We start from the raw sequence: 230,686 nt of genomic DNA, 5'->3' as shown, positions 1-230,686 counted from the left end.
AATTTTCTACTACATGTGTCATACCAGCTACTGGAACGACAATTACATTTCCTTCAATCGGAATAATCCGTTCACAAGTTTTTAAACTTAGTTGGTCTCCTACTGCATCATAATGCTTCTTAATTCGGTGGAACAAGAAGATAATAGCAGGTAAGAAAATAAGGATTGACCAAACTTGTGCAAATTTAGTTAAAAAGAACATACTCATTACGATAAAACTAATGACTGCACCAATTAAATTGACCGTTAATCGTAAAGCCCATCCTTCCGGTTTTTCACGAAGCCATTTTAATACCATACCACTTTGAGAAAGGGTAAATGGAATAAATACACCTACTGCATATAACGGAATTAAATGCTCTGTTTGCCCTTGGAAAGCTACAATTAAAATAATCGATGCGATTCCAAGTATAATAATTCCATTTGAGTAACCTAGGCGGTCTCCTCTAATCGTAAACATTCTTGGTATAAACTTATCTTTTGCAAGGTTAACTGCTAATAGCGGAAATGCAGAATAGCCTGTATTAGCAGCAAGAATTAATATTAAAGCTGTTGTACCTTGTATGAAATAGTACATGAAATTACGTCCAAATGTTTGTTCAGCAATTTGAGAAACAACTGTTACTTCTTTACTCGGAGTCACTCCGTAATAATAAGCTAAAAATACAATTCCTGAAAATAACACAGCAAGTAATGCACCCATTGCAAGCAATGTTTTTGCAGCATTGTTTGGCGCAGGATCTTTAAAGTTCGGAATTGCATTTGAAATTGCTTCAACACCTGTTAAAGCAGAACTACCTGATGCAAATGCTCGTAACAGTAAAAACAAACTAATTCCTGCAACTGGTGTTCCAATCGGCGTGTGTAAAGTTGGTGACACGTGCCCCGTTAAAATATTGTATATCCCTACACCAATTAATATAAATAGTGCCAAAACGAATAAATAAACAGGATATGCTAAAACGGAAGCTGATTCCGTTACACCTCTTAAATTTAAGATGGTAATAAATATAACAAATATAATCGCAATGATTACATTATGTGCATGTAAACTAGGAAAAGCAGATGTGAGCGCATCTGTACCTGCAGACACACTTACCGCAACAGTTAAAATATAGTCAACTAATAAAGATCCTCCAGCAATTAAGCCTGGATTCATCCCTAAATTTTCTTTTGATACAACATACGCGCCCCCGCCATGCGGATAAGCAAAAATAATTTGACGATAAGATAAAATAAGGGCTGTCAATAATACTAATACCCCAACAGCGATCGGAATGGAATACCAATAAGCGATCGCTCCAACACCTGCTAAAGCAATTAAAATTTGCTCTGGACCGTAAGCAACTGATGACAATGCGTCAGAAGATAGAATGGCTAGCGCCTTCGTTTTATTAAGCTTTTGCTCTCCTAACTCAGTTGATTTTAACGGCCTTCCAATTAAAAATCTTTTAATAGATGAAACCACAGCTGTCCACTCTCCAATAATTTTGTACGAACGATTCTGCTTGTTACAGCCAGCAAACTATTTCTTCAGAAAACAAAAAATGTCTACAAGCCATAACGAAATAGACTTGTAGACATTATATTTTTTGTCGCACAAGCTCCACCTTCCTTCTCAATATAACGCTTACGAGGTTAGCTGTCGGATTCGGGCCTATGAGTAGCCCTACCTTTTTCAAGGATTCACCCCATTGGATTCAGAACGAATCCATAAGAACGGGTCCCCCGCACCATGCGGTTTCAGCGATTTAGAAAATTGAAACTGTGGATTATAATACTCCTTTATTTTCAAAATGTAAACAAAAATTTTTAAAAAGAAAAAATTAAAATGATTGCGCATAATCCGCTGGTAAATATACATAATGAATACTAAAAAATCGATAAAGGAGACCCATATGTCTAAAGAAAAGAAGCCTATTTTTTCCGATTCCTATTTAGATGCATTAGCAAATGAAATTAATCAATTATACGGTAAACGTGAAGAGGAAATAAATTTGACAGATAGAACGAAAAGAAATAAATAATTTGTCATAAAAAAAGAAAGCAATACATTTATATATTGCTTTCTTTTTTATTTTTTCATACATCCAATTGTATCGTTGATCTGTTAAAGGTCATTTCTTCATACACTTTCAAATTTTGATATACTGCTCCTAATAATGGTGCTTCTGTAGAAAATTGTTCTGCTACATTTAGTAAGTATCCTTGTAAGTGCTTCCCTTCAATAGGCGAACCTTTTTCCATATCACGCTGCATCGATGACTTCATATCATATGAAATTTTATCAATTGTTTTCATATGTTCCTTTATAATATCATCCTTAACTGGTGCCCCAATATATCTCATAATTTGAACACATTCTTCAAATAAGTTTCGGATAAAATCGTGTCCACCTTCACTTTCACGGATTGGTCCAATTGGTGCACGCATTAATGTTGTCACACCTGACATTACAGTAATAAATAAATATTTATGCCACATATCTTGCATAATATTTTCACTTAAAACAAAACTAGATTTCGTACCTGCAAATGCTTTAGAAATATGCTTTACTCTCTCTGCATGTTGAGACTTAATTTCTCCAAACACAAGTCTGTTGGCAGCGCTAGTTTGTACAATTTCTCCTTGATCGTTTAACGTCGTCTCGATAAAGCATAAACCGCCAATTACTTTATCCTCACCGAGTTCCTTTTGTAATAGTGATAAATGAGCGATACCATTTAATAATGGAATGATTACAGTATTTTCACCTACAAACGGTTTCAAATCTTGAATTGCCTCGTTTAAGTGATACGCTTTTGTTGAAAATAAAATGACATCAAATGGAACAGTTCGATTTTCTTTCGTTATTAATTTCGGTTGGAAGGAAAAATCCCCGTTAACACTACGAATTACAAGCCCTCTTTCCTCCAATTGTTTTTTCCTTTTACTACGAACAAGAAACGTAACATCTTCTCCCTTTTCAACTAATCGGCCACCAAAAAAACCTCCGACTCCACCAGCTCCTAATACTAAAATCCGCATACTACATCCCCCTTTTCAAAATAAAAATTTATAACTTTTAGTATACATAACATTATACATGTCCCCTGCTAAATAAGCTGAATTTTCATTCTTACTCAAGTATAAAACAGTGGTTATTTTCAAATAAATTTGGGCATGTTGTTTTTATAGCATATACGGAAAGGAAACAATGTAAATGGAGGCAATACAAACAATCGAAGAAAAAGATGTAACAACAGCTATATTTCAATTTATATTCCCGTTTTCTTTTAAAACTGGATACGAACAAAATATGTTCCCTTTCTTACAAAAAAATGATTTTCGCCCTTTTCGACTCGACCATCTTGAAAATGAAAATACATACTACGGAAAGTTTCAAGTTTCACATCAAAATATGGAAGCATACTATCTTTCATTTACAAATAAAATTCTATTTCCTCATTCAGAGCATCAAAAAGGATTGCAGCGCTATTCTAAAGACCTTAATTTAACTGGACATTTAACAACAAATCTTATTTCTGTTCCATTCAAGATTCATTCTATTGACGTAACACTTTGTCCTTATGAGCTTGGTTTCTTAACAATTCGGACAGAAGTAGAAACAGCTCCAAACATGGCATTATCAGAAGCTATTGAATTTGCCGCCCGCTTCCGTGTACTTGAAACTAAAAATGATACAAACGAAACAATTTGTATTGAGTGTAATGGAAAAAAGTATTCACAAGTGGAAAGATTCATTTTTGGTTATTTATTTCATGGCGTAACAGATTTCTTTGAGAAGAAGAGATTAAGAAGTTCTTACTTTCAAACCTTTCCTTTCTTTGAAGACCAAAGAATGTACGTTCAAACTTTATTATCTATAAAATCAGATATGGAGCTTACTGAAGTGGATGTATATCGTACTTCCAGTCTTTCCGGACTAACAAGTGACGGTAAGGCTTATGTAAGTGCAAATAATCTTCCTTATATTCATGATTATTTAAAACAACACGCTTACCAGAGGTGGGCTCCAAATCGCTATTTTATAATGGAAGAACATATATTCACCTGTGTAACAAATGAGGGGGAACACGAATTTACTAAGCTTACGAGTCAAATGTATGGGGAGTTTTATTACGCTTTATTATTAAACCTATTTCATAAAATTGTTTTGTTAAAAATGGCAAACGCTTATGCTGAGCTAAACATTGAACAAGATACTAATGAAATAGAGAAATTAATTTATTCGATCAATTCGTTCACTGCTAATTATTTTTCTTTAGAATTAGTATCCCAATCACAAAGTGAAGATATTTTCTTTCGTTTAAGAAAACTTTTTAATATTGAGGTTTTATACTCGAACGCGAAACAAAATCTTGATAGTTTGTTTAAATATCAAGAAAATGTTGCCTCTAAAAAAGATAGCCTCTTATTATTAATTTTAACGCTCTACTCTGTAGTGGGCCAAATGTTAGGATTTACTATGATTGACCTTTTGAGAAACACCGATTCACACAAAATATCGTCACCTCTTGAATTTTTCGCTCTATTAATCGCGATTAGCGGCATTGTTATTTCACTTATTTTAGGAGCTCAAAGTTTATACCAATGGGGTCTACAGCATAAACGAAGAAAAGCTTGGGTAAAACAAACTGTACTTTCTGCCGTTAAAGAGAAAGAAAATAAAAATTAAAGAAGGTTATTTTCAAATTCTTAGCGCGCTGCAGTAAGTGAAATTTTTATCAGCGATTTTCCGATTATATCGGCGCAACTCGAAATATATCAGAGATTTTTAAGATATATCAGCGCAACTCAAAATATATCAGCGATTTTTTTAATATATCGACTTACCGACAAAAACCGACAACTAACAGGACCGGATAATAAAAAAGGGTGCTCCAAAATAAAACTTGGAGTACCCCTTTTATTATACGAATTCAGTTTACTTCCCTGCTTCGATTTGCTCTAATACAGCAGCTACTTGCTCTTCCGTTAATTCATGTTGTATTACGTAGCGGTTACGTGGACTTACACGACATTCATGAGAACATGCACGTAAATATTTCGCTTCGTTTTCTTCAGAACATAAAATTTTCTTATTACATTCTGGATTTGAACAGTTTACATAGCGCTCACAAGGTTCACCTGTAAAGTGGTCTTTACCAACGATAACATGTTCTTTTTGGTTTACTGGTACAGCAATACGCTCATCGAACACGTAACATTGTCCATCCCAAAGCTCACCTTGTACTTCTGGGTCTTTTCCGTACGTTACAATTCCGCCGTGAAGCTGACTTACATCTTCATAGCCTTCACGAACTAACCAACCAGAAAACTTCTCACAACGAATTCCGCCTGTACAATAAGTTAAAATCTTTTTACCTTCAAGTACTTCTTTATTTTCACGAATCCAATCTGGTAATTCACGGAATGATTCGATATCAGGTTTAATCGCACCTTTGAAGTGACCTAAATCAAATTCATAATCATTTCGTGCATCAATGATAACTGTATCTTCTTGTTTCATTGCTTCATAAAAATCTTTTGGCTCTAAATACTTCCCAGTTATTTCGTGTGGGTTAATGTCATCTTCTAGACGAAGTGTAACTAACTCTGGACGAGGACGTACGTGCATTTTCTTGAATGCATGACCATCAGCTTCATCTATTTTAAATACGATACCGTCAAAACGTGGATCATTATTCATTGCTTCCATGTATTTCTCTGTTTGTTCTACAGTTCCAGAACAAGTTCCGTTAATACCTTCTTTTGCTACAAGAATTCTTCCTTTTAATTCAAGTGAATTACAAAATGCTAAATGCTCTGCCGCGAATTCTTCTGGGTTTTCAATTGTTGTGTACATGTAATATAGTAATACTCTGTATGGTTTTGTAGTTGCCAATGTATTTCTACCACCTATCTAATTTTTTAAATCATGTATAAGTTAACGTTCATATCAAAACATATATAATAAGAAAATGAATCCCATTTTCTTTTCTTTATACTATTTTCTATCAGTTAACAAAAATAAAAAACAAGATTACACATCAAAACACTATGGTTATGTTGTAATCCCAATATATTATATATCATACAAATGCAATTCCATCAATTAATATGCTGGATTATCGGCTTTATGTTCACATAAATTTCAAAATTGACCCTTTAATTTATTATGTTTCCCCACGTCATCACACCATAAACTTCCAATTTATTTTACGTTATCACACCATCCATTGCATAAAGGCATATAATTTGCATTAAGGAAACTTTCGTGTTCAAATGAAATTATCATATAACATATTTAAATGTATTGAAATAATGAGTAAGAATAAATACAATAATTTCATCAAGTTAACATTTTAAAGGGGAAAACTACTATGAATAAAGATATAACAAAAGATGAACATCTCCCTTCTGAAAGTACAACCGTACAATCAGCTCACTTAGCTTTAAGTGGAGAAACAAAAGGCTGGAAAAGACTGTTACCATTTTTAGGGCCCGCTTTTATCGCGTCCGTTGCTTATATTGATCCTGGCAACTTTGCTACAAATATCGCAGCTGGTTCACAATATGGATATTTACTATTATGGGTTATACTCGCTTCTAACTTAATGGCTGTATTAATCCAAACTTTATCAGCTAAATTAGGAATTGCTACAGGAAACAATTTACCCGAAATAGCTCGTGAAAACTTTCCAAAGCCTGTGTCTATCGGTTTATGGATACAAGGTGAACTAGTTATTATGGCTACAGATTTAGCGGAATTTATTGGAGCTGCATTAGGACTTTACTTACTATTTGGAATCCCGATGCTACCTGCCGCTTTAATTACAGCAGCCGGATCATTTATTATTCTTGAGTTTCAACGTAGAGGATTTCGTCCACTAGAAGCTATTATTACAGGAATGATTTTCATTGTAGTAATTGCTTTTGGGATTCAAGTTTTTTATGCAAAACCAGAATTAAGTCCCCTTCTTTCAGGACTATTTATTCCAAAATTCCAAGGTGTAGACAGTATATTACTTGCAGCAGGGATTTTAGGTGCGACAGTTATGCCGCATGCAATCTATTTGCATTCCGCCTTAACGCAGCGCCGCGTAGTCGGAACAAATGATGAACAAAAGAAAAAGATTTTCCGCTTCGAGTTTATTGATATTATTATTGCAATGGTTATTGCTGGAGCAATTAATGCAAGTATGTTAATTGTTGCTGCTGCACTATTCTTTAAAAACGGCTTGCACGTTGAAGATTTAGATGTTGCTTACACTCAATTTACCAATTTAGTAGGTCCTGTATCGGCTGCATTATTTGGGATTGGACTTTTATCAGCAGGACTATCTAGCTCTTCTGTCGGTACAATGTCGGGTGATATTATTATGCAAGGTTTCATTCGCATGCATATTCCGTTATACTTACGCCGATTTATTACAATGATTCCACCATTAGTTATTATCGCTTTAGGTGTAAATCCAACTTACGCTCTAGTCATGAGCCAAGTCGTCTTATCATTCGGTATTGCATTTGCACTAGTGCCACTTATTATGTTTACAAGTAATAAAAAGATTATGGGTGCACTCGTTAACCACCGTATAACAACATTTATCGCTTGGATAATTGCAGCACTCGTTATCGTTTTAAATATCTTCTTACTGTATCAAACATTTGTAGGGTAATGAAAAAAGGTATTCCAATTTTAATTTGGAGTACCCTTTTTTCATTATTTGTATAAATCCTATAAAGTCTTTTTTAAAATAAATTATATACTCTATTTCCAGCCAATAACTCCCTTACGCCTTGAATAATCTTTATTTTCAGATTAAATTATATAATAACAAATACATTCTATTTTCATGTGAAAAGGAGCGAAAATATGTTTCCTTTATTAAAAACCGACCGACTCATTTTAAGAGAACTTACCGAAAAAGATGCACCAAGTATACTACAATGCTTCTCTAATACTGACGTACTGCGCTATTATGGCCAAAAACCATTACAGGATGTTGATCAAGTGAAACAAATCATTCATAATTTTAAACTGAGTTACAATGTAAGAAGCGGTATAAAGTGGGGAATTGAATTAAAAAACAAGAAAGAACTCATTGGTACCATCGGTTTTCACGATTGGTCTTCTGAGCATAAACGAGCCAATATAAGTTATGCCTTTTTGCCTGAACACTGGGGAAAAGGATATGCGACTGAAGCTGTTTCTGAAGTTATATCATACGGTTTCCATACCATTCATTTAAAGCGGATCGGGGCAATTGTATTTCTTGAAAATGAAGCTTCCAATAAAGTACTATTAAAATTAGGCTTTAAAAAAGAAGGCGTTCTAAAAAATTATATGTATCAAGATGATATCCCATATGATACAAATTTTTATTCTTTATTAAAATAAGTTGAATAGAATTCATGTGTAAAAAAACCTTACTTCAAAAAAGTAAGGTTTTTTGTATTTATTCATTTGCAATATAAGCATTCTTATAAGTATAAATACCACCAAATTGATGCTTTTCAATTCCTTTTACATAATCCTTTTGTACGTAAGCTGAGCCAATTTGGTAAAGCGGTGCGACCGCTGTATCTTCTAATAATACCTGCTCAGCTTCTAGCAATGCTCCCCATCGTTTCTCTGGTTCTAGTACAAAATCAGTTTTCGCTTTCTTTATTAACTCATCATAGTGAAAGTTAGAATAATTCATTTTGTTATTCAGATTACCCGTCGTAAATAGTTCTAAATAACTAATTGGATCTTTATAGTCAGGTCCCCAATTTGCCATAGATATATCGTAATCTCCTGTTTGTTCTAACTGTAATTTTTGCTTAAATGGCTGTTGTTTAATTTGTATCGTTAATCCTTGTAAATTCTTTTCTAAATCACCTTTTATATATTCCGCCATACGTTTTGCATTATCTTGTTCAAACGTTAAAAACTCGAGCTTTACTTGCTCTACTCCAAGCTCTTTTTTCGCTTCATCCCAAATCTTTTTCGCATTTTGCAAATCATATGAAGAAAGATTTCCGCTTTCTTTTCTAAAATCTTTACCAGTCTCTTCATTTATATGACCAGCTGGTACCAATCCACTGGCAGGTTTTGCCCCGTTATTAATAAAGTGAGCAACGAATTCCTCTCTATTTAACGCTAATGAAATAGATTGACGTACCTTTTTATTTACTAACGCATTATTTTGTTCGTTAAAACGTAGCATAGCAATTCCAGGTTCGCTCGACATATGTAATTCCTTACTTCCTTTATACTTGTCTACAAATTGAGAATTAATAGGCACCCGGTCTAAATCACCAGCTTCGTACAAATTAACAACCGTCATTGTATCCTTTACAATTTGAAAGTTTATTTCGTCTAATTTCACTTTCTTTTGATCCCAATAAGTAGCATTCTTCTTTAATTGAAACTCTTGTTCATGCTTCCATTTCTCTAATACAAATGGACCGTTATATAGGAGATTACTAGGTTCCAATGCATAATTCTTCCCTTGTTCTTTCAAAAATGATTCATGCTGTGGTAAATATATAGGTAATGCTAACAACTGTAAAAAATAAGGAATTGGCTGTTCTAGTTCCACCTCTAACTTATAATCATTTATAACTGTAACCCCAAGTTCATCAAGAGGCATCGTCCCCTTATTAATCTCTTTCGCATTTTTCACATAAAAGAGCATGGACGCATATTGAGACGCTGTTTCAGGGGTAATTGCACGTTTCCACGCAAACATAAAATCATGAGCTGTCACATTGTCCCCATTTGACCATTTTGCATCTTTACGCAAATCAAATGTATATTTTTTACCATCTTCACTTCTTTTAAACGATTTTGCTACTGCTGGAATCGGCTGATCTTGATCATCTAATACATACAACCCTTCAAATATGTTTTGCATAACGTGCGCTGACGTACCATCCATCGTTTTCGCTGTATCAAGAGAAGGAATTTCTTCTGATACTGTTACATTTAATACTTGTTTTTTTGCCTTTGTATCACTTTTATTTTCCTTATTATTACAAGCTGTTAATAATAAAGATGTAACAAGTGCCATTACCATTAAACGGCTCTTCTTTCGCTTCATGAGTTGTTCTCCTTAAATATAAAATATTATAAAGCGTAATATATTATAGCAGAAATATCACAAGAAAGATGCGACATTCTTTTGAATATTTATTCGTTCCCAAAAAGCTACCCTTTTAAAAAGGATAGCTAAAAATTGAATGTATAATCTGCGCTGTTCGCTCAAGTGTTTAAAAAAAACCTCTTATTACATACCTCCCTTTTTTTAAACTTTCCTTCTATTTCATGTGAATTTCCCCATAACTAACTTAATAGACGTATAGGGTACAGTTTGGTTGGGATATCTTCGTATCTCCATTCACCAATGCCGCTTTATTTTTTGGAATCCAGGTCAAGTAGAAAGTTGTATTTTACAAATCTTATACACTTAAGAATTTTGTAAGGATCAAGTAAGAAAAACGAGAACTTTGTTTCATATAGTCAAAATATAAAGTGAAGGAACAAAGAGAGGTTAAGAGTTGCCAGAGCGATTACGACAAAACTAGAACTGTTGGTTTTAGATGAACATATCAATGATTTAGACGTTGTTACAACCGAACCTTAATTTATCATACCTGTTTTTTATCATCACATTTTGGAGGTTAAAATATGAATAAAAAAAAAATACAAAAATCAGTACTTTCCTTTACCCTGCTCTTTTCTTTAGGCATTTCATCTTTTCCACTTACAACAGCTATTCACGCAGATACACGTGTGGAACCATCTATAGAAAAAAAACGAGTCTCTTTAACGGAGCGTACATCATTATTTTTTGAATATCTCCAGCAAGATAAGTATGCAGAGGCACTTCAGTTGACGTCTGCTGCTTTTCAGTCCGAATTTACAGCAAACACATTACAAAACTGGTGGACACAGAGTGGCTGGAGCGCGATAAAAAGCATGGGAATTCCCGTGATAAAAGAACGAAACTTAGTCCATCAGACGGTGGAAGTTTCAGGAACTACCATATCGTTACTCCTTAAATTCACACCTGGCGGGAAAGTAGATGAAATTGGGGTAAGGACGCCTCCGGAATCTTATATTATCCCGCATCCTAGATATGATAAACCTACTTCCTATCAAGAACGTGAAATCGTCATCGGAAATTCTACCTATCCGTTACCAGCCACATTAACAGTTCCGAAACATAAGCCTGGTGAAAAGGTACCCGTAGTTGTTCTTGTTCATGGTGCTGGCATCCATGATCGCGACAGTACATATATGGGAACAAAAATCTTACGAGACCTTGCGGTGGGCCTTTCGTCCAACGGAATTGCAGTGTTGCGCTATGAAAAACGCACATTAGAACACGCATTAAAGATGAGTGCAGAACCTGTTACGTTAGACCGTGATACTACAGATGATGCCATATATGCAGCAAAATCAGCAGCACAGCAGGAAGGCATTGATCCAAATAATATTTTCATTCTTGGACATAGTCTAGGAGCTGGCGCAATGCCGCGTATACTAAGCAAATCACCTTCCTCACTTGTTAGAGGAAGTATCTTACTCGCACCACCTGCACGCCCATTGACTGACATTGCTATTGATCAGAATCAATACCTAGGAGCACCAAAGGAAGTAATTGATGAACTAAAAAGACAAGTCGCTTTTATCCAGGATCCTACTTTCAATCCTGACCACCCTCCAGCTGGCTATAATTTTGGATCACCTCATTTTATGTATGATGTTTCTAGGTGGCGTCCAGTTGAAGAGGCAAGATTACGAAAGGAACCTTTACTGATTCTACAAGGAGCACGCGATTATCAAGTAACAGTAAAAAATGAATATACAAAATGGCAGGAAGGGCTCTCAAACCGTAGGAATGTTCAGTTCAATAAATACCCAAAATTGAATCATTTCTTCACGGAGGGTGATGGGGAATTAAGTCTTCCTAGTGAATATGAAATCCCTGCTAATGTTCCTGAGTACGTCATCCAGGACATTATTAAATGGGTCAACGAGACAAAAAAATAAGAAACATCAAAATCCTTTAAATAATCATTATTACGTGAAGGATTTTTGAAACCAGTGATTTTATCTAAATTATTCTCTTCTTTTTATTAATAAAAAGGTTCAGACACAAAAACAGGATGTGGAGAAGACTTTCTCCACATCCTGAAAATACCTATCTTTGTAAACCTCGTTTATAACGACTTGCTTCAAATATAATACGCTCTTCATCTAACGTTTTACATTCACCATTCCAAACGACATGTTTTCCGCTAATAATTACATCGCTTATATCTTTTCCACTAGCAGCATATACAAGGTGTGATAACACTTCATCTGCTGGTTGTAAATGCGGCTTATTAGACGGGTCAATTGTAATAAAATCAGCACACTTTCCAATCTCAAGTGAGCCTGTTTGTTTCATCCCAATTACTTCAGCAGCTCCCTTAGTTGCAAGTGTAAGAGCTGTTTCAACCGGTAACGCTGTTGCGTCTTGGTGAATACCTTTTTGTAATAAAGTTGCAATGCGCATTTCCTCAAACATATCTAAATTGTTGTTAGATGCAACACTATCTGTTGCAATTCCTACTTTCATTCCCGCTTCTAGCATCGCTTTTACATTCGCTATACCAGAACCTAGTTTTAAATTACTATTCGGATTATGAGCTACTCGAACGTCATGTTCTGCTAAAAATGCGCGCTCATTGTCATTTAATACTACACCGTGTGCAATAACTGTCGGTCGTTTAAACAATCCGCAACTTGCTACATATTCTACTGGACGTTTTCCGTACTGTGCTTCAATATCACGTACTTCACGCTCTGTTTCCGAAAGGTGAATATGAACCATCGTTTGATTTTCTACTGCAATACGTGCACACTCTTCTAACAGTTCTGTACTGCATGTATATGGACTATGCGGTGCAACCATCGTAGTTAACATACCACTTTCGTTATAGTAACGCTTCACATATTTCTCAGCTTCTTCAATTGCTTTCTTTTCATCCTCTTTCGTTCCAAAGCTAAATAAAGTTCTTGAAACAGCAGCTCGCATCCCGCTCCTTGATACCGTTTCCATAATTGCATCTTGATCTACTCCAATTGGATTAAACATATCAGAGAATGATGTTGTACCACTTTTCACCATTTCAAGTAATCCTAGTTCCGTACTAGCAACCGCAAGTTCTGGAGTAAATTGACTTTCAAGTGGCCAAATCCTTGTCTCAAGCCATGGTTGTAATAACATATCATCTCCAATACCTCTTAAGAGACTCATTACAACGTGTGTATGTGTATTAACAAGCCCTGGTAAAATCCACTTTCCTTTCATGTCAATTACTTCATCTACTTCAAAATCATTAGCGAATTCTCCGCTCTTTACATCTATAATTTGATCATTTTCTACAATGATATATCCATTTTCTATCACTTCATTTTGTTCATTCATCGTTACGATTGTAGCGTTTACATAAGTTGTTTTCAAAAGTATTTCCCCTTTCAACTCTATGAAGTTCCCTTTAATAAGTTACCACCATTATAGTAACTTATTAAACATTAAGAGTCAAAAGATAATTTCAATTCTTTCGTTATCTTTTTCTTCAACATGCTATATTGTTTTTCATTTGTATCTGCAAATGCTTCTTCTCGATTTGATTCTATATCCATATAATTCAGTTTTCCATTAAATTGAGCCTCTGTCCATCTATAAAGTTATAAAAGTGCCACGCCTCTCTTACTTTTGTCTTTTTAATCTCTCCTCCGTATATGTCTTGAACGACTAGAGCTGTAACACCACATTGTCCCTTTGCTGGATTTTCAATTGTCCACTTTGAGCTTGTTTCAATCGACCACGATCTTATTAGTGCTTCATATATTTGCTTTCTCTTTACATGATCCATTCTCAGCTTCTCCTACTATTAATTGTTTTACACATCATATTTCAAAAGAGGCAGTAAACGACCCTTAAAAACAGTAGATGGTGTCTCTCCGATTAACTTTGCTCCCATTTTCAAGTAATACCCTTTTGCATTCGGATCACTATCAATCGTAAAACTTTTTAATCCTAGTTCATTTGCTTTTTCTATTACATAGTCCCACAATATTTTCCCGTAGCCTTTCCCTTTATAACGAGGATGAATATATAGGAAATCGAGAGCTTTCTCATTACGTAAAAATGAGAAAAAACCAATCTTCGTATTATCGTTTTCTAAAACATATACAAAATTATTTTTTATGTACTCTTCAGTAATTGTTAAATCTTCCTTACAAGCAAGTATGAATTCTTCACTATAATCCCACGTTGCTTTTGATTGTAGTGCAAGTTCACTTAATTCATTTGCTTCACTTAATAACGCTTCTCTTATCTTCATCCTTCTTTCTCCTCACTTTCTATATGTAAACTATTAAAATCATTCGAAAAGTAATTTAAAAAACCTCTTATTTTCATAAATTAGAGATTACTTTTATGAATCTTTATTATAATCAGTACGGCTTGTAACAATTTATTTAAAGAAAAAACGCCATCTTTGAAAGTTGGCGTTTTCTTCTTCTAAAATTTTTTTCAAAATTAATCTTTCGTTTTACTATTTCTAACGATACACACCTATACAGTTTCTACTACTGCTTCAAGCATAGTTCCCTTTTTAGCATAACTCGTATGCCAAGAAAAAGCTTTCTCTAAAATATGAGGAGTTTGTCCACCTCTTGTTTTTGCTTCCTCGTAATAAGCTCGTAACTGGTCACGATACATTGGATGTGCACAATTCTCAATAATAAGTTCCACTCTTTCTCTTGGCGCTAGTCCTCTTAGGTCCGCATAGCCTTGTTCAGTGACGATAACATCTACATCGTGTTCCGTATGGTCTACATGAGAAACGAAAGGAACGATACTTGAAATGTCGCCACCTTTCGCAATCGATTTCGTAACAAAGATAGCTAGGCGGGCATTTCTTGCAAAATCACCAGACCCACCAATACCATTCATCATTTTTGTACCCAAAACATGAGTAGAGTTTACATTTCCGTATATATCTAATTCTAAAGCAGTATTAATCGAAATTAACCCAAGGCGACGAATGATTTCAGGATGATTAGAGATTTCTTGCGGGCGCATCATTAATTTGTCACGATATTGTTCAAAGTTAGAAAATACTTTTTGCATTTTCTCTTCTGAGAGCGTGATCGAGCAGCAGGATGCAAAATTGACTTTTCCAGCATCCATAAGATCAAAGACCGCATCCTGTAAAACTTCAGAATACACTTCTAAATCTTCAAACTCGGAATCTAGCATTCCATGAAGAACTGCATTGGCCACTGAGCCAATTCCCGATTGTAACGGTGCTAAACGATTTGTTAATCGGCCTACTTCAACTTCTTTTCGAAGGAACTCTATTAAATGCTGTGCCATAATAACAGTTTCCTCATCTGGAGGAACAATTGTTGATGGCGAATCCAGTTGATTCGTAAATACAATCCCCTTCACTTTATCAGCATCAATCGGGATACCAATCGTTCCAATTCGATCATTTGTTTTTACGAGCGGAATTGGAAGTCTTTCCCCTTGTTTACCTGGTTCATATAAATCATGCAGCCCTTCTAGCTGCTCGGATTGGGCCATATTTATTTCAATTATGATAGACTTAGCATTTAAAGAAAACGCTAAAGAATTCCCTATTGAAGTCGTCGGAATAATCATGCCATCCTCAGTAATCGCAACCGCTTCCAAAATAGCAAAATCTACATCCATAACGTCAGCGCGGAGTAACTCTGCTGTATGAGATAAGTGCTGGTCCACAAATAAAAAATCTCCGTTATTAATTCCTTTGCGCATAGTCGCATCAGCTTGGAAAGGCAATCTTTTCCCTAAAATTCCTGCTTCCGCAAATAATTTATCTACATCAGAACCTAAAGAAGCACCAGTAAATACATTTACTTTAAAAGATGTATCATTCTTAACTCGGTTTACAAGCGCAAATGGGACTGCTTTTACATCACCTGCACGTGTAAACCCACTTAAGCCTAAAGTCATTCCACTTTCAATCCATGAAGCTGCTTCTTCAGGTGTAACTACGCGATCTTTCAGACGTTGATCCCTAATTCTATCCAAATTATTCTCCATATGTAATCCCTCTCCCTGTGAATATTCATAATTATTTTACACTTTAACAGTATCCAAATAGGGATTTCAGTATACAATGCCGAAAATTCAGATAAAACAGCAAATCTAGGTTCTAAAGCAGAATAATTTAGAATCCTAGAAGCTTACGAAAATAACTAGCATATGATTGACTAACCGGTACCCTCTCTCCGTTATCCATTGAAAGTACAAAAGTAGAATGCGTATCAGGATAGATCGCTTTAATATGATTAACATTTACAATAAATGAACGGTGGCATCTAATAAATGAATCTTTCGGAAGCAAGTATTCGAATTCTTGTAGCGAGTATTTATGTGTTCCTGTTAACTCTTCTGCATTTACATACGTCTTTTTATCTTTCGCCTCTAAATACATGACCTTTGAAAAAGGAACTGGTATCCAGCCGTCCGTTGTTTTTAAAGTAACGACTGATTTTCCATCCGTTAAAGCTGGATAAATAGCTGTCACGCAACCTTCAAGCTTTCCATTGTTTGAAAATGGTACGGCCATACCATGATAAGGAATACCAAAAACATCCCGATTCATAAACTCAGAGGTTTTTTGATTCGTCACCATTGCTTTATGAGCAATCGTTCCTTCCTTTATAGGATCCCCGGCGCTAATCTTTAAATCAATTCGTTTACTTGGCCGATAGTATATATATTCTTTCGTATTCGATACAGCAATTGAAATTTCATCTGAAAATAATTCCCCAACAACATCTAATAGTAAACCTAATGTTTTATCTTCCATTCTATTAACACCTCATTCACTATTATACTACTATTATGAACAAGCATTTGTTGCTTTATAAAAAGTTTGATTAGAAATTGTTCTTAAAGTTCTGAAGCAGCCCCTGCACTATGCCAAGCTTCATTTCTTCAAATCAACACTTTTAAACTATAGCCACGTTACCTTAAAAAACCTCACTTTAGAAAAAGTGAGGTTTTTCTCATACAATATTTCTTTACTTTTTCACTGATTCTAATAACTTCTTAACAAAATGAATGGAATTATGCGAAGCAGAAACACAATTGTCTTCAAATACTTCTATGCCAGACGCTTCTTCTGTATCTGTTATTGATCTCACTGCTAAAAATGGAATCGTATTTGCATAACAGACGTGAGCTATACTTGCAGTTTCCATATCTACACAAAACGGATTGTATTTAGAGATTATTTCTGTACGGCCACTTTCGCTTATAAATGCCTCTCCAGTAACTATTTTTCCAAAATAAATATTTTGGAAAAATTGATTATTCTCGACCACTTCACGGCTTAATTCAAGAAGTGTACTATCTGTATTAAAATACACACTTTCCATCCATGGATGATATTCAGTTAAGATCCCTTCATCAACATCATGATATGCTATTTCTGTTGAAATTACTGTATCTCCAATTTTCAATACTTTATCAATTGCTCCTGCAACACCCGTTACAATAATATGAGTTACATCAAACTTATCGATTAATATTTGAGTTGCAATAGCTGCATTAACTTTACATACTCCACAATACAATGCAACAACTTCCACATTTTCATATTTTCCACTATGAAACGTTAACATCGCAAGGTTCGTCATTTCCTTATTCGTCATCTCTTCAATAAATGGCAGAATTTCATCTTCCGATGGGCCAATAATTCCAAATTTCATATATTCATCTCCTTGCAACTGTTTCTATATTTTTTTAAGCAAAATTCTTTGCCCTCATCTCTAACAAATATATAAATACAAGCCCGAACTACAAACGGTTTGGGCTTAATTGTCTCATCTATTATGCGCATCTAACCACGAAATCAAATCTTTAAATACTTCTTCTCTATTTACTTCATGGAACATTTCATGTCTTCCATTTTCATATAGACGCAGCGTTACATCTTTCACACCACATTTTTTATAGTTTTCATATACTTCTTTTACGCCTTTCCCCATATCTCCAACAGGATCACGGTCTCCAGAAAATATATGTATCGGAAGATTGCTTGGCGTCTTCTTGTATTCTTCTAATTTATTCACTTCTAATACACCAGAAAATAATTCTCGATAAAAACTCGTCGTACAAATGAATCCACATAACGGATCGGCAATATATTTATCAACTTGATCATTATCTGAAGATAACCAATCAAAATTTGTACGATTTGGCTTAAAGTTCGAATTAAAGTTTCCGAAAGATAAAAAGTTTAACATCGGACTTTTCGTTTTTGCCCCGCGCAATTTCATCTCAATTGTCGCTACTTTATGACCAATAATTCCTAAAAACCCTGGATTCCCACCAGTTCCTGAAATAAGAAATCCATCATATAATTCGCCTCTAAGTTGCACAGCTCGTCTTGATAGGAAAGATCCCATACTATGACCAAGTAAAAATAATGGACATGACTGCTCTTCTTTTATCATTTCTGAAACAAAGATTACATCAGACACAGCCTGATTCCACCCTATATCCGGTTCAAAATGACCATAGTCTTCTTCTCTTTTTACTGTTTTCCCATGACCTTTATGATCATGCGCATACACACCATACTCTGCTTCTAATAACGCATCAATAAAGTCTGTATAAACACCTGCATGTTCTGTCATACCATGTGCAATTTGAATAATCCCTTTCGGTTCACATTCTGGTAACCACTTGCGTAAGTAAATTTCTGATTCATCCAATGCCGTAACGAAACTTTCCTGTACGTTCATTTCGTCAGCCCCCAACTCTATTATGTATCTCAAAAATGAATATCCATTCATTATTCTTATTATGTATTATATGCAATTGCCGTCATTATGACAAACGTCTTCCTTTTCCGATTAGCTGTCAAACTATTTATGTTGACGAAAAATCCATAAAATTATATAGTTACTTACATAAAGTAATTATTATATTTTTAGGAGGTTTCTATTATGATGCCATCACTATTTTTAGCACATGGTTCACCAATGCTCGCTATTCAAGATACAGATTATACAAGTTTTTTAAAAACACTTGGAGAAACGTATAAACCAAAAGCAATTGTTATTTTCACTGCTCACTGGGAAAGTGAAGTATTAACGATTTCCTCATCAGATAACGAATATGAAACAATTTATGATTTTGGAGGTTTTCCTCCAGAGTTATACGAAATTAAATATCGTGCAAAAGGTTCTTCTAGCATTGCATCTATGTTAGAAACAAAATTTAAAAACAAAGGCATTCCAGTTCATCATAATATGACGAGAGGTTTAGATCATGGCTCATGGACACTATTGCACCGTATGTATCCAGAAGCAAATATTCCTGTCATACAAATATCAGTAAATCCATTCCTTTGTGCAAAAGAACAATTTAAGATTGGAGAAGCATTAAAAGGACTTGGACAAGAAGATATTTTAGTAATCGGGAGCGGTGTTACCGTTCATAACTTACGAGCACTGAAATGGAATCAAACTACACCTGAACAATGGGCAATTGAATTTGATGATTGGATTATAAAACATATGCAGAATAACGATAAAGATGCATTGTTTAATTGGGAGAAAAATGCGCCTCATGCACAATTAGCAGTACCAAGAGCAGAGCATTTTGTTCCTTTATTTATTGCAATGGGAAGTGGCGAGAATAGCGGTGAAGTCATTCACCGTAGTTATGAGCTTGGTACATTGAGTTATCTATGTCTTACATTTTAAAGAAAAGGATGAAGCAATCTTTGCTTCATCCTTTTTTCATTCACTTAGTTAACTAACTTCCAAATGTCGTTTCTCTGATACCTCTTCGTTCTTATTATGAAAATAAACCCAAATGCACGCAATAAACAATAGTGATGACGTAGAGAAGAACACATATTGGAATCCTGCATGCGCTGCTATTTGTCCACCAAGTATTGGTCCAATCATATTTCCTAAAAACTGAAACGATTGATTATATCCAAATATTCGTCCCGTTACATGGGTTGGTGTATGTTGTTTTAGTAGAGTTTGTACGGAAGGTAATAATCCTGCTTGTGCGATTCCTAATAAAAATCGAAGAATTAATAGTTGCCAAGCTGAGGTCACAAATGCTTGCGGGATAAAGATAATTCCTGCAGCAAACAACGCTACAACTAAAGTTTTTTGAGGACCAATATGATCTGATAATCGTCCTAGTCTTGGTGCTGCTAAAATAACTGCTAATCCTGTCGCTGACATAACGGCACCTGCAATTGTTTCAATATGCACAGTTTGAGGACCAACTAAGTTTTTCACGTACAATGTAACAATTGGCTGAACAGACATATTAGCAAGTTGAATAATAAATGTTGTTACAAACAAACTAATAATTAAATGCTTTGCTGGGACCATCGTCCATACTTTTTTCGGTTGTGCTTTTTTTGCTTGAGCAGAGTGATTTTCTTCATGTAGGAAGAAAAAAACGATGAGAAAGGAAAGGAATAAAAAAGCTCCTGTAACAAGAAAAACATGACGCATTCCAATTAACTCAGACAAATAACCACCAAGTAATGGGCCAAGTAATGAGCCGCTCACGCCACCAGTTGAAATTGTAGAAATTGCCCAACCTGAATGTTCTTTCGGAGTTTCTGCTGCAATAAATGTCATTGCTGTTGAAAGGAAACCAGATACTGCTCCCATTAAAAATCTTAGTGCGACTAATTGATATACATCCGTTACAAACCCCATAAGCGTCATAATAATCGCCATACCTAGGCTCGCACGAATTAGCATCAATTTCCGTCCATGTATATCACCAAGCTTTCCCCATATCGGTGATACGATCGCACCCATTAAAAATGTTATGCCAAATGCAAGTCCCGACCACTGTGCAATACTAGAAGTGCCAGTTACCCCTAATTCCTCAATATAAAAAGATAAAAAAGGAATTACTAAACTCATACCGGCTGCAGTGGTAAAACAACCTAGCCAACAAATCATTAAATTTCGTTTCCAGCTGGCCATTTTCACACCTTCTTTCTTTAGATACCCATTCTACACCCTTTCTTGTAAAAAGTTTAGTAATTTGCTTTATTTGTAAGATTTACTACAAAACCCGCTATTTTCTAATAAGAATCACTACATTTCTACATTATTTTCATAATAAAACCAACTCCCATATATGAAGTTGGTTACTTATTATCTATTGGTATTAAACGAGCATTACAATTTCTCTCATAAAACTCAACTGGCCCCGCTTGTCCAATAATTGCATATTCATATCCCTCTTGCTTCATACTATGTAGACTACAATGTAACAATTGCTTCCCTACACCTTTCACACGATTTTGTTTCGCTGTCCCCATCGGACCAAACAATCCTTTCTTTCCTCTCACTACATCATAACAAGCGAAACCTACTATCACTTCTTCTTGCTCTGCTATATAAATAGGTAAGTTTTCTTTATATGTACGAAACCCATATTCTATCGAATGTAACCACCGTTCACCAAATTCTGCTTCAACAAAGCTTGCTAATTGTTCAAAATCAGATGCATTAGCCTTTCTAACAGTACAAGTTAAATCATTATAAATAGGAACAAAACCTTTTAAATCGACTGCTAAATCTCTTGGCTCAGCTATAATACGCAATATATTTCTTTGCATCTGTGCATTTTCAACAACTGGATTTACACGAAATAATGCATATATAACATGTCCTTCATTCATTATTGCTTGTTGAAAACGTTCCATACGTTTCTTCGCTATTTGTAAAATTTCTAGCGTCTTATGGGATAATTTATATTGTCCTATTTTTTTATAATCTTGATCCGTTAAATCATATTGTTTTCGTAATGAAAGTTTTTCTAAAAGATCCGTACCCATATTACGGAACAAATACATATACAATTCACCACAAACGCCAGTACCTTCTTTACACATGCCGATAAACAAATGAACAGGGTGAATGATATTACATTCACCCTCTTCTGCTGCAATCTCCAATATGTTATGCACACGTTTTGTAAATTGAAATTCCTCCATATGTGTTTCCATCCTCTACTAATTTACTAACAAACCGTAACCATAAATAATTGAAACAATTACACCCACTACCAATATACCTGGAAGTAAATTTGCCACCTTGATTTTAATAATACTAAGCAAGTTCAATCCAATAGCAGATATCATAATGCCGCCCGTAGCCGTCATCTCCACTATAAATTGGTTCATTAATTCTTTCGGGACAAAACTATTAATTTGTGTTGCAAAAACTGCAATACCACCTTCATATAAAACAACTGGAATCGCCGAAAATACTACGCCAATTCCTAGAGTTGTCGTTAATATAATAGAAATAAATCCATCGATAATTGCCTTTGTAAATAAAATATTATGATTTCCGCGAATCCCACTGTCAAGTGCACCAAGTATCCCCATCGCACCAATTGCAAAAATTAAAGTAGCTGTTACAAAACCTTCTGATATGCTTCCTTTCCCCTTCGATCCAACTTTATTTTCTAGCCAATCCCCTAACAGTTTTAACTTTTCCTCTAGTTGTAGCCATTCCCCAATGACGGTACCAATCACTAAGCTTAAAATGACAACTAGAAAATTTTCACTTTTTAATGCCATTTGAAGCCCAAGCACAGTAACCGCTAAACCGATTGCGTGCATGATCGTCCCTTTCATACTTTCTGGAATCCTACTAAATAATTTACCAAGTAAGGTACCAAATATAATACAAATTCCATTTACAACTGCCCCTAATATAACCATTTCTCATTCTTCACCCTTCAAATTCTTTATTTCTATATTTTGGTTTATTCATTGATTTACAGGTTATCTATATGTTAACTTAATATTGAGAATATTAACAAATGTTTTTTACAACATAAACCGCAACTTTTTGTAGTTATACATAATGTAACTCTTTAATTAACGTAAGTTTTATTGCCTACAAATTGCGGTATAAATTCAAAAGGGACGGTATTTATGAAAACTTTACTAAAACGATTTCTGTTAATAGCCTTTTGCATTACACCAATTGTTTTATTCATTAACTACTCTTTTACTTCAAAAGCGAAAGACAAACCCGACTTGCAAAACAAATCTAGTAAAACCGCTTCAAATAGTGAAAAGAAAATAGAAAACCCGGAAATTACACTCACCTTCTCTGGTGATACAATGTTCGATTGGCAATTACGTCCTGCAATTGAAAAAAACGGGGCGGATTCCCCATTCCAACATGTAAAAAAAGAAATAACAAAAGCTGATATTTCTTTCGTTAATTTAGAATCAGCATTTACAATGAGAGAAAAAAAAGCACCTGGACAACTATTTTGGATTAAAAGTGATCCATCCACACTTCAAGCTATAAAAAACACTGGATATGACATCGTAAATATCGGAAATAACCATACACTTGATTATGGTCAAGAGGGATTACTAGATACAATCTCTCATGTAGAAAAATTAAAGTTCCCTTACATCGGAGCCGGAAAAAATGCAAAAGATGCATATACTGCACGAGAAATGACTGTAAAAGGGAAAAAGTTCAAATTTCTTTCCTTCGTCCGATTTATGCCTGATACGAATTGGGTAGCTGGTGACAATAAACCTGGTGTTGCGAACGGATATGATTTAAATCTTGTAACAAAAACAATTAAAGAGCAAAAGAAAGATGCAGACTATTTAATCGTCTATATGCATTGGGGCGTTGAAAAATCAAATCGTCCGGTAGAATACCAAAAACAATATGTACCTAAAATGGTTGAAGCAGGAGCTGACGCGATTGTTGGGAGTCACCCGCATTGGTTACAAGGATTTGAGTATTATAATAACGTTCCTGTCGCTTACTCATTAGGAAACTTTTTATTCCCAAGTTATGTGAGCGGGAAAAGCGCCGAAACTGGCGTATTAACTTTAACTTTTAAAGGAAAGGATGTCCAAATGTCATTCAATCCTTACATCATTCGCAACAACCAAGTTTCCCCTGTAAATGAGGAAGAAAAGAAAAAAGCTCTACAATATTTACAATCAATTTCAACTGACGTAGAAATTGATGATATAGGGAACATAAAAAACAAACGAAACTAGACAACGCAAGATCTGTTTCTCTGTAATATACTTTACAGAATAGGTGATGAAAATGCTGAAGGACTTATTAGAAAATGTAAGTTTGTTAGAGAACATATATAAAATGTCTATAGCGGTTCTACTTTTATGTTCTGTTTTCTCTGTTAAACTTCTCAGAAAAATAAAGCGCGAAAGAAATCTTACTCCCTTTGAATTTACAATGTATGTAATTATTCGCATTGCGATACTCTTTTGGTTAGCTAGCTTTATTCTTCTTGAATTTAATGAGTATCTAGTTTAACTTTAAAAAAGATAGAACAAGCATTATATTTCCCCGCTTGTATCTATCTTTTTTATTTGGGTGCTAACTCTTTCCTTCTATCAAATAAGTAAATCAAACAAAACAGGATTTTTATTAAGCTCCATAAATTGAATATTATTTTCTTTAAAACGAGTAAGTAATTGCTCATAATCTTCTTTATGTTTTAACTCTACTCCGACTAATGCTGGACCATTTTCTTTATTATGTTTCTTAATATACTCAAAGCGCGTAATATCATCTTCTGGTCCTAATCCTTTATCAAGAAATTCTCTAAGCGCACCTGAACGCTGCGGGAATTCAATGATGAAGTAATGTTTTAATCCTTCATAAATGAGCGAACGTTCTTTCATTTCTTGCATTCTATCAATATCATTATTTCCACCACTTAGCGTACATACAACTGTTTTACCTTTTATTTCATCTTTGTATAAATCAAGCGCTGCAATAGATAGTGCACCAGCAGGCTCAGCTACAATTGCATTTTTCTTATACAGTTCTAAAATCGTCGTACAAACCTTTCCCTCCGGTACTAAAACAATGTCATCAATTACATCTTTACAAGTTTCAAATGTTAACTTTCCTACCTTTTTAACAGCCGCCCCATCAACAAAACTATCTATTTTCTCCAATGCGACATTATCATTTTGAAGAAAAGCCTCTTTCATAGATGCAGCTCCCATCGGCTCTACACCAATGACTTTTGTAGCAGGACTAACACCTTTCACATATGTTCCAACACCTGATGCTAATCCACCACCGCCGATTGCTGTAAAAATATAATCAACCGTTTTCTCCATATCATGCATAATTTCAACTGCGACTGTCCCTTGACCAGCAATAACATATGGATCATCAAATGGGTGAACAAACGTCATCCTATTTTCTTCACAATAGCGCTGTGCTTCTTGAAATGAGCTATCGAATGTATCACCAACTAATACAATCTCTGCGAAATCCCCACCAAAAAATTGAACTTGTGATACTTTTTGCTTAGGTGTTGTTGTTGGCATGAAAATTTTTGACGGAATCTTCAATAAATTACACGTATAAGCTACTCCTTGTGCGTGATTACCAGCGCTTGCGCAAACAACACCGTTTTGTAATTGTTCTTTCGGTAAGCTTTGAATTAAATTGTACGCACCACGAATTTTGAAAGAGCGAATCAATTGTAAATCTTCTCGTTTTACATAAACGGCACAATCATATTTCTCAGATAAAACTGTATCCCGTTGTAACGGTGTTTTAATAACGATATCTTTCATGCAATTATGGGCCATTAAGATATCTTCAATTTTCACTCTCTCCTTTACCTTTTGCACCATTTCATATCATCCTTATCTCTTTTAAATTGGCTCAATCAAAATTCGGGACTTTTAGGACTGCACCTGTATTCGCCGATGTTACCATTTGTGCATAACGTCCAAGCCAGCCCGTTTTCACTTTCGGTTCTGGTTGTTTCCATTCTTTTTTACGTTTATCTAATTCTTCATCACTAACTCTTACTTCTAACACTCTTTCCTCAACATCGATACAAACGATATCCCCTTGTTCAAGAAGTGCAATCGTTCCGCCCGCAGCTGCTTCTGGTGAAATATGCCCTACTGAAATACCACGTGAAGCACCAGAGAAACGACCATCCGTTAATAGCGCAACGTCTGCACCTAATCCCATACCAGCAATCGCTGACGTTGGTGCTAACATTTCCGGCATACCAGGACCGCCTCTTGGTCCTTCATAACGAATAACAACTACATCCCCTTTCTTAACCTTCCCAAGCATAATGCCTGCAAGCGCCTCATCTTGCGAATTAAAAATAACGCAAGGTCCTTCAAATCGTTTTACTTCAGTTGCCCCGCTTTTAATAACTGCCCCATCCTTCGCAAGGTTTCCTTTTAATATACGTAATCCCCCTTCTTCACTATGAGGGTTTTCAAGAGAATGAATAACTTCCTTATCTTTAATCTCTGCATGAGCAATGTTCTCTCTTAACGTCTGCCCCGTAGCAGTAATACGATCTAAATGAAGTACCCCTTCTTTTCGGCTCATTTCTTTCAAAATTGCACTAATCCCACCCGCGCGATCAATATCCTCCATATGCCAATTGGAAGCAGGGCTTACTTTACATAAATGTGGTACACGCCTTGAAACGGCATCAATACGGCTCATATCGTAATCTAGTCCTGCCTCATGTGCGAGTGCTAGTGTATGTAACACTGTATTTGTTGAACCGCCCATCGCCATATCAAGCGCAAACGCATCATCAATTGCTTCTTCCGTTACAATGTCTCTTGGTTTAATATCTCTTTCAATTAAAATCTTTAATTTTTCTGCTGCTTCTTTAATTAACTCCTCACGTCTTGGATCAATGGCTAAAATACTCCCGTTACCAGGAAGTGCTAAGCCTAATACTTCACATAAACAGTTCATAGAGTTCGCTGTAAACATACCGGAACAAGAACCACAAGATGGACAGCCATGATCTTCAATATCTTTTAATTCTTCTTCTGAAATTTTCCCAGATTGATAAGCTCCTACTCCTTCAAAAACGGAACTCAGATCAACAACTTCTCCTTTAGATGTTTTTCCTGCTGCCATCGGGCCGCCCGAAACAAACACAGTCGGAATATTAATACGTAGTGCAGCCATCATCATACCTGGTGTAATTTTGTCACAGTTTGGGATACAAATCATACCGTCAAACCAGTGTGCATTTACAACCGTTTCTACTGAATCTGCAATAATTTCACGACTCGGAAGCGAATAACGCATACCGATATGCCCCATCGCAATACCGTCATCTACTCCAATTGTATTAAATTCAAATGGAACCATACCTGCTGCACGCACTGCTTCTTTAACAAGTTTCCCAAACTCATTTAAGTGCTTATGACCTGGAATAATTTCAATAAAAGAATTACAGATAGCTATAAACGGTTTATCAAAATCTTCATCTTTCAAACCAGTTGCTTTTAATAAACTACGATGCGGCGCTTTATCAAATCCTTTTTTAATCATGTCACTTCTCATCTTGTCAAATCCCCTCTTACGTATTTTTCACTTACAATCTATTACTCTATTTCTTTACTAATTCTTTCGGTGCATGAATCCAGCTCATCATTTCACGAAGATCTTCTCCTACTTTTTCCAACTGATGATTTTGCTCTGCCTTTTTCATCGCATTATACGTTGGACGTCCCGCTTGATTTTCTAAAATCCATTTCTTAGCAAATTCTCCTTGCTGGATTTCTGTCAAAACACGCTTCATCTCCTTCTTCGTTTCATCTGTAACAATCCTCGATCCTGTTACATAATCCCCGAACTCTGCCGTATCTGAAATAGAATGGCGCATGTTCGTTAAACCACCTTCGTACATTAAATCCACGATTAACTTTAATTCATGCAAACATTCAAAGTATGCAATTTCAGGTCGATATCCGCCTTCCGTTAATGTTTCAAAACCAGCTTTCACAAGTGCAGTTACCCCGCCGCAAAGCACTGCTTGCTCTCCGAATAAATCTGTCTCCGTTTCTTCTTGGAATGTCGTTTCAATTACACCTGCACGTGTACAACCTACACCTTTTGCATACGCAAGCGCTACACTTAATGCCGTGCCCGTAGCATCTTGATGTACTGCCACTAATGCCGGAACACCATTTCCTTCTTGGAATACACGGCGAACGAGATGACCTGGACTTTTTGGTGCGACCATCGCTACATCTACGTAACTTGGCGGATTAATTTGTCCGAAGTGAATATTAAATCCATGTGAGAAAAGTAACATTTGTCCTTCACGGAGATTCTCTTCTACTTCTGCTTTATACACATGTGCTTGCTGTTCATCTGGCAATAACATTTGTACAACTTGCGCGGTTCGAACCGCTTCTGAAACAGACATTACTTCAAATCCATCTGCTTTTGCTACTTCAAAAGACTTACCATGGCGAACACCAACTACAACTTCCACACCAGAATCACGTAAATTTTGTGCCTGCGCATGACCTTGAGATCCATAACCAATTACCGCAACTGTTTTCCCTTGTAATAACTCTACATTTGCATCTTTCTCATAATACGTTTTCATATTCCATACACCCCTTATAATTTATTTACTTGCAGTACATCAATTAACTTTTTCAACTGACCAACAAGTAATGCCGCTTCATTTTCAGTACAAACTGCTGTGAGTTTCATTTCAGAAACACCACTAGTATCTCTTTCGTTTAAATGTAAAGAAGAAATATAATAACCACGCCGAGCAAAAATTCCACTTATACGTAATAAGACGCTTGGCTCGTTATGAATAACGAGTGAAAAAGTATGACTCATTCTTCCCACCTCTTCATAATCATTTCGTTATTCCCTTTGTTTGGCGGAACCATCGGAAATACGTTTTCACCTTCTTCTACACAAAAATCAACTACGACAGGACCTTCATGAGCAATTGCTTCTAACATCACTTGTTTCGCCTCGGTTGAATTCGTCGCTCTTAATCCCTTCACTCCATAAGCTTCTACCACTTTCACAAAATCTGGCGATCCGATTTTTGATTCTGATAAACGATTTTCATAAAACATTTCTTGCCATTGCCTTACCATCCCTAAAAATTTGTTATTTATAATAAATACTTTTACAGGAATATTATTTTCAGCAATTGTTTGTAGTTCTTGAATGTTCATTTGAAAAGAAGCATCGCCTGCAATACAAATGACGAGTTCTTCTTCTTTTGCAAGCTGAGCACCAATTGCAGCCGGGAAACCAAACCCCATCGTTCCTAGTCCGCCAGATGTTAGAAAAGTCCGTGGATTTTTCGCTTTATAAAAATGCGCAGCCCACATTTGATGCTGCCCTACTTCTGTCGTAACAATCGCTTCACCATTCGTTAATTCACTTACTAAGTTGATTACATGCTGTGGTTTTAACTCTGATTCTTTTTGCTTATAAGAAAGTGGATACTCTTCTTTCCATGTATTCACTTTCTGAAGCCATTCATCTGTTTGTGTATAAATCGGAATATGTAACAGCTTGTGTAACGCTTTTTTCACATCACCGACAACCGGATATTCCACAGTTACATTTTTATGAAACTCTGAAGAATCTATATCAATATGTACCTTTTTCGAATGCGGAGAAAAGAGTTCTAATTTTCCTGTTACACGATCATCGAAGCGAACACCTAAAGCAACCAGTAAATCACATTCTGTTACTGCCATGTTTGCAGCATACGTTCCATGCATGCCGAGCATCCCTAAAAACAACGAATCTCCCGGCGGATATGCACCAAGTCCCATTAAAGTGGAAACGACAGGAATACGATGCTCCCTCGCAAATTTGATGAGTTCATCAGATCCACCCGAATGAATGACACCTCCTCCAATATAAAGAAGTGGACGTTTCGCTTTTGAAATTTCTTTAGCTACCTCTTTAAGCTTCATACTGTCTGGCATAGCCTCTAGTTTGTACCCTGGAATCTCAATTACTTCATTGTAAAAACTTGTTACCTTTTCATTTTGAACATCTTTTGGGATATCAATTAATACTGGTCCCGGCCGCCCGCTTTCGGCGATGTAAAAAGCTTCTTGTACAATACGTGATAAATGATTCACATCACGAACTTGGTAATTATGCTTCGTAACAGGTACTGTAATTCCAACAACATCCGCTTCTTGAAATCCATCTTTACCAATTAAGGGCCTTGCAACTTGCCCTGTAATGACAACTAAAGGAATCGAATCCATATAAGCATCCGCTAAGCCCGTAACTAAATTCGTCGCCCCTGGGCCAGAGGTAGCAAAGACTACCCCCACCTTTCCAGAAGCTCTCGCATATCCTTCTGCCGCATGAATAGCAGCTTGTTCATGACGAGTTAAAATGTGCTTTAAACCACTTTCGTATAACCCGTCGTATACTGGTAAAATCGCTCCGCCCGGATAGCCGAAAACGGTTGTTACGCCTAAATTCTTCAAGCATTGAATAACGTGTCCGGCACCTGTCACTTCTTCACACTGCAATTTCTCATAGGTTGTATACTGCTGCTCCATTTCAATTAACTCCTCTCCCTTTCTATGCTAAGCTCTCTGCAAGTCCTGGAACACGTACTCCTCTTTCTCTCGTTAACTTTTTAAATTCCTCTGTCAATTGTTTCGTTACACTTCCTGGTTTCCCATCTCCAATTTCTCTTGAATCAACTTTTACAACTGGAATTAATTCTGCTGCCGTTCCTGTTAAAAATACTTCATCTGCTACATATACGTCATGGCGAGTGAATGGTCTTTCCTCACATGGGATACTCAATCGCTCACATAACTCGATAACACTATTTCTCGTAATACCTTCTAACGCCCCTAAATACGAAGGCGGTGTTAACACTTTTCCATCTTTCACAACGAAAACATTATCTCCAGATCCTTCACAAACATATCCTTGCTGATTTAACATAAGGGCCTCTAGCACTCCTGCTTGTGCCGCTTCAATTTTTACAAGTACGTTATTTAAGTAGTTCATTGACTTAATGCGTGGGTCTAATGCATCTGGCGTGTTACGTCTTGATGCAACAGATACAACACTTAGTCCGTTATCATAAAATTCCTGAGGGAATAACTTTAATTGTTCTGCAATGATAATAACGCTCGGTTTCACACAACTTCTCGGATCGAGCCCTAAGTCACCTTTTCCTCTTGACACAATTAACCGAATGTAGGCATCCGCATACTCATTTTTTTGCAACGTTTGTAAAACTGCTTCTTCCATTTCTTCAACCGTCAATGGGATGGTAAGTAAAATAGATTTTGCCGATTCATATAATCGTTTTACATGCTCTTTTAAACAAAATACATTTCCAGCGTAACTACGAATCCCTTCAAATACACCGTCTCCGTATAAAAAACCGTGATCATATACTGAAACAACTGCCTTTTCTTTTTCTACAAATTCCCCATTCATATAAATGTACTGGTTTCCCATCTCACATCGCTCCTCTTTTTTTCTCTCTATTTTTGCAATCCATTTCTATATCGATTGCTGAGATGAGTAATTTTAACAGAATATTCAGTATATAAATCTTAAAAATATACTCGTCTCAACAATCGATTACATACATACTTGTAGCAATCCATTGCTGAGACGAGGGAATCGTGGTACCACTCAGCTTCCTTACACTTCTCACGAAATATAAGCTCTGCAAGTCCAATTAGACTTTTGTTTTTCTATCGGAAACAACTCCGCTACTTTTTACTAGTTTTCAAAAGTAGTACTCCGTGGTGATCTTCAATGATGAAATTGTTACTACCCTCACAGCTTCTAGGCAGCTCTCTGAAACAATTTTTATCATTTACTCTCCGCTTCTACGCATTCTCTTATTCTATTTTTAAAATAAAAACTCTCGCCTCAGCAATCAACTACTACAATTTAGTAGCTTTGATTGCTGAGGCGAGAGTTTCGCGTTACCACTCAGCTTCCTTATACTTCTCACGAAATATAAGCTCTGTAGGTCCAATTAGACCCCCGTCCTTTTACCGGAGACGATGCCGTCGCCCTCTACTCAGTTTCCCTTTCGCAAGCGATGCTCCGAGGTGATCTTCAATGATTCGATTGTTACTACTCTCACAGCCTTGGAGTAGCTCTCTGAAACGATCATAATCATCTACTTTCCTCTTCTTTGCATATACAATATATAAAGTTAGAAAATTCTTAATTGACTTTTATTTGTTACACGTATTATAGGATGCGATTCTTTTCATTGTCAACATGTTTTTCAAAAATATTTTTAATAATACATATATTTTTGAATCTTTTTTATTGCTCAATAAAACTTTTTGTATAATACTATATAAAACACATATATTTAGGAGGATTACAGCAATGTCCAAAAAAACATACGAACTCGCAACCTTCGCAGGCGGTTGCTTTTGGTGCATGGTAAAGCCATTTGATGAACTTCCTGGTATTCATAAAGTACTTTCCGGCTATGCAGGTGGTCATGTAGAAAACCCAACATATGAACAAGTTAAAGCTGGTACATCTGGTCATTTAGAAGTCGTACAAATTACATTCGACCCTTCTATTTTTCCATATAAAAAATTACTAGATTTATACTGGCCACAAATCGATCCAACTGATGATGGCGGACAATTTTTTGACCGTGGTCCATCTTATCGCACTGCTATTTTTTATCATAATGAAACACAAAAAGAGCTTGCTGAAAAATCAAAACAAGCTCTTGCAGAAAGCGGTATGTTTAAAGAGCCAATCGTAACTGAAATTCGCCCGGCTGCACCTTTTTATGAAGCCGAGGAATACCACCAACATTTCTATAAAAAGAACCCAAAGAAATATGCTACTGAGCAAAAAGAATCTGGCCGTGAAGACTTTATAAAAGAAAATTGGCAAAAAAAATAATAAAAACGCATCGTGCTTTTTAGTACGATACGTTTTTATTTTTGATAAAAGTACCATACAATGATAAAAACAACAGCTGTTAATGCCCAAAGTACTATCTCGTTTTTCACCCTACTCTTTTTCTGATTCATTCCATCCCCTCCTAGTAACAATTAAGCATAGTCAAGACTTCTTTTGTTCAATTGTCCACTGGATAAAAGTAAATAAATCCTTACATATTCTTATAATAAAACCACCAATAATTCCAATTGCAATTGAAATTAATAACATCTGTCCAAAACTAAAAGAATTTGTGTACGTTATGTAGAGAACGATACATATAAGTAAAACATACGGTAAAGAAAGTAAAAACCTTTTTAACATTCCTTTATCTCCCCTATACTTTATTTATATCTTCTACTGTAGCTTTGAAATAAAGTTTGTTCAAAAATTCCATTTAGACAATCATTTTACGAAAAAAGAATACGAACCTCTATTAAAAGGAATTCTTATCTACATATCCTATTCCATAATTACTCCTAAAATAGAATAATATTACTAGTGATTTATTGTAAATTAACTATTTAACAGGCAATCGAATGTTGCGCCAGCTACCTACATCGCATTGTCCATATGTATTATCGCCTACCGCTACCACCGTGCCATCTAATTTCAATCCGACCGTATGCACACAACCAGCCGCTATTGCTACAATATCTCGCCAATCACTTATATTACATTGACCATACTCATTCCACCCCACCGCCACAACGGTACCGTCTGATTTAAGTCCGATTGTATGATTCGTACCAGCTGCTATCGCTACAATACCTCGCCAGCCACTTACGTCGCATTGGTTATGTTTATCATTCCCCACTGCAATCACTGTGCCGTCCGATTTCAAACCAACAGTATGAAGATAACCAGCTGCCAACGCCACCATACCACTCCATTCGCTTACATTGCATTGGCCATATCGATTATTCCCTACTGCCGTCACCGTTCCATCCAATGTAAGTCCAACTGTATGCCAGTCCCCCAGCGCAGCCGCCACAATATCACGCCAGCTACTTACATTACATTCTCCTTCTTTATTTCGGCCCACTGCTACTACCGTGCCATCCGATTTAAGACCAATGGTACGACGCCACCCTGCCGCTACCGCTACAATATTATGCCAGTCGTTCACATCGCATTGACCATGCTTATTCCATCCCACCGCTTCCACAATATTATTACTTTTAAGAGCGATTGTATGAGCATTACCTGTGTTCGTCGCCATATGAACATTGCCCGCTGCGACGGCTTCAATATCACACCAACTGCTTACATTACATTCTCCTTCTTTATTTCGCCCCACTGCCACAACTGTGCCATCCGATTTAAGAGCAACGGTATGACCACGACCTGCTGCTATTGTATCTTTAGGCCAACGTTTCACTTTTAACGCCTCTTCTTTCGATGAAATGCAATTCATGTTTACCTCCTTCAAAATAAGCAACTATATTCAAACATATCTGTTTATCAAACTTTATTTTTAATCTACATCTTCAAAAAATAAATACCTCCAGTTTATAAACTAGAGGTATTCTCTTCATTTCTTTAATCGCTCAATAAAATCATGTAATTTATCAAGAGATTTCATATTATGATTACAAGCCACGGCATCTTTGCAAATATAGTTTCCCTTTTTCACGAAAGTTCCCGGTACATCACCTTTAATTTCAACTAAAAACATCCCAACTTCTTCATGTCCATGACATAATGAACAAATACTCTTTTTATTTAAACTTTGGAACGTTCCTTGCAGACCAACAAACTTATTTTTATCATTTTTTGCTATAATAAATTTCCTACTTGATCCTTTATCAATCCAGCTTAAATAAGATAATTCTTTCATATCTATTTCTTCCATATCAGGCAGTTTTAACTTTTTCGCTTTAGGAAATAGTTTTTTTAATGTTTGCGCTGTAACTTCCTGAAACGGAATGACATACGGATTTATTTTCATTAAAAACGCTTCTGCATCTTCTCTATTTTGAACTGTTAATACCGTATCAATTAGCTCTTTCTGTTCATCCGTTAAATTCTCAAATACATGTATTATCTTTTCAATCGCAAGTGATTTTAACGCTTGAATTACTCCTCTATCATTTGCAGTTGCATGCCCATTTGCTAAAATATAAGCTTGTGATTTTATAAAATTGTATTGATCACTTCTAATAAAAGCTTCCATCTTTATCACTCCATACAAATTGTTGATCTAGTTTTATTGTATACAAAGATTCAGCTTTTTGATATGTAAAAGATAACTTAGAAACGAATATTACATACTCCGATTATGTTCTACCGCTTCATTTCCTGACAAAAGAAGCCATCATCTGTTTTCCATTCCGCATATAACACGTCTTCAAATTTAGTAATCCCTTTTTGCTTTATTTGTTTATAAAGCCACCCTTCATCAAAGCCCGCTTCCCTCAAATTATCTTTCACTACTTTCCCATCACTAATTAATGAAATTGGTAAGTATACAGGCTTATGTTTTAAACTTAAATCATTTATAGTGGGTGATTCGTATTTACTTTTCTTTAGAACGCTTATGTTCCCATTAGGTTCCAAAATCATATATTCAACTTCTCTGATTGAAAATATGTCTTTTTGTTGCCTAAGCATTTGTTGTAGTTGATTAATATCCAAATGATTTGAACTTAATTGTTCCCGATCAATCTTTCCATTACGGATAATGATAGAAGGGGAGCCTTCAAAAAAACTTCTCGTCCCTCTAAATTTTTGTGTTATCACTTCTATTGAATAGATTAACACTACCCATACAAGTACTGCATATAAAATAGACCATACTTTTATTTCCGGATCATATATAGTATTTCCGACTAATTCTCCGAGAACAATGGCAGAAATAAAATCAAATGGCGTTAACTGAGATATTTGTGTCTTCCCTAATATTTTAGTAGCAATCAATAGCACAAAAAAACCAAAAAATAGTTCTATCGTTATTTGTCCTAAATGATTCATATATGCTCACCTTTCTGCTTTTCACTCAAATGCTCTATATTCTAGTAAAAAAACGGTACATTTTTTCTATTATCTTGTCCATTTATACACAATATATCCGGTACATACAAAGCAAAAAGAGTCTCGTTCAAAATAATATTTGAACGAGACTCTTTTATCTTCATTTAGAATACACTATCTTTTTAATCGTTTCTCCGGAAAGAAAATACTCCTCTGCAAGTTGATGAACGGAAATCCCACTTTTAAACGCTTCTTTAATCGCTTTATTTCTTTCATCTAACTGTTTTCTTCCTCCAGATCGTGTACCCCATTTATAACGTTTTGTTTCTTGTTTTGGAATGTAAATTGTTTCACCTTGTATATACTTTTGAATTTCAACAATTAAACTTTCTGGTAAAACCGTCGCTGCTTTAACGTATTTCATTTCTGCTCGCCCCTTATTTTTTATGGTTCATTTCAATAAGGTGCAAAGCCAAATATAAAAAATGATACGAGCTCATTTAGGCGATTGTATATTACTTGTCTACCTCACGCAAAGTATCGCCATTTCCATACTTGGCTTTGCATGAGACGTTGCAGTGTCCGGCAATTGAATTATAATCGCCATTTAAACACCTCCTAATATACCTTTTGCATTTTATTATATGATAAATTCCTTTCCCTTGCATCCACATCCTTTTTAAAGCATGCAATTACTTAGTTTGATATAATACTTTTTAGTCCAATCCAAAAATATAGTGAGGTTACTTTATGAAAAAGAAAATAATCATTACAATCGTTACATTATTCATTATTACTGTAGCATTACTTGGAACATACAAATTGATGAATGCAAGAAGCTTTCAATTGTTTGGAGATTTAACAAATCGAGTAAAAACAAATGAAAAAGTGATTGCTTTAACTTTTGATGATGGCCCTACTAACAATGTAAAACAAATATTACCGTTACTAGATACATACAATGCAAAAGCTACTTTCTTTTTAATCGGAAATGAATTAGAGAAAAACCTATCGTTAGGAGAATCTATCGTACAATCTGGACACCAAATTGGAAACCATACATATTCTCATAACAGAATGGTTTTTAAAACTCCTTCTTTTATTAAAGAAGAAATAGAAAAAACGAATTCATTAATCCACCAAACAGGATTTACAGGCGCAATTGATTTTAGACCACCTAACGGAAAAAAGCTAATTGGTCTGCCCTATTATTTAAATAAAAACAATATCAAAACAATCACATGGGACCTTGAACCTGATACCTTTTATAAGTCTGCTGCTGATAAAATTGAATATGTTAATAAAAATGTAAAACCAGGTTCTATCATTTTACTGCACTCTATGTATGATGAGTCTAATGAAAATTTACAGACCATTGAAGGTATTTTAGACTCTTTATCTAAGAAAGGCTATCAGTTCGTAACAGTAAATGAATTGCAAAAAAGAGCAAAATAAAAAGGTAGCGTATCCAGAGCGATACGCTACCTTTTTTAAATAATGCCAAGTACATTTAAGAATACGATAATAATCGCAATTGGTGCGATAAAGCGCAGTAAGAATAACCATAATACGAACAGTTTATAGCCTTTATTTTTACTTACACCAAGCTCTTTCATTAATACATCTTTCTTCATCTTCAAAGGAACAAAGATGGAAACTAATAAAACACCAAGTGGCATGAGTACGTTACTAACCGCATAATCCGCTAAATCAAAGACTGTCTTTCCGAAAATCTTCAGATCGCTTAATATACCAAATGACAATGCTGACGGTACTCCAACAACGAAGATTAATAAACCTACGATTAAGGCCATTTTTTCACGTTTCCCTTTACCTTTTGCAGTTAAAGATGCCACGCTAATTTCTAACATCGAAATTGCTGATGTAATAGTAGCAAAGAAGAATAGTAGTAAGAAAACGATGAAGAATAATTTTCCGAATGCCATTTTACTAAAAATAGCTGGCAGTACGATAAATAATAGCCCCGGTCCTTGAGATGGTTCCATTCCAAATGCGAACACTACTGGGAAAATTGCAAGTCCTGCAAGTAATGTAATCACAAGCGTTAAAGCTACGATAGAAAATGCTGAACGCGGTAAACTTTCCTCTTTCGGTAAGTATGAGCTATACGTTACCATAACGGCTACCCCTACAGATAACGAGAAGAACGATTGTCCCATTGCGTATAAAATGATTTCTGATGTTACATGTGAGAAATCAGGTTGTAAGAAGAAACGAACTCCTTCTCCAGCACCATCTAACGTAAGTGCACGAACGATTAATACAAAGAATAAAACGAATAGTGCTGGCATGAAATATTTATTTACTTTTTCAACACCATTTTGTACACCTTTACTTACGATAAAAATAGTAATAAGAATGAATAATAACTGTGATCCAACTGCTAAATATGGATTGGAAATGATTTCACCAAACGTAGCTTCGTATGCGCCATTTCCTTCCCATAGTCTACCTGTAATTGCATTCCATAAATATAATAAAATCCATCCTCCTACAACACTGTAGAAAGAAAGTAATATGAAACAAGTTACAATCCCTAATTTTCCTAACCATGGCCATAATGTTTTTGGTGCAATTTCTCTATACGCATCAACAGCCTCTTTTTGTGTGCTTCTTCCGATAACGAATTCAGCTAATAATAGTGGTAAACCAATTAATAATGTGAAACCGATGAAAATAAGGAAGAACGCGCCGCCTCCTCCAATTCCGGCCATATACGGGAACTTCCAAATCGCTCCTAGACCAATTGCTGAACCTGCTGCAGCTAATACGAAACCTAATTTCGATGTCCATTGCTGTGAATTCATCTGTTAATCTCCTCTCTTTATCTTTTTCTGTTTTACAATTCGGTATTTATATTGTTCTATCCATGCTCTTTTCTAATACACTCACGTCCTCCCTAGTAATAAAAAAACGCCCCTACGTAAATACGTAGGGACGACAAAAATATCGCGGTACCACCCTAGTTATGAAGATACACCAAAGTTAGGACCTAAATAAAAAACGTCCCTACGCAAATACGTAGGGACGATAAAATATCGCGGTACCACCCTAGTTATGAAGCCACAACAAAGTAAGACCTAAATAAAAAACGTCCCTACGTAAATACGTAGGGACGATAAATATCGCGGTACCACCCTAGTTGTGAAACAGTCTTCACCACTTTATTTGATAACGGTATAAGCTACCGTCTTTCATTTCCTCATAATGTGAGATTTATGAAAGATGCTCCAGGACGAACTTCATGAATAATCTATATACTGATTCACACCAACCATCAGCTCTCTGAAATAGGGAGATATTCACTACTATACCCTTTCATTGCCCAAATATTATTTTCCGAATTGATTACTATCATTTTTATCACACATTAAAAATAGTGTCAACTTATATTTTGAATTTTTATGTATTACATTCTTTTTTAAAATTCGAAATGTGACTTTTAAATGAATAATATTAGAACATTTATGTTCCATACTATATTAACTTCTCTAACAGGTTTATAGTAGTATACGATGAATGCAAGACAGCACGAGTAGGAGGAAAGAATTTTGTCTACTTCAAAAGTTTTAAAAGGAACTGCTTTATTAAGCGGCGCGACAATGATTTCACGTATATTAGGTTTTATATACTTCTTCCCTTTTCAACTATTAGTCGGAACACAAGGGGTCGCTTTATATGGATATGCATACTCTTGGTACGGTATTTTATTAAGCTTTTCAACTGCCGGTATCCCTATTGCCGTTTCCAAATTCGTTGCAAAGCATAATGCGCTTGGTGATTATAGTACAAGCAAAAAATTATACAACTCTAGCGTAAAATTAATGTTGTTTATGGGCTTTTTAGGATTTTTAATTTTATTTATTGGAGCACCATATATATCCCAATTTATTATTCGCTCGAAAACGCCAGATCCACAATTTATCGCCGACGTAACCCTTACGATGCGAGCATTAAGTTTTGCACTTATTATCGTACCAGCTATGAGTGTTACACGTGGTTATTTCCAAGGTTTTCAACATATGAAACCAAGTGCTGTTTCTCAAGTCGTGGAACAAATTGCACGTGTTGTTTTCATTTTAGTTGGTAGCTTCATCGTCTCAAAATTATTAGGGGGTTCAGTAGCTTCTTCGGTTGCAGTTGCTACGTTTGGCGCTGTTATTGGAGCACTTGCAAGTGTCTCTATTTTAATGATGTACTGGAAAAAATATAATGGGTTAAAACCTCCCGAAGGTGAATTAAAATCAAGAGCATCCAATATCCCATTAAAAAATATTTATATGGAATTACTTCGATATGCAATCCCAATTGTATTTGTCGGCATCGCAATTCCGCTCTATACGTTAGTGGATCAATATACTGTAGCTGATGTCCTTAGAGCGATGGGAGAGCCGTTAGAAACAGCAAATGCAGTTTTCGCTTATATAACGAACTATGCCCAAAAGTTAATTATGATTCCGGCTTCACTTGCCACTGGATTCTCCTTAACAATCATTCCAGCTATAACGAAATCTTATACAAGCGGAAAACTAGAAGAATTACAAGAACAAATTGCAAAGATATTTCAAGTCTTGTTATTCTTCACGATCCCGGCTGCATTTGGTCTTGCTAGTATCGCTTACGATGCATTCCGTATGGTTTATGTAAATCCCGAAATTGCACTTGGTGGATCACAATATTTAATTTCATTTGCACCTTCTGCTATATTAAGTGCGATTTTCACAGTTTCAGCAGCTATATTACAAGGAATCGATTATCAAAGAAAAACAATGATTGCATTCTCAGCCGGAATCCTCGTTAAAGTTGTAGTAAATACACCGCTCTTACATTTATTCGGCGGACACGGTGCTGTACTTGGAACCATTCTTGGATACCTCGTGTCCAATGTTATCATGTTGTACTGCATTGTTAAGTTTGCGAAATTTAAAATTGGTGAAACAGCAAAAACAGTATTTCTTATTACAATTTACTCAGCAGCAATGTCTGCTGTTGTGATGGCATTAAAAGCAATTTTAACATGGTTAATTCCTGGACAATCATATATCGAATCACTTCTCATTGTCGTTATATGTGGTGTTGCAGGAGGGATCGTTTACCTTTTATTCGTTCTAACGAGCGGACTTGCTTCACATATTCTCGGTGATAAGATTCAACGATTACCCATACTAGGTAAATTGATTAAATAAAGTGAAACTTTAATCAGTGGGAGTTTTCTTCATCCCCCACTGATTATTAGTTGAACCAATCGGACTTTTATGGTCAGTTAATCCACCACCTAACTTCTTTGCTCTCGCTGAATTTTGAGGTGGGGGTCTTACTGCCCATTAAAGCGGGATAAAAAGAAAGAAGGGGTGTAACTCATTGTTACACCCCTTCTTTTTTACTTCGCATATTGAATACGTTTTTGCTGTTCTGCAATATTTAATTCTGGAGCATGGTGTTCTACTAACTGTAATAGCTCCTCGATTAACACTTCTAACTCCTGTACACTATACTCTGGTTTTCCTATTAACGCATTCGCCATACGCTCATATAAGTTTTCAGGCTTAATACTCATTCGGTCCACGTTATTCGGCATCCATTTAAAGGCAGGATGATGCACATACATTTGGTTTAAACCAAATAAGACCCCAAATATATTTCTTTGTGCTTCACAAATAACATCATATAGCATAAGCCAATCTTTTCGTTTTAAAAGAGCCTCTCGATTATGCCAGCGATTGCTTAACCAAAGATTCTCTGAAATCATCCGTTTCGCTAGATTTTCTGGATATGCTACCACTCTATCTTTTAATTCATTCACTTTCTCTTCCCCATACAAACTAACACCGTCATGCACGGATGATACGATACATTGTTTTTCATAACTTATATCATATTGATCCACCACATCCGAAATAACTTTCTCTACTGTTTCTGTTAAAAAGTTACTAATCTCTAATTTAATTCCTTCTTTCGTCAAATACGTTTCCGACCATTCTTCTTCCTCGTAAGGATGATATGACAAAATTGTTCCACCAATATAGTTAATAGGCCCTTTACGATCCTCATTCTCTGGTGGCATTGACCATAAAATATGTAGTTCTATATCTGAATGTTCATCTTCTAACTTTCTAGCTACTGAGCCTGCTAAAATAATAGCCTCTACTTTTGGATTTCTCCTATAAATCTCCGACATTTCTATTGCTTTCTCTTTTAACCCCACTTCATTTCCCCCTATAATTGCATTACAGCCTTACTTCATTTATTTATTTCGATATTACACATTGTATTCCCTTTTCAAAGTTCCACTACATCATATTTCTACCCAATAACGTTGTACAATTTCCCCAGTATGAGAAGAAACTACTTCATTTTCTAACACACCGCCAACCTTTTGAATCGTTTTAGCCGAAGCGATATTAGCTTTATCACAAGTTATTAACACTTTCTGCAATCCTAATTTTTGTGCTTCACCCAATGCAAGTTTCAATTGTTTTGTCGCGTAACCTCGGCGACGTTTATCCGGATGTACACTATATCCAATATGACCACTTTCCCGCAATAATTCTTCGTTTAATCGATGTCTAATATTTACAAAACCTATAAGTTCCCCTTTTTCAAAACTTAAAAATTGGCTAGACGGTACTCGATTACCTTGTAAGTTTTCTCCCGATTCTTGTATACTCACTTTTTCAAACCATTCATCGAGAGAATCAAAATTTTGTAAAGAACTACTTCCGTGTGGTTGTTCTCCTGATTGTAAAAACGCATGTTTATATTCCAAAATTTCTTCACTATATTCATGTATTGGTTTTAATAGTTTCATTGTTATTCTCCCCCCTCTTTACAACCTAAAACAAACCCCTTACTCGTAACAATTTCACGAGTAAGGGGTTTGTATCATCTTCATTCAAATAATCCCATACTCAAATAACGTTCCCCTGTATCAGGTGCAATACATAAAACTTTTTTACCAGCACCTAATCGTTTCGCAATCATAATCGCTGCGTAAACAGAAGCACCAGAAGACGGCCCAACTAATAATCCCTCTTGTCTAGCTAAGTTTCTCATTGTCGTTAAAGCCTCTTCGTCTGCAATTTGAATAATTTCGTTATACACCTCTGTATTTAAGTTTTTTGGGATAAACCCTGGACTTGTTCCTACTAATTTATGAGGACCTGGAACACCGCCTGATAGTACTGGAGATCCTTTCGGTTCTACTACTGCAATATATAAGTTTGGTAGTTTCTCTTTTAACGTTTCCCCAGTCCCTGTAATCGTTCCGCCTGTTCCTGCCGTTGCTACAAAGGCATCAAGTTCTCCATCCATTTGTTCATAAATTTCAAGTGCAGTTGTATAACGATGAATATTTGGATTTGCTGGATTTTCAAATTGTTGCGGAATAAAACTATTTGGAATTTGCTTTTGCAATTCTAACGCCTTCGCAATTGCTCCTGGCATTCTTTGTTCTGCCGGTGTTAAAACTACTTCTGCACCGTATGCTTTTAATAAATTTATACGCTCTTTTGACATATTATCTGGCATAATTAAAATCGCTTTATATCCTTTTGCGGCTGCATTCATTGCTAAGCCTATTCCTGTATTTCCACTTGTCGGCTCAATAATTGTATCTCCTGGTTTGATGAGACCATTTTCTTCTGCAACGTGCAGTAAATTATAGGCAGCACGGTCTTTCACACTGCGCGATGGATTAAACATTTCTAGTTTTACATACACATCTGCTGCGTCTTCTGGAATAAATTTAGATAATCGGACGACAGGTGTATCTCCTATTAATTCTGTTACGTTTTCACATAATTTCATGGCGCATCCCCTATTCTATCGTTTTCTTATCACTTGGTAATAACCAAGAAGTAAGTCCAATTAATGGTAGACAACTACATAGTAACATAATGAATTGTAGACTATATATGTCCGCCAATTTCCCAAGGACTACAGATCCTAAAGCGCCGAGTCCAAACGCAAGCCCTACAATTAATCCAGATACCATTCCTACTTTTCCAGGAACAAGCTCTTGCGCATACACAACAATTACACTAAAACTACTTGAACTAATAAAACCGATACATAAAAATAGCGGTACAACCCACACGAGCGAAACGTGAGGTAATAAAAGTGCAAGTGGTGCTGAACCTAGCATTGAAAATACAATAATTGTTTTCTTTCCAAATCGATCTGCTAACGGTCCACCGAAGAAAGTTCCTAATACACCAGCAATCATAAATGCGAAGACGAAATACTGAGCATTTTTTATAGATAAGTCGTAATGCTCAATTAAGTAAAATTGATAAAAATTCCCGATACCAGCACCGTACCAAGAGCGTACAAAAGTAAGAAAAACAAGAAGTAAAATAACAAATTTAATATGTGTACTTACAATCGCATGTTCTGCCTCAAGCGCAGCCCTCTTTTTTCTTCTCACAGCGCCAGTTGCTAATTCATTCCTATACCAATTTGATACGAAAATTAATAATACAATTCCTACCGCTGCAAAGGCTGTAAAACCTAAAGAACCAATTTGACCGAGCGGAACGAAAATTAACGCTGTAAAAATAGGAGCTAAGGAGTTCCCTGTATTTCCTCCTACTTGATAAATCGCTTGCGCTAAGCCCCGTTTTGCACCGGACGCCATATAAGCAACTCGGGCACCTTCTGGATGAAAGACTGCGGAACCTAATCCGATAAATAAAACAGAAATAATAACAATAATAAAATTCGGTGCAAATGCAAGTCCAATCATCCCAAGCATACTCGAAAACATTCCGAGCGGTAATAAAAATGGTGACGGTTTCTTATCCGAATACATACCAAAAACCGGTTGCATAATCGATGACGTCATATTTAATGCAAACGCAATCCACCCTACTTGCATATAGGATAAATTCATCGTTTTTTCCAAAATAGGAAACAACGCGGGCACAACTGCTTGCATCGAATCATTTAAAAAATGACCGAAGCTAATCGCAAATAATATTCGATATATTGTCGGTGTTTCTACTTTGTTTTTTTTCGAAACTGCCTGCATATGTGTATTTCTCCTTCCTGTACAAAATATATATTTATTACAGTAGGTGTAATAAATTCTGACTTTTGAAACATTTCTATTCTATACTGGTTTCATTTCTTTTTCCAGAAATATCACTTCTTACATAATATATTTTTTCTATACGTTTTATCGGATTTATTTATAGAAATTTTCTATATTTTCTTTTATACTAAGGCAGAGGTGAAGGGAAGGATGACAACTATGAAGAAAAAAACTAAAGGAATCGTTGCACTCTCAATCACATTATCTATGTTTTTAACAGCATGTGGTCAAAAACAAGAGGCAACAACTACTGGAGAAAAGAAACAAGAATCTTCAAAACAAGTATTAAACATTGTAGAAGCTGGGGAAATTTCTACACTTGATTCATCTATCGCAACCGATGGATTTTCTTACGCTGCTTTAAACAACGTAATGGAAGGATTATATATGCCTGGGCCTGACAATAAACCTGTTCCTGCAGCCGCTGAATCATACAAACTGAGCGAAGACGGAAAAACATATACATTTACACTACACGATTCAAAATGGTCAAATGGCGATCCAGTAACTGCTCATGATTTTGAATATGCATGGAAACGTGCCGTAAATCCAGAAACTGCTTCTGAATACGCACACATTATGTTCGATATTAAAAACGCTGAAAAAATAAATAAAAAAGAATTACCAATTGACTCATTTGGTGTAAAAGCAATTGACGATAAAACATTAGAAGTACAGTTAGAACACCCTGTTCCATACTTTTTAGGGTTAATGGGATTTGCAACATTTTATCCTCAAAACCAAAAAGTTGTAGAAGCGCAAGGGAAAAATTACGGACTTGAAGCTGCAAATGTAGTTTATAACGGACCGTTCCAATTAAGTGAATGGAAACATGATACAAGTTATAAAATGACGAAAAACCCGAACTACTGGGATAATAAAAATGTGAAATTAAATGAAATCAATGTAAATATTGTAAAAGATACTTCAACAGCTGTTAATTTATTTGAAAGCAAACAAGTAGACCGAATTACAATTAATTCAGAGTTTGTTGATAAATATCAAAAAGATCCAAGCTTAAAGAAAATGGAACGTCCTTCCGTAACATTTTTCCGATTCAGCCAAAAGAATCCTTTATTAGCAAACAAAAATGCTCGTAAAGCAATTTCGCTTGCTTTTGATAAACAAGGAATCGCAACAACGATTTTAAACAATGGTTCTATACCTGCGAATGCATTCGTTCCAAAAGGATTCGTAAAAGGACCTGACAATAAAGATTTTCGCAGTACAAGTCATGTAAAAGTAGAAACAAATGTGAAAGAAGCTAAAACACTATGGGAAACTGCGAAAAAAGAAACAAACTTACAAAACGCTTCTCTTTCAATCATAACAACAGATGAGTCTAACGATAAAAAAATTAGTGAGTTTTTAAAAGGTGAACTGGAAAAAAACTTACCTAGATTAAAAATCACATTACAACCACTTCCAGTAAAAGCATTTTTAGATCGTGAAGGAAATGGAGATTTTGAAATTTCACTTTCTACTTGGGGACCAGATTATCCTGATCCTACAACATTTTTAAATATGTTCGTCACAGACGGACCGTTTAATAAGATGAGTTACTCAAACAAACAATACGACGAATTAATTGAGAAAACGAGCTCTACTTTAGTAACTGACTTACCAGCACGTTGGAAAGCGTTCCAAGATGCCGAGAAAATCTTACTTGAAGATGATGCAGCTATCGCTCCAATCTTCCAATCAGGACTTGTATATTTAGAACGTCCAACAGTAAAAGGTGTTGTTGTTCGTCCATTTGCAGGAATTTATTCTTATAAATGGGCCTCTATTACAGAATAAGAAAAAGGCGATCCTAAAACATTTTAGGATCGCCTTCTTTATTAAATTGCAAAACGCTTATATTTTTCGTAATCGCTCGTCTTACATTCCACTTCTAGTTTCGTACCTTCGTTTTCATAACTCGTAGATAGAACGTGCGCATGAGTATTGAAATAAGAAACTACCTGTCCTTGATCATACGGAATTAACATTTCACACTTCGTATACTCTTTATAAATGTGTGAGCGAATCATTTCGACAAGCTCTTTTATTCCAACATGTTTCTTCGCCGATAAATAAACACGGTCTTCTTGTACTTTCGGAATTTCAACATCTACCATATCTGATTTGTTATAAGCATAGATTGTTGGAATATTTTCTACTCCAATTTTCTTTAACGTTTCATTTGTAATATCAATTAACTGTTCATAATTTGGATTTGCATAATCTACAACATGAATAAGTAAGTCTGCTTCCGCTACTTCTTCTAACGTTGAACGGAATGCTTTCACAAGATGATGCGGTAATTTACTTACAAATCCAACTGTATCTGTTAATAAGAATGATTTATTATCTGGTAAATCAATATTTCGCACTGATGTTTCTAACGTTGCGAATAACATATCTTTTTCAAATACTTGTTTTTCTTCTGTCCCATTATAAATTTCAAGCATCGCATTCATCGTCGTTGATTTTCCTGCGTTCGTATAACCGACTAATGCTACAACAGGTACTTCATTTTTCTTACGTTGTTTTCGCTGCGTTTGACGCTGCGCAACAAGTGCTTCTAAATCTTTATTTAAAACTGAAATTTGTTCTTCAATTTTACGACGATCCAACTCTAATTTCTTCTCACCGACACCTTTATTTTTCGTACCAACACCGCCGCTCTGTCTTCCTAACGACTCACGAAGACCAATTAAACGAGGCATCATATACTGAAGGTGGGCCACCTCTACTTGCAGCTGCGCTTCTTTCGTTTTTGCACGTTGCGCAAAAATATCTAAAATTAATATGGTACGGTCAATTACTTTACAATCTAAATCCGTTTCTAAATTTCGAATTTGTGAAGGAGATAATTCGTCATTAAAGATTACCATATTCGCATCTACTTCATTTACATAGGCTGCTACTTCTTCAATCTTTCCTTTTCCAATATAATGGGATGGATTCACACGTTGTAAATTTTGCGTCACTTGTCCAATTACCTCTACATCACAAGCTTCTGCAAGATTCGTTAGCTCTTCCATCGAATATGCAAAATCATCTTCATTACCTAAATTTACTCCAACTAAAACTGCTCTCTGTAATAATTCTTCCATATATTTATTCCTCCATTTCGATTACGTAAAATAAAAAACACAGGTCACTGCCTGTGTTTTCGTAAACGGATAAGGGTTCACCAAAGAAATAGAAGAAAGTTGTGCTTTCATCCTATCTCATAGTCATTAAGTCCCAAGATCATACACGTATCCACAATAAGTGTTCACCTATACAATCCCATTCTATTTATAAAGGCAAAACAAAAAGAGGGCGTATTCGTCCCTCCCTCTTTTTCACATATAAGCTTAATAAAGGGTTCCTTTAAAATAGGCAGACCAATCCCGTTCACTCTGTACACAGACAGAGCCTTTGAGCGCTATTCAATTATTGGCACAAAGTATTGAGACGTAATCTGATTAAGATCAAAGGAAGCCCCTCCGTTCATTTTAAGTTACATAAAGTGTAGCATAAGTAATTCGCTTTCACAAGGTTTAACAACCTATATCACACGAAAGAAAATCTTTATATTTTTACTTTAATCGTCATTTTTTGCGAGTTCTTCTTACACTAAAAATCACAAGAACTACTATCAGTAACAGACCTACAGAAAGAGTAACAACTTGCCACCAGCTTAAACCGTTCAACATGCCACCTTTTAAATCGACTTTATTCGTCGGAACAGATTCTTTTGCAATTTGACTTAAAGCAACTTTGTCCGCTCCTGCCTCATCTAACCTCTTCGTTCCACTACACATAGATGTCTCTAAGTTTTCCTCTCCTCTATAAGAAGAAAAGACTATGTACTCTCCCCCCTCTGAAAAAGGAAATGTACAACTACTAAAACTTGTATATACAATCACTTGCGAAGAGCTTGTCCCTTTCCAAATTCTCTTCACTTCAAATAATGTTTTCATTTTTCCGTCCTTCTCTTGAACCTCTAATACCTTACCTTCAAACACTACATCATTGTTTTGTAACTTCTCTTCTGATGATGCTTTCACACACTCACAAGCGTAAGACTTCTCTGGTAAAATAAAATAAGTAAGGCTGCAAATTAAAACTAGAGACAATACATATACGATTCTTTTCAAGAATCTCAAACCCCTTCATGATCAATTTTAGAAGCTTTCCGTATATTATTTGGACATCACTCCTCAAATCCCTTTTCGTTTTATTAAAATATAATGATTTCCACAAACAAAAAATCTTTATTGACATTTTTATAACCTGATATTAGTATCAGGTTATAAAAACGAAGTTAGGAGCTGTTCCTATGAATTCTAAATCCCGTATTACTGCAATTGGCACTCATGTTCCAAATCAAATATTATCTAATAATGATTTAGAAAAAATGATCGATACGAATGATGAATGGATTGTACAAAGAACAGGAATGAAGGAAAGAAGAATCGCTAGCGAAGATGAATACTCCTCAAACTTAGCCATTAAAGCAGTTGAAAATTTATGTACAACATATAAGAAAAACTTAGAAGATGTCGACTGTATCATTGTCGCTACTACTACTGCTGATTACGTTTTCCCTAGTGTTGCTTGCCAAATACAACAATACTTCAACATACCTCATACAATGGCATTTGATTTAAATGCCACTTGCGCTGGTTTCACATATGGCTTGCACGTCGGTAATAGCTTGATCACTTCTGGATCACATAAAAAAGTACTTGTCGTAGCGACAGAGACATTATCTAAAGTTACTGATTACACCGATAGAACGACATGTATTTTATTCGGCGATGGTGCTGGAGCTATTTTATTAGAAAGAGATGAAAACAAACCAAGCTTTATCGCGTATCATATGGGCACAAATGGGCACGGCGGTATTCATCTATACAGAACAAATTTATCTACTACTATGAATGACACACCGCTGCAAACAAATGAAAAAATCGTTCAAAATGGGAGAGAAGTATATAAATGGGCAACACGCACAGTACCAGCAGGTATAAAAGAACTATTACATACCGCAAATATGAAAATGGATGATATAGACTGGTTCATTCCTCATAGCGCTAACTTACGCATGATTGAATCTATTTGTGCAAAATCTCAAATTCCAATACAAAAAACATTAACGAGCGTGGAATATATGGGGAATACATCTTCTGTCTCTATTCCACTCGCTCTAGATTTAGCTAGAAAAGAAGGGAAATTAAATAACGGAGACACACTTTTACTGTACGGATTTGGTGGTGGTCTTACACATTTAGGTATTATTGTGGAGTGGGATTTAAGTTAAATGTATGAAAAAGAGGTTCTAGTCAATAACTAGAACCTCTTCTTTAATTTCTTTCTCCTTTTTGAGACCATATCACAACAGGAATCAGCATGAAAGCTAATACTCCTCCAGCTAATGACAATGCCGCATAACTCGAATTCGCTACTACCATTCCTGACATCGCTCCACCAGAAGCTCCAGCTAACGCAATAAACACATCTATCTTCCCTTGTGTTTTTGCACGTGTAGAAGGTATAGTTGCATCAACAATTTGAGCAGTACCACTGATTAAACCAAGGTTCCATCCTAATCCAAGTAAAGACAATGCAACGATTAATAGTATTAAAGAATCACTCGGCGCTATCGCAGCTATGACACCTGCTGCTAATAAGATTACTCCACCAGCTATACTCATCGTAGTTCTGCCAATTTTATCAATTAACATTCCCGTAACGAGAGATGGAAGATACATTGCACCTACATGAAAACCAATTACAAGACCTACTGCACTTAATCCATGACCATGGTGTCCCATATGAACTGGCGTCATTGTCATAATCGCAACCATCACGATTTGTGTAAGTATCATTACGATAGCTCCAACCGTAATGCCTCTTTTATTTTCTTTCGCTTCTTCTGTTACTGCTTGCCCTTTATATGTATGCTCTTGTTTATATGTTTCTATCATATTAGCAACAAGTAACGGATCTGGACGTAGCATAACAAAAAGGACAAAACCCGCCAGTATAAACGCCGCCGCTGATAATATGAATGGGCCAGCAAGTTCAGGAATTCCAATTGAATGAGCAAACCTTCCCATTACACCTACTAAATTTGGACCTGCGACTGCACCAAAAGTCGTCATTACCATCGTAATACTAATGGCAGTTGCTCTTTGCTTCTTATTCGCTAAATCCGTTCCAGCATAACGCGCTTGTAAATTCGTAGCCGTACCTGCACCATATATGAGTAAAGAAACTAGTAAAAGAATAATACTATTTGTTAAAGCTGCCAATACAACTCCAATAGCCCCTAGTCCCCCTACTATAAAACCCGCTGCAAGTCCTATGCGGCGACCATGTTTTTGCGATAACTTCCCGACAAAGAAAGCCGCTATCGCAGATCCCATCGTAAACATAGCAGCCGGTAAACCTGCAAATGCATCTGTCCCAAGCATTTGCTGTGCAAGAAGTGCACCTACTGTAATGCCAGCAGCTAAACCTGCTCCGCCAAACATTTGTGAAAAGCTTACGATTATTAATGTTCTTTTGTATAATTTTTGTTGTTCTTCTTCTGTATACATTCGATTATTTTTTAAAGCTCCCGCCCTATCTAGCAATTCCTCACCTACTTTATATAATAAATTCCACTTGTTAATGTACTATAATTGTTGTGTCATATTCAATAATAATGGTAGTTGTTACTTTATCCTTGATTCATCTCATTTAAATACAGACATGCCTTTATTTCTCTTTTTAGAAACGAAAGCATAACTATAATGAATATATTCAAAAAAGCTCTAGAATTTTAAATTTATATTCAGAAGGTAGTTTATCTTGCTTTCGCGAGATTTCTGCTCTGAAACTTTCTCTTCCTTTAATAACAATTTCATCTTTTTTTAATAATATTTTACCAAAGCTATACGGAGCCCAATATGTATTAATACAATCAATATGAACAATTCCTATATTTCCTGTTTTTAAATCTATTACTCTAAGTCTATACTCAGCTTTATCTCTATACTCTTTAGGAACTTTATAAATAACTTCAGCCCTATAGTTTTTATTCTCCTTTGCTGTATAAACTAAATCAAAATCTTCTCCATTATTTTTAATATAATTAATCACTTTTTCTATTTTCTCTTTTTCTAAATGATCAAACTCCGCAATTAATCTCAATCCATCACATACGCTTTCAAAAAGCATTTGAGATTTTTCATATTTGTTGCTACATAAGTACTTAGATAAATTCAATGCAGCATATGTGTATTTATGCCATGTTTCTAATGATATTTCTTGTTTTGCATCTTCTATTGTTTCACCAATATTAACGTATATTTCACTGTAATTTGGAAGTTTCACCTCGGCACGCCTCAACAAATTACTAAATAACTCCGAATAAATATAATCAAAAGGTGCTAACATTCCATTTTCAAGTTGGTCATATATACGAATACCAACTATATTTCTGTTCAATTCCGTTGGATTAGTTTTATACTTATACATTAAACAATCGCTTCGTTTTGCATTATTATAAAATTTCTTTTTTTCTTCTACTCGAGCATAATTCTTCAGCTCTTCTATATTTTTCGGTGCTTTTTCAATTGCTTTATAATAATCGTTTAAAAGCTCATCCTCTTTATAATCTAAAGGTTCTTTCAACTTAATGTGCCGAACTTTTTTTATTGCTTCTTCTATTTTTAATAACGCCATTTGAAATTCCTCAAAATTTAATTTATTACTATTTTTAAAATCCCCTATTAATTCAATCTCAGCTATTATTTTATAAAGAGACTTATTTTTAAATTTTCTTGTTGCAGGTGAATTGTTAATAAATCTTACCAAAATTGTATCAAAGGTTTGTCCATGATATTTACCAATTAAGTGCTCATTTAAAAATGTATCTAGTACAGTTAAGGTTTTATTGTTTCCCTCTTTATTTTTAAAATCTTTATATTCAATTAAAAATCTCATATTAACTCCTCTACACATTCTCTTTTTAACAATCTTAATATCAAATCATACTATTTTTCAATTGTCATCTTCCAGTTATTTAAGAAAGTTAGAACATAGTGATGGAATTGAAACAATGCTTCTAAACAAAAAAACATCCTATAATTTAGTTTCCTAAAATTACAAGATGCTCTTTCTTTATATTTCATATACAATATGTTAACTATTTTACAGCTCCATCTTGCATCGTTTCCAAATCCTCTATCTTACCTTCTTTCATTTCATAATAATAAGAAGGTAATTCTATACCATGCTCTACAAAATAATCCTCAATTAACGAAATAATCACTTTCAACGTTTTCAAACGAGCGTATAATTTATCGTTACTCGCGATAATTTGCCATTTCGCATTTGGCTTATTTGTTTTTTCAAACATTTCTTCCATTGCTTCAACATACTCGTCCCATTTTTCGCGGTTTCGCCAATCTTCGTCTGTAATTTTCCATCTTTTCAAAGGATTGTTCTCTCTATCTTTAAACCTCTTTAATTGTTCATCTTTACTAATATGATAGAAGAACTTCCCGATTATATAATGATCATCTGTTAATAGTTTTTCAAAATCATTGATCTCATCGTACGCTCTCATCCATTCTTCCTGTGTAGCAAAACCTTCCACACGCTCAACTAACACACGGCCGTACCATGAGCGATCGAAAATGGTGATTTGTCCGTATTGAGGAAGTTTCCGCCAGAAACGTTGCAAATAATGGTACCGTTTTTCATGAGGTGCAGGTGCTCCAATTGGAGTTACTTGAAAACCTCGTGGATCAAGATGCTCAGTCACTCGTTTAATCGCTCCACCTTTTCCAGCTGCATCCCAACCTTCCATAACAAGTATAACTGCGATTTTTTCTTCTTTTACTATTTGCTGCAACGCCAATAAGCGCCTTTGATATTTTTCAAGTTTCTTATTGTACTTAGATTTTGATTCAATTCTTTTCGTTACATCTACTTTAGCAAGAACTCCATTTTCCATAAAACAAATCCCCCTTGTTGTATGACAATGTTATTTTAACATATTCATTGGGATTTTTTTCAAATCAAAATTTTTTTCGAAAAACACTCTCTACTCTTCTTGATATCGATAAATTAATATCACCACTATACTTCCAAGCATCCTTAAACACACCTATTATTAATTACAAAAACAAAAAAGGAGACTATGCACAAAAAAACTCTACACAGTTTCCTTTTTTAAGATGTATGTCGCTTACTTAGAAAGACTAACAATAAAAAATAGGAACTCCATCGATTCACTCATACTACAAATGAATGACAGGCGGAATACCTCCTTCTGGTAAAAAATAAGCAAATACTGTAAATCCAATAATTAACATTGAAAATAATGTTATTATAATTCCACCTGGTAGTGTTAGAAAAAGAGTATTCGGCCTTCTCTTCATAGAGAAAATCATCGAGTATATCCCCAGAAGAAGACTTATTATAGCAATAGTCACATAAATAACTACTGCATACCATGAATTGAGTTCTAATAAAACACCAGAAATAAATATATACAAAAATAATAGTTGTAGAAAAATACTGCTTCCCATACTTACAAGTTCTTTCAATATATCCTCCCCCTAAAATCGTACGGTATATTATCTCAAAAAAAGAAGAAAAATAACAATTAAATCCATTAAAGAATGGGAGCTCTCAAAAAATGAAACGAAAAATATTAACTTTCTTTACACTTATATGCTTAGCACTACCAATACAAGCTAGTGCATACACATTTCAATCACTACCAATTGCATCAAAGTCTAAACAGTGGTATGTCAAAATTGATAAATCTCATAGCGCAAACAAGCAAGCAATCCAACCAAAACAAGGTGTATTTGATACGTATAGTTTACTCGTAAAAAACATCGGTAATGATGTATCAAACGTAGCTGTGGAAATACTTGATAACACTCCTACCTCTAAAGCTACTTTTAATTCTACCGCTTTAAATAACAACGTTTCAAAAAATGATACAAGCTTTGATTACATCGTATTCCCATTAGACTTTAACAGCCATAATTTCAAAGTCGTCATCACTTGGGAAGAAAAGAACTTCTCTTACAACGGCCATCCAGTAAATGAAGGTAAACAAATGAAAGAAACATTTATATTTAATGAAGAGTAAGCTCTAATTTGATTAGGGCTTACTCTTTTTTTACAAAACCAGATTGAATTGCTTCTGTCACTTCTTTTGTAATTTCCATTTCTGCTGCTTCCATACTAATTTTCTTATGCCAAATATGTACGGAGGGCTTTTCATTATAAAGATGCTTTATTAATACGAGTAAGTTATAAGCCAGCCTATTTTCTCTATGGGTAGCGAGATAGACTGTGAAACTTTTTGCTTCAAATACCTTTTCTCCAAAAATGTATTTACATCCCAATTCATGTACTAGTAAATCATGTAGGTTTTCTATATTCATATACCATCCCCCCTTTTAACCTACATATTTAATCAAACCGCCTAATACTTGGTACAGTAAACGCTATTCCAATTGTTACAAGTACTAAAATAGCTAGTGTTATAATCGTTATCTCACCACCTATGACAGTAGCTAACCATCCTATAACCACATAACCTAGTGGCAATAAAGCAAATGAACCTAACATATCAAGGCTTGCCACTCTTCCAAATGCTTCTTCTGGCACAAGCTCTTGTAAACTTGTTTCCCAAATGAGTCCAAATATCATCATACCGAAACCTTCAATTGCCATTAATGCAATCAAAGCAGGTGCCCAAGCAATAAACGGCATTATTAAAAGCGCACAACCACTTATTAAAACACCACCATAGGCAAGTAATCCTCGCTTATGCCACCGTTCTCTCCCGCCAAATATTAGCGCGGCAATTACAGCTCCAACACCAGAGGATGCCATTCCTAATCCATACACATATGCTTCAAAATGATGATGAACATTAAATAACCATGGAATTAATACGACGATAATTCCTGCATAACAAATATTGATGAAAGAAAATACTAAAATTGTAATCCATAGCCACGGATGACTTTTTAAAACGAAAACACCTTCCATAAACTCGTGTTTGTAATCGATCTTTCTTCTTTCAATATGGTTTACTTTTTTAAACTTTATTTCTCTTAAAAATAATAAACAGAAAAATGATAGCAAATAAGTTACTGCATCTAGCCCAAACCCTATTCCGGCAGAGGCAACTGAAACGATCAAGCCTCCAAGAGCCGGTCCAATTAGTCTTATACCTTGATTACTCATTTGAGTTAATGCATTGGCTGCATTTCGAATTTCCGGTACAAATACTTTTGCTCTTACAGCCGCATACGCTGGCTGAAATATCCCTTCCATAAGTCCATATAATGCTACGAGTACATATAGAAGTGGAATTGTTAAAACATCCATAAATATAAGTGTTGCAAGTAATAGCATTAATATGCAGCGAATGATATCTGTAAATAACATTACTTTCACCCGATCCATTCGATCTACGACTAATCCAGCAAACGGTAACGCAAGAGTATTAGGAAGCATGTACATCGCCATAGTCATTCCCATTACAACTGTTGAACCAGTTAATGAATACACAACGACTGGCAAAATAACCATCGTTATCGAACTACCTAAAGTCGAAAGCAATTGCCCAATCCATAAAAATTTAAAATGCGGTGACGCTTTAACTGGCAATAGCAATTTACCGATATAACTTAAATTTTTCTCTGTTGGTATTTCTCCTTGCATACCTCTCTCCTCTTTTCGAAGGATTAAATCATCCTAATAAAATGTTTTATTTTTAATAATATTCAATCTAATTATATATGAATTCATCAAATTTATGGTAATATTATCAAAAACACAAAGGGGACATTATATGAAAACAATTGAGACAGAAAGACTCATATTACGCTCATTACAGTTAGATGACGCTCTAGTAATCGAAAAATTAGCTAGCGATTATGATGTTGCTAAAACAACCCTATCTATTCCACACCCATACCCAAAAGGCTCTGCAAAAGATTTTATTACATATATGCTACAAGCAGAAACCGATAAAAAGGTTGTGATTTTCTCTATAATAGATAAGAATAATAACGAATTATTAGGTGTAATGAATTTAAATTTAGATCATATCCATAAACGTGGAGAATTGGCCTATTGGATTGGAAGACCTTATTGGGGGAATGGATTTGGTACCGAAGCAGCGAAAGCACTACTACACTATGGATTCAATGAGCTACATTTAAATAAAATATTCGCAGCAGCTTTTACAAATAATCCTGGTTCCTGGCGAATTATGGAGAAAATCGGAATGAAACATGAGGGGACGTTTAAACAACATGTTGTAAAATCCGGTGAACCTATGGATCTTACATACTACGGAATATTACTTGATGAATATAAATAAAAAGGTGTTTTCATAAATGAAAACACCCTTTTATTTATATTTTTAAGTTTTTCTTCAATGTCCAATACTTTTCTTGAGTATTTTCAAATGAGAATTCTACAAAGCCGTTTGGATCTTCACGATATACATTTACCTTCTTACCATTTTCTAATTTTCCAACTTCATTTTGCGTAATATTTGGTACACTCTTAATTGTATAGCCAAATGGATATGGCACTTGGTAGTAAGAACCTACTAATTGAATAGTAGCTGTTGCACCTTTTGCATAATCTTTATATGGAATTTCTTTTCCTAATGTCTCTACATTTAATGTATTAGGATTTTTTGGTAATCGTTTTACATTTTCATAATCTTTTTTGTTAAACGGTTTAATACGCTCCATAATATTAGCAATTTTACCAGCCCATTCTTTATCCGTTGCATACTTTTCATTCATAGCAGGCAATGTGTAACCATTAAAATGATCAGCACCTTTTTCTAAGTAATTCTTTCTTACATAATCAGCATTGTAAGAAATACTGTCCTTGTATGATGGTAAATATTTTGCGTATGCAAATGGATCGCGATCATATGCTCTTAAACCAAATAAATTATGTTTACGATATGCAATTTCTGATTTACCGTAACCAGATTCTAAGATTGCATGTGCTACTAAATATAGTGCACTCACACCATACTCATTTTGTGCTTGAATAAAATCTTTACCAGTTCCAATAAGTGGACTATCCGAATGAGATTTTTCAATAAAATTATCAATCTCTTGCGCAGTTACGTTAGATGGTAATGTCACATCTAGATTAATATATGATGGTTGTTCCTCAGGAACATCTTTTTTTAGTTGCATTGCTCTATATAATAGTTGTGCATAGCTTTCACGTGTTAATACACCTGATGGATCAAATCCTCCAAGCCCATTCCCTACTGATACACCATTAGATTGTAATGCACTAATTGCTTCTTTTGCCCACCAGTGTGTTGCATCTATATCATTAAATGTATGTGGTGCTTTTACTTCTAATTGAAATGCTCTTTGCAAAATAACAGACATTTCAGCACGAGTTAACGATTCTTTCGGTCTAAATGTCCCTTTATCATCACCTACGAAAATCCCCATATCTGTTAATGCCAAAATTTCTTTTGGGAACATCGTCGTTCCTGCACTAATATCAGAGTATGGATTTTTATAAGCTTTTTTAGTTTCTGGTTTTAATGCACGATACATTAATGCTGCTACTTGCTCACGAGTTACAACATCTCCAAAACCAAATTTACCATTATCGTACCCTGCAATAACCCCTTTTGACGTTAAATCAGTAATCGCTTCAAATGACCAATGATTTTTCGGAACGTCTGGAAATTCCTTTGTAGATGCAAACGAAGTTGCTGGAGCCATCACTACTTGAAGCGCGACTGTCACTGCTAACACATTAGAAATAACTTTTTTCATAAATTTTTTAACACGTTATGTATATGCTTGTCCCGTGTTAACTTGCCTCCCTTTATCGTATAATTTTCCCTATTAAACTAACAAACTCTTAAATAGTCAACAGTAAAAGTATACGTGATACAAATAAACTAATCTACCATTATTTTATTTATAATCAGCATAATACGATATATCTTTTTATTCCAATACAAAATTACACAAACTTACATAAAAAGCCCATCTTTATATAGACGATGGGCTTAGCAATCAACATTATTATTTCGTTAAACGAGATTTAGAAACATCGAAGCCTTTCCACTCATAATAATCTAAAATCCCAGCATAAATTGCCTCAGCAGCTATTTGTCTTCCAGATTCTGAAGCTAACTTCTCATAATCCGTGCTATTATCTAAAAATGCTAGCTCCGTTAGTACTGCTGGCATCTCATTTTCTCTTAGTACATAAAAGTCTTCTGGTTTCACACCACGATCTCTTGTATCTAGCGCTTTAACTAATCTCTTTTGTATTTTATTAGCTAACATATAACTATCTTTTTCACGCTCAGTTAATTCTTTCTTTTCAGATCCTTTATAATAAAAAGTTTCTGTTCCATATCCATCATGGTTTTGAGAAGCATTTGCATGTATACTTACAAAAATATCTCCATTATGTTCTTTCGCGAAATCCACACGATTTTTAAGGTCTTCTCCTTGTTTTTCGCCAAGACGAATATCTGTTTCACGCGTTAACATCGCATGAAATGGAGTATTCTTCTCTAGTAAACTTTGTAATCTTTTAGAAGTATCTAATACAATATCACTTTCATGTAATCCCTGCGTTGCCTTCCCAGGGTCTGTTCCTCCATGGCCAGGATCAATAATAATCACCTGTTCTACTAAAGGATTACCTATTTTAAGCGAGTCTGACTTTGCAATAAACTTCGCTGCTTCTGCTTTCGTTACAGTTTTATTAGGTAACCACTCTGTTTTATTTACACCTTGTGAAATATCTAATTCTACTAAAATGTTGGCCTTATCTTTCCCCCAACTATCATTTAAATCTGCAAATTTTGTTTGTACTGGTTGTTTTACTTTTGCCTCTAATTTATATGCTTCAACAAGCATCGCTGCCATTGAAACTCGGTCAATTTTCCCAGTTGGATCAAATACACCCGCTCCTTTCCCTTTAACAACGCCAGCTTTTTCTACGGCTGCGATGAATGGAGTATACCACTCGTTTTGAGAATCACCGAAAGATGGTTTAGCATTTGTATCGATTCGTAAGTTTAAGATTTTAGCCATCATTGTAGCTGCTTCTGCACGAGTGATTTCTTTTCCTGGCTCAAACATTCCTTTATCGTTACCTGTAACTGCACCTTTCTCTACTAAATAGTAAATAGAGTCTTCTGCCCAATGTTTAGCTGGGACATCTGGAAATTTTTTCGTTTGCGCGAAACTACTAGATGAATAAGATAATATACTAGCTGCAATTACTCCTGCTGCGATTATTCTATTTCTCATAGAATATATTCCCCTCTCAAGTACAATATTTTTATGTAACAGACTAATTATAGTTATGAAAATTAATAATAGTCAATTTATTTTTGTATAATTTTGTCTTATTATTGTATTTTTTGACATAAATAACTATAGTTAAAAACGATAAGATTCTTATTTTTTAAGAGGAGAGATTCGTATGAGCAAAAACTGGAAAGATATAGAACACCGTATGTATACAATGTGTATGATTCAGCGGAATAACGAAGTATTGCTAATACAACGTCCCGATCATCTAGGCTTTCCTGGTTACATCGCTCCTGGCGGTAAAGTAGATTTTCCAGAAAGTATCGTTCAAGCTGCTAAACGAGAAGTAAAAGAAGAAACTGGATTACTTGTTTCAAATTTAACTTTTAAAGGATTAGATGAATACGTAAATCTGAAAGAAAATGTTCGATATATGGTATTTAACTATTGGACAGATTCATTTGAAGGTGAGCTTCTTATGAATCCTCCTGAAGGTGAATTATTATGGGTACCAATCGATACAGCACTAAATCTCCCTATGCAAGATTGGTTTAAAGAAAGATTCCCATTATTTTTTGAAAAAGGTACGTTTGAAATTCAACGTGTTTGGGACCGCGACTTAGATAAACAAGTTGCTATGACCATTACCCATACGTAAAAAGGCTTGGAATCTCTCCAAGCTTTTCTTACTTCTCCTCTATTTTCTTAATCTCATAATCAATTTCTAAAAACTTAACTCCGAATATCCACATTTTATGGTTAGCTTCTAACATTTGATTTGCACCCTCCTTAATAATAAACGTCTCAGCTAACGGTAAACGGATTGTAAAGAAACGAGTATGTAAATAGATCCCCTCATCTCCCTTACCATTTCTTCTCAGCTTACTAGTAATAATTAAATCATTATTATCATTGCGTAATTTTAAAATCCCCGTCATATTCGAATATGGTAGAGGCAATGCAATATTCATATATGTCTCATTCTTATACGTATGTTTTGAGTAAAGAGCTACAAAAATAGATTCTCCTGCTTCATTTTTTCTTAACCAAGCTCTTACATTCTCCCTTCCATCCTTCTCATCCATTACCCCTATGATAGAGCCGTGCATTGTTTCCCACTTGCCGCCCATTCCTAAATGTATTTGTCCTACACGCTTACTCATTTTTTCATAACAAAATGCGAACGGGCGGAACCAACGAGTCCATTTAATATGCGATTGTAACTTATACGCTGTTGTATTTTCATAAAAACGAATAATGCTTACAGGAATCTTCGCCGTATCAAATGCCTCACTATGAAAATCATTCATTTTATCAACTAAACCCTTGTACTCCTTGCTATCTATTACATTTCTGTTATGTAAAAATGCTTCACCAACTGTCGCCTTTCCTCTTAATCTACTCATTGGTTTGCCGTAATATTTATAGTTCGGAACACTCTTTTCAATCATCCAGCCGACAAATGCCGGTAGCGCTACTCCAATCCCATTAACAACACCGTGAATCCAAACCATTTGGGCAATTGTAATCGTCATTACATATTTCAAATTCCCATACGAATATATAAGTGAAAACATAATTGTTACCATGAGTGTACTAGACGATATGATCAGGAGAATCTTTGCGCTGATAGCATTAAATTTCGTGCACCAAACATAAATCCCATAACCATAAATCGCACATAAATATAGGAACACTGCAAAAAATTCAAATACCCTTGAGTACGTAATTCCAATCGCAACTGTCATTGGTGAAATGACTATAATAAACATAATTGCATCATATACTTTACTGCTCTTTTCTCTCTTCCGCCCTATTAAACCAGCTGATAATGGCAATAGAAACGCCGAATAATGAAAGTGTGCAGCTGTGAGTAAAACAATGTCAGAAGTAAACTGCATAATCGAAATCTTTGCTACAGAAGCAAAAAACCAGAAACCACCTAAAAACAAATACATAAACGCACTATCGATAGCTGTCTCTTCTAACGGTTTCCATCCTCTTTCTAGTAATCTATTTATACCAAATAACGCAACGATCCCCGTATATACAAACCAAATTATCGCAAATAAATATTGATTTGTTACAAATGATAACATTGCACAAATTGCCGCTATCGGATATAAAAACGATACGGATTTATAAAATAATACATATGATCCATTTCTTGCTCTTTTATCAATCATACAAAAAGACATCGGTATACATAACAAAATAGATAATAATATAATTGCTTCAACAGGATTTACATCGGGCCACTCACATATTAGAAAAACAATATAACAAGCAAGACCAAATATTATATTTCTCATATCGTTTATTTCCTTTCCACAAACGTTCCCTTATATGAAAATAATGAACCAATTAATGGATTGCGTACTTGTACATGAATTCGAAAGCATTGTAGTGTTTCATCATAACTTTCTACAATGTTAGCCTCTCCGTATAAGAATCTAGGTAACGGGACTTTCCTTCCAAACATGTAAAACCATTGTTTCTTTGAAGAAATATGCATTGCCCCCAACTCATCAATATGAAAATTCAATGTAGAAACAAGTATGTGCGGTTCACCAAAATAATCTACAATTTCATTATTCTCTTTATCCCACTGCATAACAGCGTTAAAATGTCTTTTCTTATTTTGAAAATAAAAAGTACGATTCCATCGCACAAATTCATGTCCGTTTCCATCTCGCTCAGCGGTATTATGTATTGTAAATGGCACTTCCTTCCCCCGCTCAGAGAAAAACATACGGAACTTCGATGCAATTTTTAATATGAATTTTACGAAAAAAGAACCTCCATAAATCTCATCCATCTTTCCTTCTCCAGTAAAGCTATTTTCTTCTGTAATTTCATAGCGTTTCTGTAATTTTGGATGAAGTTTTTTATAAGAACCCCCTAATAGCCTTTCATACATATTAGTCATACATTATCCCTTTCTCTTCCTCTTACAATTTTTTGCACTTGGTAAATCAAAACTATTTATATAACCGATAATCGATAACCCCATTAGTAGAACGTTTAATGTAATTGGATTAAACGGCTCTGTAAAGCTTACGATATTCGTAAACCCTGCTGCTATCGTTAAGGCTATTAACACGAAAATATGTATTATAAATACATTTCGTTTTGGAAATGGAAGTAACCATATGACTCCAAAAATCACTTCTAACAGCCCAATTATTTTAAGAATAAAAATACTATTTTCAGTTGAACCAATTATGACCGAAAGCATTTTCACTTCTTCTGGATGGGTAAAGATTATTTTCGGTACAATCCCTTGATATAGCCATACAAAAGCGAATAAAAAACAAACGAGCCAATATGTCATTGTTCTTCTAATTAGCAACCTAGGATGAAGCCCCTTTTCTAACCATAATTTTAAAGCATCAAAACTCCAAGCAGTCGCCCAGCCTAATAAAGGCCGAAACATATAGAAATCTATTACATTCCCTATACGACCAAACCTCGTATCATAATCATATTGCGTCTCAAAATGAATGTGTTCTTTACGGGGTGTATACTTCCAATAACCACGCCCTATTTGAATAAGAGATAATGTATTATCCGTCCAAAATTTCAAAGAAGAAATCCGTTCTCCTGTTTCTTTTCTTATCTCACCTATCGATTCACCTTCTCCAGCTATTTCAAGTCCAAATCCGATTTTTGTTTTATATAAAAACTTCTGTGGTTCTCCTTCTTTTTTTTCTAAATACGAAATTTCAGTAAAGCGAGCATCCCATTCTGTATGTATGTGGGGTTCTTGCGTGTATTCCCATAATTTCTCCATTGTTGTGTTCATTTCTGTCGAAACATAAATAGGCTTTTTCCCCTTCATTCTTCCACCTCCAATGCACTATAAGTTTAATGTACATGCATTGAATTTATTTTGCTACATTTTTCACAAACTTCCTAAGAAAAAGAAAGAATTTTAAAAATATATATAAAACACTTGATTCCCCGAAAAATTTAAATTATTATAAAACAAATGTTACCAATAACTTCATAAATCAAACACTCTCGCCTAAAACGTGAGATAGAGGTTGCGATACTTATGATTATTCTAATGGAGACACAGAGATGTCTATGAAATTAGATGAAAGGAAGTATTGCCGAAATCGATATATTTCTCTGTATGTATCGATTGGGGCTGTTTTCGAATAGAAACAGAACTGTCATATGTACAGACGTGTATGTATGAAGAGCTATCTACAAAAAAGAGATATCATTTTTATGGTATTCCTTTTTTGGCGGTTTTTTTATTAGCTCCGTTTTCTGTTTCCCTTTTCCTGTAACAGCACCATCCTCACTTATTTGAGATGGTGTTTTTTGTTTTTCTCTGGTAGCTACAGGAATATTGGGATTTATATATGTCCTAATCTATTCTTAAAAATGGATGAAAGAGGGAATTCGTAATGGAAACGATTGTACAAAAATTTGGTGGCACTTCTGTCGGAAGTGTTGAGCGTATTCAACATGTAGCAAATTTAATTATTGAAGAATATGAACGAGGACATAGTATCGTCACAGTCGTTTCGGCAATGGGAAAAAGTACAGATGAACTTGTAGCACTTGCTAACGCTATTACAGAAAATCCGAGTAAACGTGAAATGGATATGCTTCTATCAACAGGAGAGCAAGTGACTATTTCATTATTGACGATGGCATTACAAGCAAAAGGTTATAACGCGATTTCATTAACAGGATGGCAAGCCGGTATTACGACAGAATCTGTACATAATAGTGCACGGATTACTGACATTCATACGGATCGAATTCAGTCCTATCTTACTAAAGGTACCATTGTTATTGTAGCTGGTTTCCAAGGAGTCAGTGAAGATCTTGAAATTACAACGCTTGGACGAGGCGGTTCTGATACAACTGCGGTCGCATTAGCTGCTGCACTGAAAGCTAAAAAATGTGATATTTACACAGATGTGACAGGCGTATATACGACGGATCCACGAGTTGTAAAAGATGCTTATAAATTAGATGAAATTTCTTATGACGAAATGTTAGAACTTGCAAACCTCGGTGCTGGTGTATTACACCCGCGTGCTGTTGAGTTTGCTAAAAATCATAATGTCATTTTAGAAGTTCGCTCAAGTATGGAACAAGAAAATGGAACAATTGTAAAAGGAGAATGTAACATGGAACAACAATCAATCGTTAAAGGTATTGCATTTGAAGATAATATTACACGCATCACAGTGAAAGGATTGGAACAAGGCTCACTTTCAACTGTTTTCTCTACATTAGCAGCGGCACATATTAATGTAGATATTATCATTCAAAGTATTACAAATGAAGGAACTGTTCATCTCTCCTTCTCCATCCATTCTAATGATTTAAGAGAAACATTAGAAGTATTGGAACAATATCAAGAGGCACTTCACTATGAATCAGTAGAATATGAAAATCATTTAGCAAAAGTATCAATTGTAGGATCTGGTATGGTCTCTAATCCAGGTGTTGCTGCGAATATGTTCACTACTTTAAAAGAAGAAAATATTCATATTAAAATGGTAAGTACATCCGAAATTAAAGTGTCTGTCGTTATTGACCGCCTTCATTTAGTAACAGGTGTTGAAGCACTTCACCAATCATTTATGGCGAAAATTCAGCCTTTAGTGCAGATGAGCTAATTTGATATGCTCAGTAACACTTATAAAAAAATCATATTAATCTACTTCCTTCCTAATTAAATAAAAGCTGTTCGTTAACAAGATGCTATATGACATATAAAAAAACACCTTGTCACATTTTCCTATACTGTGACAAGGTGTTTTTGACTGAAAGGAATTTGTAACTACTTAGTAGTATAATTATGAAGACGATTAAATAATAAACTTTTATACATAAGGAGATAAGACTATGGCAAAAAACAAATTACTACGAATGGACAATGTCAGCATCGTTGTAGAATCTCTTGATAACGCAATCTCTTTCTTCGAGGAGATTGGCTTGAACCTCGAAGAAAGAGCCACTGTCGAAGGTAAATGGGCTGGTCGCGTAACTGGACTCGGCTCTCAGTGCGTAGAGATTGCTATGATGGTCACTCCAGATGGCCACAGTCGAATTGAACTTTCGCGATTTCTCAACCCTCCTACTATAGCAGATCACCGAAATGCTCCTGTAAACGCCCTCGGTTATCTACGCGTCATGTTCACCGTTCAAGATATTGACGAAATGGTATCGAGACTCACTAAGCATGGTGCAGAGCTCGTTGGCGAAGTAGTTCAGTACGAGAACTCGTATCGTCTCTGCTACATTCGTGGAGTGGAAGGAATTTTAATCGGTTTAGCGGAAGAACTCGGTAATAAATAAGTAATGTTTTATAAGAAGTCTTTACTAAAGTAAAAATATTTGAAAGAAATTCTCGCTTCATAAAAACTTAGATTTTGAACCCCGTCCTAGTTTGAGAACGGGGTTATGCTTGTTTGAACTTTTTAACATACTATCAATATCCTAAAATCATTATGAAGCAATTCAATTACTTCTTTTACCCTTTCCTAGGAAATATAACTGATTCTTCTCACTTCTTATCATATATATCTTTTCTTTTAAAAAACGATCTGAACTCATTCAAAATAACTTTCTTCACGTCAGAGTAAAAAATCATCATGAATAGTGCAATTCCTAATAAAATCTCTTGAATTTCTTCATAATCGATGAAAGCACTTAAAATTAGCAAACCACATCCAATATAAAAACCAAACTCGTTCTCTTTCTCAAAATTCTCATCTTCTTCATCAATATGTATTTTTTCTTTAATGTTTTGATTCTCTTTTATTAACTCATCGAGCGTAACATTGTACATTTCACTTAGTAAAATTAAATTATCAATATCAGGACAATTTTTATCATTTTCCCACTTATATACTGCTTGCCTCGTCACACCAATCTTTTTAGCAACATCCTCTTGTGAAAATCCCTTTGACACTCGTAGTTTTTTTAACTGTTCTCCTAAGCTCATAACGTCCCCTCCTTTAACAAATTATTACATAAAAAGAGATATAAAAGAAAGAAACCATTAGTAAAATCCACTGCAAACCATTCGTTTACACCATAAAAAAGAGAGGATAACTCTTTGAGCTATCCTCTCCCATTTCTATTAAAACAGATGAATGTTTTCCTTTTTACAAGCTTCACGTAAATCATCAGGCCATACAGAAGATTGAACTTCACCAATATGTGCTTTACGTAAGAAGTACATGCACATTCTTGATTGTCCAATACCACCGCCAATTGTTAATGGTAGTACGTCTTCTAAAATACCTTTATGGAAATCGTACTCACGTTTGAAGTCTTCACCTGTTTTCGTTAACTGCTCATCAAGTGATTTACTATCAACACGAATTCCCATTGATGATAATTCGAATGAAGATTGTAGTACTGGGTGCCAGAATAAAATATCACCGTTTAATTTCCAATCATCGTAATCAGCTGCGCGTCCATCATGCTTTTCACCTGAACGAAGTGCATCACCAATTCCGATAATGAAGACTGCACCGTGTTCTTTTGCAATTGCATGTTCACGATCTTTCGGTGTTAATTCTGGATATTTATCTTCTAGTTCTTGAGAAGTAACGAACACAATTTCTTCTGGTAAATACTTCCCAAGGAACGGATATTTTCCAAATAAGTGGTCTTCTAAATCTTTGAATATTCCATAAATTGTTAGCACTGTTTTTTGTAAGTAATCTACAGTACGCCATTCTTTTTGAACGATTTTTTCCCAATCCCATTGGTCAACGTAAATAGAATGTGTTGCATCGAGTTCTTCATCACGACGGATCGCGTTCATGTTTGTATATAAACCTTCACCAGCTTCATATCCATATTCATGCAGTGCAAATCGTTTCCACTTCGCTAGTGAGTGCACAATTTCTAATTCTTCTCCTGAATGTAACATATCAAATTCAATTGGACGTTCTACACCGTTTAGATGATCGTTTAGTCCTGATTTTTTCGTTACAAATAATGGTGCAGATACACGGAATAGTTCAAGTCGTTTTGCTAATTGATCCTCGAAAAATGTTTTAACTTCCTTAATTGCGATTTGAGTCTCTCTTACTGTCATTAATGATTGATACATGGTGGTTTCCTCCTAAAATGTTTGGATGTTGTGAAAAGAAGCCAACAAAAAAAGCCCTTCTTTCCCAAAAAACTGGGACGAAAGGCTTTGGTTCCGCGGTACCACCCAAATTAGCAACAGAGGTTGCTCACTTATACAATACGGAGATGAAATATCTCGATACTGTTCTTCTTGTAACGGCGAAGTTCCCGGCTAAGTCTACTTTCCTGTAAAGGATTTCGGTTAGCAACTCCAGGAGGTTCTTCATAATAGGCTTCGTATCAGGCTCACACCACCCCTGACTCGCTTAGACTACGTCCTACTACTACTCGTCCTTTCATAGTCGTTTTGTTGTCACATCTCTGAAACATTTTATTAATGATTATTCTATACAAAAAATAAAGAAAGTCAACAAAAAGTTTTAAAATGTTTTTCAATTCTTTATTTTACGGCTTTATTGATTATTTCCAATATACCTTCTTTACTTCTTTTGTCTGGGTATTCCAAAAAACGTCTCACTAACAGAAACTAACATATATACAACAATTAATGTAATCGTCCGAAATATAGAATCCGCAGTATTTCTTATTATTTTCATTTTCTTTGTAATTCCTTTCAGTTTACTTGCAAATTCATGATATACTATAGCATTCAAGCAGTTTGTTTTTACTTAAAACAAACATAGTCATTTATAAAGAGTATTTTCTAAATCATTGACTATTATCAAATAAGATTTTTATATAACGGAGTGATCATATGAGTAAAACGAAAGCAAAACCGAAAAAAGGTGTAGGACAAGGTACAGGAAGTAAAGGATGGAACCGTTGGCAATCAAGCGCAAAGAAAAAAAAAGCTGCAAAACCATACAAAAGTAAAGGTACAAAGAAATAATTGAAATAACATTTGATTTCTTTACTTTGTACAAAACAAAATATAATTATTACAACAAAAAAAGCTATGCCCTCATACATTTGAAGGCATAGCTTTCTTTATTAGATCATTAAAATATCTCGAATTTCTTCCTCCGTGATGGATGATAATTTCTCTTCTCCCGGCTCAATCACTTCAGCGATTAAATTTTTCTTACTCTCTTGCAGTTCATGCATTTTTTCCTCAATGGTTCCGTGTGCTACTAATTTAATAACTTGTACTGTATTTTTTTGCCCCATTCGATATGCCCGATCTGCTGCTTGTTGTTCAACAGCTGGATTCCACCATAAATCGTATAATATAACCGTATCGGCACCTGTTAAGTTAAGACCCGTACCACCAGCTTTTAAAGAAATGAGGAATAGGTCCCCTTCTCCTTCGTTAAATCGATTACATAGTTCTACACGTTCTTGCGAAGGTGTATTCCCGTCTAAATAAAAGTATGGAATTGCTTGACGATTTAATTCACGACCAATAATGGACAGCATCTTCGTAAATTGAGAAAAGATTAAAATTCTCTTACCAGTACTTCTACATTCCTCTAATATGTCTAACAGTTGCTCAAATTTAGCTGAACTTCCCTTGTAATCATCAACGAATAAAGCGGGATGATTACATATTTGTCTTAATCTGGTTAAGCCGGCTAAAATTCTAATTTTATTTTTACGTAACGTATCTTTATCTAAATGCTTTAATGTTTCTTCCCTTAATTTCGCTAAGTAAGCAGCATATAGTCTCTTTTGATCTGGTAATAACTCCGATGACTGTAAGTGCTCTATTTTATCTGGAAGCTCCTGTAATACATCTTCTTTTAGTCGTCTTAATACGAACGGTTTTACGCGCTTCGCAATATCTTCACGCCTTAAATCACCGAATTCTTTTCTTCCTGGTAATAATTCTGGAAATACGACATGAAAGATAGACCATAGCTCTTCTAATGAATTTTCTACAGGCGTTCCCGTTAGTCCGAAACGATATTCAGCTTGAATTGTTTTCACTGCTCTTGCAGTTTGCGTTGTCGGATTTTTAAACGCCTGTGCTTCATCAAGAAATAGTGTATGAAACGGCCTCGCATACGATCTTATATCTCTTCTCAGTAATGGATATGACGTAATTACGACATCAAATTCCGCTACATCTTTTAAGATTTTTCGCCGTTCTGTCTGATTTCCATCTGCAATAACTGCTCTAATATGTGGAGCGAATTTTTTCAATTCACTAAACCAATTATAAACAAGCGAGGACGGTGAAACGACTAATATAGGCAGCTTCTTCTCTCGAATTTCAGGCAAAACAGAATCTATATAAGCAATACTTTGCAGCGTTTTTCCAAGTCCCATATCGTCTGCTAAAATACCGCCAAAACGGTAATAGGCGAGTGTCTTCATCCACTCAAATCCGTATACTTGATACTCTCTCATTACAGCATGTAAAGTTTGTGGCACTGTAAACTTTAATTTTTTCGGGTTTTGAATGCTTTCAACTAAATCTTGAACAGACTCATCTAAACTTAAAACATTACCTTCATGAAGTCCGTTCATCCATTTTACACTCCGAATAAGCGGAACATTCACTTCTTCCCCATGTAAAAATTCTTTTCGAATACCTGATTCTTTTACAAACTGATTAATTTCATTAAACTCTTTACTCTCTAGTGATAATAAAGAACCATTCGCTAATCGGTAATATTTACGTTTCTCCTCAAGAGCAACTAATACCCCTTTAATTTCCGCTTCCGGTATTCCTTTTATATCAAAACGAAATGATAACCAATCAATTCGTTCTTTTCTTCTCACTCTAATAAGTGGCGCTGTATCTCCTTTATGAATGCGTAATTTGATTGCTGTTGTCGCGTAAATATCAACTAAACCTTTTAACATTGGAACAATGTGATATAAAAAGTTATACTCAGCTTCTTCATTATGTATAAAGTAGCCACCCTCTGTTTTCGCAAAAGCACTTTCACTCATCATGTCTAAAATCTCTTTTTCCTTTTTCTCATCACGATTAAAAACAGAAGGTTGCCCGTCTTCTTCTAGCGGATTAATCACGACGTTTCCATAATGGAATTCGAGACCTGCTAGCAAACGATTTTTCACTCGATCTAAATACAGCTTTGCTTTTAACGACGGCGTTTCAACACGATCTGATATTACTTCATCGATGCGTACAGTTCCAAGTTTCATTAATCCAGGCACAACTTTCGCTACGAAATGTTCCATCTTATTTTCAGGAATATAAAACTGATTGCTATTTGAGCGACTCATCATTTTTTGCAATTCAATAAGCCGCATACAATCTTCCATAGATAAATGATATAATTTCCCATCGTAAAGAGCGTTGTTATACATCTCCATAACTCGAACACGATTTAGACCGTCTATATGAAGGGTAAACCCGCCATTATTCCCTTTCGTAAACTCAAAATGTAACGGCAATAAACCTTTTGAAATTTGTAATCCCTGAAACAGTTGCTCATTTTGTTTCAGCTGTACATACTCGGCTCTAGAAAGTGCAGAAAACATGTCATTCCACGAAGCTGGCGGTATAAATATCATACTTTCATCTTGTTTCGCGTGTACTTCTAGTGCATCTTCATACATTTTTTCGTTATGATATATTTTAATGAGTTGTTGTATAATCGCGTCTGTTTCTTGTTTAAAACTGTGTACATCTGGCGTGTATGTAAATTCATTGGAACAATGAAAAGTCTCTCTCTTCTCCACTTTAGAAAGAAATTCTCTAATATGATTTATAAAATATGTTTTCGCAAGTTTTAACTGCATTCCAAGAAGGGCCCCACCGCTTTTCGTCGCTATTGGTGAACATATAAACGCAACATCTAATATTTCACGTGTATCAAACCGATGTTGTTTACTTTTTGGCCTCAATGGTTTGTCTGCAAACAACTGAAACATCCCGTTTGTTAATTGATCATTTCTGCTATTAACAGAGCCCATTCCACCCGTTTGCTGGTTATAATTTATTTGTATCAATACAGCTGCAACATGTTGACAGTACGTTTGGAAAGATGCTAACGAAGGACAACTACATCTCGCAACAACATCACCTTTCTTAGCTTTTCCTACTGTAACATGGAAATCCTCGTTCCCTTTTACCGTCGCCTCACAAATTTCTTTCGTTTCATCATAGTAATTCACGATTACTTTATTTGATTTATAATAAGCTTCGCCTCTTTTATATGAGGTTTCTCCACATACTTCTTTAATAATCGATTTATTTAATGTAAAACTCATTGTTTTGACACTTCCTTAATGTAAAACCATTTTCTCTTACTTAACATTTTACATGCTCTACGAGAAAATATAAAATGTTGATTCAACAAAAAAGATGCTTATTTATAAGCACCTTTTCACTCTATCTCTATCAGTCGTTTCGCCTCAAAATATAACACTTGGATAAATTTTTTCGTATTAATTCTTATATGGCCAGAAGTCGCTACCCCATCCTTTGTCATTTCTGTCATCCGTTTTCTAACTACAGTGAAATCAAAAAATTTCGGAGCATAACTTTCAAATTTCGGATTTGAAAAGTCTGTTAGTCCAAGAGAAGCTAAATGGTTCAATGATTGATAAATCGCTCTTCTTACACGTTGTTCAGATGCTTTTTTCTCCTTCTCTATATCTGCATCTGAAGCTAGTTCCCCTAATTTTTTCAGTGTAATTTGATGAAAAATATCTTTTAATGCAGGGAATCCGAATTCAAATGTTTGCGCCTTTTCTTGCCCATATAAATATTCCAACATACTAAGTAAATCTTTACTTCCGTTCTCTCCCGCAATACCAAGTTCTGCTAGTAAGAAGCGTCCTGAATCTGATATCTTTTTCCCTTCTTGTACTGTTTCACTACGCATTTGCGGCTTTTCCCATTGAAACACATTATTTAAAGATTTTTGAATGTCATATATAGAACGTTCCAAACGAATACGTTCTATCACTTTTCGTACAACAGATACTACTTCTATTTTGTTCAGTGGTTTTGTAATATAATATTCCACACCAAGTGTATATGCCTCACCAATAAGCTGTTTCGATTCAACTTGGGAAATCATAATAATTTTCCCAGTAAATGAAGATGCTATATGGCGAACTGTTTCAATACCGTCTCTCATCGGCATGAGTAAATCAATAAATAAAATATCCACTTTTTTATAATTTAGCTGTTCTGCTTCAATAAACGCTCCATCTTCCGATTCTCCAATTACTTCCCCAAGATCGCCATCCTCAATAATTTGCGAAAGCATCGAACGGAAAACTTCATCATCATCTACAATATAATAAAACAAACCTATTCCCCTTCCCGCTTTAAACTGCACTCCGGTAAACAAACAATAAACTTACACCCTTTTCCAGTTTCATTGTCTTCTAACCTTACTACTCCGCCAAGCTCTGTTACCATTTCATATATGTAAGAAAGTCCAATACCTGTGGACGGTGTTCCCGTTTGATCATACTTTGAAGTAAACCCGGGCTTAAATACTAATTTTTTATACTTTTGTGCAATACCAGGGCCATCGTCAATTACTTCAAAGATTACATTTGGTTCTCGTTTATATAACTTAATACGAATGAGACCTCTATCTTCAATTGCTTCAACTGCATTTGCAACTAAGTTATTAAAAATTGATAGCACTGTATACACGTGATATGCAGCATGTTCGCCTTCTATATGTTTAGAAAAACGTATATCTTTCTCTAGCATTTCAGCATACTTTTCATTTATTCTTGCAATCATTTCTGTAAGCTCATGACCTTCTACGTACTCAGCCACATTTTTATCTAATAACAGTTTAGATAACCCTGCAAAAATCCTTTGATTATCTTTTTTTATTTCATGCACTTCTCCTGCTATTTTCAATGCTGTTTTACCATTTGAATGATCGCTTACTTGTAAATTCCGATATAATTGATACGCTTCTTGTGTAATTAATTCTGCATTTTGTAACGTTTTTTTCAAATGAACAGATTCTACATATAAATTGGATAGGTGCATTAACATTTTTTCATTTTCTTTTCGTACTTGTGATTCTTTTAATTTCGTTTCATATAAATTCATCATATTTAAAAAGCCAAGTGCAAAAAAGCTACGAAAAATAGCAATAATGATAAGTTTATTTAATTCAGAAACCGTTATCGTTGTACCGAGCACTACCATATGATAAATTGCGAGCTCTGACATACTTGCAATAATTTCAATTGTAATTCCAAGGCACCCAATAACAATTGGCTTCTGATGAAACTTATTCACCCTACAAAGTGAAAAAAGACTTCCATAAATAAAATAATAAAAGAACACAGGATAACGCAAATAAAATGATTCTGTCATATGAAATGAGCCTTGCATGATCCAGTCAAGGCATACTCGGAATAAGACTACACATATACCGACAAGAATACCCGCAGCAGCTGCTGGTATTCTTCTTAAAAATAGTAATAAAAAGAAGAATAACGGCGTCCCAAAGCTAACGCGAAACGTATCATTAAAAGGATGAAAATTAAGCTCTCCAGCAATCGGAACAACAACCATTAATATAATTAAAAGAGATATATCTTTCTTCCATAATTGATTCCAATTCAAAGGTGCCACTTCCTATACTCTTTTTTCAGTAATAAAAGTGAAAGCCCGCTTATATGATAAACGGGCTTTATTTCTATATTCTAACCTTTTCTACCGCTTTTATTTGGCGATACTCAGGCTCCCAGATTGCTTCTTTCACTGCAATCTTGATATCGTTATCACTTAAGTTCTCTCTAGCAACACCTTCCGCAACGGCAACTTTCGCTACTTCAATTGCTACCATTTCCGAGATATTACGTAGCTCTTCAACTTCTGGCAAAATAGGTGCTCCTGGCTGACTTGTATCAACCATACTTGCAACTGCTTCAGCTGCTGCTGCGAACATTCCATCCGTCATGACGCTTGCACGTACGACAATTGTTCCAAGACCAAGACCTGGGAAAATAAGTGCATTATTTGATTGTCCAATCACATACGTTACACCGTTGTATGTAACTGGTTCAAATGGACTTCCTGTTGCAACTAACGCTCTTCCTTCTGTCCACTCGATTAAATCGGCTGGTTTTGCTTCAGCAAGTGGCGTCGGATTCGACATTGGTAAAATGATTGGTCTTTCTACGTGAGAAGCCATTTCTTTAATAATTTCTTCTTTAAATGCACCAGCAACAGTTGATGTACCGATTAAAATTGTCGGTTTCACTTGTTTCACAACTTCAGCAAGTCCGATCACATCATTTTGTTTCCACTCACTTACTTCCGCTTCTTTTCTTGCATACGGCATTTGGAAATCAAGAAGATCTTCCATATTATCTGTAACTAATCCGTTACGATCAATACACCAGAAACGCTTATATGATTCTTCTTCTGATACGCCTACGCGGACCATCGCATCTCTAACTTGATCTGCGATACCGATTCCAGCCGTACCAGCACCAAACACAACAACTCGGTGTTCACTTAGCGGTACACCAGAAGCTTTTACTGCCGATAATACAGCCGCAAGCGAAACTGCACCTGTACCTTGAATATCATCATTAAACGTACAAATATCATGACGATATTTATCTAAGATTTTTCGTGCATTACGAGAACTGAAGTCTTCCCAATGTAAAAGTGCTTTCGGGAATTGCTTATTTACCGCTTGTACAAATGTATCAATAAATTTATCGTAAGCTTCACCTGTTATACGAGGGTGACGATTTCCAATATAAAATGGATTGTCTAATAATTCTTCACGATTTGTACCTACATCTAAAATTACCGGTAATACGCGGCTAGGATCGATTCCAACTGCGGCTGTATAAACAGCTAATTTTCCGATTGCGATGTTAATACCCCCAACGCCCCAGTCACCAATTCCTAATATACCTTCTCCATCTGTTACAACGACTAAATCAATATTTTCTGCTGTTGCACCAATATTGGCAAACGCTTCTTCAATACCTGACGGATCGTTAATTGATAAATACACACCTCGTGGTTTACGATATTCATGACTATATCTTTGAATCGCTACACCAACAGTTGGTGTATATACGATTGGTAACATTTCGCGTAAATGATCTGTTAAAATACGATAAAATAATACTTCATTTCGATCATGTAACGCTGTTAAGTATACATTCTTTAATAAATCATCCGGCTGAGAACAAAATTGTTCGTATGCTCGGCGTGCTTGTTCTTCCAATGTTAAAACTGCTGGCGGTAATAACCCTTTTAAACCTAATTCTTCTCTTTCTTCTTGCGTGAAAGCAACCCCTTTATTTAAAAGTGGTGTTGATAATACTTCTACTCCTCTTAATGTCGTTTCTAATGAACCATTAGAAGCTACTGTAAACTTGCTCATAACATCCCTACCTCTATTCATATATAGCATTTCTATATTGTAAACAAAAAAGAGGGGCTTGTCCCCCCTCTTCTTTTAATTTTTCTTTAAAAGAGTTGCTCCTGCAATCCCTGGGTGCGTCATTTCGAATGGATCTAGAATTAACTCTAAGTCTTCTTGTGACAGTACACCATTTTTCACACAAAGTTCTCGAACGGATTGCCCTGTCGCGATTGCTTCTTTCGCAACGCGAGCTGCTGCTTCATAACCGATATGAGGGTTCACGGCTGTAATAATTCCTACACTCTTCTCAACATACTCTTTTAAGCGATCTTCATTCGCTTCAATTCCTTTTAAGCAATTATCTGTAAAGGCACGGAAGCCGTTATTCATAATGCTAATTGATTGAAGTAAGTTGAAAACAAGTACTGGTTCCATAACGTTTAATTCTAATTGACCTGCTTCTGAAGCAAGGCAAATTGTATGGTCGTTACCAATTACTTGGAACGCAATTTGATTAATTACCTCTGGCATAACAGGGTTTACTTTCCCTGGCATAATAGATGAACCTGGTTGACGAGCAGGTAACATAATTTCCGCTAAGCCAACACGTGGACCTGATGCCATTAAACGAAGGTCATTCGCAATTTTAGACATATTCATCATACATACTTTAAGTGCTGCAGATACTTCTGTGTATGCATCCGTATTTTGCGTTGCATCTACTAAGTCTTCTGCACCAACTAGTGGTAGTTCACTAATTGCAGCTAAATGTTTTACAACGGCTTCAATATATTCTGGGTCTGCATTTAAGCCTGTACCAACTGCAGTTGCTCCCATGTTCACTTCATATAAGTGTTGACGTGATTGCTGAATGCGTTTCATATCACGTTCAAGTACACGAGAGTACGCTTTAAATTCTTGTCCAAGGCGAATTGGCACAGCGTCTTGTAAATGTGTACGACCCATTTTAATAACATGATCGAACTGTTCTGCTTTTAATTCAAATACATCGTGCATATAACCCATCGTTTGTAATAAACCTTCTAATGCGTTTAATGTAGCGATATGAATCGCCGTTGGGAATGCATCGTTTGTTGATTGCGCCATGTTTACATGACTATTTGGACTAATATAATGATAGTCTCCCTTTTCCATTCCTAATAATTCAAGCGCACGATTGGCAATGACTTCATTTGCATTCATGTTCATTGAAGTACCTGCTCCGCCTTGGATTGGATCTACGATGAAATGATCATGCCATTTTCCATCGAGAATTTCTTGAGCAGCTTCTGCGATCGCGCCGCCCTTGTTCAATTCCAATCTTCCTACATCTGTATTGGCAAGCGCTGCAGCTTTTTTTACAACTGCGAACGCTCTAATTAAACCTTCATGGATTTTGTATCCTGTAATTGGGAAGTTTTCAACTGCACGCATTGTTTGTACACCGTAGTATGCATAGTTTGGTACTTCTTTTTCACCTAAAAAATCTTTTTCAATTCGAACACCATTTTTAACTTCAGTTAATGTTGCCATGATTATTCACTCCTTAACGATTTCTTATGCTGCTTTTGTTTCTTTGACTGTTTCTACATATTGTTTTGCTTTCTCATTATCGAATTCGCCTTCCCACTTCGACATAACAATGGCCGCTAATGCATTTCCTAATACATTGACAGATGAGCGAATCATATCTAAAATGCGGTCAATTCCCGCAATTAACGCGATACCTTCTAGTGGTAATCCCATTGAACCTAACGTTGCTAATACTACAACGAACGATGCACCCGGAACTCCCGCCATACCTTTGGATGTTAACATGAGAACGAATAATAACGTTATTTGCTCCGTTAGTGACATGTGCACACCGTACATTTGTGCAACAAATAATGCCGCTAACGCTTGATAAATAGCCGATCCAGTCAAGTTAAATGTATAACCTGTCGGAATTACGAAAGAGGCAACTGCCTTTGGACAACCGAACTCTTCCATTTTTCTCATTATATTAGGTAAAACAGCTTCTGAACTTGCTGTCGTAAACGAAAGAATCAGTTCTTCTTTTAAAATTTTCATTAATGTAAAAATGTTTACGCCAACCATTCGTGCATTAATACCTAATACAATCACAACGAATAGTATAACAGTTACGTATACAGCTAGCACTAGTTTTCCTAAAGGAAGTAGTGTTGCTACACCAAATTTTGCAACCGTAACCGCAATTAATGCGAATACACCAAATGGTGCAAATTTCATAACTTGATTTGTAACCCAAAACATCGCTTCGAGTACACCTTCAAAGAAGTTAAAGACAGGCTTTCCTTTTTCCCCAATTGCCGCAACCCCTAAACCGAATAATACTGAGAAGAAAATAATCGGTAATAAGTCACCTTGTGCAATCGATTCAAATACGTTTTTCGGTACAATGTGAACAATTGTATCAGCAAAACCTTTCTTCTCTGTTGCATCTGCAGTTTGTTTATAAGAAGAAATATCACTTTGCTGTAAATTACTCATATCAACACCAGTACCTGGTTGGAATATATTCGCTGCGAGTAATCCCATTAAAATAGCGATCGTCGTAATAATTTCGAAATAAAGAATTGTCTTACCGCCCAGTTTCCCAAGCTTTTTCATATCGCCTACACCAGCTACTGCAACAATTAATGCTGAAATAACAATTGGTACTACAATCATCTTAATTAAGTGAATAAATATATCCCCAATTGGTGTGATATAAGAAATCGCCGTTTTATTGCCATAAAAGACTGCCCCTACTACAATCCCTAAAACAAGCGCGACAAAAATTTGTGTTGCCAATCCGAATTTTTTCATTTATGTTCATCCCCTTCATGCGAACGCTTTCAATTTGAATTTATAAAAGCTACTCACACATCTTATAAGCGAACCTACAAAATCATACAAAAACCTACAAGTTCGTCACAAAAAATTCAAATATTTTTCTTCTTTTTTTCATTGACACCATTTTGTTAAAAAACGATAAAATAAACTTGAAAAGTAATCAGATTGTTTCGTATAATCAAAAAGATATATACTTAAAACAAATCAAAATGAAAAGGAGTGGATATTATGAAAAACTATACAAAGCAATTCATCTTATCTTCTTCTTTTCTTTTTCATTTTCTTAAAAAGGAACAAAGGCATTCGCCTTTGTTCCTTTTTTATTGCGATCTATATAGGGGGAATTGTTATGAGATCATATAAACGTGTCTTAATTAAATTAAGCGGCGGTGCACTTGCCGATCAAACCGGAAATAGCTTTAACTCCAAACGATTAGAACATATCGCAAACGAAATTTTATCCATTGTTGATTTAGGTATTGAAGTATCTATCGTCATTGGAGGCGGGAATATTTTTAGAGGTCATTTAGCAGAAGAATGGGGAATCGATCGTGTAGAAGCTGACAATATCGGGACGTTAGGTACAATCATTAATAGCTTAATGCTACGCGGCGTTTTAACAAGTAAAACAAATAAAGAAGTGCGCGTAATGACTTCCATCCCGTTTAACGCTGTAGCTGAACCATACATTCGCCTACGTGCAGTCCACCATTTAGATAACGGGTATATCGTTATTTTTGGAGGTGGTAACGGGCAACCGTTCGTTACGACAGATTACCCAAGTGTTCAAAGGGCCATTGAAATGAATAGTGACGCTATATTAGTCGCAAAACAAGGAGTAGATGGCGTCTTTACTAGTGATCCAAAACATAATAAAGCAGCGAAAATGTACAAAAAACTAAACTATAACGATATCGTTAGGCAAAACATACAAGTAATGGACCAAGCAGCTTTACTGCTTGCTCGAGACTACAACTTACCAGCACACGTCTTTAACTTTGATGAGCCTGGGGTTATGAAAAGAATTTGTTTAGGTGAGCATGTAGGAACTTTGATTAATGATGATGCTTCATTGCTTGTGCATGAAAAATAGTTATTTCTCATGAAAAGGGTGTCTATAAAAGACACCCTTTTCATTAACCTTTATAAATAAAAATCAGCCAATCCCCCCAACTTCTCCTTACAACGCTCCCAAAATGATAACTTCTCAAAAAATTCTTTCGTCATTTCTTTTGAATCATGAAAATCTTGCGCCAATGCCTCGTTCACTTCTGATATGATAGTTCCACCATGAATATACAAATTCATCTCATCATTTATATAGAAGCTACGAGCTGTAAAATTTGTAGTACCGATAACGGTTAATTCATTATCAATTAACATTAACTTCCCATGAAACATCCCTTTTTTATAACCATATACTTTAATTCCATTATTAACAGCTTGACGAATATACGGATATGCTGCCTCTTTAATAAGAGGAATATCTGGTTTATATGACCACAGTATTTTTACAGTAACTCCACGTTTTTGTGCCGTGATTAAAGCGTTCATTAACTCTTTATTTTTCGCTATAAAATACGGCGTCGTAATGACAACCGAATGCCTCGCTTCATTTATTAACTTCACATATTTTTCAGCGACGTAATGTCCATTGTAACTGGCCATCATATGTAACGTGTTCCCTTTACTAGCTTTATTCGCACTTCTCTTTATATTTTCTTTCGTATCTCGTTTCCAATCTAAAGCAAACTGCTCTTCTAAATCTTTCGCTCCTTCTCCTTTAAGCCGCACATGATAGTCACGCCAATATCCAAATCGCTTATCTTTTCCTAAGTACTCATCTCCTATATTAAAACCACCTGTATATCCAATCTCTCCATCAATTGTCGTAATACGGCGATGATTACGATGGTGAAGTGAATAAAATCCGAATGGCAATTCAGGTTTTCTACTATATGTAAAATGTACACCACTTTCCCGCAATTCATTTATCATCTTTCTTTCAAATGATAAATCATTAATGCGATCAACTGATAAATAGACGTTTACTCCTTCTTTTGCCTTCTCTTTTAATAAATTTAAAAAAGTATGGCTACTTTTATCATCCGACAAAATAAAAAAATACGTGTAAATAGATTGCTTTGCTTCTCTTATGTCAGTAAATAACTGTTTATAAAACGACTTCCCTTTTACATACAATTGAAAGTCACTATAATGAGGAGCGTACTCTGTCGGCATATTTTTGCCGGCCTCCATTTTTCTTCCGAGTGTGACATCAATATGCATCCAAATTAATATAAACATAAACATAGCCATAATAATAGAAATAACTCGTAATATTTTTTTAATCATTTTAATTTCCTTCCGCTCGTTTTCTTTCCGCCTTTCTATTTTGTCATTCAAATTTAGATTTCATGCTTCATACAAAAAAGGATGTGACTTAACGTCACACCCTTTTTTATATTAAACAAAGTTCCTCGCATCATTATTTCTTCCAAATTTATAAATCGCAATTAAGAAGAATGCAATTGCAAAGGCAAATAAAATTAATATGTTTAAATACAACTCTGAGAACGGTATTCCCTGTTGTAGTTTTGCTATCGTATCTAATAACCAACGCTGCGGAAGAAAATCAGCTACTTTTTGTACCGCCTTTGGCATAATGTCGTACGGGAAATAACATCCAGCAAGCAAACATGTTGGTACTATCACTAAATTTTGCATTGCATTTGAAGCTGCTGAACTTTTTGAGAACGACACAATGACTAATGATAAACCAATTGCAATTAAGGCAAATATCATAAGCACTCCAATCATTACTATGAAAGGCATATTAATATTTGTGTGAAAAACATTCGTCATACATAATACTGCAATGACAATTTGCATTGTTAATATCATCATATTTACCGCGACGTTGGACAATATAAATTTCTTTCCGTCAATTGGTGTTGATAATAATCTAAAGTACGTTCTATTCTCTTTTTCTTTTAAAATAAATCCTGATAAGTTCACCGCTGAAAACAGCATAAACATAATAAGATAACCCATCGTTTGATTTGTCATATCTTTATTTTTCGAAGTATCTTCTAGCGTCTCCGTTTTCATTTTAAATGAACTTTTTTGATACCCTGCGTACATATTATCAAATGCACTTTGATCTGTTCCTGCTACTTTACTAATAGCTGCTACATTATCTATATAGTTGTATAAATATGATTTTATAAACCCCGTTACTTGATCACCTTTAATCGATGCAAGTTCAATATGATCTGGTTTCCCTTCTCGAACACTTTTTGAAAAACCAGAAGCTAATGTAATAACTCCATCAAGTTTTTTGGAAGTGAGTTTATCTTCTACTTCAGACTCCTTAACCTTACTCACATTCACATGATTTAATCCTTCTAAAAACTTTATCGTATCGTTTGCTATCGGCTCATTTTCTTTATTTACAATCCCGATATTTAACGTTCCTTGCCCTGCATTTCCGTATATCGAAAAAGATATGAGCGTCCCGATTATTGGCAAACTAATAATAATGATTAACCCTTTTTTATTTTTCAAAAGTACAGATAACGTTTTTTGTACGAGCCATAAAATATCTTTCATACTATAGCCCCTCCCGTCTACGTAATGCAATAATTGCAATTAATAAAAAGAGTGCTGATATTCCAATGTTTAAAGAAATGACTGGTAGTGCTGCCCCTACATCATTCGCATAAATAATTTTCATAACAGCTGTGTTTGCCCACGTTAATGGTGATAAATTCGTAACGAAATTTTCTTCTATTACGAAATATGCACCGCCAAAAATAGAAGCTAATTGCACTACCACCATAATAATTGCTCTAGACGCTTCAGGTGTTTTTGTCATATATCCAATCCCTAAACCGAAGCTAATTGCTAGAAAGACTTCTGTTAATAAAATAAGAAATATGATTCCAAGGTGATCGCCCCAATTCGCTTGAAAGACAAATTTACTAAATAACATGACGAGTAATATGCACAGGGCGTTTGCTACAAGACTACCAAGCACTTTCCCAATGAAAATTTCAGCCTTACTTATAGGTGCAGCAATAAGGCGATCTCCTGTTTTACGTATTCGTTCGCCTCGAATTAGAAAACTTGCTCCCATCGCAGCGTACAGTGCAATCATCGTCGTCATTACAACCGCATAGTAATCCATAGAACCCGGTTTATTCGCAGCTTGTAAAGATGTTTCTTTTATATAATCATTATGATTTCCATTTGAAATAACTGCGCTCACCTTACTAGGATTAACTTTTGCAACTTCGGCTGCTACATTGTACTTATCAACAAATGTTGTTAGCATGCCTTCCACAATACTTCCCTCAATACTACTTTTGTCACTTCCGTAAAATTTCGCACCATCTTTCTTTAGTTCTACATAAGCAGCATATTTATTTTGCTTCACCGCTTCCTTCCCATCTATACCTTCAGAAGCTTTTTTAAAATGAATACCCGATTTATCAACTTCTTTCGCAAATGCTTCAAATGCTTGAGAAAACGTGCTACTTGCTTCATCCTTATATAGCACTTGTATATCTTTAATCGAATGACTATCACTATTAAATGCGTTTGTTAATGCTGTTCCTAATACAAGCATAAGCACAATCGGAAATGCTAACATAAAAACTAAAGTTCTTACGTCTCTAAAATCTCTTTTAATATGCATAATTGCAATATTGAAGATGTTCAATTGATGAACCTCCCTTTACCTTTTCTTCATTTACCGTTTATTTATCTCGTAAGTTTCTACCAGTCAACGTAAGGAATACTGTTTCTAAGTTTGGAGCCTGCTCCTCTAACGAACGGATTTCAATGTCATGATTGATGAAGTGCTGAATAATTTTATTTAAATTATTTAATCCTGTATCCGAGTTTACTTTAATTACGTTCTCTTCAATTTGAACAGCTTTCACTCCATTTATCTCTTTTAACTGTTCTATATCTAAATTTTCTACTGACTTCACTTCAATCCAAATATCTTTCGTATCGGTAATAATTGCTTTTAACTGCTCTTTCGTTCCTTCTGCAATCACTTTACCGTGATCTACTATCGCTATTTTCGTACAAATCTCTTCTACCTCTTCCATGTAGTGACTCGTATAAATAATTGTGCTTCCCATTTCATTTAATTTACGTACTGACTGCAAAATGTAGTTTCTTGACTGTGGATCAATTCCAACTGTCGGCTCATCCATAATAATTAACTTCGGTCTATGAGCAATCGCACAAGCGATATTCAGTCTTCGTTTCATCCCACCTGAAAAGTTTTTCGGATAACTTTTATGTTTATCGCTAAGCCCCACAAATTGAAGTGCTTCCTCCACTCTCACTTTTAGCTCAGCACCCCTTAACCCATACAATCCAGCAAAAAATTTCACATTTTCATAAGCTGTTAACTCTTCATAAATCGCAATATCTTGCGGAACAATGCCGATGTTCATTTTCGCAAATCGGTTATGTTTCTTTATATTTTTTCCTAGTATACTAATTTCACCTTCATTACTTCTTAACAAACCAGCAATCATATTGATTGTCGTACTCTTACCAGCACCATTCGATCCTAAAAAGCCAAATATTTCTCCTTCTTTAATAGATAAAGACATATTATCAACTGCGATGAAATCACCAAATTTTTTCGTTAAATTTTTAATTTCTAATGTATTCATCATTTCACCCCTATTTCGGTTTCTCTGCTTTTAGTATAAACAAAAAGAATGAACCTGCTCAGTGCAGAAGTTCATTCTTTTCACATGAGATTATTCACTTTTTTCATTTGAGATGATTCATCCTCATATCGGCAGCAACATTGTTACTGAAAAACCACTTGTTCCATCTACAATAATTTTCCCGTTTACTGACGCTGTTCGCTCCTCCATTCCCATAATCCCGAGACCTTTCTTAACGAAAACCGCACCTTTTCCGTTATCCTTCACTTGTACTTTCACCATCTTGTTAAGTACATGAATATCAATTGAAATGACTGTCGCATCAGCATACTTCATCGCGTTCGTTAATGCCTCCATAACATTTTCACCAATAACTTTCCACTGTATAGGAGAAATCATATCTAAGTTCCCTTTATAAACGAAAGGAATATTCACATCATGCTTACCAGCAAATTCCTCTATGAATAATTTCATACGATGAATACCAATTTGCTCAGTTGGTGGTTTCATATTTTTTAGTGTAACCCGAATGCTTTCAATTCCATCTTTTGAAATATGAATTGCATTTTGTAATAACTCCGCAGATTTTTCTTTATCTATCCCCATTAGTCTCTTCGCTGCTTCCATTTGAATGAGTGCACCTGTCATCGAGTGACCAATTTTATCATGAATTTCTTGAGAAAGTCGATTTCTCTCTTCTAACTTAAATGTGTATTCTGATTGCCTTATGTACTCTTTATTTTCATGTAAGCTTTTCGTCAATCGCTGCATATCTTTTCGCATCTTATCATTTTGTGATTCAAGCTTTAATACGCGCGATATATACCGTTCTGCCATAATTAATACGAGGAAAGAAAATGCAACAATTAATCCGTATGTCATTCGAATGCTTTCATTTGTAAAAATAATAGGAATCAGCATAATGATAAATAGTTGCCATTTCTTCTCAATATAACGGAATATAATTTCATATAAGTTCAATGGCAAAAACAAAATAAAAAACGGATGAACCTTCCATGTAAATAACATAACTAGACCAATTGATACGCAAATTAATATGTTTTTGTACGTATCTTTTTTTAATATAGAAATCAGCACGTTTACAGAAAGATATAAAAGCAAAGTAAGTATAATCCATGGTAAGTTCTCTACATTTAAATAAATGTAACTAAACACAATATATATAAAGACAATTAATTTACTTACAATTAACCAAAATTCCATATCTTTAATCTACTTTCCCTGTCAAATAATAAATCGCGATTTGTGTACGATGTTCCAGTCCAGTTTTCCCTAAAACTGATGTAATATAATTTGCAATTGTTCCTTCTGATATGAAAAGTTGCTTCGAGATTTCTTTATTCGAAAAGCCTTTTGCAATTAATGCGATAATACTCAGCTCTCTTTCAGTAAAAAGACTTTTATCTATTTTACATTCTTCCTCTTTACTTTCCATTAAATTAGACTTAATTTTATCGAGAACTACATCTTGCATAACTGTTTGACCATTATATACTCCTTTTATCGCATCACGAATACGCTCTGGATCATTATTTTTTAATAAATAACCTTTCGCTCCGTTTTTTACTGCATCCAAAATATATTCATCATCATCAAACGTCGTTAAAATAAGCGGCTTCGTTTTCGTCTCTTCACAAATAAATTTCGTCGCCTCTACCCCGTTCATGTTCGGCATACGAACATCTAAAAGAGCGATATCAACGTCGTTCTTTTTACAATATTCCACTGCTTCTTTCCCGTCATTTACTGTATCTACTACTTCAAACTCTTCATATGTATTTAAAATAATTTTCATACCTTCTCTAATAAAAGAATTATCATCTGCTATTAATATTTTAATTTTCATGTTTGTTAGTATGGACCTTACCGTACTAACACTCACATCCTTTCTCCCTATAACATTTCCTACTTGCTCATTATATACTTCTCTTTACCATTTTTTCACACCTTTTTTCATCTAGCCCCCTTCCTAAAAATATATTATTCTTTTTTTACAACATGTGTAGGGTGACTTATCATTCTTTACGTCTATATAATAGAATGCGTCAAAAAGGAGGGAGAGACCCATTGAGGAAAAACAATTAATTGAAAAAGCACAGCAAGGAAGCGAACATGCTTTTCGTATCCTTGTGCAAACATATCGTCATTATATTTTCCAAGTTATCTTTTCTATTGTAAGACATGAAGAAGATGCAAAAGATGTTACACAAGAAGTATTCGTAAAAATTCACGCCTCTCTCCCTAATTATCAATTTCGCGGATTAAAAACGTGGATGGCGCGTATTGCCACCAATCACGCTATTGATTATAAGAGAAAGAAAGCTAGAGAAAACGAAGAACTCTCCTTATGTAAAGAAACTGAGGAAAATATAAAAGCCTCTCATAATATCGAGGCTTTATTATTGACGAAAGAACAAAAATTACTCATTGCTCAAAAACTGAGAGAACTTCCCGAAAATTACCGTGACGTCGTTCTCGCACATTACTTAGAAGAAAAAAGCTATCAAGAAATTGCTTTGCAAGAAAATATCGAAGTGAAAACAGTCGAAATGAAACTGTATCGGGCAAGAAAATGGATTAAAAAACATTGGAAGGAGGAAGAGTTTCTATGATGCATTATTCAAAAGAAGATTGGCGCAATTATACATTAGATTTTATAAAAAGCAATGAACGTGAATCTATGGAAGAACATCTTTATGAATGTGATCATTGTTTAGCACTTTATATGGAAAGTATTGATGAACAACAAGAAAACCTTCCAATGATAAATGATGATTCATTTACGAACGAAGTTATGACACAAATTGATTTTGAAACGCTACAACCTATTGAAAATGTAAAAACAAACTCACTAAAGCGCACCATTATTCACTACATAATTGCGACTGCAGCTACAATTATTTTTATGGTAAGTGGTTTATTCCAATATATTTTCACAGCGACATCAAATTTCGAGAAATCTTCAAAACATAACGAGTCTTCTATCTCACAACAAATTGTAAACAAATCGGTAGACACATCAAAAAAGGACGGAGGTTCAAAGCATGAATAAAAATCCCTTTTTAGCACTTGTATTAGGGCTAATTCCTGGGCTTGGACATTTATATTTAAAAAAGTTTGGACGGTTTATTTTATATGGCGGAGGGGCTTTATTTCTGTTTATCTTTGCAGCATTTTGTACAATAGCATTAGGAGAGAGTGATATTGCTTTTCTTTCTCTATTTTTACTAGTCGTGTTATGGGCGATCAATTTATTAGATTTAGTTATCACGATTATTAATCAATCGAAAAAACAAGCAACCGGAGAATTGACAGAGTCCTCTAAAGAGAGCGAACGATTTTATATCATTCTCCTATCCATCATCCCTGGACTTGGTCATTTTCAATTAGGACTTATGCAACGTGGACTTACATTTTTAGTAGCTTGTACAGGAATTGGAAGTATGATCATTTTCGTTGCCCTTTTAACATCTCAAGAAAGTTTCCTTATCTTTCTCGTGACGTTACCTGTTTTATGGATTTATAATTTCTTCGATGTTGTTCAGCAACTCCAGAAAAAAGAACGTGGTGAGCAATTAGTTGACCGTACTATTTTTGAAGAGTTTGAAGAGCACCGTGAGCAAGGAAAGAAAAGTAAAACATTCGCTTCTATTTTAGCGATGTTCCCTGGAGCAGGACATATGTATTTAGGCTTACAGCGCCGTGGTCTTCAGCTTATGGCAGCCTTTTTACTTTCCATATATTTACTCGACCTATTAAGACTTTCAGCGTTTTTATTTTTAGTACCCATCATTTGGTTCTATAGCTTTTTTGACGCTTTACAGCAAACTGCAAAGTATGGAAAAGAACGTGTAAATGATGAACCTATCATTGATTATTTTATCAATCATCAAAGATGGATCGGTATTGGGTTAATTACACTCGGTGGTTATTATTTACTAGATCAAACAGTCCTTCCTATTTTGAATGATTACTTCGCAACTATATTTAACATTCATCTTAGCGAGCTGTATTATCGCTATTTCCAAACATCTATCGTTGCACTCCTCTTAATTGGCGGTGGCTTTAAATTGTTACTTGGAAATAAAGAAAACAAAGGTGGTACGAAAGAATGAGAACATGGCGCGTTGGAACATTTTCAATGGGGCTTTCTATTATTGCATTAGGTTGCTTCTTACTATTTTCAGTTATAAAAGGTACTGAGGTATTAGATTCCATAACAGCATGGTGGCCTGTTTTACTTATTATACTTGGCTTGGAAATTTTACTTTACCTTCTATTTTCTAAAAAGGAACAACCATTTATTAAATATGATATTTTTAGTATTTTCTTTATCGGCGTTTTAGGAAGCGTCGGAATTGCTTTTTACTGTTTATTATCAACTGGATTGCTAGAAGAAGTTCGCCACTCTATTAATACCACTCACCAGACAGGTAATATTCCAGACGGACAATTTGATATACCTGAATCTATCAAAAAAATTGTAGTGGATGCAGGGCATCGTCCTCTAACAATAGAAGGAAATAATACAAATCAAATTCACCTTCTTGGAACATATGAAATGACGACGAAAGCTAATGAAAAACTCAATTTAAAACAAGAAGATTTCCTTTCCGTTCAAACAGCTGGGGAAACGATGTATGTAACATTAAAATCATTACCAGTTCAACATAAGTTCTTTAACTCAACACCACAAGTGACACGGACACTTGTACTTCCACAAAATAAAAGTGTGGAAATTCGCGCCTCTAATAACGAACTATCTCTTTATCCAGGTCAATTACAAAACAATTGGTTTGTACAAGAAAGCTCAAGAGTGTCTGTCCATCTTGCAAAAGAGAGTGATGTATCTTTAACAGCAGTAACAAATCAAAAAGAAACACATGGCAGCACACCTTGGGAACAAGTTGAAGATGTAACGAAAAAAGAAGATACTACTTCAGAAGAAAATCCAGAATTCAACGGGCAAGAACATTGGTATAAAAATTCGATTAAAACCGGAAATGGGACGTACAAACTAAACATTGAGAAAGCTTACAATTTAAATATGAGTGTTATCGAAAAATAAAAAACCTTCCACAATTGTGGAAGGTTTTTCTCATATAATCGCTTTAATTCCTTCTAACACTAATCCGATCATAAATCCGCAAACAGCTCCGTTTACTCGGATCCACTGTAAATCTTTACCGACGTTATTTTCAATCATTTCAATTAACGTTTTATCATCTAACTTATCAAGGTTTTCTTGTACAAGTTTTCCGATTTTCGAATGATTATTCTCAACAAGCTTCACAACTTGTTTTTGTAACCAATCTTCTATTTTTTGAACAGTCACTTCGTCATCTTTTATTTTATTTATTTGTGTTTGTAAAAATGGCATAACATACTTATCCGCAAATTCTTCATTGTTTACAAAGGCAACTGCTTTTTGCTGCACTTGTTCCAGCATCTCTTTAATTTTGTCAGTAGCATTCCAATTGGCAATCCATTTTTCTTTCCAATTTTCTAATTCTTGTAGTAACGCTTCATTTTCTTTTACATTTATAATTTCTTGACGAATTTTCGCTAATATAAGTTGTCTCGTGCTATTATCAGCGTCTTGTAAGCTGTTAATATTACTAATGATAAATTTTTGCAAAATGCCGCCAACTTTATCTTCATCTACAATATTCATAAATGATTTCAATGTAAACTGCAAGAATCCATCTACTTTTATATTTTCCATTGCCTTCATACCTAAGCTTCCGAGCTGATAACGCGCTTCATCTTGCGCTGTCCAATCTTTCACTTTTACTAATATGTAATCAAGTGTCTTTTCATCATATTCTTGCACTACCAATTGATCAACAAGCACTTGTAAAATGTTGCTTGTATTAATTGTATGCAAATATGTTTTTAATTCTTTTTCAATAATAACAGCTAATTTTTCCGTATCTATTGAAACAATCGCTTTCTCCGCAATCGTTACAATCCCTTTTTTCACAGAATCAGACTGCATTTCTCTCTCTGCAATTTGCAGCACCATTTGTGCTAGCTGCATTTCTTTTACTTTATTCGTAATACTTTCTTTCGTTAGCCACTCATTTTCTAACGTATTGATGAGTCCTTTCGTTACTCTCTTTCGGTTTTTAGGTAACAAAGCTGTATGCGGAATTGGAATTCCCATCGGGTGACGGAATAATGCTGTAACTGCGAACCAATCCGCAAGTCCACCAACTAATCCAGCTTCAAATCCCCCTTGTATAATCTCACCAGCTACCGTCCCTTGAAAAGGAATAGAAGCCGCAAAACCTACTCCCATAACCCCAAGCGAAATACCCGCTATATATTTAGTCTGTAATGACATCGTATACACATCCTCTTATTATGTAAAATAAAGCTTTTTTGTTATATTTATTTGATATTAATTCTTTATATCTATACTATAATGAACTAATGCGAAAATAACAAAGAATTTATAATAATACAAGTCTTGGATTTCAATTAGAAATGTTTTATTTCCTTTATTACTATTTAATTAATATCGGTTTTGAAGAGGGAATTATATTTAGAGGATACCTTTGGCCAAGATTAGTTGTCTTACTAAATAAGTTTTGGGATACATTACTTATTTGTGCATGCTTCGGGATTGCCCATTCATTTATGCCAATTATTTTAGGTGACACCTCTCAAGGAATTGGGGATTGGGTAGAAGCTGGTCTTGCAGGACATGTGCTTTATGCCCTTATTTACACTCGTAATAATAATTTACTCCTTCCTATTTTCATTCATGCTTTTTTAGATATGCCATATAAAGTGAAACTTTAATCAGTGGGGGTTTTCTTCATCCCCCACTGATTATTAGTTGAACCAATCGGACTTTTATGGGCAGCCCGACCCCCACCTAACTTCTTTGCTTTCTCTGAATTTTGAGGTGGGGGTCTTACTGCCCATTAAAGTGGGATAAATAAAAATGAGGCTATTTACAGCCTCATTTTTATTTATATGTTAATGCCTCACCTGTTTTATAATACCCATCCATCACATCTTCTGGAACCATACTACCGCCCGTTCCCCATACAATATGAGTACCTTTTTGCATCTTCTCCATTAACTGTTGCTTTTGTAAATACGCATCTTCTTTACATACTTTTACTGGTCCTATCATACCTGCTAATGCAGAAGGTTCTAAATAAATATTCTCTGTATCAGCTAGTTCTTTTAACAATCTATATAACTCTTCATCGCTTACTGTGTAATCCCCACTCAAAAATGGTTCCATCGTTTTACCAACAAATCCAGAAGGTCTTCCTACTGCTAGTCCGTCCGCGTCTGTTACATTATCAATCCCAATATCTTGAACGGCAATTTTATCATGAAGTCCTGTCATTAAACCGAGTAACATACAAGGAGAATGCGTAGGCTCCGCAAAGAAACAGTGTACGTTGTCTTTATACAATAACTTTAAACCAAATGCGACTCCGCCAGGCCCGCCCCCTACTCCGCATGGTAGATAAACGAATAAAGGATGTTCTTCGTCTACTACAATCTCTAACTCTTCTAATTGTTTTTGTAAACGTGATGCTGCTACTGCGTATCCTAAAAATAAATCATGTGAGTTTTCATCATCTACAAAATAACAGCTTGGATCTGCATCTGCTTGCCTTCTTCCTTCTTCTACAGCTTTACTATAATCAGCCTCATATTCAATAACATTTACACCTTTGCTTCTTAACAAATCTTTTTTCCATTTTTTCGCATCTGCTGACATATGAACCGTTACGTTAAAACCTAATTTCGCACTCATAATCCCAATGCTTAGCCCTAAATTTCCTGTTGAACCGACCGCAATTGAATATTTGGCAAAAAACTCTCTACATGTATCACTATCTAAAATGGAATAATTATCTTCTTCTGTTAACATACCGTGCTGCAAAGCTAGTTGTTCAGCATGCTTCAACACTTCATAAATGCCGCCCCTAGCTTTAATTGACCCTGATATCGGAAGATGACTATCACATTTTAATAATAATTCTCCTAAAATAGGTTGCTTGTAATTTTTCTCTAAAGCTTGTTTCATTGAAGGGATTTTCACTAAGGGTGATTCAATTATGCCTTTCGTCTCTTTCGTTTCAGGAAAAACTTTCGCAATATATGGTGCAAAACGCTTTAACCTCTCTTCCGCATCTTTTACATTCTCTTCATTCAGTGGCGAATCTTTTATTGCCGTTTCATACTTTTCCATGTTCGGATTCACCCAAAACACTTCTTCTGTTTCGATTAATTTATTTAATAGTGGATATTCCTCTTTTAATTTCTCTATTTCTTTCATTCCTCTTCCTCCTCATCACCTTGTAGCTTACGATTTAATAAATTATAATTAAATTAATTTTAATATAGTTTAACACAAATCATTCATTTTAGTTAATTTTAATTTAATTTATTTAAATATAATTTAATTATTATTAAGGAGATTTTCATTATGGAAAATATAGATATTGGTAAAAAAATTGAAAAACAAAGAAAAGAAAAAGGTTTAACGAGTAAAGAACTAGCAAAGATGGCTGATATTACACCATCTATGTTAAGTCAAATAGAGCGTGGATCTGCTAACCCTTCTATCCAAACATTAAAAGTACTCGCTAAAGCTCTTGATGTTCCAACTTTTAGCTTTTTACTTGAAGATACAAATACAGACGATTTAATTGTACGTTCTCATAAACGAAAAAAAATGATTATCGATAATTTATCATATGAAATGCTATCACCTGATTTCACAGGAAATTTAGCAACAGCAATTATGACCGTCCCGCCGAATACAGCTTCGTCAGAAAATGTGCTAGAACATAAAGGTGAAGAATTAGCATTTGTATTAGAAGGGAAAATCACATTACATTTAAATGAAGAAGAGTACATGTTAGAAACTGGTGATAGCGTAAAGATACCCGCTTATTTAAAACATAAATGGGTAAATCAATTTGAGAAAAATGCCATTGTTTTATTTTCTGTTACGCCGCCGATTTTTTAATAGCTGTAATAAAAATAGCCACGTGCGGATTCCTCCGTACATGGCTATTTTTATCTTTTCGGTACGAACAAAATCCCTAAACTCATAACACAAAAACTTAGTATTTGCTGCATCGATAAACCAAATAGAACCGAATTCTGTTCACTAATAAGCGAAGTAATGATATGAGAAAACCCCTCAATAATTAGAAAAACACTTATATTCTTTCCATTTCCGAGCCTTTCATTTTTCATCCATAACAAGCCCATTATACAAAGAGCAAGGATGATCTCGTATACGAATATAGGATGATATAAAAATTTAGATTCATATATTTTCACACCCCAAGGCAATGTCGTTTGTACTCCTACTTTTTGGTGGAATAGAAAATAAAAAATAATACTCATACATAGCGCAATAGGTAATGCATCAAGTAAAATACGAAGCGAAAATTCCCTCTTTTTACTTTTCCAAACAATGTATACACTTGCAATTATGCATCCTACTACAATGTGTTTCATACTTCCTATAGCTAATAACGCTTGCATTGGCGACCTAATGGCCCATACTGGATTTAAAATTGCCGGTGCAAATTTCCATACAAATACGATGATAAGAAAAGCATTTGTTACTGCATCCATCATTTTTTCATATGGTACACTTTGTTTCTTCATCTTTCGTTTCATCAACATAAATCCAAATAGACTTCCAATTATAAGAGATACGGGTTGTAACCTCACGATCCACTCCATCAATACAAAATCCCCTCTTAACTCTCAATTAATTTCTTAAACTTCTCTTCTAATTGATCTGGAGGTAATACGCCTCGTACTTGTTCTACGATAATTCCATCTTTATTAACAAAAAATGTCGTTGGTAAAGAAAATACTTTATAATCTAACCCAGCTACTCCGTCCATATCTAGTAAAACAGGAAACTTAAATCCGTGACGATCTGCAAAAGCGCTCGCTTCTTGCACTGGATCTCCAATTGTTGCATTTACCGCAAAGATTTCAACATCCTTTTTATATTTATCATACATACGAACTAAGTCAGGTGCCTCCATTTCACATGGACCACACCATGATGCCCAAAAATTAATAAGATATGGTTTTCCTTTTGCATCATGTAACGAATACAACTTCCCGTCTAATCCTTTTAATGTTATGTCCGGTGCTTTAAATCCTACTTGTGGTAATACTTCTGTTTCTTGTAACTCCGCTTGTTTTGCTTTTCTTTCTTTTTCTTCTTTCTTTGCATTATAAAAATTAACTCCGGCCCAAATTAGTGCTCCGGCCAGTATAATCGCAATTAGCTTCTTCACTTTTCTTCCTCCTCATTTTTAAAAACCTGTAAATCCACCGAATAGACGAATAAAGAATGCTGTAATCTTCGTCATTTGATTTGTATACAATAAAATACCTGTTACAATCATCATTCCACCGCCAATTTTCATCATGACATTGGCATATGTAACGATCCATTTTATCTTCCCAATAAAGAATGCCATCACGAAAAATGGAACCGCAAATCCAAGCGTATACGCTGTAATATAAAGAAGTGCCCCTTCAGGATTCGTCGCACCAAGCATGAGTACAGCTGAAAATATCGGTCCAACACACGGGGTCCAACCAGCTGCATATGTCATACCGACTATAATTGAGCGAATATATCCAGTTGATTTACTTCTATACTGCACTTTTTTCTCCGCCATAAGCCACTTAGGCTGAAACATTCCTGTCATAAACAGCCCCATTAAAATAATAAAAATCCCACCAATTTGTTGAATCAATTTTTGATTAGATGAAAATGTTATCCCTATCCAGCTTACCGATAAGCCTAACGCATAAAATATAACCGAAAATCCAATCATAAAAAATACGGTATGTATGATTGCTGATTTTTGCATCATTCCACAATTTTCTTTTAAATCTTGGATAGACACACCTGTAATATATGATAAATAAGATGGATATAGCGGTAAAGAACATGGTGATATAAATGACAATACCCCTGCCCCAGCTACAAGCCAAATGGTTAAATCTGCTGCATTCATTTTATTCCCCCTGAAACACTACAATAGGTAGTGTTAATTCTTAAAAAAAGAGGCTATATGCACTCTCCGACAATCAGTACAATCGACATACAGAATAAACCTACTGTTACATATACCGAATTCGTATGTAATGGAATAGTAAGTTTAACAACTCTTTCATTTAACACTTGCTCGATTCGTAAATTTATTGCTGTTTTTGCAAATGAAGCTGTAACACATCGATTTTCCATTGTCTTTATTTTAATTAATTTTAATAATGCGCTTCCTAACTCGAATTTAGATTTCATTTTTCGCATTGCATACTTATCAGCAGCTAACTCCTGATACACATGATAGCGCTGCAATAGCCCTTTTAATATCGGGATGTATATCATTCCTTCTGCTACTAACGTAAAACAAAATAATTTTAGCGGATCTCGATTATTTTGATGATATTCTTCATGAAAAATAATCGCATCCATTTCTTCATCTGAAAATGTTTGAAGCATCCCTTCTGACATGACAATTTTCGGACGAAATAACCCAATTGTAAATGCCGCAACTTCCGCAGTCGGCAATATATATATTTGTTTTCCTTTTCGAACGAAAGGAATAAGTACTTTTTGTAATCTTTTAGTATCGAAAAATTGTCGCCACATTCTTCTGAACACGATAAACACAGTAAGTAGTAGAAATCCAGCGATTATAATACGAATGAGCGATAATTCTTTCATATGTTTTTCTAACTGAAACAAGCAAAAATTTGAAAGAAATAACGCCTTATTTTGAAAAAGAAATGGATATGTAACGTAATACACTAACATACTGAAAAAGACGGTACTAACAATTCCTGCTAACAATACGATTTTACGCATTTGCCATTTCATTTCATTAATCCTCTTTTTTTAACTGACTCAATTTATCTTCTAACTTTTTTATTAAAGTCGGATCAACCTGCTCTAACTCATCTAGCATATGATTTACAACTAAATCTCCAAATTCCCCCATTAATTCCTGCGTCATTTTCTTCGTTTGATTGGATAAGAACTCTTCTTTTGTTTGTACAGCACGATATATGCCACTTCTTTTCACAGTCTGCTTTTCTAAGTGTAATTTCTCTACTAACCTGTTCATAACTGTCATAACGGTATTAAAATTCACAGGTGATTCTTCACTTAATTTCTGTTGTACTTCTTTAATGGTAATACCCTCGCTAGACCAAACAATCTCCATAATTTTCGCTTCAAGCGGTCCAAAGAAATGATTTAACCCTTGTTCATTTAACTTATAGTTTTGAGTAAACATAATGCGTCTCCTTTCACACTACGAATTGTAGTATAAATTAATTGAAAGGTCAAACGTAAATGATATATACGAAAATGAACTATCTATAAATACATAGGCCATTCCATTCATTTTAAACCTAATTTTTCTCCAAATGTATCAAAGAGATAATGCTCTAATATTTGTACACTAAACTTCTCATTACGCCCAAGTGCAAATAATTCCCGATCTTTCGCTACGATCGTATCTAACGGGATAACGACATTATCCACTATTTTTGTAATTTCAATGATGTTACTTTTTACATTTACTTCTGTTTTAAATTCAATGTTTTCTAATACGATATGCGAGCGTCTTCCTGATGCAAAAAAAGTAAAGTTAGGATTTTTATAAATACCAATTTCACTCTCTAGCGGATATAAATACTGAAAAATGATATCTCTATGTCCATCTTTTATTATTTTTTCATCCTTCTCATCATCCAAGTATTCTTTCACCTTTGTTGTAAATTCAAATCGAAAATCCACTTTTTTCACGCTCCCTCTTTGTATTTTTATATTAAATAAATATATTGAAATAATTTTACCATATTGTAATACAGGTTCCTATTAAAAGTAAAAACTCATTTGTAAAACCTCTATTATTTCCGATTCCTTTTTAAAGGATAAGCACTCATTCAATATGAATTCATACCTCGTTATATCCATTTAAACATATTGTTTCCATATTTTGAAACAATAGTATGAAGTATTATATATCAATAAATTGTTTCTAATTCATTTCTCTATGTAACCAGCCTCTGCTTTACTATTCCGATATATTTAAACTATATTTTCTACTTAATCATTACATCACAGAAGGAATGTAACTCCCTTCTATCGAATTTTTATATAACGAAAATGATTAGGTGGTGCTTTACTATGAAATTAGCTGTCATTGGTGGCGGTGATTTACAAGATTCAAATCACTCGCCTATTAATGAGCGACTTATAGAATTAACAAATAAACAGTATCCAAAAGTATTATTCATTCCTACAGCTAGTCATGATGATGAAAGCTATATAAAATTATTTTTAGACACATTTGAAAAACAATTACACTGTGAAGTAGAGATTTTACGTATTATAGCCGATACACCTTCTAAATATGAAATAGACGAAATGATTCAGTCTGCTGATTTAATTTATCTCGGTGGCGGGAACTATATTCAAATGGTTTCAGAATGGAAAGAACATAAACTCGATGAAAAATTACTATTGGCTCTTGAGCAAGGAACGCTCATTGCGGGGTGTAGCGCTGGGGCTATGTGTTGGTTCACATCTAGTATCCGATCAGATTATGAAGGTTCTGGTTATATAGAGAGCAACGGCTGGGGAATTGTGAACAAAAGGTTTTGTCCACATTATAATCAATTAAATAGAATGAATGCCTTCCATTCCTTTTTACAAAATCATAAAGGTAATATAGAAGGCATTGCACTAGAGGATAATTGCGCCTTATATATTACAAAAGAATCTTTTGAAATTATAGGCGAACCAGAAAAAGCGTGGGAGTTTTATATGAGTGATAACAAACTCATTAGACAACATTTTGATATTACTTTAAAAAGCTATTTATAAACATATCTTTACAAAAAAGTCCCTAAGTATAATAACTTAGGGACTTTTTCAATATTTAACTCACTAATCGTGTAATTCGTTTCTTCTGCCATGAAAGCTTATAATATGCATACTGTAAAATTAAGCTGACAATAAATGCTGCTGGGTACCCAATCCATATCCCTTCTATGCCAAGACTTGTATGGTAAGAAAGATAATACGCTACAGGTACTTCAACAAGCCATATTGATACAACGCCAATAACAGTTGGCCATAATACTGTACCACTTGCTCGCATTGTCGCACTAATAATTTGCGCATGCCCAAAAATTAAATAACTCCATAATGTAATCATAACTAGGCTATGAGCAATTTCAATTGTAGTTTGACTCGTTAAAAATAGTGATAGAATGTCTCTTGAGAACAAGTAAATAAGAGATATTAGCACACCACCGATGACGTAGTTCATAATAATTCCGGCCTTCACAACTTTCTGCAATCGATCAAATTGATTCGCACCAATTGATTGCGCAGCAAAAATGGAGACTGTAATACCAAGACTAACTGCTGGCATTTGTACATAACTTGCAACTTGGTTCACAACGCCATAAGCTGCTGTTGCATCCGAACCGTAACGATTTACAAACGCGATTACCGCAATTTCTGATAATGAAACTAATATCATATTAATACTCGCTGGAATACCGAGTCGTAGTAATAGCTTTAATAAATCCCAATCCATTCGAAGATATTTCCTTACCGTACTATCTAATTGTAGTGGATGATTTTTCTTCTTTAAATACACTAACATGACAATAAACGTAATAACTGTAGATATAACAGAAGCATAGGCTGCTCCATACACATCTAATTTCGGAGCTCCTAACCATCCAAAAATAAGAATTGGTAATAAGATCATATTTAGCGCTGTACTTACAATTAAAAAATAAAATGGCGTTTTAGAATCTCCTGTACCTCTCATAAATGTTGTGTATGCAAAATATAAAAATAATACTGGCATCGATATAAATAATATCCGTGCATAATGTACACTTATTTCAATAATATTTTCTGGCGTTCCCATAAGGCGCATAATATCCATCGCAAAAATACTACCTACTATCGCTAACACAACTCCAATAATAAAAGTACATGTCAACGTCGTACCAACAATTGCTTTTAAACGATCTTCGTTTTTTGCACCAAACGCCTGACCTATTAAAATGGAACTACCTGAACCAATACCAATTACAAATGAAACGAGTAAGAAAAATAGCGGGAAGAATGCTGATATGGCCGCTAAATCATTCACTCCAAGCCATCTTCCTACTACTACCATACCGAATAATTGTCCAACCGATTGTAGTACATTACTTAATAGTAACGGTACTAAAAACATCGACATCGATTTCCAAATCGGTTTACTCTCACTTTCTAACTTATGTGACTCCGCACCTTCTTTATTATTATCTGTAGGTGGTTTCAAATTTCATTTCTCCTTTTATTAAAAATCTTTTTTTCAACTTACATCTCTTTGTATAGTTGTTATAATGATGTGCTTCTATTCATTTTCTTCTCCGTATACTATAACTTCACCCAATATTGGCTTCCATCAGCTGTTCTATCTAAAAACCCGTATTCGATTAAATATCTTCTTAAAGTTACAAAATCCGGGTATACGCTTTCTATGATAGTATTTACTTCTTTTTCAGTGTACTTTTTATTACTATCAAACTTCGTCACTAAATGGCGTAATATAATTAGCTTACGCTTTTGCTTTTTCGGAAATTTCAAAAGCGGTCCATCTAATCCTTCTGTAAAATGCGTTTTTAATACTTCATCATTTTCTTCTTCTGTAATATTGTAACGGTCATCTACCATCGTTGCTGTTCTATGAATGGGTACAAATTTCGTTTGTACTTTTGATTTTTCTTCTGACAGTTCCATTAAAGCTAAAAACACTTTTGCTTGCTTCATTTTCTCTCGAAGTGTAAATCGATGATTGCGAATGGTTGATGTACTTCCACCATCCATCTCTTTTACAATCTCTTTATCATTCAGCCCCATATGGAAAAACTGAACCATCTTCTTTTGCAAATCAGTTAAACCCGTATACTTCTTATCAAGGTTTAATAAATAATCAAACATAGACGTATGTTCGTTTTGCACATGCAATTGTACAAACTTCTCTGCTTCATACAAAACTTGATTATCTTGATAAATTACGCCCTTAATAAACGCCTCTCCACAAGCTAAACAAATATATTCCTCTGCTTCCGCTTCAAATACATACCCTTTCTTCAATTCTTCTACCGAAGCATCCCAAAACTTCTCTGAAATATCACTCACACTAAACACTCCTTTAAAATGTTTATTTAAAAACAGACAAATTCTAATTACGTTTACTATCACTTCATCATCTTAACATACCATAAATAAACATTTCAACATTCCGTTTACCCATTTTACAAACTTTTATAAAAACGTCTATTAGATATTCTTAAAAAAGGACATAAAGCAACGAAAAGCGAATGTATTTAATATATGAATTGCGATAGGATGTGAAACAAAACATGACTATTCTACAAGACCCGTGGTTTACTATTAAACAAATCGCCCAAAATACATATGCGATTAGTGAATATGGACATTGGGAGAAAGTACATTCCTTCTTACTTGTAGGCGATACTACTGCACTCCTTATCGATACTGGACTAGGTATCGATAATCTGAAGCGTATAACTGACCAACTAACAAACTTACCAATTACTGTCGTCACAACACATGTCCATTGGGATCATATCGGTAGTCACGCACAATATGAAGAAATCTATGTACATGCTTTAGAGGAGGATTGGCTCATTAACGGTATAAAAGGACTTCCTATTACTCAAATTAGGCATGACATCGCTCGTGATATTACTTTACCTATACCTAAAACATTTCAACCTGAAGCATTCAAACCATTTCAAGGGACACCAACAAAATTACTACAAGATGGAGACATTATTGATATCGGAAATAGGAAGATTCAAATTATACATACCCCAGGTCACTCACCGGGGCATATTTGCCTATACGATTATGAAACTGCGTTTTTATTTACGGGTGATTTACTTTATGAGGGCACAATTTTTGCATTTTATCCATCTACAAATCCTGTAGATCTAGTTCAGTCTCTAAATAAAATTACAAACGTCTTTCCTATTAAACAAATTTTTGGTTCACATCATACCCTCGGCCTTTCACCTGTTATATTGAAAGAGGTGAAATATGCTATTCAATATTTAAATGATAAAGAGCTGATCAAACATGGGACTGGTATTCATACATTCCAAAACTTCAGCATTCAATTTTAACTAAAAAAGGTGTTTCCGTATAAGAAAACACCTTTTACTTTTTATATATTCTATTTACAGTCTCTACCAAAACCTTACTTGCTTGTACAAATGTATGCTTTCGGTTTCTATCTTCAACAAATGTATTAGCACAACTACCCATAATCATCATACAACTAATTATAACTAACGCTATCTTTCTATTCTTGTAAGTCACTTCATGCCACTCCACTATTACAAAACTTCTTTTGAATTTATCCCATCAAGAAATTTTACATGAATAATAAAACGCGTGAATATGCAATTTTGCATATTCACGCGTTTTATTACGATGTTATGATTTAATTTAGTTAAAGTACATGTATACCGAGGTGACTAACTTGAAGTTTAAAGCGAAAAAGAATCCACTTCACGTCATTTTCATTACATTATTTATCATTATTTTTTTCATTTCACTATTCTTCCAAAATGAAAATTCTATTTTTTTCACTCTCATGATGCTGCTAAATGTCGTAAATCTTTCTTCATTCTATTTTTCTCACTACCATATAACTGCATCCTCTCTTATCGTAAAACACGGTTTCATATTTCATACTGAAATTCTATTTAAAGACATTCGTCACGTTAAATACGCTGGTAAAAAACTTCATTCAAAGAAATGGACTAGACAGCAATTAGAAATCCATTACAATTTATTTGACTCAGTAACAGTTTTTATACCCCAAGAAGAAGAAAAGTTCCTTTCAGTCTTAAAAGAAAACTGTCCGCATATGAAAGTATTGAATATGACTGCTAACAAATAATATATTTTGGTACTTACAGTAATACAAATAGAAAAGATAAATATTAAAAAAGCCAAGATTCTAAAGAATCTCGGCTTTTTTATTACTCTTTCGGAGCAATCATTTTTTTCGGATCGACAATTTCATCAAATTGCTCTTCTGTTAGTAGTCCAGATTGCAGCGCTGCTTCTTTTAAAGTTAACCCGTCTTTATGAGCATGCTTCGCAATTTTCGCTGCATTTTCATATCCGATATGCGGGTTTAATGCTGTAACAAGCATTAATGAACGATTCACATTTTCTTTAATGACTTCTTCATCTGCTTCAATACCAACTGCACAATTATCATTAAATGAAACAATTGCATCTGCTAATAAGTGAGCGGATTGCAAGAAGTTATATGCAATAACAGGTTTAAATACATTTAACTCAAAGTTACCTTGGCTCGCAGCAAATCCGATTGTTGCGTCATTTCCCATCACTTGCGCTACAACCATCGTTAACGCTTCACTTTGCGTTGGATTTACTTTACCTGGCATAATAGAGCTTCCTGGCTCATTTGCCGGAATAATAATTTCTCCTAGACCACTGCGTGGACCACTTGCCAGCCAGCGTACGTCGTTAGCGATCTTCATTAAATCCGCCGCTAATGCTTTTAATGCACCATGTGTATATACAACTTCATCATGGCTCGTTAATGCATGGAACTTATTTGGTGCAGAAATAAATTGCTTACCTGTAAATTGGCTAATTTCCTCAGATACCATCTCACCAAATTTAGGATGAGCGTTAATACCTGTTCCAACCGCAGTACCACCAATCGCAAGCTCTTTCATATATGTATTGCTCTCTGCAATCATACGCTCTGTTTTTTCAAGCATACGGTGCCATCCACTAATTTCTTGTCCTAATGTTAACGGTGTCGCATCTTGTAAATGTGTACGACCAATTTTTATAATATGTTCAAATGCAGTTACTTTTTCTGCTAACGTTTCTTTTAATTTCGTAATTGCTGGTAATACGTGATTTTCTACTGCAATTACACATGCTACATGAAGCGCCGTTGGAAATGTATCATTTGAACTTTGAGACATGTTCACGTCATCATTCGGATGAATATGTACGTCAGATCCCTTCTCTTTCAAAATTTCATTCCCTCGGTTTGCAATTACTTCATTCACATTCATGTTTGACTGTGTACCACTACCCGTTTGCCATACGACAAGCGGAAAATGTTCATTCCATTTCCCTGCAATCACTTCGTCAGCTGCTGCCACAATTGCTTCTGCTTTTTCTTCTGATAGCTTTCCTAATTTTTGATTGGTAAGTGCTGCACTCTTCTTTAAAATTGCAAATGCTTTTACAATTTCAAGTGGCATTTGCTCTGTTCCAATCGGGAAGTTTTCTTTACTACGTTGTGTTTGTGCTGCCCATAATTTATCAGCTGGAACTTTTATTTCTCCTAATGTATCTCTTTCAATTCTGTACTCCATGTTTTCATCCCCTTGAAAATATAATACCTACATTTCTTATAATAACAGACTTCCTCTTAAATGATAAGAATTCTCACTCCTATATATAGATATTTTATATTTTTTTTAAAAATACCTCTTGACCTAAACTTAAGTTTAGGCTGTATCCTTTCCTTTGTAACCCACTATAACAATACTGGAGGAATTCAATATGAAAAAGTATGCTTTCATAACAGGTGCGAATAAAGGAATTGGATATGAACTTGTTCGTCAATTAGCAGAAAAAGATTATCACGTATTTTTAGGTGCTCGTAATAAACAACTTGGACAACAAGCTGTAGAATCTTTACATGTATCAAACGTTTCCTATATTCAAGTAGATATTTCAAGTTCACAATCCATTCAAGAAGCAATGAAGAAAATCCATGAAACAACTGACCACTTAGATTTATTAATCAATAACGCAGGCATAGCACTAGACTTCAATACGCTACCTAGTGAATTAAATATTGAAACTTTACGCCAAGGATTTGAAGTTAACTTTTTTGGAACATTCCAAATGATGCAAGCCTTTTTACCATTATTAAAGAAATCAAGCAAGAGTAAAATTATAAATGTAACAACTGACATGGCTTCCTTAACAATGTTTGCTAACGGTGAAACACATCCAATTAATGCGTTAGGGTATAATTCTTCAAAAACAGCTATTAATGCTTTAACATTAGCTTTTAGTAAAGAATTTAGTACTAGCGGTCCAGAGATTTTTGGAGTAACTCCCGGCTTTACAACTACTGACCTTAATGGTAATTCCCCAGGTGGCCATACGACCAATGAAAGTGCTAAAATTATTATTAAATATGCATTAAGTGAAACAAACTATAATGGTAAAATACTAAATAAAGATGGCATTATACCTTGGTAATAAAAGGATGAATGATATGTATTATACAATTGGGCAAGTCGCCAAAATACACCACTTAACAATTTCTCAAATACGTTATTACGATAAACAAGGACTGTTCCCTTTTCTTAAAAGAAATGAAAAAGGAGATCGAGTTTTTGATGAAGAAGCACTGAAATATTTAGAGATGATTTTATGTTTAAAAAATACCGGTATGCCGATCCAAAAAATAAAACAATTTATCGACTGGTCTATGGAGGGAGAATCTACTATCCTTCAACGGTTGGAACTAATGCAACAACAGGAAACGAATGTCTTACAACTCATTCAAGAAACCGAAGAAAACTTAAAAAAGATACAACAAAAAATTGCAAAATATGAGGACGAGATAACTTCTTCAACTCCTATTACAAAATAAAAAATCACCTTCTACAACACGTAGAAGGTGATTTTTTATTTATGACGCTTCTTTTCCTTTTTCAGCATCATCAACATACCAAATGAACTTGCCGGTATATCCGTAAATAACAGCTAAAATTAACGATACGAAACTTAACCACATAAACGGAACGTATGAGAACGTTGCTACACCTAAAATACCAGCCATAAAAATACCATTATCAGACCATGGAACCATACCTGAAGTTAACGTTCCACCTACTTCTGAGTTACGCGCTAATACACGGCGGTCTATTTTTAATTTATCATAGCTATCTTCCATAATTTTCGGTGTTAAAATTAGCGATACGTACATCGCACAACCAAATATATTGGCTAAGAATGCTACGATTAATGTAGACAATGTTACATTACCCGCAGAATTTAATTTCTTCTCAAATTTTGATACGATTACTTTTAAAACACCTAATTTTTCAAGTAATCCACCAAATCCTAAACCGAAAATAATAACGGCTACTGAGCCAAGCATACCATTAATTCCACCACGGTTTAATAGCTTGTCAACAAACTCAACACCGGATTGGATTGAGAATCCGTTATACGCTGTTCCAATCGCCTCTCCAAAGTTCATCCCTTGGAAAAGAGTTGCCCAAATTGCACCAATTAAAGCTCCCATTGCAATTGTTGGCATAGACGGTTTCTTCATCGCTAATAATGCGATAACAATAACCGCCGGAACAAGCATCCATATTTTAATATCAAATTGCTTTAATAAAGCTTCTTTTAAAAACTCTACTCGGTTTAAATCTACATTATCGCCGCCATACATCCAACCAGCTACAGTAAACATAATGCTAGTAATAATGTAAGCCGGAACATCTAATACGAGCATAGCTCGAACGTGAGCAATAACATCTACTTTCGCCATAGAAGCTGCAAGAACTGTACTATCAGAAAGTGGTGATAATTTGTCGCCAAAATAAGCTCCTGAAAGAACTGCACCAGCAACAAGCGGAAGTGGTAAACCAAGCCCTTCACCAATTGCCATCATAGCAATACCTGCTGTTCCAACTGTTCCCCATGATGTTCCTGTCGCGATAGAAGTTATCGAACAAATAATTAATGTTGCTAATAGGAATATGCTAGGGTGAATAAATTCTAATCCATAATAGATTAATGTTGGTACTACGCCACCAGCAATCCATGTTCCAATTAAAGCACCTACTGCAACTAAAATGAGTATTGCTTCTAATCCGTTAGAAATCCCTTTCGTAATTGCATCTTGCAATTCTTGATAACGAAATCCTAATCTTAATCCAAGCGCAATTACTAAAAACCATGAGATAAATAGCGCTAATTGAATTGGGAGATCAAAAATCGTTTGGAAGGAAAAGACAACAGCAAGAAATAGTAATAAAAGAACTATGATTTCTAGCATCGATGGTAATCTTACACTTTTCATTTTTTTCTCTCCTTACAAGTCGATAACATGACGTATGTCGTCTTACGTGTATGTAATATACAATTAGCGAAGACAAAACAAAATTTTCATATTATTTCGATTTATTTTTCCAGTATAATATATGGACACCTTTTCTATTGTAAAAGTAGATGCTACTTTTCGCAATGGAAAATATAAAAAATGTAACATTTTTTATATTTAACTATCAAAGAGTAACTTTTTTAATATTTTCCACCATAAAACTTTTTACTATTATCCTCACCGTTTCAAGGAATATCATTATTCCCCACACAAAAAAGCACACATCATTCAAATGATGCATGCTCCACTTTTATTTATACATATTTTGTATGTCTTCTTTGTTTTTAAGTATTTCCTCAAATCTATCGCTACAACCTTTCGGAAATAATACTCCAAGACCATATGAATGCTGGAACTGAAAATGAGGGTACTTCTCCTTGACCTCATCCCAAAATTTATACACGCCGAAGTTTCGATCTTTCACCTCAATATCATGAAATAACACGATACCTTTATTCGCAAGTTTCGGTAGCCAAGTTTTATAATCATGAGAAACTGCTTCATACGTATGATAGCCATCAATATGCAACAAATTTATCGTTCCGTCTTGAAATTGATTAACAGCCTCATCAAAAGTAGATCGAATTAAATTACCTATATTGGGATAGCTCATTTTCACTACTTTATCTACGATTTGGAAAACACCTTCTCCATATGGACCTGTATGCCCGTCTCCTGTCCAAGTATCTACAGCATAACATTTTGTAGATAATCCCCCATCCTTTACTCCTTGACAAAAACTGAAAAAAGAAGCTCCTAAATGTGTACCTAGCTCAACTAATATTTCTGGTTTTTCAAATCTTACTAAATCGTATGCGAACTCCAAATGCCCAAGCCACGCAGTATTCGCACGAATAAATGGACTAAAATTATCAAATTCAAATGTTGGTTTATGAGTAACCCAGTTCATCGCGTATCTCCTTCTACACATATTTTTAACAAACCAAATTACTCTTATCTTTATTTTTTTATCGTCATGATTATGATTCTATTTCTTGAAAATATGAAGAATTCATTCTTTTTTATTGTGGCAAAGCATCATATACATATGGGTCTGTTGGCTTATTAATTTTCTCTACTTTACTTATTTTTACAAGTGGAAATAGCGTTCTTTTATATGTCGTTTTATCTAATATCCCTGTTACTTTCACCCATGTTTCTTCTGGGAATTTTTCAACATTTTGTCCCGTCACAATCATCCCCCAGACTGATGCATCTGCAATGCAACAAGTTATGCCATATCGGGCCACTACTGCTTTATTACCCGTCACATCTTTATCATTATAGATAAACCCTGAGAAAGATATTTCCTTCCCTTTAAATCCCTTTATATCTTGACCGATTATACTCATTGTTTGAACATAGTTCTTATCCTCTATTTGTATTTCTCGTTGTCCTAACATACTTTTTGCTAATTGTTCTTCCACTTGTTCAGTCACTTTTAAATTCGAAGTTTCATCTTGTTCTTTCCAATCAGAATTTGCCCGTATTCCCTCTTTTTCGTTCTTTTCCATACTTCTCGCCTGTACACTTTGATTCATACCCCTTTTTCCCGCTAAACTTCCGTCAATTGTTACACTTCCAAATAAAAAAGCACTAATAATTGGAACAACAAATAAAACATATACAAAGAAATTTTTCATCCCCGATTTTAATGCTGTATGATGCTTACAACAATTACAATCATCCTGTTTTTCACTCCCATCTCTCCAAACTTGTAAAGAACCAAGAAGTAAAATCACTACAAAAGCTACATACGTAAACTTAATCATTTTTGGAGCGATAAAATGATATATGTTTCCTGTTACAAGTAATTTAAATAAGAGCATTGCTAAACCAATTAAAATAATGCCACGAATATAGCGATGATAGGCCTTCTGTTCCTTTCCCTCCACTTTCTCCCACCTCCTATAACGTTGTAATTTGCACAATTGTGTACACCGATAAAATAATAATTCCAATCAAAAAAAATACAAATCTCTTTTGAAAATAAGCAAATAGCATTAATGTATTTTTCAGGTCAAGCATAGGTCCAAACACAAGGAATGCGAGAAGTGCTTTTTCAGAGAAAACATGTCCAAAAGATGCCGCTATAAATGCATCAGCAGCTGAGCAAATGGATAAAACATAACCAAATCCCATCATAATAATTGGGGAAATTGCTTCATTATGGGCCACTGCATCAAGTACATTTCGATCAAAAAACGTTTGAAATACGCTCGCAAAAAAAGCACCAATCAATAAATATTTACCCGTATCAAAAAACTCATCTACAGTGTGATTCACAACATTCTCCCAGCCCTTTTTTTCTTTTTTCTGAGCCGGATCCTCTATCTCTTTTAAAATATTTTTCCCGCGATAGAAATAATACACAATTAGCCCTACTAATAGCGCCGCACAAATTGTTATCCCAAAGCGTGCATATACAACTACATCATTTTTTTGAAATGCATATACGGTAGATAAAAGAACAATCGGATTCATAATAGGTGCACTCAATAAAATTACAATTCCTACATGAAGAGGGAGTCCTTTTTGAATAAGTCTTCTTACGATTGGTATAATGACACTTTCACACATCGGAAAAATGATTCCGACAAATACTGCTGGAATCATTGCAACAATGGGAGATTTCGGCAGTACTTTTTGAATCATATCTTCCGTCACAAACACTTGAATAAGTGAAGAAACGATTACCCCTAATAAAATAAAAGGTATTGCTTCGAATATAATACTTAAAAACACCGTATTCACATTCAACCATTCTTTTGGCATACTTTTGTGCAAATTTGCTAGACTTGTAAAATCTACAAAAAATAATAAAAAAAGAAAAATAGCAATAAGAGCTATTCCTATTAATTCTTTTGAAACTCTATCAAAGACCAACATTATCCCCCCACTTTATTCATATTAAATCGTATATTTGTCCAAATGCTCTACACTATTACAGCACAAATTTTATAGTCTATTCCTATTCTTAAATCGTAATCATTATGATTTATTATTGATTTTTTCTTTTTTATCACTTAATATAAAACGTAATCATTACGATTTAAAGGAGAGATTATTTCATGAAAAAAGTACCTATCACTGTATTAAGTGGTTTTTTAGGAGCTGGAAAAACTACCTTACTACATCATATTTTAACTAATAAGAATAACTTAAAAGTAGCTGTTATCGTTAATGATATGAGCGAAGTAAACATTGATGCCTCCCTTATAAAAAAAGGTGGTTTTTCACGTACGGAGGAAAAACTAGTAGAAATTCAAAATGGCTGTATTTGTTGTACACTACGAGAGGATTTAATGATAGAAGTGAATCGTCTTGTGCAAAACGGTGATATTGACTATATAGTTATTGAATCTTCCGGTATAAGTGAGCCGATTCCAGTTGCCCAAACATTTACTTATACAGACGATGTTCTGAACATTGATTTGACGAAAAATTGTCGCCTCGATACGATGGTTACCGTTGTAGATGCAAATAGATTTTGGGATGATTTTGCAGATGGAGAAAGTTTATTAGATCGAAAACAAGCAATCGATGAAAATGATACTCGGGAAGTTATTGATTTATTAATAGATCAAATTGAGTTTGCAAACGTAATTATTCTTAATAAGATAGATTTGCTAGAAAAAGAAGATGTGATAGAGCTTCATCATTTACTAAAAAAATTAAATCCTAATGCAAAAGTTCTTGAATCTTCGTTTAGCAAAGTACCATTACAAGAAATTTTAAACACAAATCTATTTAATTATGAAGAAGCCAGTCAATCGGCCGGCTGGATACAAGAATTAAATAGTGATCATCATACACCGGAAACGGAAGAATACGGTATCAATTCCTTTGTTTACCGCCGCAAATATCCTTTCCATCCCGAGCGCCTTATGAATTGGCTAGAAAAATGGCCTTTAGATGTTGTCAGAGCGAAAGGATTCTTCTGGCTGGCATCTCGTAATAATATGATAGGGGTTCTATCTCAAGCAGGTTCCTCTATTACAATTCAAGGAGCAGGTGAGTGGATAGCGGCATTACCTGAAACTGAAAGAAATCAAATGATCATAGAAGAACCAGAAGTATTGAAAAACTGGGATAAACAATATGGAGATCGAATAACCGAACTCGTATTTATTGGAATTGATATGAACCGTTCTTTAATTGAACAATCATTAGATGATTGTCTATTAACAGAAAAAGAAATGGCACAAAACTGGAATACATTCATTGATCCTATTCCAGCTTTTACTTACACTTCATAATTCAAAATAGAAAGGCTTCTGTAAACGGAAGCCTTTCTATTTTATCGTTTTCTTATTTAACAAACTTCTTTCATTTGAATAACAACTTTATATTAAGTAAGAAATTTCAGTTTATTATTTATTCATTTCGTGATATATTGCATATTGTATACAATATATTTTCTGATAGGAGGAATCAATACATTATGGATCCGAAACGTTTAAAAGGAATCATTATGGTTGTAATTGGAGCTTGTTTATGGGGATTGTCCGGAACAGCTGCACAACAACTTTTTCAATATGAAAATGTTTCAACCGAATGGTTAGTTACGATCCGTTTGCTTATATCCGGCGTTATCTTGCTCATTATTTCATCATTTGGAACGAGTAAAAAAGAAATATTCGGCATATGGAAACAAAGATCAGATGCTTATAAAATGATTTTGTTTGGCCTTTTCGGTATGCTTGCTGTACAGTATACGTATTTTGCTTCTATTAAAGAAGGAAATGCCGCCGTCGCAACATTATTACAATATTTAGCTCCTATATTCATCACTGTATACTTACTTTTCAAATGGAACGTTCGTCCATCAAAAATTGATTTTATTTCAATTACCCTTTCATTAGTAGGTACTTTCCTCTTACTAACAAACGGGTCTGTGCATAACTTGGCAGTTTCTACACCAGCTATTATTTGGGGTATTTTATCTGGATTATCTCTCGCTTTTTATAGTTTATATTCAAAGGGATTACTAGAAAGATGGTCTTCCTCTGTTATCGTTGGATGGGGCATGATTATTGGAGGTATTGGGGTAACGATTCTACACTTTATTTCTACAAAAGAATTCATTTTATTATCAACTATGAAGTATGTAAAACTAAGTACCCTGCCGCTCATCACATTTGTCGTCATTTTTGGGACACTTATTGCCTTTTATTTATACTTAGACAGCATACGATACTTGACTCCGAAAGAAACGACCTTATTCGGTTGTACAGAACCACTCGCAGCAATTATTTCTTCTGTACTTATATTGCGTGTACCGTTTCAATCTTTTCAGTTATTAGGGGCTTTTTGTGTCATTGTCATGGTGCTCATCTTAAGTCAAAAACCAGATGAAGGAAAACCAAAATTAAAACTTGTTCATGAGAAAAAGGAAAATATACAATGAAAGGATTGAATTCACTATGCCTATCCCTCAAAATTATAAAAAACAAGGAAGAGTTTCGGCAAAATCACTCGTTTTAAATCAACTACAAGATTGGATTATTGAAGGTGTACTGAAGCCTGATGAAAAAATTAATGATGGGGAATTGGCTGAAGCACTAGGAGTAAGTAGAACACCTGTAAGAGAAGCACTGCAAATATTAGAGCTTTCTGGATTAGTGGAAATGGTACCTGGTCAAAAAACAAAAATTGCTCCTATTCAGTTAGACGACATACCTATTATTTATGAAACGATGGCTGGTCTTCACTCTATTATAGGTAAGCAAGCACTTCAACACACTACAGAAACTGATTTGAAACTACTTTCTGAAATAAATAATGATTTTCAGTACTCTATAGAGAAAAAAAACGCAAAACAAGCTTTAGAATTAGATATACAATTTCATAATACAATTTCTTCTATTGCTAAAAATCAATATATTGAACCCTTTCTAGAAAATATGCAACTTCACGTTTTACGCCTTGAATATTTGTTTTTCCAAAACTTTGTTCCAGCAAGTCAATCTATTGAAGAACATCACTCTATCATTCAAGCATTACAAAAGCAGGATGAAAAACAAATGGAACAAATGATGACTCAAAACTGGCTCCGTCCAATGAAAGAAATACAAAAAATAATTTCTACGAAATAAAAAGAGAGCTGGCTACACAAAATCGTAACCAGCTCTCTTTTTACTAATATATATAGCTATGCCTGAATATCTGCATAATCTTCCATATCTTCGTACTCTTTTTCCAATTCCTCTAAAGACAGCTCGTATAATTGTCGGTCACGAATTTTAAACACACCTGCTCCAATTAACTCATCAATTAAATGCCTCTTACGATTTTCAACAGCAAAACGGAGTTGACTACTCATCTTTTAAAAAACTCCTTTCTACGATCATTGAAAATGATAATCTTTATCAATTACCACTTTTGATTATAAAAGATGACTCTTTATAAGTAAAGTAATTTCATGAAATATTTACCTTACAAAGTATTTGTGGCCACATTATATATATGTATGCCTCGCGAAAAATGTTATGACACTTTTTCTTATCCTTTTTCTTTCATACTTTGCAAGTTGTCTCACTATGATGAAATTCACCATATATCTCTACTTGAATGGTGACATGTTCTACATGAAACTTCTCCTTTAATACATTAGTAGCCTCTTTTAATACATTTTGCGTTTCATTACCTTTAATAATCAAGTGGCAAGTTAATACTTGAAAATCCGATGTGACAGACCATATGTGCAAATCATGAACTTCTTTTACAACCGGAATCTTTAATAATGTACTTTTTACCTCTTCAACATTTATGTGCTGTGGTGCACCTTCCATTAATATATGAACCGTATCACGTGTTACACGCCATCCACTAATAATGACTAAAATAGACACAAGTATACTAGCAATCGCATCTGCAGCAGTCCATCCGAAAAATTTAATAAGTAGCGCAGCAATAATCGCTCCAACTGATCCTAATAGATCGCCTAATACGTGTAAGAAAGCACTTCTTAAATTCAAATTTCCCTTCACATCGCCGCCTCTCATTAATATCCAAGCCGATAAAATATTAATAAGCAGACCAAGTACAGCAATAATAAGCATCCCATTACTAGCAATCTCAACTGGCTCTTTAAAACGGCGAATTGCTTCAATAAAAATGTATATTGAAATGACAATAAGAACGATACCGTTACATAATGCTGCTAACATTTCGACTCGCTTATATCCATATGTTTTCGCAGTTGTTGCTGTTTTTTCTCCGAGCTTAAACGCAAGTAAACTTAATGCTAAAGATACCGCATCACTTAGCATATGCCCCGCGTCAGATAGTAGTGCTAAGCTATTTGTTACAAATCCCCCAATAACTTCAGCAATCATAAAGCTTGTCGTTAGTAAGAAGGCAAGTAATAACGCCTTTTTATTTTTTGAATGACCATGATCATGTGAATGTCCCATACTTATACTCCTTTAAGTGCCATATCTGTATGTTAGTATGAAACAAACTCCCCATCTTTATCCCGAATCGACTGTTTGTAAACGCCCGCTTCCTCTGTATACACACTTCGCTATTTTTTAGACAATCCCTTTTTCTCAAATAAAACAAGACTACTTCTTTTTTATTTTCATATTGTTTACTAATGAAAGAATTTTTAAGGAGGTCACTAAAATGAAACGTTTATTTCTCTGTATGGAACGTGAACTTGTTGTAGTGAAAGAACAATATGATAACTATGAAACAACTTACCATTTACAAAATATGCAACCTACCTGTATCGCTGTTGATCCATTTCAAAAAAATCGTGTATATTGCGGAACATTTGGACGAGGTCTTTGGTTAAGTGACGATAGCGGGGATTCATGGAGACCAATTGGAGATTCTTATCGTTACTTTGATTTTCCTAAAGAAGATGGTATTTTGCACTCCTCTATCACTTCCATAACGATAAGCTCAAATGAACAAGTTAACGGATATGGGGTCGTTTATGTCGGCACAGAACCGAGCGCTTTATTTCGCTCTGAAAATGGTGGTGCAACGTGGACTGAACTTAAAAATATGAAATCATTATTATCTTCTTATACGTGGGCTTTCCCGCCTAGACCTTTTACCCATCACGTACGCTGGATTACAGTTGACCCAAACAACCCTAATACAATACATGTTTCAATCGAAGCTGGTGCTGTTATTCAAAGTAACGATAAAGGGCATACATGGATTGATAAAAAATTCGGTGCTCCTATCGATGCTCATCAATTACTTATGCACCCTGAAGCACCAAATCGTCTTTATGCATCATGTGGTGACGGATTTATGGGCGGACCTGATCGTGCCTATCTTGAAAGTTATAACAGTGGAAACAGCTGGATCTCATGCAGTGAAGGACTTGAACATCATTATTTATACAGCATGGCTATCGATCCAGCTGATTGTAATACAATTCTCGTTTCTGCCGCGCCAAGTGCGGATCTCGCTCATCACCGTATCCCTTATGAATCTTATATATATCGAAAAACGAAAGACACTCCGTTCCAGCAAGTACAGCAAGGACTACCATCTGCAATCGGTACAGTCATTTCGATGTTTGCGACAAACGAAGCAGAACCACATACATTTTACACTTTAAATAACAACGGCGTATTTCAATCCACTACTAGTGGCGAATCGTGGGAACAACTAAACATCCCGTGGAAAGATGAGTATAAAACGCAGCATCCGCATGCTTTACTTGTTACTAGTTCTTAAGGAGAAAAAGACTGCCTAATCGTTTTAGGCAGTCTTTCTTTTATTTTTTTAAATCAATGACAATATCATCTAACACAATTCCCTTATTGCCTCCCAGTTTTCGAGACACTAAACTCTCCTTTACGTGTCCTCCAACTATTGTTACCGAGCCATAATTTTCAGGAGTGTGAATTCTTAAATTAACGTGAGGCGTTATTATTAGTTTGGTTGCATTCTCATTGAGTTGTTGGAATGTTTTACTCCAATTAAAATTATAAGAATCCTCACCTGAGCCTCCATTTCCTTCCCCAGAATACTGATTACCTAAATCATCACTCACTTCTAAATCGATATCCACTCCATCCCATACACCCCTTATTTCTTGAGACACTTCTTGGTTATAGTATAAAATAAACGACATTGGTGTTATTTCCATTCTCTCCATATTTACTTTTACACCATCTTTTTCTGTGCTACCTCTAATCAATTGCTCTTTATTTTCTATTCCTCTTAGATTAATATTAAAATTCCAATCCCCCTTTATTGTTTCTTCTGTTTCTAAAATATCTATACTTTTTATACTCCATTCAATGTTCACTGTAGTTTCTTTACTACTAACTAGATCGCTACTTGTTTTTATTAAACCTGTATATTTTCTATCAGCGACTTTAGTAATTTCATTGCTTCCTGATTGGACACCTGCTCCTTTAATAGTTAAAAAATCTAATGTACTTGGATTCTCGCCTAAATCTCTGTTACTTTCTATAGAATAGTTTATTGATACTGTCTTCCCATCGAAAATTACATCATTTATCGTTATCTTAATTCCATTGCTTTCTTTTATCATATTTAATACTATAGCGTGTTGTTTATAATTATAATTAAGCTCCGTCGTCTTCTCTACGTCAGCTTTATAATTTTCATATAACCCCGTTCTACCATTATCTAAAAATCGGAATATATCACCTACAATTGGCAATCCCCCTGCATATGTAGGAAACCCAATACCAAGCGTTGCAACTGATAATCCTACTAAAATAGATGCAACAGCAACGCCTTTTTTCCAACTTTTCATCTTTTTCTTCGTTCGTATCGATTGTTTTAAGCTACGCTTCACTTTTTCTTTTTCAATTTCAGAAGCCTCAATTTCCTCAAGTTCTTTCTCATCTATATCAATATCATTTAATAATTCATAAATGTCTTTCATATGGCACTACCTCCAAAACTAATATTCGTAGCATTTTGTTGTAGCTTCTTTTTCCCCCGGTACACTCGATTATCGATTGCTGCCCGGGTTAATCCTAACTTGTCACCTATTTCCTCTGTCTTCATACCGAGTAAATATTTCATAATGAATACTTTTTGATCTAGCGGTCCTAATTGATTAATAAGCTTCAATAATTCTTCTCTATCTTCCATAACAATTAATTCGTCTTCCGCTGACTTTTCCGTACTAATATGAAACTCATCCGAAATAATTTCTACTTTTTTAGTCGCTTTCCGGTAATAATCAATTGCTTTAAACTTCGCAATTGCCGCAATCCATTTTTTAAAATCATTTGGTTCTCCATGAAATTTATTTGCGTTATTCCATATAGAAAGAAATATATCGTTTACACATTCCTCTATTAATCCATCATTTTGAACAGGAAGAAGAACTTTATGCGTGATTCCTTTTATGAGTGGTAAGTATGTATCGACAACAAATTCTAGCGCATCTTCTTTTTGTCGCTGTAATCTTTTTATATAATTTTTCTCATTTGATTTCATGTAGCGATTCCCCTTATTTTTTTGTAAAAGCTTTTACACCCTATATAACGTCTAAAAAAATGTTTTCTCTCATCTTTTAATTATTTTTTGTATGTAATGGAATACCTTCCCTTAGCCATTGTCTCACATAACTATGCATCCAAAGAAAATTTTCTCAAGTCTGCAATTTGATTCATGTAGTACACTATTTATATAGCCATTCTTTAACTTGGTGTACATTTTATCCCGCTTTAATGGGCAGTAAGACCCCCACCTCAAAATTCAGCGAAAGTAAAGAATTTAGGTGGGGGATCAACTGCCCATAAAAGTCCGATTGGTTCAACTAATAATCAGTGGGGGATGAAGAAAACCCCCACTGATTAAAGTTTCACTTTATTTCGTTAACCTACTATTTAAAATTAGGAGATGAGATGTGTATGTGTGGAATTACAGGTTGGGTAAATTGGAAAGAAGACCTTTCAAATCAACATGTTATTTTAAAAAAGATGGCAAATAGTATTCAGCATCGCGGTCCGGATGCTGAAGGGTTTTGGTTTTCACCTCGTGCGGCCTTTGCACACCGTCGGTTAATCGTAATTGATCCAGAAGGCGGAACGCAACCGAAGACATTTCGTACTGGTGATTATACGTATGCTCTTACGTATAATGGAGAAATTTATAATTTCCGTGAGCTTAGAGAACAACTTCAAAAATGTGGTCATGCATTTGAAACGCATTCTGATACAGAAGTATTACTACATGCTTATTTAGAATGGAAAGAAGACTGCGTACAACATTTAAACGGCATTTTCGCTTTCGCCTTATGGGATGATCAGAAGCAACAACTGTTTTTAGCACGTGATCATTTAGGTGTAAAACCACTCTTTTATACAGAAAGAAATGACAGTATTATTTTCGGATCTGAAATTAAAGCATTATTAGCGCATCCATCTGTCCCCGCTGAAGTTGATGCGGATGGCATAAATGAAATATTTGGATTAGGCTTATTTCGAACTCCAGGATGTGGCGTCTTTAAACACATTCAAGAAGTGCGTGCTGGACATTCTATAACGTTTACACGTGATAAAAAAGTAGTTACGAAGTATTGGAATTTAGAAAGTAAGGTCCATACAGATTCTATAGAAGATACATCATCGCATATTTTATCTATTTTACAAGATACAGTAAAAAGACAATTAATTGCCGATGTCCCTCTCGTTTGCATGTTATCAGGAGGATTAGATTCTAGCGGTATTACTGCACTAGCGGGGAAAGAATTTGCTGCTGAAAATAAAACACTTCATACGTATTCCGTTGACTTTGTAAATAGCGCAAAAGATTTCGAGCTGACATTTGCTCGCACTGGTTTAGACGCTCCTTGGGTAAAACGCGTTTCTGAACATGTAGGGACATCTCATCATGATATTATTGTGAATGCTGAAGAATTAGCAAATCACTTATTCGTTCCCCTCCATGCAAAAGATTTACCAAGTGCTGGTGAAATGGAAACTTCACTATATTTACTATTTTGCGAAATGAAAAAAGATGCGACCGTAGCTTTATCCGGCGAATCTGCTGATGAAGTATTCGGCGGATATCCTTGGTTTCATCAAGAAGAATTACTATATGTAGATAAATTTCCTTGGCTAACAAATTGGAAAAATACATCTCCTCTTCTACTAAATGAAGTAAGTAACCAATGTAATCTAGAAAACTATATTGATACACGATTCCAAGAAGCGATACTTGAAGTACCTACTCTTGAAGGCGAAAGTAAAAAATCCGCGAAACAACGTCAAATGTTTTATTTATTTTTAACGAGATTTCTTCCGTTCTTACTTGACCGTAAAGACCGTATGAGTATGGCTGTAGGATTTGAAGTTCGTGTACCGTTTTGCGATTATAGATTAGTTGAATATTTATGGAACGTTCCTTTCAACCTAAAAAGCATTGATAATATTGAAAAAGGCATTTTACGTAGAGCACTGAAACCTGCTTTACCTGACGATGTACGCAATAGAAGAAAAAGTGCTTATCCAACTTCACAAGACCCACATTATTTACAAACAATTCGTCATTTATCACTCGACATGTGCAGTAATAAAAACAATCCTATTTTCTCACTTATTAATCATTCCAATTTACTTGCCATTGCCGATCAAAGTAATAAAGAAATTAACAATTTCGAAGCAAGAAGTGCTATGGAATACATGCTACAAGTAAATGAGTGGTTAAAAACGTATCACATCCATATCGCTTAACAAAAAAGAGTTCAAGGACAAAAGCCCTTGAACTCTTTTTTTATTAATTAGCACATTGTTCATTATCAGTATCAATGGACCATCCAATAATCGTGGCACAATCTCTACCTTTCCACTGCAGTACATTTGTTAATACTGGTTCAATCTGCAGACTATTTCCGTCGTGCAATATTTCTACTAAAGATTGGTCATCGTCAAACCTTCGTTTATCACACTCTAAAATACCGTCCGTAGCCATTACAATGTGATTCGTTCCTTTTTCTAATCCTCTTACACCTGACGTAAAGCAAGGTGTATTTGCTGCAAAAATATTTTTCCTACCAATATATTCGTAATTCTTCCGTTTATTTAATCGTCCTTTTCCATTCTTCGTTTTCTCAGAATGGAATAAATATGCGAAACAATTACCAACTGATAGCCAATATAAAAATTCACCTTTTCGCAAACAAATTAAGCATGCAAGTTCCTCATCATCTTGATCACATTTTTCAATAAACAACTCATCTGTAAATAACGCTAACAAATACATATGTGTATGATGAAAAGCTAAATGTATCGGGTAGGAAAATAACTCTTTTAGTTTCTCTTTTCTTTCTGAAATTGCTTCTATTATATAATCTATATTTTTTGTTTTGTGGTGTGTATCAAAAATCATAACAAATTCAAATTGTAATTCAGGATCCCACCAAGCAAGCACTGCATCTCCTCGTTCATATGCATCACTCTCTTGATTCCCCCCATATACGCCGACTGAAAGAGGACCACATTTTTCAACATGTATTTCATCTACATACATCTGTTCATGACTCATCCATTTGAATGTATTCACAGCTATCATCCTCTCTCTTGCTAAATGTATACCTTTACACATAGATTACCTTATATTTCAATAAAAATAAACTTTTTCAACATTTTTTATCCAAATAAAAGGATTTTATTTCTAAGTTAACGAATATATCTTATTATACGATATAAAAACAGGAGGATTTATCATTATGAAAGACATCAATCAGCATTGGGAGAGCATTTATTATCACTTACGATATGAATATGAAGACAACCTTTCTCACCAAGCCATTCGTATTTTACAAATCGTTTCTCGTGAGAAAGATATAACAATTGGAAAAGTCGCTACTGAGCTTTCTCTCTCTCATAACACAGCATCTGAACACGTAAAGCGCCTTATTCAAAAAGGTTTTATCATGAAAGAAAGAAACAAACAAGATGAAAGAGTTGTGAACCTTACTTTAACGAAAGAAGGCATTGAAGTATTAGAAAAGCATACTTTACTAGATAAAGAAAAGATAAAAATATTAGAATCACAGTTATCGAAAGAAGAACAACAATTAATCGAAAAAGCTTTTTCATTATTATCGAAGGAGGCAAAGTATGCATTTCCTCGTTAAAGTAATCGTTTCGGCACTTATTATCGGCGTTATTACTGAGGTCGCTAAACATTATAGTACGATAGGTGGGTTTATTGCTGCCCTTCCTCTCGTAAGTTTACTGAGCCTATTTTGGATTTCTTTCGAAGGCGGGAACAAACAAGAATTAAGTCAATTTGCTTTAGGTGTATTATATGGATTTCCTGCATCCGCACTACTATTATTTATCGTTTATATCGGTTTAAAAAACTCATTTGCACTTAGTACATCTGTCCTATTCGGTATAGGTGTCTGGTGTATTGTTTTCGCTTGTCAAAAATTATTTCAAGCTTAGTTAGGAGGGTTTACTATTTATAAATTTGTAGAGGTATTGGAGCAAACTATAGAAGTATATATGAAAGGAACTAATAAACAAACTGTAGTCATTCAAACCGGAATGACTTGCTCATTTTATGATTGGTTTCCTATTATAGAAAAGCTTTCACAGCACTTTACAGTCGTTTCATACCATCGCCCAGGTTACGGAAAAAGTGAACTAGGGAATCATTCACGTACTACAAGACAAACCACAAAAGAACTTCATATGTTACTACAAAAACTAGATATTCATGACCCAATCATTCTAATCGGTCATTCCTACGGAGGCCTATGCGCACAACATTTTGCGATGTCACATGAAGATAAGTTGCAAGCACTTATTTTAGTTGATTCTACTTCTATGAACTTACACCGATTAGATGAACTTCATTTACCAATTTCTGATCAAACGGATTCGGATGATATGTGGCTTCAAAAATATAATACATATTCCAAAATGGATGTACACATGCTTTCTAATGCACTAAAACATATACTCGCTAACCAATCAAGACAGTACATTGAATTTTCTACCTCTCCTCTATTATATAAAGCGGCAGCTTCTGAGCTATGTGAGTGGAAAAATTGTGCCCGCTCATTAAAAGAGTTATATAAAACATTAAAAGTACCATTAATCGTTATCGGTAGAGACCCTCAATATTCTATTACTCAGTTGACTGAGGGCGGCATGCCGAAAGAAGAGGCCACACGACTAGAAACAATGTGGCAAGAACTGATTCATGAACAATTACAACTTTCAATACATAGCCAATATATACTTGCCGAACATGCTGGTCACGGAATTGAAAACGATCGACCAGATATTATCATTGAAGCGGTTCACTCCCTAAAAATAAAAAAAGGAAGCAACTAAAGCTGCTTCCTTACTTATCTATTCATAATCTTCTTCATCATCGATTTCTTCGTAATACGAATTCCCATTACTTACATATATAGGGCCATTCGCAACGTCAATACGTAATACCCATGCCCATGGCACAGCTAAACGCTTATGTATTGCTCGCCAAAAGCTCATTGATTTTCTTTCGTACTCCTGGAACTCCTGAAGTAACTCTTTATAGGAGGAACCGTCTAACTGAACATTTGCTTCTAATAAACGAGAATGGGCATAGTACTGCAGCTCTAATTCAGCAGCAATTTCCATTTCTTCTTCCGTTGCCATACCTATAATTGTTCCATCTGCTGGTGCAATTTCATATACGTTGTGAACTTCAATAAGCCCTTCTTTCTCTTTCTCAAACATGTAAACAGCCTCCTTTAACACATATTTTTTTTGTTACAAAGTCATACTTCTACAATAACTTCTCTCTTTCCTCTTTTTTTGATAAACTTTTACAAATTATTTATCTGATGACCCGTATTCTCTATCCTTTCGGCAGAAACTAAATCTTCATTATGAAAATTCAACTTAAATATATCGGGCATACGAAGTGTTTTCCAAAATCGAAAATCATATTTTGAATCAAAATAATTCATAAGTAATACCATAATATTCCCATGCGTACCTATTACAATATTCTTACCTTCATATTTTTTTAATATACTTTGCATACATGTTACAACGCGTCTTTGTGCTACATCATTTGACTCTCCACCTTCGTATGCAAAACTCCAATCTTCCCACACATTCTCAATGGCATCATTAAAATCTGCTACTGGCTCTGAACTTAATAACCTTTCTCGTAAATCTTCTTCTATTTCTATTGATACATGATATGTATTCGCAATTCCTTGTACAGTTTGAATTGCTCTTTTGTACGGGCTAGAAATCACAACATCAATATGTTTATCTTTTAATAAGCGTGTTACATTCTCTGCATCTAAGTGCCCTTTTTCAGATAAAGGTCGCTCCCGTTCTTCTTTTGTATATGTAGAATGGGCATGGCGAACGAAATATATTGTTGTCATTTATTCATCTCCTTTTTCCGTTTCTACCCAAATTCAATACATTACCATCAAATCCCTTTACCTTTATAATAAGTGCTTTCAAATTTAAATGTTGATTTTCATATTAATAAAAGAGAAACACCTCATATGGTGTTTCCCTCATTTAAAATAGACTACATTCAATTAAATACTTTATCAATTTTATTTCTGTCGTATTCTAATATCCAATCATTATATGTATGATAAATATCCCTAATTGTATTAGGAGAGGTAGCTAATACATCACAACCTCTATCATCATAAACATGAAATATAGTATTCTTGTTTACATTTATGAAATACACTCTATGAAAAATACACGGTTTTATTCCCATATCTTGATTACAAATTGCTTTTAGCATAGGAATGTATTTCAAGTCTGAAACTTTACATTTCAAAGTATATCTATGCGTTTTATATACCCCGTCTTCATCGTCTTCTGGAAAAATATAAGGGATTGTATTTTTCTGTAACTTAAACAAATCGGACTTCTCTTTTACATACTTAGAAAAGATATTCAATTTGTGTTTGAAAGTTTCACCGTCTGCATAGTCATTTACATCCACTACAATATAAATATCGTCTGTTTTGGAATGTAAAGACTGAAATAAAGTAATCGCTCTATTATAAACGTCTTCTAAATATGGACAATTTTCATAAATGTTATTGCAATCATAGTCCACACCTAATCTAAAACGAATACCAATAGCCCCATTATAAAATAGAGATGGTCTAAGTTCTAAATTTGGAAACGTTTCAAGCATATACTCCTTCAACCTCATCTCAACACCTACCTTTAACAGAATCTTGTTTACATAATAAAATTATTTCATTATAATTTATTTCTAAACTCTTCATCTGTTATAGCATCTTGAATAAAATAATCTATATTATTTCTCAGTTTTTGATATGAAACTTGATCTTCTATATCGTTAAACATAATGACAACTTCTACTTTATTCCCTTTCTTATCTGTAGTATACAAGCTTTTGGTCAATACGAATGCGGTAGAACCACCTTTTTGACCAGCATATTCGAACTTATTATTTTTAACTGTTCCTTTGAAAATGTTCTCGATTTCTTCTTGCATTGATTTTGGAAAATACTTTCTACTATTTATCTTTTCCATTATACTCATATAATCTTTAGCATTTGCACCCACTAATCGATCTGACCAAATTCGCTGAAATTCCATATCTACCTTTAATGGGATATCCCGTTTTTTCCATTCTTCTTCATCTTTCATCCATTCCTGTATTTGTAACACATGTTTATTATATTCATCTTGTGACATGTTACGTAACGTTTTTAATGACTGATTTTCTGGCACATGAAGTTCTTTTTCTACGTATCCTCTCATATATAATGCAGCCGTATAAGAAGTAAACTTATCATGACTAGTAAGCTCTAACTCTTTTATACTTTCATTTACTCTTTCTATTCCAAGCTTTTCTAACAAATATGTTGTATTTGCATTAGAACTATAATGAATCATTCCTTTAGCGACTTCTTCTAAAGCTATCTGTCCATTTTTCACTAATTCTCTCGCTTTAACATCTTCTAACCAGTCAGGGTGCGCTCCACCATCAGTGTTTTTAACGTAATATTTTTCTAATTCATGCAATGAAATTTGTTCATCTCGGCTTATCTTTCCTTCTGACACTTGCTTAGCAAACTCAACTGCTATTACGATTTTTGCCATACTCGCTAATGGCAATTTTTTATTTTCATTTATAGAAGTTATTACTTCTCCATTTCTTTTAATAAATAATGAACATGTTTCATCGTCTTTATGTTCTTTTATGTACTTTAATACGTAATTCGGATCTTCTTTTGACAAATAGTACTCCATAATAACAAAGAAAGCTATAACGGCTACTATAATGACTCCTGCAACAATTCCTATAATCTTTAATATGTTCACAATATGCCCCCTCTCATACATTTCCTTCTATATCATAATTATAACGAAACCGATTACAAAATTATACAAAATAGAATAACTCTTCCTAAAAAAGAAAGAGTTATTCTATTTCACATGATGTTATTTGTCCATTTAACGTAACAACTATATTTGATTCGTCACTTGCTTTAACGCTACTTATTCGATTTGAGTTAGGAGGACCAATTACAACTGATTCCTTAATTGGCGAAAGGTCCTTCTCCAATTTTTCTGCACTTACACCGTATGCAGCTTGAAATACTTCTGGCGGTGTTAATCTAAGTATGTCTGATCCTTCTGCTGTTTCAAACTGATCGTTATTGAAGAACAAATGTAATTGTACTTCTTCTGTTACCGCTGTGATCCAATGCCACCATCCCATTGGAATAAAGACAGTTTGCCCCGCTTTCACATGATAATTTTGCAATTGATTCGTTTCGGGATTTAAGATGGATGTAACTGCTTCTCCTGATACAACAACATCCAATTCCCACGCATTCGGATGCCAATGTGGTTCTCGCATATGCCCTTTTGTCATAAATAAATCAACAAACGCTCCTCCTATCATCGCTGGTAACTGTGTTGACGTAACTTCATATGCAACGTTTTTCTCATCTCTCTTAAAAAAGATATTTTTTCTTGAATCAAAGAAAAGATTTGGAGTTCCTGAACTTTTCTTTAAATTTTTATTATCTGGAACATAACCTGAACTACTCATTTTATCCCTCTTTTCCACTCCGAACATTTCGACTTTCACACTGTATCGTATGGAAAAAATGTATGAATGTGCTTAAGCATTGATATAACAAAAAAACATGCCTTCATAAGGAGAGCATGTTTTGTGATATTCTTCACATTATTTAGCTAAAAATAAACTTTTTACTTACCATGATGTAACATTAAATCACTAAGTTCTTCTTCAATGTGATTTAATTTCGCAACGCCTTCTTTCCATTTATGAATATAACGTGAAACCCCAACGAAAAATAAAACGATAATTGTGGAAAGAATAATACCATACACGATTGCTACAGTACTCATAGTTACACTTCCTTGTAATTAGTAATGTGGTTATTAGTTATATTTTTATTATAAACCTTTTTCTTTTAAAATACTTCGATTTCAACTTTTTGTAACAAAATTGATTTTTCTAATAATAGTACATAACATTATAATGCTAGAAGAAATCTCTTTCTGATTCCTTCTAGCGTTATAATTCAAAGAACTAAAACTTTCATTCATAGTCCTTTTACTTTACACCGACTGAAACCGTTTCTGGCAATGTGCTACCACCATCAATGACAATGTGTGTACCTGTTATGTAGCTCGATTCATCGGATGCTAAAAAACCTGCTAATTGACCTACTTCTTCAATTTTCCCTAAACGTCCTAAAGGAACACCTGAAGCAATTCCATCGATTACATTACTCGGCTCATTTGAATCAGATTCATTTGCTATTTGCTCTGCCATTGGTGTCATAATGTAACCTGGACAAATTGCATTTACAGTAATATGATGTTTTGCAACTTCTCGTGCTAACGCTTTTGTAAATCCCCAAATTGCTGCTTTCGTCGTTGCATATGCAGTTTCACCTTCATCAGCAACCAATGTTCCTGTTACAGAAGACATATTCACAATCTTTCCATAATTTTTCTCAATCATATATGGCAATACCGCTTTAGAAAAGTTCCATACCCCATTAATATTTACTTGGAATTGAAAATCACGCATTTCATCTGACATATCTAAAAAATTCGCAAGTCGAATCACACCGGCGTTATTTACTAACACATCAATCTTTCCGTACTTCTCATATGCATCTTTCGCTACTTCTTTTACAGCATTCATATCAGCTACATCGACTACATAACTCGCAGCATCTAACCCTTTACTTACAATATTTTTGGCAGTCTCATGAACTGTCTCTGAAATATCAACAAGTAATACTTTCGCCCCTAGCTCTGCAAATACATGAGCAATTCCAGCTCCGTTCCCCATCGCAGCTCCTGTAACAAAAGCGACCTTACCATCTAATTTCCCCATTGTATAACCCCCTTATAAAATATATAACTCCTTTACATTTTTATCATACCAAATATTCCCTCTCATTCTTTACACATCTCCATTTGTTAAAAAAAGTTCAAAAACAGGAAAAATTTTCACAAATTATACAAAACTTCACCATATGTACTATTACCATATGAGTTATATTATTAAATAGAATAAAGGGGATGATATACTATGACGACTTGGTTTATTGTAATGTTAGTTGTATTTGGGGCATTTAAAATTATCGTTTCTAGCCTTCCTAACACTGTTATTGAATCCATTATTAGCAAGTACGAAACACATCCACAACTTGAAGAAGAGAATGTGACTATTACAATTCGCGGAAATAACGTAGAGGGCGAAAAGAAATCCAAAATTATTCATGATTTTAACGAAGGTTTATTTTTAGATCGCTATTATGCACCGCCACACAATGAGGGTACGCCTTTAATTATTCATGCAAAACGTGGCAAAAAAGATTTTACATTTTATATTTATAGTCATGAAGAGCATGTTGATGTTGTAAAGCAATATAAAAAGAAGGTCGTTGCTTATAGTTTACGCTCTAAAAACCTTCAAAATAGTGATATGTTCGTGTCAGCTGATTTAGCTTAATACTCATATATTAAAAAAGGAATCCATGGCATATGGATTCCTTTTTACTATTCACTGAAAAATAAGCTCTGTTTTCAAACTATCTTTCGGTAACAGCCATCCTTTTTGTTCTAAACTCTTCATTAATAACTCTCTTTGTTCTTTTGCAATACTTTCCTCATTTGTTTTAAAAGACACTTCTATTACGAAATCATCTTCTATTTTCCCTGTATTCCTTAGTGGCCAAACTTCAATATTCGTTTTACTATTTTCAAACTCCCCTGTATACCTTTTCATTAATACAGGACCGTAAATACGGGAATCCCTTAACATCTCTTCTCCCCAATTCGTATACAACCATTTGTTCATTTTCCCTGGTAACTTTTCTACTAACATGTTTTGAGCAGCTTTTTCGTTTGGTAAATCAAGTACTCCATATCCTTTCGCACTGTAACTTTTCTTATTTGAAATACTTAACGTTTTCTTCTCAAATCCCCAGTCTATTTCTGCCTCATAATTATCAGTTTTACTATCAAATCCATCTTTTTTAGCCACTTCTAGTGCATCTTGAATTACACCGTTTTGAATCGGGTATCTTTTTTTATATGTTAGCTCAAAATCTTTACTAAATTCTTTCTTTCGAATTCTAGCAAACCAGCCTTCATTACTTAAATTTTTATTTGTCGTATCTAAAAACTGTACTTGTATTCTTTCATAATTTGTACCTGCCTGGAAATGCTCTAGTACATCTTGCTTCATCTCTTTGTTAGAACCTATTACTTGTTCTGGCTTTAATAATAACTTCACTTCAAAACTAGGTGTCATTGGACCAGCGGCAAATCCTTCCTTAACGTTATAAAGGAAACAACAAAAGAAAATACTTACGAATACAAATACTTTTTTCATATACCTATCCCCTTTACATTTCAAATGACTTCTATACGTTCCATAGTAAGTGAATATACATTTTCATACCCTTCCGTACTAAGCTTTTTCTGTAATCGATCCGTATCCTCTTTCAATGCGTGTACTAACACCGTATGTTCTGGTGATAATGTATTTAACATCTCTTTCACATCTCTCATACTTTGGTGAACTTTATATGGAACTCGCTTCACCCTACATTCTTTCCCTACACGTTCCTTCAAAACTTTTTCTGCAAAACTCCCTTTAGCAATATGTCCAGTAAAGATAATAGAATTTCGTTCTTTATTCCGAAGTTGTTCATAATATAACTGCGCTCGTTTCGTTTGCATATTCGCATCACTCATTACAACTATTCCATAACTATGTTGCATACCGCTGTCATCATCCATAACTATTATGTTTCTTTTTAAACTCTCCATTAGCTCTTCAAGTTCTTCATTATTTTTAATCCAATCTTTATGTACGAACATCTCTTGGAATCCATCCAAAATTTCTTTGTCTACTATAATGGGAAGTTCTTTATATTTTTCATATAAATACAATACGATATCTTGCGCCCTACCAAGCGGTGGCAATGGTAGTAATGTTATTCCTTTCTTCCCCGCAACTCGTTCAATTTCTGCACATAGTTCATTTACTCGTTCATGTTGCGAAACATCATCAGTATGATATGCAGCATCTACAATTGCAACTTTTATATCGCCACGCAATTTCTCAGGTAAATTAGCTCGTAGTATGTTAGACTCTGCTGAATAATCGCCAGAATAAAATACATATGTATGACTCATATCCACTAAAAACCAAACAGCCCCTAATACATGTCCACTATATCCCCATTGAAACCGCAATGAAGGAGTAATTTGTATCCATTCATTCGGATTACTAATCTCATCAATATATACATAATTTAAATCTTTTATGTTTTGGTCACTATAAGGTACATTCCATCCTCGCGTCACATTGTAGTTTCTCCATTTTTCATAATAAGCGGGAAGTTGCGCCTTCGTATAACGAGTTGTCCAAATTTTTTTCTTATATCCATACTTCGCTAATAAAGGTAAACCCATCGTATGATCTTCATGAATATGGGACAAAAATACTGCATCTAAAAACGGTACAACTTCCCTCTCTATTTTTGGATAACTATCCTCATATGATCGATTAATACCACAATCAAATACTATTTTCGTTTCTTTATTTTTTACGAAGTAGCAGGAACGACCGTATTCTCCCGCTCCTCCCCACACTTCTATTCTCATCATGCTACCCCTTTTCTTTTTTGCTCCATATGTTGCAGAAGTAATAAACATAGTGTTGTAAGTCCAACTGAAACGACAGCCATTGCCATTCCAATCGATACTTCTCCTTGTTCAAATTGAGCAAAAATAAATGTTGCTGACGTTTCTACTGATGGAGGTAGTACGAGAAGCGATGCTACTAACTCCCTTATCGAGATTGTAAATGTCATCGCCCATCCAGCAAGAATGCCTGGGATAATAAGTGGTAATATTATTTTTCTAAAAATATAAATATAATTTCCAGAAAAAATACTTCCTGCCTGTACAAGAGAATCATCAATTTGTCCGAGCGATGCTTTTACATACTGCACCGTATAAGGTAAAAAAAGAACAACGTACGTTATGATAACCATAACTGGTGTATTGTAAATGGACAGAGGCATATAGGGTGAGTTCCAAAATAATATAAGACCTACAACCATCACAATTCCTGGCACCATATTCGGTAACATACCGCACATATCAAGCCATTTTTCAGAGGACTTTTTCCCCTTTCGAATCATAAGTGCCAAAAAGACTCCAATTATTACAGCAATAATCGCTGTTACAAGTGAAAAAAGAAAACTGTTCCACAAAGCTTCTAATCCTGGAGATCCGATTGTAAATAATGCTTCATAATGGCTCGTTGTAAAGTTATTTACATGTAAGCCGCCGCCTCTTAATTTTGATAAAGAAGCAATCAATATAGAAAAATACGGGATTCCAATTGATACGATTAATAAACCAATTACATAAAACCATGCTGCAACGCGCACAAATATAGACAAAGTATACCTTTTAGATTTCACACCTTTTCCACTAACCATTGCATATGAGTACTTTCGATTCAACACATTTTGCACATACCAAATGAGCATACATGCACTAAGTAATAAAGAAGATAATGCTGTTGCACTACTAAAATCAATTGGCCAACTCGAAATAAATTTATGAATCTCTGATGTTAACACATGAAATCCTATTCTTCTTCCAAATGTAGCCGGTGTTCCAAATTCAGCAATCGTCTTTACGAAAATGAGTAAAGCACCCATTACATAACTTGATACTAATAACGGCAATATGATTTTTCTTAAACGATAGAAAAAGCTTCCACCATGAACTGCTGCCGCTTCTTCTTTACTACTTCCAATTTGAAGTAACGCGTTTTTTAACATGAAGTATAGAAATGGGAATAAATGCAGACTCATAATTAAAACCATACCTCCTAAACTAAAAAACGAAGATGAAATCGTCTTTAGCATCGGAAAAAACTGTTCGAAATAGCCGCTCGGTTGCATGAACAAAATCCAGCCCATCGATCCAATATACGGCGGAGTCATAAATGGAATCATAAAAACAATATCTAACTTGCTATGCTTTCCAACATCTGTTTTGCTCATAATGAACGCTAATGGAAATGCAAATACGGTAGCTCCTATTACTACAAGTACACCAAGAAGCATCGAATTTAGAAAAATCCCAGCTAATCCACCACTCTGCATCACTTCAAAAGGCTTTAAAAAATTCCAGCTACTATTTTCATATACACTAGAAAGTAAAATGAGAAAAAGCGGAATGACGATTAACATCGCCACAAGTAACAACGCTACTGTCATTCCAACTTGCCTTACTGATACGAATCGATTTACCATGTAATCACCATCTTATTGAAATACTTTCTTAAATTGTTTTCCTATTTCATCTTGTTCTTTCTCAACTGTTTTCCAATCAATATGTAATACCGGAATCTCTTCCACATTTGGTCTATTTTCAGCTTTTATATCTGTTCTACCAGGCAATAAATATGCTTTAGAAATTTGTTTTTGTACATCATCTGATAATAAATAATCAATAAACTCTTTCGCACCTTCTACATTTTTACTATCCTTCATAATGCCTGCTGCACGTGGGCTAATCACTGTTCCGCTTTTTGGATAAACAATATCAACTGGTTCACCCTTTGCTTTTGCACTGTACGTCATATAATCAACACCCGCAATAACCATATCTTTTGCACCTGTTACAACTGGATCTAATGCTTCTTGATTTGCCCCTGCTACTGTAACTTCATTTTTCTTAAGCTGTTCAAATAAATTCCATCCATCTTTTCCATTCTTTTTCACGTATCCTGTTACAAAGTCTAAAGCTGAACCTGAAAGTGCCGGATCTGGAAGATTTACTTTCCCTTTCCATTCTCCTTTTGTTATATCACTCCAATCTTCAGGGGCTGTCTTCACATTTTTTGTGTTATACACAATTCCTAATGCGGAAGCACTATATCCAAAATAATGTCCTTTATCATCCGACCATTCAGAACGAAGCTTATCAGCTTGTTTCGCTTCTTTATAAGCTAACGTTTGTCCATCCTTTTTTAATCCTTCCATCGCTGGTAAAGATGCAAGTACGACTACGTCAACGACTGGTTTTTTCTTTTCGGCTTCCATTCGCGCTAAAATCTTACCTGTTGTTCCTTGAAACATTTCCACTTTTATACCCGTTTTCTTTTCAAAGTCCTTTTGAATTTTTTCTGCTAATCCTTTTGGTCCTGCACTATATACAACAATCTTCTTTTCATTCGCAGTTTTACTTTTTGCATCTGCATTACCTGTCTTTGAGCTACACCCTGTTACTACTGCAGAAAATAATAAAGTACATACAAATAAAGACTTAAGCGAACTGAATTTCTTCATACGATTCTCCCCCTATATGATGAATACATTTTTTCGGTACATATAACGCTACTGGTTTCCCAATGCTTGGTTTACTATTGTGATAAGCTGTCCATATTCCGAGTGTCCCCATGTTTACTTTCACTTCATAACGCTCTCCTACATATGTAACGTGCTGGACTTCACCTGTATACATTTCACACACTTCATTTTTTGTCCAGCTCACATGCTCTGGACGAACCATTTGTTTACCCTCTACAAGCCAATTTGCCTTGCCAACAAATTTTGCAACAAATTCATGAGACGGTTTCACATAAATATCTTCTGGTGTTCCTTTTTGTAATACTTCTCCTTGTTTCATGACAATAATTTGGTCTGACATTGACATAGCTTCTGTTTGATCGTGCGTTACATACAATGCCGTTAAACCAATAGAATGAACAATATCCATAAGCTCTAACCGCATTTCTTCTCGCAAAATTGCATCGAGTGCACTAAGCGGTTCATCGAACAAAATAAAATGTGGTTTTGTTACAATTGCTCTAGCAAATGCGACACGTTGCTGCTGTCCACCAGAAAGTTCATGTGGATATCTTTTCTCCATCCCTTGCAAGCGAACTCGCTTTATCGCATCTTCTACCTTTTCTCGTAAATGATTCGTTTGCTTTGTAGCTCTTAAACCAAATGCAACATTTTCAAATACAGTCATATGCGGCCATAAAGCAAAATCTTGAAATACCATACCGATATTACGTTCATGAGGAGATGTTTTTACTTTTTTCGCACTAGAATACATGCACGTATCTCCAAAATATATTTCACCTTTATCTGGATCTTCAAGTCCTGCAATCATTCTAAGTAAAGTCGTTTTCCCGCATCCCGAAGGTCCTAAAAGTGTAGTGAATTCACCTTGTTTCATAACAATTTGTAGCGGCTTTAACGCCTGCGTTTTTCCAAATGTCTTTTCTAATCCACTAATTTTAATATCCATCGTTTCACCTCTCACCCCTAACTCTTAACCTGCTTTCATTCTATATGGAAGATTTATACTGAATGTTAATGTACTGTAAAGATTAAATTAAAAAACTTCTAATAAACTATTTATTTCTATAGATTTTTTCTATAGTTAAAAGAAAAAGGGGTAACTTGCCATGAATCTCTTAAAATTAGAAATTGTAGTGCTTATTAAGAAATACAAAAAGCTCACGATTGTTGCAGAACAGCTTGGTGTTAAACAACCTACTATTACATTCCATATAAAAAGCTTAGAAGAGGAACTCGGTGTGCCTTTATTTGAATTACGTTCTGGAAGATATTTCTTAACAGAGGCTGGTGAAGCATTGCATCACTATGCTTGTAAAATAGATGCACTTATGAAAGAAGCTAGGCGGGTCACGCAAGAGTTTAAAGATTTTAATAAAGGTGCTATAACAATTGGCGCTAGTTATGTACCAGCGACATATCTTTTACCAGGAATTGTTCATCAATTTCAATGTGAATTTCCAAATATAAAAATAACACTCATGGTAAAAACAGCTCCTGAAATTCGAACGATGCTACAAAATCATGAAATTGATCTCGGTGTAATTTCAGCAGCACCGTTTGATGAATCACTTTTAAAACAGACGAATGTAATGCCTGATACACTTGTTCTTGCTTTCTCCAAAGAACATCATTTTTCAAAAAAAGAAAATGTATCATTACAAGATATCGAAAAGGAACGGATATTACTGCATCGTAATCCATCTACAACGAGAGATTTACTTACCAAATGGATGTTAGCTCATAACATTACATTCCAATCAGAAATTGAATTAGATTCATTAGAAACGATGAAACAAATTTTAAAATACGGTAATGGGGTTGCCTTTATTTCTAAACTTGCTATTGAGCAGGAAGTACAACGAAATGAACTATGCTATTTACCCATCCCTGGATTTGCATTTCAACGTAACATTTATACGATTCATCATGAGGACAGATGGAATTCTAAAATTATTTCTTTTTTACTACATAGCATCACTTGTTATGCAGCAAAAAATTAAAAGGCTGTCGTTATACACGACAGCCTTTTACACTATAACTCTATTTATTTTTCTTCGCTTCAATTTTTGCTTGTGCCTCTTCAGCCTTATCTAATGCTTCTGAAAATTTTTTCTCTTTTTCTTTCACATCGTCTATACTATCTACAGCTTTAATGAGTTTATCAATTCCTTCTTCTTCTACTTTTCTACGCTTAGCTACTCTTTCATTTACTTTCTCTTCTACATCTTTTGCTTTTTGAAGCATATTCTCTGCATTTGATGTTACAGCTGTTTCAAGTGCATCGTCTTTTTTCATTTGTAACACTTCATTTGCAATGTCTTTCGCTTCTAAATACTTACCGTCTTTTAATGCCGTTGCTCCGTGATCCATTTTCTCGGCCATTTCTTTATATGATTTTGCTTCATTTCCTGATTTCTCTTTTTCTGCTTTTTCAAACCACATTGTTGCATCACTATATTTTTCATCTTTCAATGATTGCATACCTGTTTCAATATATGTGTCATAATTACTACATCCAGCCATTACGACTAACAGAAAAAGCATAACAAAACTTAATTTTTTCATGATGTTTTCTCCTTTTCTTTGCCTGCTCACTATACTGTAACATACATGAAAAAGAGTTTCAAAAACTAAAATACTAATTTGGTCATTTACAATTCAATAGTAAGGTTACAAATTTTAAAATTCAGCTATTTCTCTAAAATGATTTACTTATTCTCTTCGTTTTTGGATTTACATCGAACCATCCGACAGTAGCCGTATGTCCTTCATCTCCATTTACAATAACATTATATACGTGAATGACATAATCACCTTTTTCGTTATCATGATCATATTCCACTATAGTGTTCACTGGCACATTATACTGCTTTCTCACTAATTTTTCTGCTTCAGCGGTTGAAATATTACTTACACTTGTATCCGCTTTTTTCTTTTCCTCTTCTTTTTCCTTTAGTTGTTCTTGCTTTCTCTTTTCTTCCTCTTTTATTTTTTGCTGTTCTTGATTCTTTTTCTCTAATTCAGCCTGTTCTTTTCTTACCTTTTCTTGTTCATCTTCATATTGTTTTTTTGCGGTCACAGCTTCATTCATGAAAGTTGTTGCGTCCTTTACAAATTGCTGTGATACCTTCTCATCAGCTATTTCTTTAAAAGTTTGATATGCTTCATCATACTTTTTCTCATGTAACAATTCTTTTCCTACTTGTATTTGTTTCTCTGTTGATTTTGTTTTTTCTTGTAAATCTTTTGCTTCTTTTATTAGCTGTTCTGCCTTTCCCTTTATAACTTTTTCCTCTTTTATTTGCATTACCTTTTCTGCACTTACAATGGCAACTTCATATTTTCCATCTTTTAATGCTTCCTCACTATCTTGCATTTGATTAGCTAACCGTATGTACTGCTGTATTTCATCTGTAGACTTTTCTTTCGCAGCGTCTTCAAAATAACGAACGGCCTCTTTATATTGACCATTTTCCATAGCTTTCTTCCCCAACCCCATCTGTTGATCATACTCTTTCGAACTACATCCCACAGTTAACAGTATCAAACATATAATCATCATTAATTTTTTCATTAACATCTACTCCTCCCCTTGTCTATTCTACCACTCCTTTTTGGAAAAGTATTACATAAAGAAGTGTTATTTTATTTATACTCAAAATAAAATAACGCTTTACCTTCAAAATTTTTATTTATTGTTACGCCGACACATCTACTTGTTTTTTCGCCATATGTTGCTTTACTCCAACTAATACAACTAACAATAACCCTCCGCCTATCGTCATCATAACAATGCTAGTTGGCAACATATCTAATAATAATCCATATACAATCATACCGAGCGGCGCGATTGCAGTAGCAATTGTTTCAAGTAGACCGAATACACGCCCTAAGTAGCTCGGATCTGTCGTCTTTTGCATATATACTTGCATCGGAATATTCGCAAGCATGATTGATATACCAATTAACATCATAAAAGTGCTATAGTAAATAAAACTTGCCACTTTTGGAATAGTAACTAACAACGGGAAGACTGTACATAAACTTAGACCTGCAAACAAAAACAGTCCCGTATAAATAGAACGAAACGGATTATTCAATTCTTTACGTACTGATAAGGCAATCGCACCCATTAGCATCCCAACCGCTAACATTCCCTCTACAGTACCGAGTTGCTTTGAAGATAAATGCAATGTATGGACGATAATGTATGGAAGTGCAACGGTTAGCCCACACGCAAAAAAGTTTACCCAAAGTGCCATTTTCATTAAACCATATATTTCATGCTGTCTTTTTATATATGAAAAACCTTCTTTTATACTCGTCAAGAAATGCTCTTTACTCTCAGCTACTTCTTTTTTATATAAATCAAATACGATAAATAATTGCAGAATCACCGCTAAAAAGAACGTAATACTATTTAACAAAAAGAATGACTGAATTGAAAAGAAACCAAATACAACTCCGCCAATAATCGGCCCTAAAATATTTGATAAAGAAGCGGCCGTTTGATTTAAAGCACTCGCTTTTTGAATACGCCCCTCATCGACTAAACTCGGAATAGACGAAGTTAATGCGACAGAATAAAAACTTGCACAAATTGATAATAATGCTGCTGAAACATAAATAAAAAGCAGTGACGGTCCAAATATAGTAGCAAGAATAAACATAATAAGCATCGTTAAACTACTTAATAAATCAGTGCCAATAACAAGCCACTTTCGATTCACACGGTCTGCTACAGCACCTGCAATCGGGCCACAGATCATCCTTGGAAGTGATCCACAAACGAGCGTAGTTGCAAACCCCATCCCTGAACCAGTCGTCTTTAATACGTATAACCCCATTGCGAACGTATAAATACCTGCTCCTAGCAAAGACGTCATTTTTCCAATCATCATTAAAATGATATTTCTTGTTGCAATCTTCATTCTTGAATCATGTTGTCCTATACTTATATCTCCCATTTTGACTCTCTCCCCTTAAAAGTTAAATTGTGTTAAACTTATTATATAATCAACTTTCCAATTTCCACAACAAAAAGTTAAATACAATTTAACTTTTTAAATATAAAGGAGCAATGATATGGCAACTCTCGGCGAAAAAATTAAAGCATTGCGAAAAGAAAAAAAACTTACACAAACTGAGCTAGCAGGTTCGGAAATGACAAAAAGTATGCTTAGTCAAATTGAAAATGGTAAAGCTACACCTTCCATGAAAACATTACAATATATTGCAGAAAAACTTGAATGTGAAACGAGTTTTTTATTAGAAGAAGATGATGTAGAAATTGTAGCAATCATTCAAAAAATGGAGCCATTAATAAAAGCAAATAAATGCGATGAAGTATATGAGACTTTACTACCTATCGTTCAAAAAGAACTACCTCTTACTTTAAATACAGCACGTTTATATAAACAGTTCATAACAGGAGCAGCTGTTATGAACGATTATAATATTGAATATTACGTTGAAACCGCTGTTTCTATATTTGAAAAGTATACTTTATATCGAGAAAGCACTGAAACGAAACTACTGTTTTACTATATGCTCTTCAAGCAGAAAAAATATAAAGAATGTTTACAGATGATCACCAGAATTCGTGATGAATATAAAGCGAAGAATTTAGAAATGGATCTTATTACACATATACAATTATATTTAAAAGAAGCAATTATTTTACTCGCATATGGCAATTATGAAAAATGTGAAAAAGTCATTTTAGATGCACTTGCATTTTCAAAAAAACATCAAGTGTATTATAAAACAGATGAATTTTATCGCATTTTATCTTATCAAAAAATCATCACAACTGATAAAGAACAATATTTATATTACATAAAAAAATCTGAGCAATTTGCCATTTTTACAGAAGATACGTTATCCGCTGCAATTATAGATATATTAAAAGCTTATTACTACAATACAATTACTAATGAATATACAATCGCATTAGAGCATCTAGAACAATTCCGAGAAAAACTAAAAGATGAACCAATCTTTCAAGACGATGGATTATATTATCTTGAAAAAGGAAAATCTTTGTATGGTTTAAAACGTTATAAAGACGCTTTGGAGACATTAAAACACGCTACCATACCAGATTATATGAGTCATCCACTTGATCAATCGTGGCTATTAACAGCTGGGTCTTATCGTGCCCTTTGCTATATAGAACTTCAAGATAAAAAATCTGCCTTAAAGGAGGCAAAAGAAGCCGTTCAAGCAATAGATAGCTATCCAGATTCTATCTTCTCTTCATTTATTAAAGAAACATTACAAATAATACAAAAACTTTAAGAATGTCTCAAAATGGTATATTATTCCTCTTTTTTAGCAAAGATAATAATGATGGGAGGAATATAAATGAATATTCAACGTGCAAAAGAGCTTTCTGTGTCAGCGGAGCAAGCGAATGTTAGTTTTCAAGGCATGCCTGTTATGATTCAACACGTCGACGAAAGCAATGAAACCGCCCGCATATATGAAGTAAAAAACCCAGGACGCGAATTAACAGTTCCAGTTAATAGCTTAGAGGAAATATAAGAAATGCCACTTCATTTTTGAAGTGGCATTTTTCTTTTTCTATATAAATGTCATTCCTATTTTCTATTTAGTAATCCATACAAACCAATACAAATTACAATGAAGCCTACTATTCCACAAACTAGTTTTATAAATATGTCTCTTGTTTCATAGCTTCTAACTTCGACTACACTCTTTTTAAGACGTTTCATTTCCTTTTGCTCACTTTCTACTCGCTCCCCATATACTAACAAACGATATTTACTTGATGTATATGGTTCACATGTAAGCAGTGTAACTTTGTCTTTTCCTTTTATTACATTTAATTTATCCACTTGATTTGGATAAATTATTTCACGGCCAATTACTTTATACACTTGCTGCTTTCCAAATACCTTTACATAGAATACATCTCCATCACTTAACTGATCAAGATGACGAAACATCGTTGCCCCATGATATCCACGATGTCCTGCCAATACAGCATGTGTATCTTTCCCACCAATCGGTAATGAAGTCCCTTCAATTTGCCCTACTCCTTTACTTAAGTTTTCTTGACTTGCGCCTAAGTAAATTGGCAACTCCTCATTTATTTTCGGAATAGAAATCGTACCAAATATTTCATCTTTGTTTATAAAATTTAACGGTTCCGTACTTATTTCATCATCCTGTACAAATGGGTCACTCATTTTGAAAGTAGTTTTCCCTAACGATTTATTATATGTTTCCATCTTTTGAAACTTCTCATTTACATCTTCTATTTTTAAATCATCAACCATTTTCTCATAACGTATCACTTCTGCCTTATACACATACTTGTTTATATAATTAGCGATCATTGGATATATAAATAGTGATAATCCTGTAAGAAACAATACTACGCTTATAACTCCCCTTCTCACACACTCACCACACAATACATACTATTTTCGTTTTTTCAAATAGATTATTAGAAGGACAATGCAAATAATACCAATAGGAAAAACGATCATCCAATCTTCTAAAATGAAAGGTTTTGTAATCATTTCTTTTTCTTCAGCATCATATGGAACACGGTGTCCTCTCACTAGTAACCTATGCGTGTTCACTCCATAAGGGGTACACGTAATTAATGTTGCGTAATCTTGTCCTTGTACAACTAATAAATCTTCTGTCTCATTTGGTAACACAACTTTTATTTGATCTACCTGATAGGCAAGCACTTTATCTAATGTATGAATATAAAATATATCTTTCTTTTCAATTTTGTCTAAATGAGTAAACATTAGCGCTGAAGGTAAACCGCGATGTCCCGTTAAAACTGTATGCGTATTTTCTCCCCCTATTGGTAATGAGGTTTCATTCAACTGACCAATCCCACGGCTTAACACTTCTTCTGTTGTCCCTTGATAAATTGGAAGGTTTACATCAATTTTTGGGATTTCAATATACCCCATAACATCACCAACATTTAACATATCCACAGTAGAACTTTTACGTTCACCATCCTTTTCTCGAAAAGGATCTGAAAATGTTTGCGTCGTATTTTGGATCTTCTTATTATACTCTCGTGCTTCCGTTTCTTTACGATCAATCTCTTCCTGCTCCAGCCTCTTTATCGCTTCATCATACGTACTTACTTCTGAATAATGTGTTCTTGTTGCAAACCAATTGCTTACAGTTGGATAGAGAAATATACTTAATCCTAGTAAAAAAATACTTCCAAAAATTATATTTCGTTTCATAATAGCCTCTTTCACTACGGATAAAATGTGGAAAAGAGGAAAGCAATATGCCTTTCCTCTTTTCTAAACTCAATTATTATAAACATATAAATTAAGAATTTTTTACAGGTTTTTTTCTAAAGAAAATAAATGTTGCTACCGCCATTAGTATAAGGCCCACTACTGTGAAGAGAATTGTACCCATACCACCTGTTGCTGGAATAATCCAACCGCTCTTATTATTCTCAACTTGTAGCTCTATTTTTTGGTGTTTTTCATCAATTGTAATATCAATCGGATCTCTTAACTTTTGATATTGTTCGACTGCACCGTCTTTATCTTTATACTTTGGTGCTTCCGTCTCAACAATTTGATATTCACCGTACGGGATTTCATTCCATGTAATAATACCATTTGCATCTGTTATATCATTCATTTCTTTCCCATTAACTTTTATAACATTACCTTTTTTATCTTGTAATTGAAACTTCGCACCTTCTAATTTAAGCGTCTTATCTTTACCATCAACTTTTTCAATTTTAATATTTCCCGCTGTCGGTGTGACCACCACTTCATTAGATGGCTTTCCATCTTTTTCTGATGAAACATCATCTTTGTTTACAAAATCAAGTACTGCTTTGTTTGGAATTTTCACTCCAGATTCAACATCACTTTTAATTTTTGCAGTAATTTGCAAATGAAGCTCTTTCCCATTAATTTTTGAAAAATCTTCAATTGTAGCGGTTACTTTTTGACCTTCTACTACTACTTTTACACTACCATCTTCAACTTTCTTTCCGTCAACCATAACAATTGGTAGGCCTTTTATTTCTAAACGATCATCTAAAATATCTGTTACAACATATTTTTTATATGATTGAATATCTTCAGGAAGTAGTGTTTTAATATCATACGTATAATCTGTCTCTTTATTAATTCCAGCTACTTTTGAACTGTTATTTATACTTTTAGTAATGGTAGGTTCTTTATAGTTCTTTATATCATCCAGCTTAACTACTTCACCAGATTCCTTAATAGAGAAAGGACGCTCCTCTTTACTAGTTAAATAACCTGCTGGAGCCTTATGCTCAATAAAATAATAATAATCCCCATATTCTAGCGAATCAACACGAACTTTACCATCTTCACCTGTTACTAATGAACTCGGTGTCTTAACTTGTGTACTTGTTCCATCTTTATTCTTTTTAAATAAATGGAACTCTGCATCTTTTAATACTTTACCGCCTTCACCTTTTTTTACGAATTCTACTGAACCACGTTTTGTTTCATTTTTAGGGTAAATATGAACATCGTAATTTAATTCTTTACCGTTTGTACTTGTCATTGGAATATCGACTATAAAAGTAGTCATATCCAATTCAATATGTTCTGGACCTTTAATAGCTTTTACTTCATAACGTCCTAGCGGAAGATTTGTAAAAACAGCTTCCCCTTTTGCGTTTGTTACCTTTGTTATTGCAGCGTCTTTTACTGGTTTTGCATCTTCTTTTATAACAGTTCCATCATTTGAAATTTTTTCAAATGACTCAATTCGTTTAATTTCAAAAGTTACACCTTCTAAAGGTTTTGCATCTTCTGGAACAGTTTGTCCTTCTTTCCCATTACCTTCTGTAGTTGTTTTAGAACCTTTACTTTGTTCAAACTTGTGAATCGTTAAAGTACCTGTACTTTTTGATTCCGCACTAACCGTCATATTCATTAATGCCGAAAAAGCTAATACACATATTAATAATAAGCTAAAAATCCTTTTCATTATTCGTCACTCCCCTATTGTGTCTACCTTTGTTGCAAACTACTAATCTATTTCATAATCTTTCTTTTTCTGAAGAAGAAGAAAGATGTAATGAACATCAATATTCCACCAATTACATAAAAGACAATTGTTCCTATGCCACCTGTTTCAGGGATAATCCACTCATTTTTATGATTTACTATTTTTATTTTTTGGGTAGATACATCGCTAGTCACATAAATTTCAATTGGCTCTTTCATAAGCATATATCCTACTGGTGCTTGCACTTCTTTTAACATATATTTTCCAACTAGCAATGGATTAGAAATAGCTACACCATTTTTATCCGTTGTTAATTCAGATACTACTTTTCCACCATTATCAATCACTTGAAATACTGCGCCTTCCAATTTGAAATTTTCATCGTTCGCATCTACTTTTTCAATCTCAAACTTCCCTAATGTTGGTGGTACTACGAATACTTCATTTGACACAATTTTTTTCTGATCAAACAGTAATTCCGCTTTATTTGGAATACCATCATTCGCATTGTATTTCGTTAGCATATCTACATTTACATTTGCGTTTAGTCTTGACTTAATATGCATTGTATACGATTGATTCGCAAGATAAGTATAATTTCCGTCCTGCTTCGGTAACTCAATACTTACTTTCTTTAATTGTTCATCAATTTGCGGTATAACTTCTATTTCTTCTCCATCGCTGTTTACAAGTTTTACTTGTAAGATAGTTAAAATATCCTCTAAGTCATCCCGCAATACTACTTTCTCAAGGTTCATAATGTCATTACCAAAATTATAGTTTACATGCCATGTAAACTCTTCATCTATACTTTGTAATGTCGCTTTTTCCACTTCTTTTTCATCTGCATCCGAAACCATCTTTCTTACTTTAGGTTCCTTTGCTTCCACATTCGTTTTTACATTCGGTTTTTGTGGAGGTAAATCTTCATTATCTGGTGTTTTCCCTTCAACAACTGCTATGTTCTCAATTTCCTTCGTTTTTAATGCATCTTGCGTAACTTTCACTTTAAAAGTTACCGTTCGTTCTTCTGTATCAAGTACGTCACCAAAGTTTACTTTAATCGTATTATCCTCATACGACCCCTCATCTTCGTCAACTGCATCTGTTAATAAATTCCCATTCAATTTCATACTACCGGCTACATATTCTACTCCTTCAGGAAGTTTATCGATTAGACGCATATCTTTAATAAGCCCATTTTCTACCTTATTTCGAAGTTTAATTTGATACTCTAATTCATCATTGACATGGAATTTTTCTTGCTTAATACCAATAATCTCTTTCTTCGATTCTAGTTGTCCAGACAACGGATCAACCAGTGTTTCAACTTCAGGCTTTTCCTTATCTTTCGAACTATCAGTCTCAACTATTGCTATATTTTTTATTTTCTTATTTGCCATCTCCGGCTTTACAACAACTTCAAACGTAATTGCTTTCTCTTCCTCACCTTTAAGGTCGCCGAGATGAGCATGAATCGTTTCATCTTTTATATGTGCATAATCTTCATCTTCAACATCCGTTTGTGCCTTCCCGTTTATCATCAACGTATTTGGAACATATTCTACTCCTTCAGGAAGTTTATCCGTAATTTTAACAGATTTTAAGAGAGAATCTGGCACACTATTTTTAGTATGAATTGTATATTCTAGTTTGTCGCCAACTTTCAGCGTACCGCCGTTTATATCTTTAGCTAGTTTAGTGGCTACTAACTTCCCAGGTTTCTCTTCTCGTTCGGGTAATACTTTAACTACTACTTTATTAGAATCGTTAGCTTCAACCTGACTTCCTGTTAACTCATCAATCCCTTGAACGACAGCGATATTGGGAACTTCTGTTTCTACCTTTTCTCCCTTTAGTTTCGCTTTAAATTCAATGGTTGTCTCAGGTGTTTTATCCGTATAGATTCCACCTTTTGTAGCATTTGCTCCCTCACCAATTCTTATTGTTAACTTTCTTGTCTTTGCATCATAGTCAACCTGTTCTGTTTGATTTCCAGTATTCGGACCAGAAATGATTTTCACCGAATTTGGTACAAATTCTAAACGAGAATCTAACACATCTTCAATTTTTGTATCAACAGAACTTGAATTCGGTTCAATGTTTTTCACCCGTAAACGATATGTAACTTCATCACCTGGATCGTACTTTTCTTTTGCATCTATTACCTCCTTATCAATTACAAGTTCTGGTGCCGTTGCATTTACTGCAAAGGCTAATGTGTTTAATACGTAGTCATCACCAGATGTCGCAGCTTTTAAACGTATTTCCTTTTGCTCTGGTTTAATATATCCTGCTGGTAATTTGATTAAATCTGCATCAATCCCTAAACTATTTTTATAATCTGGATTAAATGTACCTGGATACTTATCTCGCATATGTTCCTCATATTCAGAAATAGTGGAATTAAATATATTACCTGTTGGATTCAGCTTATCAGTAACTTCCTTCCAAGTATTATCTGTATGAATAAAGAGTTTATCACCTTGCCAATATCTATCACCTTGGACAGCAAAAACAGAAACTTTTGGATCTAAATCTCCAGTTTTTGAAGCAAGAAAGTTTTTCACCGTGAATTCTTTTTCACCAGATCCAGTAGCTCTTTTCAATCCACCATCATAAACAGTAAATACTTTTCTTGTTTTTGACTTATCCTTTGTAATTACTAACATGTACCATCCGGCAAAAGAATAATATCCATAATTATACGCAAGTTTTGTATTTGGATAAGGGATATTTGCTAAAGTATAGCTTCCTCCTTTTGAATTAGAGGACTGTAAAAGCTTTGTAACATCTGCATAGTTAGAATAATAAGTGCCATCAATACCAAAACCATAAAGCAAGCCACTTCCGTAATACGTATTACTTGGTTTTACTTGAAAGCTCTTCCCCGCCGGAGTCGTGAACTTAACTGGTGCTACATACTGTTGCTGTGTTAATTCATAACGTGTGGAACTCCAATATAATCCAGCCCATTCAATTTCAGCATCTTCTGGAACAGGAATATATGCCTTAGATGAATTTGTAGTTGTTGGGTCATCATCTACATCAATGAGTTCACGGGTATAGCCATTCGGTGCTGTATACGCAATATTCGTTATATCCGAATACAATGCCGTTTTCTTTTGAGCTTCAGTAGCTTTAATACCTAAATTTACATTCCCAGTAGAATACATATCACCTTTATGAATGGATTGGTAAGTCGGTGTGTCAAACCCTTCTGCATCTGTAACTGCTGCCTTTGCCGTATCAAACGGACTTAAAAACTGTAATTGGGATAATAGCAAGAATAAACTCATAACAACTACAAATACATTTAATATTTTTTTATTTTCTTTCCTCCTACTGTGCAAAGAGGTCACCTCCTTCAGTATATTTCACTAACATTATATATACATATATTTTATATCTATTATTCTAATATAAATCATAAGATTTGTTAACAAAATATGTGAATTTATCCTTATTTATACATTTTTATATAGAGATTTTAGAATTTATAATGGTATCCAGTAATAATTTTACTTTGAATATAAATATAAAAGCTTTGTTATTCCATACCTTATTAATAAAGGAGGCTTTTAATGAACTTTTCTATATACGAAGGTTTAGACATTATTTTTCTCTTAATCATTATTACTTACGCTCTCGCCCATAAATATTATGGTCAAAGAAACTGCTCATTATTCTATTTTTCGTTAGTAATGCCATTTACCTTATTTGGCGAACTTTTTATTCGTTACCAACTATTAATCTCATAAGTATTATCGCGGGTATTCTATTGTTACTTACAGAATGGGCTGGTTATTTACAATCTATTGTTTTTAGCATTGTTTCATGGAAACCGTATAAACGGAAAGAAGTACCATTATCCACTTTCAAAAAACTACCTACTGTCGACATATTTATTGCAACTTACAATGAACCGATCGATTTGTTAAAACGTACTGTAGCTGGTTGTACAATAACAACTTATCCGAAAGAGTTGCTAAACATTTATATTTGTGACGACGGATGCCGTGAAAGTGTTAAGCAGCTCGCGGCAGAATTTTCTGTCCCACATAACTCGTACAGAAAATACGCATGCAAAAGCGGTTAATTTAAATCATGCCATCCTTCATTCAAAAGATTATATTATCGTAAATATATGCTGGACTAAAATTTACAGCGTAAAAAAGAAAAGAAGCCTCATGCTTCTTTTCTTTTTATTTCGTGCTAAAATTCAAACTATGAAATAATTTTCAAGGGGGAATTGGAATGAAGAACACATCACAAAAAGCAAGTCATTATTATGCTGTTATATTCACTTCTAATTTATCAAATGATACAACAGACTATAATGCCGCCTCTGACAAAATGGAGGAACTGGCAAAGCAGCAACCCGGATTTCTAGGGGTAGAAAGTGCACGAGATCATTCAGGGCTCGGAATCACAATTTCTTATTGGGAATCACTTGAAGCAATTGAAAATTGGAAACAGAACGTCTTACATAAAGAAGCGAAAAAAAGAGGCCGTGAGCAATGGTATGAAAACTTCCACCTACGTATCTGCCTTGTTGAGAAAGAATTTAAGTTTCATAGAGGTACTTTATAACGATGAAGAAAAAATTAGCTCTCGTTGTTGTTCATGAAATATATGGTGTGAACGACCATATGCATCACGTTATCCATCACTTCACTTCATCTCATATAGATGTATTCTGTCCTAATCTGCTACAATCACAACATGCATTTCCTTATAGTGATGAAGAAAAAGCATATCATTTTTTTATGAATCATATTGGATTTGAAGATGGAAAAAAGCAAATTGAAGAATTCATTACTCATCTTTCTAGTAATTACACACATATTGGACTTATCGGCTTTAGTGTTGGTGCTACCATCTCATGGCTATGTAGTAACAATCCGAAAATAGATTTTATTATTGGATGTTACGGTTCCCGTATACGTGACTATATTCATATGAAACCAACATGTGCTACCTTACTTATTTTCCCTGAAAAAGAAGCTAGTTTTTCAGTATCCTCTTTCATTCAAACATTGCAGCAACAAAAGAATCCTTTATTAGAAATACAACAACTACACGGTGAACATGGATTTCTAAATCCGTACACTGAAAAATATAACGGGCACTCTACAAATCAAGCATACAATGTAATAGATTCATTTCTTGTAAAAAACACTCTTATAAAGGAGAGTTAAATGACACTTACATTACTCTTACTTATTTTCATATTCATTGCCTTTTTCCCAGTGCTAACTATTATTTTAGTAACCGTAAAAAAGGGAGCGTTTTCCAAACGCCCCTACTTACAATCTATTATCGTTTGCATTTTATTTTTTACAAATTGAATCTTATATTTATCAACTTTTTATGCGTTACTTCCCGAAAAAATTAGTGAGTTCCTATTTCTACCCATTTGGTTTTCCCTTTGTATATTAGGTTTTATCACTTTCTGGCGCGAATGGAGAAACAATCGTGTGTTCTCGATATGTATCGGTTTTCTTTCCTTTATTAGTTTTTTATTTGGTTTATTGTTGTTAGTTCTTTCGGGGATGTGACTGTTATAAGGAGGATAAAAATCCTCTTTATAACAGTCTTTTTCGTTCCATAACGAAAGGAATTATTAAATAAAGAGCGTAAGCAATTACCATCCAAATGGTAAATGACATGATTTGCTGTGAGGTTAATTGTGAGAATATATTAGAAGAATGATACAAGATGTAAGAATCTAAAGTTAAACCAATCGCTGTGCCACATATACCTAACTTAATAACTGCATATTTCGAGGTATCCAGTTTTTGATATAACCAAATTACAAAATATAAAGCTATAGCTGTCCCTAATTCAAGCAACGCCATTTGTAGAAAAAATCTATTTGAAGTGTATTCTAATAAAACGGAAGAACCAAAAATAATGAAGAACGCTGAGGCAAAAAGCCAAACGCCGATAGAAAATAAAATAGTGAGCCAAAGTCTATTGTTCACTCACATTACCTCCCTTTTGTAGCACTGTAAACTTTTCCAAGAGCATATACAAATCACCATATACTTTATCTGTAGAAAAAGATGGATTGAATAATGCTTGCAATGCCAATCCGTCAATTAATGCATTACATAAAATGCTCCACGTTTCAGTTGAAATTTGAGATGTCATTGTACCTCCTATTTTTTTATTTAACACTCTTGTCAATTCTTGGTTTTCATAATGTAACAATCCACCAATTTTATTTTTCATCGCATCATTTTGTAATCCACTAGCTACTAATTGAAAAAACAAATGATGATACATTGAATCTTTCACGCATCTACTTTCAGCAGACTGTAAAGCCTTTTCTAACTGTACATCCTTTCCTATTTGTTCCCACGACGCTTTACAAAACGATTCAGTTACTTCAAGTAATAATTGATCTTTCGTTTTAAAATGATAATATACGGTACCTTGAGTAACTTGAGCACTCTCTGCAACTGCTTTTAATGTCAACTTTTCCATCCCATGCTCTGCAATAATTTCTTTTGCTGCTTCTAGTAACTTCTCTTTATTAACAACATTCGGTTTTGCCATTTCTATGCCCCCCTTTTAAGTTAGTTGGATAACTAACTTAAATTATACAGAAAAATCAGATAAAACAAAAGGAAGAAAAGCCAACATTCAACTTTTCTTCCTTTTATGTTTACCTTTAGCTTTCACTGTCACTGATTCACAAGGTGTATAGTATATTTGAGGTGTCGCCTTATCAACAAACATCATAAACGTAATGAAGCCGATAATAAAGAAAATAAACAACGTTAACAAAATTGCTCCTATCGTTAAAAGTATCATAACACCACCCCTATATTTTTCATGTTATTACACTTTTCGCTATTATATGAGCGTAATCCTTTTTAGAAAAAGAAACGTAACAAAATAATCACAATCACTCCTGTTAATACTGTACCTAGCAAACTACGAGTATATATCGCGACAAGAAATGTTGGAATTGCTGCGATAAGGTAATCCCACTGCATCGTCTCATGCATAAATAAAACTTGCGCTAAAAGTGCTGCTAATATCGCGATTGGTATGTAATTTAACCATTTTAAACCCCAGTCTGGAATTTGTAGTTTGCTAAATACGAGTAGAGGTAAAATACGTGGCACGAGTGTGACAGCTCCTGCTGCTAATAAAAGTAATAATACGTCTAGTCTCATTTCCATTTTTCAATCACCACTCCAATCGTCGCAGCTAGTAATGTTGCGATAATAACCGCTATACTATCTGGCATAAATAAGTGCGAAACGTACGCAATTATAATTGCTACAATTGCAACAGTAAGATGAATTGCCAGTTTCGGTTTACTACTTATGAGCTGAAGTACAAATAACCCGATAAACATTGCTGGTAATGCATAATCCATGCCGTACGTATGCGGATCTGGTATCCACTCACCAAACAGCCCACCGATAATAGTAGCAAGAATCCAGTTTAAATAAGCCGTTACATTTAGCCCAATCATCCACCTTTCGCCTAAATATCCTTTTTGCGCTGCATGCTGCACTGCAACACCGAACGTTTCATCTGTAATTTGCGAACCAATTAGTAAGTTTTTAAATAGAGGCAGTTTCGTAAAGTACGGCGCAAGTGCAGCACTCATAAGAAGGTGGCGCAAGTTAACAAAAAATACAGTAAAAATAATTGCGGAAGCAGGAGCACCAGCTGCATACATACCAGCTAATATAAATTGGGCAGAACCTGCATAAATTAAAGTGGACATAAACGCAATTTCAATGATGGAGAAACCTGCTGTTTTTGCAATTACACCAGCTGCTATACCGATGCTTAAATAACCAAATACAGTTGGTAAACAATCTTTTACTCCTTGCTGAAATGTATCATCGCTTTGCAAAGCTACATGTGCCTCGGCTTTACTCATCCTTATTATCCTCCATTCCTTTTAAAGTTCGTTTTCCTGTTACGACATGAACTAAATCTATATTTTCACGCCATAACGTATCTAACTTATCAGCTCCAAATTCCTTCGTAATTTCTTCAACCATAATATCGTGTCGCACATACTCTGTAGCAACGAGAACTAGAGCTGGGTCATACGTTGTAACAGCCCATGAAGTGCTATCATTTGAGAAGTTCGCAATTAATACTTCTTCCCCGTCACGCGCGATTACAGTTAAATGACCACCCATTCTCTTTTCAACAACGTGAGGCGTCATATAATTATGATGAAACGTCGCGCCTATTTTTGTTTTGGGAGCGCCAAATAAGATTGAAAATATATGTACACCTTCCTCTTCCTTTTGATGAATGTATGGCTCAATTTCATGCACTTGATCTTCCCATACAGAAATCCATAACTCTTCCTTCGCTCTATTAATTATATTGCATATTTCCTTCAAAACACGATCATTTGAGCGAATATGCGAAATTACATCTATTTGTCGCTCTTGTTCTAAACCATTTAATTTCTCATCTAAAAATCCAAAGGACTTTTCAAAGTCTTTTCGCATTCGATTCATTAATTCGGTAGCTGGTACTGGTACATATTTCACTGGTTCAGAAGGTACAATATGTACCGCTCCTTTATCCATTAACTTACCGAGTACCTCGTAAATCATAGAACGAGGTACTCCTGTTTGTTTACTCACTTCATAACCTGTTACTGGGGAATGTTTCAGTAGTCCAATATACGCTTTACATTCGTACTGGGAAAAACCCAGCTTTTGTAATTCCTTTATAATTTCATCCATCAGTACCCCTCACAATCTATATAACTCTCATTTCAAAACAATGTATGCACGTTAGTAGTTATTAGTATACCTACTAATATAAAAAAACAGACCTATAAAGTCAATTGATAATTCTGAAATTTAAATCAAAAACAAAAAAGACTTCCGCTAACGGAAGTCCTTTATCTCAATATTTCATTCGCTTCTTTTTCATAAATTTTATCAAATGAAGTCATAACACGTTGTGATGCTGAAATCATTCTTTGATCCGTCATAAGATCTGCCATCTCTTTCGTCATATCTACATTTGAATTTTCTAGCATATGGTTTTTTACTAAGCCTGTTCCGTTCGGTAAATCAGCAATGTTTCCTTCTGCTAGTGTAAAGCTTTTGTTTTCTCTTTGCATTAGACGAGCATTTGCTTCTGCATCTACTGTTTTTGTTTGCAGGCGAGCAATATTATTTTGTGTTACTTCATCATATAATGTACCATCTGCTTGTACAGCTACCTTTGCTCCTTCAGGAATACGAATACGTTCATTATTCTCTCCCATAACAAAAGCACCAGATGATGTTTGCAAGTAACGATCACTATTTATTGTAAAACTACCATCTCTCGTTAAAAATGTTTCATCGTTTTTAGATGTAACGAAAAATGATGTTGTACCGGCTGCACCGTCATCTAAAAAGAAATCTGTAGCACTATTTGTCATTTGTATATTTCCCTGTACTAAGTTCAGATGCGTTGCGGCTGGCACTACAGCATAATCGACTGAGCCAATATTTGTTACAGCCCCATCTCCGCGGCGATATGTGTCTTGTACATCAAAGACTTTGGAAGTCATATTTTCTGCTTTAAATCCTGTCGTTTGAGCATTTGCAACGTTATTCGAATGAACATTAATACGCTGCATGTAATTCATCATACCCATAGAACCTATATAAAGACCGTTCATACTCGTTTGAATAAGGCAGTTGCCTTATCCTTCACCTCTTTTCTATGATGTTTGCAACATTTGTTTCGCTAAATGTTCAGCTGTAGCGATATGTATGTTTTTCTTTACATCTTGTCCGTCTGTCATTAATACAATTGGAGCTGATGACACTGCTGGAATTTTCAATAACTCACCACTACTTGCTGTTTCATCAAATTTCGTAAATACGATACCATCAATATGAATATCTTTAAAGTTCGTAATGATTTCGATCATATCTTTACTTTTCATCGAAGCTGATAACGTTAAACAAATATAATCTGGCTCTACTTGTCCCATCGTTTCAATCATTTCTTCCACTGTTTCTGACGCACGATAATTTTTTCCGGCTGTATCAATTAAAATATAATCGACGCGTGCTTCTTCTTTAAAATACGTAAGCGCTCTTGTCATTGCAGCTTCATCACGAACAGCGATTACTTCAAAACCAATTGTCTTTACGTAATCTTGCAGCTGCTGAACTGTCCCAATGCGAGAATGGTCGGTCGTAATGAAACCAACCGTTTTTTTCTTACCGTGAAACTGCCACGCCATTTTCGCAAGCGTCGTCGTTTTTCCAACACCAGTTGGACCGATTAATGCAATTGTTTGCACTTCTTTTTCAAATACGTTTTCTGTGTTGAAATGAGATCTCATATCTTCCAATATATATTCGATCACTTCTTCTTCTGTAATCATCGTCGCATTCTCAAACTTCACTTTTAACTTTTCAGCATATGCATGAATGAAGTATTGTTCTACATCGTTTTGCTCTAGCATGCGAATTACTTTTTGAATAATAAATGGTACAGATTCTTGCTTTTCTTTTTTTACAACTACTTCTTCTTTCTTGACAGGAACGACTTTCTTCACAGCTTTTTGCTTTTTCGTTTCTTCCGTCTGTTTCACAACGACGATTCCTTTTTCAAACAACTTTAATAGTTTCTCTTTCTTTCTTGCCCATTCTTCACTATTTCCTGTTTGCATCGTCGCGTATGACATAGGAGTCGTCACGTTTTCTAAATTGTGCAGTACCGATTGAATTCCGTTCGCCTTCATAATTTGTTCTGAAGGATCATTCACAACATCCATTAATTGTTCATGAAATTGAGCTGTTCCTTCGTTCACTTCTTCCTGTTTATCCTCTGGAAAAGCAACTAACATTTCATAATTCTTTTTCCAAAAAAACGGGATATTTCGCTTTACACTTTCATCGACAACGTAATAATAATCTGTACCATATTGGTCAAATAACTTTCGATACAATTCATTTTTCGAAGCTGCTTTTATTCGCATTAACGCTTCTTTCTTTTCTGTACTTTCCATTACTTCACCCCCTACTATTCAATATAGGCAATTTGATCTACAACAATTTCTGGTGCTAATTCGCTAATACAAAGTACTTGTGCTTCTACTTGATAGCGCTCAAGAAGTCTTACAATCGCAAATCTGAAATCTTTTCTACGCGTTAATAATACTGGTTCTCTTCCCATTAAACGAGCTTGTTTAAAGACACGCTGTACTTGCTCAACGACTCGCGTTTCTAAATCTAAATCCCAGTTTAATAAATAACCTTGATAAGAATTGTTCACAACGTCTGCATCTAACTCAATTGAATCTGAGAAGAGCGCCGCATATATTTTACCGTCAGGATTTTTCGCATTTTCACAAATAACTTTTGAAATACATTCACGGACGAATGACGTTACGCCGTCAACATGGTTTTGATAAATTTCTTTTCCGTCAATAATACCTTCAATAATGGTTGGTAAATCACGAATAGAAATACCTTCTTTTAGCAATTGTTTAATAACATTTTGAACGAGTGATAAGTCGATTTCTTTCTTCTTAATCTCTTCTAATAAAACGCCGTTATCATTTTCAAGGGAGTTAATTAAGTCTTTTACATGTTGACGCTGAATTAACTCATGAAGATTACGTCTAACGACAACATCTAAATGCGTAATTAATATGCTAAGTGGCTCTAATACTTGATAGCCTTTCATTTGTGCATCTTGTACCATATGCTCTAAAATCCAATATCCATCCTCGCCGAAAATTGGATCTTTCGCTGGTTCTGCATCTAAATCGGCCATTACGTTCGGTGTTTTCAGTGCTAATAAGTAACCTGATTTCAAAACTCCTTCAGCTGCCTTCGCACCTTTAATACGAATAATGTAACGTCCGCGTGGTCTAAAACTCGTATTATCTTTAAAGTTAATTCCAGGAACGTTAATACCAAGGTCGGTAATAATCGACTTCCTCATAAGAACAACTTTATCACGGGCTGTTTCTCCGTTAATTTTTTGCTTTACAAGTGCTGCTAAATCTAAACCGAGTTCTACAATAATTGGATATTTATCTGTAAATACACCAAATGAATCTTCCACTTGTTGCAGTTGCTCATCTTCGCCTTGAATCATTTCTATTTCTTTTTGAAGCTCTTCTTCTTTTTCTTTCTTAATTCGGTTTTTATTACGAATTCCTAAGAAGATAATTGTTCCACCAACGAGTGCGAATGGTAGAAATGGTAGCGGCGTAAAAATACCCATTGCGATAAATAAGCCACCGAGCGCATAGACAACGACTTCATGCGCTAATAACTCTTTAAAGATGCCTTCGGTTACCGTATCTGGTGAACCGTCAAATACACGCGTTACGATAATACCTGTTGAAATCGCAAGCATTAATGAACCGATTTGGTTTACAATTCCGTCACCGACAGTTAACTGCGTGTAATGAAGAGCTGCTTCAGCAAAGCTCATTCCTTGCTGCATCATTCCGACAATTAAACCGAAAATAATGTTTACGAATAAAATGACGATCCCGAAAATAACGTCCCCTTTAATGAACTTCCCAGCACCATCCATCGCTCCGTAAAACTCTGTTTCCATATTTAATTTCTTTCGTTTCGCCTGTGCATCTTTTTCAGTAATAATACGCTGGTTTAAATCCGCATCGATTGACATTTGTTTCCCTGGTAAAGAATCAAGTGTAAAACGTGCTGCAACTTCAGCTGTACGAGATGCACCGTTTGCAACGATAAACTGGAATATGATTAATACTGTAAAAATAACGATACCAATTAATAAGTTTCCGCCAATTACGAACTGGCCAAACTCTTCAATAACATGTCCGGCATTTCCGTCTGTCAAAATCGCTCGCGTCGTCGATACGTTAATCGATACGCGGAAAATCCCGATTAATAACAACATCGTCGGAAATGACTTTAATTCATCCCACTCGTTAATACTTGTCGCTCGCATATAAATAAGCACTGACATACTTAGTAGAAAAACGATAATGATATCAAGTATAAATGGTGGAAGTGGAATTAAGAGCGCCACTACGAATGACGCTGCTAAAAAGATAGAAAAATAGGTTCTTGCAGAATCTATCTTAAACAAAGAGATCTCCTCCAAACGCGCTATTATACTTCAAGTTCATTCGTTTGAATTAAATAGCGCATAACTTCAATTACAGCTACGTATAAATCTTCTGGAATCGCCATATCTTCCTCGACTTGATAATATAATGAACGAGCAAGCGGACGGTTTTCCACCATTGGTATTTCTTGTTCACGGGCGAGCGTTCGTATATATAATGCGAGCTCATCTTCCCCTTTTGCAACGACAATTGGTGCTGCATCAACGTGTTTATTGTACCTGAGTACGACTGAAATATGAGTCGGGTTGTTTACAATAAACGTTGCGCCATCCATCTTCTTCGCAATTGTTCCTTGCAATATGGCGTGCATAAAGTTTTTTCGTTTTCCCTTTACTTGCGGGTCTCCTTCATTATCTTTATGCTCTTGTTTTACTTCTTCTTTTTTCATCTTAATATCTTGTTCGTACTCCCACTTTTGATATATAAAATCAATAATAGAAAGAACGATTAATATAATTAAAATAGCTAAAAAGATAAATTTTATTTGCCTAATAATTTCAGTAAGTGACGCAGTCCAGTTAAATCCAATCATACTCACGATTGTCTCTAAATTCTTTTTAAAGAGAACGTAAGCGACGTAACCGATTAATCCCATATAAAACAGTGATTTCAAAATATCTACTAAACTTTTACGACTAAACAATCTCGTAAAATAGTTTTTTGGGTTAATACGTGATGCTTTCGGCTTAATGACTTTAGAAGAAAATAAGAAACCGACTTGAATCATATAATTGAATAAATGAAAAGCGTATACGAGTATTAATATCGGCGCTGATACTTTTAGTAGTAAAATCCCCATTAAATAAAAATACTCGGTCGAATCTGTATTTTTTCCAATTTGATCAAACAGCACCGATACAGAATTGGCAATCTCAAACCCTAGCCAATCTCCAAAAAAGTAAACGACAACTGCTAATACAAGTATGGAAAATAAATTATTTAAATCTTTACTCCGGGCAATATTCCCTTCTTCACGCGATTTCTTACGCTTCTGCGGGGTGGCCTTTTCTGTTTTATTATCCTTTGCCATGCGCGTCCCCCTACTTCGTTAAGAAAAAGTTAAATAGTTTCGTATATTCCTCAAGCAATACATCCGTCATATTTTTAAACACATAACCGAGCATCGGTACACTCATTGCAATAAACAAAATACCACACGTAATTTTAATAACATACGCATTCATAAAAACGTTTAATTGCGGAGCGTTTTTTGCGATTAAAATTAAAACAAAGTTAATGATGAATAAACTTCCCATAAGCGGAAGAGCAATTTCAACCGCTGATGTGATCGCAAATAATAACGTTGCGAGTAGACTATCTAAAAAACTAGTCGTCAGCAATTTTGAAATCGCCTCTGTATATTGAAACGACTTTAAAATCGTGGCAACGAAATAATTAATGCCGCCAAGTGAAATAAAAATAATAAGAAAAAATATATCAAAAATGGTTGATAGTAAAGTAGACTGTGAGCCTGCATTTACATCAAACAAACTTGCTTGTGATAAACCGATATCAAAGTCTAAAATATGCCCGGCCATTTTTGGAATGTTCCACAGCATTTCTACAATTTTTGAAAGCGATAATCCAATTACAATTTGCGTACCTGCATAAGCTGCAACGTCCCAAACTGTCTTAATGTGAGAGACATCAACTTGATCGGCCACTGTAATGGATAGAGCAAGTCCAACTGTAACCTTCGCCATCGCTGGAATGGATCGACCTGAGAAAAACGGTAAAAAATATAAAAATGAAGTAATGCGGCAAAACGCAAAAAACGTCGCCGCCCATAATTCCATATTCATTTCAGTCCACCTATCTTAGTACGAACGCAATAGCGATGGAATTTTATCAAATAAATCTAAAATAAGCGTCGTTAACTCTTGAAACATCCACGGACCTAAAATGATAATAACGAGTACAATACTCGCCATTTTCGGTAAAAACGTCAGCGTTTGCTCTTGAATTTGCATCATCGCCATAATGACTGCGATGATAATAACGACAATCATACTTACGCCGGCAACCGGCATTAAAATCATAACCCCTTTATAAAAAAAAGTTTGAAAAATATCTATAATTGGTGACGTATTCATTTATATGACTCCTATCACATAGCATCAAACGCTTCAGGCGACCGTTTTAAACATAATGTCGACAATTTTTGTATATCCACCTAAATATACGAAAACGAGTATTTTAAACGGTAAACTTAAAATCATCGGCGGTACCATCATCATCCCGAGGTACATTAAAAGTGTACTAATAATCAAATCTATAAATACAAACGCTAAATAAATGAACATCCCCGTTAACAATCCTTTTTGAATTTGCGTTAACGTAAAGGATGGTACGAGCGTAAATAAGGAAAGATCTTTTAAATCTTTCGGTAACTCTTCTCCGCGCACTTTCAGCATCATCTTTAAATCATGCTTATACGTATGCTTTGACATATACTCTTTCATAATCGGCGCTGTCGTCTCCGCAGCTTGGCTTACCGTTATTTTCTCTTTCGTCATCGGATCCCACACATCGCTCTTTAGCTGCCCAAGCACAGGCTGCATCGTAAAGAGTGATAAAAATAAGGCAAGTCCAACAAGTACTTGGTTCGGTGGTAAATTCATTACCCCAAGTCCTTGACGCGTAATTCCAAGAACGATCATAAAATAAGTAAAATGTGTAAATAATAGAACGATAGATGAAGATAATGATAAAAGGGTAACGAGTGCAAATAATTGTACACTTGAATTACTCGTAAACTCTTTTCCATTTTCGAAATTAATAAAACCGTTTTGGGCCGCATACGCTGGATTTACAAAAATAATTGAAAAAACGATAGAAAATACGAAAATAACGGCTAATAATGATAACTGTTTCTTTATTCTCATGATGGATCCTCTACTTTTTTCGTTTCACTCTTCACCGCGTCTTCTAGCGCTTGTTGAAACTGATTTCCTGTTCCTGTTAATTGCACAGATTGTACACCGTTATTACTAATAACAGTGAATACTTGCTTGCCGTCTACTTCAAATAAAAAGGCACTCGTTTGATGATTTAAATAAACGCCGTCTTTCACTTGAATGTGGCCATTTTCACCTTGTTTAAAAAACTGCTGTTTGCGCGTCTTTTTCGTCATATAATATGCACCGTAACCGAGCGCACCAAACAGTAAAACGACTTGAAATAAGGTCGTCATATACGACATATGACTCCTCCTCTACTCTTTATCTTGCATTTGACTTTGCGCTTTCATAAGCGCAGCTTGCTTCTTGTCAGCTTCAATTTCAGAAATGATAATACCGAACTTCTCGTCCATTACGATCGCTTCTCCAATGCCGACTTTCATATTACTTAAATACACATCTACTTTATGTCCTAAGTTTTTCTCTACTTCCAGAACATCGCCCACTTTTAACTCTTTCACATCACCAAGCGTAATAGATGTTTTCCCAAGCTTTACACCAAGTTCAATCGAAATATCCGAAACGGTATCAATATGTGCTTTACTTGTTTCATTTCGCTTCCCTGCAAATTCTTCTAATCCCATTAATGACACAGGAGATACTTCATGCTTCATATGGATCCTCCTACTCTACAAAACTTTTAAATAAGAGCGCCTTACGCGTTCCATCTTTTCCAATAAAACAATTAAATTTATGTTTTCCATCTACAAACCCAAGCAATTCATCCGAAACTTTCGTATGAAGCGGGATAATATCGCCTTCTTCAATTTGTTCAATCTCACCCATTGTCATCTTCTGCTCACCAATCGCAACGTGAACTGGTTTATACACTTGATTTACTTTCACTTCTACTTCAGATGTATACTTTTTACGCTTATCCGAAGAATGTTCGACAATATTTTCAGACGTTAACTTATCCATAATTTCTTCAACCGATAAGAATGGAATCCCAATACGAACTGTCGTATTCCAAAAATCCGTTTTCATATTTACGTTCAGTAATGAAATAATATCACTCGCTGTCGTAATCTTAAGTGCATTCGGATCTGTCTCTGTCGTTACAAATGTCGGTTTAATCGCTACAACACTTTCAAATGATTGCTCTAAATTTTTGCATAGAAGCGCAAAAATATTATCAAGCGTTAAAAACTCGAACGCAGTTAATGGTCTACGCATCGTAAAATTACGTTTACTATCTCCGCCAAGCCAGCACTCATGAATGTAAATAACAAATGCTAAATCAATCTCAATAACAATTTCTCCAAGCTCTGGAAGCCCGAGATCAATGACGCAATATAAATAATAATCTTTCGGCATTTTCTCCACGTATTCACTTGTAAATGGAACTTGCTCCACTGTCGAAGGCTCTAAGTCAATCGGAATACGCATACGCGCTGACAACGTCTGTGACGTCTGTTTACCAAACGTAGAAGCAATCGCTTGCAAACTACGTAAATGTTCAACACCGAACTTCTCTGGTCTATTAAAATCATACTCTTGAAATTTATCTTGCTTCCCTGCTTCTTGTGCGAAAGCTGGCATTTCCTCGCCTTCATTTACCGCCTTCAGCAGGGCATCAATTTGCTCTTGGCTTAATTTATCGCCACTCATGAAAATCCCCTTCCCTACCTTTTCAATTCAACGATTTCAACGTACATTTTTCCATTCTTCGTCAAAATCTTTCCGGTTCCAATCTCTTCATTCTCAAGCATAAGACGCACCGTATTTTTCGTTGAATTTTCAAGACGATACAATGTACCTTTCGTAATATGAAGCAGATCTTCAATTTTCTTTTTCGTATTTCCGATTTCAAAATAAATTGTTAACGGAATATCATCTTGTAATTTCAAATCTAGCCAACTCCCATATCATGTTCACGAAAATTTCATGTTCTCTCTATATAATGAAATCTCTTATTTTGAAACGTCGATATTTAATATTTTTTTAATATATCCTTGCGTTTCTTTAAATGGAGGTACGCCTCCGTACTTTCTCACATTACCAGGACCAGCATTATAAGAAGCAAGCGCCAATACTAAGTCACCGTTATTTTTCTTTAAATAACCGCTTAACTCTTTCACACCGCCTTCAATACTTTCAGCTGGTGAAAATGGATTTTTTATACCCATCTCTTTTACATTCGCCGGCATAAGCTGCATAAGGCCCATCGCCCCTGCATGAGACACCGTTTTCGGATTAAAATCAGACTCTACTTCAATCATTTTTTGAATTAACGTTTTCGGAATTCCGTATGTACGACTTACTCTATCTATAATATCCTCATACTTCCCTTCATTTGAAGAACGTATTTTTTGAATATTATACTTCTTCGTTAATCCCCACGTATCAACAGCCTCATTTTTCGTTTCCGGGAAACGTCGTTCAAACTCTTTTTGCGCGACTTGCACATCATCGGCTTTCTTCGTTTCAGGCTTTTCTTCCGGCTTACTTACTTCCTCTACTTTATGAATAGATGCTTCCGGTTTATTCACAACCGCTTCTATTTTCGTAGATTGTACCGGCTGACTCATATCCTCTACTTTTGCCGCCTGCGTAGTAGCCTTCGTCTCCTTCATAGGCTCGCTTTGCAACTTTTCTTGAAAACGACTACTAACGAAAGCCTGCGGACTACTTAACTTTTGCTGAAACTGTCCTTTTTTATATGCAAGTACTTCTTTTACTATATTTCCAACTATCATAATATCACCTTTTCGGTAAACAAAGATAATCTAATATTAGAGTTTTTTCGTAAAGTTTGCAATAATCCTTTGCAATAAAAAAATGAATAGATTGTTAAACTGCTATTTTTCCATATTCATTAATTACAATTATTCGTTGACACGATATATACCACGGATTACAATTAATTCGAAATCGATTTTTTTGCATATTTACGTTTATTAATTAACAGAAAAATCAATATAAAAAAATGGGGGTTCTTTACATGAGAATTAATACAAACATTAATAGCATGCGTACACAAGAGTACATGCGTCAAAACCAAGAAAAAATGAACACTTCTATGAACCGTTTATCTAGCGGTAAGCGCATTAACAGTGCAGCTGACGATGCGGCTGGTTTAGCTATCGCTACTCGTATGCGTGCTAAAGAAAACGGTTTAGGTGTTGCTTCTCGTAACACACAAGATGGTATTTCTTTAATCCGTACGGCTGATTCTGCTTTAAACTCTGTTTCTAACATTTTACTTCGTATGCGTGATCTTGCTGTTCAATCTGCTAATGGTACGAACTCTGGTGATGACCGTGCAGCTACGCAAAAAGAGTTCCAACAATTAAAAGATCAAATTGACTATATTGCAGACAATACTGCCTTTAATGGTACAACTTTATTAAATAATGCTTCTGGTAAAGTATCCATTAAAACTTACGATGATGGTGGAGCTGCTAATATTGATATCAATCTTACTAGTGTTAAGAAAACTGCTTTAAAAGACTCTGCAAATAACACATTAGACTCTCTTACAGTTGCCCAAGATACAACTGCAAAAGCAGCCATAACTTCAATCGATGATATGATAAAAGGCATCGCAACAAGCCGTGCTGATCTTGGGGCTACTTTAAACCGTCTTGATTTCAACGTTGCTAACTTAAATAGCCAAGCTAGCAGTATGGCTTCTTCTGCTTCTCAAATTGAGGATGCTGACATGGCAAAAGAAATGTCTGAGATGACGAAGTTCAAAATCTTGAACGAAGCTGGCATTAGCATGCTTTCTCAAGCGAACCAAACTCCTCAAATGGTTTCTAAATTATTACAATAATTTTTTATATATAAATTCTGGAAACCTTTTATAAAAGGTTTCCAACTAATCGGAGGTTATTTCTATGCGTATTAATACAAATATTAATAGTATGCGTACTCAAGAGTACATGCGTCAAAACCAAGAAAAAATGAACACTTCTATGAACCGCTTATCTAGCGGGAAGCGTATTAATAGTGCAGCTGACGATGCGGCTGGTTTAGCTATCGCTACTCGTATGCGTGCTAAAGAAAACGGTTTAGGTGTTGCTTCTCGTAACACACAAGACGGGATTTCTTTAATCCGTACAGCTGATTCTGCTTTAAACTCTGTTTCTAACATTTTACTTCGTATGCGTGATCTTGCTGTCCAATCTGCTAACGGTACGAACTCTGTTGACGATCAAAAAGCTTTACAAAAAGAATTTGGTCAATTAATTGACCAAATTGATTACGTTGCACAAAATACTAAATTTAATGATACAACATTATTAAAAGGCGGCGATGCTGTAAAGATTCAAACACACGATACTGGTGGACAAATTGAGATTACACTAACTGATGTTCAAAAAGCTTCATTAACAGGAAAAGATAGCGCTGACAAAGAGGTAGCACTTGAAAAACTTCAAATTGGCCGCGTAGGCACAGAAGCTAACGATAACAATGTTAAACCAAAAGATGCAATTACTGTTATCGATAATATCATCAAAGGTATCGCTACAAGCCGTGCTGATCTTGGGGCTACTTTAAACCGTCTTGATTTCAACGTCGCTAACTTAAATAGCCAAGCTAGCAGTATGGCTTCTTCTGCTTCTCAAATTGAGGATGCGGATATGGCGAAGGAAATGTCTGAGATGACGAAGTTCAAAATCTTGAATGAAGCTGGTATTAGCATGCTTTCTCAAGCGAACCAAACTCCTCAAATGGTTTCTAAGTTATTACAATAATTTATTTCTATAATGGGAGGTTATTTTTATGCGTATTAATACAAACATTAACAGCATGCGTACGCAAGAGTACATGCGTCAAAACCAAGATAAAATGAACACTTCTATGAACCGCTTATCTAGCGGTAAGCGAATTAACAGTGCAGCTGACGATGCAGCTGGTTTAGCTATCGCTACTCGTATGCGTGCTAAAGAAAACGGTTTAGGTGTTGCTTCTCGTAACACACAAGACGGAATCTCTTTAATCCGTACAGCTGATTCTGCTTTAAATTCTGTTTCTAACATTTTACTTCGTATGCGTGACCTTGCGGTTCAGTCTGCTAATGGCACTAACTCTGTTGATGATCAAAAAGCTTTACAAAAGGAATTTGGACAATTAACTGAACAAATTGATTACATTGCACAGAATACTAAATTTAATGATACAGAGTTATTAAAAGGGGGAGCTGATGTAAAAATCCAAACCCACGATACTGGTGGACAGATTGACATTAAACTAACTGATGTTAGAAAAGCTAATTTAAAGGGTGCCCCAAATGCTGATGGAACTGGTACTGCAGTAGCAATCGACACTCTACAAATCGGCCAAAAAACTGGAGATACAAATAGTGACAAGGTTAAACCAAACGACGCAATTACTGTCATCGATAATATTATCAAAGGTATCGCTACAAGCCGTGCTGATCTTGGGGCTACTTTAAACCGTCTTGATTTCAACGTTGCTAACTTAAATAGCCAAGCTAGCAGTATGGCTTCTTCTGCTTCTCAAATTGAGGATGCTGATATGGCGAAAGAAATGTCTGAGATGACGAAGTTCAAAATCTTGAATGAAGCTGGCATTAGCATGCTTTCTCAAGCGAACCAAACTCCTCAAATGGTTTCTAAATTATTACAATAATTTCTTAACTAAATAAACTATTAAACTATGTAGCAAATGAGTCTTATATATACGTAAGACTCATTTAAATACTCGGAGGTTATTTTTATGCGTATTAATACAAATATTAACAGCATGCGTACACAAGAGTACATGCGTCAAAACCAAGAAAAAATGAACACTTCTATGAACCGTTTATCTAGCGGTAAGCGCATTAACAGTGCAGCTGACGATGCGGCTGGTTTAGCTATCGCTACTCGTATGCGTGCTAAAGAAAACGGTTTAGGTGTTGCTTCTCGTAACACACAAGATGGTATTTCTTTAATCCGTACGGCTGATTCTGCTTTAAACTCTGTTTCTAACATTTTACTTCGTATGCGAGACCTTGCTGTTCAATCTGCTAACGGTACGAACTCTACTGATGATCGTACTGCTATCGACAAAGAATTTGGTCAGCTTATTAATCAAATTGATTATATTGCTAAAAATACAGCATTTAATGGTACTACTTTATTAAATGGTTCAACTGATTCATCTAATAAGCATACGACAACATCATCAGTTGCAATTAAAACTTATGACGATGGTGGAGCTGCTGATATCTCTATTACATTAGCTAGTGCAAATGCTATTGATTTAGGTTTAGCAAAAGCTGGTGCCCAACCAACTGATCCAATCGTACCATCAAAAGTAAATGATACTGATATCATTAAAACAATCGATGCTAAACTTAAAGATATCGCAACAAGCCGTGCTGATCTTGGGGCTACTTTAAACCGTCTTGATTTCAACGTTGCTAACTTAAATAGTCAAGCTAGCAGTATGGCTTCTTCTGCTTCTCAAATTGAGGACGCTGACATGGCAAAAGAAATGTCTGAGATGACGAAGTTCAAAATCTTAAACGAAGCTGGCATTAGCATGCTTTCTCAAGCGAACCAAACTCCTCAGATGGTTTCTAAGTTATTACAATAATTTATTTAATATAAAAAAATAGCTCTTATACACGTAAGAGCTATTTCTATAATTGGAGGTTATTTTTATGCGTATTAATACAAATATTAACAGCATGCGTACACAAGAGTACATGCGCCAAAACCAAGAAAAAATGAACACTTCTATGAACCGTTTATCTAGTGGTAAACGTATTAACAATGCAGCTGATGACGCAGCTGGTTTAGCTATTGCTACTCGTATGCGTTCTCAAGAAAACGGTTTAGGTGTTGCTTCTCGTAACACACAAGATGGTATTTCTTTAATCCGTACCGCTGACTCTGCTTTAAACTCTGTTTCTAACATTTTACTTCGTATGCGTGACCTTGCAGTTCAATCTGCAAACGGTACGAATTCTGGAACTGATCGTGAAGCATTAGATAAAGAATTCGGTCAACTTGTTCAACAAATTGACTATATTTCTAGCAATACGAAGTTTAATGATATTGCAGTGCTGGATGGGGCTAAAACTTCTGCTGGCGCACCTGATGTAGATAGTACTTCAAAAAAGACTAAAGACCTTACTGTATCTATTGTAACTGACTCTAATGGCGGAAAAATGGATGTTAACCTAGCAAGTATTAAGGCTAGTGATTTAGGATTAATCACTGCTGCTACTGCTGAAATTCCATCAACAGGACCGGGGGATCCTGGTACTCCTGCTAACCCAGCTAAACCAAAAAGTATTACAAGTGTTGATGATGCAAAAGCAGCGATAGGTTTAATTGACAATGCAATGAAATCACTTACTTCTAGCAGAGCTGACCTTGGTGCAATGCTAAATCGTTTCGACTTCAACGTTGGTAACTTAAATAGCCAAGCTAGCAGTATGGCTGCTTCTGCTTCTCAAATTGAGGATGCGGATATGGCGAAAGAGATGTCTGAGATGACGAAGTTCAAAATCTTGAACGAAGCTGGTATCAGCATGCTTTCTCAAGCAAACCAAACTCCTCAAATGGTTTCTAAGTTATTACAATAATCCATTTGAGTTAACTTCAAAAATAAACCTCTCAACTCGTGGGGAGGTTTATTTTTTCTATATAGACAGATTAAAAACTTCTTAGAAAAGGTCCGTACTTATTTCACCCTCGATCCGTTTATTAAAGTAATAAAATACAAGTACGTATAAATCCTCTTTTCATAATTATCTCTTAGCTTTAATCTACTAACTCTTTCAATCTATAAGGAGTGTCCATAATGCGTATTGGTACGAATGTGTTAAGCATAAATGCTAGGCTAGCGTTGTATGAAAATGAAAAACATATGAATGTTGCAATGGAGCGCTTGTCAACTGGTAAAAGATTAAACCACGCTTCAGATGGCCCTGCTAATATCGCAATTGTTACTCGTATGCATGCGAGTGCGGACGGTATGCGCGTTTCAATTCGTAATAATGAAGATACAATATCGATACTTCGTACAGCTGAAGCCGCTCTTCAAACTGTTACAAACATTTTACAGCGTATGCGTGATTTAGCTGTTCAATCAGCTACTGGTACAAATTCAGACGAAAACCGTAATTTACTAGATAAAGAGTTCCAAGCTTTAGCAGAGCAAATCGATTACATTAACAAGGTGACTGAATTCAATGACATACCTCAGTTTGATGAAGAAGGTCGTCCTATAATTTTAAATGATACTACTCATGCGATAAGGAGCACAAAACAGGCTCCCCCTCTCTCAAAACAAAAAGACATCAAGATTTCCACAGAACAAGAAGCAAAAGCAGCAATTAATAAAATTGAAAACGCATTGCACAACGTATTACTGCATCGTGCTGATCTCGGTGCCATGATAAACCGTTTACATTTCAATATCGAAAATTTAAATAGTCAAAGTACAGCATTAACAGATGCTGCTTCTCAAATTGAAGATGCGGATATGGCGCAGGAGATGAGTAGCTTTATTAAGTATAAATTATTAACTGAAGTTGCACTTAGTATGGTTTCACAAGCAAATCAAATTCCGCAAATGTTTTCTAAATTACTGCAATCATAATTGTCTTTCCACTCTTTGAACCGATTCCATACAAAAGCAAAAGGGAAATACATATAAACTATGTACTTCCCTTTTATTTTGTACCCAATACTTTTATGGTGCTACCGTCATAACTTGTCCTCTACGGTCGATTCTTATTTTCATTTTTCCGTCTTGTGCGTTATATAGTCCCAGTTTATTTAATTCTATTTTACAATCTTGTACGAAAGTTGGTAATTTACGAATTTGATCGACGTCGGAGCTTTTAATGAAATAAACTAACTGTTGCGTCATGTCTTTCACATCTTGCACAAGTTCTTCTTTTTCTCGTTTTAATCGTTCATTTTCCGATCGTAGCGCGCGCAACTCACTTTCCAGACTACTCCTATTAGACTCTTCTTTAAAATGCCCTGCGGCCATGCTAGAAAGCTTATAAATACCTTCCATAAACTGATGCAGCTCATCTTCTTTTCTTTCACTATGTTGATTAATTGTCTCAAAGTTATCAACGATACCAGATATAACTGTTACGAGGCTTTTTTCACTCTCTTTATGCTGTACTTCCTTTTTTAATACTTGGTTGTTTTCTTTTTTCGTTTCAACATTTGTTTCTTTTACAGGTATATATTTGCGCTTGCGTCCAGGTTTTTGTTTTTCAATATTTTCAAACGGTATTTCACGTTTTTTTAATTTGTAATACGTATTTTGTAACTGACTTTCTGTTTTCGGGAAAAGATTTAGTTCGTTTTTACTAACATACTTTGAAATATTAATAATGTTTAAACCGTGACGTTGGCAAAATTGATACACTTCATACAGTAACTCTAGTTCAGACTTGAGCCATGTGATCGTTGATTTTTCATATGCTCGTATTCCGCCATGTTTTTCTATATCTATTTGAAATAATACCATTCTATTATATAAATCAACTAGTTCTTCATACTTTACTTGGAATTGTTTTTCTATTTTTTTAAATTCCGCTTCTAGTTGCATATCGTTCATTTTATTATTTGACATGTTTTGTAAGAGACTTAATACATTAATTGCTGTGTGGTGATACATAATCTGTGCCACTCCCCCTCATCCTTTCACAATTCTCATCAGACTCCCATGTCTATTAAGAAAATAGCAATTTTTACATATCCATATTATAACATTTCGAAATTATCTGTCAAATAATAAACATACAAAAATGTATAGAAAGTATAGAAATAGAAAAAGATTTTTTCATTAATATGCATAATTGCATATTAATCACTTTTAATTATATTATATGGTATTTAGAATGTAATTTCACCGAAAAAATTTGCGTTATCACGAAAAATTACTAAAATAATCCAAGAATACATTTTTATATTTTCAAATCAAAAATCTTTAAATAAAGATTGTTTATTCATACAACCACAAACAATCCAACAATGTTCCATCTTTCAACCTATACAGAGTATAAAACACTAAAAAGGAACTAACCAATACTACACATGGTTAGTTCCCTTCTCCCACTAAAAGACTAGAGTTATAAATAGAATCTACAAACCTTCAATCGAAATCTCACATCGTATGGGGCCCTACTAAGCACTGACCGCTATCACACATGGCTAGTTTCCTATTCCAGAAAAAAGTAGAAAATTGTTCACCAGTTCTTCTAAAAAGCTCTCGGCGATCCACTTCTTCCATTCCCCTAAAACCTGCTCGACATCTCTGGTCTTAACATGGCATGGGACTCTATTAGGCACTGACCGCCACCACACATGGCTAGATCCTCTATTCCAGCTAAAAAAAGCTTTTAAATCTCTTTTACAACACTAACTTATCTACTAAACCAATTAACTCTTGAATATCTGGCTTACTTACTTGAGCATTTGCTCCCACAGCTTCGCCTTTATGGAATAATTCATTTGTAATTAAGGAAGAGAAAATAACGACTGGTAAACGATTCATTATTTCACTATCTTTAATTACTTTCGTTAAATGGTGTCCATCCATTTTCGGCATTTCAATATCCGTAATGAGCAAGTGAATATGTTCAAACATTTTTTCTCCTTGCTCTTTCGCTAGCTTTTCAATTTGTGCTAACGCTTCTGCACCATTGCTAAAGAAGTTCATTTTCGTATATCCAGCTGATGATAATGTTTCTTCTAATATTTGACGAAGCATCGCTGAATCTTCCGCAATATAAATAACTTTTTCACCGCGATCTGTTTTTTGTTCTAATTTGGAAAGTGATTTATTATCATAACCAGTACCGCTAATTTCACATACAATTTTCTCGTAATCTAATAGTAAGATAATCTTCCCATCTAATTTTACAATACCAGATGTCGTTTCTTCTAGTCCCATAGACAATGAAGCTGGCTCATCAATTTGCTCCCAAGAAATACGTTGAATACGGTGCACTTCATCCACGCGGAAAATAACTTTCATTTGGTTTAATTCTGAAATGATAAATTTCGTTTGATCAAGTGGCTTTGTCGATTTTAAATTAAGAGCTGTCGCTAAGTTAATAACAGGTAAAATTTCACCGCGTACTTGAACAACACCTTCAACTGCATGATGAGATTCTGGCACAGTTGTAACAGGGAATGGATTAATGATTTCACGTACTTTCATTACGTTAATACTAAATAGGTTTTCACCAACAGTATATGTAACAATCTCTAATTCATTTGTTCCGCTTTCTAATAAAATACTTTGTGCTTGTGACATAAAGGTGTCGCTCCCCTTTCATTATTTCCGTATATCTAATTATTAAGCTTTATTAAACCGAAAAAGTCAACTACCTATATAAAAAATATAGATAGTCGAACGATTCATTTCTTTATTTAAAAAAGCGATTACTCTTGTATAAACGAAGAAAGTGCTTCTAATAACACTTCTTGCGCTCCTACAATTTCTGTCGGCATCGCTTCCCATTTTTTCGAAAGCTCTGTTTCGACTCTTATTCTTAACTCAGTATTCATTACTTCTAGCACGTATTCTTTCGTTGCTATATCAACATCCAGTAGCGCAAGTGCATATAGTTCCGGATCATTTATTTTTTCAAATAATCGTTTTAATACTGCCGGTGCTATATGTTTTAATTTTTCAATATGAATCTCTTTATCCGAAAATAGTAACTCATATTGAATGAATGTAACATTTTCTTTCATCACTTTAAAATAGCAATTATTTTTTTTATCATTTACAAAATAACCGTTAGGATCTGCAATAATACTCTCTACTTTACGAATTAAATCTGGCAAACTACTCGCTGTCATTACAGTCCGCTGCTCAACCTCACTCGGCGAAATGAATGTAACGCGATACTTATTCTGCGCCATCCTCCTCACCTCTCCTTTTATAGAAATTCAGTCTAATTGTATAAATTAACTTAAACTCATTTCATATTAACGCTTCTAAACTTAGATAGATCCTATCGTCAAAGGACGAAGAAGCACTACCCAACAATTTGCCTTAGAACCAATCAATATCTCTGTTCTTACAACACGCGAGTTACTTATTGGCACCGACGACTGCGGCCACACTTCGCTTAAATCTTTCTAAACTAACCTAGTAACTCTACATATCTCTGGTCTTAAACAACGGTCGAGCACCCACATAACGCCAGGTCCTCTCTCAAAACCTAAAAAAGGGCTTTTAAAAGCTGTTAAGATCTTTTCAGTAACTCGATGTTATTGAACCAAAACGCTATCTGCTGATCCGCAATATCCGGCAACGTAACAAAAAACTCACGGCACTTCATCTCATCCTTAAACAGTTGATACTTCCACTCACCTTCGCTACCAACACTTACGAAATAAAATTCGTGAATGCGGCCAATGATTGCTTGTTTTTCACCAAATGAATAGGGAGGCACTTGTTTAATTTCAAATTGATCTGGTAAATATAAATGCTCTTCTCGTTCCATTTTTAACACTTGCTCGGCAAGTTCACGTTTATTTTCGAAAAAAGGCAATTGTAAAATTCGCTCTTGTCTTGTCATACGAATAAAAAACCCTTTCTACTACATTACAATTTTTCTTTATTATATATTATCGAATTAAGTTTACAACTTCATTTAATACTTCATCTGAAATTTTAATTACTTTCGCATTCCCTTGGAAACCGCGTTGGTATAGCATTAAGTCAACGAATTCTACAGATAAATCTACGTTTGCACCTTCTTGTGCACCACCACGTACTTTTCCTGCACCATTTTGACCAGATACACCCATTGCTAAAATACCAGTTGTATTCGTCGCTGTATAGTTACCATTACCAGTTTTCATTAAGCCGCCTTCGTTCGGGAACATCGCAACAGCTAATTGCCCCGCAGCTTTCATACTTCCATCCGAGTATTTTACCATCACATATCCACCGTCAGCAATAAAGCAATCTTTTACAGTCGCTGCTGCTCTACCATCTACATCTGTTACTGCTAATGTTTTCTCTGTCGGGTGGTTTGTTAATTTACTAAAATCTATTTTTACTGTTCCACCATTAAAAGGAATATTCGCTTCAGGGTTTACCGGATCCGGCTTCCCTACCGCATCGAATTTCACCTCATCACCTGCGCCATTAACCTCGTTAAACGCTGTTTCTTTTTTCGAGTCGTTACGCATATATACTTTATATTTATAATTATGTTCACCATCTTGTTTAAACTCCACGCGCATTGTCCATGTATTACCGGCATTATCGTATACAGGCAATTCCTGCGTAATCTGTTTTGCATCAGCTGGAATGTTCCCTCCAACGACTCCTTTTGATGTTCGAATACCACCGATTGCTGATCCCATTGGAACTTGCAATGGTCCCGGGATACCAGATAAATCAACATTACCAGTTGATGGATCTGCTGGATAAGCGAATACATATTGCCCTTCCGTATTCGTAATATAGTAATCTGAAGATATTGTAAATGTTCCTTTACGTGTAAATTCCATATTTCCTGCTTTTGAATCACCTACGACGAAGAAACCATTACCTTCCATTGCAGCTTGTGTTTTACCACCAGTTAACGTAATTGTGCCATCGGTATAATCCGTCACTGTTCCGCTCATTTTCACACCGTTACCAATACTTTTTGGATTCGTCCCTGCGTATCTATCGTCGCCTTTCGCACCAATTGAATTGTTGTACAGTAAATCATCGAACATTGCTTTTTGTTTTTTATAACCAACTGTTTGTGCATTGGCGATATTATTTGAAGTTACACTCAATGCATTTTGTGTTGCATTCATTCCTGTAATACTTGTATATAACGCTTTAATCATAATGTATGGACACTCCTTATGAATTTGTAGTTTTTTCTTCTTCCGTTACTTTTTGATCGTCTTTCTTCGCATCTTCTGGATTCGTTTCTCCAATTGGTTTATCAGACACTCTCTCAACGAAACGAAGGGATACAATTTTATTATCAATAACGAGCTGTACCTCGTTATTTTCTGCAAGGCGAACTGTCTCTACTTGACCAGTTACTTTTTTACCGTCACCGTCAATACCTCTTACGTACTTCCCTAAAAACTTCATTCCACCATCAAGCGCTGTCGAATACATTGTCGTTCTTAAAGAGTCAACTGCCTTTGTCATATTCTGCACTTGTTCCATAAGAGATAACTGCGCTGTTTGGTTCATCATTTGATTCATATCCATCGCATTAAATGGATCTTGGTGCTGGAAACTCGATAAAAACAATTTCAGAAAATCATCTTTTCCCATTACTCCAGGAGTTTTTTGTTCTCCTGCTGATACTCCATTCATTTGCCCTACTGCCGGTTGTGCACCGTTAACAGAGGCGTTCCTATTCTGCGCTCCTACTTGCAACGGAATATGATTTGTACTCGTTGTATTTAATCCAACTGTTGGCACGCTTTATTCCTCCAATAATCCCGCAAATTCTTTTGATTCTTGTTTCTCATGTTTCGTACTTGCTAATTGCTGCTTTTGCCTTTGCTCTTGTTCTCGCTGTTCTTTACGATTTTCATCTTTATCTGAATAGCTAATTTGAATATTAATTTCTTTTTCTTTTAACTTCAGTCTCAATTCATCAAAAATGATTTCAACACGTTTCTTCGCATCGTGTTTTTCCATTTCCACATGAACATCAATTTGATCTCCATGTTTTTTCATAAACACTGTTAATGTACCAAGTTTTTCTGGATTTAACTGGAATAAAACACGCTCTTGTTTCACTACAAACTTTTGCAAGGCTTCTACTTGTGCTTCCATTTTCTTTCCTAAGTCAGGCAATGAAACTTTCTCAGCGCCACTAGTTGATTTCCCTATGTGATCGGTACTTGTCGCTTTATTTAATAACTCTGCACCGGCAGAATTCGAATCGTTGAATACATCACCTTCTGGCAACTCTACCTTGACATCTTCGCTCTCAGCTTTCGGAAGATCTCCATCTAAGTCTTTGGACTCTTCTTGTTTCTTTGCAATATTACAAGTTTCTGTTTCCACTACTTTCAATACTTCCATCATTTGCTCTGGCATCTTCACTTTGTCTAATGCCATTTGCATTGTATCTTCTAAACATATAGCATTTTTGATATTCATATTAGAAAGGAGTTCTTGTAATTGTTGTAATTCATTAGCGGGTAATTCATTAAGTTTTATATTTCCATATTCTTTATACAGCTCTTGTATTTTTTGTATGTATTGATATAACAATTCTGGCTGCACACGTAATTGCTCAATTGCAACCATTTGCTCAGATACAGCTAACAATAACTGTTCTGTCTCTTTTTTTTCTTCTTTCTTTACATTAGGCTCTTTTTTCGTTGCCGATTTTTTAGAAAGAATGTTTTCTTTTCTATCTTCTGGTGCATTTTCTTGCTTTGTTTTCTCCGTTTTCGGCTGCTTTTTGTTTTCCATTCTCATCGCACGATTGAATGAAGAATCTTCACTTTTAGATTGTACTTCTAGCCCTTTTTCTTTTTGCGGAGGTAAACTTTGTTGCACCGGTAATACAGACTGTATCACTACATTCACCTCATCCATTCATACACATTTTCAAATCAAGAAGCATTTTTTCTTCCTGCTTTTCTCGTACTTTCGCAAGCTTTCTACAACCTTCTTGATACATCTCATCAATGACACGTTCTTTTTCTTTTACTTGTTCTAAAAGGCTTTCATTTTTTTGAATAAAATCTTCTGTTTTTTTAATTTTCCGATTCCATTCTTCTATTCTTTCAGGTGAAAACGTATGTGAGGAAAGCATACCAGCCATAATACGTTGCCCAGTTTGTACGACTTTACTACGCGATTTCACAACATATAAATCATATTCTTTTTTTTGTTCTATTTTTCTTTTTTCAGCTGTTAATTCATACACTTCTTTCAAAATCTGTTCTTTTTCTTGATTTATTTGCAATTTTATCGTGTCGTACTGCTGCTTATCCACCTGTTTTCATAGCCCCTTCCTATTATAACGCTCTCTTTTTCTATTATATAGTTTTTTTCCAAAAAAATCTGTGAAATATTAAAAAACAAAAAAATAAGACCTCAAAAGCGTGAGGTCCTATACTATATGGTGGATCGCTTGAACAATATCATCAAATTGAAAACGATCTGATCGACCTTGTTTTAAAAATGTATTTATACCTTCTACTTTATTTTTACATTCAAAAATATAAGCATTTTCTTCATTTTCTTGAATCGTTCCTAATTTGAAATACAATTCATTTTCTTTATAAATAGATAATATTTTCCTCATTTCATTTGCCAATTGCCAATGAGTTGGTGATACGATTTCTTCCATAATCCTACTTACTGAATCTAGTACTGAAATAGCAGGGTAATGGCTGAGCGTTGCAAGTTCACGTTTTAATACAATATGTCCATCTAAAATACCGCGTGCTAAATCTGGTACAGGGCCGTTTAAATCGTCTCCATCAACGAGTACAGTATAAATACCTGTTATAGATCCCTTCTTCGTTTTCCCAGAGCGCTCTAACAGCTTCTTCATATAACTTTCCATTAAAAGTGTTTTACCACCAATCGGTAACTCTTTAACGGCAATATCAACACTTCTACGCGCATCAGCAAAACGAGTAACAGAGTCCATCATAAGTAGTACGTTATTGCCTTGGTCTCGGAAGTATTCAGCAATAGATGTTGCAAGCTTAGCTGCGCGAAGTTGCATAAGGTGGCTTTCATCTGATGTCGCCACGACAACGATGCTTTTCTCCATACCTTCCTCGCCTAATTCTTTTCGAATAAAGTCTTTTACTTCTCGGCCACGTTCTCCTACTAAACTAATAACGTTTATATCAGCTTTTGCATTTTTCGCAATCATTCCGAGTAAAGTAGATTTACCAACACCTGATCCAGCGAAAATACCAATCTTTTGACCGATACCAATTGTTAGCATAGAATCAATAGATTTAATTCCCGTTTCAAATACATCAGTAATCTCTTCACGTTCAAATGCATGAATAGGCGGAGCATCTAACTTTATTTTTTGCAATGGAATGTTTTCGGCGTTTTCATTTAACACTTCACCATTTGCACTTAACACTTTTCCGAGTAAATGATTACCACGAGGTATAACAACATCTTCAGCAATTAATGTCACAGCATCTCCGTAACATACTTTTTCTGTCTGTTCGAACGGAAGTAACATATTGTTTTCTTTTTCAATTGCAATGACTTCACATAAGACATTATGCTCTCCAACGAGACAAACATCACCTATTTTCGCCTTTGGTCCTTTCGCTACGAAAAACTGCTCTTGCACACTATGAACTTTACCGACTTTCGTATAAAACGGTGTTTCAATAAATGTATTCCACTTTTGGTTTTCATTCATTAACAGTCGATTCATACATTTTGCTCCTCAAATAACTTCTCTTCTTCCCATTTCTGACGAAGTTTCGCAAATATAGGTGCAAATTTAAATTCAAAGAACTCTTTCTCTTCTTCTAGAACAAATTCACCGAACTGTAAGGAGAAATCATATTTCCATTCTACTAATTGCAGTAACCAATACTCTTTCGTATTTTCCTTCTCTTCTTGAATACGTTCAAACGTTTCTGGATGTACGGTAATCACTAGTTTTTCAAAAGAAGTAGGCAATGTTTGAACGATGCCAGTTAAAATAGGTAACACATCAAGCAATCTAGCATCTACTGCTTGATTCACAATTTTTTCTGCTAGTTGAAAAGATTGATCCCATAATAATTCTGTCCATTCGTATGCTGTTTCTTGTTGCTCTTTTTGAAACTGCATATGTGCCGATTCTATCTCTTTCATCTGCTGCTGAACATGCATTTGAAATTGTTCTTGATCATGTAATAACTGCTGACGCTCTCGTTCTAACATTTGCTTTTCTTGTCTTAGTTGATTCAGTTCAACATGTAACGATTGTTGCTGCGCAAGAAGTTCTTCTTGATCTACTTGTATTTCTTCTACGTGAGCTTGTATTGGTTTTGGAAATTGTAATTCATACGTTTCTTCAGAAAAAGAAACAGAATTCTTCGGAATTCTGTTCTTAAATAAGGACATCATCTTCACCTCTTTGAACGATAATTCTTCCTTCTTTCTCTAGCTTTTTCACCGCACCTGTAATTGTTTGCTGTGCTTTCTCAGCATCTGTCATCTTAAGTGGCCCTAAGCCATCTAATTCTTCCAGAATCATCTCTTTACGGTTTGAAGACATACATGTAAATAATTTCTCTTTAATTTCTTCTTTTGCAATTTTAAGCGCTTTTGCAATGACACCGTTATCTGTAATTTCCTCTAATACACGGCGAAGCGCAAGATCTTCAAGACCAAGTAAGTCCTCAAAGACAAACATATTTTCTTTAATTCTCTCAGATAACTCATAATCGACTTCATCCAGCTTTTGAAAGACTGTTTTTTCAACGCCTCGCGAAACGTTATTTAAAATGTTTACAATTGTTTTCAAGCCGTCTGTTTTATTGATTGCACTAAATGCCATGTTATTTAATTTCGCTTTTAATAACTCACCAATTTGATTAATAAGTTCACCGTCAACTTGTTCTAGTTTCGCAATACCCATTACCGTTTCTACTCGCTTATGATCTGGTAATCTCTCAATTAACTGAGAAGCAAGCTGCGGTTTAATGTAAGAAGCGATAATTGCAATTGTTTGGGGTGACTCATCATTAAGCACAGTAAGAAGTGGCTCTAAATCTGTAAGTGAATTTAAGAATTCAAATGGATTATCTTTGTTATACCAAAGGTCTTCCAATAATTTTTCCAGCTCGTCTTCTGGCATATTTTTAAATATGCGACGAATGTACTCTTTATCTGGAGTGACTAAGTTCAATTCTTTTACATTTAGTTCATATAAGAATTCCCCTAGTACATTCTCTAACGTTTCTGGTTTATATACACGAAACTTCGCGATTTCACGAAGCAACACTTCTTTTTCCTCAGCCGTCATATATTCAATGACTTTTGCTGCCACCTCTTCATCTAATGTACGAATGAGGATGGCAGCTTTTTCTTTGGAGGAGATTTCATCTAACATCGTTGTTTCCTCCCTTACTGTCCGTTTAACCATTTTTTAATTACCTTTGCAGTACCTTCTACATGTTCTTTCGTAGCATCCTGCACTTGTTCATCTAACGTCGGTTCTTTCGGTTGTTCTGGTTCAGGTTTTGGCTCTGGTACTATTTTTTCTTCCGGAATTTCCATAATACTTTCACTACTTGCAGCAACTTCCTCTTCTGCTAAGTATTCTTCATATTCCTCTTCTTCTTTCTTTCTCTTACGTCTAGCTAAGAAGAACCATACTAGACCACCAATCGCTAATAGACCAGCTGGAATTCCACCGAATAACCACCAGTTTATACCACTTTCTTCTGGCTCTTTCGGCTTTTCTTCTTTCGGTTGATCAAACTGAACAGTTACTACATTAACTTGACCATTTGTAAAGTTACCATTTGGATCAGCTTGAAGTCCAGCTGCTGTACCGATCGCTTCTTTGAAAGTCGTCATATCAATTCTTCGTTTTACTAACGTATCATTATCTACCCATACAACAACATTTGTTTTCGTTAACTCTGGATGTTTTTTAATCGTTTCAACTGTTTTATCTATTTCATAGTTTTCGATTTTGTTACCATTTTTATTATCGTAGACGATTTTTCCATTTTGATTATTGTTCGTACCGTAATTTGGCACTTCACCGTTCGCTGTAATACCAGCACCTTGCTTCGTATCTGCCCCTTCTTGCGCAGTAGAGCTTTCCTCCTGCTCTTGTTTACTACGAAGTACACCTTTATCACCATATTTTTCAGACTGACGTGTAACTTCATCGTAGTTTACAGATACTTTCGTATTCACTTTATATTCATTCGGCTTAAACATCGTCATTAACGTTGCATCAATATCTTGCTTTAATTTACCTTCAATTTGGTGCTGCATTTCTACTTCTTTCTCATAAGAAGAGGAACTACTAGAATGTGCTTCATCTGCCCCTTTTGAGATAACACCTTTTTTGCTATCAATAACACTTACTTCTTCTGCTTTTACACCAGGAACTGCTGCACTGATCATTTGCTGTATACCCGCAACTTGATCAGCCGTTAATAATTGACCACGCTTTACACCAACCGTAATCGCCGCTGTTCCTTTTGCTTTTTCTTCATCAAAAATTGTCTCTTTTTCAGGCAATGTAATTTGAACATTTGCCGTTTCAACTGTCGCAAAGTTTCTTACAATATCTTGCTCTAATTGCTTTTTCGTACCGACAATTTGCTTCATTTTTTTATCTTGCTCACTTGAACCGAGCGAGCTTTCTAATAAAATTTCCTCACCGCTTTTTGAATTAAACGGTAATCCCATTCCATTCATTTCTTTTCGAACCCATGGAGCATCATTCTTTTGCACACGAATCGAACCATCGGCTGCTAATTGGTAATCGACACCTAGCTTCGATAATTCTGCTGTAATCTCTTGCTTGTCTGCATCATTTAAATTTTGATATACAACAACATATTTATCTGGCAAGGTGAAGTATAAAAGTGCTCCTGTTACAATTGCTAAAAGCGCAGCACCAATGACTAACTTATGCCACGTTTTTAACGATTGGAAAACATTTTTTAACTTTTCCATTTAAACACACCCGTCCATTTTCCTAAATTTGCATATTAATTAGTGATTTATAATTTTCAATAAGATTATCACGTACAAGAGCAGCCGTTTTCATTTGAGACTCAGCCTTCTTTTGCTGAATTAAAACGTCATGTGTTTCTCCTACTCCTTTTGTTAGTAAATCATATACCGCTGTTTGCGCATTGTTTTGTGTTTGATTCATATCTTCCAATAAATCGATAAACTTCTTCCCCTCGACTACAGATGTTTGCGTGTTTTTCGGTGCACCAATTGACTGAATCGTGCCAAATGGCTGTGTATGTAACATTGGTTGGATTTTCATCTTCCCATATTCCTCCTCTATCCTCGGCCGATTTCTAAATCTTTATCCAGCATTTTTTTATTCGCATTTAATACACTTGTATTTGCTTCATACATTTTTTGAGCAACCATTACATTCGTCATTTCAGCAGTTACATCAACATTTGGATAACGTACATATCCTTCTTCATTTGCATGCGGATGCGTCGGATCATACACTAAGTTTTCAGTTTTGTCTGCTTCAATACTTTTTATTTTTACCCCGTTAGTAGGTGTCCCTTCTAACATATTTGCAAAACTATTATTAGATTCAAGCACTACACTACGGCGCTCATACAAATCTGCCCCCGGAGCTGCCGTTGTATTTGCATTTACAATATTATTTGAAGTAACTTCCATCCACTTTCTCGCTGTTGTTAGCCCTGATCCACTTGCATTAATTGCCTGAAACATCGTTGTCTCTCCTTCTACTATTAACGTCCGCGAGCTGCTTGGTTAATTGCATATTGTGTATTAATTGCGTTAATTGAAATACCATATAATTGGTTTGCTTTCATTAAATCTAGCATTTCTGTCGTTACATCCACACTATTTCCATCTTTATTCGTTTGCATTGACTTCGTTTGAATCTTCGCATATGTATTTTTTGTATTTACTGTCGGTAAGTGCATTTCATTCGTTTGATATAAATCTGCATTGGTTTTTAAATCCGCAGTATTGCTTTTATATAATGCACTACTTTTATTCATTTGTTCAGCAAATGTAACGTCTTGTGCTTTATAGCCAGGTGTATTCGCATTTGCAATATTACTAGAAACAGTATTTCGTTTCGTCACTAAATAATTCATATAATGGCTTACATCACTCACTAAATCTGGCATACTCCACACCCTTCCTTTTTTAACTTATCATTTTGACATAATAATCCACTGATGGAAGTTTCACTTCATTATTTAATTCCCTATATGTATTTATTAAAATATTAACTATTATGTACCCTTACATATTTTATTCCATTTTTACATTGTTGTCTTTAGAAAAATACAAAAATATAAAAAAGAATACAAAAAAACTGTATACACATAGTAATCTATATACTATTTCAACATATTTACGACTAGCCGCAGATTATTTTTATATTATTTAGATTACTTCTATTTTTTACAGTCATAAAATGAAACCTCAATCAGCGGAATTCTTTATTTACATGAAGGAATGGATCCCCTTTTAAAATAAGGAGGATCCGTTTCCACACTTTATAATTAATATTTACCGTAAAATGAATTTGCTTTCATTCTCCCATCATTTGTCATAATCATTTCTTCCAAAATCTTTTGCTTATCTCGAATATGCTGTGCTGCCTTAATAATGAATGGGCTTACTTCTGCCGCAACTTGTGCTCGCGTTTCTTCATCCAATGTCATCATCCAGCGATTTAACATCGCACTCTTCTCAGTAAACTCTTCATCTGACACTTGCAATTCACCAATTTCATTAAAACAGCCGACAAATGCTCGATAAATATCATTGTTCATTTTCAAGCGCTCCGCGATAACCGTCTATTAAATCTTGTAACACTTTCACAATCGCATCAATATCTTTCGCTTCACGTGTTACTTTCATCGTTTGAATTTGAAGACTAATCCAATCATATAAACCATAAAGACTATCATATAAATCTTTCGTAATCTCAGGGTTTAATTGAAGTTTTAATTCTTCAAAAATACGTTCTAACTTCTCAAGAAGCGCATCTCCCTCTTGTAGTTTAAAAGTATGTAAAAGCTCATCTAAATTACGAAACTCTACAATACATCTTTCATAAATAAAAATTGTATTTTTAATCGGATTACTCGTCATAATATCATTTTGCATATAACGTTGCCATGCTTGCATACGATCACTTCCTCAACTTTCATTAATCATCACTTTTTTGTTTTGTCATTGCTTTAATTGTTTTCAATTGACTATCTAGCTCTGCTAATGTACTTTCTAGTTTTTGGTATTTGTTTACAATATCCTCTTGTTTTTGTTTATTCATAATATCAATTGCTGCTATTTTTTTGTCTATATCTTTTAATTGATCCTCAATACTTTTAGAACGTTTTCCAATTACTCCCTCATCACCAAAAATACTATCTAATTTTTTTTCCATTTCATGACCTACACCATTGAATCCAAAGAAAAATTGTTTTGCAGATTCAGGATTTTCTTTAAATGCTGTTTTTAACTTTTCTTCATCCAATGTCATCTTACCAGTCTTATCAACCTGAATACCAAAAGAAAATAAATACTTATTATCTTGAGAATATTTAAATAGACTTGTCATTGAATTACTTAGAGAAAAGGAAATATTATTTCCTTGCATCGCACCATTTTCTCCGGCAAATAAATCCAAGTTACCAACAGCTTTATTATATTCATCTTTCATTTTTTTAATTAAATCAATAGAATCCTTTACATTTGAGTCTTCAATAGTGATTTTTATAGGTTCACTTGTTGCTTTCTCTAAATTAATAGTTAAACCTGGAATTGTATCAATTTTATTAGATGTACTTGAATCCTTAATCCCATTTATCGTATATTCAGCATTTGTAGCTGCTGTTATTTCATTAGCAATCGTAAATACCTTCTTATTAGTATCCTCGTCTATAGATGAATTCACTAAACCAATTTCCTCTAAAAAGCCTTCTTTACCATCTACTAAATTTATTGCTCCTTTTTCTCCAGCTGTAGTAGACGTAAAGAACAATTGTCCACCTAATGAATATACTGATACCCCATAATTTCCATTATTTATTTTATTTACCATATCTTTATAAGTCATATCCTTAGATATTTTAACTTCTTTACCATTAATTTCAAACGCAACATCTTTTTCAAGTTTTGCATCTAAGTCTATTTTATTTTTCGGGTTCTTGGAGTCAGATAAATCTACTGGTCTTGTTGTAATTTGATGACGTTCTGCAACCTTTTCCACTGTAATGTTGTATGTTCCCGCAATCGCAGATGCGTCTGCTTGTGCAGTAACAAATCCCTCTTTTGATACAGATGTTTTCTTCTCATTACCTTTAAAAGCATACATATCTTTAAAAACTTGCACAAAGCTATTAAATTCCTTCTTCATACTAGCATAAATATTTCGCTCATTGCTTAATGTTTGTTTTTGATTATTATACGGTGTTTTTTTCATTTCTAAAGCTTGTAGCTCTAAATTTACTAGATTAGAAGTATCAATTATATTATTACCAAGATTCCAAATTTGTTGTCTACCACCCAAATTAGATACTGCTGTTCCCATAAAACATTACTCCTTTTCTACATATAATCTAAAATGCTCGTTTTACTCATCGTACTAACTGCCTTAAGTGTCGCTTCATATGTTGCGTTTATGTACGCTAACTCTGAAATAGCTGCTGCTAAATCGACATCTTCAATCTCTTTACGATTTTCTTGTAACGCTAAGTTTTGTTCACTTAGAATCGTTTTAAACGTATCAACCGTATTCATCGTTGAACCAACTTCCGTCGTACGGTTAATAACACCATCTAAATTTTTCTTATTTTCTTCTAAGAACGGTTGTAATGCTTTTTGATCACCACTTTGCAAAGCATCTTTCATCTTTACTAACGTTTGAATTACAGGTGTTAATAAATCATCACCTTTACGAAACGCTTTAATTTCATAACCATCATTCAACTTCCACATTACATCTTTTTCTCCGCCTTGGTATGTTCCATCTTTTGTAAATGGCGGCTTATCAGCACTATCTCCACCAAAAAGGTAACGCCCTTGTTCCTTCGTATTTGCTAAATAGACAACATGTTCTAAGATTTGATCAATTTCTGTTCCAATGGATTTTAATTCCTTTTCACTATTCGTTCCATTTAATGCTTGTATCGTTAATTGATCCACTCTCGTTAAAGACTTCACAATACCTTGCAATGTATTTTCTGTCTGACTTAACACATTTCTAGAATCCGCTATATCTTTTTGCATTTGTTCAATATTCGCCAATGAATGTTGAATTGCAAATGATTTACTTGCCGCAAGTGGATCCTCACTCATAAGAAGATTTTTCTTACCTGAAGTTACTTGATTTCGATGATATTGCTGTTGCACATTCAAATCCATTAACTGGTTCTTTGCCCAGTTTGCATTTTGAAACGTAGATACTCTCATTTCTATCTCTCCCTTATTTATTTTCGGTCAATTACTATTACCTATCGGATAATTGAGAACAGACTATCAAATACTTCATTCATCGTAGTAATAGCTTTAGAATTCGCTACGAAGTACTTCTGAAAAGCCATTAAATTAACCATTTCCTCCTCCATATTTACGCCTTCGACACTCATTTTTTCTTGCTGAATTCCTTCTAATAAGTCCTTATGTATATTTTGGTAAGCATTTACTGAACTTTTATCAGACGCTACACCTACTAAAAGTTGATCTAAAGCTTGTTTATACGTAAGTCCAGGTTTAAAGTCTTCCTCTGTAATACCCGCAAGTCTGTTTGCGGTTTCAGCTGAAATTTTCATTTTCGAAATGTCTTTTGTAAAATCAGGGTTTATTTCAAGCTTTTTCGCATTTTCTCCAACAAAGAAATCTTTATTCATAACTGTATTCACTTGTTTTTTTAATGAATTTACAAATTCATTTAGATTATCTTTATAACCAGTAATTTTTGTTTTCGTATCTATTGCCGATTGAATTGCTCCGCCATTTAATGGGATATCAGTTCCATATATTTGTAACGACATAGGTTCTTTATTCTTCTGCAATTGAAGTGGATATGTATCTTGTCCATTTACTGTTAAAACACCATTCATTCTAACACTTGCAATATTAGGATTTGCAGATTCATATGATACTTCTATTTTTGCATACTTAGACATTTCTGTCATAATACGATCCCGTTCATCTAATAGTTGATTCGGTACTTGTGTGCCCGCTTGTCCGATTTTCTTATTCGCTTCTGCTAAACTAGCAGCAAGTCGATTAAATTCATCTACGTGAGCTTCTATATCTGCTGTTGTTTGCATTTCTATTTCTTCAAACTGTTTTGCAAGTCGATTTACTTGGTTCGTAAACTTCCCAGTTTCAGCAATTAATGTGTCGTAATAATTCGATTGCTCTGGATTTTTTGCCACTTCACGAAAAGCGTTAAAGAATCCGTCCATTAAACTAGATAATGAGTTTTTACTTGTCGTTCCTACCATAGACTCTACTCTTGACAAAGTAGAATTCATATATGCATAGTAAGAGAACTGTGACATTTGGTCGTTAAACTGTCTCGTCTTCACTTCATCTGTAATACGATCCACACCTACCGTTTGTACACCATAACCAATTCTCTGTTCTGGCGTATGACCGTTGCTCGCTCCAACAGATCCGTAATTCACCATTTGACGCACATAGCCAGGTGTATGAATGTTTGATAAGTTTTGTTTCGTCGTTTGTAATCCCATTTGGGCCGCTAACATACCCGATAACGGGGTATTATAATCAGATAATCTCATAATGCTCCACTTCCCCTTTACAATAGTTCGTTCATAAAGATTTGCGAATTATTGTTTCGTTCTAAGTTATATTCAGAAACAGAATCCACAATACTTTCTGTAGTTTTTAATAGTACGTTTAAGTAATATTGATTTTTCAAAAGAAGAATTTTTATATTTTCTTCTAATTCAATTAAGTTTTTTTGTAATTTTTCTATTTTTTCAATTTCCTCTTGAGAAAAACACGAAAATAACGCACTTACGCGAAATGATTCTACTCCCTGTTCTTTACAAAACTGAACAACCATTTCTTCAAATGATCTCGATAATTGTTTTAAACCTTCAATGTACTGCAATTGCTCTACTTGTAATTTTTGAACTGCATTTACATTTTTATTTTTTAAATTCTCATATATTTGTTCTCCAAGCGTTTGAATGTTTTCATATGCTTTTTGAATAATCACGAGCTTTTCATATAATTGTATATACATATAGCTTCCTTCCTTTTTACAAGACTAAATTTACAATTAAACCGTGGATTTCTCCAATTTGATTTAACATTTCTAAATGTCCCGTTTTTGTATTAATTAAATTCATAACATCTTCTAACTCATTCAATCCCATTTCTGCCTGCTTCACAATCGTCATTTTCTGTGAATAGCCATAACGCGGATGACGAGACATGACATCTTTATATTGCAACACATTATCAACGTAAAAATTCAAAAATGATTTTACTGTATTTTTGTATTCCATTACGTTATCAAGTGTTAATTCCATTTCAATTTTTTCTTTAATTTCTCCAATATTATCAACAAACGCTTCCATTTGTTCTAACAACTTATCTTTTTTCGGATCTGCATGCAAATTATCCGAAAATGCAAGTCCAGTCCTGACATTTGCTTCTTTCGGCATTTGAGTAGCAGGCGGTATATGCGATAAAATTGGATTATGCGAGATTGAACGCAGCATATATATCACCTATTTATTTTTTTATTTCTTCCAAAAGTTAATCGTAAAATCTAGTTATTTATAATTATACTCTGAACACTAATATTTTGCAGTTATTTTTTATAGAAGATATGTTACAATTTAGCATGAGGTGGCACAATTCTATGAATATTTTTCTTTGTGGTTCAAATCAATTAACAGCATTAGATCAAGAAGAAATTAAAAAATTTTTAACTGACTATGCTCACAAACATAAAATTTACATATTATGTTATAAATCTATTGAAAATGAGGTACTTCGTTTTTTCGTTGAAAACGAAAGACTCGCTCAAAATTTATGCCTTTACACGCTACAACCGTTACAAGCAGTAACAGATGAATTCCAAGAAATCGTAGATTATTTAAAATCACACGGAGCCGAGTATGTTGCTTTTGATCACCCTTCCGACTCTATTTATCGATCAGATTATATGTTTTTTGTGAAACAAATTATTGAAAATACCGATTTAGTTCTCTGTTTTTATAATGGAGACAAACATACATCTGTCATTCCCATTGACATTGCAAAAGAAGCTGGGATTGATGCTGTCATTTATGATTTACCAGGTCTACATGAAAAACAAATGAGAAAAAGCTTTGAACAAAAAATTCGTATGATGTAAAGGGGGCGGCACAATATCGTTATTGTGCCCATTGTAAATATGATAATTGAACAAGATTATGATCATTTTATCGCGAGTTTTAAACAACAATTCAATATGGATATCGCTTCGTATAAACAAGATAGGATGCGCCGTAGAATCGATGCTTTTATTTCAAGAAAAGGCTTTGAAAACTACACTACATTTTTAAGTACTTTACGTGTTGATCAAAACTTATTTTTAAGTTTCATTGACTATATTACAATTAACGTTTCAGAGTTTTTTAGAAATAAAGAACGTTGGCAAACGTTAGAATCGAAAGCACTGCCAAAATTACTCGAACAAAATAACGGAAAATTAAAAGTATGGAGTGCCGCTTGCGCTGCTGGTGAAGAACCATATACACTCTCTTTAATTTTATCGAAACATCTATCTCCATATCGCTATGAAATACTAGCAACGGATCTTGATTTTCATATTTTAGAGAGTGCAAAACGCGGTCAATATACGGAACGTTCTTTAAAAGAATTACCTAGCGATTTGAAAGAACGTCATTTCATAAAAGAGGACGATATATATTCATTACATCAAAATATTAAGCAACACGTCACGTTCAAACAGCATGACCTGCTAATGCAATCATTCGATACAAATTACGATTTAATTGTTTGTCGTAATGTAATGATCTACTTCACAGAAGAAGCAAGAGTCAAGCTATACGAAAAGTTTAGCCGTTCTTTACGAAAAGGCGGTGTACTATTTGTCGGTAGCACAGAACAAATTTTAACACCTGAACGATTCAATCTTCAGCGCTTTGATACATTCTTTTATGAAAAAATATAGAAAAAAGCAGGATGAATACATCCTGCTTTTTTCTATATTTTTATTAAATTTATAACAAGAAATTGCGGGGTTCCATTCATTTTCTTATATAACTCGAATTAAAATAATACAAACAACCCATATAAAGAGAAAAAGAAACGTCATTGACCATTTATGTTCTTGCATCGTTTGTTTCAACGCCTGTGATAATTGTGTCATATTCATTTCTGCAAGTGCTCTCCATACACTTGCATCCCGCTCTTTAGCTGTGCGATCCGTGACGCTAATTAAAATGGTTTCGTTAGACAATTTCGTGATATACGCAGTAATAATCGTTACCATTAAATTTATATTTCCTTCTGACGAGTCACTCTCCACGCTAGAGAGGAGTGCACTTACATCTAATAATGGAATATGTACCTTTCTACCAAATGATAGTTGTACTTCTGCGAAATCATACGTTCCATCTAACAAAGGAAGTTCTTTTATATGCGCCTGCTTAACAAGCCCTTGCAGGCTTCGCATTACTTGTTCAAATATTTTATCTGTTTGCTTTCCTTCTCCAGATAATGTGTGTAACTTTTTAAAGAGTTGTAATACTGTATCCATCTCTTTAGAAAGCATTTCCTTCATAACCTTTCCATCACCTAAACTCGCAAGTAAAATCCCTATTTCATTATTTTTTGAAATAATCTTAGACTGTCCAGTAAACACTAGATTGCTATGCTTTCGTTCTTTCTGTATTTCATGTTCCGAAATAGCTGCAGGCTGTTTTAATGGTTGTAGCGTCTTATTTTCAATTGTCGTACGTTTAATTTCCATTTAAGCGCCTCCACTATGATGAAATAATTAGCCCCATTCTTTATTACTCTTTAAAACTAAAAATAGTACGAATAAACCTGACATAATAGCAAATACATTAGAAGCTTGTACGCCTTGTTCACTATTTTCTTCCTTTTTCTTTTGTGGTTCTTTTATTTGTTCTTTCTTTTCCGAAACGACTTCATTTTCATTCTTGTTTTTTTTCTCTTTTTGAGCCTTTCCATCGCTTACTTCGTTATGATCCACCAATGGCTCTTTTATAAAGTAAGTAATTTCTTCTTTCTCTTTCAACGGCTCTTTTATAAGATCGTTTATTTTCTCGTCGTGCTTCGGAATTTGAACAACTGGCGGTTTTTCTTCTTGAAGCGGGATCTCTACTTTCGAGTCTTCCAGCTTCTCAGTTTCTTTCTTATCGTCTAACTTCTCTTCTTTCTCTCGTTCTTCTGTCTTTTTATCCTCTTCTGTTTTTTGCTCCAAAACAGAAACGACATACTCACTTTCTTCAACCAGTTTATTTCCAGCCGCATCTACTACCTCTACAAGTAGTTCGTATGTCCCATTTGGCAACGCATCCGTTATTTCAAATACTTTTTGCCATTCCATATCTTGCTTATTGTACTCTAATAAAAATGTAATCTCTTTATTTTCTTTTCCTTTTAATGTAACACGAACTTCTTTCACAATCGATTCCACGTCTGCCGCCTTCACTCTTACACGTATAGAATCGCCTTGTTTTCGTTCAATTACATTCTCCTTCGCCTCGTCAATAGTAACTTTATGCAACTTCGGCATCTCTTTATCTATTGTTGGCGTTTCATTATTTATACGAATAAGAGGGACTTTCACTTCATTTTCTATAAGCTCTTCTTTCTCATTTTCTTTAAAACTTTGAATAAGCTGAAGGTTCCAATCACCTTGCAAATCAAAAATCCCGATCTTATAGTTAGCAATCCATCGCTTCGTCTCTTCTTCATATTCAAAAGTTATCATTCTTTCTTGCTCATACAGATTACTGTTTTTTGGCAAACGTAACATACCTTTTATACTTTGAATATTTGTCTCTTTTGGCTCTACAATAATCCGTACTTCTTCGCCAACCTTTAATTCTGGCTTATTTATTGTAATAACCCCTTGATCCGTTTCTATCTTTTTTTCGGTTTCTTGTTCATTCTTTTCTTCTTGTTGTTCCTCTTTATCTTGCTTCATGTCCACTTGTTCTGGCTGTTCTTGAACGTCCTTATTCTCTTCTTGCACATTCACTTCATTTATATTTTGTTCTGGCACATTTTGCTCTTCCGCCTGACTTTGCAGTGGGAAGAGCAAGCACACATGTATGCATAGCCAGCAAATTAGAAAAAACTTTACGCTTTTCATCTACTATTTCAACGCCTTATAGTGATTTCGTCACTTTTACTCCGAAAAATCCATCTACATTTACAAGTTCACCATACGCCACCAATACATCATTTACATAAATTCGAATTGGTTCATCAATATCTTCATCTAATACAACGGCTTCATTTTCTTGTAAACTTAATATATCTTGAATGGTTTTCACTGTACTTCCAAATACAAATTTCACATTCATTTCTACATTTTGTAGAATAGATGTATCCATATACACTGGCTCAATTTGTTTCACTTCTTTAAATTCAATAGGTTGTACAACAGGTTCTACAACCTCTTCTTCCATTTCTTCCTCAGTAATCTCTTCTTCCGCTTCCACCATTGGGTATAGCAGTCGTCTTACCATTTCTTTCGCTTCTGAAATCGGTAAAATTTGATACATTTTCGATTGAAGCAAGTCGCCAATTTCAAGGTTGAACGTAATTTGAACGAGTTCGTCCACTTCCATTGACTCTCCCAAATATTCCATTTCTTCTTTTAACGTGACAAATTTAACGTCTGGCGGCGTCATGTCCATCTTCTCTTTAAACATTTCTGACATCGCTGTTGCCGCATGACCCATCATTTGGTTCATGATTTCTTTAATACCGCTTAGCTCTAATTCACTAAGCTCTTTTTCTGGATCGATCTCCCCTGTTCCCATCATCATTAAATCTACCATTGTCAAAGCAACATCTTTCGTAAATACGAATACGTTCTCATTCTTTAAACCTTCAACAAAATCGACATTTAAAATAACAAAGGGAACCGGTACGCCGTCATAATGCCGCACATTAATCGCTTCTACATTTGGCGTACTAATCGTAACCGGCTGATTTAAAAGCGTTGATAATACCGTTGAAGCTGAACCGATTGAAATGTTGGCAATTTCCCCAAGTACATCTTTCTCTTCTTGCGTTAACTGCTCTTTTTCAACATGTTCTTCTACAATCTCAGCTTCCACTACTTCTGCCGGCTCATCTTGCTCTTCTACGCCACCAGATAATTGTAGTAATTTATTTATCATTTGTTTCGCATGTTCAACTGAAACAATTTGTACTAGTTTAGAGTTTACAAGATTATCTATTTTAAGGTCAAACGACACTTTCACAATCATGTTATTTTCAGTTATTCCAGAGATTTTCTCCATCTCTTCTGATAACTTTACAACTTTAATTGTTGGCGGAGACATATCTACTGTATCTTGGAAGAATTCCGACATAGACGTCGCTGCGAATCCCATCATTTGGTTCATCGCTTCTTGTACAGCACTTAGCTCTAATTCACCAAGTTCTTTTCCCTCTTCCACTTCCCCTGTCCCCATCATCATTAAATCGGCAATAGATAAAGCAACATCTTGCTGAAGGACAAGTAGATTTTCCATATCTAATCCTTTTGTAAAATGAATATTTAATACAACATGAGGAACCTCAACATCACTTGTATCGTATAAATCCACTAACTCTACATGAGGAGCAGTTATACTTACTTGCCTATTTAAAATTGTTGATAATACTGTCGAAGCAGAGCCAAATGATATATTTGCAATTTCGCCAAGAATATCACATTCTTGAGGCGTTAAAAGCTCCTTTTCTTTTTCTAGCACAATTGTGCTCGTATCCCCTTTTGTGTGTTGCTCAGGCATTTTCCCTGCCTCCTCATTTTTTTTCTATTAAATGAATACACTCATTACATTTTAACAAACTTCTTACGTAAATCGTGAACATGCATTTATTTCCAGTTATATATTAATTTTTTCATATTAGTATGTAGTTAACCAAAAAGCTCCCCAATTGTATACAAGTGGGGAGCTTTCCTTCATTCCTATTATAAACCTTCTGGGTTTAAAATGAGGACCACTCGTCCATCGCCGAGAATCGTCGCGCCAGAGAAATAGTTCGAACTCTCTGCAAAGAAGTCGCCTAATGACTTTAGGACTATTTCTCTTTGACCGATAATTGTGTTTACAATAAGTCCATAGCTACGATGTGTATTACGAACAATTAACACAGGAACCATTTGACTTTCATATGACTCAAATGCCTCATCTACTGTTTTTTCACCAAATACAGTACTTAAATGCTTCACTTCAATAATTTGATCACGATAGTTTAACACATCTTTTCCTTGTATGGATTGGATGTCTTCTCTCTTAATCCGAATTGCTTCAACAATATTACCAAGAGGTAAAGCATAACGTTTATCATTCGTTTGAACAAGCATAGATTGAATAATTGACAATGTTAATGGAAGTTCAATTCTAAATGTACTTCCCTTTCCTTCTTCTGAATCAATAATCAAATGTCCACCTAAACTATGGATTGTGTGTTTTACAACATCTAATCCAACCCCGCGTCCTGAAAGATCCGATACTACTTCAGCTGTACTAAATCCCGGTTGGAAAATGAGATCAAACACTTCACGATCTGTTAATTTATTTGCCTCAGATTCTGTAACAACACCATTTTTAATTGCTTTTTCTAATACTTTCCCTTTATGAATTCCATTTCCATCATCCGTAATTTGAATTACGACATGATTTCCACTATGGAACGCTTCTAATTTAATTGTACCTGTCTCATTTTTCCCTGCATCACGACGTTGTTCAACAGTCTCAATACCGTGATCAATTGCATTACGAATTAAATGAACGAGTGGATCACCAATTTCATCAATAACAATTTTATCAACTTCTGTATCTTCACCCGTAATTTGTAAATCGATTTTCTTCCCTAAATCTTTCGCTAACATACGTACCATACGCGGGAAACGATTAAAGACTGTTTCAATCGGCACCATACGCATGTTTAGAAGTACATTTTGAATATCTTTTGAAATATCGCCTAATCGATTTAAATGCTCAATTAATTCTTTGTTTTGAATTGCTTGTGCCAATTCATCTATGCGACCACGCTCAATTACACTCTCTTCAAACATGTTCATTAATCGTTCAATTTTCTCTAGCTGCACACGAATGGAACGATTCTCACCTTTAGCATTTTTCGTTTTTGCAGTGCTTTTAGTTGGTAAAGCACTTACAGGTTGCTTCACTGTCTCAATAGGTGCTTCCACCTGGGCAACTACAGACGGTTGTATCATTTCTTCTACTCGCGCATCTTCTTGCGTAGCAACCGTCGAATCTACTTCCTGTAAAGATTCTCCTTGTTTCACTACTACTTTCTCAATTTCAGAAACGTGAAGCACTACCTGTTTCAATTCTTCTTCACTACGATCCGTATTCATAAACACTGTAAACTCAAATCCGAAAGCATCCGCTTCGATTTCTTCAATACTAGGAACCGTTTTTTGTATATCACCTATATTTTGCAATGCTTCAATACACATAATGGCACGTACTGCTTTTAAAATAGCTTGCTGTTCAACGGTTATATGTACTTCATGCGAAACTGCATCATCATTGTTTATAGACTCTTGCTCTACATGTTCCATAGAAGTTTCTACATTTCCGTTCAATAACGCTTCTAATTTTTGTTTCGTTGAGACTACATCAATATTACCCATTCCGCCTTGCTGCACATCTGCAACCATTTTCTCTAAATTATCAATGCACTCAAAAATCACATCAATAATATTCGCATGTACTAGTATATTCCCATGACGAATTTCATCTAAAACGTTTTCCATTTTATGCGTTAAATCCGCCATTTCTGTAAATTCCATACTCGCAGACATACCTTTGAATGTATGAGCTGAGCGGAATATTTCTCCTACTACATCCATATCTGCAGGATTTTGCTCTAAAATTAGCACATTTTCATTTAGCGACTGTAAATGTTCTTCCGATTCTTCAAAAAATATATTTAATAGATCTGTTTGCATTTTCATCCCCTACCTGTCTAACAAACATTTCATTTATGTATAACAATTTAGTGTTTTAAAATGAGAAAAAAGGGGCCACACATCTATCCGTTATCACTGTTTTGATTCCTTGTGGCCCCCCTTTTATATTAGCTATTTGCTACTTTTGTTAAAGCTTCGATTACACGATCTGCTTGGAATGGCTTTACAATAAAGTCTTTTGCTCCGCCCTTAATTGCATCTAATACCATACCCTGTTGTCCCATTGCTGAACAAATAACAACCTTTGCACTTGAATCGATTTTCATAATTTCTTTTAATGCTTCAAGTCCGTCCATTTCTGGCATAGTAATATCTAATGTTACAATATCAGGTTGAAGTTCTTTATATTTTTGAATCGCTTCTACCCCATTCTCTGCTTCGCCGATAACCTCAAATTCAGAATTACTTTTTAATAAGTTTTTAATCATCGTTCGCATAAACATTGCATCGTCTACAACTAAAATTTTATGTGCCATTCTATTCGGTTCTCTCCTTCTATGTATAAAAATATCTTAATATTTCACCTTATCATTCTCACTCATTATACAAAATAAAACGATAAAATTTAATATTTTTTTAAAAGAATTTCTGTATTTTATTATTTTATTACTAAAATAATAAAATACTATTCTTTAATATAAATGACAACGCGACGGTTTTTCTCCCAATTTTGCGGTGAATCATTTGGTACAACTGGCTTTGTGTCTGCATATCCTACTGCCGCTAACCTTTTATCCTCCACATTATACACTTCAATTAAATGGTGGATCATATTAGCTGCTCGTGCTGAAGATAATTCCCAATTAGAAGGGAATTTTTCATTATGGATCGGTCTACTATCTGTATGCCCCTCCACAACAATTGGGTTTGGTACGGATTGAAAAAATCCGACTAATTTGCTAATAATCTCTTTTGCTTCAGGCTTAACGTTCGCATCACCTGTATCAAATATTAAATTATCTACTATAACGACGCTTACCCCCGTATCTTCTCGATATACATTCACTTGACTAATACCATTATTATCTACATATGCTTTTAACTTTTTGTACAAGTCGTCCATTCGCTTTTTCGAGACCATTTTTTCATCATTTTTTTCATGTGAAATATCTGGTATAGTATTTCCCATTACTTTTGCATCAACTTGCTCCGCATCACTAAACTTTTCAAGCATCTTTGATAATTTTACTGTATCTTGCTTTGATGTAGCAACTAGTAATACAAAGAAAGTTAATAATAACATCGTTAAATCTGTAAAAGTCGTCATCCAACGAGGCGATCCCTTTTGCGGTCGTTTTATCATCACCATACCACTCCTTGCAATATTAGGCTGCTCGTTTTACTTTTTTTATCTTTGTTTCATATACATACGTATCCAGTTTCAACTTTAATTTAGACGGAATTTGTCCACGATACAATTCTGAAATCGCTTCAATAACAAACTTTTTCTCTGTATATAAATCCTCAATACCACGATACACTTTTTCAGCAAGAGGGATTGCAATCATATTTGCAAGTACTGATCCATACAATGTCGTTAACATCGCAACTGCCATCCCTGTACCAATTTGCGATGTGTCTTGCAAGTTTTGAAGCATAATGATAAGACCAATTAAAGTCCCTATCATACCCCAAGCCGGAGCGAAATCACCAATTTTATCTAATAACGCCGCTCCTTTTCTTAACTCATACACTTCCGTTTCAACATCTTTCATTAACACTTCTTTTAATTCCTCTTCATCATAGCCACTTAACATGAGTTGAATCCCTTTTTGAATAAAAGGATTGTCCACTTGCTCTCCATCAACTTCTAAAGAAAGCAACCCATGTTTTTTCGATTTTTTAGAAAAATCAACAAACAAATCCGTTAACTGTTCTAAATCTTCTTCTCTTCTATGTAAAACAGTAAAAATACTTTTCGTATATTTTTTTATTTCTCCAAATCGATAAGCCACAACAATTGTCGCTGTAGTTCCCCCTATGACAATTAAAATAGATGAAACATCTAAAAAGTTTTTAAAAGTTTTTATTCCGCCTCCACCAAGCATAATTGCCGCTATCACTATGGCAAAACCTGCTATAATGCCAAATGGGCTAGAAATGTCAAACTTCCTTTTTTTTCTTTGTGGTCTAGCAAATCCTTGATTTTCGTCTCCCATATTCCTGCCCTTTCCTTTTTCATTTTTATAAAACATTTTTTTATTTTAATAATGCGTTTTCACATATAATGTTTATTATACGCTTATCATCTATTTATCGCAATATACTCATAAAATTGACACATTTCATTTCCATATTAGAATTATAGTATGGAAATATGAGGAGGATCACGATGGAACATAACATTTTACAAGTCATTGCATTAGCAGAAAAACTAAAATATGAAATGCGACATAGCTGGCTTTCTAACGGACGTCAAGAAAGCGTTGCTGAACATACGTGGCGCATGTCTCTAATGGCCATTTTAGTTGAACCTTATTTAGATCAAAAAGTAAATATTGAAAAATTACTTAAAATGGTTATTATTCACGATTTAGTCGAAGCTGAAGCTGGTGATATTCCTGCTTTTGATACAATGAATAGTCATGAATTACAATTACAAAAACAAATAAATGAACAAGAAGCCATTTTAAATATTAAACGAACATTAAAAGGTTCTCTCGGCGAGGAATTATATGATTTATGGATGGAGTTTGAAGCGAAGGAAACATACGAAGCAAAAGTTGCTAACGCACTTGATAAGCTTGAGGTGAAAATTCAGCATAACGAAGCTGATATTGATACGTGGCTGCCAATTGAGCATAAAATGACATTCCAAGTAGCAAAGCATACAAACTTTGATTCTTTCCTATCTAAATTACAAAAAATCATTGAGCAAGATGGTGAAAAAAAATTATTAGCTGCCAGCATTGACGTTGAAGCTTGCAAGCAATAATGAAATAAGACACTCATTACGAGTGTCTTATTTCATTATTGTTGATATAGCCTGCTTGTAAATAAGTTGTTGTTTTCCATCAACTAACATTAAAACGGTAAATTTGTCTATTGCAACAACTTCTCCTACTATTCTAACGCCACTCTTTAAAAAAATTGTAACAATACCTTTTTCTTCTTTTATTTGTTTATATAGCTCATCTTGTAAATGTTCCAAATACATCTCTCTCCTTTTTGTAAAACATCTTAATATAAAAAACTACAAATTCTTTATTTATGTACTTTATCTTTTACATTCATAAACTTATTAATAAGTATATCTAAATCTCGGCTAAATAACAAAACTTTATCATGATCCAATCCATGTCTAGCAACTAGTTGAATTAGCTCTTTCTTTTTATTTTCTATTTTATTTTGTAATTGTCCCATCTCCATCTCTTCACTAAAACTCCCTTTTCCCATAATATTACTTGTAAAATTATAGTACAAATCCTCTCATAAAAAAATATAAAAATGGTTTTTTTTACAATTTTTATATTTTTTTATGAAGAAATCGCAAACTATATAACGATTTCTTCACATACTCCTAGCACCATATACAATCAAAATGACCATACAGGCGTTTGTCTAATTACAAAAGAGACTGGCTCCTTTTCCATACAAAAAACATACTGTATATAGTAGTCCATGAATTATATAGATTAACTTACTCAAAAGGAGGAAAACATATGAGCTATGGTGGAAGTTGCGCTGGCTTCGGCGGTGGATTTGCTTTGCTTATCGTACTATTCATCCTTCTAATCATCATCGGATGTAGCTGTTGGGGTGGCGGCGGATACGGATACTAATATATCCTATCCTTAACAAATGAACGAAAAACTATAAGAAAACAGCTCATATTTGAGCTGTTTTTTCATACTTTCGTATGAATTTATGTCCCTCTTTTTTATGATTTCAACTCATAAAAAAATGTTTACTATGAAATAAGAAACATTTTTACTTAGGAGGAGTACAATGATTAAAGGTCTTTACGAAGCGCATTTACCTGTCCGTAACTTAGAAGTGTCTATACCTTTTTACGAATCGCTAGGACTAAAATTATATAAAAGAGGAGACGGTATTGCTTTCTTTTGGATTAAAGAAAATGAAAGTTGGCTCGGCCTTTGGGAAGGCACAAAATATAAAGTAAATTATCACCCTTCTTTACGACACATCGCCTTTCAAGTAAGTCTTCATGATTTAGAAAATGCGATTGATTGGTTACATCAAAAAGGAATTTCAGCACGAAAAGACTTTGGAATGGAGCCAATTGAACCGATTGTTTTTCCAGAATTAGCGCATGCCGCCGTATACTTTAACGACCCTGACGGAAATAGTTTGGAATTAATTGCGCAATTGCCTATTGGACTTCCTACAGAAGAGAAAGTGTATGTAAGCGAGTGGAAAAAACAAGTTCAAGCATCATCATTACATAAGGATTAATCTTTTTATGTCAGTTTCTTATTCTGCACTTCTTAAAACAAATGATGACTTCAAAAAACTATTTTACGGGCAAATATTAAGTGTACTTGGAGATTGGTTTCATACAGTAGCTTTATTAACATTCGTCTATAGCATAACGGAATCTCCATTTATGATCGCACTCACCTTTATAAGTAAAGGTTTACCTCAGCTTCTGCTTAGTCCTTTCATAGGCGGAGTTGTAGATCGTTTTTCTAAAAAGAATATTATGATTTTTACCGATATTTTACGAGGCATAATTGTCCTCACTTACTTATTTGCACTATATAAAATTGAGATTATTTTCATTTCCAATATATGTTTATCCGTACTTTCTTGTTTATTTGAGCCGGCTAAACAAGCAATCTTAAAAAACATCGTACATCAAAATCATTTCGTAACAGCTAACTCTCTTTCTAGTACAATGAATGGTTTTATGTCTATTATGGGGGCTTCTCTAGGCGGGATTATTGCACAATCTTTACATATTGAATTCGCTTTTTTATTAAATAGCCTATCATACTTTATTTCAGCCTATTTTATTTATAATATAAGTGTTCCCTCTCATGATACTTGTAACAAGAAAAAAGCATTTTTTACTGATATAAAAGATGGTTACACATACATATTACAAACAAAAATCATTTTAACGTTAATTCTTGTCGGCATTTCATGGGGGCTTATTGGTGGCGCTTATCAGCTCCTTCTAACGATCTATGCCGAAAAAATTTTCCACACGAACATTGGGATTTTATATACGGTTCAAGGGGCTGGGCTTATGATAGGAAGCCTTCTCGTTAATCTTTATATATCCCATAATAAAGAAAAAATGAAAAAAGCATTTGGTTGGGCCTACTTCCTACAAGGCATTTTCTTTCTTGGATTCATTCTATCCAATCAACTTATTTTCGGTATCATTACATTACTCTGTATGCGTATAGCAGGAGGTATCATCGTTCCACTTGATACGACATTACTTCAAACTTACACACACGAAAATATGATTGGTAAAGTTTTTTCCTTTCATTACTCTATTTATGGTTCACTTATACAGTTATCTATGCTCATTACAGGATGGCTATTAGAAATCCTTTCTCCTCAAATGATTGGTAGTTTATTAGCTATATGTTGTATTTTTGTTAGTTTTATATGGCTGTTTTTATTTTATAGCGGGGAATTTAATGAAGAATCTACCTCCAATTAATAGCATGTTTATGTACATGCTATTTTTATTTATGTCGAAATATAAAGGAAAAAGGCGATTTATTTTCCTTACGTTCTAATTTTTTAGAATGTACAATAAATTTAGATTATAAGAAAGGGGATGCCATAATGTTTGACGATAGACTTACTATTTCAGCTGAGCAGCAAAAGCTCATTTCCAACGCAACTCGCATTCAAATTCTTCACCTTTTAAAAGACAAAGCACTCACTGCCAAACAAGTAGCTACGAAACTAAATAAATCTGCTGGTAGCGTACATTATCACGTTCAAATTTTATATGATGGAGGATTACTTGAATTAGTAGACACGAAGGAAAAACGAGGAATTATCGAAAAATATTATAAAGCAAAAGCTGCTCATTTCTATATTGAAGAAAGCGGCACAGAAGGAACGAATACAGGGAGTCATATTGTATCGCATCTATTTTTAACTCCAGAAGAATTACAACAGCTTACTTGGGAAATTACTCAAGTTTTATTACGCTGGGAAAACAAAACCGCTCGTCAATCAAACTCAGAGGAGGAATACGCTATTTCCTGCAGGATTAAAAAACAATGAAAGAAAGGGCCATTTGTTTATGAAAAATAAATTATTATTATTGTCGGGAACAGGAATTTCTCGTTTAGGTGATTTTATGTATCTTATCGCTTTAAACTTAATGGTGTTAAATAGCACAAACTCCCCTGCTGCTGTAGCAGGATTATGGATTGTAGGTCCAATTGCCACCGTTGTTACAAAAATATGGTCTGGTAGCATAGTAGATCGATTAAATAAACGGTCCATTATGCTTATCACAGATATCATTCGTGCAGCTCTTATTGGCTGTATTCCACTATTTGATTCTATTTGGGCCATTTATATTTTTATCTTTTTAACTCGCATTGCTACATCATTTTTCGATCCAGCTTCATTTTCTTATAAAACAATGCTTATACCTGCCGAAGAACGCGCTCAATTCAACGCTTGGAGTAGCTTTTGTACAAGCGGGGCTTTTATTATCGGTCCAGCTCTTGCTGGAATACTTCTCACCACGTACTCAGCAGCCTTTGTTATTTACTGCAACTCACTTTCATTTCTTCTTTCTACCATTCTTATTTACTTCTTGCCAAACATTACATTACAAACAAAGCAAAACGAAGAAGTTACAAATACTTTCGTACAAACATTACGAAGTGATTGGAAACAAGTTTTTTCGTTCGCTCGAACGGAAACTTACATTATTCTCATATTCGTTTTATTCCAAGCGACTATGCTTGTCGCTATGGCACTCGATTCACAAGAAGTTGTTTTCACAAATCAAGTCCTGTTTTTATCCGATATAGAGTATAGCATGCTTGTTAGTATAACTGGAGCTGCTTACGTTTCCGGTTCATTTCTTGTCTCTCTCTTTGCCAAACGATTACCAATTCAACATTGTATCGGATTAGGGACAATTTTCACAGCAATAGGCTATGTAATTTTCGCCTTTTCAAATTCATTTATAGTCGCGGCAGGCGGTTTCATTTTACTTGGCATTTCTTCATCATTTGCTGGTACTGGCTTTATAACATTTTATCAAAATAACATCCCTGTACATATGATAGGACGTATCGATAGCGTGTTTGATTCCATAAAAAATTTCATCCAAATCTTTTTCGTTTTAGCTATTGGGGCATCTGCACAATTTCTTTCCGTTCAAATTACTGTAATAAGTAGCTCGTTACTCATTCTTTTCCTTTCCTGTTTATTAGCAATCCGGGTAATGACTCCTTCACGGGAAAAATATTTTAAAGCCACAGGGTCATCATTGGAATATTAATTGCAACATAAAAAGCGGCTATTTTGCCGCTTTTTTTTCCGTATTAAAGGACAGTAAGCCCCACTGATTAAAGTATCACTTTATATTAAAATATGTATTGGATCTAATTATGTAGGAGGGCTACTTTGGAGATTATATTCATTTTCATATGTATTATATTAGTAGCTTCTATTTTACAAACAAGTACAGGTTTTGGCTTTTCTATTATGGCAACACCTTTCTTACTCATGTTATTTCTCCCACAAGAAGCTATACAAATAAATATCATTTTATCATTAATTATTTCCATATCACTCATTTGGAAAATAAGAATGGACATTGATTTTATTCTACTGAAAAGATTAATTTTCGGAAGTATAATTGGTGTTCCTTTTGGTATTTTCATTTTCATTAACATCGACACGTTTAAATTAGCAATTAGCATCCTGCTCTTACTATTAACATTAATGCTAATCTGTAACTTTAAGATTCAATCAACAAAATCTAGAGATTTCTTAGTGGGAGGATTATCCGGTCTTTTAACGACAAGTATCGGTATGCCAGGACCACCCCTTTTACTGTACTTTACAGGAACTGATACGAAGAAAGAGAGGCTGAGAGCAACTACTTTAGCTTTTTATCTATTTATATATTTCATTAGTCTACTAACTCAAATACTCTTTACTGGCACAAATAAAACAATTTGGGAATCAAGCTTTTATGCTATTCCAATCGTATTTCTAGGTTTGTATATAGGTCAAATTATTTTCAAATGGCTTAATCAACGGTTTTTTAAAATATTTACGTACATCCTTTTAAGTTGCACGGGTATGTATCTTCTTATTGAAAGTTTGCATTCGTTATAGAAGGTGCTTTAGATTGTGTCATAACAGATAGGTTTTAAATGAAGTATCGTTATATTTTTAAACGTGATAACGATAAAAAGCGGCTATTATGCCGCTTTTTTTTCATTTATACTAACGTTTCATCACAAATCTCTGTTACATTTTTAAAATATTGCAAGTTCTCTTTCGCTTCAGTTTCATTAAATAAATTGAGCTGCTTCATTATTTCAGTAGCGAATTCAACATATGCAGACCCTACGGCTGTTATGATTTTCCCATCAACGGTTACATCTTTATTTTGTTTATATTTCCATTCATGTAAATGCGCTAACTGTTTTTCATCTGGTGTTAATGATGTTGAGAATTTGTTCTTATTAAGTACTCCTGCTGCATGTAGTAAAGATGTTCCTGCACAAATACCCGCTATCCATTTATTTTGCTTATGTAATTCGTTCACGATAGATAACAACTTTTCATTTTCTAAATGCTCAAAAATATGTCCTCCTGGTACGATAAGCACTTCATAGTCTGCTACTTCAATATGCTCAATAGCAACATGTGGTTGGCACAAAAATCCACCTTCCCCTGTAACTGTTTTTCCGTCTACCGTTGCTGTTATTATTTCAAATTCCTTACTTATCAAAAATAAACTCGCTATATTTACTTCAAATTCTGCAAATCCATCAAATAAAAAGATCAAAGCTTTTTTCATAGTATCTCCTCCCCCTATACTTATTCGAAGACAATCATCTTTCTCCTCCAAAAAAGGCAAACCCGCATCACAGGTTTGCCTTTTTACTCATTTTTTATTTAGTCCTTTTTCATTTAAAAACTCTTTCATATGCATTCTTTTTTCTTTAGACATAAACGAACTCATTGATTCTGTCCATGTTACGTTTTTCTTGTTTGATGATCTTTCTTTGTAATACGAGCTCATCGTTTCATCGTATTCGTTTAATAATTCATCATATTTCTTTTCATCATACCCATTTTCATGAAGGATTGCTGCTACTGGTAAACGTGGTTTCACTCCGTGATCTTCATCTGGTACGCCGACTGTCATTCCGAATACAGGATATACTTTATCCGGTAAATGAAGCAATTCACTCACTTCTCTCGGATTATTACGAATACCACCAATATAACAAATACCGTATCCTAACGATTCTGCTGCTAGCGCTAAGTTTTGTGCAAAAAGTGAAGCATCTACTGTCGCAACGATAAAATCTTCTACTCCTTCATGCTTTATCTCGGTACCATGTTTTTCACATGCCATTTCAAGTCGTTTTAAATCTGCACAACAAACAAAGAATGCTGCACAGTCTTTCACGTGACGATTTCCGGATAGCTCTGCTAGTTTAACCTTTAGGTCTTGATCTGTTACATATATAACAGAATACGCCTGTACAAAATGCGAGGAGGCAGCATGCTGCGCAGCTTGCACCATTCTTTCTACTACATCTTTCGGAATTGATTCTTCTTTATATTTACGAACTGAAACGTGTTGCTCCATTTTATGTATCATCTCATTCATGAAAATCACTCCTTTTTTCTCTTCCTAATGAAAAATTAACATATCTTTTCCAATATTCACAACTTATAAGCATAAAAAGAGCAATTCTTTTTGAATTGCTCTTTTTTAAAACGTCTATTAATACGGTAAATGAAATTATACGAACGATTTTTCGAAAATATCCACTTACCGGCAAGTACCGACATATTTACAGTAATTTATTTCTTATCTTATTACGCCGTTTTCAATACTTTAATACCTTTTACGATATTCCAAATGAAGTAATAAATTCCTACAAGAATGAACACTGCATATGTGATCATCATTCCAATTCCAGCACCGTCAGATTGATTAAATCCTAAACCGTATATTCCTGATATCGCTAATCCTCCAAATAAAATTGCGTACGGGAAAATATGTGACCAAAATGCTTTTTTCGCGTGGTATTTCACTTCATCTTCCGCAACGAAGTACACGATTATTGGTAGTAAAAATGGTGCAAAAAAGATACTAAAGTAACATAGTGAAGATAATATATTATTTCCTTTCATCCGATTCACCTCTAAGTCGTTTTTGTTATCTTCATTATGTCAGGAATCCATTTTAGAAACTATCGCTTTACCTTTCATTAAGGTGACATATTTGTAAGATTCTCCTCAAAAAATCCCGTCTAGAATGCTGGGCGGGATCACTTTCACTATATTCGATTCATAAACCAATATTGCGTAATGGCTAAATACTCACGTATATTCGATGGAATGACAATTCGCTTTGGTGTTTCGGCCGGAAGACCTTCTAATTGTAACCCTTGCTTAGCTGCTATTTTTTTCGCTCTAAACATGTGGAAATCATTTGTTACGATCATTCCTTTTTTCATATTGTCCGGAATTAAAGGTTTTGAGAATTTAATATTTTCATCTGTACTCGTTGACTTATCTTCCATAATAATGCGGTCTTCTGCAATTTTTAGTTTCATTAATTCATTTTTCATTGCTAATGCTTCTGAAATATCTTCCCCTTTTCCTTTTCCTCCAGACACGATAGCGATTGCTTTCTCATGTGATTTCAAATACTCAGCTGCTTTATCAATACGATATTGCAATGAGTACGATGGTTTCGTTCCGTTTACTTTCGATCCTAATACAATGATATAATCCGCATCATAGGTCGCATTCATTTGCCCATGCTTATAAATGTTATATTGTAAAAATCCCACATAAACGGCGCAAACCATAATAATTCCTATCATATACTTAATTATTTTCTTCTTTTTCATATCCGTATACTCCTATGTTCTTTGCTTCTTTCATGATAATATCCATTTATTTGTTTGTATACAGACAAATTCCAATTCCCCCTAATTTATCCTCTAAAAAGTAATATTTATATTCCTTTCGGGAACAGTAAGTACAACTTTGCACGAAGGAGTGTCTCTATTGCTTCTCTTTTTATGTAACGTATCGTTCTTTTTTATCTTATTTTTACTATCGCTTAAGATGCTCGGTAAATCTGCTTTAGCACAACTAACTCCTCATGATTTTGGTGCTATTATCTTTTTATCTTATTTAGCTTTTCAGGCCATACCAGTCTCTGGTGCTTTGCAAGCTTTTCTCGGTATGGTCGTTATTACATGTTTACATTTAATTCTTACAAAATTAAGTCTATTCAACAAACTAAATCGTTTTATTCTCGGGCACCCCATTATTTTAATTAAACATGGTGACATTATTTTTGAGAACTTACAAAAAAGTAGATATCCCATCGCTGAATTACTTTCTAACCTTCGCGTTGCAGGATACCCGAGTGTTCATGAAATTGAATACGCTATTTTAGAAGCAAATGGAGCCATTAGCATTTTACCAAAACGTGAACTTGCCCCATTAACTCCGAAAGATTTGAACATAGATGTTAAGTATGCTGGATTACCAATTGCCCTTATTGTTGATTCACAAATTCAATACGATAACTTAAAGTTAATTCATAAGGACGAAAAGTGGTTATATAAAGAATTAAAAGAAAAAGGCATTACAAATATTAAAAATGTTGCCTTTGCTTCTGTTCAAGAAATTGATGGATCTTTTGCTATTAGTTTAAAAAAATAAAAAATCCCCTTACTTACTCAAGGGGATTTTCTTCATTATATCGCTTCTTTCTCTCCCGCCATATTTAATGGAACAGGATGTTTCATACGATTCATCGTAAATAGGATAATCGCTGTTATTACTTCCGCTACTGGCATAACGAGCCAAATTCCGTTTATTCCAAATAACTTTGGCATAATCCATAATAATGGAATAATAAATAGTAGCCCTCGGCTCATTATAATCAGTACTGATTTCTTTGTTTGTCGCACTGATTGGAAGTACTCGCCATACACAATGTTATAGCCTAAAAATACGTATTGGATAAAGAACAAACTAATACCTGTTAATGTTAACTCCAATAATTGTGGAGATTGGACATCAAATAGACCAATAATATATTTCCCGAAGAATAATCCGACAATTATCGCAACGCCTCCAAGTACAACTGCAATTTTCACAGCAAACTGTAATCCTTCACGTAATCTTTCTGATAAATTTGCACCGTAATGGAAACTAGCAATTGGTTGCAATGCAGCACCTACACCGAAGAATAATAGTAACGTCATCGCATGAATGCTGTTTACCATCGCATAGGAAGCTACTCCTACTTCTCCAGCATATTGAACGAATGCTATATTAAAACCAATCGTTACGATTGCCACTGTACTTTCTGTTATAAAGCTTGGAAAACCTATTATCATAATTTGTTTAATCGTATCCCATTCAAAATGGAATTTCGTCCACTTTAAAATACTATTTTTTCTAAAGAAATGCGTTAATAATACAAGGAAACCAATTGCTGCCGAAAGAATAGTCGCTGAAGCAGCACCCGTTACGCCCCATCCAAAAATAAAAATAAAGATATAGTCAAACACTATGTTTAATACAGCTGTTACAACAAGACCTGCCATTGCTAAATTAGGATTTCCATCATTTCGTATAAATGTACTTAAAATATTTTCTAACACGTATATCATTCCAAATGTTAATAACACGTGTAAATAATCTAACGCATACGGTAAAATCACTTCATTTGCACCGAATAAATACGCTAAATCTTCTATTCTCCATAAGCAAATCGCCGCTAAAACGCCTACAATAATGACTGCCACTGTCATGGATTGAGTAAAAATAGACCTTGCTCTTTCTATTTTATTTTCACCTAATGCAATGGAATATAACGTTGCCCCGCCCATTCCAATCCATAATGAAATAGAGAAGAAAATTGAAAACGCCGGAATAGCCACGTTTACTCCTGCTAATCCATTTGCTCCAACTCCCCGACTAATCATTACCGCATCAATTACAATATTAACTGACATTAATACCATCCCGAGAACGGCTGGTATTAGATAAGTAATAAATAAACTTTTAATTGGTTTTTCTCTTAATTTTTCTGTTACTTCCATACTATTATGCTCCTTTTTTCAACTCTCTTTTCTTAGTTTAAACCTTCAAGTAACTTGAAGGTCAATAGAGAATTTAAAAAATAGGTAACTTAATTATCATGTTTAATACCAATTTGTAATGATACGAGTGCTACAACTTATTGCTTTATTTTTTCATGATAGGAATTTGAATTTCTGTTACTTGCTCCTCTGGATTTTCTGTTACAGACCAATCGATTAATCCAATCTCAATCGCATCTCCACTTACTTCATATCCTTCTTGATTAATGTATGCAAGTAATTCCTTATACGTTGCATCTGTTTCTTCATACGGTCCATGATGATAAGAACAAGCATACAAACCTTCCTTAATCTCATCTGAAGTATGCACTTCATACGGCATATAATCCAAAAGAATAAACACGCTACTATACGCTTGAAACTCATTTTGCATGAATCCTTTTTTCGCAACAGTTACACCAATATCTCCAGAAAATAAACTATCATCCATTTGTCTCATATTTTTTTGCAACGAATGGATGTAGTACTCAAACATGTCATCCGTCGTATTTGGAGCAACCGCAATTGCTGTAATTTTTCGCCGCGGGATCTCTTTCATTACCATTTGTTTAGCTTTTGCTTTTGTTGCTTCCTTAATCAAATGAATTCTATGCTCCATTTTCGCCAAAGCATACTCAATTTCTCTTTGTTTTTTCAACATCATTTCTTGTTGTTTTTCCAACAAATTGAGTGCGTATGCTGGATTTCTTTCATCAATATATTTCTTAATTTCCTTTAATGGAATATTTAATTGGCGTAAAAACTTAATCGTATCTAATAGTGAAAATTGATCGATTGTGTAATAGCGATAATTTGTTTGTGGGTCTACAATCGACGGATGAAAAATTCCTTTTTCATCATAATAACGTAAAGTAGATTCCGCTATATTATGCATTTTTGCCATTTCTCCAATTGTAAAGCGTTTGTTTAATAACATCTTTTATTCCCTTCCATTTCTATTTATTTCATTATATGTTCATTCTGTTTTCAAAACAAAAAAGAATTCCTATAAGAGAATTCTTTTTATTCATTATTACACCTCTATAATTATTGGAAGAATCATCGGTTTTCTTTTCGTACTCGTATATATATACTTCCCTAAAGCTTCTCTTACTTCTCTTTTCAAGATACCCCAGCTATTCACTTTCTCTTTCTTTACATTATTAATCGTAATAACAGCTAATTTATTTAATTCCTTCAAAAATTCTTCTGAATCACGAACATAGACAAATCCACGAGAAATAATATCAGGACCGGAAATAATTTCTCCATCTACTTTATTAAAAGTAATAACTATAACGAGCATTCCATCTTCTGAAAGTTGTTTTCGATCACGTAATAATGCATTTCCAACATCACCAATTCCTAATCCATCTACATATATATTTCCTGCTTGTATTTTTCTCGATTGTATTGCCACTTGATTACTTATATCTACAACATCTCCATTACGAACGATAAAGATATTCTCTTTTTCAACACCAATTGATTCTGCTAACAAACTATGGTGATGTAGCATTCTAAATTCTCCATGAATTGGGATAAAATATTTTGGCTTCATTAATGTGAGCATTAACTTTAATTCTTCTTGATATGCATGACCAGATACATGGACTCCAGTAGAACTGCCTGATCCGTAAATCACTCTTGCTCCTAATGCAAATAAATTATCTATAATTCGTGAAACGTTACGTTCATTTCCTGGAATAGGAGTTGCGGCTATAATAACCGTATCTTCTGGCAAAACATCCACTTGCCTATAGTTTCCACTAGCTAAACGCGCTAAAGCTGCCATTGGTTCTCCTTGGCTTCCTGTACAAAGGATTGCTACCTGCTTTGGATCTAAACGATTTACCTCATTTGCTTCAATTAACATACCATCTGGAATATTTAGATACCCTTTCTCTAGAGCAACTTCTACTACATTTACCATACTTCTCCCGAGCAAAGCCAGTTTTCGATTTGTTTTTATACAAGCTTCAACTATTTGCTGAACACGATTCACATTAGAAGCAAAAGTAGAAATAATCACTTTCCTATTTGCTTTCATAAATATTTCCTCTATCCGTTCCCCTACCGACCTTTCTGACGGGGTAAAGCCAGGTCGTTCTGCATTTGTACTTTCCGATATTAAAGCTAATACACCTTCACTACCTATTTTAGCCATTTTATGAATATCAGGATGTTGATTATTAACTGGTGTTAAATCAAATTTAAAATCACCTGTATGTACTATAGTACCTTCTGGTGTATGAAAAACGATACCGAGGCAATCTGGAATACTATGATTCGTTTTAAAAAAAGTTGTCTTGATAGCACCAAAATCAATTTCTGATTCTGAATGAATAACGATTAATTCTGTATCATCTTGAAGGTTATGTTCCTTTAATTTAATTTCAATTAAACCTAACGTTAACTTCGTCGCATAGATTGGTACGTTTAGTTGTTTTAAAAAATATGGTATTCCGCCAATATGGTCTTCATGTCCATGCGTCACTACTAATCCGCGAATTTTTTCTTTATTTTCTTGCAAGTATGTGACATCTGGAATGATTAAATCAATTCCTAATAAACTTTCATCTGGAAATTTTGATCCACAGTCAATAACGACAATATCATTTTCAGATTGAATAACATACATATTTTTCCCTATTTCATTTACTCCACCTAAAGCAACAATAGACACGTTGTTTTTTAATGAATTCAAACTATAAACCCTCCCTTTCACAGTTATAACTCGTGAAATAGTATTTAGGCTTTATTATTCGTAATGAAAAAGGACTTCATACTATTTCATACATATAAAATTCACACGCTACTTTTATACCTATATCCTCTATAACACAGGTTCCCTCTAAAAAAGCCCCCATTTTTTCATTGATTTTTTGTAAAATCTATTATATATTAATTACAGGTTCAAATTACGAGTTCAAAAGAACTTGTAACTAGACCCTTTGTTTAATGGGTTTTACATATTTTCATTAGGCAAATTCCGAGAAATCGTATGATAAAAATAAAAATGATGAGGAGAGGATCCGATGGAATTCGAATTTTTCTTTCAAATTGCACTTATTTTATTAAGTACAAAGCTTGCTGGTGATCTTAGTGTTAGATTAGGTCAACCTTCTGTACTAGGTAAATTAATTGTCGGTATCGTTATCGGTCCAGCTGTATTAGGGTGGATTGAAAATTCAGAGCTTCTAACACAATTAAGTAATGTCGGTGTTATTCTTTTAATGTTTATGGCCGGACTTGAAACAGACTTAGATGAATTAAACGCAAATCGTAATTCTTCTTTAGCTGTTGCACTTGGAGGTATCATTCTTCCATTCGTAGGTGGTTACGTTTCTGGTCTTGTTATGGGAATGGAACAAGGAAATGCTGTATTTTTAGGATTACTTCTATGTGCGACAAGTGTTAGTATTTCCGTACAAACACTTCGCGATTTAGGAAAGATGAAAACACGTGAAAGTACAACTATGCTGGGCGCAGCTGTATTTGATGACATTCTTGTCGTTATTTTATTAGCATTTGCAATGAGCTTCTTAGGTACAGACGATGTTAACTTAACAATGGTTATCTTGAAGAAAGTTGTATTCTTCGCTTCTATTATTTTAATTGGATGGAAAGGTGTTCCCGCGATTATGCGCTGGTTATCACCACTACGCGTATCTGAGTCTATCGTAAGCGCGGCTCTTATCATCTGTTTCTCATTCGCATATTTCGGCGAACTATTAGGAATTGCTGGTATTATCGGTGCTTTCGCAGCTGGTATCGCTATTTCTCAAACAAACTACAAACATGAGGTAGAAAAGAAAGTAGAACCAATCGCTTACGCTATGTTCGTTCCAGTGTTCTTCGTAAGTATCGGTATGAATATTACATTTGACGGCATTGGCAATCAAATTTGGTTCATCCTAGCATTAACAGTAATCGCTGTATTAACGAAACTAATCGGATGTGGATTCGGTGCACGAATGACTGGATTTGACGCTAAGTCTTCTGCGATTATCGGTGCTGGAATGGTTTCCCGTGGTGAAGTTGCACTTATCATCGCAGGAACAGGACTTTCTTCAGGTCTACTAGCACAAGATTACTTTACAGCTATCGTTATTGTCGTTATTTTAACTACAATGATTACACCACCAATGTTAAAATACACTTTTGGTGCAAAAGATAAAGCAATGAAAGCAAGTAAATAAGTTTCATATAATAAAAGGAGATTGCTATCTTATAAGATAGCAATCTCCTTTTTGTTTCATCTTTAAACAATTCCATTCGTTTTTAACCAGTTTTCAAACATAGTTCGTACTTCGTCATCATCCATATCATTACGAAATGAATACACCATAATGCCGTAATCATCTATATATTCACCTAGCTTCATTTCCTCCACTTTCTTATAAAAATCGTCCACCTCGTAGTGCGGAATATAAGCATCCCAAACCGGCTCATTTATTCTCTTATACGCCGTTACTTCTAAATCATGTCCATCTTCATAATATCCGATGTGATAATGTTGACTAGAATCATATTTCTTCATAATAATTCTCCTCCCTTTGAAAACGTATCATATTTCACATAATAAACAAAAGCGAGCTGTAATATACAGCTCGCTTTTCATTAAATGCGTTCCATCGCTGTCTTCAACGTTCCAACAACAAAGGCAATTTCTTCACTTGAAATAACAAGCGGTGGTGCTAATGTTAAAACGTTATTATACCCTGCTGTTGTCATACCGTTTCGTCCTATAATTAACCCTTTTTCTTTACAAGCATTTACAACACTTGCAATTTTGTCGTTATCAATTGGCTCTTTCGTTTCTTTATCATTTACTAGTTCAATTCCAACTAATAGACCTTTTCCTCTAATATTCCCAACAAGTGGATGCTCCCCAATTTCTTCTTTTAATTGCTCTAATAAAAGAGAACCCATTTGTGCAGATCGCTCAATTAAATTTTCATTTTCCATAATTTCTAAGTTTTTAAGTGCTAATGCACAAGCTGCAGGATTTCCACCGAATGTATTAATGTGGCGGAAAAATTCATATTCTCCCTTTCCTTTAAATGCTTCATATATTTCTTTTTTCACAGCTGTTGCTGATAATGGTAAATATGCACTCGTAATCCCTTTTGCCATTGTAATAATATCTGGTTTCACATCATAATTCATAAATCCAAATGCCTTCCCTGTACGTCCAAAACCGCAAATTACTTCATCGCTAATGAGCAAGGCACCGTGTTTTTGACACGTTTCATGAACGGCTTTCATATAGTCTTGTGGTGGCATTAAAATGCCTCCGCCCGTAATAATTGGTTCCATAATAAAAGCTGCAATCGTTTCACTTAATTCCCATGTCATAACGCGATCTACTTCTTTTACACATTCTACATCATAAATGTTCTCTCTTTCTATTCCAGGCATACGATAACAATCTGGCGGCGTTACATGTAAAAAGCCTGAAGCAAATGGCTCATATTGATATCTACGCTGTGCTTGCCCCGTCGCTGCCATCGTTGCCATTGTATTTCCATGATACCCCCGGTAACGTGACATAAATTTATAACGATGCGGTTCACCTTTTTGTGCATAGTATTGTCTTGCTATTTTAAAAGCTGTTTCGTTCGCTTCCGAACCACTATTAGAGAAGAAAATAACATACTCTCCTCCAAGCCACTCATTTAATTTTTCTGCAAGCTGTATAGCCGGTTCATGAGATTGTGACATCGGAAAGTAGGATAATGTTTGTAATTGCTTATATGCCGCCTCTGCGAGCTCTTTTCTGCCATATCCACTATTTACACACCAAAGACCACTCATACCATCTAAATATCTTTTTCCCTGTATATCTTCAACCCAGCACCCTTCTGCTTTTGCCCCTACCATTGTACTATTTGGACTAAAGGGACGCATTCCGTGCCAAACATATTGCTCATCTTTTGCTAATAATTCATCAGTCTGTTTCGTTTTCATCATTTCTTCCACCTTCCATAACAACTTATTTTTCACAAAAGCTGCGCTGGTACCATGATGATTTAAATTTCTCCCTGCTTATTTTCATTCCACAAAATTAAGACAAATCCTACTTACAAAGCAGTATTATTTACAAGAAAATGACAAAAGAAAAAGGAGCTTTTCTTATCTATCGAAAAGCTCCTCTTTTTTAATGTGAAGACGCGTCACTAATACCATGACCAGTATTAGATTTCACAAGAATTTCATCAAATTTCGCTGCATCTTCTTTCTTACTAGATAAAACAGTTCCTAAATATGCTGCAAGAAATCCGAGCGGAATCGAAATAATTCCAGGTGTCGTATATGGGAATATCGCTTCCCCAACAAATATAGCTTTTCCAGCTACAGGGTTCCATACATTCGGGCTTAACGCTACGAGAACAATAGCTGATACAAGACCAACAATCATACCAGAGATGGCACCCGTCGTATTGAAGCGCTTCCAATATATTGTGAATAATATAACTGGCAAGTTTGCACTCGCTGCAACTGCAAATGCTAACGAAACTAAAAATGCTACGTTCAATGTTTGAGCAAATAACGCTAGTATAATAGACAATACAGCTACTCCAATAGACGCATAACGGGCCATGGATACTTGCTCTTTTTCCGTTGATTTCCCCTTACGGATAATTTCATTATAAAAATCATGTGCGAATGCGGATGCTGCTGTTAATACAAGGCCTGCCACTACAGCTAAAATCGTTGCAAAGGCAATGGCTGATACGAAAGCAAATAAGAAATCTCCACCCAATGCTTTCGCTAATAAAGGTGCTGCCATATTACCAGCTGGATTTGCTTTCATAATTGCCTCATTTCCTACAAACGCCGCTGCCCCAAACCCTAAGAAAATCGTCATAATATAAAACGCGCCAATTAACCATGTCGCATATACAACAGATTGACGTGCCGTTTTTGCATCACGTACTGTAAAAAAGCGGACAAGAATATGTGGTAACCCTGCTGTACCAAGGACTAGTCCTAAATTTAAAGATAGCGTATCAAGACCATCTTTATACTTTACACCGGGATTTAAAAACGACTCTTTTAACGGAGTAGCTGTTTTCATTTGCGCGAACATTTCCGTCACACTGAAATTAAATTTAGCGAAAACGATAACAGAAATAATAAATGTACCAGCCATAAGTAGTACAGCCTTAACAATTTGTACCCAGCTCGTCGCAGTCATTCCGCCAAAAATAACATACACAGTCATAAGTGTACCAACGATTAATACAGATGTTGTATATTCGATTCCTAATAATAATTTAATAAGTGCACCTGCACCAACTAATTGTGCAATCATATAGAAAATGGATATCGTCATCGTATTTAGCGCTGCAACTCCGCGAACTTTTTTCGCATCAAAACGGGCCGCAATCATATCTGCTAATGTGTATTTCCCCAAATTTCTAAGCGGCTCTGCAACTAAGTATAGTACAACTAAATAAGCAACTAAGAAACCGATACTATAAAAGAAACCATCAAACCCAGTTAACGCGATCGCTCCCGCTATACCAAGAAAAGACGCAGCAGACATATAATCTCCCGCAATGGCCAGACCATTTTGCCAACCAGTTAATCCCCCTCCAGCTGTATAAAACTCACTCGCATTTTTCGTTTTCTTCGATGCAAAATAAGTTATAACGAGTGTACCAAGGACAATGATTAAAAATAATGCAAAAGCGGTTGTATTCAAAGTCAGCCCCTCCCTTTTTGCATCTCTTGCAGAATGTTTTGTGAGATTTTATCAAAGGATTCAGCTTTTTTGCTATAAATCATACATAATGACCACGTCATGATAAATTGTGCAAAAGCAAATATCCACGCCCACGTCACATCACCAAATGCCGGTGTATTGAGTACCTTTGAATACGATGTTAAAATAGGTAACGCAATAAAAAAGCTTAAAAAGAAAATACTCATTGGAACGATAAACTTCTTTTTCGTATTTAATAACAATTGAAATTCTTCTGACTGAACAACCTCTGTATAATTCACCTCATTTTGCAACTTACGTGCTGACGTATCATCTCGTTTCATTCTCTGATCCCCTCTCTTACTAGAAATACAATTCCCCCTTGTATACCTAAAGACTAAATTTTATAAATATTCAGAAACTTATTTTCATTTTAGACAATCCGTACATTCCTGCAAAGATTTTTCGATAGACATTTTTCGGCAATTTTCCCTAAGTTTTTAATATACTTTTTCAACATACAATTTACGCACTTCAATCCCGTATCAGTGAAGCTTTCATACTCGTTATAACAAAATAAAAAAGTAGCGCTTATCGCACTACTTCTGTTTTTTTCTCTTTTTCTAGATTACGAGCTGTTTCACTTAATTCAACATCTTTTCCATCTTTAAGCGTTCCAAATATGAAATCGAATACTGGATTTGAAACACCAAACCAAAACTTTTCATTTTTATAATGGTGTAATATGTGCTGTTTTTTTAGCCATCTTCCAAACTTAGTAACGGGACGAATTGGCTTATGTGCAATATAATGTTTCCATTCATAAACGAGAAGCATGATAATCATTCCAATTCCGAATGAAAGTGTAATAGTAACACTTTTTGTTATCACGTATGATATAAGTAAATATATAGTAAAGCTCGGTATACTAAACCATACAGGCAAAAATAAAAGTTTTAGATCATCTGGATATACGTGATGGTCATAATGTAATCTTCTTAGCATTTTTAATAAAAATACGTTTTTAGGTGGTTTTAAGTGAAATAAAAACCGGTGTGTCATATATTCGTTTAGCGTATAAAAAATAATCCCAAACAAACATGCTAACAAACCAAACCATGTGAAAAATTGCATTTTTAAAATAATGATAAAAACAAATAAAATACTATACATAATAACGATATCATGTTGTAAAAAGAACTCTTTCCCCACTCTCTTCATCTTCCTTCCCCCCCCCTTTTCAAAAAAACAGTCGCAACATATCGTTACGACTATTTCTTTTCTATATCTTATTCTATACGCTTTACAAATTTGCCTGTTGCTCTATTGTCGAGAAAAAATTGTTCGGTCCAAATATATTTTGCTTCGGAATAATATGTTCCACTGCAAACACTGTTACTTCTCCTCTTTGTACCTCTCCAATAATAAGCCCAAATATTTCATGATTTACCGCAAACGTTGGTTGCGTTGTTTGTAGTAATCTTGCTGCATTATGAAATACCGCTTCATATAGTGGATTTCTATCAGTAATTTCTTTTCTGATTTTTGGTGCTAACGTAATAATGATTTCTTTTCCGTCAATAGTGGTTCGATACATAAAAATCTCCCCTTCAATCTTATGTGAACAACTGTAAAGCTTTGTATGCAAAATGGATAGAATATCCTACTAGAATAATACCTGCTCCGGCTGTTATATAGCCAAGAGCTTTTTGCTTTAATAAAGTTCTGCCAAAATGGACAGAAAAAGCAATATTTAAATTCCATAAAATAATACCAACGATAATACAAAGACTGTACAAAAAGGCTTCTTGTTTCGTTACCTTCGTAAGCAATGAGCTAAGTGTACTTCCGTATATACCAAACCAAAAAACAAGATTTAATGGATTGGATATTGCAATTAAAAAACCTGCCATAAACGATTGTTTAAGGCCGCCTACCTCTTCCTTTTTATATTCCATATTCCATTGAGAAATTCCTTGTTTTACACTTTGAAATCCTAAATAAAATAATAAGAAAAACCCTGTGCAATACATAAAAGCTTGTACATATGTATACATAAACACAGAAGATAAACCGAAATAGATGAGAAGCATAAACAAAATATCTGCTGTCATTCCACCAATTCCAACAACCCACGCATGCCAAAAACCTCGTTCAATTCCTCGTTTTAACATTTCAATATTAATCGGACCTACTGGCGCAGCTAATGAAATACCTAATACAATTTGTTGTATAATCGCTCCAAACATCACTCTATCCTTTCTACTTCCTTTACTATTAAGTAATGATGTAATGATTAAAAATAGACTAGCTTTCATCAAAATATGTACTACTAAAATACCCTTTTTTATCCAAAATATGCAAAAGAGCCATCCAGATGATGGCTCTTACTTTTCTATCTTATGAAGAAAAGGACATTTTCCTTTTATCGGTTCTATATCGTCTCCTATAAAGTATTGTTTCCATTCACGATGATCCGGGTCACCATAATGACTAATATTAGGATGTTTCGGCAGCTGATCCCACTTTTCAACTCGCTCGCGGACTGTTTGTCTAGAATATGCCCCTTTAGGACGATCTCCTTCTAACCCATCAAATATAGTACGTGGCTGAAATCCAATAACGAGAGAATTTCCTAAATGCCTAGTTTTTCGTTGTTTATAAGCTGGTGCATTTCCAAATGCGAATATCGGTTCCCCGCCAAATGAAAATTCCCATAAGTAATGGTCTGGGTCTTCAGGAATTTGCTTTGGCCATGTTTGTTTATCGTTTTCATGTAAATATTGTAGTACTTTCCAAAAGTAATCACGGTAATATTCCAGTGATTGCTCCTCACATTCTGGTTCTACAAAAAGAAAAAAGCCTCTCCTTACAATTGGTCGCTCTTTCATTAATTCTAAAAAAGATAACATTGTATGTGGTAAATGACTCCAATCATTATGAGAGAGAAACGAATAACGAAGTTCGTTCTTTTTCAAAGCTGTTAAGCCGAAATAGCACGGGAAAGTTGGTTCTAGCACAACACTCGAAAAATTTTGAAATTCTTTTGCAACCCAATTCGGTATGTCGTTTCTCGTTCTCATTCCTTCATTATCTAATAAATAAGACTCATTCATTCTTTCACCTCATTATGTATAGCGTTCAATTAAGACTATTACATACTCGGCCTGTCCTATACCTATAAAAAATTCGGCTAAAAAATTATTTAAAAATACAAAAAAATAAAATCGCTTACTTGACTAAATTCTCCCAATTCGTGTATATTTAAATTAATCATTTAGCAGAATATTCAAGATTATAGCATTTTTAGTTTATATTATCTTTTCAAATGAAGTTCACTAAATGAAAAAAGGAATTGTTTTTAGGAGGAATTGTAGCATGCAAGGAAAAGTAAAATGGTTTAACAACGAAAAAGGTTTTGGATTTATCGAAATTGAAGGCGCTGACGATGTATTCGTACATTTCTCTGCTATTCAAGGCGAAGGCTACAAAGCTTTAGAAGAAGGTCAAGAAGTATCTTTCGATATCACTGAAGGAAACCGTGGACCTCAAGCTGCTAACGTAGTAAAACTTTAATCCAACATATAAAAGGAGGTTACCTTACTTGGTAACCTCCTTTGTTATTCCTTTGTATATTTCCGTTTTACAGAGCAAAAACTATGTGAAATGCGCATTATACAAAGGAGGAATTATTAATGGGATCAGAAGTAAATGATTTTGAAGAAGTGAAATTCCGTGTAGAAACAGCACAAAAAATGGTAGGATCAGCGACAATTTCAATGGATCCAGATACATTAGAGCATGCTACTACTGCTGTAGAAGCTGCTCGCTCTCAGCTTGAAATTATGAAATCTGTTGCAACGGATTTAGATGAGCCATTTTTAATGAATGAAGAAAAGAAATTAAATAAATGTGAGCATCAACTAAACGAAGCAAGACACTAAAAAACATCCAGAGAATTTTCTCTGGATGTTTTTTCATGACAACTGTTCCCCATACTTTTTCAATGTTTCTCCAACTGTACATTGCCTGATACAAAATGAATGAGCGTAATATTTACTATTTGTTTTTCGATTATGTTCTCGCAAAAAACACCCTTCACAATACGTTTCTAATAAGTCATTTACCTCTGTAATGAGTTGCTTTTTATCCACCTTTGCACCTCTCTATTCGGTTATTTCTTTATGACTATCAATAACTGTTCCTTCTAATGCTTGCGTTGCTAATTGATGTGCTTCTTTATTTTGTTTTCTAGAGATTGGTTCACATACAAGTTTCAATTTCATTTGCTTCGCTTTTTGTTCAATTTGGTCTAAATAATGATTTAAATGTTCATCATAGCAAGGCCATTCCCCGGCCAATTGTTGCAATACGACTTGAGAATCCCCGCGGAGTGTAACTGCTTCATACTTAATCCCTAATTCCTCGAGTATATTCATACTATATAATAGTGATGCATATTCCGCTTCATTATTATCATATATACCTTCTATATATGCGTTGCGGCGAATTCGGTAGTTTTTATTTCCTTTTTTATAGTACACACATATACCTACTCCAGCTTCTTTCGTCTGCACATCATAACCACCATCAAAATAAACGAGTATTTCTTGGGCTTCTTCCTCCACTTGTTTATTCAGCTTTTTCATTTCCTTTAATGACCATTCGGCATCCATTTCATCGTAAAATAGTAGTTCTTTCACCCTACCCGTTTTCTCAAAATCCTCTGCAAATTGAAGTACTTCTTCTATGTTCATATAATCTGTCGTTAAGTCCGTCTGCAAACCGCGCTTTGTTTTATACAACCAATGAATTTTATATTTCATACTAGATTCCCCTTATATAAGACTTCTTATATGTAGCCAGCTAATGAAAGCCTCACCTTATTTTATTATATTTTATCAATAGTCACAGCATTATATTCAATGTGATTACATACAAAAAGAGCTATCCTTATAGGAATAGCTCTTTCATCTATTGCATAAATCTTTCAAATTGTACTCGCTTATTAATCCAGTACATTACAGGCATACCAATCGCCATGACAACAAATTCACCGACTGCACATGTTAACCAAGACAACATAAATGGTAAACCCAATGCAAGATGAAGTTCAATTGCAATCATAAACATTGTAATTGTAAAGATAACTGTATTAAAAATCATACGAGCCCAAACACCTTTAATAAATCGCATAGAAATAATCGTTGCAACTAATGCAAGAATAGATTGCCCTACTCCAAATACTAAATCGTAAGCGATCATAGGTGAGAAAAAGAGATTCGTTAAAAATACACCTAATACAATTCCGTAAATTGCTTTCTTATTAAATACAACGAGATGATTAAACATCTCTGAAATACGAAACTGTACATTCGTAAAGCCAAATGGCTGAATAAGCATAGAAACAGCAATATATAATGCCGCTAAAATACCATTACCGACTAATGTTCTAATATTCATGACAAAATCTCCTTAGTTTTTTTACGTGGGATGGTTTCGAACCACGTTATTCGTTTTTTAAGCAACAAGATTATATTTTACGCGGTAGCCCCCCTTTCGTCAATAGATTCCTACCATGAACTACCCTTTTTCTTTTAGACAACGTATAATGAAGTATATGAAATATTTAGGAGGTTTTACTTCATGACTGCAACAATTCAAAATGAAAAAGTGATCGTTACCATCTCTGACAAAGGTGCAGAATTACAAAGCGTTCGCTTAAAAGAAGACAATACAGAATACTTATGGCAAGGTGATTCTACTTATTGGGGACGCCGTGCACCAATTTTATTCCCTATCGTCGGGCGATTAGTAGATAATACATATTACGTAGATGGTAAAGCTTATTCTTTAACACAACACGGCTTTGCTCGTGATCTTACATTCTCTGTACAAGAACAAAGTGAAACGAAAATCACTTATATCGTTACTAGTAATGAAGAAACATTAAAAATATACCCATACGAATTCGAACTACTCGTTTCTTATGAACTAGACGGACAAATCGTTCATGTAACATACGAAGTGAATAATCCTACTTCAAAAGAGATGTTCTTCTCAATCGGAGCGCATCCTGGTTTCAACTTCCCGTTATTAGAAGGCGAATCATTTACAGATTACCATCTATCTTTTAATGGTTCAGAACGTTTAGAAACGAGCGTATTAGAAGGACCTTACCTTTCAAATAAGAAGCAACTAATCGCTGAAAGCACGAATGAATTGCCACTTACATACGACCTATTTAAAAATGATGCGCTTATTTTTGAAAATATGAATACGGACGAAATCTCTATTCGTTCTCATAAACATAATAAATTTGTAAAAGTAGAATTTGATGGATTCCCATTTGTCGGCGTATGGACACCAGGCGAGAATGCACCTTTCTTATGTATTGAACCTTGGTACGGAATTGCTGATGAAGTAAATCCAGCAAAAGATTTCAAGGAAAAAAAAGGAATTCAATCTTTACAAGCGAATGAAACATTTACATGTCGTTATAGTATTACAATCGGCTAAGTTACTCTATCCCCTACTTCAAAGAAACATATAAGTAGGGGATCATCTTATCATTTGGAGGTTTCTCATTTTGATTGAAGTATATATTGATGGTGCATCAAAAGGAAATCCTGGTCCTTCTGGTGCAGGTGTGTTTATTAAAGGGGTTCAACCAGCTGTACAACTATCATTGCCCCTTGGGACAATGTCCAATCATGAAGCGGAATACCACGCTTTACTTGCGGCATTAAAATATTGCACGGAGCATAATTATAACATTGTCTCTTTTCGTACAGATTCGCAACTTGTCGAGAGAGCCGTCGAAAAAGAATACGCAAAAAATAAAACGTTCGCACCACTATTAGAGGAAGCACTGCAGTACATAAAAAGTTTCGATCTCTTTTTTATTAAGTGGATTCCAAGTAGTCAAAATAAAGTTGCTGATGAATTAGCTAGAAAAGCTATCTTACAAAATTAACGGGGGTATGAGTGTGAAAAAAGATTGGATTGCTCCTCTTGCCTTATTATTTGTCTCTTTTATTTGGGGAGCTACATTTGTCGTCGTTCAAAATGCTATGTCTTTCGTCGGTCCATTTACATTTAATGGTATACGTTTTTTATTCGCTGGAATCATTTTATTATTCGTTCAAATGATTTTCTCAAAAAAAACTTCAAAACAAGATATAAAACAGAGTAGTCTCGCTGGATTAACCGTCGGATTCTTTTTATGCGTTGGCTATGTATTACAAACATTCGGCTTACTTTATACAACTTCTTCAAAAGCAGGTTTCTTGACAGGGCTTAGTATCGTTATGGTACCAATTTTGTCTTTTATCTTTTTAAAACAAAAAGCTACCATTTTTATCGTAATCGGCATTGCTGTAGCAACAGCAGGTTTATACTTATTAACAGCTGGTGATTCTTTTCAATTAAACATTGGAGATATACTCGTTCTCGGTTGTGCGGTTGCTTTCGCTGCTCATATTCTTGTTAACGGCTTCTTCTCTAAAAAAATATCACCTTTATTGTTAAGCACATCGCAAGTATTAGCTGTAGGTATGTTTTCTTCTATTTGCGCCTTTTTGTTTGAAGATTGGGAAAAATTATTTTCAGTAGCACTATGGACGAATTCTTCCTTTTTATTTGCTCTATTTCTAACTTCCCTGTTCGCGACATCCATTGCTTTTTTCATTCAAACATCAGCACAAAAACATACGTCTCCAACGAGAGTAGCAATTATTTTCGCAATGGAGCCCGTTTTCGCTGCCTTAACAGGCGTTCTCGTTGCAAACGAACAACTTTCTATTTCCGCTATTATCGGATGCCTATGTATTTTCCTAGGCATGGTTTTTGTTGAATTACCTTCCAAAACAAAAAAAGAAGCGCAGGCTGCGTGAAGTTACGCTTGTAACTTCCGCATAAAAGCCTTAGCGCTTTTTTTATCTGTAATCTCTTCTTCTTTCAATCGTTCTAATAACGCAACAAAATAACTGCCATCAAACTGCAATTGATGCTTAATTGTCGCTTCTATTGCTGCGTTTACAATGCCATCAGATGCACCAGTATATCCTTGTCCGAACATAATAAATCCTTGTGCTTCCTCTGATAATTTAAATCCTTTCGTATGTAAGAATGAAAGATAATCTTCTACTGTTTGCATGTTATTCCCACCTACTCAAAAATTCTCCACTTCCTATCATACATGTTTTTATACGCTATGAGAATGAAATTTATTTGACAACTTTGTAAATCAACCGCTACTCCGCTTACAATGAAGGATTTCTATACAATATGAAGGAATATGTACAGTGGAACTTATTTCATATTAAAGGGGAGACACGATGAAACAAGCACTATTAATTATTGATGCGCAGCAAGAATTAATGGATGGAAATGAACAAGAAAATGAAGTTTTTCGTAAAACAGAACTATTATCTACATTAAATACAGCCGTACAGAAGGCAATAGATGCAAATGCCCTTATTATTTTCGTAAGAGATATTGATGTTGCTTCTGGTAGCGGGGAAGGATTTGAAGTACATAATCAAATTAAAGCACCTCCGTCTGCAGTCCTTATTAATAAAGCAGCAACAAACGCATTCTATGGCACTTCTTTACTTGAACTTTTAAAAGAAGAAAAGATTAATCATATTGTTATCGGTGGATGTAAAACAGAGCATTGCATTGATACTGCTGTGAGAACAGCAACTGTACAAGGCTTTGATGTTACATTAATTAAAAACGGTCATTCCACAACTGATTCTACTGTATTATCTGCAGAGCAAATTATTGGTCATCACAATAAAATTTTACATGGTCATTATAATGTTGATCATTTTTCGATGGTGAGGGATATCGAGGAAGACCTCTTTCAGCCAAATCACGATCAATATCGTGATTAACGAAAAAGAATCCTTCGTCCAGAAGGATTCTTTTTCATCCAAAAATTTGTGCTGCAATGCTATATAACTCATTATTCCTTTTTAATAACTGACCGCTATTTTTCATCATAATTGGTGGTGTATTAACCTTTTTGAAACCGGTAATCTCTAATACTTTCATGAAATCTTTCTTTCCTTCTAGTACATCAATTCTTAATTTACCATTATGCCCTTTTGCTAAATCATGTACAATTCTCATTGCCATCGCATCATTTTTAGCAACAACCGGCCCTATTATTTTATTTTCTGGTGTTTGTATGCTTAAACCGTAACCTAATACATTTTGTTCCTTGTCCTTTACAACGATAGACTGTTCACTTTGCATAATTCTTTTCTTTAAAAACTCTTTTCTATTTGTTCCAAACGCATATTCATCTATTTTTATTATTTTTTCTAAATCACCCTCCTCATAATCCATCATATAATCTTCATTTCTTACACAATAATCATTCACATTGTATGAGTTACATATGTATTTAGAGACATAACTTACTGCCCTAAATCCTAATTTTTCATATAAAGGTTTCCCTTCATCCGTAGCAATCAGCATAATTGGAGTATGAGCTGATACGCTTTTAACGCACGCATCCGTTATTATCTTTCCAATCCCTCTCCCCTTATAATCTGGATGTACAATCACCATTCCGATAGATGCTAATTTCTCCCCATATAATATAATTGCAGCGCTAGCAATTAGTTCCTCTCTCTCATTCCAAACACCGTATACAATCCCTGCGTTAAAAATAGTCTCAATTTCTTCTCTGTTATAATCCCACCCAATATAAGAAGATAATGATACAATATCGCCTATTTGTTCTTCCCTAAGACGCTTCACTCTTATTTTCAATCCAGTCATTCTCCATCCCCTTATTTAGACATTTAACTCATTATTACTAAATCAACTTGTACATGTTACCCTTTATTTGTCACACACATATCCTATTTTGACCAAGACTATATTGTAAATGAGGTGACAACATGCCCATTACGAATCGATTTTCTACCACCACAAACGGCGCACTCGCTATTACAGGAAATACTTTAGGCCTAAGTAAAATTAGTAATCAAAACCGTGCTGGTACAATCGGGGCAATTGGTGCATTCGCAACTACGAATACCGCTTTACAAGTACCTACTTTTCCTGCTGGTACAACGTTAAACTATACACAAAATAGTTCTACCGCTATTTTAAATATACCTGCTGGTAGTACGATTCTTTACGCAGAACTCGTTTGGGGTGGAAACTATTTATCTCGTGATCAAAACATTACGAGTGTATTAGGAAACCCGGTTTCTTTTACAACACCTGTTTCAACATACTCGATTACTCCTTCAGCTGTTACAGCTTCAAATCAAACTTTCGTTTCAAATTCTATTACATTTGGCTTTTACACTCGTTCAGCAGACGTAACCACTCTTATTCAAGCTGGAGGCTCTGGTTCCTATACTACAGGAGCTGTCCCTGGACTTGTAGATCCTATAGATGCTTCTAATGGAACAATTAATTCAGCTGGATGGACGCTTATCGTCGCTTATCAGAACGGGACATTACCCGCAAGAAACTTAACGATTTATGTAGCAGGCAACCGTGTTTCTGCAGAAACTGGTAGTGCCGATGTATCTGTCTCAGGATTTTTAACACCTTCAGGAGGCCCTGTAAGCGGGAGATTATTTTTAAGTTCTACCGAAGGAGATGCTGATTTAACGGGGGATCAAGCTTTATTTGGACCCAATTTCAGTTCATTAAATGCATTATCTGGGCCAAATAATGCTGTAAATAATTTTTTTGGTTCTCAGGTCAATAACGCTGCAGGAAACTTAGATACAACTGGGACATTTGGAACGCGAAATCAAAGTGCCTCTACAGGTACAAACATCTCAGCCGGTCGACAAGGTTGGGACATTACTTCTATTGATATTTCCCCTTATTTAACAAATTCTCAAGTGTCCGCCGCCATCCGTTTAACAACTAACGGAGACGCGTATATGTTAAATACAGTGGGTTTACAAATCAACATAAATTCCCCTAACATACAAGCGACGAAAAGCGTAAATAAAAGTGTCGCTGCAATTGGGGATGTCGTCACTTATACCGTTACGATTCCTAATACCGGGCTTCTTCCCGCCAATAACGTTATTTTTATAGATAATCTTCCTACCGGTACTTCATTTATACCTGGCACTGTAACGGTAGATAACGTACCACAAACAAATGCAAATCCTGCCGCTGGTATATCTCTTGGAACAATTAATAACAGTGCTTCCCGTACAGTAACTTTCCAAGCGACTGTCGTTTCTCTTCCAAATCCAAATCCGATTTCTAACACCGCTAATATTACATTTCAATATACACCAATTGCTGGAGGAACAACCTTTAACGGTCTTGCAACAAGCAACTCTGCCGGAACACAAATTAACCTCGCAGATATTAATGGAACAAAATCAGTTAACAAACTTTTTACCGATATTGGTGAAACGTTAACTTACAGTATTGCCTTAGCTAATATAGGAAATATTGCTGCAACTAACGTTATATATACGGATCCAATTCCTAGCGGGACTACTTTCATTCCAGGGAGTGTAACTGTTAACGGGGTTACTCAGGCAGGAGCAAATCCCGCTACTGGTATATCAATTGGATCTATTGCTGCTAATTCTACGACTACTATTTCATTCCAAGTATTCGTTCCATCTATCCCCCAAACAAACCCCATCTTAAATAGTGGAACAACAACATATCAATACATTCCTGTACCAAATCAACCGGCAGTAAGCGGAACTGATACGACGAATATTGTCTCCACTCAAGTGAATAATGCTACTGTAACAATGACGAAAGCAGTAGATAAAAATTTTGCAGATATTGGTGATACACTAACGTACACCGTTTCCTTTACAGGTACAGGTAATACGAATGCGAACAATGTTATTTTTACAGATGTCATTCCTACCGGAACAACTTTTGTTCTAAACAGTTTAACAATTGATGGCACGACACAAGTAGGAGCAAATCCCGCTAATGGTGTGAACATTGGATCAATCCCAACTGGTACAACTAAAAATGTTTCATTTCAAGTAGTAGTAAATACAATACCCGCGTCAAATGGCGTATCTAATGGATCAAGCGCTTCTTATCAATATATCGTCAACCCTAGCCAATCACCCGTTACAAAAAACATTTCTTCTAATCTCGTTTCCACTCAAATTAATAATGCGAATGTAACATTAACAAAATCAACAAACAAGCAATTTGCTACAATTGGCGAAACAATCAGTTATACAATTCTTATTACAAACAGTGGAAATACAACTGCAACTAACGTACAACTAACAGATCCACTTCCAAATGGAACAATTTTAACTCCTGGTACTGTAACACTAAACGGCGTTTTGCAAAATGTAGATTCTCTCGTTGCTTTACCTATCGGTACAATTCCTGGCGGGGCTACTTTTACACTTTCTTTCCAAGTAACTGTCATCAATATTACCACCCAAAATCCTATCATTAATAATGCTTTGGCCTCTTATTTATATACTGTAAATCCAAGTCTGCCACCAACTTCAAAAACAGCAAATTCTAATTCTGTTACATCAACAATTAGACTAGCAAACCTTCAAGCTACTAAATCTGTAGATAAAACGTTTGCGGAAGTTGGAGATGTATTAACTTATACCTTCGCTCTTACAAACAATGGAAATGTTACGGCGAACAATGTATTACTATCCGATTCAATAGCGAACGGTACTTCCTTTGTACCGAACAGTGTTATAGTTAACGGTGTTACTCAACCGGGCGCAACACCAGCTAGCATCAATATTGGTAGCATCAATGCTAATACTACGATTACAGCTTCATTCCAAGTATTAATAACTAGCATTCCAAACCCAAATCCTATTTCGAATAGTGCCTCCATTTCTTATAACTTTATTGTTGATCCAAACGCTTCGCCTGTAAGTAAGAACACTACTTCAACTACTACATTTACGCAAGTAAACGATGCAAATGTCATTTCAGCCAAAACAGTGGATAAAGGGTTCGCTACTGTAGGGGATGTATTAACTTATACCGTCGTTTTAACGAATGCAGGAAGCGTTTCTGCTGATAGCCCTACTTTCGTAGATCCGAATCCAGACGGTACTACCTTTATCCAAAACACTTTCCTTATTAATGGTGTACTCCAAAATAACGCCGATCCAAATGTCGGTGTTCCGTTACCTTCCATTCCTGCTAACAGCTCACTTACCGTCTCTTATCAAGTAACTGTCACCTCTTTACCAACACAAAACCCAACATTAAATTCATCTAGTACACAGTATAGTTTTATTTTAAATCCGGGTGATCCACCAACTATAGAAACATCTTTAAGTAATACTGTAAGTACGCAAATTAATTTAGCAAATGTAGTTATTGTCAAACAGGTAGATTTAACTATTGCTGATGTTGGGCAACCAATCACATATACCATTTCCCTAGCTAACCCAGGAAATACTCCCGCAAATAATGTAGTTGTTACTGATATACTACCTCCTGGTACGACTCTCATACCAAATAGTATTTTTATAGGCGGTACTTTACAACTAGGTGCCGATCCAAGTGTCGGTCTTCAAATTGGCACAATTCCAGCAGGCGGAATTACAACTATTGTCTTCCAAATTAGTACGAATGGGATACCTTCACCAAATCCAGTGCAAAACAGTGCTGCACTTCAATATAGCTTTATCGCAGATCCAAATTCACCTGCTGTTGTGAGAAATGCTACTAGTAATATAGTAACGACACAAATTAACACCGCTAATATTGTTGCTACGAAACTAACAAGTACAAATTTCGCTGATGTTGGCGATATCATAACTTATGCAACAATTTTAACGAATAACGGCAATATCCCTACATCTAATGTAACGTTTACAGATATCATTCCAGCTGGTACCATCTTCCTTCCTAACACTGTAACGATTAACGGTGTCCCTATAGCTAATGCAAACCCTGCTAATGGCATTTTGATTGGCACGATAGGAGCGAATTCATCACGTACTGTTTCATTCCAAGTTTCTGTACCAACCATTCCTCGTGCAAATCCGCTTACAAATCAATCGAGCACTACATTCCAATACACGTACGATCCATCCAAACCAGTTGTAACGCAGATGGTGGCATCTAACACTGTACAGACAACTATTGATAATGCTACGATTGCCGCTGTAAAATCGGCAGATAAACAGTTTGCTAACGTAAATGATATTATTACGTACACAACTACTTTAACGAATAACGGGAACACACTTGCATCAAATGTAATTTTTACAGATGTAATTCCAAACGGAACATCATTTATCCCTAATAGTGTAACAGTAAACGGAAATACACTCCCTAATACAAATCCAGCAAGTGGAATTGCAATTGATCCAATAAACCCTAATACAAGTGCAACAATCTCATTTCAAGTAATAGTAAATTCCATTCCTAGTCCAAATCCAATCCCGAATCAAAGTAATACAACATACCAATATATCGTAAATCCTAACTTACCTCCTGCTTCCGCCAATGCGCAAAGCAATCTAATAACAACTCAAATTAATAACGCTACAATCGTCGCTACGAAGTCAGTGAATACACCGACAGCTGCAATTGGTGATATCGTTACTTATACGATTGCAGTTACGAACACAGGGAATATCCCTGCTAGCGCTACAGTTTTAACAGATGGACTCGGTGCAGGCGCCTCATTTGTGCCAAACTCTGTAACTATCGATAATATTCCGCAGCCAGGGTTAGATCCATCACTTGGTATTCACTTAGCAGATATTCCACCAGGAGATACTGTATTCATTACTTTTCAAGCACAAATTTTAGCGATACCACCTAGTGGCACATTAACAAATAATGCTCTTGTAAATTATGAATATACCGTGAATCCAAACCAATCACCTGCTGTTAATAGTACAATTACGAATACGACGGTTACTCCAATTATTGATGCTACTTTAGTTTTAAATAAAAATGCGAGTACAACTTTCGCTACGATTGGTGATACGATTACATTCACTTCATCTGTTACAAACACAGGAAATACGACTGCAAACAACATTGTTTTTACAGATACAATTCCAAATGGTACTGCCTTTGTCCCAAATAGCTTTAATATAAATGGTGTAACCATCCCGAATGCAAATCCACAAAACGGTATTAATATTGGTAACTTAAATGCAAATGCATC

233 protein-coding genes, 3 pseudogenes, 3 riboswitches and 4 other annotated features (2 of these 243 only partly in view) are annotated in these 230,686 nt (G+C 34.8%); of the genes and pseudogenes, 71 read left to right on the top strand and 165 right to left on the bottom strand.

Annotation, left to right across the window (positions count from 1 at the left end):
• Positions 1-1,468, bottom strand: partial view of an APC family permease gene (locus AC2CGR_RS04505; RefSeq protein WP_087965040.1) — the 5' portion only. Its footprint begins 359 nt before the window's first position; 1,468 of the gene's 1,827 nt are visible here — the first part of the coding sequence; its start codon is at positions 1,466-1,468; its stop codon lies off the left edge, out of view.
• 144 nt (positions 1,469-1,612) lie between these two features.
• Positions 1,613-1,759: riboswitch (cyclic di-AMP (ydaO/yuaA leader) on the bottom strand.
• Positions 1,760-1,898: 139 nt separating this feature from the next.
• Between AC2CGR_RS04505 and AC2CGR_RS04500 the strand changes: the two genes are divergently transcribed.
• Complete coding sequence (locus tag AC2CGR_RS04500) at positions 1,899-2,027, top strand: hypothetical protein (protein WP_255257851.1); 129 nt, start codon at positions 1,899-1,901, stop codon at positions 2,025-2,027.
• A gap of 55 nt (positions 2,028-2,082) precedes the next feature.
• On the opposite strand, the gene panE is transcribed toward AC2CGR_RS04500, so the two are convergent.
• Positions 2,083-3,027: a 2-dehydropantoate 2-reductase gene (gene panE, locus AC2CGR_RS04495; protein ID WP_087965038.1), complete on the bottom strand. Its 945-nt coding sequence runs from the start codon at positions 3,025-3,027 to the stop codon at positions 2,083-2,085.
• 175 nt (positions 3,028-3,202) lie between these two features.
• On the opposite strand from panE, the gene AC2CGR_RS04490 reads away from it, so the two are divergent.
• The gene (locus AC2CGR_RS04490; protein WP_131101893.1) at positions 3,203-4,678 is read left to right on the top strand and encodes a hypothetical protein; all 1,476 of its coding nucleotides are present in this window, start codon (positions 3,203-3,205) and stop codon (positions 4,676-4,678) included.
• A gap of 249 nt (positions 4,679-4,927) precedes the next feature.
• Here the strand turns inward: AC2CGR_RS04490 and trhO are convergent, their stop codons facing one another.
• Positions 4,928-5,887, bottom strand: a complete 960-nt coding sequence (gene trhO, locus AC2CGR_RS04485) for an oxygen-dependent tRNA uridine(34) hydroxylase TrhO (protein ID WP_087965034.1) — start codon at positions 5,885-5,887, stop codon at positions 4,928-4,930.
• 478 nt (positions 5,888-6,365) lie between these two features.
• Here trhO and AC2CGR_RS04480 point away from each other — a divergent pair, with 478 nt between their 5' ends.
• On the top strand, positions 6,366-7,661 hold the full coding sequence (locus AC2CGR_RS04480) for an Nramp family divalent metal transporter (RefSeq protein ID WP_086385866.1): 1,296 nt from the start codon (positions 6,366-6,368) through the stop codon (positions 7,659-7,661).
• Between the two features lie 197 nt (positions 7,662-7,858).
• Positions 7,859-8,383 carry a GNAT family N-acetyltransferase gene (locus tag AC2CGR_RS04475; protein ID WP_061686480.1) on the top strand — a complete coding sequence of 175 codons (525 nt, stop codon included), beginning with the start codon at positions 7,859-7,861 and terminating at the stop codon, positions 8,381-8,383.
• 58 nt (positions 8,384-8,441) lie between these two features.
• Here the strand turns inward: AC2CGR_RS04475 and AC2CGR_RS04470 are convergent, their stop codons facing one another.
• Entirely contained in the window at positions 8,442-10,070 is a 1,629-nt protein-coding gene (locus tag AC2CGR_RS04470; protein WP_087965032.1) for a peptide ABC transporter substrate-binding protein, read from the bottom strand.
• A 587-nt stretch (positions 10,071-10,657) separates the two neighbouring features.
• On the opposite strand from AC2CGR_RS04470, the gene AC2CGR_RS04465 reads away from it, so the two are divergent.
• A complete protein-coding gene (locus tag AC2CGR_RS04465) occupies positions 10,658-12,025 on the top strand; it encodes an alpha/beta hydrolase family protein (RefSeq protein ID WP_484480567.1) in 1,368 nt (455 codons plus the stop codon).
• 151 nt (positions 12,026-12,176) lie between these two features.
• On the opposite strand, the gene AC2CGR_RS04460 is transcribed toward AC2CGR_RS04465, so the two are convergent.
• From AC2CGR_RS04460 to AC2CGR_RS04430, 7 genes and pseudogenes are all read right to left on the bottom strand, one after another.
• Positions 12,177-13,502 carry a bifunctional S-methyl-5'-thioadenosine deaminase/S-adenosylhomocysteine deaminase gene (locus AC2CGR_RS04460; RefSeq protein ID WP_131101878.1) on the bottom strand — a complete coding sequence of 442 codons (1,326 nt, stop codon included), beginning with the start codon at positions 13,500-13,502 and terminating at the stop codon, positions 12,177-12,179.
• A gap of 53 nt (positions 13,503-13,555) precedes the next feature.
• A pseudogene (locus tag AC2CGR_RS04455) lies at positions 13,556-13,899 on the bottom strand (YunG family protein).
• 27 nt (positions 13,900-13,926) lie between these two features.
• Positions 13,927-14,370, bottom strand: a complete 444-nt coding sequence (locus AC2CGR_RS04450) for a GNAT family N-acetyltransferase (protein ID WP_087965028.1) — start codon at positions 14,368-14,370, stop codon at positions 13,927-13,929.
• 233 nt (positions 14,371-14,603) lie between these two features.
• Positions 14,604-16,118, bottom strand: coding sequence for a succinyl-CoA:acetate CoA-transferase ScpC (scpC, locus tag AC2CGR_RS04445; RefSeq protein WP_087965026.1), 1,515 nt, complete (start codon positions 16,116-16,118; stop codon positions 14,604-14,606).
• 127 nt (positions 16,119-16,245) lie between these two features.
• Positions 16,246-16,890, bottom strand: coding sequence for a LytTR family DNA-binding domain-containing protein (locus AC2CGR_RS04440; RefSeq protein WP_087965024.1), 645 nt, complete (start codon positions 16,888-16,890; stop codon positions 16,246-16,248).
• A 214-nt stretch (positions 16,891-17,104) separates the two neighbouring features.
• Positions 17,105-17,794 carry a 5'-methylthioadenosine/adenosylhomocysteine nucleosidase gene (locus AC2CGR_RS04435; protein ID WP_087965022.1) on the bottom strand — a complete coding sequence of 230 codons (690 nt, stop codon included), beginning with the start codon at positions 17,792-17,794 and terminating at the stop codon, positions 17,105-17,107.
• 114 nt (positions 17,795-17,908) lie between these two features.
• Positions 17,909-18,832 (bottom strand): alpha/beta fold hydrolase, encoded by a 924-nt coding sequence (locus tag AC2CGR_RS04430; RefSeq protein ID WP_087965019.1) that lies wholly within the window; start codon positions 18,830-18,832, stop codon positions 17,909-17,911.
• 204 nt (positions 18,833-19,036) lie between these two features.
• On the opposite strand from AC2CGR_RS04430, the gene AC2CGR_RS04425 reads away from it, so the two are divergent.
• Positions 19,037-19,798 carry a DODA-type extradiol aromatic ring-opening family dioxygenase gene (locus AC2CGR_RS04425; protein ID WP_087965017.1) on the top strand — a complete coding sequence of 254 codons (762 nt, stop codon included), beginning with the start codon at positions 19,037-19,039 and terminating at the stop codon, positions 19,796-19,798.
• A gap of 48 nt (positions 19,799-19,846) precedes the next feature.
• Here AC2CGR_RS04425 and AC2CGR_RS04420 read toward each other — a convergent pair whose 3' ends face one another.
• The 3 genes from AC2CGR_RS04420 to AC2CGR_RS04410 all read right to left on the bottom strand — a co-directional run bounded on the left by AC2CGR_RS04420 (position 19,847) and on the right by AC2CGR_RS04410 (position 22,815).
• Complete coding sequence (locus AC2CGR_RS04420; protein ID WP_484480566.1) at positions 19,847-21,061, bottom strand: multidrug efflux MFS transporter; 1,215 nt, start codon at positions 21,059-21,061, stop codon at positions 19,847-19,849.
• A gap of 167 nt (positions 21,062-21,228) precedes the next feature.
• Positions 21,229-22,080, bottom strand: coding sequence for a GNAT family N-acetyltransferase (locus tag AC2CGR_RS04415; protein WP_270185297.1), 852 nt, complete (start codon positions 22,078-22,080; stop codon positions 21,229-21,231).
• An 18-nt stretch (positions 22,081-22,098) separates the two neighbouring features.
• The gene (locus tag AC2CGR_RS04410; protein ID WP_131101874.1) at positions 22,099-22,815 is read right to left on the bottom strand and encodes a DUF554 domain-containing protein; all 717 of its coding nucleotides are present in this window, start codon (positions 22,813-22,815) and stop codon (positions 22,099-22,101) included.
• Positions 22,816-23,031: 216 nt separating this feature from the next.
• Here AC2CGR_RS04410 and AC2CGR_RS04405 point away from each other — a divergent pair, with 216 nt between their 5' ends.
• The gene (locus AC2CGR_RS04405) at positions 23,032-24,135 is read left to right on the top strand and encodes a CapA family protein (RefSeq protein ID WP_087968143.1); all 1,104 of its coding nucleotides are present in this window, start codon (positions 23,032-23,034) and stop codon (positions 24,133-24,135) included.
• Positions 24,136-24,187: 52 nt separating this feature from the next.
• Complete coding sequence (locus AC2CGR_RS04400; RefSeq protein WP_270185298.1) at positions 24,188-24,415, top strand: hypothetical protein; 228 nt, start codon at positions 24,188-24,190, stop codon at positions 24,413-24,415.
• An 80-nt stretch (positions 24,416-24,495) separates the two neighbouring features.
• Here the strand turns inward: AC2CGR_RS04400 and ilvA are convergent, their stop codons facing one another.
• Genes ilvA through ilvE form a run of 6 tightly spaced genes read right to left on the bottom strand, consistent with a single transcriptional unit; the run spans position 24,496 to position 31,396 of the window.
• Positions 24,496-25,758, bottom strand: coding sequence for a threonine ammonia-lyase IlvA (ilvA, locus tag AC2CGR_RS04395; protein WP_087968141.1), 1,263 nt, complete (start codon positions 25,756-25,758; stop codon positions 24,496-24,498).
• Positions 25,759-25,789: 31 nt separating this feature from the next.
• Complete coding sequence (gene ilvD, locus AC2CGR_RS04390) at positions 25,790-27,463, bottom strand: dihydroxy-acid dehydratase (protein ID WP_270185299.1); 1,674 nt, start codon at positions 27,461-27,463, stop codon at positions 25,790-25,792.
• Between the two features lie 46 nt (positions 27,464-27,509).
• On the bottom strand, positions 27,510-28,517 hold the full coding sequence (gene ilvC, locus AC2CGR_RS04385; RefSeq protein WP_087968140.1) for a ketol-acid reductoisomerase: 1,008 nt from the start codon (positions 28,515-28,517) through the stop codon (positions 27,510-27,512).
• Between the two features lie 14 nt (positions 28,518-28,531).
• Positions 28,532-28,762: an ACT domain-containing protein gene (locus AC2CGR_RS04380; protein WP_131101873.1), complete on the bottom strand. Its 231-nt coding sequence runs from the start codon at positions 28,760-28,762 to the stop codon at positions 28,532-28,534.
• Positions 28,759-30,474 carry an acetolactate synthase large subunit gene (gene ilvB, locus AC2CGR_RS04375; RefSeq protein ID WP_484480565.1) on the bottom strand — a complete coding sequence of 572 codons (1,716 nt, stop codon included), beginning with the start codon at positions 30,472-30,474 and terminating at the stop codon, positions 28,759-28,761. Before ilvB ends, AC2CGR_RS04380 begins: the two co-directional genes overlap by 4 nt.
• Positions 30,475-30,496: 22 nt before the next feature.
• Positions 30,497-31,396, bottom strand: a complete 900-nt coding sequence (ilvE, locus tag AC2CGR_RS04370; protein ID WP_087968137.1) for a branched-chain-amino-acid transaminase — start codon at positions 31,394-31,396, stop codon at positions 30,497-30,499.
• 152 nt (positions 31,397-31,548) lie between these two features.
• Positions 31,549-31,788 (bottom strand) — a binding site (T-box leader).
• A gap of 66 nt (positions 31,789-31,854) precedes the next feature.
• Positions 31,855-32,100, bottom strand: a binding site (T-box leader).
• A 193-nt stretch (positions 32,101-32,293) separates the two neighbouring features.
• Here ilvE and msrA point away from each other — a divergent pair.
• Positions 32,294-32,830 carry a peptide-methionine (S)-S-oxide reductase MsrA gene (gene msrA / locus AC2CGR_RS04365; protein WP_484480564.1) on the top strand — a complete coding sequence of 179 codons (537 nt, stop codon included), beginning with the start codon at positions 32,294-32,296 and terminating at the stop codon, positions 32,828-32,830.
• A gap of 162 nt (positions 32,831-32,992) precedes the next feature.
• On the opposite strand, the gene AC2CGR_RS04360 is transcribed toward msrA, so the two are convergent.
• The 5 genes from AC2CGR_RS04360 to AC2CGR_RS04340 form a co-directional block, all read right to left on the bottom strand.
• Entirely contained in the window at positions 32,993-33,193 is a 201-nt protein-coding gene (locus tag AC2CGR_RS04360) for a hypothetical protein (RefSeq protein WP_000919322.1), read from the bottom strand.
• Between the two features lie 196 nt (positions 33,194-33,389).
• Positions 33,390-34,286: an RCC1 domain-containing protein gene (locus AC2CGR_RS04355; RefSeq protein WP_087968135.1), complete on the bottom strand. Its 897-nt coding sequence runs from the start codon at positions 34,284-34,286 to the stop codon at positions 33,390-33,392.
• 117 nt (positions 34,287-34,403) lie between these two features.
• The gene (locus tag AC2CGR_RS04350; protein WP_131101871.1) at positions 34,404-35,045 is read right to left on the bottom strand and encodes a FusB/FusC family EF-G-binding protein; all 642 of its coding nucleotides are present in this window, start codon (positions 35,043-35,045) and stop codon (positions 34,404-34,406) included.
• 110 nt (positions 35,046-35,155) lie between these two features.
• Positions 35,156-35,842, bottom strand: a complete 687-nt coding sequence (locus tag AC2CGR_RS04345; RefSeq protein WP_087968133.1) for a DUF421 domain-containing protein — start codon at positions 35,840-35,842, stop codon at positions 35,156-35,158.
• Positions 35,843-36,002: 160 nt separating this feature from the next.
• On the bottom strand, positions 36,003-36,266 hold the full coding sequence (locus AC2CGR_RS04340) for a CD3324 family protein (RefSeq protein ID WP_087968132.1): 264 nt from the start codon (positions 36,264-36,266) through the stop codon (positions 36,003-36,005).
• Positions 36,267-36,592: 326 nt separating this feature from the next.
• On the opposite strand from AC2CGR_RS04340, the gene AC2CGR_RS04335 reads away from it, so the two are divergent.
• Positions 36,593-37,297: a polysaccharide deacetylase family protein gene (locus tag AC2CGR_RS04335; RefSeq protein WP_087968131.1), complete on the top strand. Its 705-nt coding sequence runs from the start codon at positions 36,593-36,595 to the stop codon at positions 37,295-37,297.
• Between the two features lie 35 nt (positions 37,298-37,332).
• On the opposite strand, the gene AC2CGR_RS04330 is transcribed toward AC2CGR_RS04335, so the two are convergent.
• Positions 37,333-38,670 (bottom strand): sodium-dependent transporter, encoded by a 1,338-nt coding sequence (locus tag AC2CGR_RS04330; protein WP_087968130.1) that lies wholly within the window; start codon positions 38,668-38,670, stop codon positions 37,333-37,335.
• 301 nt (positions 38,671-38,971) lie between these two features.
• Positions 38,972-39,194 (bottom strand) — a binding site (T-box leader).
• A 220-nt stretch (positions 39,195-39,414) separates the two neighbouring features.
• On the opposite strand from AC2CGR_RS04330, the gene AC2CGR_RS04325 reads away from it, so the two are divergent.
• Entirely contained in the window at positions 39,415-41,049 is a 1,635-nt protein-coding gene (locus tag AC2CGR_RS04325) for a putative polysaccharide biosynthesis protein (RefSeq protein WP_087968129.1), read from the top strand.
• 194 nt (positions 41,050-41,243) lie between these two features.
• On the opposite strand, the gene AC2CGR_RS04320 is transcribed toward AC2CGR_RS04325, so the two are convergent.
• From AC2CGR_RS04320 to AC2CGR_RS04305, 4 genes are all read right to left on the bottom strand, one after another.
• Positions 41,244-42,068: a DUF4037 domain-containing protein gene (locus AC2CGR_RS04320; RefSeq protein ID WP_087968128.1), complete on the bottom strand. Its 825-nt coding sequence runs from the start codon at positions 42,066-42,068 to the stop codon at positions 41,244-41,246.
• A gap of 90 nt (positions 42,069-42,158) precedes the next feature.
• The gene (locus tag AC2CGR_RS04315) at positions 42,159-42,671 is read right to left on the bottom strand and encodes a GNAT family N-acetyltransferase (protein WP_087968127.1); all 513 of its coding nucleotides are present in this window, start codon (positions 42,669-42,671) and stop codon (positions 42,159-42,161) included.
• An 80-nt stretch (positions 42,672-42,751) separates the two neighbouring features.
• Positions 42,752-43,669: a cysteine synthase A gene (cysK, locus tag AC2CGR_RS04310; protein WP_000762271.1), complete on the bottom strand. Its 918-nt coding sequence runs from the start codon at positions 43,667-43,669 to the stop codon at positions 42,752-42,754.
• 10 nt (positions 43,670-43,679) lie between these two features.
• Positions 43,680-44,891: an MFS transporter gene (locus AC2CGR_RS04305; RefSeq protein ID WP_484480563.1), complete on the bottom strand. Its 1,212-nt coding sequence runs from the start codon at positions 44,889-44,891 to the stop codon at positions 43,680-43,682.
• Between the two features lie 222 nt (positions 44,892-45,113).
• Between AC2CGR_RS04305 and AC2CGR_RS04300 the strand changes: the two genes are divergently transcribed.
• Positions 45,114-46,754, top strand: coding sequence for a peptide ABC transporter substrate-binding protein (locus tag AC2CGR_RS04300; protein ID WP_087968145.1), 1,641 nt, complete (start codon positions 45,114-45,116; stop codon positions 46,752-46,754).
• A gap of 41 nt (positions 46,755-46,795) precedes the next feature.
• Here AC2CGR_RS04300 and hflX read toward each other — a convergent pair whose 3' ends face one another.
• Together hflX and AC2CGR_RS04290 are read right to left on the bottom strand one after the other, a co-directional pair.
• Entirely contained in the window at positions 46,796-48,055 is a 1,260-nt protein-coding gene (gene hflX, locus AC2CGR_RS04295) for a GTPase HflX (RefSeq protein WP_087968125.1), read from the bottom strand.
• Positions 48,056-48,538: 483 nt separating this feature from the next.
• Positions 48,539-49,087, bottom strand: coding sequence for a cobalamin biosynthesis protein CbiN (locus AC2CGR_RS04290; RefSeq protein WP_131101865.1), 549 nt, complete (start codon positions 49,085-49,087; stop codon positions 48,539-48,541).
• A 182-nt stretch (positions 49,088-49,269) separates the two neighbouring features.
• Between AC2CGR_RS04290 and AC2CGR_RS04285 the strand changes: the two genes are divergently transcribed.
• Positions 49,270-50,253 (top strand): ketoacyl-ACP synthase III, encoded by a 984-nt coding sequence (locus AC2CGR_RS04285; protein WP_087968123.1) that lies wholly within the window; start codon positions 49,270-49,272, stop codon positions 50,251-50,253.
• Positions 50,254-50,296: 43 nt separating this feature from the next.
• Here the strand turns inward: AC2CGR_RS04285 and AC2CGR_RS04280 are convergent, their stop codons facing one another.
• From AC2CGR_RS04280 to AC2CGR_RS04265, 4 genes are all read right to left on the bottom strand, one after another.
• Positions 50,297-51,535, bottom strand: a complete 1,239-nt coding sequence (locus tag AC2CGR_RS04280; protein WP_416241373.1) for an MFS transporter — start codon at positions 51,533-51,535, stop codon at positions 50,297-50,299.
• A 205-nt stretch (positions 51,536-51,740) separates the two neighbouring features.
• Complete coding sequence (locus AC2CGR_RS04275) at positions 51,741-52,925, bottom strand: hypothetical protein (protein ID WP_087968121.1); 1,185 nt, start codon at positions 52,923-52,925, stop codon at positions 51,741-51,743.
• Positions 52,926-53,127: 202 nt separating this feature from the next.
• Positions 53,128-53,940 (bottom strand): polyphosphate kinase 2 family protein, encoded by an 813-nt coding sequence (locus tag AC2CGR_RS04270; protein WP_087968120.1) that lies wholly within the window; start codon positions 53,938-53,940, stop codon positions 53,128-53,130.
• Between the two features lie 286 nt (positions 53,941-54,226).
• Positions 54,227-54,535 (bottom strand): alpha/beta hydrolase, encoded by a 309-nt coding sequence (locus AC2CGR_RS04265; protein ID WP_484480562.1) that lies wholly within the window; start codon positions 54,533-54,535, stop codon positions 54,227-54,229.
• Between the two features lie 92 nt (positions 54,536-54,627).
• On the opposite strand from AC2CGR_RS04265, the gene AC2CGR_RS04260 reads away from it, so the two are divergent.
• Positions 54,628-55,092, top strand: a complete 465-nt coding sequence (locus tag AC2CGR_RS04260) for a hypothetical protein (protein ID WP_484480561.1) — start codon at positions 54,628-54,630, stop codon at positions 55,090-55,092.
• Between the two features lie 19 nt (positions 55,093-55,111).
• On the opposite strand, the gene AC2CGR_RS04255 is transcribed toward AC2CGR_RS04260, so the two are convergent.
• Both AC2CGR_RS04255 and AC2CGR_RS04250 read right to left on the bottom strand, forming a co-directional pair.
• Positions 55,112-55,390 (bottom strand): hypothetical protein, encoded by a 279-nt coding sequence (locus AC2CGR_RS04255; RefSeq protein ID WP_087968117.1) that lies wholly within the window; start codon positions 55,388-55,390, stop codon positions 55,112-55,114.
• Between the two features lie 28 nt (positions 55,391-55,418).
• On the bottom strand, positions 55,419-56,681 hold the full coding sequence (locus AC2CGR_RS04250) for an MFS transporter (RefSeq protein ID WP_087968116.1): 1,263 nt from the start codon (positions 56,679-56,681) through the stop codon (positions 55,419-55,421).
• Between the two features lie 130 nt (positions 56,682-56,811).
• Between AC2CGR_RS04250 and AC2CGR_RS04245 the strand changes: the two genes are divergently transcribed.
• Positions 56,812-57,345 carry a GNAT family N-acetyltransferase gene (locus AC2CGR_RS04245; protein ID WP_131101860.1) on the top strand — a complete coding sequence of 178 codons (534 nt, stop codon included), beginning with the start codon at positions 56,812-56,814 and terminating at the stop codon, positions 57,343-57,345.
• A gap of 34 nt (positions 57,346-57,379) precedes the next feature.
• Here AC2CGR_RS04245 and AC2CGR_RS04240 read toward each other — a convergent pair whose 3' ends face one another.
• Complete coding sequence (locus AC2CGR_RS04240) at positions 57,380-58,792, bottom strand: S-layer homology domain-containing protein (protein WP_087968114.1); 1,413 nt, start codon at positions 58,790-58,792, stop codon at positions 57,380-57,382.
• Between the two features lie 255 nt (positions 58,793-59,047).
• Complete coding sequence (locus AC2CGR_RS04235; protein ID WP_087968113.1) at positions 59,048-60,292, bottom strand: N-acetylmuramoyl-L-alanine amidase; 1,245 nt, start codon at positions 60,290-60,292, stop codon at positions 59,048-59,050.
• A gap of 175 nt (positions 60,293-60,467) precedes the next feature.
• On the opposite strand from AC2CGR_RS04235, the gene AC2CGR_RS04230 reads away from it, so the two are divergent.
• A complete protein-coding gene (locus tag AC2CGR_RS04230) occupies positions 60,468-60,953 on the top strand; it encodes an 8-oxo-dGTP diphosphatase (protein WP_000042289.1) in 486 nt (161 codons plus the stop codon).
• Between the two features lie 28 nt (positions 60,954-60,981).
• On the opposite strand, the gene AC2CGR_RS04225 is transcribed toward AC2CGR_RS04230, so the two are convergent.
• From AC2CGR_RS04225 to AC2CGR_RS04215, 3 genes are read right to left on the bottom strand one after another with little or no spacing between them, the layout of a single operon-like run.
• Positions 60,982-62,607: a YndJ family protein gene (locus AC2CGR_RS04225; protein ID WP_087968112.1), complete on the bottom strand. Its 1,626-nt coding sequence runs from the start codon at positions 62,605-62,607 to the stop codon at positions 60,982-60,984.
• Between the two features lie 5 nt (positions 62,608-62,612).
• Entirely contained in the window at positions 62,613-63,224 is a 612-nt protein-coding gene (locus AC2CGR_RS04220; protein WP_087968111.1) for a DUF4166 domain-containing protein, read from the bottom strand.
• A gap of 3 nt (positions 63,225-63,227) precedes the next feature.
• Positions 63,228-64,136 (bottom strand): DoxX-like family protein, encoded by a 909-nt coding sequence (locus tag AC2CGR_RS04215; protein WP_087968110.1) that lies wholly within the window; start codon positions 64,134-64,136, stop codon positions 63,228-63,230.
• Between the two features lie 191 nt (positions 64,137-64,327).
• A riboswitch (Lysine riboswitch) is annotated at positions 64,328-64,514 on the top strand.
• A 199-nt stretch (positions 64,515-64,713) separates the two neighbouring features.
• Here AC2CGR_RS04215 and AC2CGR_RS04210 point away from each other — a divergent pair.
• Together AC2CGR_RS04210 and AC2CGR_RS04205 are read left to right on the top strand one after the other, a co-directional pair.
• Entirely contained in the window at positions 64,714-65,943 is a 1,230-nt protein-coding gene (locus tag AC2CGR_RS04210) for an aspartate kinase (RefSeq protein ID WP_484480560.1), read from the top strand.
• 229 nt (positions 65,944-66,172) lie between these two features.
• Positions 66,173-66,625, top strand: coding sequence for a VOC family protein (locus tag AC2CGR_RS04205; protein ID WP_484480559.1), 453 nt, complete (start codon positions 66,173-66,175; stop codon positions 66,623-66,625).
• Positions 66,626-66,833: 208 nt separating this feature from the next.
• Here AC2CGR_RS04205 and AC2CGR_RS04200 read toward each other — a convergent pair whose 3' ends face one another.
• Positions 66,834-67,274 (bottom strand): helix-turn-helix domain-containing protein, encoded by a 441-nt coding sequence (locus tag AC2CGR_RS04200; RefSeq protein WP_484480558.1) that lies wholly within the window; start codon positions 67,272-67,274, stop codon positions 66,834-66,836.
• Positions 67,275-67,412: 138 nt separating this feature from the next.
• Positions 67,413-68,396, bottom strand: coding sequence for an aspartate--ammonia ligase (gene asnA, locus AC2CGR_RS04195; RefSeq protein ID WP_484480557.1), 984 nt, complete (start codon positions 68,394-68,396; stop codon positions 67,413-67,415).
• 70 nt (positions 68,397-68,466) lie between these two features.
• Positions 68,467-68,725, bottom strand: a binding site (T-box leader).
• A gap of 406 nt (positions 68,726-69,131) precedes the next feature.
• Between asnA and AC2CGR_RS04190 the strand changes: the two genes are divergently transcribed.
• On the top strand, positions 69,132-69,266 hold the full coding sequence (locus AC2CGR_RS04190; protein WP_000047591.1) for a DUF3934 domain-containing protein: 135 nt from the start codon (positions 69,132-69,134) through the stop codon (positions 69,264-69,266).
• 101 nt (positions 69,267-69,367) lie between these two features.
• On the opposite strand, the gene AC2CGR_RS04185 is transcribed toward AC2CGR_RS04190, so the two are convergent.
• From AC2CGR_RS04185 to AC2CGR_RS04160, 6 genes are all read right to left on the bottom strand, one after another.
• Complete coding sequence (locus AC2CGR_RS04185; RefSeq protein WP_484480556.1) at positions 69,368-72,562, bottom strand: SNF2 helicase associated domain-containing protein; 3,195 nt, start codon at positions 72,560-72,562, stop codon at positions 69,368-69,370.
• Between the two features lie 116 nt (positions 72,563-72,678).
• The gene (locus tag AC2CGR_RS04180; RefSeq protein WP_270185309.1) at positions 72,679-73,611 is read right to left on the bottom strand and encodes a response regulator; all 933 of its coding nucleotides are present in this window, start codon (positions 73,609-73,611) and stop codon (positions 72,679-72,681) included.
• A gap of 2 nt (positions 73,612-73,613) precedes the next feature.
• Positions 73,614-74,912 (bottom strand): sensor histidine kinase, encoded by a 1,299-nt coding sequence (locus AC2CGR_RS04175; protein ID WP_484480555.1) that lies wholly within the window; start codon positions 74,910-74,912, stop codon positions 73,614-73,616.
• A 64-nt stretch (positions 74,913-74,976) separates the two neighbouring features.
• Positions 74,977-76,689: an oxaloacetate-decarboxylating malate dehydrogenase gene (gene malS, locus AC2CGR_RS04170; RefSeq protein WP_484480554.1), complete on the bottom strand. Its 1,713-nt coding sequence runs from the start codon at positions 76,687-76,689 to the stop codon at positions 74,977-74,979.
• 75 nt (positions 76,690-76,764) lie between these two features.
• Positions 76,765-78,204: an aspartate ammonia-lyase gene (gene aspA / locus AC2CGR_RS04165; protein ID WP_000224205.1), complete on the bottom strand. Its 1,440-nt coding sequence runs from the start codon at positions 78,202-78,204 to the stop codon at positions 76,765-76,767.
• Between the two features lie 24 nt (positions 78,205-78,228).
• A complete protein-coding gene (locus tag AC2CGR_RS04160) occupies positions 78,229-79,500 on the bottom strand; it encodes a cation:dicarboxylate symporter family transporter (protein WP_000713290.1) in 1,272 nt (423 codons plus the stop codon).
• A 376-nt stretch (positions 79,501-79,876) separates the two neighbouring features.
• On the opposite strand from AC2CGR_RS04160, the gene pyrH reads away from it, so the two are divergent.
• Positions 79,877-80,620, top strand: coding sequence for a UMP kinase (gene pyrH, locus AC2CGR_RS04155; RefSeq protein WP_087964990.1), 744 nt, complete (start codon positions 79,877-79,879; stop codon positions 80,618-80,620).
• A 50-nt stretch (positions 80,621-80,670) separates the two neighbouring features.
• On the opposite strand, the gene cls is transcribed toward pyrH, so the two are convergent.
• From cls to AC2CGR_RS04125, 6 genes are all read right to left on the bottom strand, one after another.
• The gene (gene cls / locus AC2CGR_RS04150) at positions 80,671-81,882 is read right to left on the bottom strand and encodes a cardiolipin synthase (RefSeq protein WP_484480553.1); all 1,212 of its coding nucleotides are present in this window, start codon (positions 81,880-81,882) and stop codon (positions 80,671-80,673) included.
• A gap of 111 nt (positions 81,883-81,993) precedes the next feature.
• The gene (locus AC2CGR_RS04145; RefSeq protein ID WP_087964988.1) at positions 81,994-83,139 is read right to left on the bottom strand and encodes an ABC transporter permease; all 1,146 of its coding nucleotides are present in this window, start codon (positions 83,137-83,139) and stop codon (positions 81,994-81,996) included.
• Position 83,140: 1 nt separating this feature from the next.
• On the bottom strand, positions 83,141-84,250 hold the full coding sequence (locus tag AC2CGR_RS04140; RefSeq protein WP_270185312.1) for an ABC transporter permease: 1,110 nt from the start codon (positions 84,248-84,250) through the stop codon (positions 83,141-83,143).
• Between the two features lie 37 nt (positions 84,251-84,287).
• Positions 84,288-85,226 carry an ABC transporter ATP-binding protein gene (locus tag AC2CGR_RS04135; RefSeq protein ID WP_087964984.1) on the bottom strand — a complete coding sequence of 313 codons (939 nt, stop codon included), beginning with the start codon at positions 85,224-85,226 and terminating at the stop codon, positions 84,288-84,290.
• A 123-nt stretch (positions 85,227-85,349) separates the two neighbouring features.
• Positions 85,350-86,450, bottom strand: coding sequence for a sensor histidine kinase (locus AC2CGR_RS04130; RefSeq protein WP_131101849.1), 1,101 nt, complete (start codon positions 86,448-86,450; stop codon positions 85,350-85,352).
• A 4-nt stretch (positions 86,451-86,454) separates the two neighbouring features.
• Positions 86,455-87,093, bottom strand: coding sequence for a response regulator transcription factor (locus AC2CGR_RS04125; RefSeq protein ID WP_000694106.1), 639 nt, complete (start codon positions 87,091-87,093; stop codon positions 86,455-86,457).
• Positions 87,094-87,313: 220 nt separating this feature from the next.
• Between AC2CGR_RS04125 and AC2CGR_RS04120 the strand changes: the two genes are divergently transcribed.
• The 4 genes from AC2CGR_RS04120 to exsE are packed head-to-tail and all read left to right on the top strand — an operon-like array spanning position 87,314 to position 90,315.
• A complete protein-coding gene (locus AC2CGR_RS04120) occupies positions 87,314-87,859 on the top strand; it encodes an RNA polymerase sigma factor (protein ID WP_255257847.1) in 546 nt (181 codons plus the stop codon).
• Entirely contained in the window at positions 87,856-88,299 is a 444-nt protein-coding gene (locus AC2CGR_RS04115; RefSeq protein ID WP_087964979.1) for a hypothetical protein, read from the top strand. Before AC2CGR_RS04120 ends, AC2CGR_RS04115 begins: the two co-directional genes overlap by 4 nt.
• Positions 88,292-89,362, top strand: coding sequence for a hypothetical protein (locus tag AC2CGR_RS04110; protein ID WP_087964977.1), 1,071 nt, complete (start codon positions 88,292-88,294; stop codon positions 89,360-89,362). The genes AC2CGR_RS04115 and AC2CGR_RS04110 overlap by 8 nt, the downstream gene beginning before the upstream one ends.
• Positions 89,359-90,315, top strand: a complete 957-nt coding sequence (gene exsE, locus AC2CGR_RS04105) for an exosporium protein ExsE (protein WP_087964975.1) — start codon at positions 89,359-89,361, stop codon at positions 90,313-90,315. Before AC2CGR_RS04110 ends, exsE begins: the two co-directional genes overlap by 4 nt.
• A 30-nt stretch (positions 90,316-90,345) precedes the next feature.
• On the opposite strand, the gene AC2CGR_RS04100 is transcribed toward exsE, so the two are convergent.
• Positions 90,346-91,593, bottom strand: a complete 1,248-nt coding sequence (locus AC2CGR_RS04100; protein ID WP_087964973.1) for a DUF445 domain-containing protein — start codon at positions 91,591-91,593, stop codon at positions 90,346-90,348.
• 143 nt (positions 91,594-91,736) lie between these two features.
• Here AC2CGR_RS04100 and AC2CGR_RS04095 point away from each other — a divergent pair, with 143 nt between their 5' ends.
• Positions 91,737-92,054 (top strand): CPBP family intramembrane glutamic endopeptidase, encoded by a 318-nt coding sequence (locus tag AC2CGR_RS04095; RefSeq protein ID WP_484480552.1) that lies wholly within the window; start codon positions 91,737-91,739, stop codon positions 92,052-92,054.
• A gap of 169 nt (positions 92,055-92,223) precedes the next feature.
• Here AC2CGR_RS04095 and dsdA read toward each other — a convergent pair whose 3' ends face one another.
• Positions 92,224-93,558 (bottom strand): D-serine ammonia-lyase, encoded by a 1,335-nt coding sequence (gene dsdA / locus AC2CGR_RS04090; protein WP_087964971.1) that lies wholly within the window; start codon positions 93,556-93,558, stop codon positions 92,224-92,226.
• A 150-nt stretch (positions 93,559-93,708) separates the two neighbouring features.
• On the opposite strand from dsdA, the gene AC2CGR_RS04085 reads away from it, so the two are divergent.
• Positions 93,709-94,254 (top strand): helix-turn-helix domain-containing protein, encoded by a 546-nt coding sequence (locus AC2CGR_RS04085; protein WP_000427641.1) that lies wholly within the window; start codon positions 93,709-93,711, stop codon positions 94,252-94,254.
• Positions 94,255-94,304: 50 nt separating this feature from the next.
• Here AC2CGR_RS04085 and AC2CGR_RS04080 read toward each other — a convergent pair whose 3' ends face one another.
• The 6 genes from AC2CGR_RS04080 to AC2CGR_RS04055 all read right to left on the bottom strand — a co-directional run bounded on the left by AC2CGR_RS04080 (position 94,305) and on the right by AC2CGR_RS04055 (position 98,079).
• Positions 94,305-94,985: a prolipoprotein diacylglyceryl transferase family protein gene (locus AC2CGR_RS04080; protein WP_087964969.1), complete on the bottom strand. Its 681-nt coding sequence runs from the start codon at positions 94,983-94,985 to the stop codon at positions 94,305-94,307.
• 17 nt (positions 94,986-95,002) lie between these two features.
• Positions 95,003-95,557: a TlpA family protein disulfide reductase gene (locus tag AC2CGR_RS04075; protein ID WP_087964967.1), complete on the bottom strand. Its 555-nt coding sequence runs from the start codon at positions 95,555-95,557 to the stop codon at positions 95,003-95,005.
• 18 nt (positions 95,558-95,575) lie between these two features.
• A complete protein-coding gene (gene ccdA / locus AC2CGR_RS04070; RefSeq protein ID WP_484480551.1) occupies positions 95,576-96,289 on the bottom strand; it encodes a cytochrome c-type biogenesis protein CcdA in 714 nt (237 codons plus the stop codon).
• Between the two features lie 53 nt (positions 96,290-96,342).
• Positions 96,343-97,155 carry a M56 family metallopeptidase gene (locus AC2CGR_RS04065; RefSeq protein WP_087964962.1) on the bottom strand — a complete coding sequence of 271 codons (813 nt, stop codon included), beginning with the start codon at positions 97,153-97,155 and terminating at the stop codon, positions 96,343-96,345.
• 4 nt (positions 97,156-97,159) lie between these two features.
• Positions 97,160-97,573, bottom strand: a complete 414-nt coding sequence (locus AC2CGR_RS04060; protein ID WP_000495065.1) for a BlaI/MecI/CopY family transcriptional regulator — start codon at positions 97,571-97,573, stop codon at positions 97,160-97,162.
• Between the two features lie 107 nt (positions 97,574-97,680).
• Positions 97,681-98,079 carry a DUF3942 family protein gene (locus AC2CGR_RS04055; RefSeq protein WP_131101846.1) on the bottom strand — a complete coding sequence of 133 codons (399 nt, stop codon included), beginning with the start codon at positions 98,077-98,079 and terminating at the stop codon, positions 97,681-97,683.
• Positions 98,080-98,472: 393 nt separating this feature from the next.
• Between AC2CGR_RS04055 and AC2CGR_RS04050 the strand changes: the two genes are divergently transcribed.
• The gene (locus tag AC2CGR_RS04050) at positions 98,473-99,171 is read left to right on the top strand and encodes a peptidase E (RefSeq protein ID WP_087964958.1); all 699 of its coding nucleotides are present in this window, start codon (positions 98,473-98,475) and stop codon (positions 99,169-99,171) included.
• A 55-nt stretch (positions 99,172-99,226) separates the two neighbouring features.
• Here AC2CGR_RS04050 and AC2CGR_RS04045 read toward each other — a convergent pair whose 3' ends face one another.
• Positions 99,227-100,636: an MATE family efflux transporter gene (locus tag AC2CGR_RS04045; RefSeq protein WP_484480550.1), complete on the bottom strand. Its 1,410-nt coding sequence runs from the start codon at positions 100,634-100,636 to the stop codon at positions 99,227-99,229.
• A 98-nt stretch (positions 100,637-100,734) separates the two neighbouring features.
• Positions 100,735-101,499: a DUF2087 domain-containing protein gene (locus tag AC2CGR_RS04040; RefSeq protein ID WP_087964956.1), complete on the bottom strand. Its 765-nt coding sequence runs from the start codon at positions 101,497-101,499 to the stop codon at positions 100,735-100,737.
• Between the two features lie 224 nt (positions 101,500-101,723).
• Here AC2CGR_RS04040 and AC2CGR_RS04035 point away from each other — a divergent pair, with 224 nt between their 5' ends.
• Together AC2CGR_RS04035 and AC2CGR_RS04030 are read left to right on the top strand one after the other, a co-directional pair.
• On the top strand, positions 101,724-102,509 hold the full coding sequence (locus tag AC2CGR_RS04035; protein ID WP_087964955.1) for an MBL fold metallo-hydrolase: 786 nt from the start codon (positions 101,724-101,726) through the stop codon (positions 102,507-102,509).
• 359 nt (positions 102,510-102,868) lie between these two features.
• Positions 102,869-103,291 (top strand): PH domain-containing protein, encoded by a 423-nt coding sequence (locus AC2CGR_RS04030; RefSeq protein WP_484480549.1) that lies wholly within the window; start codon positions 102,869-102,871, stop codon positions 103,289-103,291.
• Positions 103,292-103,373: 82 nt separating this feature from the next.
• Here AC2CGR_RS04030 and fumC read toward each other — a convergent pair whose 3' ends face one another.
• On the bottom strand, positions 103,374-104,762 hold the full coding sequence (fumC, locus tag AC2CGR_RS04025) for a class II fumarate hydratase (protein ID WP_242229220.1): 1,389 nt from the start codon (positions 104,760-104,762) through the stop codon (positions 103,374-103,376).
• A gap of 190 nt (positions 104,763-104,952) precedes the next feature.
• Here fumC and AC2CGR_RS04020 point away from each other — a divergent pair, with 190 nt between their 5' ends.
• Together AC2CGR_RS04020 and AC2CGR_RS04015 are read left to right on the top strand one after the other, a co-directional pair.
• Positions 104,953-105,663 carry an SDR family NAD(P)-dependent oxidoreductase gene (locus AC2CGR_RS04020; RefSeq protein WP_048551809.1) on the top strand — a complete coding sequence of 237 codons (711 nt, stop codon included), beginning with the start codon at positions 104,953-104,955 and terminating at the stop codon, positions 105,661-105,663.
• Between the two features lie 7 nt (positions 105,664-105,670).
• Complete coding sequence (locus AC2CGR_RS04015) at positions 105,671-106,060, top strand: MerR family transcriptional regulator (protein ID WP_131102721.1); 390 nt, start codon at positions 105,671-105,673, stop codon at positions 106,058-106,060.
• Between the two features lie 39 nt (positions 106,061-106,099).
• Here the strand turns inward: AC2CGR_RS04015 and nhaC are convergent, their stop codons facing one another.
• From nhaC to AC2CGR_RS03995, 4 genes are all read right to left on the bottom strand, one after another.
• The gene (gene nhaC / locus AC2CGR_RS04010; RefSeq protein ID WP_000843988.1) at positions 106,100-107,503 is read right to left on the bottom strand and encodes a Na+/H+ antiporter NhaC; all 1,404 of its coding nucleotides are present in this window, start codon (positions 107,501-107,503) and stop codon (positions 106,100-106,102) included.
• A gap of 331 nt (positions 107,504-107,834) precedes the next feature.
• Positions 107,835-108,494, bottom strand: a complete 660-nt coding sequence (locus AC2CGR_RS04005; protein WP_087964947.1) for a class I SAM-dependent methyltransferase — start codon at positions 108,492-108,494, stop codon at positions 107,835-107,837.
• A 112-nt stretch (positions 108,495-108,606) separates the two neighbouring features.
• Complete coding sequence (locus AC2CGR_RS04000) at positions 108,607-109,479, bottom strand: TIGR03943 family putative permease subunit (RefSeq protein WP_087964945.1); 873 nt, start codon at positions 109,477-109,479, stop codon at positions 108,607-108,609.
• Between the two features lie 13 nt (positions 109,480-109,492).
• A complete protein-coding gene (locus tag AC2CGR_RS03995) occupies positions 109,493-110,470 on the bottom strand; it encodes a permease (RefSeq protein WP_484480548.1) in 978 nt (325 codons plus the stop codon).
• 185 nt (positions 110,471-110,655) lie between these two features.
• Between AC2CGR_RS03995 and AC2CGR_RS03990 the strand changes: the two genes are divergently transcribed.
• The 3 genes from AC2CGR_RS03990 to AC2CGR_RS03980 all read left to right on the top strand — a co-directional run bounded on the left by AC2CGR_RS03990 (position 110,656) and on the right by AC2CGR_RS03980 (position 113,682).
• Positions 110,656-111,843 (top strand): GTP-binding protein, encoded by a 1,188-nt coding sequence (locus AC2CGR_RS03990; protein WP_131101842.1) that lies wholly within the window; start codon positions 110,656-110,658, stop codon positions 111,841-111,843.
• A 185-nt stretch (positions 111,844-112,028) separates the two neighbouring features.
• Complete coding sequence (locus tag AC2CGR_RS03985) at positions 112,029-112,994, top strand: DMT family transporter (RefSeq protein ID WP_140349773.1); 966 nt, start codon at positions 112,029-112,031, stop codon at positions 112,992-112,994.
• A gap of 16 nt (positions 112,995-113,010) precedes the next feature.
• Complete coding sequence (locus tag AC2CGR_RS03980; RefSeq protein WP_087964939.1) at positions 113,011-113,682, top strand: GntR family transcriptional regulator; 672 nt, start codon at positions 113,011-113,013, stop codon at positions 113,680-113,682.
• 56 nt (positions 113,683-113,738) lie between these two features.
• On the opposite strand, the gene fbpA is transcribed toward AC2CGR_RS03980, so the two are convergent.
• Both fbpA and AC2CGR_RS03970 read right to left on the bottom strand, forming a co-directional pair.
• Positions 113,739-113,909 carry a Fur-regulated basic protein FbpA gene (gene fbpA / locus AC2CGR_RS03975; protein ID WP_000098301.1) on the bottom strand — a complete coding sequence of 57 codons (171 nt, stop codon included), beginning with the start codon at positions 113,907-113,909 and terminating at the stop codon, positions 113,739-113,741.
• A gap of 193 nt (positions 113,910-114,102) precedes the next feature.
• Positions 114,103-115,002, bottom strand: a complete 900-nt coding sequence (locus AC2CGR_RS03970) for a cation diffusion facilitator family transporter (RefSeq protein ID WP_098224390.1) — start codon at positions 115,000-115,002, stop codon at positions 114,103-114,105.
• 211 nt (positions 115,003-115,213) lie between these two features.
• Here AC2CGR_RS03970 and AC2CGR_RS03965 point away from each other — a divergent pair, with 211 nt between their 5' ends.
• Positions 115,214-116,287, top strand: coding sequence for a glycosyl hydrolase (locus AC2CGR_RS03965; RefSeq protein ID WP_484480547.1), 1,074 nt, complete (start codon positions 115,214-115,216; stop codon positions 116,285-116,287).
• Positions 116,288-116,327: 40 nt separating this feature from the next.
• Here the strand turns inward: AC2CGR_RS03965 and AC2CGR_RS03960 are convergent, their stop codons facing one another.
• Both AC2CGR_RS03960 and AC2CGR_RS03955 read right to left on the bottom strand, forming a co-directional pair.
• On the bottom strand, positions 116,328-117,473 hold the full coding sequence (locus AC2CGR_RS03960) for a DUF4179 domain-containing protein (RefSeq protein ID WP_484480546.1): 1,146 nt from the start codon (positions 117,471-117,473) through the stop codon (positions 116,328-116,330).
• Positions 117,470-118,036 carry a sigma-70 family RNA polymerase sigma factor gene (locus AC2CGR_RS03955; RefSeq protein WP_484480545.1) on the bottom strand — a complete coding sequence of 189 codons (567 nt, stop codon included), beginning with the start codon at positions 118,034-118,036 and terminating at the stop codon, positions 117,470-117,472. The genes AC2CGR_RS03960 and AC2CGR_RS03955 overlap by 4 nt, the downstream gene beginning before the upstream one ends.
• A 416-nt stretch (positions 118,037-118,452) precedes the next feature.
• Between AC2CGR_RS03955 and asnB the strand changes: the two genes are divergently transcribed.
• Positions 118,453-120,276, top strand: a complete 1,824-nt coding sequence (gene asnB / locus AC2CGR_RS03950; protein WP_484480544.1) for an asparagine synthase (glutamine-hydrolyzing) — start codon at positions 118,453-118,455, stop codon at positions 120,274-120,276.
• 43 nt (positions 120,277-120,319) lie between these two features.
• Here the strand turns inward: asnB and AC2CGR_RS03945 are convergent, their stop codons facing one another.
• Complete coding sequence (locus AC2CGR_RS03945; protein ID WP_029440797.1) at positions 120,320-121,147, bottom strand: PP2C family serine/threonine-protein phosphatase; 828 nt, start codon at positions 121,145-121,147, stop codon at positions 120,320-120,322.
• Positions 121,148-121,271: 124 nt separating this feature from the next.
• Here AC2CGR_RS03945 and AC2CGR_RS03940 point away from each other — a divergent pair, with 124 nt between their 5' ends.
• From AC2CGR_RS03940 to AC2CGR_RS03930, 3 genes are read left to right on the top strand one after another with little or no spacing between them, the layout of a single operon-like run.
• Positions 121,272-121,682 carry a MarR family winged helix-turn-helix transcriptional regulator gene (locus AC2CGR_RS03940; protein ID WP_484480543.1) on the top strand — a complete coding sequence of 137 codons (411 nt, stop codon included), beginning with the start codon at positions 121,272-121,274 and terminating at the stop codon, positions 121,680-121,682.
• Positions 121,666-121,995, top strand: a complete 330-nt coding sequence (locus AC2CGR_RS03935; RefSeq protein ID WP_000545636.1) for a DUF3147 family protein — start codon at positions 121,666-121,668, stop codon at positions 121,993-121,995. Before AC2CGR_RS03940 ends, AC2CGR_RS03935 begins: the two co-directional genes overlap by 17 nt.
• 36 nt (positions 121,996-122,031) lie before the next feature.
• Complete coding sequence (locus AC2CGR_RS03930; protein WP_484480542.1) at positions 122,032-122,892, top strand: alpha/beta fold hydrolase; 861 nt, start codon at positions 122,032-122,034, stop codon at positions 122,890-122,892.
• Positions 122,893-122,910: 18 nt separating this feature from the next.
• On the opposite strand, the gene AC2CGR_RS03925 is transcribed toward AC2CGR_RS03930, so the two are convergent.
• The 7 genes from AC2CGR_RS03925 to ucpA all read right to left on the bottom strand — a co-directional run bounded on the left by AC2CGR_RS03925 (position 122,911) and on the right by ucpA (position 127,951).
• A complete protein-coding gene (locus tag AC2CGR_RS03925; protein WP_000461769.1) occupies positions 122,911-123,282 on the bottom strand; it encodes a hypothetical protein in 372 nt (123 codons plus the stop codon).
• 89 nt (positions 123,283-123,371) lie between these two features.
• On the bottom strand, positions 123,372-123,947 hold the full coding sequence (locus tag AC2CGR_RS03920; RefSeq protein WP_131101826.1) for a histidine phosphatase family protein: 576 nt from the start codon (positions 123,945-123,947) through the stop codon (positions 123,372-123,374).
• 158 nt (positions 123,948-124,105) lie between these two features.
• A complete protein-coding gene (locus AC2CGR_RS03915) occupies positions 124,106-124,747 on the bottom strand; it encodes a DUF3885 domain-containing protein (protein WP_131101824.1) in 642 nt (213 codons plus the stop codon).
• 50 nt (positions 124,748-124,797) lie between these two features.
• On the bottom strand, positions 124,798-125,889 hold the full coding sequence (locus tag AC2CGR_RS03910) for a serine hydrolase (RefSeq protein ID WP_087964920.1): 1,092 nt from the start codon (positions 125,887-125,889) through the stop codon (positions 124,798-124,800).
• A 100-nt stretch (positions 125,890-125,989) separates the two neighbouring features.
• On the bottom strand, positions 125,990-126,625 hold the full coding sequence (locus tag AC2CGR_RS03905) for a cupin domain-containing protein (protein WP_087964918.1): 636 nt from the start codon (positions 126,623-126,625) through the stop codon (positions 125,990-125,992).
• Positions 126,626-126,786: 161 nt separating this feature from the next.
• Positions 126,787-126,948, bottom strand: coding sequence for a hypothetical protein (locus AC2CGR_RS03900; RefSeq protein WP_000108701.1), 162 nt, complete (start codon positions 126,946-126,948; stop codon positions 126,787-126,789).
• A gap of 208 nt (positions 126,949-127,156) precedes the next feature.
• Positions 127,157-127,951 carry an SDR family oxidoreductase UcpA gene (gene ucpA / locus AC2CGR_RS03895; protein WP_087964916.1) on the bottom strand — a complete coding sequence of 265 codons (795 nt, stop codon included), beginning with the start codon at positions 127,949-127,951 and terminating at the stop codon, positions 127,157-127,159.
• Between the two features lie 198 nt (positions 127,952-128,149).
• On the opposite strand from ucpA, the gene AC2CGR_RS03890 reads away from it, so the two are divergent.
• Positions 128,150-128,572: a YfmQ family protein gene (locus AC2CGR_RS03890; protein ID WP_484480541.1), complete on the top strand. Its 423-nt coding sequence runs from the start codon at positions 128,150-128,152 to the stop codon at positions 128,570-128,572.
• A gap of 51 nt (positions 128,573-128,623) precedes the next feature.
• On the opposite strand, the gene AC2CGR_RS03885 is transcribed toward AC2CGR_RS03890, so the two are convergent.
• From AC2CGR_RS03885 to AC2CGR_RS03865, 5 genes are read right to left on the bottom strand one after another with little or no spacing between them, the layout of a single operon-like run.
• On the bottom strand, positions 128,624-129,457 hold the full coding sequence (locus AC2CGR_RS03885) for a hypothetical protein (protein WP_484480540.1): 834 nt from the start codon (positions 129,455-129,457) through the stop codon (positions 128,624-128,626).
• Between the two features lie 20 nt (positions 129,458-129,477).
• On the bottom strand, positions 129,478-130,740 hold the full coding sequence (locus AC2CGR_RS03880; protein WP_484480539.1) for an MBL fold metallo-hydrolase: 1,263 nt from the start codon (positions 130,738-130,740) through the stop codon (positions 129,478-129,480).
• Positions 130,737-132,407: an ABC transporter permease gene (locus AC2CGR_RS03875; protein WP_087964910.1), complete on the bottom strand. Its 1,671-nt coding sequence runs from the start codon at positions 132,405-132,407 to the stop codon at positions 130,737-130,739. The genes AC2CGR_RS03880 and AC2CGR_RS03875 overlap by 4 nt, the downstream gene beginning before the upstream one ends.
• Before the next feature lie 12 nt (positions 132,408-132,419).
• Positions 132,420-133,445 (bottom strand): ABC transporter substrate-binding protein, encoded by a 1,026-nt coding sequence (locus AC2CGR_RS03870; RefSeq protein WP_131101818.1) that lies wholly within the window; start codon positions 133,443-133,445, stop codon positions 132,420-132,422.
• On the bottom strand, positions 133,423-134,415 hold the full coding sequence (locus tag AC2CGR_RS03865) for an ABC transporter ATP-binding protein (protein ID WP_484480538.1): 993 nt from the start codon (positions 134,413-134,415) through the stop codon (positions 133,423-133,425). The genes AC2CGR_RS03870 and AC2CGR_RS03865 overlap by 23 nt, the downstream gene beginning before the upstream one ends.
• A 160-nt stretch (positions 134,416-134,575) precedes the next feature.
• On the opposite strand from AC2CGR_RS03865, the gene AC2CGR_RS03860 reads away from it, so the two are divergent.
• On the top strand, positions 134,576-135,469 hold the full coding sequence (locus tag AC2CGR_RS03860; protein WP_087964904.1) for a LysR family transcriptional regulator: 894 nt from the start codon (positions 134,576-134,578) through the stop codon (positions 135,467-135,469).
• A 40-nt stretch (positions 135,470-135,509) separates the two neighbouring features.
• Here AC2CGR_RS03860 and AC2CGR_RS03855 read toward each other — a convergent pair whose 3' ends face one another.
• The 3 genes from AC2CGR_RS03855 to AC2CGR_RS03845 form a co-directional block, all read right to left on the bottom strand.
• On the bottom strand, positions 135,510-136,034 hold the full coding sequence (locus AC2CGR_RS03855; protein ID WP_087964902.1) for a COG3014 family protein: 525 nt from the start codon (positions 136,032-136,034) through the stop codon (positions 135,510-135,512).
• Positions 136,035-136,167: 133 nt separating this feature from the next.
• The gene (locus AC2CGR_RS03850; RefSeq protein ID WP_484480537.1) at positions 136,168-137,049 is read right to left on the bottom strand and encodes a hypothetical protein; all 882 of its coding nucleotides are present in this window, start codon (positions 137,047-137,049) and stop codon (positions 136,168-136,170) included.
• Positions 137,050-137,167: 118 nt separating this feature from the next.
• Positions 137,168-138,436, bottom strand: a complete 1,269-nt coding sequence (locus AC2CGR_RS03845; RefSeq protein ID WP_087964898.1) for an MFS transporter — start codon at positions 138,434-138,436, stop codon at positions 137,168-137,170.
• 118 nt (positions 138,437-138,554) lie between these two features.
• Between AC2CGR_RS03845 and AC2CGR_RS03840 the strand changes: the two genes are divergently transcribed.
• Together AC2CGR_RS03840 and AC2CGR_RS03835 are read left to right on the top strand one after the other, a co-directional pair.
• The gene (locus AC2CGR_RS03840; protein WP_087964896.1) at positions 138,555-139,769 is read left to right on the top strand and encodes a helix-turn-helix domain-containing protein; all 1,215 of its coding nucleotides are present in this window, start codon (positions 138,555-138,557) and stop codon (positions 139,767-139,769) included.
• A 66-nt stretch (positions 139,770-139,835) separates the two neighbouring features.
• Entirely contained in the window at positions 139,836-140,015 is a 180-nt protein-coding gene (locus tag AC2CGR_RS03835; protein ID WP_001025740.1) for an H-type small acid-soluble spore protein, read from the top strand.
• Positions 140,016-140,071: 56 nt separating this feature from the next.
• On the opposite strand, the gene AC2CGR_RS03830 is transcribed toward AC2CGR_RS03835, so the two are convergent.
• The 4 genes from AC2CGR_RS03830 to AC2CGR_RS03815 form a co-directional block, all read right to left on the bottom strand.
• On the bottom strand, positions 140,072-140,896 hold the full coding sequence (locus tag AC2CGR_RS03830; protein ID WP_205687598.1) for a class C sortase: 825 nt from the start codon (positions 140,894-140,896) through the stop codon (positions 140,072-140,074).
• A gap of 21 nt (positions 140,897-140,917) precedes the next feature.
• The gene (locus AC2CGR_RS03825; protein ID WP_131101808.1) at positions 140,918-141,718 is read right to left on the bottom strand and encodes a class C sortase; all 801 of its coding nucleotides are present in this window, start codon (positions 141,716-141,718) and stop codon (positions 140,918-140,920) included.
• 91 nt (positions 141,719-141,809) lie between these two features.
• Positions 141,810-143,471: a SpaH/EbpB family LPXTG-anchored major pilin gene (locus AC2CGR_RS03820; protein WP_484480536.1), complete on the bottom strand. Its 1,662-nt coding sequence runs from the start codon at positions 143,469-143,471 to the stop codon at positions 141,810-141,812.
• Positions 143,472-143,518: 47 nt separating this feature from the next.
• On the bottom strand, positions 143,519-146,854 hold the full coding sequence (locus tag AC2CGR_RS03815) for an isopeptide-forming domain-containing fimbrial protein (protein ID WP_484480535.1): 3,336 nt from the start codon (positions 146,852-146,854) through the stop codon (positions 143,519-143,521).
• 222 nt (positions 146,855-147,076) lie between these two features.
• On the opposite strand from AC2CGR_RS03815, the pseudogene AC2CGR_RS03810 reads away from it, so the two are divergent.
• The 4 genes and pseudogenes from AC2CGR_RS03810 to AC2CGR_RS03795 form a co-directional block, all read left to right on the top strand.
• A pseudogene (locus AC2CGR_RS03810) lies at positions 147,077-147,640 on the top strand (glycosyltransferase); the annotation flags it as partial.
• Positions 147,641-147,749: 109 nt separating this feature from the next.
• Positions 147,750-148,085, top strand: coding sequence for an antibiotic biosynthesis monooxygenase family protein (locus AC2CGR_RS03805; RefSeq protein ID WP_087964889.1), 336 nt, complete (start codon positions 147,750-147,752; stop codon positions 148,083-148,085).
• 2 nt (positions 148,086-148,087) lie between these two features.
• Positions 148,088-148,693 carry a dienelactone hydrolase family protein gene (locus AC2CGR_RS03800; protein WP_087964887.1) on the top strand — a complete coding sequence of 202 codons (606 nt, stop codon included), beginning with the start codon at positions 148,088-148,090 and terminating at the stop codon, positions 148,691-148,693.
• Positions 148,694-149,053, top strand: a pseudogene (locus AC2CGR_RS03795) (hypothetical protein).
• A 27-nt stretch (positions 149,054-149,080) separates the two neighbouring features.
• On the opposite strand, the gene AC2CGR_RS03790 reads toward AC2CGR_RS03795, so the two are convergent.
• The 18 genes from AC2CGR_RS03790 to AC2CGR_RS03705 all read right to left on the bottom strand — a co-directional run bounded on the left by AC2CGR_RS03790 (position 149,081) and on the right by AC2CGR_RS03705 (position 162,292).
• Complete coding sequence (locus AC2CGR_RS03790; RefSeq protein ID WP_131101802.1) at positions 149,081-149,479, bottom strand: DUF5367 family protein; 399 nt, start codon at positions 149,477-149,479, stop codon at positions 149,081-149,083.
• The gene (locus AC2CGR_RS03785) at positions 149,469-150,056 is read right to left on the bottom strand and encodes a TetR/AcrR family transcriptional regulator (RefSeq protein WP_131101801.1); all 588 of its coding nucleotides are present in this window, start codon (positions 150,054-150,056) and stop codon (positions 149,469-149,471) included. The genes AC2CGR_RS03790 and AC2CGR_RS03785 overlap by 11 nt, the downstream gene beginning before the upstream one ends.
• Positions 150,057-150,143: 87 nt before the next feature.
• Positions 150,144-150,314, bottom strand: a complete 171-nt coding sequence (locus tag AC2CGR_RS03780; RefSeq protein ID WP_000602230.1) for a DUF3951 domain-containing protein — start codon at positions 150,312-150,314, stop codon at positions 150,144-150,146.
• Positions 150,315-150,376: 62 nt separating this feature from the next.
• Positions 150,377-150,688 (bottom strand): AzlD domain-containing protein, encoded by a 312-nt coding sequence (locus AC2CGR_RS03775; protein WP_000425942.1) that lies wholly within the window; start codon positions 150,686-150,688, stop codon positions 150,377-150,379.
• Positions 150,679-151,404 carry an AzlC family ABC transporter permease gene (locus AC2CGR_RS03770; protein WP_000029966.1) on the bottom strand — a complete coding sequence of 242 codons (726 nt, stop codon included), beginning with the start codon at positions 151,402-151,404 and terminating at the stop codon, positions 150,679-150,681. The genes AC2CGR_RS03775 and AC2CGR_RS03770 overlap by 10 nt, the downstream gene beginning before the upstream one ends.
• Complete coding sequence (locus AC2CGR_RS03765) at positions 151,397-152,233, bottom strand: TrmB family transcriptional regulator (protein ID WP_484480534.1); 837 nt, start codon at positions 152,231-152,233, stop codon at positions 151,397-151,399. The genes AC2CGR_RS03770 and AC2CGR_RS03765 overlap by 8 nt, the downstream gene beginning before the upstream one ends.
• A gap of 161 nt (positions 152,234-152,394) precedes the next feature.
• Positions 152,395-153,168, bottom strand: a complete 774-nt coding sequence (locus AC2CGR_RS03760) for a flagellar basal-body rod protein FlgG (RefSeq protein ID WP_484480533.1) — start codon at positions 153,166-153,168, stop codon at positions 152,395-152,397.
• 42 nt (positions 153,169-153,210) lie between these two features.
• Positions 153,211-154,512 carry a flagellar biosynthesis GTPase FlhF gene (flhF, locus tag AC2CGR_RS03755; protein WP_484480532.1) on the bottom strand — a complete coding sequence of 434 codons (1,302 nt, stop codon included), beginning with the start codon at positions 154,510-154,512 and terminating at the stop codon, positions 153,211-153,213.
• A 14-nt stretch (positions 154,513-154,526) separates the two neighbouring features.
• Positions 154,527-156,593 (bottom strand): flagellar biosynthesis protein FlhA, encoded by a 2,067-nt coding sequence (flhA, locus tag AC2CGR_RS03750; protein ID WP_484480531.1) that lies wholly within the window; start codon positions 156,591-156,593, stop codon positions 154,527-154,529.
• A gap of 23 nt (positions 156,594-156,616) precedes the next feature.
• Positions 156,617-157,663 (bottom strand): flagellar type III secretion system protein FlhB, encoded by a 1,047-nt coding sequence (flhB, locus tag AC2CGR_RS03745; RefSeq protein WP_001030102.1) that lies wholly within the window; start codon positions 157,661-157,663, stop codon positions 156,617-156,619.
• Positions 157,664-157,673: 10 nt separating this feature from the next.
• A complete protein-coding gene (locus tag AC2CGR_RS03740; RefSeq protein ID WP_001055718.1) occupies positions 157,674-158,435 on the bottom strand; it encodes a flagellar biosynthetic protein FliR in 762 nt (253 codons plus the stop codon).
• 15 nt (positions 158,436-158,450) lie between these two features.
• On the bottom strand, positions 158,451-158,726 hold the full coding sequence (locus AC2CGR_RS03735) for a flagellar biosynthetic protein FliQ (protein WP_001098085.1): 276 nt from the start codon (positions 158,724-158,726) through the stop codon (positions 158,451-158,453).
• 33 nt (positions 158,727-158,759) lie between these two features.
• On the bottom strand, positions 158,760-159,518 hold the full coding sequence (locus tag AC2CGR_RS03730; protein WP_001220586.1) for a flagellar type III secretion system pore protein FliP: 759 nt from the start codon (positions 159,516-159,518) through the stop codon (positions 158,760-158,762).
• Complete coding sequence (locus AC2CGR_RS03725; RefSeq protein WP_000121176.1) at positions 159,515-159,835, bottom strand: hypothetical protein; 321 nt, start codon at positions 159,833-159,835, stop codon at positions 159,515-159,517. Before AC2CGR_RS03725 ends, AC2CGR_RS03730 begins: the two co-directional genes overlap by 4 nt.
• Before the next feature lie 12 nt (positions 159,836-159,847).
• Positions 159,848-160,207 (bottom strand): flagellar motor switch protein FliN, encoded by a 360-nt coding sequence (gene fliN, locus AC2CGR_RS03720; protein ID WP_000680027.1) that lies wholly within the window; start codon positions 160,205-160,207, stop codon positions 159,848-159,850.
• Positions 160,208-160,217: 10 nt separating this feature from the next.
• Positions 160,218-161,204, bottom strand: a complete 987-nt coding sequence (gene fliM / locus AC2CGR_RS03715; protein ID WP_000012187.1) for a flagellar motor switch protein FliM — start codon at positions 161,202-161,204, stop codon at positions 160,218-160,220.
• 14 nt (positions 161,205-161,218) lie between these two features.
• Entirely contained in the window at positions 161,219-161,443 is a 225-nt protein-coding gene (locus tag AC2CGR_RS03710; protein WP_000775712.1) for a flagellar motor switch protein FliN, read from the bottom strand.
• A gap of 63 nt (positions 161,444-161,506) precedes the next feature.
• Positions 161,507-162,292, bottom strand: a complete 786-nt coding sequence (locus tag AC2CGR_RS03705; RefSeq protein ID WP_484480530.1) for a lytic transglycosylase domain-containing protein — start codon at positions 162,290-162,292, stop codon at positions 161,507-161,509.
• A gap of 245 nt (positions 162,293-162,537) precedes the next feature.
• On the opposite strand from AC2CGR_RS03705, the gene AC2CGR_RS03700 reads away from it, so the two are divergent.
• The 6 genes from AC2CGR_RS03700 (at position 162,538) to AC2CGR_RS03675 (ending at position 168,161) form a co-directional block, all read left to right on the top strand.
• Positions 162,538-163,371 (top strand): flagellin N-terminal helical domain-containing protein, encoded by an 834-nt coding sequence (locus tag AC2CGR_RS03700; RefSeq protein ID WP_484480529.1) that lies wholly within the window; start codon positions 162,538-162,540, stop codon positions 163,369-163,371.
• 64 nt (positions 163,372-163,435) lie between these two features.
• Positions 163,436-164,296: a flagellin N-terminal helical domain-containing protein gene (locus AC2CGR_RS03695; protein WP_484480528.1), complete on the top strand. Its 861-nt coding sequence runs from the start codon at positions 163,436-163,438 to the stop codon at positions 164,294-164,296.
• A 28-nt stretch (positions 164,297-164,324) separates the two neighbouring features.
• A complete protein-coding gene (locus AC2CGR_RS03690; RefSeq protein ID WP_484480527.1) occupies positions 164,325-165,194 on the top strand; it encodes a flagellin N-terminal helical domain-containing protein in 870 nt (289 codons plus the stop codon).
• An 87-nt stretch (positions 165,195-165,281) separates the two neighbouring features.
• Positions 165,282-166,145 carry a flagellin N-terminal helical domain-containing protein gene (locus tag AC2CGR_RS03685; protein WP_484480526.1) on the top strand — a complete coding sequence of 288 codons (864 nt, stop codon included), beginning with the start codon at positions 165,282-165,284 and terminating at the stop codon, positions 166,143-166,145.
• Positions 166,146-166,212: 67 nt separating this feature from the next.
• A complete protein-coding gene (locus tag AC2CGR_RS03680) occupies positions 166,213-167,142 on the top strand; it encodes a flagellin N-terminal helical domain-containing protein (RefSeq protein ID WP_484480525.1) in 930 nt (309 codons plus the stop codon).
• Positions 167,143-167,360: 218 nt separating this feature from the next.
• Entirely contained in the window at positions 167,361-168,161 is an 801-nt protein-coding gene (locus AC2CGR_RS03675) for a flagellin N-terminal helical domain-containing protein (RefSeq protein WP_484480524.1), read from the top strand.
• A gap of 93 nt (positions 168,162-168,254) precedes the next feature.
• Here the strand turns inward: AC2CGR_RS03675 and AC2CGR_RS03670 are convergent, their stop codons facing one another.
• The 22 genes from AC2CGR_RS03670 to AC2CGR_RS03565 all read right to left on the bottom strand — a co-directional run bounded on the left by AC2CGR_RS03670 (position 168,255) and on the right by AC2CGR_RS03565 (position 186,979).
• Positions 168,255-169,202: a DNA-binding domain-containing protein gene (locus AC2CGR_RS03670; RefSeq protein WP_484480907.1), complete on the bottom strand. Its 948-nt coding sequence runs from the start codon at positions 169,200-169,202 to the stop codon at positions 168,255-168,257.
• 735 nt (positions 169,203-169,937) lie between these two features.
• Positions 169,938-170,846, bottom strand: coding sequence for a chemotaxis protein (locus AC2CGR_RS03665; RefSeq protein WP_000075953.1), 909 nt, complete (start codon positions 170,844-170,846; stop codon positions 169,938-169,940).
• Positions 170,847-170,974: 128 nt separating this feature from the next.
• Positions 170,975-171,460: a LysR family transcriptional regulator gene (locus AC2CGR_RS03660; RefSeq protein WP_098314343.1), complete on the bottom strand. Its 486-nt coding sequence runs from the start codon at positions 171,458-171,460 to the stop codon at positions 170,975-170,977.
• A 326-nt stretch (positions 171,461-171,786) separates the two neighbouring features.
• A complete protein-coding gene (locus AC2CGR_RS03655) occupies positions 171,787-172,122 on the bottom strand; it encodes a DUF3964 family protein (protein WP_484480523.1) in 336 nt (111 codons plus the stop codon).
• Positions 172,123-172,171: 49 nt separating this feature from the next.
• Entirely contained in the window at positions 172,172-173,395 is a 1,224-nt protein-coding gene (flgE, locus tag AC2CGR_RS03650; RefSeq protein WP_484480522.1) for a flagellar hook protein FlgE, read from the bottom strand.
• A 16-nt stretch (positions 173,396-173,411) separates the two neighbouring features.
• The gene (locus AC2CGR_RS03645; protein WP_484480521.1) at positions 173,412-173,990 is read right to left on the bottom strand and encodes a flagellar hook assembly protein FlgD; all 579 of its coding nucleotides are present in this window, start codon (positions 173,988-173,990) and stop codon (positions 173,412-173,414) included.
• A gap of 3 nt (positions 173,991-173,993) precedes the next feature.
• Positions 173,994-175,106: a flagellar hook-length control protein FliK gene (locus AC2CGR_RS03640; protein ID WP_484480520.1), complete on the bottom strand. Its 1,113-nt coding sequence runs from the start codon at positions 175,104-175,106 to the stop codon at positions 173,994-173,996.
• 10 nt (positions 175,107-175,116) lie between these two features.
• The gene (locus tag AC2CGR_RS03635) at positions 175,117-175,527 is read right to left on the bottom strand and encodes a cytoplasmic protein (protein ID WP_070168636.1); all 411 of its coding nucleotides are present in this window, start codon (positions 175,525-175,527) and stop codon (positions 175,117-175,119) included.
• Between the two features lie 117 nt (positions 175,528-175,644).
• Positions 175,645-176,949 carry a flagellar protein export ATPase FliI gene (locus AC2CGR_RS03630; protein ID WP_484480519.1) on the bottom strand — a complete coding sequence of 435 codons (1,305 nt, stop codon included), beginning with the start codon at positions 176,947-176,949 and terminating at the stop codon, positions 175,645-175,647.
• A complete protein-coding gene (locus tag AC2CGR_RS03625; RefSeq protein ID WP_000051729.1) occupies positions 176,946-177,629 on the bottom strand; it encodes a FliH/SctL family protein in 684 nt (227 codons plus the stop codon). Before AC2CGR_RS03625 ends, AC2CGR_RS03630 begins: the two co-directional genes overlap by 4 nt.
• Complete coding sequence (gene fliG, locus AC2CGR_RS03620) at positions 177,616-178,620, bottom strand: flagellar motor switch protein FliG (protein ID WP_061687656.1); 1,005 nt, start codon at positions 178,618-178,620, stop codon at positions 177,616-177,618. Before fliG ends, AC2CGR_RS03625 begins: the two co-directional genes overlap by 14 nt.
• 14 nt (positions 178,621-178,634) lie before the next feature.
• A complete protein-coding gene (gene fliF, locus AC2CGR_RS03615) occupies positions 178,635-180,209 on the bottom strand; it encodes a flagellar basal-body MS-ring/collar protein FliF (protein WP_341064814.1) in 1,575 nt (524 codons plus the stop codon).
• 22 nt (positions 180,210-180,231) lie between these two features.
• The gene (gene fliE, locus AC2CGR_RS03610) at positions 180,232-180,531 is read right to left on the bottom strand and encodes a flagellar hook-basal body complex protein FliE (RefSeq protein ID WP_000701676.1); all 300 of its coding nucleotides are present in this window, start codon (positions 180,529-180,531) and stop codon (positions 180,232-180,234) included.
• 17 nt (positions 180,532-180,548) lie between these two features.
• On the bottom strand, positions 180,549-180,962 hold the full coding sequence (flgC, locus tag AC2CGR_RS03605; protein WP_000484679.1) for a flagellar basal body rod protein FlgC: 414 nt from the start codon (positions 180,960-180,962) through the stop codon (positions 180,549-180,551).
• A 20-nt stretch (positions 180,963-180,982) separates the two neighbouring features.
• Positions 180,983-181,390 carry a flagellar basal body rod protein FlgB gene (gene flgB / locus AC2CGR_RS03600; protein WP_002027413.1) on the bottom strand — a complete coding sequence of 136 codons (408 nt, stop codon included), beginning with the start codon at positions 181,388-181,390 and terminating at the stop codon, positions 180,983-180,985.
• A gap of 381 nt (positions 181,391-181,771) precedes the next feature.
• Positions 181,772-182,044 carry a hypothetical protein gene (locus AC2CGR_RS03595; protein ID WP_001058068.1) on the bottom strand — a complete coding sequence of 91 codons (273 nt, stop codon included), beginning with the start codon at positions 182,042-182,044 and terminating at the stop codon, positions 181,772-181,774.
• Entirely contained in the window at positions 182,034-182,402 is a 369-nt protein-coding gene (locus tag AC2CGR_RS03590) for a flagellar export chaperone FliS (protein ID WP_484480518.1), read from the bottom strand. Before AC2CGR_RS03590 ends, AC2CGR_RS03595 begins: the two co-directional genes overlap by 11 nt.
• Before the next feature lie 22 nt (positions 182,403-182,424).
• Entirely contained in the window at positions 182,425-183,807 is a 1,383-nt protein-coding gene (locus AC2CGR_RS03585; RefSeq protein ID WP_484480517.1) for a flagellar hook-associated protein 2, read from the bottom strand.
• Between the two features lie 17 nt (positions 183,808-183,824).
• Complete coding sequence (locus AC2CGR_RS03580) at positions 183,825-184,688, bottom strand: flagellar hook-associated protein 3 (protein WP_484480516.1); 864 nt, start codon at positions 184,686-184,688, stop codon at positions 183,825-183,827.
• A 41-nt stretch (positions 184,689-184,729) separates the two neighbouring features.
• Entirely contained in the window at positions 184,730-186,028 is a 1,299-nt protein-coding gene (gene flgK, locus AC2CGR_RS03575; protein ID WP_484480515.1) for a flagellar hook-associated protein FlgK, read from the bottom strand.
• Between the two features lie 17 nt (positions 186,029-186,045).
• The gene (locus AC2CGR_RS03570; protein WP_484480514.1) at positions 186,046-186,498 is read right to left on the bottom strand and encodes a hypothetical protein; all 453 of its coding nucleotides are present in this window, start codon (positions 186,496-186,498) and stop codon (positions 186,046-186,048) included.
• Positions 186,499-186,514: 16 nt separating this feature from the next.
• Positions 186,515-186,979 (bottom strand): YaaR family protein, encoded by a 465-nt coding sequence (locus AC2CGR_RS03565; protein ID WP_000946323.1) that lies wholly within the window; start codon positions 186,977-186,979, stop codon positions 186,515-186,517.
• Between the two features lie 143 nt (positions 186,980-187,122).
• Between AC2CGR_RS03565 and AC2CGR_RS03560 the strand changes: the two genes are divergently transcribed.
• Both AC2CGR_RS03560 and AC2CGR_RS03555 read left to right on the top strand, forming a co-directional pair.
• On the top strand, positions 187,123-187,620 hold the full coding sequence (locus tag AC2CGR_RS03560; protein ID WP_484480513.1) for a flagellar motor switch protein FliG: 498 nt from the start codon (positions 187,123-187,125) through the stop codon (positions 187,618-187,620).
• A gap of 39 nt (positions 187,621-187,659) precedes the next feature.
• The gene (locus AC2CGR_RS03555; protein ID WP_131101798.1) at positions 187,660-188,442 is read left to right on the top strand and encodes a CheR family methyltransferase; all 783 of its coding nucleotides are present in this window, start codon (positions 187,660-187,662) and stop codon (positions 188,440-188,442) included.
• 84 nt (positions 188,443-188,526) lie between these two features.
• On the opposite strand, the gene AC2CGR_RS03550 is transcribed toward AC2CGR_RS03555, so the two are convergent.
• The 7 genes from AC2CGR_RS03550 to AC2CGR_RS03520 form a co-directional block, all read right to left on the bottom strand.
• On the bottom strand, positions 188,527-189,243 hold the full coding sequence (locus AC2CGR_RS03550) for a hypothetical protein (protein WP_484480512.1): 717 nt from the start codon (positions 189,241-189,243) through the stop codon (positions 188,527-188,529).
• Between the two features lie 27 nt (positions 189,244-189,270).
• Positions 189,271-190,617 (bottom strand): transglycosylase, encoded by a 1,347-nt coding sequence (locus AC2CGR_RS03545; protein WP_484480511.1) that lies wholly within the window; start codon positions 190,615-190,617, stop codon positions 189,271-189,273.
• A gap of 16 nt (positions 190,618-190,633) precedes the next feature.
• A complete protein-coding gene (locus AC2CGR_RS03540; protein WP_131101796.1) occupies positions 190,634-192,274 on the bottom strand; it encodes a flagellar motor switch protein in 1,641 nt (546 codons plus the stop codon).
• Between the two features lie 182 nt (positions 192,275-192,456).
• Positions 192,457-194,469 (bottom strand): chemotaxis protein CheW, encoded by a 2,013-nt coding sequence (locus tag AC2CGR_RS03535; protein ID WP_484480510.1) that lies wholly within the window; start codon positions 194,467-194,469, stop codon positions 192,457-192,459.
• 128 nt (positions 194,470-194,597) lie between these two features.
• Positions 194,598-194,966: a response regulator gene (locus AC2CGR_RS03530; protein WP_000940577.1), complete on the bottom strand. Its 369-nt coding sequence runs from the start codon at positions 194,964-194,966 to the stop codon at positions 194,598-194,600.
• Positions 194,967-195,115: 149 nt separating this feature from the next.
• Positions 195,116-195,793, bottom strand: a complete 678-nt coding sequence (locus AC2CGR_RS03525) for an OmpA family protein (RefSeq protein WP_071716929.1) — start codon at positions 195,791-195,793, stop codon at positions 195,116-195,118.
• Positions 195,794-195,815: 22 nt separating this feature from the next.
• Positions 195,816-196,649 carry a flagellar motor protein MotP gene (locus AC2CGR_RS03520; protein ID WP_029440746.1) on the bottom strand — a complete coding sequence of 278 codons (834 nt, stop codon included), beginning with the start codon at positions 196,647-196,649 and terminating at the stop codon, positions 195,816-195,818.
• Positions 196,650-196,822: 173 nt separating this feature from the next.
• Between AC2CGR_RS03520 and AC2CGR_RS03515 the strand changes: the two genes are divergently transcribed.
• Positions 196,823-197,425 carry an HD domain-containing protein gene (locus AC2CGR_RS03515; protein ID WP_484480509.1) on the top strand — a complete coding sequence of 201 codons (603 nt, stop codon included), beginning with the start codon at positions 196,823-196,825 and terminating at the stop codon, positions 197,423-197,425.
• Positions 197,426-197,452: 27 nt separating this feature from the next.
• Here AC2CGR_RS03515 and hfq read toward each other — a convergent pair whose 3' ends face one another.
• Complete coding sequence (gene hfq / locus AC2CGR_RS03510) at positions 197,453-197,641, bottom strand: RNA chaperone Hfq (RefSeq protein ID WP_061687666.1); 189 nt, start codon at positions 197,639-197,641, stop codon at positions 197,453-197,455.
• A gap of 53 nt (positions 197,642-197,694) precedes the next feature.
• Entirely contained in the window at positions 197,695-197,913 is a 219-nt protein-coding gene (locus AC2CGR_RS03505) for an aspartyl-phosphate phosphatase Spo0E family protein (RefSeq protein ID WP_029440744.1), read from the bottom strand.
• Between the two features lie 239 nt (positions 197,914-198,152).
• Here AC2CGR_RS03505 and AC2CGR_RS03500 point away from each other — a divergent pair, with 239 nt between their 5' ends.
• The 6 genes from AC2CGR_RS03500 (at position 198,153) to AC2CGR_RS03475 (ending at position 202,791) form a co-directional block, all read left to right on the top strand.
• Positions 198,153-198,272: a YjcZ family sporulation protein gene (locus tag AC2CGR_RS03500; RefSeq protein WP_000120179.1), complete on the top strand. Its 120-nt coding sequence runs from the start codon at positions 198,153-198,155 to the stop codon at positions 198,270-198,272.
• Between the two features lie 166 nt (positions 198,273-198,438).
• Positions 198,439-198,906, top strand: coding sequence for a VOC family protein (locus AC2CGR_RS03495; RefSeq protein WP_087964849.1), 468 nt, complete (start codon positions 198,439-198,441; stop codon positions 198,904-198,906).
• A gap of 7 nt (positions 198,907-198,913) precedes the next feature.
• Positions 198,914-200,128: an MFS transporter gene (locus AC2CGR_RS03490; protein ID WP_484480508.1), complete on the top strand. Its 1,215-nt coding sequence runs from the start codon at positions 198,914-198,916 to the stop codon at positions 200,126-200,128.
• 128 nt (positions 200,129-200,256) lie between these two features.
• A complete protein-coding gene (locus AC2CGR_RS03485) occupies positions 200,257-200,706 on the top strand; it encodes an ArsR/SmtB family transcription factor (protein ID WP_087964845.1) in 450 nt (149 codons plus the stop codon).
• A gap of 19 nt (positions 200,707-200,725) precedes the next feature.
• On the top strand, positions 200,726-201,946 hold the full coding sequence (locus AC2CGR_RS03480) for an MFS transporter (RefSeq protein ID WP_078183438.1): 1,221 nt from the start codon (positions 200,726-200,728) through the stop codon (positions 201,944-201,946).
• Between the two features lie 125 nt (positions 201,947-202,071).
• A complete protein-coding gene (locus AC2CGR_RS03475; RefSeq protein ID WP_484480507.1) occupies positions 202,072-202,791 on the top strand; it encodes a sulfite exporter TauE/SafE family protein in 720 nt (239 codons plus the stop codon).
• A 106-nt stretch (positions 202,792-202,897) separates the two neighbouring features.
• Here the strand turns inward: AC2CGR_RS03475 and AC2CGR_RS03470 are convergent, their stop codons facing one another.
• From AC2CGR_RS03470 to AC2CGR_RS03455, 4 genes are all read right to left on the bottom strand, one after another.
• The gene (locus tag AC2CGR_RS03470; protein WP_484480506.1) at positions 202,898-203,482 is read right to left on the bottom strand and encodes a DJ-1/PfpI family protein; all 585 of its coding nucleotides are present in this window, start codon (positions 203,480-203,482) and stop codon (positions 202,898-202,900) included.
• Positions 203,483-203,569: 87 nt separating this feature from the next.
• The gene (nfsA, locus tag AC2CGR_RS03465; protein ID WP_087964839.1) at positions 203,570-204,304 is read right to left on the bottom strand and encodes an oxygen-insensitive NADPH nitroreductase; all 735 of its coding nucleotides are present in this window, start codon (positions 204,302-204,304) and stop codon (positions 203,570-203,572) included.
• 212 nt (positions 204,305-204,516) lie between these two features.
• Complete coding sequence (locus AC2CGR_RS03460) at positions 204,517-204,834, bottom strand: magnetosome magnetite crystal formation protein family (protein ID WP_000678041.1); 318 nt, start codon at positions 204,832-204,834, stop codon at positions 204,517-204,519.
• Between the two features lie 146 nt (positions 204,835-204,980).
• Positions 204,981-205,559, bottom strand: coding sequence for a YdcF family protein (locus tag AC2CGR_RS03455; protein ID WP_087964837.1), 579 nt, complete (start codon positions 205,557-205,559; stop codon positions 204,981-204,983).
• A gap of 160 nt (positions 205,560-205,719) precedes the next feature.
• Here AC2CGR_RS03455 and AC2CGR_RS03450 point away from each other — a divergent pair, with 160 nt between their 5' ends.
• A complete protein-coding gene (locus AC2CGR_RS03450) occupies positions 205,720-206,385 on the top strand; it encodes a DUF421 domain-containing protein (protein ID WP_484480505.1) in 666 nt (221 codons plus the stop codon).
• Between the two features lie 35 nt (positions 206,386-206,420).
• Here AC2CGR_RS03450 and AC2CGR_RS03445 read toward each other — a convergent pair whose 3' ends face one another.
• The 3 genes from AC2CGR_RS03445 to AC2CGR_RS03435 form a co-directional block, all read right to left on the bottom strand.
• Positions 206,421-207,776: an MATE family efflux transporter gene (locus AC2CGR_RS03445; RefSeq protein ID WP_484480504.1), complete on the bottom strand. Its 1,356-nt coding sequence runs from the start codon at positions 207,774-207,776 to the stop codon at positions 206,421-206,423.
• Positions 207,777-207,921: 145 nt separating this feature from the next.
• Positions 207,922-208,752, bottom strand: coding sequence for a MerR family transcriptional regulator (locus tag AC2CGR_RS03440; protein WP_484480503.1), 831 nt, complete (start codon positions 208,750-208,752; stop codon positions 207,922-207,924).
• A 96-nt stretch (positions 208,753-208,848) separates the two neighbouring features.
• On the bottom strand, positions 208,849-210,522 hold the full coding sequence (locus AC2CGR_RS03435; protein ID WP_484480502.1) for a ribonuclease J: 1,674 nt from the start codon (positions 210,520-210,522) through the stop codon (positions 208,849-208,851).
• Positions 210,523-210,853: 331 nt separating this feature from the next.
• Here AC2CGR_RS03435 and AC2CGR_RS03430 point away from each other — a divergent pair, with 331 nt between their 5' ends.
• The gene (locus tag AC2CGR_RS03430) at positions 210,854-212,017 is read left to right on the top strand and encodes a cation:proton antiporter (RefSeq protein WP_000393884.1); all 1,164 of its coding nucleotides are present in this window, start codon (positions 210,854-210,856) and stop codon (positions 212,015-212,017) included.
• A gap of 62 nt (positions 212,018-212,079) precedes the next feature.
• On the opposite strand, the gene AC2CGR_RS03425 is transcribed toward AC2CGR_RS03430, so the two are convergent.
• The 8 genes from AC2CGR_RS03425 to AC2CGR_RS03390 all read right to left on the bottom strand — a co-directional run bounded on the left by AC2CGR_RS03425 (position 212,080) and on the right by AC2CGR_RS03390 (position 218,645).
• Positions 212,080-212,358, bottom strand: coding sequence for a DUF3986 family protein (locus AC2CGR_RS03425; protein WP_087964825.1), 279 nt, complete (start codon positions 212,356-212,358; stop codon positions 212,080-212,082).
• A gap of 80 nt (positions 212,359-212,438) precedes the next feature.
• Entirely contained in the window at positions 212,439-213,788 is a 1,350-nt protein-coding gene (locus AC2CGR_RS03420; RefSeq protein WP_270185341.1) for an aspartate aminotransferase family protein, read from the bottom strand.
• Positions 213,789-213,978: 190 nt separating this feature from the next.
• Entirely contained in the window at positions 213,979-215,529 is a 1,551-nt protein-coding gene (locus AC2CGR_RS03415) for a solute symporter family protein (protein WP_001098253.1), read from the bottom strand.
• Between the two features lie 2 nt (positions 215,530-215,531).
• On the bottom strand, positions 215,532-215,873 hold the full coding sequence (locus AC2CGR_RS03410; protein WP_000817374.1) for a DUF485 domain-containing protein: 342 nt from the start codon (positions 215,871-215,873) through the stop codon (positions 215,532-215,534).
• Between the two features lie 247 nt (positions 215,874-216,120).
• Positions 216,121-216,750: a sterol desaturase family protein gene (locus AC2CGR_RS03405; RefSeq protein ID WP_087964819.1), complete on the bottom strand. Its 630-nt coding sequence runs from the start codon at positions 216,748-216,750 to the stop codon at positions 216,121-216,123.
• Positions 216,751-216,832: 82 nt separating this feature from the next.
• Entirely contained in the window at positions 216,833-217,126 is a 294-nt protein-coding gene (locus AC2CGR_RS03400) for a hypothetical protein (protein ID WP_000286369.1), read from the bottom strand.
• 19 nt (positions 217,127-217,145) lie between these two features.
• Positions 217,146-217,778, bottom strand: a complete 633-nt coding sequence (locus AC2CGR_RS03395) for a LysE family transporter (protein WP_087964997.1) — start codon at positions 217,776-217,778, stop codon at positions 217,146-217,148.
• A 138-nt stretch (positions 217,779-217,916) separates the two neighbouring features.
• Entirely contained in the window at positions 217,917-218,645 is a 729-nt protein-coding gene (locus AC2CGR_RS03390) for a YqcI/YcgG family protein (RefSeq protein WP_087964817.1), read from the bottom strand.
• Positions 218,646-218,907: 262 nt separating this feature from the next.
• On the opposite strand from AC2CGR_RS03390, the gene cspB reads away from it, so the two are divergent.
• Complete coding sequence (gene cspB, locus AC2CGR_RS03385) at positions 218,908-219,105, top strand: cold shock-like protein CspB (protein WP_001161727.1); 198 nt, start codon at positions 218,908-218,910, stop codon at positions 219,103-219,105.
• A 119-nt stretch (positions 219,106-219,224) separates the two neighbouring features.
• Positions 219,225-219,473, top strand: a complete 249-nt coding sequence (locus tag AC2CGR_RS03380; RefSeq protein WP_000534392.1) for a DUF2564 family protein — start codon at positions 219,225-219,227, stop codon at positions 219,471-219,473.
• A 33-nt stretch (positions 219,474-219,506) separates the two neighbouring features.
• Here the strand turns inward: AC2CGR_RS03380 and AC2CGR_RS03375 are convergent, their stop codons facing one another.
• The 3 genes from AC2CGR_RS03375 to AC2CGR_RS03365 all read right to left on the bottom strand — a co-directional run bounded on the left by AC2CGR_RS03375 (position 219,507) and on the right by AC2CGR_RS03365 (position 220,992).
• Positions 219,507-219,683: a zinc-finger domain-containing protein gene (locus AC2CGR_RS03375; RefSeq protein WP_000358801.1), complete on the bottom strand. Its 177-nt coding sequence runs from the start codon at positions 219,681-219,683 to the stop codon at positions 219,507-219,509.
• Positions 219,684-219,695: 12 nt separating this feature from the next.
• Positions 219,696-220,355 (bottom strand): ribonuclease H family protein, encoded by a 660-nt coding sequence (locus AC2CGR_RS03370; protein WP_000875521.1) that lies wholly within the window; start codon positions 220,353-220,355, stop codon positions 219,696-219,698.
• A gap of 148 nt (positions 220,356-220,503) precedes the next feature.
• A complete protein-coding gene (locus AC2CGR_RS03365; RefSeq protein WP_001026476.1) occupies positions 220,504-220,992 on the bottom strand; it encodes a QueT transporter family protein in 489 nt (162 codons plus the stop codon).
• Between the two features lie 6 nt (positions 220,993-220,998).
• A riboswitch (PreQ1 riboswitch) is annotated at positions 220,999-221,043 on the bottom strand.
• Between the two features lie 132 nt (positions 221,044-221,175).
• Here AC2CGR_RS03365 and AC2CGR_RS03360 point away from each other — a divergent pair.
• The 3 genes from AC2CGR_RS03360 to AC2CGR_RS03350 all read left to right on the top strand — a co-directional run bounded on the left by AC2CGR_RS03360 (position 221,176) and on the right by AC2CGR_RS03350 (position 223,424).
• Positions 221,176-222,048 (top strand): aldose 1-epimerase family protein, encoded by an 873-nt coding sequence (locus AC2CGR_RS03360; protein WP_087964815.1) that lies wholly within the window; start codon positions 221,176-221,178, stop codon positions 222,046-222,048.
• A 70-nt stretch (positions 222,049-222,118) separates the two neighbouring features.
• Positions 222,119-222,505, top strand: coding sequence for a reverse transcriptase-like protein (locus AC2CGR_RS03355; protein ID WP_029440726.1), 387 nt, complete (start codon positions 222,119-222,121; stop codon positions 222,503-222,505).
• A 13-nt stretch (positions 222,506-222,518) separates the two neighbouring features.
• On the top strand, positions 222,519-223,424 hold the full coding sequence (locus AC2CGR_RS03350; RefSeq protein ID WP_000711157.1) for a DMT family transporter: 906 nt from the start codon (positions 222,519-222,521) through the stop codon (positions 223,422-223,424).
• A gap of 2 nt (positions 223,425-223,426) precedes the next feature.
• On the opposite strand, the gene AC2CGR_RS03345 is transcribed toward AC2CGR_RS03350, so the two are convergent.
• Positions 223,427-223,687: a DUF6123 family protein gene (locus AC2CGR_RS03345; protein WP_001195212.1), complete on the bottom strand. Its 261-nt coding sequence runs from the start codon at positions 223,685-223,687 to the stop codon at positions 223,427-223,429.
• A 181-nt stretch (positions 223,688-223,868) separates the two neighbouring features.
• On the opposite strand from AC2CGR_RS03345, the gene AC2CGR_RS03340 reads away from it, so the two are divergent.
• Positions 223,869-224,429 carry a cysteine hydrolase family protein gene (locus tag AC2CGR_RS03340; protein ID WP_087964814.1) on the top strand — a complete coding sequence of 187 codons (561 nt, stop codon included), beginning with the start codon at positions 223,869-223,871 and terminating at the stop codon, positions 224,427-224,429.
• A gap of 34 nt (positions 224,430-224,463) precedes the next feature.
• On the opposite strand, the gene AC2CGR_RS03335 is transcribed toward AC2CGR_RS03340, so the two are convergent.
• Complete coding sequence (locus AC2CGR_RS03335; RefSeq protein ID WP_131101790.1) at positions 224,464-225,324, bottom strand: GNAT family N-acetyltransferase; 861 nt, start codon at positions 225,322-225,324, stop codon at positions 224,464-224,466.
• A gap of 122 nt (positions 225,325-225,446) precedes the next feature.
• Between AC2CGR_RS03335 and AC2CGR_RS03330 the strand changes: the two genes are divergently transcribed.
• On the top strand, positions 225,447-230,686 hold the 5' portion of the coding sequence (locus AC2CGR_RS03330) for a DUF7507 domain-containing protein (RefSeq protein ID WP_484480501.1). Its footprint extends 9,814 nt past the window's final position; 5,240 of the gene's 15,054 nt are visible here — the first part of the coding sequence; it begins with the start codon at positions 225,447-225,449; its stop codon lies off the right edge, out of view.

Source organism: Bacillus sp. LSHTCR4, assembly GCF_057197025.1.
Note: the sequence above shows the minus strand (reverse complement) of the source record. Positions and strands in the feature narration are given on the sequence as shown.

Coding starts and splice junctions, on each gene's coding strand:
- AC2CGR_RS03410 (WP_000817374.1), bottom strand. CDS start 215,873: ATGAAACGAGATGATACGTCAGCACGTAAGTTGCAAAATGAGGTGAAT.
- AC2CGR_RS03855 (WP_087964902.1), bottom strand. CDS start 136,034: ATGAAAAAATTAAGTTTTGTTATGCTTTTTCTGTTAGTCGTAATGGCT.
- AC2CGR_RS03915 (WP_131101824.1), bottom strand. CDS start 124,747: ATGAGGTTGAAGGAGTATATGCTTGAAACGTTTCCAAATTTAGAACTT.
- AC2CGR_RS03570 (WP_484480514.1), bottom strand. CDS start 186,498: ATGTATATACAATTATATGAAAAGCTCGTGATTATTCAAAAAGCATAT.
- AC2CGR_RS03345 (WP_001195212.1), bottom strand. CDS start 223,687: ATGCAAACAGTAGAAGATTATCTTTCATTCTTACATACGAAAGGATTT.
- AC2CGR_RS04350 (WP_131101871.1), bottom strand. CDS start 35,045: ATGGAAGCTTTTATTAGAAGTGATCAATACAATTTTATAAAATCACAA.
- AC2CGR_RS04305 (WP_484480563.1), bottom strand. CDS start 44,891: ATGCAGGCAGTTTCGAAAAAAAACAAAGTAGAAACACCGACAATATAT.
- AC2CGR_RS04300 (WP_087968145.1), top strand. CDS start 45,114: ATGAAGAAAAAAACTAAAGGAATCGTTGCACTCTCAATCACATTATCT.
- AC2CGR_RS03580 (WP_484480516.1), bottom strand. CDS start 184,688: ATGAGAGTATCTACGTTTCAAAATGCAAACTGGGCAAAGAACCAGTTA.
- AC2CGR_RS04465 (WP_484480567.1), top strand. CDS start 10,658: ATGAATAAAAAAAAAATACAAAAATCAGTACTTTCCTTTACCCTGCTC.
- AC2CGR_RS03555 (WP_131101798.1), top strand. CDS start 187,660: ATGATAATTGAACAAGATTATGATCATTTTATCGCGAGTTTTAAACAA.
- AC2CGR_RS04260 (WP_484480561.1), top strand. CDS start 54,628: ATGAAACGAAAAATATTAACTTTCTTTACACTTATATGCTTAGCACTA.
- flhF (WP_484480532.1), bottom strand. CDS start 154,512: ATGGAAAGTACAGAAAAGAAAGAAGCGTTAATGCGAATAAAAGCAGCT.
- AC2CGR_RS04270 (WP_087968120.1), bottom strand. CDS start 53,940: ATGGAAAATGGAGTTCTTGCTAAAGTAGATGTAACGAAAAGAATTGAA.
- AC2CGR_RS03730 (WP_001220586.1), bottom strand. CDS start 159,518: ATGAGAATAAAGAAACAGTTATCATTATTAGCCGTTATTTTCGTATTT.
- AC2CGR_RS04225 (WP_087968112.1), bottom strand. CDS start 62,607: ATGAGAAATATAATATTTGGTCTTGCTTGTTATATTGTTTTTCTAATA.
- AC2CGR_RS04190 (WP_000047591.1), top strand. CDS start 69,132: ATGAGTAAAACGAAAGCAAAACCGAAAAAAGGTGTAGGACAAGGTACA.
- AC2CGR_RS03960 (WP_484480546.1), bottom strand. CDS start 117,473: ATGAAAGACATTTATGAATTATTAAATGATATTGATATAGATGAGAAA.
- AC2CGR_RS03920 (WP_131101826.1), bottom strand. CDS start 123,947: ATGACAACAATATATTTCGTTCGCCATGCCCATTCTACATATACAAAA.
- flgE (WP_484480522.1), bottom strand. CDS start 173,395: ATGATTAAAGCGTTATATACAAGTATTACAGGAATGAATGCAACACAA.
- AC2CGR_RS04340 (WP_087968132.1), bottom strand. CDS start 36,266: ATGAAATACGTTAAAGCAGCGACGGTTTTACCAGAAAGTTTAATTGTT.
- AC2CGR_RS03485 (WP_087964845.1), top strand. CDS start 200,257: ATGTTTGACGATAGACTTACTATTTCAGCTGAGCAGCAAAAGCTCATT.
- AC2CGR_RS04380 (WP_131101873.1), bottom strand. CDS start 28,762: ATGAGTCATACTTTTTCACTCGTTATTCATAACGAGCCAAGCGTCTTA.
- AC2CGR_RS03500 (WP_000120179.1), top strand. CDS start 198,153: ATGAGCTATGGTGGAAGTTGCGCTGGCTTCGGCGGTGGATTTGCTTTG.
- AC2CGR_RS04050 (WP_087964958.1), top strand. CDS start 98,473: ATGAAATTAGCTGTCATTGGTGGCGGTGATTTACAAGATTCAAATCAC.
- AC2CGR_RS04475 (WP_061686480.1), top strand. CDS start 7,859: ATGTTTCCTTTATTAAAAACCGACCGACTCATTTTAAGAGAACTTACC.
- AC2CGR_RS03885 (WP_484480540.1), bottom strand. CDS start 129,457: ATGAAAAAAGTATTTGTATTCGTAAGTATTTTCTTTTGTTGTTTCCTT.
- AC2CGR_RS03845 (WP_087964898.1), bottom strand. CDS start 138,436: ATGGGAGATATAAGTATAGGACAACATGATTCAAGAATGAAGATTGCA.
- AC2CGR_RS03985 (WP_140349773.1), top strand. CDS start 112,029: ATGGATCCGAAACGTTTAAAAGGAATCATTATGGTTGTAATTGGAGCT.
- AC2CGR_RS03680 (WP_484480525.1), top strand. CDS start 166,213: ATGCGTATTAATACAAATATTAACAGCATGCGTACACAAGAGTACATG.
- AC2CGR_RS03905 (WP_087964918.1), bottom strand. CDS start 126,625: ATGAGTAGTTCAGGTTATGTTCCAGATAATAAAAATTTAAAGAAAAGT.
- AC2CGR_RS03840 (WP_087964896.1), top strand. CDS start 138,555: ATGGCAACTCTCGGCGAAAAAATTAAAGCATTGCGAAAAGAAAAAAAA.
- AC2CGR_RS03925 (WP_000461769.1), bottom strand. CDS start 123,282: ATGTTTGAGAAAGAGAAAGAAGGGCTTATTGAAGTTCACAACGTATAT.
- AC2CGR_RS04280 (WP_416241373.1), bottom strand. CDS start 51,535: ATGTATACAGAAGAAGAACAACAAAAATTATACAAAAGAACATTAATA.
- AC2CGR_RS03770 (WP_000029966.1), bottom strand. CDS start 151,404: ATGAGTAAAGCCGAGGCACATGTAGCTTTGCAAAGCGATGATACATTT.
- exsE (WP_087964975.1), top strand. CDS start 89,359: ATGAGAACATGGCGCGTTGGAACATTTTCAATGGGGCTTTCTATTATT.
- AC2CGR_RS04115 (WP_087964979.1), top strand. CDS start 87,856: ATGATGCATTATTCAAAAGAAGATTGGCGCAATTATACATTAGATTTT.
- AC2CGR_RS04160 (WP_000713290.1), bottom strand. CDS start 79,500: ATGAAAAAATTCGGATTGGCAACACAAATTTTTGTCGCGCTTGTTTTA.
- AC2CGR_RS03780 (WP_000602230.1), bottom strand. CDS start 150,314: ATGATACTTTTAACGATAGGAGCAATTTTGTTAACGTTGTTTATTTTC.
- AC2CGR_RS03825 (WP_131101808.1), bottom strand. CDS start 141,718: ATGAAACGAAATATAATTTTTGGAAGTATTTTTTTACTAGGATTAAGT.
- AC2CGR_RS04435 (WP_087965022.1), bottom strand. CDS start 17,794: ATGAAATTTGGAATTATTGGCCCATCGGAAGATGAAATTCTGCCATTT.
- ilvC (WP_087968140.1), bottom strand. CDS start 28,517: ATGAAAACGTATTATGAGAAAGATGCAAATGTAGAGTTATTACAAGGG.
- cspB (WP_001161727.1), top strand. CDS start 218,908: ATGCAAGGAAAAGTAAAATGGTTTAACAACGAAAAAGGTTTTGGATTT.
- ilvB (WP_484480565.1), bottom strand. CDS start 30,474: ATGGAGCAGCAGTATACAACCTATGAGAAATTGCAGTGTGAAGAAGTG.
- AC2CGR_RS03955 (WP_484480545.1), bottom strand. CDS start 118,036: ATGAAATCAAATGAGAAAAATTATATAAAAAGATTACAGCGACAAAAA.
- AC2CGR_RS03400 (WP_000286369.1), bottom strand. CDS start 217,126: ATGTATCGAACCACTATTGACGGAAAAGAAATCATTATTACGTTAGCA.
- AC2CGR_RS04430 (WP_087965019.1), bottom strand. CDS start 18,832: ATGAACGTACAGGAAAGTTTCGTTACGGCATTGGATGAATCAGAAATT.
- AC2CGR_RS03670 (WP_484480907.1), bottom strand. CDS start 169,202: ATGTATCACCACACAGCAATTAATGTATTAAGTCTCTTACAAAACATG.
- AC2CGR_RS03775 (WP_000425942.1), bottom strand. CDS start 150,688: ATGGAAATGAGACTAGACGTATTATTACTTTTATTAGCAGCAGGAGCT.
- hflX (WP_087968125.1), bottom strand. CDS start 48,055: ATGGAAGAATTATTACAGAGAGCAGTTTTAGTTGGAGTAAATTTAGGT.
- AC2CGR_RS04080 (WP_087964969.1), bottom strand. CDS start 94,985: ATGGAGTGGATCGTGAGGTTACAACCCGTATCTCTTATAATTGGAAGT.
- AC2CGR_RS03380 (WP_000534392.1), top strand. CDS start 219,225: ATGGGATCAGAAGTAAATGATTTTGAAGAAGTGAAATTCCGTGTAGAA.
- AC2CGR_RS04480 (WP_086385866.1), top strand. CDS start 6,366: ATGAATAAAGATATAACAAAAGATGAACATCTCCCTTCTGAAAGTACA.
- AC2CGR_RS03545 (WP_484480511.1), bottom strand. CDS start 190,617: ATGAAAAGCGTAAAGTTTTTTCTAATTTGCTGGCTATGCATACATGTG.
- cysK (WP_000762271.1), bottom strand. CDS start 43,669: ATGAAATTATGTGAAAACGTAACAGAATTAATAGGAGATACACCTGTC.
- AC2CGR_RS04085 (WP_000427641.1), top strand. CDS start 93,709: ATGGAAAATATAGATATTGGTAAAAAAATTGAAAAACAAAGAAAAGAA.
- AC2CGR_RS04425 (WP_087965017.1), top strand. CDS start 19,037: ATGATGCCATCACTATTTTTAGCACATGGTTCACCAATGCTCGCTATT.
- AC2CGR_RS03690 (WP_484480527.1), top strand. CDS start 164,325: ATGCGTATTAATACAAACATTAACAGCATGCGTACGCAAGAGTACATG.
- AC2CGR_RS04130 (WP_131101849.1), bottom strand. CDS start 86,450: ATGGAATTTTGGTTAATTGTAAGTAAATTAATTGTCTTTATATATATT.
- AC2CGR_RS04135 (WP_087964984.1), bottom strand. CDS start 85,226: ATGAATACATTAGAAATTAAAAATTTAACGAAAAAATTTGGTGATTTC.
- AC2CGR_RS03880 (WP_484480539.1), bottom strand. CDS start 130,740: ATGATGAGAATAGAAGTGTGGGGAGGAGCGGGAGAATACGGTCGTTCC.
- AC2CGR_RS03440 (WP_484480503.1), bottom strand. CDS start 208,752: ATGTTATTAAACAAACGCTTTACAATTGGAGAAATGGCAAAAATGCAT.
- ilvE (WP_087968137.1), bottom strand. CDS start 31,396: ATGGGAAACCAGTACATTTATATGAATGGGGAATTTGTAGAAAAAGAA.
- fliG (WP_061687656.1), bottom strand. CDS start 178,620: ATGTTAGATGAAATCTCCTCCAAAGAAAAAGCTGCCATCCTCATTCGT.
- AC2CGR_RS03360 (WP_087964815.1), top strand. CDS start 221,176: ATGACTGCAACAATTCAAAATGAAAAAGTGATCGTTACCATCTCTGAC.
- AC2CGR_RS03990 (WP_131101842.1), top strand. CDS start 110,656: ATGAAAAAAGTACCTATCACTGTATTAAGTGGTTTTTTAGGAGCTGGA.
- AC2CGR_RS04020 (WP_048551809.1), top strand. CDS start 104,953: ATGAAAAAGTATGCTTTCATAACAGGTGCGAATAAAGGAATTGGATAT.
- AC2CGR_RS03890 (WP_484480541.1), top strand. CDS start 128,150: ATGACGACTTGGTTTATTGTAATGTTAGTTGTATTTGGGGCATTTAAA.
- AC2CGR_RS04205 (WP_484480559.1), top strand. CDS start 66,173: ATGGCAAAAAACAAATTACTACGAATGGACAATGTCAGCATCGTTGTA.
- AC2CGR_RS03595 (WP_001058068.1), bottom strand. CDS start 182,044: ATGAACAATGATATTTATCGAGCATTTGTCGGCTGTTTTAATGAAATT.
- AC2CGR_RS04145 (WP_087964988.1), bottom strand. CDS start 83,139: ATGAAAGATATTTTATGGCTCGTACAAAAAACGTTATCTGTACTTTTG.
- AC2CGR_RS04335 (WP_087968131.1), top strand. CDS start 36,593: ATGAAAAAGAAAATAATCATTACAATCGTTACATTATTCATTATTACT.
- AC2CGR_RS04440 (WP_087965024.1), bottom strand. CDS start 16,890: ATGGAAGATAAAACATTAGGTTTACTATTAGATGTTGTTGGGGAATTA.
- ilvD (WP_270185299.1), bottom strand. CDS start 27,463: ATGAGAAGTGACATGATTAAAAAAGGATTTGATAAAGCGCCGCATCGT.
- AC2CGR_RS03535 (WP_484480510.1), bottom strand. CDS start 194,469: ATGCAAACAGATCTATTAAATATATTTTTTGAAGAATCGGAAGAACAT.
- AC2CGR_RS04240 (WP_087968114.1), bottom strand. CDS start 58,792: ATGAAAAAAGTTATTTCTAATGTGTTAGCAGTGACAGTCGCGCTTCAA.
- AC2CGR_RS03470 (WP_484480506.1), bottom strand. CDS start 203,482: ATGAAAAAAGCTTTGATCTTTTTATTTGATGGATTTGCAGAATTTGAA.
- AC2CGR_RS04210 (WP_484480560.1), top strand. CDS start 64,714: ATGGAAACGATTGTACAAAAATTTGGTGGCACTTCTGTCGGAAGTGTT.
- AC2CGR_RS04355 (WP_087968135.1), bottom strand. CDS start 34,286: ATGAATTGCATTTCATCGAAAGAAGAGGCGTTAAAAGTGAAACGTTGG.
- ilvA (WP_087968141.1), bottom strand. CDS start 25,758: ATGGTGCAAAAGGTAAAGGAGAGAGTGAAAATTGAAGATATCTTAATG.
- AC2CGR_RS03740 (WP_001055718.1), bottom strand. CDS start 158,435: ATGAATATGGAATTATGGGCGGCGACGTTTTTTGCGTTTTGCCGCATT.
- fliE (WP_000701676.1), bottom strand. CDS start 180,531: ATGAAAATCCAACCAATGTTACATACACAGCCATTTGGCACGATTCAG.
- AC2CGR_RS03805 (WP_087964889.1), top strand. CDS start 147,750: ATGAAGAACACATCACAAAAAGCAAGTCATTATTATGCTGTTATATTC.
- AC2CGR_RS04015 (WP_131102721.1), top strand. CDS start 105,671: ATGAATGATATGTATTATACAATTGGGCAAGTCGCCAAAATACACCAC.
- AC2CGR_RS03530 (WP_000940577.1), bottom strand. CDS start 194,966: ATGGCACATAAAATTTTAGTTGTAGACGATGCAATGTTTATGCGAACG.
- AC2CGR_RS04185 (WP_484480556.1), bottom strand. CDS start 72,562: ATGAGTTTTACATTAAATAAATCGATTATTAAAGAAGTATGTGGAGAA.
- AC2CGR_RS03660 (WP_098314343.1), bottom strand. CDS start 171,460: ATGGCGCAGAATAAGTATCGCGTTACATTCATTTCGCCGAGTGAGGTT.
- pyrH (WP_087964990.1), top strand. CDS start 79,877: ATGAGATCATATAAACGTGTCTTAATTAAATTAAGCGGCGGTGCACTT.
- AC2CGR_RS03480 (WP_078183438.1), top strand. CDS start 200,726: ATGAAAAATAAATTATTATTATTGTCGGGAACAGGAATTTCTCGTTTA.
- msrA (WP_484480564.1), top strand. CDS start 32,294: ATGTCCAAAAAAACATACGAACTCGCAACCTTCGCAGGCGGTTGCTTT.
- AC2CGR_RS03850 (WP_484480537.1), bottom strand. CDS start 137,049: ATGTTAATGAAAAAATTAATGATGATTATATGTTTGATACTGTTAACT.
- fumC (WP_242229220.1), bottom strand. CDS start 104,762: ATGGAGTACAGAATTGAAAGAGATACATTAGGAGAAATAAAAGTTCCA.
- AC2CGR_RS03860 (WP_087964904.1), top strand. CDS start 134,576: ATGAATCTCTTAAAATTAGAAATTGTAGTGCTTATTAAGAAATACAAA.
- AC2CGR_RS03390 (WP_087964817.1), bottom strand. CDS start 218,645: ATGAATGAGTCTTATTTATTAGATAATGAAGGAATGAGAACGAGAAAC.
- AC2CGR_RS04230 (WP_000042289.1), top strand. CDS start 60,468: ATGAGCAAAAACTGGAAAGATATAGAACACCGTATGTATACAATGTGT.
- AC2CGR_RS03630 (WP_484480519.1), bottom strand. CDS start 176,949: ATGAATCGACTGTTAATGAATGAAAACCAAAAGTGGAATACATTTATT.
- cls (WP_484480553.1), bottom strand. CDS start 81,882: ATGATTAAAAAAATATTACGAGTTATTTCTATTATTATGGCTATGTTT.
- AC2CGR_RS03335 (WP_131101790.1), bottom strand. CDS start 225,324: ATGACTGGATTGAAAATAAGAGTGAAGCGTCTTAGGGAAGAACAAATA.
- AC2CGR_RS03735 (WP_001098085.1), bottom strand. CDS start 158,726: ATGAATACGTCACCAATTATAGATATTTTTCAAACTTTTTTTTATAAA.
- AC2CGR_RS04200 (WP_484480558.1), bottom strand. CDS start 67,274: ATGAGCTTAGGAGAACAGTTAAAAAAACTACGAGTGTCAAAGGGATTT.
- panE (WP_087965038.1), bottom strand. CDS start 3,027: ATGCGGATTTTAGTATTAGGAGCTGGTGGAGTCGGAGGTTTTTTTGGT.
- AC2CGR_RS03455 (WP_087964837.1), bottom strand. CDS start 205,559: ATGAAAAAGAAGAAAATAATTAAGTATATGATAGGAATTATTATGGTT.
- AC2CGR_RS03965 (WP_484480547.1), top strand. CDS start 115,214: ATGAAACGTTTATTTCTCTGTATGGAACGTGAACTTGTTGTAGTGAAA.
- nfsA (WP_087964839.1), bottom strand. CDS start 204,304: ATGAATGAGATGATACATAAAATGGAGCAACACGTTTCAGTTCGTAAA.
- AC2CGR_RS04330 (WP_087968130.1), bottom strand. CDS start 38,670: ATGAATTCACAGCAATGGACATCGAAATTAGGTTTCGTATTAGCTGCA.
- AC2CGR_RS04065 (WP_087964962.1), bottom strand. CDS start 97,155: ATGAAATGGCAAATGCGTAAAATCGTATTGTTAGCAGGAATTGTTAGT.
- AC2CGR_RS03370 (WP_000875521.1), bottom strand. CDS start 220,355: ATGAAATATAAAATTCATTGGTTGTATAAAACAAAGCGCGGTTTGCAG.
- nhaC (WP_000843988.1), bottom strand. CDS start 107,503: ATGAAAAGTGTAAGATTACCATCGATGCTAGAAATCATAGTTCTTTTA.
- flgK (WP_484480515.1), bottom strand. CDS start 186,028: ATGAGATTATCTGATTATAATACCCCGTTATCGGGTATGTTAGCGGCC.
- fliN (WP_000680027.1), bottom strand. CDS start 160,207: ATGAAGCATGAAGTATCTCCTGTGTCATTAATGGGATTAGAAGAATTT.
- AC2CGR_RS03495 (WP_087964849.1), top strand. CDS start 198,439: ATGATTAAAGGTCTTTACGAAGCGCATTTACCTGTCCGTAACTTAGAA.
- AC2CGR_RS04470 (WP_087965032.1), bottom strand. CDS start 10,070: ATGAAGCGAAAGAAGAGCCGTTTAATGGTAATGGCACTTGTTACATCT.
- AC2CGR_RS04405 (WP_087968143.1), top strand. CDS start 23,032: ATGAAAACTTTACTAAAACGATTTCTGTTAATAGCCTTTTGCATTACA.
- fliF (WP_341064814.1), bottom strand. CDS start 180,209: ATGGAAAAGTTAAAAAATGTTTTCCAATCGTTAAAAACGTGGCATAAG.
- AC2CGR_RS03705 (WP_484480530.1), bottom strand. CDS start 162,292: ATGATAGTTGGAAATATAGTAAAAGAAGTACTTGCATATAAAAAAGGA.
- AC2CGR_RS03590 (WP_484480518.1), bottom strand. CDS start 182,402: ATGCAAGCATGGCAACGTTATATGCAAAATGATATTATGACGAGTAAT.
- AC2CGR_RS03445 (WP_484480504.1), bottom strand. CDS start 207,776: ATGGAAGTAACAGAAAAATTAAGAGAAAAACCAATTAAAAGTTTATTT.
- AC2CGR_RS04360 (WP_000919322.1), bottom strand. CDS start 33,193: ATGTTAAAAAGGTTTTTACTTTCTTTACCGTATGTTTTACTTATATGT.
- AC2CGR_RS04315 (WP_087968127.1), bottom strand. CDS start 42,671: ATGAAACTATTAAAACCAATACATGAATATAGTGAAGAAATTTTGGAA.
- ccdA (WP_484480551.1), bottom strand. CDS start 96,289: ATGAATGCAGCAGATTTAACCATTTGGCTTGTAGCTGGGGCAGGGGTA.
- AC2CGR_RS04245 (WP_131101860.1), top strand. CDS start 56,812: ATGAAAACAATTGAGACAGAAAGACTCATATTACGCTCATTACAGTTA.
- AC2CGR_RS03685 (WP_484480526.1), top strand. CDS start 165,282: ATGCGTATTAATACAAATATTAACAGCATGCGTACACAAGAGTACATG.
- AC2CGR_RS03820 (WP_484480536.1), bottom strand. CDS start 143,471: ATGAAAAGGATTTTTAGCTTATTATTAATATGTGTATTAGCTTTTTCG.
- AC2CGR_RS04345 (WP_087968133.1), bottom strand. CDS start 35,842: ATGAATCATTTAGGACAAATAACGATAGAACTATTTTTTGGTTTTTTT.
- flgC (WP_000484679.1), bottom strand. CDS start 180,962: ATGTTTCAGGCAATTAATGCAAGTGGATCAGGGCTAACAACAGCGAGA.
- AC2CGR_RS03695 (WP_484480528.1), top strand. CDS start 163,436: ATGCGTATTAATACAAATATTAATAGTATGCGTACTCAAGAGTACATG.
- AC2CGR_RS03655 (WP_484480523.1), bottom strand. CDS start 172,122: ATGACAAGACAAGAGCGAATTTTACAATTGCCTTTTTTCGAAAATAAA.
- fliM (WP_000012187.1), bottom strand. CDS start 161,204: ATGAGTGGCGATAAATTAAGCCAAGAGCAAATTGATGCCCTGCTGAAG.
- AC2CGR_RS04100 (WP_087964973.1), bottom strand. CDS start 91,593: ATGTCATTACAGACTAAATATATAGCGGGTATTTCGCTTGGGGTTATG.
- AC2CGR_RS03525 (WP_071716929.1), bottom strand. CDS start 195,793: ATGATAAAACGACCGCAAAAGGGATCGCCTCGTTGGATGACGACTTTT.
- AC2CGR_RS03540 (WP_131101796.1), bottom strand. CDS start 192,274: ATGCCTGAGCAACACACAAAAGGGGATACGAGCACAATTGTGCTAGAA.
- AC2CGR_RS03700 (WP_484480529.1), top strand. CDS start 162,538: ATGAGAATTAATACAAACATTAATAGCATGCGTACACAAGAGTACATG.
- AC2CGR_RS03625 (WP_000051729.1), bottom strand. CDS start 177,629: ATGTCCTTATTTAAGAACAGAATTCCGAAGAATTCTGTTTCTTTTTCT.
- AC2CGR_RS04450 (WP_087965028.1), bottom strand. CDS start 14,370: ATGAAGATAAGAGAAGCGTTATTAAGTGAAGCAAATGAATTAAGTGAA.
- AC2CGR_RS03395 (WP_087964997.1), bottom strand. CDS start 217,778: ATGTTTGGAGCGATTATACAACAAATTGTATTAGGTATTTCATTAGCT.
- AC2CGR_RS03340 (WP_087964814.1), top strand. CDS start 223,869: ATGAAACAAGCACTATTAATTATTGATGCGCAGCAAGAATTAATGGAT.
- AC2CGR_RS04235 (WP_087968113.1), bottom strand. CDS start 60,292: ATGAGAAATAGAATAATCGCAGCAGGAGTAATTGCAGCTAGTATATTA.
- AC2CGR_RS03945 (WP_029440797.1), bottom strand. CDS start 121,147: ATGTGTAAAGGTATACATTTAGCAAGAGAGAGGATGATAGCTGTGAAT.
- asnA (WP_484480557.1), bottom strand. CDS start 68,396: ATGTATCAATCATTAATGACAGTAAGAGAGACTCAAATCGCAATTAAG.
- AC2CGR_RS03980 (WP_087964939.1), top strand. CDS start 113,011: ATGCCTATCCCTCAAAATTATAAAAAACAAGGAAGAGTTTCGGCAAAA.
- AC2CGR_RS04215 (WP_087968110.1), bottom strand. CDS start 64,136: ATGAAGGGGAAAAAGCCTATTTATGTTTCGACAGAAATGAACACAACA.
- AC2CGR_RS03560 (WP_484480513.1), top strand. CDS start 187,123: ATGAATATTTTTCTTTGTGGTTCAAATCAATTAACAGCATTAGATCAA.
- ucpA (WP_087964916.1), bottom strand. CDS start 127,951: ATGGGGAAATTAGATGGTAAGGTCGCTTTTGTTACAGGAGCTGCGATG.
- AC2CGR_RS03970 (WP_098224390.1), bottom strand. CDS start 115,002: ATGGGACATTCACATGATCATGGTCATTCAAAAAATAAAAAGGCGTTA.
- AC2CGR_RS03405 (WP_087964819.1), bottom strand. CDS start 216,750: ATGAAGAGAGTGGGGAAAGAGTTCTTTTTACAACATGATATCGTTATT.
- fbpA (WP_000098301.1), bottom strand. CDS start 113,909: ATGAGTAGTCAACTCCGTTTTGCTGTTGAAAATCGTAAGAGGCATTTA.
- AC2CGR_RS04275 (WP_087968121.1), bottom strand. CDS start 52,925: ATGAGATTTTTAATTGAATATAAAGATTTTAAAAATAAAGAGGGAAAC.
- AC2CGR_RS03785 (WP_131101801.1), bottom strand. CDS start 150,056: ATGGCAAAACCGAATGTTGTTAATAAAGAGAAGTTACTAGAAGCAGCA.
- AC2CGR_RS03420 (WP_270185341.1), bottom strand. CDS start 213,788: ATGAAAACGAAACAGACTGATGAATTATTAGCAAAAGATGAGCAATAT.
- AC2CGR_RS04415 (WP_270185297.1), bottom strand. CDS start 22,080: ATGGAGGAATTTCAATTTACAAAACGTGTGCATAACATATTGGAGATT.
- AC2CGR_RS03800 (WP_087964887.1), top strand. CDS start 148,088: ATGAAGAAAAAATTAGCTCTCGTTGTTGTTCATGAAATATATGGTGTG.
- AC2CGR_RS04400 (WP_270185298.1), top strand. CDS start 24,188: ATGCTGAAGGACTTATTAGAAAATGTAAGTTTGTTAGAGAACATATAT.
- AC2CGR_RS03865 (WP_484480538.1), bottom strand. CDS start 134,415: ATGGATATTAAAATTAGTGGATTAGAAAAGACATTTGGAAAAACGCAG.
- AC2CGR_RS04500 (WP_255257851.1), top strand. CDS start 1,899: ATGTCTAAAGAAAAGAAGCCTATTTTTTCCGATTCCTATTTAGATGCA.
- AC2CGR_RS03870 (WP_131101818.1), bottom strand. CDS start 133,445: ATGAAGAAATTCAGTTCGCTTAAGTCTTTATTTGTATGTACTTTATTA.
- AC2CGR_RS04095 (WP_484480552.1), top strand. CDS start 91,737: ATGTTTTATTTCCTTTATTACTATTTAATTAATATCGGTTTTGAAGAG.
- flhB (WP_001030102.1), bottom strand. CDS start 157,663: ATGGCAAAGGATAATAAAACAGAAAAGGCCACCCCGCAGAAGCGTAAG.
- AC2CGR_RS03665 (WP_000075953.1), bottom strand. CDS start 170,846: ATGTCACAAGCACAAAGTATTTTATTAGAAAGCGGAACAAATGAATTA.
- AC2CGR_RS03675 (WP_484480524.1), top strand. CDS start 167,361: ATGCGTATTGGTACGAATGTGTTAAGCATAAATGCTAGGCTAGCGTTG.
- AC2CGR_RS04220 (WP_087968111.1), bottom strand. CDS start 63,224: ATGACTAATATGTATGAAAGGCTATTAGGGGGTTCTTATAAAAAACTT.
- AC2CGR_RS04420 (WP_484480566.1), bottom strand. CDS start 21,061: ATGGCCAGCTGGAAACGAAATTTAATGATTTGTTGGCTAGGTTGTTTT.
- AC2CGR_RS04285 (WP_087968123.1), top strand. CDS start 49,270: ATGAATTCTAAATCCCGTATTACTGCAATTGGCACTCATGTTCCAAAT.
- AC2CGR_RS04255 (WP_087968117.1), bottom strand. CDS start 55,390: ATGAATATAGAAAACCTACATGATTTACTAGTACATGAATTGGGATGT.
- AC2CGR_RS03365 (WP_001026476.1), bottom strand. CDS start 220,992: ATGAATATTAGAACATTAGTCGGTAATGGTATTTTAGCGGCATTATAT.
- AC2CGR_RS03935 (WP_000545636.1), top strand. CDS start 121,666: ATGCATTTCCTCGTTAAAGTAATCGTTTCGGCACTTATTATCGGCGTT.
- AC2CGR_RS03460 (WP_000678041.1), bottom strand. CDS start 204,834: ATGAAAGGAAATAATATATTATCTTCACTATGTTACTTTAGTATCTTT.
- AC2CGR_RS03565 (WP_000946323.1), bottom strand. CDS start 186,979: ATGCTGCGTTCAATCTCGCATAATCCAATTTTATCGCATATACCGCCT.
- AC2CGR_RS03765 (WP_484480534.1), bottom strand. CDS start 152,233: ATGGATGAAATTATAAAGGAATTACAAAAGCTGGGTTTTTCCCAGTAC.
- malS (WP_484480554.1), bottom strand. CDS start 76,689: ATGAGCAAGTTTACAGTAGCTTCTAATGGTTCATTAGAAACGACATTA.
- AC2CGR_RS03725 (WP_000121176.1), bottom strand. CDS start 159,835: ATGTCGTATATGACGACCTTATTTCAAGTCGTTTTACTGTTTGGTGCG.
- AC2CGR_RS03900 (WP_000108701.1), bottom strand. CDS start 126,948: ATGAGTACTGTAGCAATCGTGTATGGTATTATTCTTTCCACAATTATC.
- AC2CGR_RS03490 (WP_484480508.1), top strand. CDS start 198,914: ATGTCAGTTTCTTATTCTGCACTTCTTAAAACAAATGATGACTTCAAA.
- scpC (WP_087965026.1), bottom strand. CDS start 16,118: ATGGAGAATAATTTGGATAGAATTAGGGATCAACGTCTGAAAGATCGC.
- aspA (WP_000224205.1), bottom strand. CDS start 78,204: ATGGCAACATTAACTGAAGTTAAAAATGGTGTTCGAATTGAAAAAGAT.
- AC2CGR_RS04110 (WP_087964977.1), top strand. CDS start 88,292: ATGAATAAAAATCCCTTTTTAGCACTTGTATTAGGGCTAATTCCTGGG.
- AC2CGR_RS04490 (WP_131101893.1), top strand. CDS start 3,203: ATGGAGGCAATACAAACAATCGAAGAAAAAGATGTAACAACAGCTATA.
- AC2CGR_RS03940 (WP_484480543.1), top strand. CDS start 121,272: ATGAAAGACATCAATCAGCATTGGGAGAGCATTTATTATCACTTACGA.
- AC2CGR_RS04005 (WP_087964947.1), bottom strand. CDS start 108,494: ATGAACTGGGTTACTCATAAACCAACATTTGAATTTGATAATTTTAGT.
- AC2CGR_RS03425 (WP_087964825.1), bottom strand. CDS start 212,358: ATGAAGAAATATGATTCTAGTCAACATTATCACATCGGATATTATGAA.
- AC2CGR_RS03515 (WP_484480509.1), top strand. CDS start 196,823: ATGGAACATAACATTTTACAAGTCATTGCATTAGCAGAAAAACTAAAA.
- dsdA (WP_087964971.1), bottom strand. CDS start 93,558: ATGAAAGAAATAGAGAAATTAAAAGAGGAATATCCACTATTAAATAAA.
- AC2CGR_RS04410 (WP_131101874.1), bottom strand. CDS start 22,815: ATGGTTATATTAGGGGCAGTTGTAAATGGAATTTGTATTATATTTGGT.
- AC2CGR_RS03430 (WP_000393884.1), top strand. CDS start 210,854: ATGGAATTCGAATTTTTCTTTCAAATTGCACTTATTTTATTAAGTACA.
- AC2CGR_RS03520 (WP_029440746.1), bottom strand. CDS start 196,649: ATGGGAGACGAAAATCAAGGATTTGCTAGACCACAAAGAAAAAAAAGG.
- AC2CGR_RS04035 (WP_087964955.1), top strand. CDS start 101,724: ATGACTATTCTACAAGACCCGTGGTTTACTATTAAACAAATCGCCCAA.
- AC2CGR_RS03550 (WP_484480512.1), bottom strand. CDS start 189,243: ATGGAAATTAAACGTACGACAATTGAAAATAAGACGCTACAACCATTA.
- flgB (WP_002027413.1), bottom strand. CDS start 181,390: ATGCCAGATTTAGTGAGTGATGTAAGCCATTATATGAATTATTTAGTG.
- AC2CGR_RS04125 (WP_000694106.1), bottom strand. CDS start 87,093: ATGAAAATTAAAATATTAATAGCAGATGATAATTCTTTTATTAGAGAA.
- AC2CGR_RS04250 (WP_087968116.1), bottom strand. CDS start 56,681: ATGCAAGGAGAAATACCAACAGAGAAAAATTTAAGTTATATCGGTAAA.
- asnB (WP_484480544.1), top strand. CDS start 118,453: ATGTGTGGAATTACAGGTTGGGTAAATTGGAAAGAAGACCTTTCAAAT.
- AC2CGR_RS03585 (WP_484480517.1), bottom strand. CDS start 183,807: ATGGGAACAGCAGTATCTAATTTGGGTGGTAGACAACAAATTTGGAAT.
- AC2CGR_RS03875 (WP_087964910.1), bottom strand. CDS start 132,407: ATGGTAAATCGATTCGTATCAGTAAGGCAAGTTGGAATGACAGTAGCG.
- AC2CGR_RS03835 (WP_001025740.1), top strand. CDS start 139,836: ATGAATATTCAACGTGCAAAAGAGCTTTCTGTGTCAGCGGAGCAAGCG.
- AC2CGR_RS04060 (WP_000495065.1), bottom strand. CDS start 97,573: ATGTTTACTCAAAACTATAAGTTAAATGAACAAGGGTTAAATCATTTC.
- AC2CGR_RS03760 (WP_484480533.1), bottom strand. CDS start 153,168: ATGAACGGTCTTTATATAGGTTCTATGGGTATGATGAATTACATGCAG.